Genomic DNA, 161,908 nt, shown 5'->3' with positions numbered 1-161,908 from the left:
GCGCCAGCTGGTTGGCCTGGCGGGCGTTGTCGGCGTTCTGCTTCACGGTGGAGGTCAGCTCCTCCATCGAGGCGGCGGTTTCCTCCAGCGAGGCGGCCTGCTGCTCGGTGCGGCGCGACAGATCGTCGTTGCCGGCGGCGATCTCGCTGGCGGCGGCGTTGATGTGGCCTGCGGCCTGCTGGATGCCGGAGACGATCCCGGTGAGCTGGGCGACGGTGGCGTTGGCATCGTCGCGCATGCGCGCGAACACGCCGCGGAAGTCGCCGTCCATTCGCGCGGTGAGGTCGCCGTCCGAGAGCGCGCGCAGCACCGCCGACACCTGCTCGACGCTGCCGGAGATGGCCACCAGCAGGTCATTCATCTGGCCCGACAGCTGCAGCAGGAAGCCGTGCTTGCCCTCCAGCGGAATCCGCCCGGACAGGTCGCCATCGACGGCATTGCGGATGATGTCGCTGACCTCCCGCTCGACCCGCACCTCCTCGGTGCGGTCGTCCCACTCCACCACGTAGCCGACGCGCTGCCCCTGCTCATCGGTGACCGGGTTGATGATCTGGCGCAGGATGTGGTTGCCCACGGTGATCTGGGCGTGATGGGTGCCGTGCAGTCCGGCCAGGAGCCCGCGCTGGTGCGCGGGGTGCTTGTGGAAGATATCGATGTTGCTGCCGATCATGGTCTTGAGATCGAACTGCGGCAGGTCGCGGCGCAGGTCCTGCTCCGCCTCGCCCAGCATCTTCATCAGCGGACGGTTGCCGTAGATGATGTTGAGGTCGGCATCGGCGATCATCACGCTGGTGCTGACTTCGTCCAGCGCGGTGCGGATGCGCAGGTCCTCCGCCGCCCGCGCGCGATCCTGCTCGGAGCGCGCCTTCAGCTGTTCGACCATCCGCCGCTGGGCCTGCAGCAGGCGGCCCAGCTCGTTGTTGCCGACCTGCGGAATCTGGGTATCCAGCCGGCCGTCGGCCACGTCGCCCGACACCCGCACCGCTTCCGCCAGCGGCCGCAGCACCAGCTGGCGCAGCACCAGGTAGAGGCCGGCGCACAGCGCCACCGCGGCCAGCAGGCCGATCAGCACCACCAGCACCAGCTGCGAGCGCGCCTGTGCGGTCAGCAGCGCGCGCGGCACCAGCACGCCAAGCGCGAAGCGGCGGTTGCTCTCGCCCACGCGCAGCGGCGCATAGACCTTCACCATGCCCTGTGCGTCGGCTTTGAAGTCGGTATAGAGCTTGTCCTCGGCGGTGGCCGCCAGGATTGCGCGCGTCGTCGCATCCTCGCGCTTCTTGCCGATATGGGCGGCGTCGGGCGATGCCACCACCGTGCCCATCGGCGACAGCAGTTCGGCGCGCCCCTCGCCCAGCGGGCGCAGCTGCGCGACCCGCTGCTGCAGGGTGGACAGCTCGAAGTCGGAAGTCACCACGCCCAGCACCCGGTCGCCGTCCATGATCGGGATTGCGATCGTGGTCAGCATCAGGGTCTTGCCGCCCACCTGGTACGGGTACGGCTCGATGATCACCGGCCGCTTCAGCGTCTTGGGGGTGACGTACCATTCGCCGAGCTTCGGGTCCTCGTAGTCGCGCAGCGGCTCGCCCACCACCTTGCCATCGACCCGCGCGTAGTAGCTCATGAAGCGGCCGGTGGCGTCGTGCATCGGCGCATCCACGAATTCCGCGTCCTTGCCGTCGAAGGCATCGGGTTCGAACAGCACGCACATGCCGGCGCGCTCCGGGTGCATCGCGACCTGTTGCTTGAAGGTCTCGTCGATCACCGCGCGGCTGACCTGGCCGCGCTGGGTCTTCAGGTTCTCGGCGAGGGTCTGCACGGCGTCGTAGGACTGGCTCATCTCCACCGCGACGCGCTGGGTTTCGTACTGGGCGAGGTTCTCCAGCGCCCCCTGCGCCGACGCCAGCAGCGCGCGGCTGCTCTTCCAGTAGCTCACCGCGGCGGTCAACCCGAACGCGGCGATGGCGATCAGGGCCACCCCCAGCATCAGGCGGGTGGCAACGCTGCCGCTGCGGGAAGCGGGGGATCTGGACATGGCATGGACCTGCGCAGATTGTGGACGCCGGGCCCCGAAACCATCCGCGCGGCCCGCGTAACCGCCGTGACCGACCGCACAGGGCAGCGCGGCCCGATCCGCTCCCTGGCCACGTCAACGGCAGCGACCCGGTCTTCTTGACGGCTGTCCGCGGCGTCAGCGCGCCCGGCAGCCGCCCAGCAGGTCCCGCTCGGGGCGGTACACGGACGTCCGCACGTCGAACACCCCCAGCACGGTCGAGAACAGGTGGTCGTGGCTGGCCGGCCGCTTCGCCGCGTCGCGCAGGCAGGCCGGGTCCAGCCGGTCGCCGGCGACGAACGCGGGCGACATCCACAGCGTCATCGGCACGTGCAACTGGGGTTTCGGTGCGATGGCATACGGCGCGCCGTGCAGGAACAACCCGTACTCGCCCAGCGATTCGCCGTGGTCGGACACGTACAGCATCGCCGCGTCGTGGCCCCGCTGCTGCGCCAGCAGGTCGATCAGCCGGCCCAGCACCGCATCCGAATAGAGGATCGCGTTGTCGTAGGCGTTGACGATTTCCTGCCGCGTGCAGCGCCCCAGCTCGGCGCTGCGGCAGACCGGCGTCCAGCGTTCGAACTGCGGCGGATAGCGTTCGAAGTAGTTGGGCCCATGGTTGCCCAGCATGTGCAGCACGATCAGGGCATCGCCCGGGACGGCGTCGATCCGGGCCTGCAGGCCGGACAGCAGGATCTCGTCGAAGCACCGCCCGTCCGCGCACAGCGCCGGGGCATCGGCCGGCCCCATCGTTTCCGAGTGCTGGCGGTTGCAGATGCCCTTACAGCCGGACTGGTTGTCGCGCCACAGCACGCCCACGCCGGCGCGGGCGGCGACGTCGAGCAGGGATTCGTGGCCGCGGATGGCGTCGCGGTCGTAGCGTTCGCGCCCGAACGGCGAGAACATGCAGGGCAGCGAGACTTCGGTACTGGTCCCGCAGGCGGTCACGTCGGGGAAATTGACGACCCCGCGCGCGGCCAGCTCCGGGGTGGTCTGGCGGACGTAGCCGTTCAGCCCCCAGTGGTCGCCGCGCACCGTTTCGCCGACCACCAGCACCAGCAGCCGGGGCCTGCGCGCCAGCGCCTCCGGCGGACGGCGCGCATCGGCGCCGACCACCTGCAGCGGACCGCGCGTCTTTGAGGGCTTCAATACCCGCACCAGCGAGACGATGTAGTTGCCCGGGGTGATCCGGTAGCGCAACGCGGGGTCGCTGCGCATCAGCGAGAACACGCCCTGCGAAGACACCCCTAGCGCACCGGCGGCCAGCAGCGCCATCGCCAGCAGGAAGCCGGCCCGGCGCAGCAGCCCGCGCCGCCAGCCAAGCGCCGGCAGCGGGCGGGTCAACAGCACCGCCGCCGCCGGCAGCACGCCCAGCAGCAGCGCATGCAGCAGCATCCGTCCCGACACCAGTTCGCGGCTTTCCGCCAGATCGGTGTGCAGGACGTTGCGGATCATTTCCGGATCCAGCACCACCGCGTAGCGGCTCATGTACCAGTGGGCGAACGCGCTCACCAACAGCAGCAGCGCCAGCAGCGGCCGCGCCAGCCTGCCCCAGCACAGCAGCCCGAACAGCAGGGCGTGCAGGGCGAACACCGCCACGCCCAGCGACAGCAGCACCCGCAGCGAGCCGCTGCCGGCCTGCACGGCGCCCCACAGCGGGCCGTTGAGCGCAAGCGCGAGCCAGGCGCTGGCCAGCGCGGCCAGCGCTTCCGTGGACACGCGCGGCCGCCACCAGTGGCCATCGGCGAGGGTGCGCGTACGCATGTCCCTGAGGAAATCCTTCACGCCCGTCTCCGCCTGCTGCCAATGCACCGTGGATGGGGCGCGACGCTACCATCCACGCCACCCCGCGCCCAGCCCGGCGCGTGGGAAGCCGGCCGGAGCCTGCGGCGGGGTTTACGCCGGACGCCGTCGCGGCGCGCCCGGCGCCCGACCCAGCGGGCGCACCGCCGGCCGGATCGGCGCTGCCGCGCCGGCACGCGTCACCAGATCACGACCTTCTGGTCGTCCCCGCGCACCATCGCGTCGCCGGCCTTGCAGCCGAACGCGCTGGCGAAGGCCGGCAGGTTGGACGGCGCGCCGATGGCGCGGAAGTTGGCCGGCGCATGCGGGTCGGTGGTCAGGCGCACCTTCAGCTCTTCCGGGGTGAAGTTGCGGCGCCACACCGTGCCCCAGTTCAGGAAGAAGCGCTGGTCGCGGGTCAGGCCGTCGGTCTTCGGGTCGTCCTTGCCTTCGGTGGCCTTGCGCATGGCGTCGTAGGCGGTGGCCAGGCCGCCCAGGTCGGCGATGTTCTCGCCCAGGGTCAGCTTGCCGTTGACGTACTGGCCGGGACCGGCCAGGTAGCCGTTGAACTGCGCGATCAGCTTGTCGGTCCGGCTGGAGAAGCCCTTGGCATCCTCCGGGCTCCACCAGTTCTCGAACTTGCCGGTGGCGCCGAAGCGGCTGCCCTGGTCGTCGTAACCGTGGGTCATCTCGTGGCCGATCACCGCGCCGATGCCGCCGTAGTTGGTGGCGTCGTCCGCGGCCGGATCGAAGAACGGCGGCTGCAGGATGGCGGCCGGGAACACGATCTCGTTCTGCAGCGGGTTGTAGTAGGCGTTGACCGTCTGCGGGCTCATGCCCCATTCGGTCTTGTCCACCGGCTTGCCGATCTTGCCCAGCATCCACTGGTAATTGAAGGCATTGGCCGCCAGCACGTTGCCGATGTAGCTGTCGCGGCTGGTGGCCAGCCCGCTCCAGTCGCGCCACTTGTCCGGGTAGCCGATCTTGGGCGTGAAGCTCGCCCATTTCTCCATCGCCTTGGCCTTGGTGGCATCGCTCATCCACGCCAACCCGCCGATGCGCACCTTGAGCGCCTCCGACAGGTTCTTCACCAGTTCCTGCATGCGCGCCTTGGCTTCCGGCGAGAACGCGACGTCGACGTAGATCTGCCCCAGCGCCTCACCGGCGCTGGCATTCAGGGTATCCAGCACGCGCTTGCCGCGCGCCTTGATCTCCTTCTGGCCGCGCATGGCCTTGCCGTAGAAATCGAAGTGCTCGTTGGCAAACGCATCGGAAAGGTACGGCGAAGCGCCATCCACGGTATGGAAGCGCAGGTAGCTCTGCCACTGCGCGGCCGGCACCTCGGCCAGCATCTTGCTGACCTCCTGGTGGAAGGCGGGGATGGCCAGCGAGAACATCTTCGGCGCCGCGATGCCCTGCGCCTCGAAGAACTTCGTCCACGGGAAGTTGGGGGTCAGCTTGTCGGCGTCGGCCGGGCTGACCGGGTTGTAGTACAGCGAGACGTCGCGCGACATCTCCTCGCTGGACTTGGACACCTCGGCCAGCCGGGTTTCGAACGCCACCACGTCCTTGGCCTGGCTCGCGGCGTCGGCGGCCGGTACGCCGGACAGCTCCAGCACCTTGGCGACGTGGGCCTGGTAGGCGGCGAGCTTGTCGGCCTTGTCCTTGTCGAAGTAGTAACCGCGGTCGGGCAGGCCCAGCCCGCCCTGGGCGGCATAGGCGATGTTCATCGACGGATCGTTGAAATCCGCCTCGGGGCCGAAGCCGAACAGCAGGTTCTCGCCCTTGGCGGCGCTGCTGCGCAGGTAATCGGCGATCTTGTCCTGGCTGTCGAGGGCGGCGATCGCATCCAGCCGCGACTGCAGCGGGGCGATGCCCTGGGCGTTGATCTTCGCCTCGTCCATGCCGGCGGCCCAGAAGTCACCGACGATCTTGTCGATGCCGCTGGCGTTGGCCTTGGCTGCGGCCTGTTCGGCCAGCTGGCGTTGTACCGCCTGCGACCGTTCGTCCAGCATCTCGAACGCGCCCCAACTGGTGCGGTCGCCAGGAATCGCGTTGGCCGCCAGCCACTTGCCGTTGACGTAGCCACCGAAGTCCGCGCACGCATTCAGCGCGGGATCGAGGTCGGCGGGCAGGAAACGGTTGACCGGCGGCAGCTTGGATTCGTCCAAGGTGTAGGCAGCAGCGTCGGTCTTGGCGGCGCCCGCGCCGGCGTTGGCGGCCGGTTCGGCCGGTTTCTGGCAGGCGCCCAGCGCCGTGGCGATGGCGAGGGACAGCAGCAGGGACTTCGGGGTATTCACGGCGGGCGGCTCCGGAGAGGCGGGAATGAAAAAAAGACGCGGCACCCGGCCGCGTCTTCGGACTGTATCGGCTGCCCCGCGCGCGGGAGGGTGCCGGAGGTCATGGCCGCCGGCACCGCCCGGGTCAGGGTGAAAAGCGCGGATCGGTCAGCTTCATCTCGGTCACCGGGCCGTAGCCCTGCATCACCGTGCGGATCTTCGCCGCATCGCCGATCGCCACGATCACCAGGTCGCCGCTGGCCGGGAACACCGCGCGCGCGGCGGCCACCTGCGCCGGCGTGGCCGCAGCCACCTGGCCCAGGTAGCCGTCGATGTAGTCGCGGCTGTCGCCGTACAGCGCCAGCCAGGCGATGGCACTGGCAAGCTGCGGCGCGGTCTCCATGCTCGGCGCGAATTGCCCGGCGATGTAGTTGCGGGCCGACTGCAGGGTAGCGGCGTCCAGGCCGTCGCGGTGCAGGCGGTCGAGGGTGGCGATGGCCAGGTCGATCGCCGCCTTGGTCGAGTCGGTCTTGGTGAAGCTGGTGATCTGCGCCGCGCCCGGCAGGCGCGGACGCTCGATCCGCGAGCCGGCGCCGTAGGTCAGGCCGGACTTCACCCGCAGCTCGGTGTTGAGCATGGAGGTGAAGCGGCCGCCGAACGCGGTCTGCACCAGGTCCTGCGCGGCGCGCGCGGGGTCGTTGCGGGAGCTGCCGACGTTGCCCAGCGCGAAGTAGGTCTGGGTGGCGCCGGGCTTGTCCACCAGCAGCACGCGGCGGCCGGATTCCTTCGCCTTGGCCGCGACCTGCGGCAGCGCGCCCTGCGCCTTCGCCCAGCCGCCGAATGCCTGCTTCACCTGCGCGGTGACGGCGGCGGGGTCGAAGTCGCCGGCAATCGAGATGATCAGCCGGTCGCCGCCCATCTGCTGGCGGCGGAATGCCTGCAGGTCGCCCAGGGTGATCGCGGCCAGGCTGGTCTCGTCGCCACCGGTCGGACGGCCGTAGGGATGGCCGCGGAACAGCCAAGCGCCGGCATACAGACCGATCAGCTGGCGCGGGTCGGAATCCTTGGCCGTCGCTATCCCGTCGATGGCGCGCTTGCGCAGCTTGTCGAACTCGGCCGGCTCCATCGTCGGCCGCAGCAGCGCATCGGCCAGCAGCGACAGCATCAGCCCGGTGTCCTTCGACAGGAACTGCGCGTTGGCGCTGATCGCCTCGGCCGAACTGCCGAAGTTCAGGCTGCCGCCGGCGCCGTCCACGGCCTGCGCGAACGCCAGTGCGTTGCGGCTGCCCGCGCCCTTGGACAGCATCTCCGCCAGTAGGTCGGCGCTGCCTTCCTTGCCGGCCGGGTCGGCCAGTGCGCCGCCGCGGACCAGCGCGGTGGCGGCCACCATCGGCACGTCCTTGCGCGGGGTCAGCAGCAGGGTGGCGCCGTTGTCCAGCTGCACGGTCTGGTAGTCCGGCAACCGGATGTCAGCGGCCGTTGCGCTGCCGAAGGCGAGAGCGGCCAGCGCCGCGAAGACGAAACGCAGGCGGTTCATCGTGCGCCCTCCTTGTTGGCCGCGGGGGCGGCGACGGGTTGCAGCAGGCCGGTGGTGCGGTTCTGCTTGCGCAGGATCGTCGCGGCCAGCGCCTGCACCTGGGCAGCGGTGACCGCCTCGAAGGCGGCGGGTTCGTCGAAGGCCTTGCGGTAGTCGCCCTCGAACACCTCGGCGGTGCCCAGCGCGCGCGCCTTGCCGTTGATGGTGGCCATGCCGCGCCAGAATGCGGAGAGCTTGAGGTTGCGGGCCTTGTCCAGCTCGGCCGCGGTCACGCCGTCGCGGGCGATCTTCGCCAGTTCCTCGTCCAGCAGCGCCTCGGCCTTCGCCAGGTCGCCGCCGGGCGGCAGCATCGCGTAGATCCACAGCAGGCCGGGGTCGAAGCCGGCCTCGGCAAACGCGCCTGCGCCGACGGCCGCCTGCTCGCGCTCCACCAGCCGCTGGTGCAGGCGCGAGGACTGGCCCTGGGCGAGGATGGTGGTCAGCAGCTCCAGCACCGGATAGTCCTTGCTTCCCGCGCCTATGCCGCTGTGGAAGGCATAGGCGACGATGGGCGACTGCGCGTCCGCGCGCTCCACCACGATGCGGCGCTCGCCCAGCTGTTCGGGTTCAATGGTCGTGACCGGGGTCGGTTCCGGCTGCCGCGGCAGCGCGGCCAGGTACTGGTCGGCCAGCGCGAACACCTGCGCGGGTTCCACGTCGCCCGCCACCACCAGCACCGCGTTGTTCGGCGCGTAGTAGGTCTTGAAGAACTGCTTGAGGTCTTCGATCTTCCAGCGCTCGATGTCGCTGGGCCAGCCGATGGTGGGGATCTGGTAGGGATGGGCGACGTAGGCAGTGGCCTGCATCTGCTCCATCAGCGTGCCCATGTTGTCGTTGTCCACGCTGGAGCGACGCTCGCTGTAGACCACGCCGCGCTCGCTCTCCACCACCTTGGGATCGAACGACAGGTTGGCCATGCGGTCGCCCTCGAGGTCGAAGATCGCCTCCAGCGCGCTGCTCGGGAACCAGTCGGTGTAGATGGTCAAATCATTACTGGTGCTGGCGTTGTTGCTGCCGCCGGCGGCCTCCATGGTGCGGTCGAAGTCGCCCGGCGCACGGCGGGTGGTGCCGTTGAACATCATGTGCTCGAAGAAGTGCGCCAGCCCGGTGATGCCCGCGCGCTCGTTGCGACTGCCGACCTTGTAGAAGGTGTAGTAGTTCGCGTTGGGGATGTCGTGGTCCGGCCAGACGATGATCTTCAGGCCGTTGGCCAGTGTCTTGCTGGCGATGGCCTCGCTGCCGGGCACTGCGGCCGCGGCCGCAGGCTTGGCAGCCGGCGTGGCGGCCGGAACGGCGGAAGCCGCGGTGCCCAGTGCGAGCGCACAGGCGATGGAAAGCAGACGCATGGGTGGTTTCCCGTTTTGCAGGCGGCATACATTGCCGCACCCGCGCACGCATCGCCATCTGCCGGAAGTGGGGGTGGCTGGGTTAACCTGCGGCAAAGCAACGGAACGGACAAGCGCATGCGCGTGCATTTCCACGGAGCGGCCGGAGAAGTCACCGGCTCGATGCATCTGGTCGAAGCCGCAGGCCGGCGCATCCTGATCGACTGCGGGCTGGTCCAGGGCAGCCCGGAAGCCGACGCACGCAACTTCGCGCCGTTCCCGTTCGACCCCGCCAGCATCGATGCGCTGATCCTCAGCCACGGCCACATCGACCACGTCGGCCGGGTGCCGCGACTGACCCTGTCCGGCTTCGACGGCCCGATCTATGCGCAGGCGGCCACCGTCGACCTGCTGCCGATCATGCTGATGGACTCGGCCACGCTGCAGGAAAACGACGCCGAGCGCAGCAACCGCAAGCGCAAGCCGGGCCAGCCCAAGGCGATGCCGCTGTACACCCGCGAGGACGTGCGCGGCGCGCTCTCGCAGCTGCGTCCCCTTCCCTACGCCGCACGCACCGAACTGTTCCCGGGCGTGGAAATCGCCTTCCGCGACGCCGGCCACATCCTCGGCTCCAGCATCGTAGAACTGTGGGCCGACGGCAGGAAGCTGGTCTTTTCCGGCGACCTAGGCATGCGCAACGCGCCGATCCTGCGCGACCCGGTGCAGATCGCCGAAGCCGACCTGCTGCTGCTGGAATCCACTTACGGCAACCGCAACCACCGCGAGCGCGACGCCACCGTGCGCGAGCTTGGCGAGATCTTCGAGGCGACCTGGCGCGACGGCGGCAACGTGCTGATCCCGGCATTCGCAGTGGGGCGCACGCAGGAGCTGCTGTACTGGTTCGCCCGCCACTGGAAAGACTGGGACATGTCGCGCTGGCGGATCTTCCTCGACAGCCCGATGGCCTCGAAAGTGGTGCAGGTCTACGACCGCCACCACGCCCTGTTCGACGCCGAAGCGCGCGAAGTCTGGCGCGGCACGCCCAACCCGTTCCGTCTCCCGAACCTGCGCGTGACCGAAACCGCGGAGGAATCGATGGCGATCAACCGCATCCACGGCGGCGCCATAGTGATAGCCGGCAATGGCATGGCTAGCGGCGGCCGCATCCTCCACCACATGCGCCAGTGCCTGCCCAAGCGGCAGACACGGATGGTGTTCGTCGGCTTCCAGGCCGAGGGCACCATCGGCCGGCGGCTGGTGGACGGCGCGCGCTGGGTGCGCATCCATGGCTACGACGTACGCGTGAATGCCCATCGGCACACGGTGGGCGGACTGTCCGCGCATGCCGACCAGCATGGGCTGCTGGACTGGTACGCCGGCTTCAGCACGCCGCCACCGGTGGCGCTGGTGCACGGCGAGGACCTCGCGCGCGAGGCGCTGGCCGGCGAGATCCACGAAGCCCACGGGGTGCAGGCGGTGCTGGCGCGGCCGGGAATGCAGCTGGACGTCTGAGCAACGCGGCGCGACTTCAGCGCGGATCGATGACTTCCGGGGTGCCGCGGTCAGCTTCCTCGTCGCTGCGCTCGCGGGCAGTGCGCGCCAGCGCGACGTACCGGGCGCGGAACACGTCCAGCTCGCGCTCTTCCAGCTCTTCCAGGTCCAGCAGCGCGTTGTGGGCGCCGCGGGTGGCGCGGATGAGTTCGTCCAGCTTGAGCTGGATGGCCTCGGTATCGCGGTTCTGCGAATTCTGGATCAGGAACACCATCAGGAAGGTGACGATGGTGGTGCCGGTGTTGATCACCAGCTGCCAGGTGTCGCTGAAGCCGAACAGCGGTCCGGTGAGGATCCAGGCCAGCACCACCAGCACCGCCAGCGCGAATCCCAGCGGCCGGCCGGCGGCAGCGAGGCCCACTTGGCGAGGCGGCTGAAGAGATGGGAGGGCGACATCGGGGCGGTCCTCGCAGGAATGGCGCGAGTATGCCCCCGGCGGGTCAGGCGTTGTATTCCACTTCGCCGTACAGGTCGTGCTCGTCGCTGCCCATGATCCGCACCATGGCGAAATCGCCGGGCTGCAGGCCGGCCTCGCGGCCGTCCTGCACCTGCACCAGGCCGTCGATCTCCGGCGCGTCGGCCATGGAGCGGGCGATGGCCAGCTCGCCGTCGATGGCGTCCACCAGCACCTGCTGCACGCTGCCCACCTTGGCCGCCAGCCGCGCTTCGGAGATCGCCGCCTGCCGCGCCATGAAGCGGGTCAGGCGCTCCTGCTTCACGTCTTCCGGCACGGGATCCGGCAGCGCGTTGGCCTGGGCGCCGGTAACCGGCGAATAGGCGAACGCGCCGACGCGGTCCAGCTGCGCTTCGTCGAGGAAGTCCAGCAACTCCTCGAACTCCTGCTCGGTCTCGCCAGGAAAACCCACGATGAAGGTGCTGCGCAGGGTCAGGTCCGGGCAGATCGCGCGCCAGCGCTGGATGCGCTCCAGCGTCTTGTCCACCGCGCCGGGCCGCTTCATCAGCTTGAGGATGCGCGGACTGGCGTGCTGGAACGGGATGTCCAGGTACGGCAGCAGCTTGCCGTCCGCCATCAGCGGAATCACGTCGTCCACGTGCGGGTACGGATACACGTAGTGCAGGCGCGTCCACACGCCGAGTTCGGACAGGCCTTCGCACAGCGCCTTCATCCGCGTCTCGTAGACATTGCTGCCCCACAGCCGCGGCGCGTACTTCAGGTCGACGCCGTAGGCGCTGGTGTCCTGCGAGACCACCAGCAATTCCTTCACTCCGCCGCGCACCAGCTTCTCGGCTTCGCGCAGCACTTCGTCCACCGGGCGCGAGACCAGGTCGCCGCGCATGGACGGGATGATGCAGAAGCTGCAGCGGTGGTTGCAGCCTTCGGAAATCTTCAGGTACGCGTAGTGCTTCGGGGTCAGCTTCAACCCGTAGTCCGGCAGCAGGTCCACGAAGGGGTTGTGCGTCGGCGGCACTGCCGCGTGCACCGCATCCATCACGCTGGCATAGTCCTGCGGGCCGCTGATCGACAGCACGCCCGGATGCGCCTCGCGGATCACGTCCGCGCGCTTGCCCAGGCAGCCGGTGACGATGACCTTGCCGTTCTCGGCCATGGCCTCGCCGATCGCATCCAGCGATTCGGCCACCGCGGAATCGATGAAGCCGCAGGTGTTGACCACCACCACGTCGGCGTCGTCGTAGGTCTGCACCAGATCGTAGCCCTCCCCCCGCAGCTGGGTAAGGATGCGCTCAGAGTCCACCAGCGCCTTGGGGCAGCCGAGGCTGACGAAGCCGACTTTGGGATTGGCGAGCGCGGGGGTCGGGGGCATGGACATGGTGGACGGTGGCTGGCGGGGGCCCGCCGGGGGCCGCGTAGTATACCGGCGGGGGGCTGGCGGCCCGCCCCCACAGGCGTACTATCCCGGCAAGCGGACGGAGCCGATCCCATGAGCGAGTGGATGTCCCTGGAAACCCCGAGCGGCCGCATCCGCGGCTGGCTCGCGACACCCCACGTACCGCCGCGCGGCGCGCTGGTGGTGGTGCAGGAAATCTTCGGCGTGAACGCCCACATCCGCAGCGTCTGCACCACCTTCGCCGAGCATGGCTACGTGGCGATGGCGCCGGCGTTCTTCGACCACTTCGAGCACGACGTGCAGCTGCGCTACGACCCGGAGGGCGTTGCGCGCGGGCGCGAGCTGGTGGAGAAGCTGGGCTTCGAGCGCGCGCTGGAAGACGTGAAGGCCGCCGCCGCCCAGCTGCAGGAATACGGCAAGGTCGGCGTGGTCGGCTACTGCTGGGGCGGCACCGTGGCCTACCTGGCCAACACCCGGTTGTCGCTGCCGGCGGTCAGTTATTACGGCGCGCGCACCGTGCCGTTCCTGGACGAACAGCTGGATGCGCCGATGATGTTCCACTTCGGCGAAAACGATCCCAGCATCCCGCAGACCGACGTCGAGCTGCACCGGCAGCGCCATCCCGAGGCCGACATCCACGTCTATCCCGCCGGCCACGGCTTCAACTGCGACCAGCGCGACGACTTCCACCGGCCCAGTGCGGAGCTTGCACTGGAGCGGACGCTGGGCCTGTTCCGCCGGGCGCTGCGCCCGGCCTACTGAGCCGAGGACGCCATGACACCTTCCCAGCCCGCCACGCGCTACGAACTGCACCCCCAGCTGGCCGACGACACCGCCCCGGTCTGCGACCTGTCGGTCTGCGAGGTCCGGCTGATGGACGATGCCAACCATCCGTGGCTGGTGCTGGTACCGAAGCTGGCGGGCGCGGTGGAGATCATCGACCTGTCGCCGGCGCAGCGCACACAGCTCAGCACCGACATCGACGCCGCGGCGCGCGCGCTGAAGGCGCTGTTCAAGCCGCACAAGCTCAACGTGGCCGCACTTGGCAACCAGGTGCCGCAACTCCACGTCCACGTCATCGCCCGCTACACGGATGACATCGCCTGGCCACGCCCGGTCTGGGGCGCGGCCAACGCGCGGCCGTACGCGCCGGAGGAACTGATCGAGCGGGTCAGCGCGCTGCGCGCGGCGCTGGCGCGGTAGCCGCCGCCACCCGCGGAATCCCCGGGTTGCCGCGTATCGCTCAGGTGCGCGGCAAGGTGACGCCGGTCTGGCCCTGGTACTTGCCGCCGCGGTCCTTGTAACTGGTCGCGCAGACGTCGTCGGCATCCGACTGGAAGAACAGCATCTGCGCCACCCCTTCGCCGGCGTAGATGCGCGCGGGCAGCGGCGTGGTGTTGCTGAACTCGAGGGTGACGTGGCCTTCCCACTCCGGCTCCAGCGGCGTCACGTTGACGATGATACCGCAACGCGCATAGGTGCTCTTGCCCAGGCACACCACCAGGGTGTCGCGCGGGATGCGGAAGTACTCGACGGTGCGCGCCAGCGCGAAGGAATTGGGCGGGATGATGCATTCGTCGCCGACGATATCCACGAAGCTCTTCGGGTCGAAATGCTTGGGATCGACGATCGTCGAGTTGATGTTGGTGAACACCTTGAACTCGCGCGAGCAGCGCACGTCGTAGCCGTAGCTCGAGGTGCCGTAGCTGACGATGCGCTGGCCGTCGGCGGCCTGCTTCACCTGGCCCGGTTCGTACGGCTCGATCATGCCGTGCTGCTCGGCCATGCGGCGGATCCAGCGGTCGCTCTTGATGCTCATGCGGTTCGGTCCCGGTGCGGAACCGGCGAGTTTAAGGCAAGCGGGGCGGATCCATCCCGCCGGGCGTTCGCGGGCTCGCGGCTGCGCCGCTCGACAAGGCACCCCCGGCCCGGCGGCCTGCAGGCCGCCGGGCGTTCGCAGGCTCGCGGCTGCGCCGCTCGAAAAGGCACCCCCGGCCCGGCGGCCTGCATGCCGCCGTGCGTTCGCGGGCTCGCGGCTGCGCCGCTCGAAAGCCCCGCTCACCCCAGCAGCGAGGCCATGATGCCGGTGCGCACCTTGGGTCGCTTGTCCAGTTCGGCCAGCAACGTCCGTGCGGCCGCGCGGTAGGCCTGCGCCGCCGCGGAATCCGGCTGCGCGGCCACGATCGGGGTGCCGGCATCGCCCTGTTCGCGGATGCCGATCTCCAGCGGCAGCGCCCCCAGCTGCACCACGCCGTACTGTTCGGCCATCTTGCGGCCACCGCCCTCGCCGAAGATGCGCTCGGCATGGCCGCAACTGGTGCAGACGTGCACCGCCATGTTCTCGATCAGCCCCAGCACCGGGATGTTCACTTTCTCGAACATCCGCAGCGCCTTGCGCGCGTCGAGCGTGGCGATGTCCTGTGGCGTGGTGACGATCACCGCACCCGCCACCGGGATCTTCTGCGCCATGGTCAGCTGGATGTCGCCGGTGCCCGGCGGCAGGTCCACCACCAGCACGTCCAGGTCGCCCCAGCGCGTGTCGTTGAGCAATTGGCTCAGCGCCTGCGTGGCCATCGGCCCGCGCCAGATCATCGGCGTGTCCTGGTCCACCAGCAGCCCGATCGACATCGCCTCCACCCCGTGCACCTGCATCGGCGTGATGGTCTTGCCGTCGGGGCTGTCCGGACGGCCGGACAGCCCCAGCATCATCGGCACGCTGGGGCCGTACACGTCGGCGTCGAGAATGCCGACCTTCAGCCCTTCCGCGGCCAGTGCCAGCGCCAGGTTCACCGCGGTGGTGGACTTGCCCACCCCGCCCTTGCCAGAGCCCACGGCGATGATGTTGCGGACGTTGGCGAGCGGTTTCAGCTCGCCTTGGACGGCATGGGAAGGCAGGCGGGACATGGCGGAAGGACGCATGGGGGGTTTGCGTCGATTCTAGCGAAGCCGCCCTGGCCCGCCCTTGACCCGCATCAGTGGGGGCAGCTGCGGACTAGGACCGCAGAGGAGGCATGCGGGCGCGCTCGCTGGCGCTGAATGTCACAACGGACGGGAAACAGTCAATACCAGACGGGACCGTACGTTCAGGGGGCGGATGTTAACCGGCTGTTACGGTTCGGGCCCTCCGGATGACCGGAGATGCAAGCCCCTGCGTTCGTCCCACACAAGTTCAAAGATCGAAGAAGATCAAAGGAAGCCCCCATGTTTGTTCGTCAACGCCACATCCTCCGCAGCCCGCTGACGCTTGCGCTTGCCGCAGCGCTGGCCCTGCCCGCCGTCGCCGCCGCCCAGCAGAGCGACGAGAAAGCCAAGGATCTGGACAAGGTGGTCGTCACCGGTTCGCTGATTCCGCAGACCGCCGTCGAGACCTTCGTCCCGGTCACCATCATTTCCGCCGAGGACATCCAGGCCCGCGGCTTCAACAACGTCGCTGAAGTGCTGCAGAAGAGCAGCTTCGCCACCGGCGGCGTGCAGAACAACCAGAGCTCGGCCTCGTTCACCCAGGGCGCCGAGACGCTAAGCCTGTTCGGCCTGTCCGCCAGCTACGTGAAGTACCTGATCGACGGCCGCCCGATGGCCAACTATCCGGCGCTGTACAACGGCTCGGACGTGTTCAACAACATCAGCGGCATCCCGGTCGAGCTGGTCGAGCGCATCGAGATCCTGCCGGGCGGCCAGTCCTCCCTGTACGGCTCCGATGCCATTGCCGGCGTGGTCAACATCATCCTGAAGAAGAACGTGGACGGGAGCGTGCTCAGCGCGCGGATCGGCGGCTTCGACCAGGGCGGCGGCGAGAGCGGCCGCCTGAGCTTTGCCACCAGTGTCAGCAACGCCGACGGCCGCTGGAACACCCTGCTGGGCGTGCAGGCGGAGAAGGCCGACCCGGTGTGGGCCCACCAGCGCGACCTGACCTCGCAGTTCAACCAGAACGCCTACAACGGCGCGCCGGCCCTGGCCAGCCGCGACTGGATGATCTTCGATGAGCTGAACGGCGGCTACGTGTTCCTCGATCCGGCCAACTGCGCCAACGTGACCGGCGGTTTCGACGGGACCGTGGGCAAGCGCACCCGCATCGGCTCCGGCGACTACTGCGGCTCGTTCCAGACCCCGGGCTACCGCACCCTGAAGAACGAAAAGGAAGGCGCGCAGGTGTATGCGCACTCCACCTTCGAGCTGACCGACCTGGCGCAGGCCTACGCCGACGTGCTGGTGAGCCACGAGCGGGTCAAGTACAACATCGGCTCCGGCTACCAGTGGTGGGGCACCGGCGTGAAGTGGGGCGCGTTCTACGACCCCAATCTGGACACCCTGGTGAACCTGCAGCGCGCGTTCACCCCCGAGGACATGGGCGGCTGGGAAAACGGCATGAGCGAGAACCGCAGCACTTCCTACGCGGTCACCCTCGGCGTGAACGGCACCCTCAGCGAGGACTCGAACTGGGACTACGACGTCAGCCTGACCCGCACCCAGTACAAGCTGACCGAGACCGAGCTGGCCCGCCTGTCGTCGATCGACGACTTCTTCCAGGAGCGCGTGCTGGGCCAGCAGCAGGGCTGGGATCCGATCTTCGACGCCTATCCGGTGTTCACCCCGGACTACGCGGCGTTCTACCAGCTGCTGTCGCCGGCGGACTTCTACAGCTTCATGGGCAAGACCAACTCGCACAGCCGCACCTACGACAACATGCTGCGCGCCCAGTTCACCAACGGCAGCCTGTTCTCGCTGCCGGGCGGTGACGCCGGCGCGGCGATCGCGGTGGAAGCCGGCACCCAGGGCTGGGCCTACACGCCCGACGCCCTGCTGCTGAACGGCGGCGTCTGGGGCACCAAGGCGGTCAGCGGCAAGGGCCAGCGCTCGCGCTACGCGGCGACTGGCGAACTGCGCCTGCCGGTGTGGGACCAGCTGACCGTGTCGGCCTCGGCCCGCTACGACGGCTTCCGCGCCGCCGGCCGCACCATCGACAAGCCCACCTACAGCCTGGGCCTGGAGTACCGTCCGCTCGAGTCGCTGCTGCTGCGCGGCAAGTACGGCACCGCCTTCAAGGCACCCACCCTGGCCGACCAGTTCCAGGGCGTGAGCGGCTTCTACGGCTACAGCGTGGACTACTACAACTGCGCCCTGCTCGGCTTCGACGCCGGCGAAGTGGCTGACTGCCCGCAGCAGTACGCCGACCTGCAGTACGAAGGCGAGCAGTCCGGCAACCCGGACCTGAAGCCGATCAACGCGACCGTGTGGAGCTACGGCGTGGTGTGGGCGCCGACCGCCAAGTTCTCGCTGAGCGCCGACTACCACCACTGGAACATCCGCAACGAGGTCGAGCTGCAGAACGTCGACCAGCTGATGCGCGATGAAGCCAACTGCCGCCTCGGCACGCTGGACATCAACTCCGGCACCTGCCAGGCCGCGCTGGCCCAGGTCACCCGCGCCGCCAACGGCGACGTGCAGAAGATCTTCCTGAGCAAGATCAACGTGGCGAAGGAAACCCTGGACGCGGTGACGGTGGACGCCAACTACCGCCAGGACCTGGGCGCCTGGGGCGCGCTGACCCTGGCCGGCTCGTGGACCCGCAACCTCAAGCACGAGATCCAGACCTACCCGAGCGACCCGGTGGTCGACGCGCTGAGCGACCCGTACTGGAGCACCGACGCCAAGTACAAGGCGAACGCCTCGGCCAGCTGGAACAAGGACCGCTGGACCACCACCGTCTACGCCAACTACCTCGGCCCGACCCCGAACTACCGCGCCACGCTGGACCCGGCCGGCTACGCGTTCGCCGGTGCCGGCCGCCTGGGTTCGTACACCACGGTCAACGCCAGCGTGAACTTCGACGCCACCGACGCGCTGAAGCTCTCGTTCCTGGTCAACAACCTGGGCAACCGCATCCCCGACATGGACGTCCGTTCCTACCCGGGCACCAGCGGCGAGCCGTACAACAGCGCCAACTTCGACATCCTGGGCCGCGCCTACTACCTCGAAGCCCGCTGGAGCTTCGGAAAGAAGTAAGCAACACGCAACGCAGCACCGGAAACCCCGCCGCAAGGCGGGGTTTTCTTTTGTACGTCCCCGCGACTGGACGTGCCCACCGCCCACGTGTAAATGTTCGGCAATTTTCCAGGGGCCGACCCACACATGAAACGCATTGCACGACATCCGCTCACCGCCGCACTGCTGCTGTCCGGTGCTACCCTCGCCAACGCCCAGACGCCCATTCCGATCGACGCGCTGGCGAAGGTCCCCGACATCCAGTCGGTCACCATGAGCGCCGACGGCAAGAACCTGGTGGCGATCGTCGCCACGCCGGGCTCGAACAACCAGGACACCGCGCTGGCGACCTGGGATCTGGACAACCTCGACGCGGGTTCCAAGGTCACCCCTTCCGGCGACCGCATGAAATTCATCGCCGCCAACGCGATGAAGGCCAACCGCGTGCTGGTGATCGGCCGCCAGGAGTGGACCGGCCAGCTGGGCGGCTGCGGCGAGGGCAGCACCAATGGCGCCACCAAGACGTTCGTGTCGAAGGCGTACATGACCGACACCACGCAGAAGAAGTTCGACGAAGCGTTTGCGGACAACACCCGCAAGCTGGGGGTCAGTGAGGAAATCCAGCGCTGCCTCGAGATCGCCGGCACCTCCGCGCTGGTGAACACGCTGCCGCTCGACCCGGACAACGTGATCATCCGCCAGACCAGCGGCGTGTCGCTGAGCAGCAACTACTACCTGTACAACCTGCGCAGCGGCGAAACCAAGCTGCTGTTCAAGGCAGGCGGGCGCGCCACCCCCGGCCTGTTCAATCCGCGCAACGGCGAGCTGCTGACCAAGAGCCAGCTGGAACCCATCGGTCCGGGCGAGTACGAACAGCGCATCCTGATCCGCAACCCGAAGACCGGCGAGTTCGACATCCACCCGCTGCTGACCACCAAGCTGAGCGAGCGCTACACCGTCGACATCGCCGGGATCGACGAGGAAACCGGCAAGTACTACGTGCTGACCGACCTGTGGTCGGACCGGGTGCAGGCCTGGATGTACGACCCGGTGGCCCAGAAGTTCGACAATGAACCGCTGCTCGCGCATCCGACGTTTTCAATTGGCGGCCTGATCCAGGGCACCCAGCCCGGCAACTTCAACAAGATCCTCGGTTATGTCGTGGACGGTCCCCAGCGCGAGGTCACCTACGTCGAGCCGCAGATGGCGGCCATCCACGCCATGCTCAAGCAGGCGTTCCCGGGCCAGAACGTGGGCATCAGCGGCTACAACGACGGCCTGTCGCGCGTGCTGTTCAGCACCTCCAGCGCACAGGCCGCGCCCTCCTACCACGTGCTGCTGAACCGCAAGCAGGTGGTGAGCCTGGGTGGACAGCGCCCGTGGATCGACGGCAAGCAGATCGGCGAACAGCGCTGGGTGAACTATCCGGCCCGCGACGGCCTCAGCATTCCCGCGATCCTCGATCTGCCCGCGGGGTGGAAGCCCGCCGACGGCCCGCTTCCGACCATCATCCATCCGCACGGCGGCCCTTGGGCCCGCGACTACGCCGGCTGGGACGGCTCCGGCTGGGTCCCGTTCCTGACCTCGCGCGGCTATGCCGTGCTGCGTCCGCAATACCGTGGCTCCACCGACCTTGGCCGCAAGCTCTGGCTGGCGGGCGATGCCCAGTGGGGCGAGAAGATGCAGGACGACAAGGACGACGGGGCCGCCTGGCTGGTCAAGGAAGGCATCGCCGATCCGAAGCGGGTGGCGATCTTCGGCTATTCGTACGGCGGATTCGCCGCCGCAGCCGCCGCGGTCCGTCCGAACAGCCCCTACCAGTGCGCGATTTCCGGTGCACCGGTCACCGACCTGGCCAAGATTGGCATGAGCTGGAGCGACAACCGCCTGCAGCGGATCCTGCAGGGCAACACCGTCAAGGGCATGGACCCCATGCAGAACACCGCCAAGGCCAACATCCCGGTGCTCCTGTACGTGGGCGACCGCGACGTGCGCACCCCCGCGTTCCATGCCCGCGGCTTCTTCAATGCCATCAAGGGCACGGTGCCGGCGAAGTTCGAGCTGATCCCCGACATGCCGCACAGCATGCCCTGGTACCCGCGCCACCAGCAGGTCACCCTGGACCTGATCGAGAACTTCCTGAAGACGGAGTGCTTCGCGAAGAACTGAAGGCACGGCAAGCGCAAATCGCGAAAGCCCGGTCGGGATGCCGACCGGGCTTTTCTATTTCACGGGCCCGAGGTTTTCCTCGACGCCTTGCACATCGCCTCACCCAACTCACCAGTTCGCGATAGAGCAAACTAATGGCACACGACTTGCGGCGAGCGGCCCTAATCGCCTACATTCCTTAACGCTAGCGTAACAACAACATGTCAAGGGGATAACATGAACACTCGCAGCACAACCAAAGTCCGCAAGCTCCCGCTCGTCGTCGCGATGATGGGCTGCCTGTATGGCACCGGCGTCGTCGCCCAGGAGGCGCCCAAACAGGAGCCTCAAGAGCAGTCCAAGAAGGACGAAGCCAAGACTCTGGAAAAGATCACCGTCACCGGCTCCCTGCTCAAGCGACTGGAGTTCGATACGACTTCACCGGTGCAGGTGATCACCGCCGATACCAGCGTGGAAGTCGGCATGGTCTCTACCTCCGAATTCCTCCAGAAATCGAGCATCGCAGCGGGTTCCACGCAGGTTGGCGAGCAGTTCACCAGCGCCGTGCTGGAGGGTGGCACCGGCGTGCAGACGGTCTCGTTGCGTGGCCTCGGCGCACAGCGCACCGCGGTACTGCTGAACGGTCGTCGGCCGGGTGCCGCTGGTACCCGCGGCGCGGTTTCAGCGTTCGACCTCAACGTGATTCCTTCCTCGATCATCCAGCGCGTCGAGATCCTGAAGGACGGTTCGTCATCGATCTACGGTTCCGACGCTCTCGCGGGCGTGGTGAACATCATCACCCGCACCAATATCGATCGGCCTGAATTCAGCGTGAGCACGCGCACGCCGCAGGACGGCGGCGGCGAGATCTTCCAGATCTCCGGTGCCACCGGCTGGAACTTCGATCGCGGCAATATCGCCTTGGCCGCTGAATACTACCTGATCAAGCCGCTCAACTACGGCGATCGGGACTATCTCTCCTGCGCCCAGGATCTGGTGCGCGACGCCAGTGGCAACCTGATCGACCGCGAGGATCGTTCGATCATCGGTAGCACCGCGCTTGGCGGTTGCTCCACTGGTAACCTGTATGCCAACACCGTCATCGACGCGGCCTCCGGCGCACGCTACGTGCCCTCTCCGGACGGCAGCACGGTCGGCCTGATCCCGGGCTATCGCCCGCGTACCTCGACGACCTACGCCAACTCGCCGAAGGCCAGCTATCAGGACGTCCTGAATTATCCGTTCTACGAGGACGTCAATCTCATCCCGCGCAATCAGCGCCTGAACCTGTACGGGTCCTCCAGCTTCAGCCTGGGTTCGGTCAACTGGGACACCGAATTCCTCTACAACAAGCGCCGCACCACGCAGCACGGCATCCGCCAGTTCTTCCCCCTAACCGGCGGCACCACGGCCATCTCGTCGCGCTATCGCTATCTTGATGGCAGCACCTTCAAAACCCCGGTCCCGTCGGGCATCGCGCAGGTGGTGATGCCCTTCTACAGCGACCAGGAAATCGATATCGACTACGCCTATCTGAGCAGCTCGCTGGATGGCCTGTTCGAGTCGACCGACAGCTGGGGCTGGAGTGTCAACGGCTCGTACAGCCGCTCCAGCGGCGACTACAACGTCCTCGGCATTGACACGTCCAAGACGGGCGACCTCTCCTATGTCCGCACCGCGCCTGTGGTCAATTACTACGACCTCAACGCCGGCTATCTCGACGGTTCCAATATCCAGGGCCTCGTCGACGCCGTAGGCATCTGGTACAAGGGCAACACCAAGTACGACCAGTTCGTGCTCAACGGCGTGGTCACCGGAGAGCTATTCAACATGCCCGCCGGCGCGGTTGGCGCGGCCTTCGGTGCCGAGCACCGCAAGTTCAGCATCGACGACCAACCGAGTGAGATCGAGAAGCAGGCCCTGGTCTGGGGCTCCAGCACGGCCGATGTCACCAAGGGCACCGAGACCGTCAACGAGGTCTTCGCCGAGGTCGAGGTCCCGCTGATCAAGGCCAAGCCGATGTTCGAGTCGCTCTCGCTGAACCTGTCGGCGCGTGCGTTCGACTACGACGCCGCGGATGAGTCGGACATGGTCTGGAAGCTCGGCCTCGGCTGGCAGATCGTGCCGTCGCTCCGCGTGCGCGCCACCAAGGGCACTTCGTTCCGCGCCCCGGGTCTGTACGAGCTGTTCCTGGGCGACCAGTCCAGCTTCCCGACCCAGCTGTCGATCGACCCCTGCATCCAGTGGGGCGAGTCCTCGAACGTAAACCTGCGCACCAACTGCGCAGCCGCCGGCATTCCCGACAACTATGCCGGAAATCCCGTGACCGCGGAGGCATTCAAGCGCGGCGCAGGCGACGAGCTCGAGGCAGAGACTTCGACCGCATTCACTGCGGGCATTGTCTGGACCCCGACCTTCGCACCGGTCAGCGTGGCCCTCGATTACTTCGAGTACCAGGTCAACAACCAGATCACCGAATTGACTGCAGCGGGGATCGTCGGTGGCTGCTACTACGCGGAAGTGTTCCCCAACTACTACTGCACCCAATTGGAGCGCAACGCCCCGGACCATCCCACCGCGCCGAACAAGATCGAGACGGTGTACCCGACCTACACCAACGTGGACAAGCAGAAGGTGCGCGGTTACGACCTGCTGACCCGTTTCGAGAAGGATTTCGGGTTCGGCTCGCTTGACGTCGAAGGCCAGGTCACCTACATGATGGAGGACTTCGCACGCACGTTCAGCGCCGCTGCCGCCGATGGCCTGGCGACCAATGAACGCAACGGCACCATTGGTCGTCCCAAGCTCGTGGGCAACATCCGGGCCGCCCTGAAGCGCAACGACTGGACCTACACCTGGTTCATGGAGTACGTGGACAAGACCGAGCGCCTCACCCCGCTCTCGTCCACCACCTACTTCGGTTTTCCGAACGCGGTGTTCGACACCGTCGCCGACTCGCGGGTGTACCACACCCTGTCGGTGCACTTCGAGCGCCCCAAGTGGTCGCTGCTGGTCGGCGTGCGCAACGTGTTCGACAAGGAACCGGACACCATCTCGAATGGCGTCGGTTTCGGTCGCTTCGGCAACATCCCGTCGAGCGCGACCCAGTACGACCTGTTCGGCCGCACGCTGTTCACGCGCTTCAACTACAAGTTCTAGTCAACCCAGCGGCATGTTCCAGACTGGAGCCCGGCGCAAGCCGGGCTCTTCTTTTTGCCTGCCGTGACTTTGGCTGGTTCCCACACGCTTTCGGGTGCGCCAAGCTGTCACCCAGACTTCCCGGGCTCACCAATGATGCAGAACCGCCTTGTGCTTTTCCTGGCCTTCGTCCTGCTGGCGCCGGCACATGCCATCGCGCAACAGCCGGCCAAACCCGCCACCGCAGATCCGCTTGCAGACGACACCCTGATCGCCGGGGGCTTCCTCGAAGGCCATCCCGACCTGCGCTACCGCAACTCCGGGCTGGAGGCCTACTCCCGGAAAGCCTTCACCGAGGCGATCGAACAGTTCAAGCGCGCGGCCTGGTATGCCGACAAACCGTCCCAGGCGGTGGTCGGCGAGATGTACTGGGACGGCATGGGCGTGGCCCAGGACCGGGCGCTGGGGCTGGTCTGGATGGACCTCGCCGCCGAACGCGGCTATGACTTCTTCTCGCGCAAGCGGGACTACTACTGGAACACCCTGAGCGCAGCGGAGCGCAAGCGCGCATTGGCCGCAGCACGCGAGATCCATCGCGAGTACGCCGACGAAGCGGCGGAGCCGAGGCTGGCTGCGGCCCTCAGGCGCGAGCGCGCGAAGATGACGGGAAGCCGCGTCGGTTCGATGAGCAGCTCGGTCCAGATCATCGTGCCCGGGTACGGAAGCATCGACGCCACCCGCTTCTACGACCCGCAGTTCTGGGATCCGAAGCAGTATCGCGAGTGGCAGGACACCTATTGGGTGGACCTGAAGGTGGGCCAGGTGACGGTGGGTGACGTCGAACGGGTGGAGCCGCAGGCCAAACCCGAAGCCGGGAAACCCGCCACGCAGGACAAACCCTGAAGCCAGGCGCAGCTGTGCTGGCAAACGCCGGGCCACGCCTGTTCCATACCCGTCCGGATGGGTTATAAAGCGCGGGAGGGGCGTGTCGCGCCCCGCTGATCCCCGGGAGGGAAGGTACATGCGCAAGATGATCCTGGCAGCGGCGCTGGCGTCGCTGTCGTTCGCGGCGACCGCTCAGCACTCCGCCACCTCGCCGGTCGGCAAGTGGAAGACCCTGGACGACAAGACCGGCAAGGTCATGACGATCTCGGAAATCTACGAGGCCAAGAACGGCACCCTGGCAGCGAAGATCGTGGAAGCGGTGGGCGTTCCCGCCACCTGCACCACCTGCAGTGGGCAGCACCAGAACAAGCCGATGGTCGGCATCGTCACCCTGTGGAACCTGAAGGCCAACAAGGACGGGACCTGGGGCGGCGGCAACGGTTACAAGCCGTCGGAAGACCGCAGTTTCACCGCCAAGTCGATCAAGCTGGTGGACGGCGGCAAGAAGCTGGAAGTGAAGGGCTGCGTGGCCTTCATCTGCCGCACCGCCACCTGGGAACGGGTGGATTGATCCCTTCCCCGGCCATCGTCGCGCGGCTGCTGTCATGGGCCGCGCGCACCGCGGCGCGCGGGTTCGGGCGCAGCGCCGTCGCCGGGCTGCTGCTGGCGATGGCGGCGGGCGTCCCCGCGCAGGACGCCCCGCTGGGCCGCTGGAAGACCATCGACGATGCCACCGGCAAGCCCAAGTCGGTGGTGGAGATTTATCGCGCTCGCGACGGCAGCGTCGCTGGCCGGGTAGTCGAGATCCTCGACCTGAAGGATGGCCCGAACCCGCCTTGCAAGGCCTGCAAGGGCCCGCTGCACGGCAAGCCGATCCGCGGGCTGGTGATCCTGTGGGGCCTGCGCCCCGACGGGGATGGCGGCTGGTCGGGCGGGCGCGTGCTCGACCCCGAGAACGGCAAGGACTACCGCGCCAAGCTCGCACTGCTGGATGGCGGCCGCGCGCTCGGCATGTCCGGCTGCATCGCGTTCCTCTGCCGGCAGCAGGTCTGGCGCCGCGAATAACTTACCGCCCGTCGCCCCGCGCGGGCGGGCCGGGCGCCGCGGCACGCATGCGATAATCGCGGGTCCCCCCGCAATGCCACGCCCATGCCCCGTCCCGCGCTTGTCACCAATGCCCTGCCCTACGCCAACGGCCCGCTGCACCTGGGCCACCTGGTGGGCTACATCCAGGCCGACATCTGGGTGCGGGCGCGGCGCATGGCCGGCGGCGAAGTGCACTTCGTCTGCGCCGACGACACCCACGGCACCCCGATCATGCTGGCGGCCGAGAAGGCCGGCACCACGCCGGAGGCCTTCATCGCCGCGATCCAGGCCGGCCACGAGCGCGACTTCGCCGACTTCGGCGTAGCCTTCGACTGGTACCACTCCACCCATTCCGACGAGAACCGCCAGCTGACCGAGCGCTTCTACGCGGCGCTGGACGCGCGCGGCAGCATCGAGCGGCGCTCGATCGAGCAGCTGTACGACCCGGCCAGGCAGATGTTCCTGCCGGACCGCTACGTGAAAGGCACCTGCCCGACCTGCAAGGCGCCCGACCAATACGGCGACAACTGCGAGGTCTGCGGCGCCACCTACAACCCCACCGACCTGATCGACCCGCGCTCGGTGGTGTCCGGCGCAACGCCCGAACTGCGGGCCTCCGAGCACTTCTTCTTCAAGCTGGGCCAGTACACCGAGGTGCTGCGCGACTGGCTGCAGGGCGACGTCGCCGTGCCGGGCGTGAAGGCCAAGCTGGGCGAGTGGATCAACGGCGAAGGCGGCCTGCGCGACTGGGACATCTCCCGCGACGCGCCCTACTTCGGCTTCGAGATCCCCGGCCACCCGGGCAAGTACTTCTACGTCTGGCTGGACGCCCCCATCGGCTATTTCTCCAGCCTGCTGGCGCTGGCCCGCAGCGGCAAGGCCGCCGGCTTCGACGAGGCCCGCATGCAGGCGCTGCTGCAACCGGGCGATGGCTCGGAGCTGCACCACTTCATCGGCAAGGACATCGTCAACTTCCACGGCCTGTTCTGGCCGGCCGTGCTGGAGGGCAACGGCCTGCGCAAGCCCGACCGGCTGCACGTCAACGGCTACCTGACCGTGGACGGCGCCAAGATGAGCAAGTCGCGCGGCACCTTCGTGATGGCGCGCACCTATCTGGACGCCGGGCTGGACCCGGAGGCGCTGCGCTACTACTTCGCCTGCAAGACCTCCGGCGGCGTGGACGACCTGGACCTCAACCTGTCCGACTTCGTGGCGCGCGTCAACAGCGACGTGGTCGGCAAGTTCGTCAACCTGGCCAGCCGCAGCGCCAGGCTGCTGGAAACCCACTTCGGCAACACCGCCGGCGGCTCGCCGTGGGCGGCGGCCGCGCAGCCCGCCGGCCTGAGCGACGGCTGGCTGGACGAAGCGCGGCGCCTGCTCGATGGCGTGCGCGCCCTGACCCGGCTGTCCGCCGACCTCTACGCACAGGACAACCCCGCGGCGGTGACCCGCAACGCGATGGCGGCGGCCGACCTGGCCAACGAATACATCGCCCGCACCGCGCCGTGGGCGCTGGCCAAGGACGCCGCGCGCCGCGACGACCTGCAGCTGGTGCTGTCCACCGCGCTGCAGGCCTTCGCCGACATCGCCGCCGCGCTGAAGCCGATCCTGCCGCGCACCGCCGCCGCCATCGAGGCCTACCTGGGCACGGAGCTGCAGGCGGACACCGGCAGCGACCGCGCCGTGGCGCTATGGGGCCGCACGCTCAACCCCTATTCGCCGCTGTTCACCCGCATCGACCCGAAGCACATCCAGGCCATGATCGACGCCAGCAAGGACACCCTCGCCGCTCCGGCCCCGACCCCTTCCGCGCCGGCCAAGGCGGCGGAGAAGCCGGCCAAGCCCGAGGCCAAGCCGGAGACCAAGGCGGGCGGCGAAACGACCACCATCGGCATCGACGACTTCGCCAAGCTCGACCTGCGCATCGGCAAGGTGCTGGAATGCGGGTTCGTCGAGGGCAGCGACAAGCTGCTGCGCTTCCTGCTGGACGCCGGCGAGCTCGGCCAACGGCAGATCTTCTCGGGCATCCGCGGCAGCTACGGCGAGCCGGAAAAGCTCGTGGGCCGCAGCGTGGTGTTCATCGCCAACCTGGCCCCGCGCAAGATGCGTTTCGGCATCAGCGAGGGGATGATCCTGTCCGCCGGTTTCGACGGCGGCGCGCTTGCGCTGCTGGACGCCGATGCAGGTGCGCAACCCGGGATGCCGGTGCGCTGAGCGCAACACCGGACTCACTGTGAAGGTCCATACTTCCACGCACCGGTTTCGCCCTTTGAAAGATCGATGAACACCAGCAGCATCAGGAGCGACCACGAAGCCCTCTACGCCAGCATGGACGAGCTGCGCCGGCTGCTGGCGACGGGCGTTGCGGAGAGCGCCGATGCCCTCTTCGTGGAGCTACGCAAGCTCAGCGCCACGATCAAGCTGCACCTGGCGATCGAGGACCGCATGTTGTACCCGGCACTGGCCAACGCCAGCGATGCGCAGGTCGCCGTCATCGGCAAGCGCTTCCAGCACGAGATGGGCGGGCTGGCAGCGGCCTATGAGGACTTCGCCGCGCGCTGGGACACGACCATACGGATCGGCGCCGAGCCCGAGCGCTTCCGGGAAGAAGCCGCCTGCCTGCTGGATGCGCTGCATGCGCGCATCCAGCACGAGGACCGCGAGCTGCTGCCTCTCGCCGAGTCGCTGTGAACGATCCGGCCTGCGCGCGCCACCGCGCCGCTTGGCCCGCGCCAGGCAACGGCAGCGCACCATGACCGATCTCGTCGAACGCCTAGACCGCCTGCTGCCGCAGACCCAGTGTGGGCAGTGCGGCTTCGACGGTTGCCGCCCCTACGCCGAGGCGATGGCCCGCGGTGAAGCCGGCATCGACCATTGCCCGCCCGGCGGCGATGCCGGCGCGCGTGCGCTGGCTGCGGTGCTGGGCGTCGCGCCGCGGCCCTATGATCGCAATCGCGGCATGCACAAGCCCGGCGAACTGGCCTTCATCATCGAAGCCGACTGCATCGGCTGCACCAAGTGCATCCAGGCCTGCCCGGTGGACGCCATCCTTGGCGGCCCCAAGCACATGCACACCGTGCTGGACGCGCTGTGCACCGGCTGCGAACTGTGCGTGCCGGCCTGCCCGGTGGATTGCATCGTGATGCAGGCCGGCGTGTAGCGCCGGTGACTCAGTCCGTCCTGCAGCTGTCGCAGATCCGCTCGACCGTGTAGCCCTTCGCTTTCAGCTGTTCCACCAGCCCGTCGCTGCCCAGCAGGTGCAGGGAACCCACCACCACCAGCGTGTTGTCCTTCTTCGATTCGGACAGGCGCTTCTCCAGCTGCGGCAGCCACGCGCGGTTGCGCTCGACGTCGAGCAGGCGGTAGCTCTCCGGGGTCTTTTGCGCCATTTCCGCGCGCATCCCGCTGTCCAGCTTCGCCACGTCGCCGGCGCGCCACCAGGCGTGCATGTCGCTCATCTGGCGGATGGCCTTCTGCGGATCGGAGAGGAACTCGTCCATGCCCTGCGCTTGCTCCGCGTAGGGCACCGCATCCATCGCGCGCATCTGGTCCTCCACCGTTTCCAGACCGGCGGCCGGCTTGCCGGCGTCGCTGGCGCGCGCCATCAGCTTGCGGTCCAGTCCCAGCTCCGGGCTGAAACCCATCGCCCGGGTCACGCCCAGCACCAGGCCCAGGCTCACCGCCCACGGCTCGCTATGCTCCAGCGCCTGCACGCTGCCGCCGCCGGCGGACACCAGCGTGGACAGCTTGTCCAGGGTGGGCTTGGGCAGCACGGTGCTCAGGCTCTTGCCGTCCTCGTAGGCCATGTATTTCTGCATCACCGCCATCGAGTCGGGCGCAGTCATCGCCGCCGGATCGATCTCGAACAGCAGCGAGGCGCTGTCGTCGAAGGCGCGATCCACTTCCGCCGGCAGCGGGTAGTCGTCGGCCTTGAGCAGATGGAACGAGCCCAGCAGATAGACGGAATTGTCGGCGTCGGAGACCTTCCACAGCAGCGGGCGTTTGGCGTCCGCCGGCGGCTGCGCTTGCGTCTTCGGCGCAGGCTGGTCGAGCTGAACCGCCACGGCGGCGGGCACCAGCAGCGCGCACAGGAGGAAAGTGGGCAAGCGGAACTTCATCAGGCGTCCTCGTTGGATGTTTCGGGTTTGCGATAGGTTTTTTCGCCCGCTTCCACCCGCAGGTCCAGCCGGTTTTCCGGCGGCGGCAGCGGGCAGGTGGCGAACGGGGTGAATGCGCACGGCGGGTTGTAGGCGCGGTTGAAGTCGAGCGTCAGCCTGCCCCGTGCATCGGGCATCGGCGCATCGATGAAGCGCCCGGCGCCGTAGCTGCCGTGGCCGCTGGTGCGGTCGGCGAACACCAGGAACAGCGTGCCCTCGCCCTGGTCCAGCGCCTCCAGCCGGTACGGCGTGCCGTTGCGGGTGAACTCCACCACCCCGGGGTTGGGGATCTCGTCGGTGGTGCCGATGATGTTGGCGATCGGCAGCGTCCTGCCGGGCGGATGCGGGACGAAACGCGCCTGCAGCCGCCACTGCGGGCCACCCGGCCAGTACTGCAGGCCGGTGAAGTGCACGCGGCTGTCGGCATCGGCGTGCTTCACCCGCAGCGCCAGCCGGCCGCCGCGCGAGATTACCGTGGCCAGCCCCTTGCCGTCGTCGAACGCGATCACGCTGGGGCCGGCGGCATCGGCGTCGGTGCGCAGCCGCCCGCCCCTGCTGGTCGCGCCATCGACGGTCACCGCGGCGTCCGCGGCGAAGCGCACCTTGCCGTCGCGCACGCTGAACACGCCCAGATGCGGCGGCCCCATCGACAGGCGGACGCCGTTGTCGGCGGCGCTGCCGACGCGATGGCTGCCGCGGTCCAGCCAGTGCAGGCCGACCAGGCTGGCCCAGCCATCCGGCTTGGTCAGTTCCGCCAGACGCTGCGCGCGCCATGTCCGTTCGGACGCCGCGAACGCGGCCGCGGCCTTCGCCTTCGCGGCTTCCTGCGCCGCGCTGGGCGCGGCGTCACGGCTGCAGGCGGCCATCGCCAGTGCGGCGGCAGCCAGCAGGGTCAGCGTCCGCGCAGGAACCATTTGTCCATCTCCGCCAGCGAGAAGCGCGTCCAGGTGGGACGGCCGTGGTTGCATTGGCCGGAGCGCTCTGTGGCCTCCATCTCGCGGAGCAGGGCGTTCATCTCGGGAATGCTCAAGCGGCGGTTGGCACGCACCGCGCCGTGGCAGGCCATGGTGGCCAGCAGTTCGTCGCGGGTCTCGGCCACCCGGCGGGTATTGCCGTGTTCGCGCAGGTCGGTGAGCACGTCGCGCAGCAGCGCCTCCACGTCGCCGTGCGCCAGCAGCGCCGGCACGCTGCGCAGCAGCAGCGACTGCGGGCCGCTGCGCTGCACCTCGAAGCCCAGCTGCGCCAACGTGTCGGCCTCGCGCTCGGCGATGTCGGCCTCGCGCTCGGACACCGCGAGGCTGCTGGGCACCAGCAGCGGCTGCGTGCGCAGGCCGGCGCCGTCATGCGCGGCTTTCAGCTTCTCGTAGCCGATACGCTCGTGCGCAGCGTGCATGTCGACGACGATGAGGCCGTCGGCGTTCTCGGCCAGGATGTAGATGCCGTGCAGCTGGGCGACGGCGAAGCCCAGCGGCGGCATGCCGCCGGGCGCGTCGTCCGGCATCGGCATCGGGGGCGTCATCGATACGGCCCCTGTGTCCTCGCGCGGCGCGTACAGCGCGGCATACGCGGCGGGCGCATCGCCCACGCGGAGGCCCATGGCCTGCTGCTGCGGTGCGGCCGGCATCGACCAGCGTGGCATCTCCGCGGCGGCACCGGCCATCGGCGGCGTGGGCGCGGCCATGCCGCCGGCGCGGGTGTCCGCCAGCGCGGTGTGCAGGGTGCGGTAGACGAAGTCATGCACGAGCCGCGACTCGCGGAAGCGCACCTCGTGCTTGGCCGGGTGCACGTTGACGTCGACACCGCGCGGATCGAGCTCGAGGAACAGCACGTAGGCCGGATGACGCCCGTGGAACAGCACGTCGCTGTACGCCTGCCGCACCGCGTGGGCGATGTTGCGGTCGCGCACGCTGCGGCCGTTGACGTAGAGGTACTGCTGGTCGGCACTGGCGCGGTTGTAGGCCGGCTGGGCGATCCAGCCGTGCAGGCGCATGCCGGCGCCGGCATGGTCGACGCGCAACGCATTGCGGGAGAATTCCTCGCCCAGCGCCTCATGCAGGCGCACGTCGCTGAGCAAGTGTCCTTCGCCCTTCCAGCGCCGCGACGGCTTGCCGTTGTGGCTGACCCGGATTTCCACGTCGGGCCGCGCCAACGCCAGCGTGCGCAGCCATTCCTCGATGTGCGACAACTCGGTGCGCTCCGCGCGCAGGAACTTGCGCCGCGCCGGCACGTTGAAGAACAGGTCGCGCACTTCCACCGTGGTGCCTTGCGGATGCGCCTGCGGCGCGACCTCGCCCAGCCTGCCGCCGTCGATGCGCAACTCGGCGCCGTGCTCGGCATCGCGTTTGCGCGAGGCCAGCCGGAAGCGACTGACCGAGGCCACCGACGGCAGCGCCTCGCCGCGGAAGCCCAGCGTGGCCACGGCTTCAAGATCATCGATGGAGGCGATCTTGCTGGTGGCGTGGCGGCTGACCGCCAGCGGCAGTTCGGCGGGCGCGATGCCGCCGCCGTCGTCGCGGATGCGGATCAGGCGGATGCCGCCTTCTTCGAGATCGATATCGATGCGCTTCGCGCCGGCGTCGAGGGCGTTCTCGACCAGCTCCTTGACCACGGAGGCGGGGCGTTCCACCACTTCGCCGGCGGCGATCTGGTTGATGAGGGTATCGGGGAGTTGGCGGATGCTCACCCGGAGATTCTAGCCGGCCACGCGCGGCGTATCCGTTGCGCGGCGGAACGCATCGGGAACGTCGGCCGTCGCCGCGTCAGGGACTGCCGCCGGCGCCCACCGAGGCGATGTCCATCGTCCGCCCGGACGACGGCAGCTGCGCCGACTGGTTGGCCTGCGCGCGCGCCGCATACAGGGTGCCGGGCGGCGGTTGGCGCGAAAAATAGCGGTCGATGCCGTCCAGGATCGCGTTGGCCAGGGTGCGCTGGAAGGCGGGATCGGCCAGCCGCTTTTCTTCGTCCGGATTGGAGATGAAGGCGGTTTCCACCAGCATCGCCGGCATCTTGTCGGAGGTGCGCAGCACCGCGAAGTTGGCCCGCTCGACATCCGGCTTGTGGTTGTTGCCGACCCGCTTCAGGCCCCCCAGCACGTGTTCGGCGGCGTCCTCGGAGGCCTTCATGTTGCCGCTCTGGGTGAGGTCCAGCAGCACCGAGGTGAGGGTGTTGTCGGCCACGCGCACGCGCTCGCCGCCGATGATGTCGGCCGCGTTCTCCTTGTCGGCCAGCCAGCGCGCGCGCTGCGAGGACGCGCCGCGGGTGGACAGCACGTACACCGACGACCCGCGCGCGCCGCGGTTCTCGGCGGCATCGGCATGGATCGACAGGAAGATGTCGGCGCGGTTGGCGCTGGCGCGCCGCGCGCGCAGGTTGAGCGGGATGTAGACGTCGCTGTCGCGGGTCAGGAAGGCCTTCAGCCCCGGGGTGGCGTTGACCTGCCGCGCCAGCTCGCGGGCAATGGCAAGGGTGATGTCCTTTTCGCGGGTGCCGTTGGGGCCGTGCGCGCCGGGATCCTGGCCGCCGTGGCCGGCGTCGATGGCGACCACCAGCGGGCGGGTGCCGGCCTGCGGCAGGCTGCGCGCGGGCGGCGCATCCGGCGCGGCCTGCTGTGTGGAAGGCGTGACAGCAGGCGTCGGCGCGGGCGTCGCGGCAACCGGGGGCTGGGCGGGTGCGCCCTGCGCCGGCGTCGCGGCAGTGGCAAACGCGGCAATGGGGTCGGCAGCGGCAGCCGTACCCCCGGTCGGGGACGGGCCTGCCAGGTCAGGCTTCTCCTTCGCGGCGGCGGCGGACGCGGCGGACGCGGCAGGCGCGGCCGCTGCGGTCGCCGGCGCCGGATCGCCCGGCCATTCCAGCACCAGCACGGTGCCGGACGCGCCGGCATCCAGGGTGGTCGGAATCGCCTTGACCTTGCCGGCCAGATCGAACACCACCCGCACCGTGCCCGGTACCGGCTGCCCGGTGCGCACGGCCTTGACCATGCCAGCGGCCGCCGGCAGCGCCAGACCGCGCGCCAGATGGCTGGCGGGAAAGTCCACCGCCAGCCGCTCGGGATTGGAAAGCGGAATCAGCCGGTAGTCGCCGGCCTTGTCCAGATGCAGTTCGGCGCGCGTCCCGGTGGCCCCGGTTTCGATGCGCAACTGCTTGATTTCAGAAGCGTTTGCCTGGAAGCAGCCGAGCGCGACCAGCAGCATGGCTGCCGGCGGGACGCGATTGCGGCGGTTCCCCTGAGGACGCATGGCCGGGAGTTAAGCACCTGTCGACGACGGACGCAAGCATTTTTCCCTGAATAATCCGCAACCTGCAAGACTTTCCTCAATCGGTGCAGAGCTTGCACCCGCAACTTCATGCCATGCCGATTGCCGCCAGCCATCGCCGGCCGGCCGGACTCCGCGCCACCAACCGGCAGCGACGGCCGTCGCCTTCCACCGCCAGCGCGATGTCCAAGTCCGCCGGCGGCAGCGCACCCTGCCCGCGTTCCGGCCACTCCACCAGGCACAGCCTGGCTTCGGCCGGGTCGAGGCCGAGGAACTCCAGCTCGCCGGGATGGCCGATCCGGTACAGATCCAGATGCAGCGCCAGCCCGCCAGCGGGCAGCGCGTACTGCTCGACCAGCGTGTAGGTGGGACTGCGGATGGTGCCGGCGACCCCGAGCGCACGCAGCAGCGCGCGCGCCAGGGTGGACTTGCCGGCGCCGAGGTCGCCGTGCAGCTGGATCACCGCGCGCTCGGGCAGGGTCTGCGCCAGCCGCGCGCCCAGTGTTTCGGTGGCGGCCGCATCGGGAAGAAGGAAATCGGGCATCCCGCTATCGTCGCACCGGATTGGCCAGCCTGCGCAACCATGGCAGCAGGTCGGAGGGCAGCAGCCCGCGCTCGCCGTCCTCGCGCGCGGCCGCGTCGCCCGCAGCGGCGTGCAGCAGCGCGCCGGCCACCGCTGCCGCGTGCGCATCGAACCCCTGCCCGCGCAGTGCCGCAACCACACCCGTCAGCACGTCGCCCATGCCGCCGGTGCCCATGCCGGGATTGCCGGCGCAGATCACCGCCGGTGGCTGGGCCGCTGCCTGCACCAGGCTGCCCGCGCCCTTCAGCACCACGGCGCAGCCCACCCGCTGCTGCAGCGCCGCGGCAGCGCCAAACCGGTCGCGCTGCACGTCGGCGATAGCGCAACCAAGCAGGCGCGCAGCCTCCCCCGGATGCGGGGTGGCGATATCGTCCGCGCGCAGCGGCATGCCGGTACCCGCCAGCAGATTGAGCGCATCGGCGTCCAGCACGCGCGGCTTGCCGCAGGCCATCGCCGCATGGAACACGGCGCGCCCCCATTCGTCCTGCCCCAGGCCCGGGCCTAGCGCCAGCACGTCGGCGCGCTCCAGCAGCGGCACCAGTTCCGCCGTGCCCTCCACCGCATGCACCATCGCCTCCGGGCAGCGCGCCAGCAATGCCGGCACGTGCGCCTCGCGCGTCGCAACGCTGATCAGGCCCGCTCCGCTGCGCAGCGCCGCCTGCGCCGCCAGCAGGATCGCGCCGCCGCTGCCGGCATCGCCGCCGATGCACAGCACGTGGCCGTTGCGGCCCTTGTGGCCATCGCGCGGGCGCAGCGGGAAGAAACCGGCCAGCGCATCGGCGCGGTACGCCAGCGCGGCCGGGGCGATGCCATCGAACACGGACGCCGGCAGTTCCAGCGTCGCCAGCTCCAGTTCGCCGCAGTGGTCCAGCGCGACGCCGGTGCGCAGGCCGCGATGGCGGGCGAGGAACTGCAGCGTGCAGTCGGCATCCACCGCAGCGCCCGGCGCGCTGCCGGTGCTGGCATCGATGCCGGTGGGCACGTCCAGCGCCAGCACCGGCGCCGGATGCGCGTTGATGGCGTCGATCAGCGCGGTTGCGGTGGGGTCCGGCGCCCGCGTCAGGCCGATGCCGAACAGGGCATCGACGATCAGCTCGGCATCGCCCAGCGCATTGCCGATGATTCCCCCGGCCGCGAGGAAGTCCGCGCAGGCGCGCCGCGCCAGCTCGCTGACGGGTTCACCCAGGCGCAGCACGCGCACCGCGCGCCCCGCCTCATGCGCATGCCGGGCCAACACGTAGCCGTCGCCGCCGTTGTTGCCCGGCCCGCAGGCGACCACGATCCGCATCGCCCGCGGCCAGTGCTTGAGCGCGCAGCGCCAGCCCGCCTGCCCGGCGCGCGCCATCAGCGCGAACGCGTCGCCATCGCACAGGGCGGTGCCTCGCGCTTCCAGCGCACGCAGCGCGGCAGGGTCGAACAGCGGCAGCGGAGCATGCATGGCGGCGGTTCCCGGATGCGAACCTATAATTTGCGCCATGTCCACGCCCGACTACAACGCGCTTGCCGAGCGCATCCGCGCGCTTGCGCACGCCGCCGGCTTCCAGCGGGTGGGCATCACGGGGGTGGAGCTCAAGCAGGACGAGGCGCACCTGCTCGACTGGCTGTCCCAGCAGCTGCATGGCTCGATGGAGTGGATGGCGCGCCACGGCGCGCTGCGCGCGCGCCCGGCGGAACTGCTGCCCGGCACGATCCGGGTGATCTCGGTGGGGCTGGACTACGGCAAGGACCCGGATGCCGCCTGGGCCAACCTGCGCGAACACGAGCGCGCCTATGTGGCCCGCTACGCGCTGGGCCGCGACTACCACAAGCTGATGCGCAACCGCCTGCAAAGACTGGCCGAAGTGGTGCAGGCTGAGATCGGCCCGTTCGGCCACCGCGCCTTCACCGATTCCGCGCCGGTGCTGGAGCGCGCGCTGGCGCGCAACGCCGGGCTCGGCTGGATCGGCAAGCACACCTGCCTGATCGACAAGGACGGCGGCAGCTGGTTCTTCCTCGGCGAACTGTTCGTCGACATCCCCCTGCCCATCGATCCGTCGGCCACCGCCCATTGCGGCAGCTGCACCCGCTGCATCGACGTCTGCCCGACCGGCGCGATCACCGCGCCCTACCGATTGGACGCACGACGCTGCATTTCCTACCTCACCATCGAACACGAAGGCAGCATCGACGAGGAGCTGCGCCCGCTGATGGGCAACCGCATCTACGGCTGCGACGACTGCCAACTGGTCTGCCCGTGGAACAAGTTCGCCAAGCGCAGCGACGAACCGGATTTCCGCGCCCGCAACGACTTGGACAAGGCCAGCCTGGCCGAGCTGTTCGCCTGGGAGGAAGACGAATTCCTGCGCCGCAGCGAGGGCAGCGCGATCCGCCGCAGCGGGCACGAGCGCTGGCTGCGCAACATCGCGATTGCCCTCGGCAACGCGCCAACCACGCCGGAGGTGCTGGCGGCGCTGGCAACCCGCCGCCACCATCCTTCGCCCGTCGTGCGCGAGCACGTGGAATGGGCGCTGCGGCGGCACGGCGCGGCCTGAGCAGGGCCCGCCGGCCACCCTCGCGCTGGCCTTAGAATGCGCGGATGACCGACGATCTCCTCCGCTCCACCTTCCACGGTTTCGAACAGATCCCCCTGCGCGAATACGCCGAGCGCGCCTACCTCGACTACTCCATGTACGTGGTGCTGGACCGCGCCCTGCCGTTCATCGGCGACGGCCTCAAGCCGGTGCAGCGCCGCATCATCTACGCGATGAGCGAGCTGGGCCTGAACGCCGCCGCCAAGCCGAAGAAATCCGCCCGCACCGTGGGCGACGTGATCGGCAAATACCACCCGCACGGCGACTCCGCCTGCTACGAGGCGATGGTGCTGATGGCGCAGCCGTTCTCGTGGCGCTACCCGCTGATCGAGGGCCAGGGCAACTTCGGCTCCAGCGACGACCCCAAGTCGTTCGCGGCGATGCGCTACACCGAATCCAAGCTCTCGCCGATCGCCGAAGTGCTGCTGGGCGAACTCGGCCAGGGCACCGTGGACTGGACCCCGAACTTCGACGGCACGCTGGAGGAACCCAGCTGGATGCCGGCGCGACTGCCGCACCTGCTGCTGAACGGCACCACCGGCATCGCCGTGGGCATGGCCACCGACCTGCCGCCGCACAACCTCAACGAACTCGTCAGCGCCTGCGTGCGCCTGCTGGACGACCCCGACGCGACCGTGCGCGACCTGTGCGAGCACGTGCGCGGGCCGGACTACCCCACCGCGGCGGAGATCATCACCGCGCCGTCGGACCTGCTGGCGATGTACGAGACCGGCACCGGCAGCGTGCGCGCCCGCGCCGTGTTCGTGCGCGAACACGCCAACATCGTCATCACCGAGCTGCCGCACCAGGTCAGCCCGAGCAAGGTGATCGAGCAGATCGCCGCGCAGATGCGGGCCAAGAAACTGCCGTGGCTGGAGGACATCCGCGACGAGTCCGACCACGCCAACCCCACCCGCATCGTGCTGATCCCGCGCAGCAACCGGGTCGACGCCGAACAGCTGATGGGCCACCTGTTCGCCACCACCGACCTGGAGAAGAGCTTCCGGGTCAACATGAACGTGATCGGGCTGGACGGCCGCCCGCAGGTGAAGAACCTGAAGATGCTGCTGTCGGAATGGCTGAGCTTCCGCCAGACCACCGTCACCCGCCGGCTCAAGCACCGGCTGGAGAAGGTGGAGCGCCGCCTGCACCTGCTGGAAGGCCTGCTGGTGGCCTTCCTCAACCTGGACGAGGTCATCCGCATCATCCGCACCGAGGACGAGCCGAAGGCGGTGCTGATGGCGCGCTTCAAGCTGTCCGAGGACCAGGCCGACTACATCCTCGACACCAGGCTCAAGCAGCTGGCGCGGCTGGAGGAAATGAAGATCCGCGGCGAGCAGGACGAACTGGCCGCCGAGCGCGAGAAGCTGCTGGCCTTGCTGGACAGCAAGGCCAAGCTGAAGAAGCTGATCAAGGACGAACTGCTGGCCGACGCGAAGAAATTCGGCGACGCCCGCCGCAGCCCGCTGGTGGCGCGCCAGGCCGCGCAGGCGCTGGACGAGACCGAGCTGGTGGCCAGCGAGCCGATGACCGTGGTGGTCAGCGAGAAGGGTTGGGTGCGCGCCGCCAAGGGCCACGACATCGACGCCGCCGGCCTGTCCTACCGCGAGGGCGACCGGCTGCTGGCCGCGGTGCGCTCGCGCAGCACCCAGCAGGTGGCCTTCCTCGATTCCACCGGGCGCAGCTACTCGACGGCCGTGCACACCCTGCCCAGCGCGCGCGGCAACGGCGAGCCGCTGACCGGGCGCTTCGCGCCGGCAGCGGGCGCCACCTTCGAGGCGTTGGCCAGCGGCGGCAACGACGACCGGCTGGTGATCGCCTCCAGCCACGGCTACGGCTTCGTCACCCGCTTCGAGAACCTGACCAGCCGCAACAAGGCCGGCAAGGCGCTGCTGTCGCTGCCGGAGGGCGGACGCGTGCTGTCGCCGGCGGCGGTGGGCGACGTGGCTGCCGACCGCATCGTCGCCGTCACCAGCGCCGGCCACGTGCTGGCGTTCCCGCTGTCCGAGCTGCCGGAACTGGACAAGGGCAAAGGCAACAAGATCATCGAGATCCCCAAGGCCAAGCGCGGCACCGAGCACGTGGTGGCCATCGCCGTCGTCCCGCCCAACGGCAAGCTGCTGGTCAAATCCGGCAACCGCACGATGACGCTGGCGTTCCGCGACCTGGACGCGCACCTGGGCGCGCGCGGGTCGCGCGGCGGGCTGTTGCCGCGCGGGTGGCAGAAGGTGGATGAACTGTCGGTGGAAACGTAGCGCTCGCCCTCCGGCCGATCACGAACATGAATCCGGAACGGATTGCAATGCCCTCATGCCGACAAAGAATGAAGGCAATCGTGATAACCGTCATATAATTGAAAGATTGTTTGCGGATCCGGGGGGATCGATGCGGTGCTTCACAGCGGCAAACCGGGGGCGTCATCGACGATGAGGTCCCTGGCTCTGGCGATCGATGGATTGCCACATGAATTCACCCGTCTGCGCCCGGGAAGCCCGTACTGGCTGGCCTGCGCGGATGCGGAACAAGCCGATCTGATCGCCGCCGGCCTCCTGGCCGGTGCCGATGGCGTGCCCGTCGCCGTGGTCGCCGCGCTGGGACGCGCGCCCGCGCACATGCTGGAACCGCTGCGCCCCGACCAGGGGCCGGCCCGCGTGCGCCTGTACCAGGCCGCCGCGTCGCAGGTCGAAGCGGCGATGCGCGCCTTGCCCATCGACCTGCCCCGCTGCACCGGCGCGCGCGACGCGCTGTGCGTTGTGCAGTTGCCCGCCGCCGCGATGGACGCGCTGAATGACGGGCAATTGCTGCGCTGGTGCCGGCAGTTGCAGGCATGGGCCAGCACCGGCAACCACTGCGTGCTGCTGCTGTGCCACGACGAAACCGCCACGCTCGCGCCCCGCCTGCTGTCGCTGAGCCGATTGTGCGGCGGCGTCGCCCAGTTGCACCCGCACCGCGGCGCGCTGCAACTGCTGGTGCATTACTGGAGCAATGCCGAAGGCGTGGTGGCACAGCACGAGTTCGCGGCCGAATGGCGCGGCGAGCGCCTGCACGTGGTCGCCGATGCGAGCGCCGACGTGCATGCGCTGCTGGAAGAAGGCGGCGACCGTTTCCTCTACCTGGCGCAGGACGACGCGCTGGAAGGCGCGCCGCCGTTCTCGCCCGCGTGGCGACTGTTCGATGGCTGGCCCGCGCTGGTCGCCTCCGCGCAGCGCGCGCAGGCCGCCACGGTGGTGCTGGCGATCCGCGAGAACCACGACGTCGATGCGCTGGCCCGCATCGTCCACCGCCTGCGCGGCGAACGCGGCAACGGCCTGAAGCTGGTGGTGCGGGAAATGTCGCCCTGCCTGCGCTATGCCGACGAGCGCCTGCTGCTGAATGCCGGCGCCAGCCTGGTCGCGCCCGCCGGCGTGCCGCTGGCGCGCTTCCTGACCCTGCTGGAAACGATCCAGGGCCAGCCCTGGCAGGGACGGTTGCCGGACGACGTGGAACGATTGATCCGCCAGCACCGACCGCCGGACATCGGCGGCATCGTGCCGGCAGCGCGCTTCCGGCAGGCTGCCGGCGAGCTGCTGGAACAGGCGGGCGGCGCGGTGGAAAGCGCCGCGCTGGTGCTGCAACCGGTGGCCGGCGTCAGCGCCGTGCAGGCCTTGCAGCAGTTGCAGATGCGCCGGCGCGGCGATTTCGCCTGCGTCCACGGCGGGCAGGTCTGGCTGTTCCTGTTCGCCTGCCGCGGCGACGGCGTGGAGTACGCGCTCGGCAACCTGTTCCGCCTGCCATGGAAGGAACTGTTCGAGGGCTACCAGCGCCTGGCCGCCTACGACGTGGTGGCGATGAACACCATCGCCGATAGCAACGCGCCCATCGCTGTCGCACCGCTGCCGCCGCCATTCGCGGAGGGCGCAGCCACGGTTCTTGCTCCGCAACCGCTGCGCCTGGGAGAAGCGGCATGAACGACCAGCAGGTCTGGGGCCTGTTGGCCGCGTGCGCGCTGTTGATGATCCCGTTCGGCGCGATGCTGGGGACGACGTGGCGCACGGCGCGCGCGTGGTTGCAGCGCGTCCTGCCACCGCGCCACCTCAAGCGGGTCGGGGAACGCCGCCGCGCCTCGGGCAAGCGGGAGCAGGCATGACCGTTCGCACTCCGCATTCCACGCCGTGGGCGTGGCCCGACCTGCGCGGCTGGAACCTGTATTTCCTGTCCAAGCTGGTGCTGGCATGGATGGGGGCGCTGAACCTGCACGTGCTGCCGAACCTGCTGCTGCTCGCCGCCCTGCTGGTGCCGCTGCCGTGGCGGCGCGCGCGCATCGCCCGCACCGTGGTCGCCATCCCGGTGGCGGTGGCGCTGTACTACCACGACACCTGGTGGCCGCCGTTCCAGCGCCTGCTGGCGCAGCCGGGCGTGCTGGAGTTCTCCGCCTCGTACTGGTGGGAACTGCTGGGGCGCTTCGTCAACGTGCAGATGGTGATGCTGCTGGCGCTGCTGGCGTTCGGCTACTGGTTGGCGAAGCCGTGGGTGCGCGTGACCACCCTCAGCGTGCTGGGCATGCTCGGCATGGCGGTGCTGGCGCTGCCGCTGCCCGCGGGCTGGGGACGCGGCGAAGCCATCGCCGCCGAGGTGGGCGCCACGGCCGGCGCGACGCCGCGCGGTGGCCCCGTCACCAACGACACCCTCGACGCCTGGCTGGCCAACTTCTACCAGCAGCAGTCCGGCCTGAAGACCGCCTTCCCCACCGCGCAGGGCGGCGCGCCGTTCGACGTGATCGTGCTGAACATCTGCTCGCTGGCGTGGAGCGACCTGGACGAGGTGGGGCTGCGCCACAACGTCCTGTTCGACCGCATGGACGTGGTGTTCGACGACTTCAACTCGGCCACCGCCTACAGCGGCCCGGCGGCGATCCGCCTGCTCCGCGCGAGCTGCGGGCAGACCCCGCACGCGGCGCTGTTCGATCCCGCGCCCGCCGGCTGCCAGCTGTTCGAGAACCTGCGCGCGCTGGGCTTCCAGAACGAACTGGCGATGAACCACGACGGCCACTTCGACGACTTCATCGGCGACCTGACCCGCTACGGCGGCCTGCAGGCCGCGCCGCTGGGCATCGACGCCTATCCGCGCGCGCTGATCGCCTTCGACAAGTCGCCGCTGCGCCGCGACAGCGACGTGCTGGGCGGCTGGCTGGCGCGTCGGCAGTCCGAAGCCGCCGACCGGGTGGCGCTGTTCTACAACACGATCTCGCTGCACGACGGCAACCGCATCGTCGGCGCGGACGGCCGCGCCACCGCCAGCGACTACAAGGCGCGCGCGCAGATGGTGCTGGGCGACCTGGCCGGCTTCATCGACGCGCTGGAGAAGAACGGCCGCCGCGCGATGGTGGTGGTGGTGCCGGAGCACGGCGCGGCGCTGCACGGCGACCGCATGCAGATCCCCGGCATGCGCGAGATCCCCAGCCCGTCGATCACCCACGTGCCGGTGGGCGTGAAGCTGGTCGGCATGGGCCTGCCCGCGTCGGCCGGCCCGCAGCGGATCACCGCGCCCAGCAGCTACCTGGCGATTTCCGAACTGGTCGCGCGCGTCCAGGCGCTCAACGCCCGCGCGCAGTCCGACGCCCGCGACTGGGACGAGCTACTGCAAGGCCTGCCGCGCACGCCCTCCGTGTCGGAGAACGAAGGCGCGAAGGTGATCGAGTACGACGGCCGCCCGTGGCTGCAACTGAAGGGCAGCGCGACGTGGACGCCGTATCCGGAGGACAAGCGCTGATGGCCGAGCCCCTGACCGCGCCGCTCACCTCCGAGCGCGACGACATCGACGTCCTTCGCGCGCACCTGCGCATGCCCGACCTGCCCTACGTGGATTTCTCCCTGCGGCAGGAACACGCGCAGGCGCTGGCGCGCTGGCCGCTGTTCGCCGAACTGGCGCGGGAGCCGCGGCGATGAGCCTCACCCTGTCGTTGCAGGGCGTGCGCGGCGGCGTCGGCGTCACCACCCTGGTGGCCGCGCTGGGGCAGGCGCTGCGCGCGCTGGGCGAGCGCGTGCTGCTGGTCGAGGGCAGCCCCGACCACCTACTGGGCCTGCACCTGGGCCTGTCCGTCGCGGAAACGCGCGGCTGGGCGCGGGCGCAACTGGACGGCACGGACTGGCGCGATGCCGCCTTCCAGTGCGCGCCGGGACTGGCGCTGCTGCCCTACGGCGCGGTGGGCGAAGCCGACGTGGCCGCCATCGAGCAGGCATTGCAGCGGACGCCGCGGTTCTGGGCCGAACGCCTGCCGCTGCTGCAGGCGCAGTTCGACTGGATCGTGTTCGACCTGCCGCAGCGCCTGTCCGCGCACGCGGCGACGGTCAACCGGCAGGCGTGCGCGCTGCCGCTGCTGGTGGCGACGGTCGATCCCGGTTGCCACGTCCTGCTGCACCGCCACGTCGACGAAACCCGCCGGCTGCTGCCCAACCGCTACGACCCGGCGCTGCCGCTGCAGCGCGACCTGATGCAACTCTGGAGCGAGGCATACGGCGCGCGGCTGCTGCCGCAGCCGGTGCACGAGGACGCCAGCGTGCCCGCCGCGCTGGCGCGCAAGCTGCCGCTGGGGCTGGACGCCGCCGGCTCGCTGGCCGCCGCCGACGCCGCCGGCCTGGCGCTCTGGTGCCTGGCCGAACGCGGCCGCCTGCGCGGGACGCCGGCCGCATGACGCTGCGCTGGCTCCACTGGCCGCAGCTGCGCGACAAGACCGGCGCCTCGCTGCCGGCGGCCTGGCTGCTGTGGCTGTCGCAGGCCGCGTGCTGGGCGCTGCTGCGGCTGGAAGGGCCGGCGTGGCAGGCGCTCGCGCCGCGCCTGCCGGACGCGCTGCCGCAGTTGCAGCCGCATCGCCGCTGGCGCATGGGCGATCCGCTGCGGCTGCTGATCCAGGCCGGCTGGCTGCTGCTGGTGCGGACCACCCCGCAGACCTCCGACCGCCGCCGCCGGCTGGCGCAGGCACGCCGTCGCCACATCGCGCAGTTGCGCGGCGCGGCCAGGCGCGGGCGCTCGCGCTACCTCGACGCGATGCGCGCCCTGCCGGACAGGATCTGGAACAGCGCCGCCTGGCAGCGTTCACGGCGCTTCCTCGCGGCGCTGTCGCCGCGCGCGCGCCGCTGGCTGAACGTCGCCGTCGGCATCGTCACGCTGGGCCTTGCCGCGCTGTGCATCACCCAGCCCTTCAGCTATTTCGCCCAGTTCGTGTTCGTGCTGCTGCTGTGGGCCATCGCGATACTGGTGCGGCGCATGCCGGGGCGCTACGCCACGCTGATCCTGGTGGTGCTGTCGATCACCGTGTCCTGCCGCTACCTGTGGTGGCGCTACACCGCCACGCTGAACTGGAACAGCAACTTCGACCTCGCCTGCGGCGTCATCCTGCTGGTGGCGGAAACCTATTCGTGGCTGGTGCTGATGCTGGGCTACGTGCAGGTGGCATGGCCGCTGCACCGCAAGCCCGCGCCGCTGCCGCCCGATCCGCGCGACTGGCCGACGATCGACGTGCTGATCCCCACCTACAACGAAGACCTGTCGCTGGTCAGCAACACCGTCCATGCCGCGCTGGGCCTGGACTGGCCGGCGGACAAGCTGCGCATCCACCTGCTGGACGACGGCAGGCGCGAGGAGTTCCGCGCATTCGCGCAGCGCGTCGGCATCCACTACATCGCCCGCAGCGACAACCGCCACGCCAAGGCCGGCAACCTCAACCACGCCCTGACCCTGATCGACGGCGAACTGGTGGCGATCTTCGACAGCGACCACCTGCCGGTGCGCTCGTTCCTGCAGGTCACCACCGGCTGGTTCCTGCGCGATCCCAGGCTGGCGCTGGTGCAGACGCCGCACCACTTCTTCTCGCCCGATCCGTTCGAGCGCAACCTGCGCGTGTTCCGCCGCGACCCCAACGAGGGCGAGTTGTTCTACGGGCTGGTGCAGGACGGCAACGACCTGTGGAACGCGGCGTTCTTCTGCGGCTCCTGCGCGGTGCTGCGGCGTGCGGCCATCGACGCCATCGGCGGCTTCGCCACGGAAACCGTCACCGAGGACGCGCACACCGCGCTGCGCCTGCACCGCAACGGCTGGAACTCGGCCTACCTGCGCATCCCGCAGGCGGCGGGCCTGGCCACCGACAGCCTCGGCGCGCACGTCAACCAGCGCATCCGCTGGGCGCGCGGGATGGTGCAGATCTTCCGCATCGACAACCCGCTGCTGGGCAAGGGCCTGACCCTGTTCCAGCGCTTCTGCTACGCCAACGCGATGCTGCACTTCCTCGCCGGCATCCCGCGCCTGGTGTTCCTGACCGCGCCGCTGGCCTTCCTGCTGCTGCACGTCTACATCATCTACGCGCCGGCCATCGCCATCCTGCTGTTCGTGCTGCCGCACATGGCGCATGCCAGCCTGACCAATTCGCGCATCCAGGGGCAGTGGCGCAGGCCGTTCTGGGGCGAGGTGTACGAAACCGTGCTGGCCTGGTACATCGCCCGGCCCACCACGGTGGCCCTGTTCAGCCCGTCGAAGGGCAAGTTCAACGTCACCGACAAGGGCGGCACGCAGGACGGCGACCGCTTCGACTGGAAGGTCGCCCAGCCCTACCTGCTGCTGGCGGTGCTCAACGTCGCCGGGCTGGCGTTCGCGGCGTGGCGCTTCCTGCACGGCCCGGCCGACGAGCGCGGCACGGTGATCGTCAGCTCGCTGTGGGTGCTCTACAACCTGCTGATCGTCGGCGGCGCGCTGGCGGTGGCGGCGGAGGTGCGGCAGGTGCGCAGGACGCACCGCGTGGTCAAGCGCCTGCCGGTGGCCCTGCAGTTGCCGGACGGCCGCAGGCTGGGCGGCACGATGCACGATTATTCCAACGACGGCGTCGGCGTCGACCTGGCGCAGGCGCCGCAGGTGGCCGATGGCACGCCGGTGACGCTGCTGGTGGGGCGCGGACGCCGCGAGTTCTCGTTCGCCGCCGTGGTACGGCGGAGCGTGGGCGCGCGGCTGGGCCTGCTGCTGGAGTTCGCCGGCGAACGGCAGCGCGTCGAGTTCATGCAATGCACCTTCGCCCGCGCCGACGCATGGCTGGACTGGCACGCCGGCTACCGGCCGATGAGCCTGCCGCGCAGCCTGTGGCGCGTGATGGCGCTGGGCTGGCAGGGCTATCGCCGGATGGGCGATTTCTCTCCCATCGACCTCGACCGCCCGATGCACTGGAGCCGCCGCGCGCTGCGCTGGCTGGCCAGCTTCGCGCCGCGACAACCGCTTCCCTTCCACCCGGCTGACCCAGCCGCTGCCCCGGGGCTTCGTCCATGAGTATCTCCACCTCCCTGCGCTGGCTCCTGCTGCCCGTGCTGGCGCTGTACGCGGCCAGCGGCAGCACCGCCCCCCCCCCCCCTGCGCCCTTGCGCGCGGCCGTTGACGCGCCGGCGGCGACGGAGAAGGCCGCGCCCGCAGCCTCGAACACGGCGGCGCCGACGACCGTCTGGACCGGCGCGGCCTGGCCGTGGCAGCGCGCCAGCACCCTGGCGCAGCTTGGCCGCCGTCAGGACACGCTGCTGTCGGGCGTGCGCAACACCACCAGCTTCGAATTCCAGATGCGGCGCGACCGGCTGGCGCGCGAGGCCGAGCTCGACCTGGGCTTCACCCCGTCGCCCTCGCTGCTGCCCACGCTGTCGCACCTGCGCTTGTACCTCAACGATGCGCTGATGGGCGTGCTGCCGATCGAACGCGACCAGCTCGGCAAGCCGGTGCAGGCCAAGCTGCCGCTGGACGCGCGGCTGATCGCCGACTTCAACCAGATCCGGGTGGAGTTCATCGGCCACTACACCGACATCTGCGAGGAGCCGACCCACAGCTCGCTGTGGGTGAACCTGTCCAGCAACACCACCCTGCGCCTCGGCGGGCAGCCGCTGGCGATGCGGGACGACCTCGCCAATTTCCCGCTGCCGTTCTTCGACCCGCGCGACACCGCACGGCTGGAGCTGCCGGTGGTGTTCGCCGGCTCGCCGTCGGTGGCGCAGCAGCGCGCCGCCGCGCTGATGGCCTCGTACTTCGGCAGCATGGCCGGCTGGTGGCGGCAGGCGCGCTTCCCGGTCAGCTACGACCGACTGCCAGCGCAGGGCCATGCGGTGGTGCTGGCGGTCAACGGCAGGTTCCCGGCGGTCATCGCCAGGCACGCACCGGTGCAAGGGCCGGTGATCGAGCTGATGTCGCTGCCGGAAGACCCGCAGCGCAAGCTGCTGCTGGTGCTCGGCCGCAACGACGCCGACCTGCAGGCGGCGGTGTCGGCGATGGCGGCGGGCAACGTGCTGTTCCGCGGCACCCATGTGCGGGTGGACGAGGTCAAGCCGCTGGCTCCGCGCAAGCCCTACGACGCGCCCAACTGGGTGCGCACCGATCGCGCCGTGCACCTGGCCGAACTGCTGGACTATCCGCAGCAGCTGCGCGCCAGCGGCATCTCGCCACAGCCCATCCTGGTCAACCTCAACCTGCCGCCCGACCTGTTCATCTGGCGCAACCAGGGCATCCCGCTCAACCTGCGCTACCGCTACACGCCGCCGTTCAGCAGCGACGAATCGCGCCTGAGCGTGGGGATCAACGACCAGTTCATCTCCAGCTTCCCGCTGATCCGCCGCTCCGGCAAGCAGGGGCTGGAGGAAATCCGGCTGCCGGTGCTGGCCGGCGACGCCGGCTCCGGCGACGGCAAGCTGCTGATCCCGGCGCTGAAGATCGGCGACCGCAACCAGCTGCGCTTCGACTTCAACTTCGCCAGCGTGATGGGCAGCGCCCAGCGCGACCACTGCCAGACCGTGCTGCCGCCCAATCTGCAGGCGGCGATCGAGGAGGATTCGTCGATCGACTTCTCCGGTTTCCACCACTACATGGGCCTGCCGGATTTGTCCGCGTTCGCGTTGAGCGGCTTCCCGTTCACCCGCATGGCCGACCTGTCCGAAACGGTGGCGCTGGTGCCGCTGCAGGCCAACGAGGCGCAGGTGGGCCTGCTGCTGAACCTGGTCGGCGGCCTCGGCGTGCAGAGCGGCTACCCCGCCTACGGCCTGCGCGTGAGCGACGACTGGAAGCAGGCCAGCCAGCTGGATGCCGATCTGCTGGTGCTGGGCGCGCTGCCGCAGGAACTGCGCGGCAGCGACCAGCTCTCGCTGCTGATCGACAACCAGCGCACCACGCTGCGCAACGGCGGCGTCGGCTCGCCGCAGAACGCGGTGCTGGATGCGCGCTTCGGCAAGACCGCCGGCGACGCGGCGGTGAACCGCGTCGGCGTCACCGCCGATGCGCCGTTCGCCGCCATCATCGGCCTGCAGTCGCCGCACCACGCCCAGCGCAGCATCGTCTCGCTGGCGGCCAGCGCGGACGCCGACTACGCGCTGCTCGACGAGGCCTTGAGCGACACCGGCAAGCGCGAGGCCATCGCCGGCTCGGTCGCCATCCTGCGCAACTCCGGCATCCACAGCCAGTTCGTCGGCGAGCATTACTACGTCGGCTCGCTGCCGTGGTGGCTGCTGCTCTGGTATCACCTCGCCGACCACCCCGTGCTGCTGGCCGTGCTGGCGACGGTGGCAGTGCTGCTGGCCGGCTTCCTGCTGTGGCGCACGCTGCGCTGGGTGTCGCGCAAGCGGCTGGAAGCGGCGGAGCGCTGATGCCGCGCGGACGTCCCCTCGCCGTCGTCGCAAGCGGCCTGCTGCTGGCGGGCCTCGCCGGCGCGGGCGACGGCTTGGCGCAGGATCTGCAGCCCACGCCGGCCGGCACGCTCGCCTCGCAGCGGCAGTGGCTGCTGCAACAGGTGCGCATCGGCGAGGCCAGCGGTCGCCAGCGGCTGATCGAAGACGCCTTGGCGCGCCTGCGCCTGCTCGCGCCGGACGATCGGGGCACGATGCTGGCGATCCTGGAAGTCCAGCTGTCGCAGCAGAATGTCGAAGCCGCCACCGACACCCTGCAACGACTGCGGCAGACCGGCGCGGGCAGCGGGGAGCTGGCCGCCGGCGAACGCCTGTGGGCGGCCTATCGCGGCGACCTGCAGGAAGCGCTGCAACAGGCGCGCCTGCTCGCCACCGGCGGACGCAGCGCCGAGGCGCTGGCGATCTACCGCAAGCTGTTCAACGACGATCCTCCCGGCTTCCAGCTGGGGCTGGAATACTGGCGCCTGCGCGGCGGCGAACCCGCCGGCCGCGCGCTGGCGATCCGCAAGCTCGAAGCACTGGATCGCGACTATCCCGGCAACATGGTGCTGCTGCAGGCGCTGGCGCAACTGCTGTTCGCCGTCGACCGCAACGACGCGGCACTGGCGATCCTGCAGCGCATGGGCGGCAACCCCGAGGCGCGCACCTACGCCGCCGACACCGAATGGGACTACCTGTCCTCGCAAACCGCCGACGCGCGCAACCTGCGCCGCCTGCAAGCCTTCATCGCCCGCTATCCGGCCTGGGTGCACCTGGACGATGCGAAGAAGCTGTACGAGGAGCAGCGCAAGCGGGTGGGCAATCCGGCGTGGCTGGCCGGCCTGCGCGGGACGCGGCTGCTCGACGCGGGCCGCAATGCCGAGGCGGAAGCGGCGTACCGGCAGGCGCTGCGCGGCTACCCGGACGAAGCCGACTTCCTCGGCGGACTGGGGCTTGCGCTGATGCGGCAGGGCCAGCGCGAGCAGGCGCTGGCGTATTTCCGCAAGGCGCAGCAGGCCCAGTCCGACACCAGCAACAGCGACAAATGGCGCGACCTGATCGCCAGCACCCGCTACTGGCTGCTGCTCGACCAAGCTGATGCCGCATTGACCGCGGGCGATGTGGATCGTGCCGAAGTCCTGTACCAGCAGGCGCGGCGGCAGCAGCCGCGCGAGGTGAATGCCGTGCTCGGCCTGATCGACGTGGCGCAGGCGCGCGGCGATGAGGCTGCCGTCGAGCGCCAGTTGCAGGCCGCCCGTCGCCTCGCACCGCGCGACGCCAACGTGATCCGCAAGCAGGTGCAGTTCCTCGGGCGCACGCGTCCCGAGCAACTGGAAACCTTCGTCGCCGGCCTGCCGGCGGCGCAGCGCCAGCTGTACGCCGAAGACCTTCGCAGGCTGCGCATCGCGCGCCTGCGCGAGCAACGCGAGCAGGCGCTGGCGGCGAACGACACCGCCGCCGCCATCGCGCTGGGCCGCACGCTGCGCGTCGAGCAGCCGGACGATCCGTGGCTGGCCTATTCGCAGGCCAACGCCCTGCGCCTCGTCGGCGCGGACGACGAGGCCGACGCGGTGATTGCGGACATGGCCGGCAGGGCCGGCGGCACGCCGGAAGCGCGCTATGCGCAGGCGCTGTACCTGTCCGGTTCGCAACGCATCGAACAGGCACTGGCCGCGCTGGAACAACTGCCACACGCGCAATGGGACGACGACATGCGCGCACTGTCCGCGCGCCTGCGCCGCCAACAGGCCACCGACCGCGCCTGGGAGCTGCGCGCCGCCGGGCGCGAGGACGAGGCCATCGCGCTGCTGCGGCGGCGGCCGCAGGACGCCGGCATCCGGCTCACGCTCGCCGAGTGGGCCAGCCTGCGCGGCGACCACGCGCAGGCGCTGGCCCTCTACGGACAGGTGCTGGAAGCGCAGCCCGACGACGTCGATGCGCAGCTGGGCGTCGTGCAGGCGCTGATCGACGGCGGCGACATCGACAGCGCGCGCGCGCGCATGCTCGCCGCGCCGCCATTGGCTGCGCCCGGCGACATCGGCCAGCAACGCCGGCTCGCCTCCATCTGGTCGGGGCTGCACGAAGACGACAGGGCGCTGGCGATCCTGCGCGACCTGCTGGCCCGCAAGACCACCCCCGAACCGCAGGCATGGCGCGACGCCGCGCGGCTGCTGCGCGCCCGCGACCCGGCGGGCGCGCTGGACATGTACGCCCGCGCGATGGAGGAAAACGGCCTGCTCGCGCCGACGCAGGCGCAGCCGCGCGACGATCGCGCGCTCACCCGCGCCAGCCGCGAAACCAGCGGCGACGACTGGCTGCGCCGCAGCCTGCGCGGCGACGTGGAAACGCTGTACCAGCAGCAGAACCCGACGCTGACCCTCATGCAGGACGGCGGGCGGCGCGGCGACGGCACGCCCGGCATCTCGCGGCTGTCGCGCGATACCCGCATCGTGCATCTCGACGCGCCGTTCGCCGGCGGGCTGGGCTGGGCGCGGCTGGAACAGGTGCGGCTGGATGCGCGCAGCTTCCAGACCGACGCCGCCGGATTCCACGCCGGGGAATTCGGCAGCTGCGCCCTGCCGCTGCTGCAAGCCGACGGCAGCGCTCTGCAGGCTCCCGGCTGCGACACCCGCCTGCGCCAGCACGTCGGCTCCGGCGCGGGATTCGCCGCCGGCTGGCGCAGCATCGATGGCCGCTGGAATTTCGACCTCGGCCGAACGCCCGCCGGCTACGCGGTCGGCAACTGGCTGGGCGGCATCGGCGTCGAAGGCAACCTCGGCCGCCTCGGCTGGAGCGCCGCGCTCTCGCGCCGCCCGCTGACCAACTCGCTGCTGTCGCAGGCCGGCGCGGTCGATCCGCGCAGCGGCATCGCCTGGGGCGGCGTGGTCGCCACCGGCCCGACCCTCGGCCTCGGCTATGACGAAGGCGGGCGCAACGGCGCGTGGTCGAACTGGAGCTGGCATCGCCTGACCGGCCGCAACGTGGCCGGCAACACCCGCGCCCGCGCGATGGCCGGCTGGTACCACAAGCTGGTCCAGCGCCCGAACCTGCGGCTGGACGCGGGCCTCACCGCGATGTACTGGCACTACGCGCGCGACCTCGGCGGCTACGCGCTGGGACAGGGCGGCTACTACAGCCCGCAGCGCTACGCCTCGCTGAGCGTGCCGGTGGGCTTCGCATGGCGAAGCGACGACTGGTCGGTGCGGGTTGACGCCTCGCTGGGCGTCTCGCACGCACGCACCGGGACGAGCGACCGCTTCCCCGACCAGGCGCTGATCGAAAAGGTGATCGCGCAGTTGGAACCGCTGTACGGCCCGCTCGCGCTGGACCAGGCCAGCGCGCAAACGGCGGGGAGCAGCAGCACGGGCAACGGCCATCGCCTGTACGCGACGGTCGAACGCAGGCTGGGCGATCACTTCGTCCTCGGCGCGGCCGGCACCCTGCAGCGCAGCCAGGACTATTCGCCCGACGCCTTCCAGCTCTACCTGCGCTACACGTTCAAGCCGTGGCAGGGCAACCTGCCGCTGCCGGTGTCGCCGCTGGTGCCGTATGGCGAATACCGCTGACCCGCATCGCCGCGCGCTGCTGCGGACACTGCTCGCCGCGCCGCTGCTGCCCGTCCTGTCCTCCGCCCGCGCCACGGGCGATTGGCCGGCATGGCGGGTACTGGTGGAAAGCAGCCTAAGCGCGGACGGCCGCATGATCGACCGCAGCCAGGACGACCAGCGCAGCACCTCCGAAGGCCAGTCGTACGCGCTGTTCTTCGCGTTGGTGGACAACGACCAGGCGCTGTTCGACCGCATCCTCGCGTGGACGCAGGACAACCTGGCCGATGGCGACATGCACCGGCACCTGCCGGCCTGGCTGTGGGGACGCGACGACAAGGGCGGCTGGCGCGTCCTCGACGACAACCCCGCGTCGGACTCCGACCTGTGGCTGGCCTACGCACTGCTGGAAGCCGGCCGGCTGTGGCATCGACCCGCCCTGCGGCACATCGCCGAAGGCATGCTGGCGCAGGTGCGCGAACGCGAAATCGTCGTCCTGCCCGGCCTCGGCCCGATGCTGCTGCCGGGGCCGCAGGGCTTCATCGAAGGCGACGCCACCCGGCTCAACCCCAGCTACCTGCCGCTGCAACTGCTGCGCCGCTTCGCCGCCATCGACCGCGGCGGGCCGTGGACGGTGCTGGCCGACAACATGCTGGAACTGCTGCGGCAGACCACGCCGCGCGGCTTCGCCCCCGACTGGACGGCATGGCGCGACGGCGCGTTCGTCGTCGATCCGGCGAAGGGCGCGACGGGCGGCTACGACGCGATCCGCTGCTACCTGTGGGCGGGCATGCTGTCGCCGCGCGACCGCCACTTCCGCGAGCAGCTGCGGCTGCTGTCCGGCCCGCTGCGGCGTCTGCGCGCGGGCAGGCCGATGTGGGAGGAGGTGGACACCCGCAGCGGAGAAGGACAAGGCGAAGCCGGCTACGGCTTCCGCGCCGCGGTTTTGCCCTATCTGCTGGCGCAGGACGAACGCGCACTGGCGCAGACACTGCAATCCAGCCTGCCCACGCCCGCGCAGCAGCGCGCCGACGCGCCGGCCTATTACGCTCAAATGCTCGCACTGTTCGGACTGGGTTGGGCAGAGGGGCGCTACCGGTTTGCCGCGGACGGCCAGCTGCGTCCGCGCTGGGGCGAGGTCATCGGTCGGGGCTGAAGCCCCTCCTACAGAGAGCGATGCGCTGTTGCGCCGTTCGACCGAATGGCTGCCGATTGCTGAAGACGACCAGTTGCATCTGTGCGGGGAATGCCATCATGTCGGGGCTGAAGCCCCGACCATTCCCCCACGATCCGGACCCGACATGCACCCCGATTTCTGGCACCAGCGCTGGCAGGAAAACCGCATCGGCTTCCACCAGGACGCGCCCACGCCGCTGCTGCTCAAGCACTGGCCCGCGCTGGACGTGCCGGCGGGCGCAACCGTCTTCGTTCCGCTGGCCGGAAAATCGCTGGACATGCTTTGGCTGGCGGAACGCGGCCATCGCGTGCTGGGCGTGGAGCTGTCGCAGCTCGCCATCGAACGGTTCTTCGCCGAACACGACCTGCATCCCGAAATCGACACCACCCGCCACGGCATCCACTACCGCGCCGACAACATCGAGCTGATCTGCGGCGATGCCTTCGCGCTGGACGAGGCGATCCTCGCCGACTGCGCCGCCGTGTTCGACCGCGCCGCGCTGATCGCGCTGCCGCCCGACCTGCGACGACGCTACGTCCGCGAGCTGCACGCGCGCCTGCCCGCCGGCTGCCGCGGGTTGCTCGTCACCCTGGAATATCCGCAGGACGAGCGCGCGGGCCCGCCGTTCTCGGTACGGGAAGAGGAAGTCCGCGCCCTGTACGGCGACGACTGGCGGATCGAGCTGCGCGAACGCCGCCCGATCCCGCGCGACCACCCCGGTTACGTCGCCGGCGTTTCGCGGCTGGACACCGCCGTCTACGGCCTGTTGCGCGCCTGAATCCCGTCACCTCGGGTTGACCGAGATCAATTCGCATCCGCCCGCCCCTGCCCTAAGCTGCGTCCATGCACTCCCAGCAAATCGCCTTCGATGCCGGCCTGCTGCGCCGCTACGATCGGCCCGGTCCCCGGTACACCTCGTACCCGACCGCGCCGCAATTCTCCGCGGACTTCGGCGAGGCGCAGCTGCGCGAGGTCGTCCAGGCCAGCAACGAGGAGCCGATCCCGCGCCGGCTGTCGCTGTACGTGCACGTGCCGTTCTGCTTCAGCCCCTGCTTCTATTGCGGCTGCAACCGCATCATCACCCGCGACCTGGCCCGCGGCGAGGCCTACCTGGCCCGCCTGCACCGCGAGATCGCGCTGGTCGCGCCGATGTTCGACCGCGACCGCGAGGTGATCCAGCTGCATTTCGGCGGCGGCACCCCCAACTTCCTGACCCCGCAGCAGCTGGGCGACGTGGTCGACGCGCTGCGCCGGCAGTTCCATTTCGCCGAGGCCGGCGACCGCGACATCTCCATCGAGATCGACCCGCGCTTCTGCGAGCCCGGCTGGCTGCCGGAACTGGCGAAGATCGGCTTCAACCGGGCCAGCCTGGGCGTGCAGGACTTCGATCCGAAGGTGCAGGAAGCGGTCAACCGCATCCAGAGCGTGGAGGAAACCCGCGCAGTGGTGGAAGCCAGCCGCAAGGCCGGCCTGCGTTCGGTCAACATCGATCTCATCTACGGCCTGCCCGGGCAGAACCTGGAAGGCTTCGGCCAGACCCTGGACATCGTCACCGAGATCCGCCCGGACCGGCTGGCGGTGTACAGCTATGCGCACATGCCGCACCTGTTCAAGCCGCAGAAGCAGATCGACGAGAAACTGCTGCTGAGCGGCGAAGAAAAGCTGGCGCTGCTGCAGCTGGCGGTGGAGAAGCTCAGCGCCGCGGGCTACGTCTATGTCGGCATGGACCATTTCGCCCTGCCCGACGACGACCTGGCCCGTGCCCAGGCGCGCGGCGGCCTGCACCGCAACTTCATGGGGTACACCACCCACGCCGACAGCGACCTGGTGGGCCTGGGCGTCTCCGCGATCAGCCATATCGGCAACAGCTTCAGCCAGAACCCGCGCGACCTGCCCTCGTGGGAGGCGGCGATCGATGCCGGCCGCCTGCCGGTGTTCCGCGGCATGCGGCTGAGCGAGGACGACGAACTGCGCGCCGACCTGATCCAGTCGCTGATGTGCCAGGGCGAGATCCCGATGGCGGCGCTGGAGCGCCGTTACGGCATCCGCTTCGACGAGTACTTCGGCGAGGAAATGCAGCGCCTCCTGCCGCTGGCCGAGGACGGACTGGTGCGGATCCTGCCCGGGCGCATCGAAGCCACCTCGCAAGGACGCCTGCTATTGCGTAACATTGCGATGTGCTTCGACCGATACCTGGCCCCGCCCGAACCCGACGCCCGGCCGCGCTTCTCCCGCGCGATCTGACCCGTTTCCGCGATTCCGGCGCCGGCAGCGCCCCGGCGCGCTGCCCGAGCGGGTGCCCGCGATGAGCAATCTGCCGTTCCCGCGGCTGGGCCCGCAGGTCCTGTCCGACGATGGCGACGAGCTGCAGTTCTGCACCACCTGCGCGTTCTCGCACGCTTGCCTGTCGCAGGGCATGGACAAGAACGCGCTGAAGGAACTGCACGTGCTGGTCGAGCACATCGGCCCGTTCCACGCCGGCGACTACCTGTTCCGCGAAGGCGATCCGTTCGAAGCGATCGCCGCGGTGCGCGCCGGCAGCGTCAAGACCTGCGTCACCGACCGCGAGGGGCACGAACACGTGCTGGGCTTCCATTTCCCCGGCGAAGTGATCGGCCTCAACGCGATCGACGGCCACCGCTATCCGTGCGACGCGATCGCGCTGGACACGGTGATGCTCTGCCGCTTCTCGTTCCCGAAGATCTCGGTGCTGGCCACCCGCGTGCCCGGCGTGCAGCGCGAGCTGTTCCGCCTGCTCAGCCGCGACATCGGCCGCGCCGCCCTGCTGGCCGGCGACTGGAGCGCCGATCAGCGCGTGGCGGCGTTCCTGATGGGGATGTCGAGGCGGCTGTCCGCGCGCGGCTTCTCGGCCACGCGCTTCCAGCTGACCATGGCGCGCACCGACATCGCCAACTACCTGCGGCTGGCGCCGGAGACGGTCAGCCGCGTGCTGCGGCGGATGCAGGACGATGGCATGCTGGCGGTGGAGCGGCGCGAGGTCGAACTGCTCGACACGGCGCGTCTGGAGACGCTGGCCGCGCCGATCCTGCGCGATTGAACGGGCGACCGGACACGCTACGCTCCCCCTGATCGGCGCGATCCTCGCAGGCAGTTGACGCAAGTCATGGTGCGGCGCGGCGGATCGGCCGAGGATGCCGACGATCGTTCAATCGCTTGTTTTCAACTCCGGGAGAGACGCAATGTCCATCACCAAACGGCTATGGCTGGGCTTGGGGGCCCTCCTGGCCGCAAGCTTCGCCGTCATGCTCTGGCTTGGCGTGGATCTGATCCAGACCAAGCCCCCGATTCCCGATCGCGTCGTCGCGGCCAACGGCCAGGTGCTCTACACCAAGGACGACATCCAGAAGGGCCAGCAGGTCTGGCAGAGCATCGGCGGCCAGCAGCTCGGCTCCGTCTGGGGCCACGGCGCCCTGATCGCGCCCGACTGGTCGGCCGACTGGCTGCACCGCGAGATCGTGGCCATGCTGGAACTGCAGGCGCGCGCCGATACCGGCCAGTCCTACGACAGCATGGACGAGACGGACAAGGCCAGGACCCAGGCCGCCATCAAGCCGCTGATGCGCAAGAACACGTATGACGCGGCCAAGAACGAAATCGTGGTCAGCAACCAGCGCGCGCAGGCGATCAGCGTGGTGGCGGCGCACTACGAGAGCCTGTTCTCCAACGACCCGGCCACCCGCGACCTGCGTGAAGCCTACGCCATGCGCGAGGACACGCTGCCGAACGCGGACAGCCGCCGGGCGATGACCGGGTTCTTCTTCTGGGCCGCCTGGGCCGCCGGCACCGACCGCCCGGGCTACGAGAACCGCACCTACACCAACAACTGGCCGTACGAGCCGCTGATCGGCAACAGGCCGACCTCGGACAACTTCATCTGGTCGGTGTTCTCGATCCTGTTCATGATCGGCGGCATCGGCCTGCTGGCCTGGCACTACGCCGCCTACCACGGCAAGGAAGCGCTGCCCACGCCGCCGGCGAAAGACCCGCTGCAGGGCATCGTCATCACGCCCTCGATGAAGGCCACCGCCAAGTACTTCTGGGTGGTGGTGGCGCTGTTCCTGTGCCAGATCCTGCTGGGCGCCACCACCGCGCACTACCAGGTGGAAGGCCAGGAAGCCTACGGTTTCGCGATCTCCGAGATCCTGCCCTATTCGCTGACCCGCACCTGGCATACCCAGCTGGCGGTGCTGTGGATCGCCACCGCATGGCTGGCCACCGGCCTGTACATCGCCCCCGCGGTGTCGGGGCATGAGCCGAAATACCAGCGCCTTGGCGTGAACTTCCTGTTCGTCTGCCTGTTGATCATCGTGGTCGGCTCCTTCGTGGGCCAGTGGTTCGCGGTGATGCAGAAGATGGACATCAAGTACAACTTCTGGTTCGGCCACCAGGGCTGGGAATACGTCGACATCGGCCGCTTCTGGCAGGCGTTCCTGTTCATCGGCCTGCTGCTGTGGTTGCTGCTGATGGGCCGCTCGCTGTGGCCGGCGCTCAAGCGCAAGGACGAGATGTCCTCGATCGTGGGCCTGCTGTTCCTGTCCACCGTGGCCATCGCCCTGTTCTACGGCGCCGGCCTGATGTGGGGCGAGAAGACCCACATGTCGGTGGTCGACTACTGGCGCTGGTGGGTGGTGCACCTGTGGGTGGAAGGCTTCTTCGAAGTGTTCGCGGTGGCGGTGCTGAGCTTCCTGTTCGTGAAGCTGGGCCTGATCCGCGGCAAGTCGGCCACCATCAACGTGCTGTTCGCCACCATCGTCTACATGGCCGGCGGCGTGCTGGGCATGTTCCACCACCTGTACTTCTCGGGCACCACCACCGCGGCGGTTGCACTGGGCGCCAGCTTCTCGGCGCTGGAAGTGGTCCCGCTGGCGCTGATCGGGCTGGAAGCCTACGAGACCTGGAGCCACAGCCGCGCCACGCCGTGGATGGAACGCTACCGCTGGCCGGTGATGTTCTTCCTGGCGGTGAGCTTCTGGAACCTGGTGGGTGCCGGCCTGTTCGGCTTCCTCATCAACACCCCGATCGCGCTGTACTACATGCAGGGCCTGAACCTGACCCCGCTGCATGGCCACACCGCGCTGTTCGGCGTGTACGGCATGCTGGGCATCGGCCTGATGCTGTTCTGCCTGCGCGGACTGCGTCCGCAGGTGCAGTGGCCGGCCGGCCTGCTGCGCGGCGCCTTCTGGTGCTTCAACATCGGCCTGGCGCTGATGGCGCTGCTGACCCTGCTGCCGATGGGCGTGCTGCAGCTCAACGCGGCGCTGGAGAACGGCTACTGGTTCGCCCGCTCTGCGGAGTTCATGAACCGCCCGATCATCGACATGCTGGTATGGATGCGCATGCCCGGCGACATGGTGTTCGCCACCGGCGCGATCCTGCTGGCGCTGTTCGTGGCCATGAAGTGGCTGAAACCCAAGCTCGACGCGAACTGATCGTTCGCCACGGGCAACAGGACCACGGGGACGGCCAAGGCCGTCCCCGTTTTCATTCCGGGTGGCGAAAAGGGCTTTGCTCCACCTCGCGGATCGCTTAGCCTGCCGGGAGAGGGGAGTGGCGGCGCGAGCCGCCCCACGGCAGCCGGCATGCGGGGGCATCCAGTGGCATCGATCAGGCAGGACAGACGCATCGCCAGAAGCTTGCTTGCCATCGCCATCGGCGTCGTGGTGCTGCCGCCCGCACTTTCGGTCTACTGGGCCTATCGCTCCAGCCTCGAGCATGCCCAGGAGATGGCCGCACTGGTCACGACGCAGGTCCTGCACCGGGTCGACGACATCGGCGCGCAAATGCGGCGCGGCCTGTCCGACATCCTGCAGCCCCCACGCCCGGCTCCTTGCTCGGCCGCAAGCATCGAGCGGATGCGCCACACCCTGCTGCAGCTCGATTTGCTGGTGGACATCGGCTACATTCATGACAACGTGCTTGTCTGTTCAGCGTTCGGCAGGCACGAGACACCGGTCGGGAAGCCCAGCTACACCAGCCAGGCCGGTTTTTCCATGCGGAATCCGCTGCGCCTGCCCGGCTCCGACGCCACGCTGGTCGGCACCACCGATCCTGCCAGCGGGGTCACCCTGGTCGCCCATGCCAGCAATGCCCTCAACATCATCCCGACCGACCAGCCTTGGGATATCACCGTGGTGGGGCATGGCCAGCGCGACGTGGTGTTGGCGCGCCGCGGGGAATTCCGCCAGCACTGGCTGGAGCTGAGCCGTCGCGCACGCGCCGGCAGCACGACCGATGCCAACTACCTGATCAGCTGGGAGCGCCCGACCCAAGGCGCGTACACGGTCTTCGTTGCCCAACCGCGCAGCCTATGGGCACGCACATGGATTTCCACTGCCCTGAAGCTTGGCACGCTGGGGCTGGCGATCGGCATCATGCTCCTGATGGCGGTACTCCGGATCGCCCGTACCCACGTCCCGATCCGCTCGCTCCTGCGTCGCGCCATCCACGACCGCCAGCTGCACCTGGAGTATCAGCCGGTCGTCGAGCTTGCCAGCGGTCGCTGGGTCGGTGCGGAAGCGCTGCTGCGCTGGCATCGCCCCAACGGGGAAATCATCAGCCCGGCCGTTTTCATTCCGATCGCCGAAAAGTCCGGGATGATGCCGTTGATCCGCGAGCGCGTGATCGACCTGTTCGAAAAGGACGCGCCGGCGCTGTTCGCGCACGCACCGGACTTCCATGTCGCGCTCAATTTCTGCGCCGAGGATTTCCACGCCCCATCGTCACTACCGGATCGGCTGCAGGCGGCACTGCGCGTGATCGGCGCAAACCCGCGGAACCTGCACGTCGAACTGACCGAAACCGTCTTCACCGACGCCGATACCGCGCGCCCGGCCATCGACGCACTGCAGGCGGCGGGGATCGGAGTTGCCATCGATGACTTCGGCACCGGTTATTCAAGCCTGTCCCATCTCAGCCGGGTGAAATTCGACTACCTGAAAATCGACCGGTCCTTCATCGACACCATCGGCACCGATGCGGTCACCAGCCAGATCACCAATGCCATCATCGACATGGCGAAATCGCTGGACATCCGGATGATCGCCGAAGGCGTGGAAACCCGCGAGCAGGCCGCCTATCTGGCCGACCACGGCGTGGAGTACGCGCAGGGCTGGCTGTATTCGAGGTCGCTGCCGATGAAGACGTTCCTGCGCAAACTGCAGGAGCAGGACGGCCCACGACCGCGCGTCTGGCGCAGGACGGCTTGATTCTGACCTGAATCAAGGCGACCGTCACGCCCCGGCGCGACACTTCCGGCATGAACAAGACACCTCATGCCGACGTCCCGGGCCTGTCGCCCGCGCTGCTGGCACAAGCCCCGCACCGGCTGTTGTTCTTTGTCGGCGCGGTCAACGTGCTGCTGGCGATGAGCTGGTGGCTGCTGTGGCTGGTGGATGCGCGCTGGGGCGTGATCGGCCTGCCTGCCGGCACCCCGTTTGGCGGCTGGATGCATGCCTTCGTGATGCAGTACCAGCTGCTGCCGCCGTTCATGTTCGGCTTCCTGCTGACCACCTTTCCGCGCTGGACCGGTACGCCGGACCTGTCACGCTGGCATTACGTGCCGGTGGGGCTGGGGCTGCTGGGCGGACAGGTCTCGGTGGTGGGCGGGATGCTGCTGGGGCAGGAGGCGATGGTCCACATCGGCGTGGTGATGTCGCTGGTCGGCTGGGGCTACGGGCTGGTGCAGCTGCTGCGGGTGCTGCTGGCCGAACGCCGCGCCGGCAAGGGCCCCACCTGGCATGCGTGGTCGTGCTTCGCGGCGCTTACCCTGGGATTGATCGGGCTGCTGCTGATGGCGGGCTTCCTGCACGGCGCGGCGCCGTGGAGCGTGATCGTGTCGATCAAGCTGGGCACCTTCGGCCTGCTGCTGCCGGTGTATGCGTCGGTGGCGCACCGGATGTTCCCGTTCTTCGCCGGCAATATCGTTCCCGGCTATCGCGCTTGGCGGCCGCTGTGGGTGCTGGGTGCGCTGTGGGCGCTGCTGCTGGCCCACCTGGGCCTGGAGCTGGCGCATGCCAACACCTGGCTGTGGCCGGTCGATGCGCTGCTGGCCGTCGGCAGCGCGCTGGTGCTGCTGCGGTGGTGGCCGCGCGGCAAGGCGCCGGGCATCCTGTGGGTGCTGTTCCTCGGCTTCGCCTGGCTGCCGGTCGCGTTCGCGCTGTACGCCGCGCAGAGCGCGATCCTGGCCGCCGGCGGCGAGTTCGTGCTCGGCCGCGGCCCGGCGCACGCGCTGTTCATCGGCTTCTTCGGCAGCCTGCTGGTGGCGATGGTGACGCGGGTGACGCAGGGCCACTCCGGCAGGCCGATGGCGATGCCGGCGGTGGGCTGGTTCGCCTTCGCCCTGCTGCAGCTGGTGGCGTTGACCCGGATCGCCGCCGAGATCGCGCCCGACGGCTATTTCTGGCAGGTCGTGGCCGCCGCCGGCTGGCTGCTGGCGTTCCTGCCGTGGGTGCTGCGCTCGCTGTCGATCTACCTGCATCCGCGCGCCGACGGGCGCCCCGGCTGAGGACCTGCGCATGTCGCCGATGATGGAGTTCTACCCGCAGGTCAAATGGACCCACGTGCATGCGGTGATGTGCAGCGGCGCGATCTTCGCGCTGCGCGGCGGCGCTTCCTTGCTGGGCGCGCGCTGGCCGCGCCACTGGCTGCCGAAGTACGCCAGCTACACCGTGGATACGGTCCTGCTGACCTCGGCCGCGATGCTGTTCTCGATGCTGCCGGGGGCGATGTTCGCCAACGGCTGGCTGTCGCTGAAGCTGGTGCTGCTGGTGGCCTACGTGGTGCTGGGCGTGCTGGCGATGCGCGAGCAGCGCAGCCGCGCGCAGCGCGCGGTGTTCTACGTGGCCGCACTGGCAACTTTCCTGTTCATCTACGGCATCGCCCGCATGCACCACCCCGCAGGCTGGCTGCTGCCGCTGCTGGGCTGACCCTCCCCGGAGCCTCCATGCAATCCGCGACGCCCTCCTCCGCCGCGCAGCCGCGCGTGCCCGACGCCTGCTTCCTCGGCCCCTACGGCGAAAACGACACGCTGCTTGAGAAGCTCGTGGTCGAGTTCCTGCGCGACCACGTGTACTGGCGGCGCAATTTCCATCCGGAGGACCCGCCGGCGATCTCCACGGCTGCCTCGCAACACCCGGACTACCAGGCGTTCGAGGCGCGCATGCGCCGCGAGCTGCACCAGCTGTCGGCGGCGCTGAAGAAGTCGGTGCCGTTCCACAGCCCGCGCTACATCGGCCACATGGCCTCCGACCTGCTGCTGCCGGGGCTGGCCGCGCAGATCCTGACCCTACCCTACAACCCCAACAACGTGTCCGAGGACGCCGCGCCGGTGACGGTGGAGCTGGAGGTGAAGGTGGGCCTGCAGCTGGCCGGGATGCTGGGCTATGTCGACGACCCGGCGCGCCCGGACTGCGCATTCGGCCACCTGACCTCGGGCGGCACCCTCGCCAACTACCAGGCGCTGCGCTTGGCGCTGGCGCAGAAGGCTTTCCCGGTGGCGCTGCTGGCCGCCGGCGTGCCCGATCTCGAACTGCCCGAAGACGTCTGGAGCGCGTTCAACCTGCACCCGCATCAGGCCACCGCGCTGGTGGATCGCTGGGGCCAGTGGCTGGCGCAGGCCAGCGCCGGCGAACGTCGGCGCTGGCAGGCGCGCGTGCAGGGCGAGCGCATCGAGCAGCGCGGGCTGGCCGGTTTCTTCGCCGCGCATCCCACCCTGAAGCTGCCGAAGGTACTGGCGCCGATCACCGCCCATTACTCGTGGAGCAAGGGCTGCAAGCTGCTGGGGCTGGGCCGCGCGCAGCTCGACTTGCTGCCGGAACGGGAGATGCGCATCGACGTCGAGGCGCTGGAAGCCACCCTCGAACGCTGCCTGCGCGAGCGCCAGCCGGTGCTGATGGCGGTAGCGGTGATGGGCACCACCGAGTACGGCACGATCGACCCGATCGACGCGGTGGTCGATGCGCGCCAGCGCTTCGCCGCGCGCGGGCTGGGCTTTGCGGTGCACGTGGATGCCGCCTGGGGCGGCTACCTCGCCACCCTGTTCCGCAACCAGGACGGCAGCCTGCGCCCGCGCGACGACATCGCCGCCGGCTTCACCGCCTTCCCTTCGCCCGAGGTGTATTCGGCCATCGCCGCGCTGGGCGACACCGATTCGGTGACGGTGGATCCGCACAAGCTCGGCTACCTGCCCTACGGCGCCGGCGCCTTCATCTGCCGCGACCACCGCACGGTGGCGCTGCTGTCGGAGGAAGCTGACTACGTCTTCCACGGCGAAGCACCGAAGGACTACATGGGCCGCTACCGCAGCCTCGGCCAGTTCATCCCCGAAGGCTCCAAGTCCGGTGCGGCGGTGGCCGGCGTGTACGTCACCCACAAGGTGCTGCCGCTGGACCATGCCCACTTCGGCCGCCTGCCGGCGCAGACCATCCGCTCCGCCGAGGCTTTCCACGCACGCGCACTGCGCTTCGCCGACGACCTGCGCGACGTGGTCCATGCCGTGGTGCCGTTCGCGCCCGACAGCAACCTCGTCTGCTTCGCCCTGAACCCCGTCGGCAACCGCCGCGTGGCCGCGGCCAATGCCTTCGTCCGCCGCCTGCACGACGAGTTGCGCAGCGACCCCAGCAAGCCGCTGCAGGACAAGCAGTTCTTCGGCTCGGTGACCACGCTGCGGCCGGAGGCGCTGGGCGAATCGGAAACCCGCCGCATCCTCGACGCGCTGGGCCTGGATCAGGCCACGCTGGGCGAAGACGGCGGCGACCGCCTGATGATCCTGCGCCACACGCTGATGAACCCGTACCTGATCGACCACGAGAACGGCATCAGCTACATCGACCGCTACTTCGACTACCTCGGCGGGCGGGTGCGCGTACTGCTGGCGACGGGAAATTGAGGATCGGCGACTGACAGGGGATCATGGGCACATGAACACGATCACGACCCGCTCCGATTCCGCCGTCCGCGCCTGGGTGAACAACGCGCTCGCCCTGCTGGAACAGGAGGCCGCGCGCTCGGCCGACACCCACCTGCTGCGGCTGGATTTCCCCGGCTTCCCGGACATCGCCTTCTACTTCAAGGACGAGGCCAGCCACCCCACCGGCAGCCTCAAGCACCGCCTCGCGCGCTCGCTGTATTTGTACGCGCTGTGCAACGGCCGGCTGCGGCCGGGCCAGACCGTGGTGGATGCCTCCTCGGGCAGCACCGCGATTTCCGAAGCCTGGTTCGCGCGCCTGCTGGGGCTGCGCTTCATCGCGGTGATGCCGGCCTGCACCGCGCCGCAGAAGATCCTCGACGTGCAGGCGCTGGGCGGCCAGTGCGACCTGGTCGAAGACCCCGCGCAGGTGCATGCGCGCGCCGCCGAGCACGCCGCCAACGGCGCGTGCCACCTCGACCAGTTCGGCCTGGCCGAACGCGCCACCGACTGGCGCGGCAACAACAATATCGCCGAATCCATCCTCGGCCAGCTGCGGCGGGAGCCGCAGCCGGTGCCCACCTGGATCGTCTGCGGCGTGGGCACCGGCGGCACATCCGCCACCATCGGCCGCTACCTGCGCTACCGCCGCCTGGACACCCGCCTGTGCGTGGCCGAGCCGGCCGGCAGCGCCTACGTGCACGGCTGGCGCCAGCACGACCGCAACGCGGTGGCCAGCCGGCCCACGCGGATCGAAGGCATCGGGCGACCGAAGGTGGAGCCGGGCTTCCTGTTCGACGTGGTGGACACCGTGGCCGAAGTCGAAGACGCCGCTTCGATCGCCGCGGCCCAACTGCTGGAGGAGCTGCTGGGCACGCGTTACGGCGGCTCCTCCGGCACCAATTTCGCCGCCTGCCTGCAGCTGGCTTCGGACATGCGCGCGCGCGGCGAACGCGGCAGCATCGTCAGCCTGCTCTGCGACCGCGGCAAGCGCTACCAGCAGACGCTGTTCGATCCCGACTGGCGCGACGCGCACGGCCTCGACGTCGCCCCCTGGCAACAGGCGCTGGCCGCGGCGCTGGCCACCGGAACATTCACGCCACCCGACGGTTCTTCATGAGCTTCCACGACCTGCGCGCTTTCATTTCCGCACTCGAACGCCAAGGACGCCTGCAGCGCGTCGGCGCGCCGGTCGACCCCGAACTCGAGACCACCTCGCTCAGCCTGCGCGCTCTGCGCGAAGGCGGGCCCGCGCTGCTGATGGAACATCCGATCGGCAGCAACCACGCCTACCTCGGTAATCTCTACGGCCACCGCGACCGCATCGAAGCGGCACTGGCCGGACGGCCGCTGGCCTCGCTGCGCGAGCTCGGCGAACTGCTGGCGGCGATCCGCGAGCCGCGCTGGCCCTCCAGCCTGCGCGATGCGCTGGCCAGCTGGCCTGAGCTGGCGCAGCTGGCGCACGTCGCGCCGCAGAAGATGCGCGAGGCCGCGTTCCAGTACGAAACGCTGGAAGGCGGCGAGGTCGATCTGTCGCGCCTGCCGATCCAGCGCTGCTGGCCGGAGGATGCGGCCAGGCTCATCACCCTTGGCCTGGTGGTCACCCGCGGCACCCGCAAGCCGCGCCAGAACGTGGCGATCTACCGCCAGCAGGTGATCGGCAGAAACCGCATCATCATGCGCTGGCTGCCGCATCGCGGCGGCGCGCTGGACTTCGCCGACTGGAAGACGACGCATCCCGGCAAACCCTTCCCGGTGCTGGTGGCGATCGGCGCCGATCCGGCCACGCTGCTGGCGGCGGTCGCGCCGATTCCCGACACGCTGTCGGAATACGAATTCGCCGGCCTGCTGCGCGGCGAACGCACTCGCGTCTGGCCCAGCAAATTGACCGGGCTGGACGCGCCGGCCGGCTGCGAGATCCTGCTGGAAGGCTTCATCGATCCGGCCGAAACCGCGCTGGAGGGCCCGTTCGGCGACCACACCGGCTACTACAACGCGCAGGACCACTTCCCGGTGATGACCATCCAGCGCATGCACCTGCGCCGCGATGCGATCTACCAGGGCAGCTACATGGGCCGCGCGCCGTTCGACGAACCCTCGGTGATGGCGATGGCGCTGAACGACGTGTTCGTGCCGCTGCTGCGCAAGGTCTTCCCGGAGATCGTGGATTTCTACCTGCCGCCGGAAGCGTGTTCCTACCGCATCGCGGTGGTGTCGATCCGCAAGCAGTACCCCGGCCACGCGCGCCGGATCATGATGGGCATCTGGTCGTACCTGCGCCAGTTCACCTACACCAAGTTCGTGATCGTCACCGACGAGGACATCGACGTGCGCGACTGGTCGCAGGTGATCTGGGCGGTCTCCACCCGCGTCGATCCGGTGCGCGACAGCCTGCTGATCGACAAGACCCCGATCGACTACCTCGACTTCTCCAGCCCCACCCCGAACCTCGGCTCGAAACTCGGGCTGGATGCCACCAACAAGTGGCCGGCGGAAACCAGCCGCACCTGGAGCAAGCCGATCCAGCTCGACCCATCGGTTGAGAAGCGGGTCGATGCGCTGTGGCGCCAGGTGGCGGCCGGACGCGAGCAGCCGACCCGCGCCCTGTAGGAGCACCGCAGGGGCGCGAACACCCCACCCGAACCCCCGATGGGAGCGCAACGCGGCGCGAACACCCGGCCGCACCGTGCAGGAGCGCACCGCAGGGGCGCGATGCTCTCCGCGTGTCCTGTAAAAGCGTTCGCGCCGCTGCGGTGCGCCTACAGAATTTCGGCGCACCTCAGTGCGCGGGCTTGCCCCAGTCGCGGTCGTCGAACAGCTGCGGATACTGCGCCAACGCGTCCTGCATCGGCGCCAGCTCCGCCTTGCCGAACTTGCCCGCACGCGCGGCGTTGGCGCCGGCGATGAACTTCGCCAGCAGCCCGTGCAGGGCGGCGTCGGCCTCCGGCTTGAGCTTGCAGTTGGCGAACATGTCCTTGATCGCGGCGTCGATCTTTTCCACCGCGTTGTCGCGCTGGGTATCGTCGAGGTGGCCCATCTCGTAGTGGTTGAGGGTCTCGGTGGCCTCGCGCAGGTTGCGCATGCCCGCGCGCAGCGGCGCGTCGGTGGCCCAGCGCTGCGCGGGCGCCTTGACCTGCGCGTCTTGAGGGGCGTGCGCCGCATGGTCGTGGTGGGCGGCGGACTGCGCCATCGCCGGCGCGGCCAACAGCGCGCCGGCCAGCGCCAGCGTCGACATCGAAAGGATGGTCCGGGGCAGCATGGTTCTTCTCCAATGCGGCGGGCCGTCGCCCGCGTTGCAGGGAAACATCGCACGCGCCTGTGGCAGTGGCCATGACCCACGTCAAAAAGCCTCCAACCGGTCCATCAGGTGGCCCATGGCGCGGCCGATTGACCCAGGTCAAGGACGCTGCCTGGCATGGCCACGACCATGCCGGTTTCCCCGCTGCCGGAGCATGCATGCAACTGGTCTGTCCCGCCGGCAACCTGCCGGCCCTGCAAGCAGCGGTGGATGCCGGCGCCAACGCGGTCTACGCCGGCTTCCGCGACCAGACCAACGCGCGCGCCTTCCCGGGGTTGAACTTCAGCGACGACGAACTGCGCGCCGGCATCCGCTACGCGCATGCAAAGAACGCCAAGGTCTACCTGGCGCTGAACACCTACCCCGACAGCGTGCGGCTGAAGGACTGGCATGCCGCGGTGGACAAGGCCGCCGCGCTCGGCGCCGATGCCATCATCGCCGCCGAAATGGCGGTGCTGGACTATGCCGCCCGCACCCATCCGTCGCTGCCGCGCCACCTGTCCGTGCAGGGCAGCGCCACCACCGCGCCGGCGCTGCGCTATGCGTTCGAACGCTTCGGCATTTCCCGCGCGGTGCTGCCGCGGGTGCTGTCGCTGCAGCAGGTGGAGCGGCTGTGCGAGAAATCGCCGGTGGCGCTGGAGGTGTTCGCCTTCGGCAGCCTGTGCATCATGGTGGAAGGCCGCTGCCAGCTCTCGAGTTACGTCACCGGCGCCTCGCCCAACCGCCACGGCGTGTGCTCGCCGGCCAGGTTCGTGCGCTGGGACGAACAGGACGACGGCAGCCGCAGCGTGCGCCTGAACGACGTGCTAATCGACGAATTCAAGCCCGAGGAGCCGGCCGGCTACCCGACCGTGTGCAAGGGCCGGTTCGAAGTCGGCAACGAGGTCTTCCACGCGCTGGAAGAACCCACCAGCCTCAACACCCTGGAACTGCTGCCGCGACTGAAGCAGATCGGCGTGGTCGCGCTGAAGATCGAAGGCCGCCAGCGCGGCGTGGCCTACGTCGGCTCGGTCACCCGCACCTGGCGCAAGGCGATCGACCAGGTCGTCGCCGACGAAGCGCGCTGGCAGCTCAAGCCGGAATGGCAGGCCGAGCTGTCCCGCCACGCCGAGGGCCACCAGACCACGCTGGGTCCGTACCACCGCGCCTGGCACTGAAAGGAAGCACGATGAAACTGAGCCTGGGCCCGCTGCAGTATTTCTGGCCGCGCGAACGTACCCTGGCGTTCTACCGCGAGGCCATCCACTGGCCGGTGGACATCGTCTATCTCGGCGAAACCGTGTGTAGCAAGCGCCGCGAACTGCGCACCGCCGACTGGCTGGCGCTGGCGGAAGAACTCGCCGCCTCCGGCAAGCAGATCGTACTGTCCACGCTGGCGCTGATCGAAGCCGAATCAGAGCTGAGCGTGCTGGACCGGCAGATTTCCCACGGCGGCTTCTGGATCGAGGCCAACGACCTGTCCGCCGTGCAGCTGTGCAGGGAAAAGAGCCGCCCGTTCGTGGCCGGACCGACCCTCAACGTCTACAACCATCGCGCGCTCGCAATGCTGGGCGAAGACGGCCTGCGCCGCTGGGTGCCGGGCGTCGAGCAGGGCCGCGCCCTGATCGGCGAACTGAAGGAAGCCTTCGTTGCCGACGGCGCCGCGATGCCGGAACTGGAAGTGATCGCCTGGGGCCGGCTGCCGCTGTCGTTCTCGGCGCGCTGCTTCACCGCGCGTGCGCTGGACGTACCCAAGGACCAGTGCGGCTTCCGCTGCATCGACTATCCCGACGGCATGCCGCTGGCCACCCGCGAAGGCCGTCCGTTCCTGCGCATCAACGGCATCTCGGTGCAGGGCGAGGAGATCACCGACCTGGGCCCGGAGCTGCCGGAGCTGCGCGCGCTGGGCGTGGACATCCTGCGCCTGTACCCGCAGGCCGACGGCATGGAGGCGGTGGTGCGGCATTTCGACGCCGCCCGCGGAGCGCAAGGCGCGCCCGCCCGCATCGGCGAGCGCAACGGCTACTGGCACGGCGAACCGGGGATGCGGATGCCGGCGGCCTGAGCCGCGGGGAGTTTCTGGGCACAGGGACGTGCCCGTTTCATGCCGATGGAATCAGCCCGAAAGTGGCACATCGCTGCGGTGATGCGCCCCCAGACTCTCGGTTCGCCGCAGCGCGGCCTCCAGCATCCGCTGCGCCAGCGCGCCCTGCCAGCCGGATGACGCGAGCGCCATGCAATCGTGCAACGCCGCCTGCAGGGTGGCGCCCGTGCGCAGCGGCCCCATCGCCTGCATCATCAGAGCGCGCAGATAGTCGAGTTGCATGGCGTCCAGCGACGGCTTGCGCCGCACCATCCGGAAACTGCCGCGCGGCTGCCCGCCATCGGGCAGCGTGCGCAGCAGCGCGCCCAAGCGGCGGCCGAACACCACGCCCTCCAGCAGCGAGTTGCTGGCCAGCCGGTTCGCGCCGTGCACGCCATTGCAGGCCACCTCGCCCACCGCGAACAGGCCGGGCAGCGAGCTGCGGCCGTCGGCATCCACCTTGATCCCACCCATGTGGAAATGTGCGGCCGGGGTCACCGGGATCGGCTGCGCGCGCGGGTCGATACCGTGATCCATGCAGGCCTGGAACACGGTGGGGAAGCGCTGCGGGAACGCGGCGCCGACCTTGTGCGCATCCAGCCACGCGCCGCCGTCGCGGCAGGCCTGCCAGACCCGGCGAGCGACGATGTCACGTGGCGCCAGGTCGGCCAGCGGATGCACGCCCTCCATCAACGACGCGCCGTCCACGTCGAGCAGGCGGGCGCCGGCACCGCGCAGCGCCTCGGTGACCAGCGGCAGGCTGTGCAGGCCCGGCAGCGCCAGCGCGGTGGGATGGAACTGCACGAACTCGAGGTCGCGCGCCTGCGCGGCTGCAGCCAGCGCCAGCGCCAACCCGTTGCCGTCCGCATCCGCCGGATTGCTGGTCTGCGCGAACAGGCCGCCGATGCCCCCTGTCGCCAGCACCACCGCGCGGCCATGCAGTGCCTCGCGGGTGCCATCGGCACGGGTGACGCAGACACCACAGACCTCGCCGTCGCGCAGCACCAGGCCATCGACGTCCACGCCGGCATGCCGTTCGATATGGCCTGCGCCGCGCGCCGCGGCGACCAGCGCTTCCATCACCTTCGCACCCGTCGCGTCGCCGCCGGCATGGACGATGCGCGCGCGGTCGTGGCCACCCTCGCGGCAGAACTGCAGGCTGCCATCCGGTGCGCGGTCGAAATCCACGCCGATGGCCTGCAACCAGCGCACCGCATCGCCGGCGTTGGCCGTCAGCAGGTCAACGATGGCCGGATCGTTGTGGAAGCTGCCAGCCACGCAGGTGTCGCGTGCATGCGCCTGCGGGCTGTCGCCGGGATCGATGGCGGCCGCTATCCCGCCTTGCGCCAGCGTGCTGGCGGCGCCACGGGTGCCGGATGCACGCGCCAGCAGGAGCACCGGCGCCGGCGCTGCGGCCAGCGCCGCCGACAGCCCGGCGATGCCGCCGCCGACGATGATGACAGGCGCGGGCGCGCTCACACGCGGTCGCGACGCCCCACCGCCAGCATCCGCGCCAGCGCGCGCCGCGCCGCAATCGCCACGTCCTCGGGCACGGTCACCTCGTGTTTCAGGTCGCGCAGGCAGGCATGGATGTTGGGCAGGGTGATCCGCTTCATGTGCGGGCACAGGTTGCAGGGCTTGATGAACTCGACCTGTGGGAACTGGTTGCGCAGGTTGTCGGCCATCGAGCACTCGGTGATCATCGCCACCCGCGACGGCTTCTCCTTCGCCAGCCACTGCCCCATGGCGCTGGTGGAGCCGACGAAATCGGCCTCGGCCAGCACCTCCGGCGCGCACTCGGGGTGCGCCACGATCTTCGCGTCGAAGCGCTCGCGGGTGTGCCGCGCTTCCATCGCGGTGAACTTCTCGTGCACCTCGCACACGCCGTTCCACAGCACCAGTTCGATGCCGGTCTGCTGCGCCACCCACGCGCCGAGGTAGCGGTCGGGCAGGAAGATCACCTTGTCCACGCCGAACTCGGCGGCGATGGCCTCCACCACCTGCGCCGCGTTGGCGGAAGTGCAGCAAGCGTCCGATTCGGCCTTCACCGCCGCGCTGGTGTTGACGTAGCTGACCACCGGCGCGCCCGGGTGCTGCGCCCACAGCGCGCGCACGTCAGCGGCGGTGATCGAGGACGCCAGCGAGCAACCGGCTTCCAGGTCCGGGATCAGCACGGTCTTGTCCGGGGCCAGGATCTTGGCGCTCTCGGCCATGAAGTGGACGCCGCACAGCACGATCAGGTTGCTGTCGCAGTCGGCCGCGGCCTGCGCCAGCGCCAGCGAATCGCCGGTGACGTCGGCCACGCCGTGGAAGATCTCCGGCGACTGGTAGCTGTGGGCCATGATCACCGCGCCGCGCTGGCGCTTGAGTTCGAGGATGGCGTCGATCCATGGCAGGTGCAACGGCACCTCCATGCACGGGATGAGACGTTCAAGCTTCTCGACCAGCGGCGCGTGGCGCGCTTCGAGTGCGGGATGCCAGGACGGCGCGGCGGATGCGTTCATGTGCTCTTCGGATCGGGGACGGGCAACACCCGCGCGACGGCCGCACGGGCGACGGGAACAGGGCGGCGCTCAGGCTTTCGCGCGATAGGCGCCGCGGGCGGCGCGGGCGAAGCGGGCGCCGCGGTTGAGGGTGATGCGCAGGCCCAGCGGCACCTTTTCCCACGGCAGCCGGTCCAGCAGGTTGCGCGCGGTCAGGCCCAGCTCGACGTCGCCGGTCAGCACCAGCCGGCGCTGGAAGAACAGGGTGTCGGCATCCTCCAGCCGGCCGGCCAGCAGCAGCAGGTCGGTGGCGGTGCCGCGCACGGTGGCTTCGGCGGGCGTATCCACCACCACCAGCTGCTGGCCCTGCAGTTCCACCACCCAGCGCAGGCCGAGATCGCTGACCTCGATGCCGAGCCGGCGGCCGGCCATGAAATCGAGCGTGCCATCGGCCATCGGCGCGGCCAACACCTTCGCCATCGCGCGTTCCAGCAGCCGCTTCTGCATGGACGGCGGCAGCACCCGCAGCAGCGGCGCGATGCGACGCGGCGGCGGCACCAGCCGCAGCAGGGGATGCGCCGGCGGCGGCGCGGAATCGGTCTGGGTCTGCATGATGGCCGCGATCATGCGGCCATCGCGGGGGGCCACTCCTTGATCCAGATCAGATTGCAGGCCCTGCGCGCGGCGGGCGTCGCCGATCGCCAGCGCCAGCACCCCGCTGGCGGTGTCCGGCGCCACCCCCAGCACTCCCGCCAGGGTTTCCGCGCGCCGGCGGACGCGCTGCTCGCGCGCCTCGTCGCGGCCCGGCACGCCGGCCCCGGCCTTCAGCCGTCCGGCCAGCCGCGCCAGCCGGGTGCGCGCGGCCAGCAGGAGCACCAGCCCGTCATCCACGCCGTCGATGGCCAGCCGCACTGGCGTCAACCCGGGAGCCCGTTCACGCATCGTCCTGCCTCCCCAGCGCCCGCGCGGCCGGAAGCACCTGCTGCAGATAGACCGCTTCGGCCTGTTCGCCGTCGAAGTCGGCGTGCTTGCGCTTCTTCACCCCGTAGTCGGACAGCACCAGATGGGTGTCGGCCACCACCCCGGCATTGGCCAGGCAGGCCGACACGCAGCGCAGCACGCAGCCGTCCAGCGCCAGGATCGGGCGCTGGCTGCGCGCGGTGCGCACCAGCCCGGCCACGCCCCCGCCGACGCCGGCGATGCAGGACATTTCCGCCGCACCGGCGCGGTCCAGCCGCAGCGCCAGATGGTTGGCCATCTGCGCCGCGCTGGAACAGCCCGAACACGAATACACCAGCGGCAACGGCTTGCTCATCCCTGCTCCTTCAGCCCACGGATGAAACGGCTGCGGCGCCGGTCGACGCCGCACAGCGCGGCGAAGCCCGCCGCATGCGCCAGCAGCAGCGCGCTGCCGGCCCCGCGCGCCAGCGCAGGATGCGCCGTGGCGGCAAGCAGCGCCATCGCGGCGAGCCCGTGCAGCGCCAGTACGGCGGCCTTGTCGCGCGCCGGCAGCAGCAGCTGCACGCCGGGCAGGCGCACCCCGCGCCCGCAGCGTCGCTGCAGGTCGATCCAGCCGAGGAAGGCGGAGATCTCCAGCTGCATGCCGCCGACCAGCAGCGGCAGCCCGATCGCCAGCGCCAGCACGCCCGCCAGCAGCAGGTTGGCATCGCCGCCGGCCAGCAGCGCGCAGGCCGCCGCGGCCAGCGCGGCGAAGCCCGCCATCCAGAAATACGTCAGCGGCGCGCGGCGCAGCTTCGGCGCACGCAACTGCAGCAGCAGGCCAACCAATGCGACGGCCAGCACCAGCAGCCCTGCGCCCACCCGCAGTGCCGCTGCCGAGGTGCCGCGCAGCGCCAGCGCGATCAGCAGCAACGCGTACAGCGCCAGCTGCCATGCGGCCTGCAAGCGCGCGGGCACCGCGGCCACGCCCTGGAACATCGGCATCACCACCCGCGCCACCGCCACCAGCAGCGCCAGCACCCAGCCCAGCACGCCCCAGCCGGCGTGCGCATCGGTCAGGGCCAGCAGGGGCAGTCGCCACGCGCCGGCAATCGCCAGCGCCAGCGAGAGCCCAAGCAGCGCCGTCACCAAGCCGCCGACCATCGCGCAACCAATGCCCCAGCGCAGCAGCGGCTGCCCGGCGGCGCGAACCAACCCCGGCAGCACCAGCGCCGCCAGCAGCACGAACGCGGCCAACAGCAGCAGGCCGCCCCAGTGCGGCGACAGCAGTGCTGGCCGGCGCAGCGCCAGCACCAGCAGCAGCGCACCGATGTTCAACAGCGCGTGCAGCAGCAGCGCCGCGCCGCGGCCGCCGCGCACGCGGGCGCCGGCGGCCACCGGCAGGAACTGCAGCAGGCTGCCGAACATGGCGTTGCCCAGCACGCCCAGCGCCAGCGCGTGCACCAGCGCCAGGGTCGCCCCGCCCCAGCGGGATGCCAGCGCGGCATCGCCATCCAGCGCCAGCAGCAGTCCCGCCGCCATGCCCCACAGCGAGGCCGACAGGAGGAACCGCCGCGGCGTGGCCGGCGTCGGCGCCTGCTGCATGGCCAGCCTGGTCATCGCACCGGCATCAGGCCGCGGGCCGCAGGATCGCCACCCAGGTGCCGTGGTCCAAGCAGGGTTCGCTGCGCCAGTGCAGGCCGCGCGCTTCCAGCGCTTCCAGCAGTGGCGCCGGCAGCAGCGGCGTCAGCACTTCCAGCGCCTGCCCCGGCTGCAGGGCATCGGCAGCGGCCAATGCCTGCAGCAGCGGCTCCGGCGCCGGCAGCGCACGCAAATCCAGCTTCTTCATGGCGCCAACTTCCGCGAGCCGCGCCACTCCACCTGCAGCCAGAGCTTGCGGTTGTTGCGCGAGAAGCCGTCGGCGCGGTAGTCGGCCAGCTTCACCATCCCGCTCAGGCCGCCCGGCAGCGGGAAGCCCAGCGATGCATCCCACTCGCTGCCGTAGCGCAGGCCGCCGACATCGGCGCGGTAGTCGTGCCAGGCCAGCGCCCAGGCCAGCCTGCCGTCGAGACGGCCGCGGCCGAACTTGCCGCCGGCGCCGAGGTAGCGATCTTCCAGACCCTTCGCCGGAGTGGTGCCGAACTGGTCGTCCCAGCCGTTGAAGGCATGCAGCGTGGCCAGCGGCGACTGCACGGCGACCGCGCCATTGCCGCCGAGACGCTCCCAGCCGGCGCGCAGCGTAGTCCGGCCCCGGGTCCAGCTGGGCTCCAACAACCAGTAGTCGAGGCCGAAATCGGCCGGATTGCGCGCATGATCCGTCTGCCGCGCGTATTCCGCAGTCCAGCCGAAGCCCTGTCCGCCCTGCCCGGCGGCACCGGTCCAACGCAAGCCATAGGTAGCGGTGGAAGCGGAGGCGACGTCGCGGTCGTCGTGCAGGTAGGCATAACCGGCCAGCTGCTGCGCGCCGTGCTTCCACGCGAGATTCAGCAGATGGCTGTCGAGATCGCGCTCGCGCGCCAGCCGGTTGATCGCCTTGTCGCCAGCCACCCGATGCACCCGGTCCAGCCAGTAGTACTGCACGCCCAGGTCGACGCGCGGCTTCCACTGCGCGCCCAGCGCGTCGAAGGTCTGTTCGTTCTGCCGCCAGCCCACCGCGCCCACCCAGCGCTGGTTGTCCAGCGCGACGCGCTGGCGGCCGACGGTAACGCCGCCCTGCGCGCCCTTCCAGCCGACCCAGGCCTGGTTGAGTTCGGCACCGGTCGGATCCAGCACGGTCGGGAATGCGCTCTTGCCGTTGGCGCCACTGTTGTAGTTGCCGGCACCGGCCACGCCTTCGCCCTCGAGAAGGACGGTCCAGCCAGCCGCCGGCGCCAACCGCAGGCCGGCACGCAGGCGTGCAGTGGTCGCAGCGGCGTCGCGGCCGAAACCGGCGTCGTCAACCTGCTCGTGGCGCAGGCGCAGATCCCACTCCAGTGCGGCCTTCGGTGGCTCGGCTGCATGCAGCGGGAAGCCCGCGGCCAATGTGATGACAAGAATGGAAATCACTCGTGTATGGTTCGCCATCGGGGATGCCGGAATTGGATGCGTGGCGCAAGGTTCTGCGCTTCGCAGCGCCCGCATGTTGATGCAGGTCAAGCGGCAGCGTTGCCGACGCGCGGCGGCCTGCCGGTTTTGACCTGGATCAACATGCAAAACCCCGCCGACGAACGATGCTTGCCGCCAACAACGACACATCACTCCAAAAGGGAACCACACGATGAAACCCGCAGTCCGGTATGCCACCCTGGCCTTGGCCGTCGCGGCCACTCTGGGCCTGTCCGCCTGCCGCATCGAGCAGCCGAACCCGTCGCCCAACGGCGCCGTCCACAAGGAAGACACCGGTGGTTCCGCCAAGGGCGACTTCGGCCCGCCGGTGGGCGAGCCGATCCAGGCCGTGCTCACCTCGCCGCCGCTGGTGCCGCCGGCGACCGGCCGCAGCCAGCCGGCCAAGGTGATCGTCTCGCTCGACGTGGTCGAGAAGGACATGGAGATTTCCGAAGGCGTGACCTACACGTTCTGGACCTTCGGCGGCACCGTGCCGGGCAGCTTCATCCGCGTGCGCCAGGGCGACACGGTGGAGTTCCACCTGCGCAACATGCCGGACAGCAAGATGCCGCACAACATCGACCTGCACGGCGTCACCGGCCCCGGCGGCGGCGCCGCCGCCAGCTTCACCGCGCCCGGCCACGTCAGCCGCTTCAGCTTCAAGGCGCTCAACGCCGGCCTGTACGTTTACCACTGCGCCACCGCGCCGGTGGGCATGCATATCGCCAACGGCATGTATGGCCTGATCCTGGTCGAGCCGCCGGAAGGCCTGCCGCCGGTCGACCGCGAGTACTACGTGATGCAGGGCGACTTCTACACCACCGGCAAGTACCGCGAGAAGGGTCACCAGGGCTTCAACATGGAGCGGGCGATCGACGAGAACCCGACCTACGTGCTGTTCAACGGCATGGAAGGCTCGATGACCGGCGACAAGGCGCTCAAGGCCAAGACCGGCGAGAAGGTGCGCCTGTACGTCGGCAACGGCGGCCCCAACCTGGTGTCCAGCTTCCACGTCATCGGCGAGATCTTCGACAAGGTCTGGTACGAGGGCGGCACCCGCTTCCAGGAGAACGTGCAGACCACGCTGATCCCGGCCGGCGGCGCGGCGATGATGGACTTCCACATGGAAGTGCCTGGCAGCTACGTGCTGGTCGACCACAGCATCTTCCGCGCCTTCAACAAGGGCGCGCTGGCGATCCTCCAGGCCGAAGGCAAGGAGCGCAAGGACATCTACTCCGGCAAGGAAGTGGACGCGGTCTACCTGGGCGACCAGGTCGCCGGCACCAGCCGCGCACCGGTATCGGTGGCCGCTGCCTCCGCCAAGGCCGGCACGCTGACCAAGGAAGAGCAGATCGCGGCCGGCAAGGTGGTGTTCGCCGGCACCTGCTCCACCTGCCACGGCACCGACGGCAAGGGCATGGAGGGCGTGTTCCCGCCGCTGGCCAACTCGGACTACATCAAGGCCAATCCGAAGCGCCTGCCGGAGATCATCCTGCACGGCTTGGTCGGCCCGGTGAAGGTCAACGGCAAGGACTACAACTCCAACATGCCGCCGATGAGCCAGCTGACCGACGACGAAGTGGCCAACATCTCGACCTATGTGCTGAACAGCTGGGGCAACCCGGGTGGCCAGATCAGCAAGGCCGATGCCGCCGCCGCCCGCGCCGCCAAGCCGGCCAACGCCTCGGAAGGTCACTGAGCCATGCGCAAGGCGCTGACCGCCCCGCTTCTCGCCCTGGGCCTGGTGGTCCTGCCCCTCGCCGGCCTCGCGGCCGGCGTGGTGGCAGGGCGCTATGCCGGGCTGCCGGGCGGTCAGTTCAAGTCGGTGTTGCGCTACGAGGATGCCAAGAACGGCGTGCGCATCAAGCCATTCGCGCTGATGCGCAAGCCGGTGACCAACGCCGACTTCCTTGCCTTCCTCAAGCGCCACCCGGAATGGCGTCGCGACCGGGTCTCGAGCGTGTTCGCCGAATCGCGCTATCTCTCCCACTGGGCCGGGCCCGACAAGCTCGGCCCGAACGCACTGCCGGATCGCCCGGTGGTGTGGGTCAGCTGGTTCGCGGCCGACGCCTACTGCAGCTGGCTGGGCGCGCGCCTGCCCACCTGGAACGAATGGGAGTACGCCGCCGCCGCGGATGAAACCCACCGCGACGCCCGTCAGGATCCTGCCTGGCGCGAACGCATCCTGGGCTGGTACTCGCGCTCCTCGCGGGACGCCCTGCCCAGGGTGGGCATGCAGGCGGCCAATGCCTACGGCGTGCACGACCTGCACGGCCTGGTCTGGGAATGGACCGAGGACGCTTCCTCACTGATGGTCGACAGCGACAACCGCACCCAGGGCGACCCCGACAAGGGCAAGTTCTGCGGCGCCGGCGCACTGTCGATGGACGACCGCGAGAACTACGCGGTGATGATGCGGGTCGCGATGCTGTCTTCGCTGGAAGGCCGCGACGCCACCGCCAACATGGGATTCCGCTGCGCGAGGAGCGCACCATGACGATGCACCCGATGAAACACCTGCTGCGCGGCCTCGCCGCCACCGTGCTGCTCGGCTTCGCCAGCCTGGCCGGCGCCGCCCAGCCCGCGCCGGCGCTGCCGGGCGATTCGATCTACCAGCTGCCGCTGCCGCTCACCGACAGCCAGGGCCAGACCCGCGACTGGCGCACCCTGCGCGGCAAGCCGCGGCTGGTGTCGATGTTCTACACCTCCTGCCAGTACATCTGCCCGCTGATCATCGAATCCGGCAAGGCGGTCGAGCGCCAGCTCACCCCCGCCCAGCAGAAGCGCCTGGGCGTGCTGCTGGTCAGCATGGACCCGGCCCGCGACACTCCGGCCGCGCTGAAGAAGGTGGTCGACCAGCGCAAGCTCGATCTCGGCCGCTGGACGCTGGCGACGCCGCCCGCGGACGACGTGCGTTCGGTGGCCGCGGTGCTCGGCATCCGCTACCGCCAGCTGGCCGACGGCGAGTTCAACCACAGCAGCATGCTGATCCTGGTCGACGCCAACGGCCGCATCCTCGCCCGCACCGAGAAGATCGGCAGCCAGCCGGACCCGGACTTCGTCGCCGCCGTGCGCAAGGCGGTGGGCGGCTGAAAACACGGCTCGCGCTGCTCCACACCCTTGCCGCAGGCGGGCACTGAAAGGGCGCGACCGTTTTCCGCAGATCACGCTAGGGGCATCGCGCCCCTGCGGTGCACTCCTACAAAGGGCGTGGTGGAGCGAGGCTGAAGCCCCTCCTACAGCAATCGCAGCGTCAACACGAAGGCCAGGAGCATGGCGACGATGCCGGGAAGCAGCCGCAGCGCGTAGGCGCGTCCGCCGCTGGCCCAGGCCAGGCCGACCTTGGTGGCCGAATTGGTGCTCAAGCCCAGCGCGATGCCGGTCAGCGCCACCTCCGCTTCGATCCGCCCCGTCGCCACCAGCTGCGCCGCCGATGCCGCCACCGCGTGCGCGTCGGCCAGGCCCGACACCGCCATCACCGCGTCCAGCGCGACCTCGCCCAGCCACGCCTGCAGCCACGCCGAAACCAGCATCACCGTGGCCAGCAGCGCCACGAACAGCAGCGCCTGCTTGGGTTCGAAGGCGCGACCTTCCGGCGCCTCGAGGTCCGCCGGCACGTCGCGCGCGGCGCGCGCCGCGACCAGCGCGAAGGCGGTCACCGCCACCCCCGATGCCAGCAGCGCCGGCCACAGTCGCGCAAGCAGCGGTGGCGACATCAGCCCCACCACCACGCCCAGCTGCACCACCGTGCTGATGTTGGAAATCATCCCAGCGCCTGCGCAGGCGCTGGCCAGCGCTGGTTCGCGCCGGGCCCGCGCGCCCATGCTGGCGATGGTGGCAGCGCTGGAGGCGAACCCGCCGGCAAAGCCCGCCAGCATCAGCCCGGTACGGGCGCCATAGGCCCGCTTGGCCACGTGCCCCAGCGCGCTGATCGCCATCACGATCACCGCCAGCAGCCACAGCTTGCGCGGATTGGCCACGCCCCAGGGGTCGATGGCGCGATCGGGCAGCAGCGGCAGCACCACGGTGGCTGCCGCCGCCAGCAGCAGCGCATCGTGCAGCTCCTGGTCGGTCAGCACCTGGTGCACGAAATGATGCGCGCGCGTCTTCATCGCCAGCAGCAAGGTCACCGCCACGCCGAGGCCCGCAGCCAGCGCAAGCTCGCGCATCGCCAGCACGCCCAGCAGGAACACCACCAGCATCGCGGTCTCGGTGGTCAGGCCGGGGTCGCGGCCGCGACTGGTGCGGTAGCCGGCCAACGCCGCCAGCACCACGAAGGCGCCGCCCAGCGCGATGCCGATGCCGCCGATGCGCTCGGCGATCGCGCCCGCCAGCCCGATCAAAGCGAAGGTGCGCACGCCGGCCACGCCGTCGTCGCTACGCCGCTCGCGCTCCACGCCCACCAGCAGGCCCAGCCCAAGGGCGACCGCCAGCCCGCGCAGGATGTCAAGATCCACTATCATCCGGGCAGCTTCGCGGAACCCCCGCCGCCGGGCAAGCCCGGCACGGAGGCGCGCCAGCCGGTCAGGCGCGGTCGCGCTTGCGCGGCTGCGGGGTCAGCCCGTCGCTGCCGCCGTTGGCGGCCAGGCACAGCGCGGTTTCGTCGAGAATGCGCACCCGCCTGCCGCGCACCTCGATCACGCCGTCCTCGTGCAGCCGGCTGAAGCCGCGGCTGACGGTCTCCAGCACCAGCCCCAGGTAGCGCGCGATCTCGTCGCGGCTCATCGGCAGCTGGAAATCGTCGGCCGGGCGGCCGATGCGCCGGTAGCGCTCGCTCAGGCCGTGCACGAACAGGGCGATGCGCTCGCTGGCCTGGCGCCGCGACAGCACGTCGACGTGGTCATGGTCGCGGTCCGCGCTCTGGCCAATCACCCGCAGCAGCTGCTGCTGCAGGCTGGGCAGCCTGGTGGCGATCGTCGCCAGCTGCGAGAACGGCAGCTCGCACACCCGCGCATCGCTGAGCGCCACCGCTTCGCAGCGGTGCTGGCCGCTGCCGATGGCGTCCAGCCCGAACAGCTCGCCCGGCAGGTGGAAGCCGAGCACGTGCTCTTCGCCGGCCGGGTTCACCACCACGGTCTTGAAACTGCCCTCGCTGGCCACGAACACCGCCCGCAGCGCATCGCCCGCCCGGTACAGGCTTTCCCCCTTGGCCAGCGGTTTGCGCCGCTGCACCACGGTGTCCAGTCGACCAAGGTCCTCCGCATCGACACCGGCCGGCAGGCACAGCATCTGCAGCGAGCACTCTGCGCAGGTGCGACGCAGCCGTGCCAGGTCCAGCGGGATGGGATTGCTCATGGCGTTGCGATTGCCTGCAAATCGGGATGGCTGGGGCTACAATTATCGCCGATCCCGCCGCCCGTTGCCCGGCCTCCCCGGCGCCCGCCACGACTGCGATAGACCCTGTCAATTTGACCTACGTCAAGCCCCGCGGCGCGAGGCTTGTCTAGCATGTTTCATGTTCACTCCGGAGACCCGCATGCAAGCCATCAGCGGCACCTACAACGACAAGGTGGTGCACCAGTTCGCGGTCGCGACCGTGTTCTGGGGCATCGTCGGCATGGCCGTCGGCGTCCTTTGCGCCGCCCAGCTGTACTGGCCGGCCCTCAACTTCGACATCCCCTGGCTGACCTACAGCCGGATCAGGCCGCTGCACACCAACGGCATGATCTTCGCATTCGGCGGCTCGGTGCTGTTCGCCACGTCGCTGTACGTGGTGCAGCGCACCTGCCACGTGCGGCTGATCTCCGACAGGCTGGCCAGCTTCGTGTTCTGGGGCTGGCAGGCGGCGATGCTCGGCGCGGTCATCACCCTGCCGCTGGGCATCACCCAGAGCAAGGAATACGCCGAGCTGGAGTGGCCGCTGGACCTGCTGATCGCGGTGGTCTGGGTGGCCTACGGCTGGCTGTTCTTCGGCACGATGGTCAAGCGCCGGGTCAAGCACATCTACGTCGCCAACTGGTTCTACGGCGCCTACGTGATCGCGGTGGCGCTGCTGCACATCGTCAACAACATCGTGATGCCGGCCGGGCTGTGGAAGTCCTACTCGGTCTACAGCGGCGCGGTCGACGCGATGGCGCAGTGGTGGTACGGCCACAACGGCGTGGCGTTCCTGCTCACCGTCGGCTACCTGGCGATGATGTACTACTTCGTGCCGAAGCAGGCGCAGCGCCCGATCTACTCCTACCGCCTGTCCATCGTCCACTTCTGGGCGCTGATCTCCATCTACATGTGGGCCGGCCCGCACCACCTGCACTACACCGCCCTGCCCGACTGGGCGCAGTCGGTGGGCATGGTGTTCTCGGTGATCCTGCTGGCGCCCAGCTGGGGCGGCGCGATGAACGGCATCCTCACGCTGTCCGGCGTGTGGCACAAGCTGCGCACCGACCCGATCCTGAAGTTCCTGATCGTGGCGATCAGCTTCTACATGATCGCCACCTTCGAAGGCCCGATGCTGTCGATCAAGACGGTCAACTCGCTGTCGCACTACACCGACTGGACCGTGGGCCACGTGCACGCCGGCACCCTGGGCTGGGTGGCGATGATCTCGATCGGCTCGCTGTACGCGCTCTATCCGCGCCTGCTGGGCCTGCCGGGGATGTACTCGACCAAGCTGATCGACACGCACTTCTGGATGCACACGATAGGAGTCGTGTTCTACATCGTCTCGATGTGGATCGCCGGCATCACCCAGGGCCTGATGTGGCGCGCCACCAACGCCGACGGCACGCTGACCTACAGCTTCGTCGAATCGCTGGTCGCCACCTACCCCTACTACCTGGGGCGCCTGCTGGGCGGCCTGCTGATTCTGGCCGGCATGTGCCTGATGGGCTGGCACATGTGGAAGACCTGGAAGATGGCGCGCGGCGTGGCCGAGCATCCGGTCCTGGCGCCCGACGTCGCCGAAGCGAAGGCCTGAGGACGAGACATGGGAATCGCACACGAGAAACTCGAGAAGAACGTCGGCCTGCTGGCCGTGCTGGTGGCCGTCGCCGTCTCCATCGGCGGCCTGGCCGAGATCGTCCCGCTGATGTTCCAGGCCGAGGCGATCAAGCCGCTGCCGGGCGTCAAGCCGTACCCGGCGCTGGAACTCGCCGGCCGCGACGTGTACATCCGCGAGGGCTGCTACAACTGCCACTCGCAGATGGTGCGCACGCTGCGCTTCGAGACCGAACGCTACGGCCACTACTCGCTGGCCGGCGAATCGGTCTACGACCGGCCGTTCCAGTGGGGCAGCAAGCGCACCGGGCCGGACCTGGCCCGCGTCGGCGGCCGCTATTCCGACGACTGGCACCGCGTGCACATGATCAATCCGCGCGACGTGGTGCCGGAATCGAACATGCCCGCCTTCCCCTGGCTGGAGAAGAACCAGCTGGATGGCGGCAGCGTGCAGTCGCACATGCGCGCACTCAAGCGCTTGGGCGACCCCTACTCCGACGCCGACATCGCGGGCGCGCCCGCGGCCGTCGACGGCAAGACCGAACTGGATGCGCTGGTGGCCTATCTGCAGGGCCTGGGCAAGCACGCACCGCGGGGGAACTGAGCAGATGATTTCCGGAATCGTGACCACGCTGCTGCTGCTGCTGTTCGTCGGCCTGTGGGTCTGGGCCTGGCAACCGCGCCTGCGCAGCGGCTTCGAAGCCACCGCGCGACTGGCGGTGGACGATGACGTGCCCGCCGGCGAAGCCATCGCCGACAACAACGTGAGGACGAACGCATGACCACCGCATGGAACTGGTATGTCATCGCGCTGGTGCTGTTCAACCTGCTCGGCATCACCTGGCTGCTGTGGTGGACCGCCAAGCGCCGCCCCGGCGATCCCAAGCCGGAGGACACCAGCCACTACTGGGACGGCGACATCACCGAATACAACAAGCCGATGCCGCGCTGGTGGATCAACGGCTTCTACATCGCCATCGTGTTCGGCTTCGGCTACCTGTTCTGGTACGGCGGTTTCGGCACCTACCAGGGCTTCGGCAAGTGGAGCTCGCAGGGCGAACACGACCGCCAGGCCGCGGTCGCCAACGCGCGGCTGGAAAAGACCTTCGCCCCGTACAAGGGCCAGGCCATCGACGCGCTGGCGCGCGACCCGCAGGCGCTCAAGCTCGGGCGCTCGATCTTCGCCAACACCTGCGCCACCTGCCACGGCTCGTCCGCGAAGGGTGCGGTGGGTTATCCGGACCTGACCGACGACATCTGGCACTGGGGCGGCGCGCCCGAGCAGATCCTGCATTCGGTGGCGGAAGGTCGCGAGGGCGTGATGCCGCCGTGGGGCAAGGTGCTGGAAGGCATGGGCGGCCCGGACGCGGTGGACTACGTGATCGCCTACGTGCACCAGCTTGGCGAACCGAACGGCGGCAACCGCAACGACTATGCGGCGGCGCGCGGCAAGACCCTGTACGAGGGCGTCTGCGTGGCCTGCCACGGCAAGGACGGCAAGGGCGATGCGAAGATCGGCGCACCCGACCTGACCGACGGCTACTGGCTGTACGGCGACGGCCGCGACTCGCTGCGGATCACCATCGGCCAGGGCCGCCATGGCGTCATGCCGGCTTGGGGTAAAGTACTGGGCGATACCCGTTCCCGCCTGGTCGCGGCCTATGTCTGGTCGCTCTCCCACCAGGCCAAGCCAGGCGCCCAGGCCCAGCAATGACCCAGTTCACCACCCCGGACTTCGACCATCCGCCGCGCCCCATGGCGCAGCGGATCGGGGCAATCCTGTGGCCCAGCTTCTTCGCGGCCGGGGTGGCGACGATGGTGTTCTTCGCCTTCATCGATCCGCTGGAGCTGCGCGACCTGACCTTCCCGCACCTCGCCATCACCCGCGGGCTGGGCTACACCATCGGCTTCTTCACTTTCTGGCTGGCGACGGCGTCGTCCAGCCTTTTCACCTGGATCCTGCTGCGGCCTTCCAGCCGCTTCAACGGACCCAGCACCAGGTAACAGTGCAGTGAGCAAACGCATCGACATCGACCTGCTGGATTCCGGCGGCGATTCCGTCTATGTGAGCGAGCGGAAGGTCTATCCGCGCGACGTGTCGGGGCGTTTCGACCGACTGCGCAAGGCGGCGGTGTTCTGGCTGCTGGGCATGTACTACCTGTTCCCGTGGCTGGAGTGGGACGGCCGCCAGGCCGTGCTGTTCGACCTGCCGGCGCGCAAGTTCCACGTGTTCGGGCTGACCTTCTGGCCGCAGGACTTCAGCCTGCTGGCGCTGCTGCTGATGATCCTGGCGTTCACCCTGTTCTTCACCACCGCTCTGGCCGGTCGCCTGTGGTGCGGGTACGCCTGCCCGCAGACGGTGTGGACCGAGTGCTTCCTGTGGATGGAGCGCTGGACCGAAGGCGACCGCGCGAAGCGGATGAAGCTGGATGCCGGCCCGTGGAACCGCGAGAAGTTCCTGCGCAAGGGCAGCAAGCATTTCCTGTGGCTGGTCTTCGCGCTGTGGACCGGGTTCACCTTCGTCGGCTTCTTCACCCCCATCGCCAGCCTGGGCGCGCGGCTGGTGCCGTTCGACTGGAACGGCTGGGAGGTGTTCTGGGTGCTGTTCTACTCTCTGGCAACCTGGGGCAATGCCGGCATCCTGCGCGAGCAGGTGTGCAAGTACATGTGCCCGTACGCGCGCTTCCAGAGCGCGATGTTCGACCGCGACACCCTGATCATCGCCTACGATCCGATGCGCGGCGAGCCGCGCGGGCCGCGCAAGAAGGGCCTCGCCAGCGTGCTGCAGCGCGCGCGCGGCCTGCTCGACCTGCGCACGGCCTACGACTACGTGTTCCGCGCCAGCCGCCACCCCAGCGCGGCGGCGTCGCGGCTGCACGCCGGCGGCACGGTGATGCTGGAGGACGTGGCCGTGGAGGCCGCGCCGCTGCCCAAGTTCCAGCCCGAGGAGCTGGGCGACTGCATCGACTGCACCATGTGCGTGCAGGTGTGCCCGGTCGGCATCGACATCCGCAATGGCCTGCAATACGAGTGCATCGCCTGCGGCGCCTGCATCGACGCCTGCGACGACGTGATGGACAAGATGGGGATGCCGCGCGGGCTGATCCGGTACACCACCCAGCATGCGCTGGACGGCCAGTCCGGGCGGGTGCTGCGCCCGCGCATCTTCGTCTATGGCTTCCTGCTCACCGCGCTGGTGGCGGCGTGGACCTGGGGCGTGTTCAACCGCAGCCCGCTGATCGCCGACGTGCTGCGCGACCGCAACGCGTTGTACCAGCAGCAGGGCGACCGCACCGCCAACGGCTACACCCTGAAATTGGTCAACAAGACCGACACCGATCGCAGCTACCGGGTGCGGATCGAATCGGCCGACGCCGCATCGCTGTCGCTCACGGACGCCCCGCTGGACGTGCGGGTGCCGGCGGGCGAAGTGGTGTCGCAGGCGGTCGAGGTGGCAGCGCCCGCCACCCTGCGCGGTCGCCACGCATTGACCTTCGTGATCGAGGCCGACGACGGCAGCGCCAAGGCGCGCGTTGACAGCACGTTCTTCGGCCCCATGTAACCCTCATCGTCGCGAGCCGCCGCATTTCCCGTGGCGGCTTGCGGCCAGGCACCAGGAGATAGCGAATGGAACGCGAATCGTCGCCGTGGCGGCAGCCCATCGTCTGGCTGATGGTGGCACTGGTCGGCGCGGCCATCGCCGGCAGCATCTGGCTGCTCAAGGTCGCCGGCAACGGCGACAGCATCGACGCGGTGCCGGACGAGGTGCAGCGCACCGGTCAGACCCAGCAGACCGATCTCGGGCCGGATGCCGCCGCAGCGCAGCGCAAGCTGGGCGCGATCGTGCGCATCGATGCCGAGCACGGCTTCGTGGAAGTCCTGCCGGTGAGCGGCGATTTCGACCGCACCGCGGCGCTGAAGCTGCGCCTGCACCACCCCACCCGCGCCGAGCAGGACCTGTCGCTGACGCTGGCCGCCACCGAAACCGGCTGGCGCGCGGATGCCACGCCGGCCGGCGACCACGACTGGCTGATCCAGCTGGAACCCGCCGCCGGCGAGGCCTGGCGCCTGCGCGGGCGGATGCCGAAGGGCCAGCTTGCGGCCCAGCTGCGGCCGTCACTGGACGACGGGCAGCCGTAGCGCGGTGAACGCCATGGCCGGGGTCTGCCACCACTGCGGCGAACCGCTGCCGCAGCCGCCGGTGCGCGCCGACGTCGATGGCGGCACGCGCGACTTCTGCTGCACGGGCTGCGCCGCCGCCGCGCGCTGGATCCTGGACGCGCACCTGGACGACTACTACCGCCTGCGCAGCGCGCCGGGCGGACGCGTGGATGCCGACGCCCCGGCGCTGGCCGCCTGGGATCGCGAGGAGCTGCTGGCGGGCCACGCCCGCGAGGTGGACGGCGGCCGCGAGATCACCGTGCTCACCGACGGCATGCGCTGCGCCGCCTGCGCCTGGCTGATCGACCGCGCGCTGGCGCGCGAGCCGGGCGTGCTGGAATCCAGCGCCAACGCCATCACCGGGCGCATCCGGATCGCCTGGGACCCGGCGCGCACCGCGCTCTCGCAGCCGCTGGCGCGGCTGGCGGCGCTCGGCTACCGGCCCTACCTCGCCACCGGCGAAGCGCGTGAGGCGGCGCGGCGGCGCGAACGCAACCGCGACCTGCTGCGGATCGGTCTGGCCGGGATCGGCGCGATGCAGGCGATGATGTTCGCCGAGGCGCTGTACCTCGACACCCGCGGCGAGATGCCGCTGCCCACCCGCGACTTTTTCCGCTGGATCACCTTCATGGTGTCCACGCCGGTGGTGTTCTGGGCCGGCTGGCCGTTCATCGTCGGCGCTTGGAACGAGCTGCGCGGGCGCCGGCTGGGCATGGACGTGCTGATCGCCGGCTCCACCCTGCTGGCGTGGGCGGTGAGCACCGTGGAAACCGTGCGCGGCGGCGTCCACGTCTGGTACGACGCGGCGGTGATGTTCGTGTTCCTGCTGCTGGTGGCGCGCCAGCTGGAGCAGCGCGCGCGCGGCATTGCGTCCGCGCAGGTGGATGCGCTGGCGCGGGCGCGGCCGGCGTTCGCCATCCGCGAACTGGCCGACGGCAGCCGCGAGTCGGTACCCGTCGATGCGCTGGCGGCAGGCGACGTGGTGCGGATCGCTGTGGGCGAGCCGGTGCCCGCCGACGGCGTGCTGCTGGAAGGCGAGGCGCACTTCGAGGAATCGCTGCTGACCGGCGAATCGGTGCCGGTGACGCGGCATGCCGGCGATCCGGTGTATGCCGGCACCGCCTGCCGCGAGCACGCCGCCAGGATCCGCGTGACCCAGGTCGGCACCGGCACCCGCCTGGCCGAGCTGGCGCGGCTGGTGGAAAGCGCGCAGGCGCACCGCCCGGCGCTGGCGCTGGGCACCGAGCGCATCGCCGGCTGGTTCGTGGCCGGCCTGCTGCTGGCGGCGGTGGCGGTGTATGCGTGGTGGCGCGTGCATGAACCGGCGCGCGCGTTCGAGGTGGTGCTGGCGCTGCTGGTGATCAGCTGCCCCTGCGCGCTGTCGCTGGCGGTGCCCGCCGCGCTGGCCGCCGCCCACGGTGCGCTGGCGAAGATCGGCGTGCTGTCGGTGCGCCCGGATGCGCTGGAACGGCTGGCGCAGGCCACCGACGTCGTGTTCGACAAGACCGGCACGCTGGGCGACGGCAAGCCGCACCTGCAAGGCGTGGAGGCCTGCGTCGGCATCGATGCCGATGTGGCGCTGCGCGTCGCCGCCGCGCTGGAGCGCGACAGCAGCCATCCGCTGGCCGCGGCCTTCGCGCAGGTGGAAGGCGCCCCCGCTGCCAGCGGCGTGCGGGCGGTCGCCGGCCAAGGCGTGGAAGGCATCGTCGAAGGCGTCCGCTGGCGCATCGGCACCGCGCCGTTCGCCACCGGCGGCGAGGACGACGGCGGGGTCTGGCTGGGCAATCACGCAGGCGCGCGCGCGCGCTTCGCCTTCGCCGAACGCGAGCGCGCGGACGCGGCGCAGGCGCTGCAGCGGCTGCGCGCGCAGGGCCTGGTGCTGCACCTGGCCAGCGGCGACGCCGCCGCGCCGGTGGCGCGCTTCGCCAGCGCGATGGGGATTGCAAACCCGCACGCCCGTCAGTCGCCGGAGGACAAGCTGGCGCTGGTGCGCGCCATGCAGCGCGAAGGCCGGGTGGTGGCGATGGTCGGCGACGGCCTCAACGATGCGCCGGTGCTGGCCGGCGCCGACGTCTCGCTGGCGATCGGAGACGGCGCCGCGCTGGCGCAGCGCTCCGCCGACCTGGTGCTGTCCGGCACCTCGCTCGGCAACGTGCCGGCTGCAATCGAAATAGCCCGCCGCACCCATCGCATCGTCCGCCAGAATCTTGCCTGGGCGATCGGCTACAACCTGCTGGCGCTGCCGCTGGCCGCCGCCGGCATGGTCACGCCGTGGCTGGCGGCGCTGGGCATGGCGCTGTCCTCGCTGGCGGTCACCGCCAACGCACTGCGCCTCACCAGGGTTCCCAAGCGATGAACATCCTGCTGTTCCTGATCCCCATCAGCCTGGTCATGATCGGCGCCGCCGCGCTGTTGTTCGCCTGGGCGGTGAAGCACGGCCAGTTCGAAGACCTGGACACGCCGGCGCTGGACATCCTGCGCGACGATCCGGCGGATGCGCCCGCGCACGCTGCCGCCGCGGCGGACGAGACCTCCGGCGATGCCGGTTGACCTGCTGGTCCTGGGCGCGGCGCTGCTGACCGGCCTGCTCGGCGGCGCGCACTGCGTGGCCATGTGCGGCGGCATCGCCACCGGCTTCTCCGTGCACTCGCGCGGCTGGTTCGCGGCGCTGCAGCCGAACCTCGGCCGCGTCACCGGCTACGTGCTGGCCGGTGCGCTGGTGGGCGGGCTCGGCGGCGGCCTGCTGGGCGTGGCCCGCATTCCGCAGCTGGGCATCGCAATGCGCGCGCTGGTCGGCATCGTGCTGGTCATTGCCGGCCTGCGCATGCTCGACGCCAAGGGCCGTCTGCCGCGATTTTCGGGCGGGCCCGGCAACCGCCTGTGGCGGGCGCTGGCGCCGCTGCAGCGCCGCCTGCTGCCGGCCGACACCGCCGGCAAGCGGTTCCTGCTCGGCATGCTGTGGGGCTGGATGCCCTGCGGCCTGTCCACCACCCTGCTCGCCGCCGCCTGGCTGTCCGCCAGCGCGCTGCACGGGGCGCTGACCATGGCCGCATTCGGCCTGGGCACGCTGCCGGTGATGGTGTCGCTGACCTGGGCCGGCGCACGCATCGGCCAGCGCCTGCAACGCGGTGCGCTGCGCAGTGCAGCCGGGGTGCTGGTGGTCGGTGCCGGCCTGCTCACCATCGCGGCGCCCTGGCTGATGCAGCTGCCGGCCATGCACGGCATTCTCGCCGCGCTCGGTTGCCGCAGCCTGCCGGCCTGACCCGGTCGAAGGCTGCGCTGATTCCGCGGCGCGGCTGCTGCATAATCGCGAAGTCCGCAAGGCCATCCCCCGCGCCCGCAACACTCAGGAAACCACCGATGCCGGCCGGATTCGCCTTGGCCAACGCCCGCCAACCCATCGTCGCCCTGCCCCAGCGCATCCTGCTGCTGGAGAATTCACGCGCCTACACGTCGATGCTGCGCGAAGCGATCGAGCAGCGCGTGCAGCTGCCGATCAGCGTCGCCTCCACCCTGGCGGAAGCGCGCGAACTGCTGGAACGCGAATCCGACTGGTTCCTCGCCCTGACCGGACTGGTGCTGGCCGATGGCGACCGCGACCAGGTCATCGATTTCTTCGTGGAACGGCGCATGCCCGCCATCGTGGTCAGCGGCGTGTACGACGAGGCGCTGCGCGAGCGCGCGCTGCAGCAGCACATCATCGACTACGTGCTGAAGAGCACGCCGGACAGCATCGACTACCTGGTGTGGCTGGTGCAGCGGCTGGAGCGTAACCGCAGGATCAGCGCGCTGGTGGTGGACGACTCGCTGTCTGCCCGCTCCTACATCGCCTCGCTGCTGTCGCTGCAGGGCTATCGCGTTTCCCACGTCGCCGACGGCCAATCGGCGCTGCGCATGATCGAGGCCGATCCCGACATCCGCCTGGCCATCGTCGACCAGGAAATGCCGGGCATGGACGGCACCGAGCTGACCCGGCGCCTGCGCCAGCTGCGCGCGCGCGACCGGATGGCGGTGATCGGCGTGTCCGGCAGCACCGACGCCTCGCTGATCCCGCGCTTCCTCAAGAACGGCGCCAACGACTTCCTGCGCAAGCCCTTCTCGCGCGAGGAGTTCTTCTGCCGGGTCTCGCAGAACATCGACCAGCTGGAGCTGATCGGCACCCTGCAGGACCTTGCCACCCGCGACTTCCTCACCGGCCTGCCCAACCGCCGCAGCTTCCTGGAGCAGAGCGAGAAGCACATCGCCCGCCGCCCCAGCGGCGACGTGACCGTGGCGATGATCGACATCGACCACTTCAAGCACATCAACGACAGCTACGGCCACGAGGCCGGCGACCGCGCGCTGCGGGCGATGGCCGACATCCTGCACGTCCACAACCGCCCGGAGGATTATTGCGGGCGCTTCGGCGGCGAGGAGTTCTGCATGCTGATCGACGGGCTCGACGCGCAGGCCAGCCTGCGCCACCTGGAGGGCCTGCGGCAGGCGGTGGAAGCGATGGAAATCGACATCGACGGCCGGCCGCTGCGGATGACCATCAGCATCGGCGCCAGCCGCCGTTCGCCGGAGTTCCCCACCCTGCACAAACTGCTGGGCGAGGCCGACCGCCACCTGTACCTGGCCAAGGCCGGCGGCCGCAACCAGGTGCGCGGGCTGGAGGCGGACTGACTCAGCCTGCCGCCGCGATGGCGTCGTTGTGGACGCCCGCCACCGCGCGGCCGGACGGGTCGGCCATGCCGGCGAAGCTCGCGTCCCAGGCGATCGCCGCCGCCGACGAGCAGGCGATGGACTTTCCGCCCGGTACCGTCTCCGCCGCGGCGCGGCTGGGATAGAACTGTTCGAAGATGTGGCGGTACCAGTACGCCTCCTTGGTCTGCGGCGGGTTCACCGGGAAGCGCTTGTCGGCGGCGGCCAGCACGCGGTCGGACACCTGCGCCTCGGCGTGCGCCTTCAGCCCGTCGATCCAGCCGTAGCCCACGCCGTCGCTGAACTGCTCCTTCTGCCGCCACAGGATTTCCGGCGGCAGGTAGCCCTCGAACGCCGCGCGCAGCACGCCCTTCTCCATCCGCTGCGGGCCGCTGTCGCCCTTGCGCACCATCTTGTGCGCCGCGTCCATGCGCATCGCCACGTCGAGGAACTCGCGGTCCAGGAACGGCACCCGCGGCTCCACGCCCCAGGCCATCATCGACTTGTTGGCGCGCAGGCAGTCGTAGTTGCTGAGCGCATCGAGCTTGCGCACCAGCTCCTCGTGGAACTCGCGCGCATCGGGCGCCTTGTGGAAGTAGAGATAGCCGCCGAACACCTCGTCGCTGCCCTCGCCCGAGAGCACCATCTTCACGCCCATCGCCTTGATCCGACGCGCCAGCAGGAACATCGGCGTGGACGCACGGATGGTCGTCACGTCGTAGGTTTCGATGTGGCGGATCACCTCCGGCAGTGCATCCAGCCCTTCCTCGAAGGTGTATTCGAAACCGTGGTGGACCGTGCCCAGCATCTCCGCCGCCACCTTCGCCGCGGCAAGGTCCGGCGAGCCCTTCAGGCCGATGGCGAAGCTGTGCAGGCGCGGCCACCATGCCTCGGACCTGTCGCCATCCTCGATCCGGTGGCGGGCGTAGCGCGCGGCCACCGCCGCCACCAGCGAGGAGTCCAGCCCGCCCGACAGCAGCACGCCATACGGCACGTCGGTCATCAGCTGGCGGTGCACGGCGGCCTCGAACGCTTCGCGCAGCTCGGCCAGCGGCACCTCGACGCCCTCCACCGCGGCATGGTCGCGCCACGGGCGCTCGTAGTGCCTGGACAATTCGCCGGTCGCGCTGTCGTACCAGTGGCCCGGCGGGAACTGCGCAACATCGGCGCAGTCGTCGGCCAGCGATTTCATCTCCGACGCCACCCGCAGGCGGCCTTCGGCATCGTGGCCCCAGTACAGCGGCACCACCCCGATCGGATCGCGGGCGATGATCGCCCGCCCCTTCGCGCGGTCCCACAGCGCGAACGCGAAGATGCCGTTGAGGCGGTTGAGGAACGCCGCCGGTCCGCTCCCGTCGGCCTCACTCTCGCGGTAGAGCGCGTTGATGACCTCGCAGTCCGATTCGGTCTGGAACGCGTACGGCTGCGCCAGCTCGCGCTTCAGCGCCACGTGGTTGTAGATCTCGCCGTTGACCGCCAGCGCCAGCTGACCGTCCGCCGACAGCAGCGGCTGCGAGCCGCCCGCCGGATCGACGATGGCCAGCCGCTCGTGCACGAGGATGGCGCCGCAGCCCGCGCCGCCGTCGTCGATGTACACGCCGCTCCAGTCCGGCCCGCGGTGGCGCTGGCGCTGCGAGCGTTCCAGCGACTGCCGCCGCAGGGCCTGGAGGTCGTCGCCGGGCTGCAGCCCGAAAATTCCGAAGATGGCGCACATGGTGGGGCTTCCTGGTTGGGGGAAAGTGGATCCCCGGCCAGGGATGGCCGGGCTCTTGCGGAGCGATCCGCATGAAAACCGCACAACGAAAAAGCCCGCATCCTTCGATGCGGGCTTTGGGTGATTCCGGCTTGCTGTCGCTTCGCCTATGCGCGGGCCCGCAGCCGCGCACGATGGTTCGTGCCGCGATTATTGCGGTTGAGGTTGTTGGCGTTGGCGGCGAAGAAGCGCATGGGCCGACTATGGCACGCCGGATCGGGAACGCGCAAGCGCCCCCTCAATCCGCCAGCAGCCGCGCCATCAGCGCCAGGTACAGGTCCGGCAACCGCTCCAGGTCGGCCACCCGCACGTGTTCGTCGACCTTGTGGATGCTGGCGTTGACCGGGCCGATCTCGATGCACTGCGCGCCCAGGGGCGCGATGAAGCGGGCGTCGGAGGTGCCGCCGCCGGTGCTTTCCTCGGGCAGCGCGCCATCGGTGAACGCGGCCAGCACTTCGCGCGCCGCAGCGCGCAGCGGGCCTTCCGGGGTGTGGAACGGCTCACCGCCGCGATGCCAGTGGAGCGCGTATTCGAGGCCGTGCGCGCGCAGCACCGCCTCGCATTCGGACTCCAGCCGCTCCGCGCGCCAGTGCGGGTTGTAGCGCAGGTTGAACAGCACCTGCAGCTCGCCGGGGATGACGTTGTTGGCGCCGGTGCCCGCGTGGACGTTGCTGATCTGCAGGGAGGTCGGCGGGAAGCTCTCGTAACCCTCGTCCCAACGCTTCGCCGCCAACGCCGCCAGCGCCGGCAGCGCCTGGTGGATGGGATTGCGCGCTTTTTCCGGATACGCGACGTGGCCCTGGACGCCATGCACGGTGAGCGTGGCCGACAGCGTGCCGCGGCGGCCGACCCGCAGCAGGTCGCCCAGCGTTTCCTTCGACGACGGTTCGCCGGTGATGCACCAGTCGATGCGCTGGCCGCGCTCGCGGAACACCTCGGCGGCCTTGCGCACGCCGTCGATGGCATCGCCCTCCTCGTCCGAGGTCAGCAGCAGCGCCACCGTGCCAGGATGGTCCGGATGCACGGCGACGAAGCGTTCCAGCGCGACCACGAATGCGGCCACGCTGCCCTTCATGTCGGCCGCGCCGCGCCCGTACAGCACACCCTCGCGGACTTCCGGCACGAACGGATCGCTGGCCCAGGCCTCGCGTGGGCCGGGCGGCACCACGTCGGTATGGCCGAGCAGCGCCAGCACCGGGCCACCGTGGCCGTGGGTAGCCCAGAGGTTGTCGACCTCACCGAAGCGCAGGTGTTCAATGGCGAAACCGGCGCGTGCCAGCCGGTCTGCAAGCAAGGCCTGGCAACCGGCATCGTCCGGCGTCACCGACGGCCGCGCGATCAGTTCGCGGGTGAGGTGGAGTACGTCGCTCATGATTCCAGTCCCTCTCCCCTCGGGAGAGGGAGTCAAGTTCAAACGCCGAACAGCTTCTTGAAGCCATTGTCGGAAAAGCCCTGCGATACCGTGCCGTCGTCCAGCACCACCACAGGCCGCCGGATCAGCTGAGGGTACTCCTTCAGCAGCAGCTTCCACTCGGCATCGCTGCCCGGCGCCTTGCGGTTCGGCGGCAGCTGCCGCCACGTCGTGGACGACTTGTTGACGAGCGCATCCCAGCCGCCCGCCGCGTCCTTCCATCCCAGCAAGGTTTCCGGCGATTGGCGCTCGTCGCGGTAATCGACGAACGCATGTTCGATGCCGAAGCGCTTGAGCCAGTTCAGCGCCTTCCTGCAGGTGTCGCAGTTCTTCAGTCCGTACAGCGTCGCGGCCATCTCAGCGTTTCACCACCGGCAGTTCGATATAGCTCGCATTATCCGCCGAATGATGCACCGCGTTGTCGGCCACCACCGCCTCGCGCTCGGTTTCGTTGGGCCCGCCGGTATTGAGGTTGCGGGCGAACTTCGGGAAGTTGGAGCTGGTGATCTCGACGCGGATGCGGTGGCCCTTGCCGAACTGGATCGAGGTGGTGATCGGCGTGGGCTTGAGCGTGTACACATTGCCCGGCCGCATCAACTCCGGCTTGACGTAGCTGTCGCGGTAGCGAGCGCGCAGGATGGTGTCGCCGATGATCCAGGCGGTGCCGTCGGGCGCCACGTCGACCAGCTTCACGGCGAAATCGGTGTCCTTGGCGCTGGACGACACCTTCAGCACCGCATCGACGAAGCCGGTCACTTCCATCGGCGCCTCCAGCGGCTCGCTGGTATAGACCAGCACGTCATGGCGCGACTCGATCTGGCGCTGGTCGAACGCGCCGGGGATGACCACGCCGCCGTTGCAGCAGTCGCCGCCGCCGATGGTCTGCACCGGGTTGGCCGGGTCGTAGCGGTAGCTGTCCTTTGGCTCATCCGCGCGCGGGGCCTCGAACGACAGCAGACCGTCGCCGTACATCGAATTGGCCTTGCCGCCCGAGCGCAGGTACATGCGCACCGGCTGCGCCGCCTTCGGCGGCCACTGCGCGTCGGACTGCCAGCGGTTGGCGCCCATGGTGAAGTAGCGCACGTGCGGCGTGTCGGCCGCGAACGCCTTCGGCTGGTTCTTCAACCAGCGGTCGAAGAACCCGAAGATCTGCTGGTTGACCGGGAAACTGGCGTCGCCCATCTCGCGGTCGCCCACCTTGTAGTCCTTGCCCAGCCGCGCGAACTGGCAGTGCGGGTTCGGCGCCACCACCACGTACTGGTTGGCGCTGGCCTCGCGATCCGAGTTGACGCTGCGCGCATGGTTGTACAGCGCCATGTTCGGGCCGATGGACACGTCGTACCAGCTGTTGAACCACAGCGCCGGCACGCCCCAGCCCATCGAGTCGTCGTACAGGCCACCCTTTTTCCACTCGGCATCGCCGGGGCCGCGCGCGATCATCGACTCGAAGGTCGCCGGCGGTTCGCCCAGCGACGAGAGCAGGCTGGCGTACGGCAGATGCCAGATGTGCTTCTTCCATTCGACGTCGGGCTTGTCGGCATCGAGGTCGTTGTACCGCGCGATCCGCGCGCGCATCGGCCCGGTCAGGTCCTGCGGCAGCTGCGCGCGCAGGGGATTGTCCACGCCGTACATCCAGATCGCGAACAGGGTGCGCGGCACGCCGCCTGTGTAGAAGTTGCCCTGCTCCCAGAACGGCCCGACCTTGCCGATGCCGGCGCCGGCCGCCATCGGCACCATCGCCGCATGCGCCGGATGGTTCATCGCCGCCAGCGCCAGCTGCCACTCCGCCGACGACGAGCAGCCCAGCGTGCCGACCTTGCCGTTCGACCACGGCTGCTTGGCGATCCAGCTGAGGGTGTCGTAGCCGTCCGTCTGCGGGTAGCCGAGGATCTCGTACTTGCCCTGGCTGAAATAGCGGCCGCGCTCGTTCTGCACGATGAAGGCGTAGCCGTTGCGCACAGCCTCGGCGGCGAAGCGCGCGGTGCTACCGCGCAGGACGTGCTCGTTGTAGGGCGTCTTCCACAGGATCGTCGGCAGCGGGCCCTTGGCGCCCTTGGGCCGCCAGATGTTGGTGGACAGGCCAACGCCATCGCGCATCGGCACCAGCAGCGCGACCTCGGAATCTGCGATCGACGCCAGTTCGGCGCGCAGCCCGTCATCGCCGTAGCGCGAAAGATCCTGCGCGGAATTGGCCGATGCAGCGGTCAGTGCGGCGACCAACAGCGTGATCGACAGTCTCTTCCTCATGACGCGTCTCCCCAAGGGTGATGCAGCTGTGTCGCATGCCCGGCAGATGAGCACCCCTGCCGAAAGTCACATATCCGCAAGAAGGGCTGGTCGGCGGGCGAATTCCGCGACCATCGGCGGCATGGATGCCGCCGATGAGCCTACATGGACGTACTTGCGGCGTGTCGCGGAATTCGCCCGCCGACCAGCCTCGCGACAATTCCGCGTGATCAATCCGCCAACCCGCGCAGCAACTCGTTGACGCTGGTCTTGCTGCGGGTCTTCTCGTCCACCTGCTTGACGATCACCGCGCAGTACAGCGAATGGCTGCCGTCGGCCGCGGGCAGCGAGCCGGACACCACCACGCTGTACGGCGGCACGCTGCCGTAGCTCACCTCGCCGGTCATGCGGTTGTACACGCGCGTGCTCTGGCCGAGGAACACGCCCATGCCCACCACGCTGTGGTGGCCGACCACGAAGCCTTCCACCACTTCCGAACGCGCACCGATGAAGCAGTGGTCCTCGATGATGGTCGGCCCGGCCTGCAGCGGTTCCAGCACGCCGCCGATGCCGACGCCGCCGGACAGGTGGCAGCCCTTGCCGATCTGCGCGCAGCTGCCGACCGTGGCCCAGGTATCCACCATCGTGCCCTCGCCGACATAGGCGCCGATGTTGACGAAGCTCGGCATCAGCACCACGTCGCGCCCGATGTGGCTGCCCGCGCGCACCACCGCGCCCGGCACCACACGCGCGCCGAGTTGGCGGAACGCGGCTTCATCGAAACCGGCAAAGCGCGCCGGCACCTTGTCCCAGAACGGCGCGGGCGCGGCATCGACCAGCGCCATGTCCTGCGTGCGGAAGTACAGCAACACCGCCTTCTTCAGCCACTGGTTGACCTGCCAGCCGCCGTTGCCGTCGGGTTCGGCCACGCGCAGTTCGCCGCTTTCAAGGCCAGCGATGGCGCGATCCACGGCAGGCCGCACGCGCGCAGCGATGTCATCGGCGCCCAACTCCGTGCGGCGCTCCCAGGCGTCTTCCAGCGTGGCACGCAGGGCGTGGAGGTCCTGATCCGGGTTCATCGTTGTTCTCCGTCAAGGGCGGCCAGCAGCGCGTCGCGCAGGGCGTCGCGCCGGCCGGGCGCAAGGGGGTGGTTGTGTTCGTCGCTGACCAGCAGCAGGTCTTCCGCGCGCGCGCCGAAAGTGGCGATCCGCGCATCGTGCACGCGCAGGCGATGCTCGCGCAGCACCCGCGCGACGTCGGCCAGCAGGCCGGGCCGGTCGGTGCAGACCAGGCCGATGCGGGTGCCGCCGGCCATGTCGGTGAAATCCAGCTGCGGGGCCACGCGGAAGTGGCGCAGGTGGCGCGGCTGGCTGCGCCGCGCCGGCAAGATGCGGTCAAGGTCGCCGGCCAGCGCGCGCGCCAGCGCCGCCGCCAGCAGCGCGGGCTGCGGCGCCTGCCGCTGCTCCGCCGGCAGCACGTGGAAAGTGTCGAAGATGGTGCCGTCCGGCCCATCCAGCACCCGCGCCTGCAGCACGCTCATGCCCAACCGGTCGAGGGTGATCACGATGGCCGCGAACAGGCCGTCGCGATCGGGCATGTGCACCAGCACGTCAAGCCCGTCGCGGCCGTCGCGGCCGGGAATAGCGCGTGCCGCCACCACCGGCGCCGGCGGCACCGTGCCGTGCAGCGCCGTAGCCTGCCAGGCGATTTGCTCCGGGCGGCTGCGCAGGAAATTCTCGTCCGGCATGCGCGCGAACATCGCCGCCACGTCGGCCTCGCCGTGCCCCGCCGCCAGCAGCAGCGCGCGCGCCGCATCGCGGTGCTCGGCGATCCGCTCGACCGCCGCCACCGGCTGGCCCAGCCCGCGCCGCAGCGCCAGGCGGGTGGCCGTGTGCAGGTCGGCCAACAGCTGGTCCTTCCAGCTGTTCCACAGCTTGGGCGAGGTGCCCGCGATGTCGGCGCAGGTGAGCAGGTAGAGATGGTCGAGGCGCTGGCGGTCGGCCGCCTCGGCGGCGAAGCGGTGGATCACCTCGGGATCGGTGATGTCCTGCTTCTGCGCGGTCACCGACATCAGCAGGTGCTTGCGCACCAGCCATTCGACCAGCGCGGTGTCGGCCTCGGACAAACCATGCGCCTCGCAGAACGCGCGCGCGTCCACCGCGCCGAGTTCGGAATGGTCGCCGCCGCGCCCCTTGCCGATGTCGTGGAACAGGCCCGCAAGCAGCAGCAGCTCCGGCTTGCGCAGCGACGGCCACACGTGGTGCGCGACGGAGAAGCGCGGGTCGGCTTCGCCACTGGCGAAGCGGTCGAGGTTGCGCAGCACCGCCAGCGTGTGCTGGTCGACGGTGAACACGTGGAACAGGTCGAACTGCATCCGCCCGGACACGCGCTGGAAGGCGGGGATCCAGCGCCCCAGCACGCCGGAGCGGGCCATGCGTTCGAGCGTCCTGACCGGCTGCGGGCCGCGCAGAAGTTGCAGGAATGCCGCGCGCAGCGCCGGCGTCGCATCGGTGTATGCGGGGACCTGCGGCAACTCCTGCGCCAGCTCGCGCGCGGTCTGGGAATGCAGGCCGCGCAGGCCGGGATCGGCCGCCCACGCGGCGAACAGCGCGAACAGATGGGCCGGGTCGCGCGCCAGCCAACCCGGCATGCGCGCCGCCAGCCAGCCGCCGCGGCGCTCGAAATCCGCATCGATCGGCTCCGGTGCGGCCACGCCTTCGAAATGCTCCTCGAAACGCTGCAAGAGGCGGTCGCCGATCCGCCGCACCACCGCCGCACTGCGGTAGAAGTCCTGCATCATCTTTTCGACGCCGAGCGAGTCGGCATCGTCGGCGTAGCCCAGGCGCGCCGCCAGCAGTTTCTGGTAGTCGAAGCGCAGGCGCTCCTCGCGCCGCCCCGCCACCAGGTGCAGGCCATAGCGCAAGCGGCACAGCGCGCGACGCTCGCGCTCCAACGCAGCGGCCTCGTCCCAGCCCAGCCGGCCCAGCTCGATCAGCCGGTCCAGCGCGTGTACGCCGAAGCTGCGCAGCGCCAGCCAGCCCAGCAGGTGCAGGTCGCGCAGGCCGCCGGGGCCATCCTTGAGATTGGGCTCGAGGTTGTCGGAAGTGTCGCCGAAGCGCGCGTGGCGGCGGCGCTGCTCCTCGCACTTGGCCTCGAAGAAGGCTTCCGGTGGCCACACCCGCGCCGGTGCGATGGCCTCGCGCAGCGCCTCCGCGGTGGCGGCGGCGGCGCACAGCGGGCGCGCTTCGATCAGTGCGGTGAGCACGCTGTGGTCGTCGCCGGCGGCGACAGTGCATTGCTCAGCCGAGCGCACCGCGTGGCTGGCCTCCAGGCCCGCGTCCCACAGCAATGCCACGAAGCGCGCCAGTGCCGCCTGCCACGCCTGCTGCGCATCGGGCTCTGCCAGCACCAGCAGGTCGATGTCGGACTGCGGGAACAGCTCGCCGCGGCCGTAGCCGCCCACCGCGAACAGGGCCAACGGCGCGTCCTCGGGAAGGCAGCGCCGCCACGCCGCGCACACCTGCGCATCGACCGCGCGCGCGCGCAGGGCGATCAGGCGGTCGGCGGGATGGCCCGCATCGAAGCGACGCGCAAGGCGGGCGTCGATGCGCGCCTGCGCGGCCTTCGCCGCGGCGGACCAGGCAGGATCACCGCCCGCCGGCGCGCTCACAGGTCGTTGTCGTCGCCCGGCAGCCGGGTCAGGATTTCCACCCCGTCGCGGGTCACCGCCACGGTGTGCTCCCACTGCGCCGACAGCTTGCGATCCTTGGTGACCACGGTCCAGCCGTCCGGCAGCAGCCGGGTGTGGCGGGCGCCTTCGTTGATCATCGGCTCGATGGTGAAGGTCATGCCCTCCTCCAGTACCAGTCCCTCCCCGGGGCGCCCGTAGTGCAGCACCTGCGGATCGTCGTGGTACACCTTGCCGATGCCGTGGCCGCAGTAGTCGCGCACCACGCTGAAGCGCTGCGCCTCGGCATAGCTCTGGATCGCGTGGCCGATGTCGCCCAGCGTCGCGCCCGGCTTGACCGCGCGGATGCCGCGGAACATCGCCTCGCGGGTCACGTCCACCAGCCGCCTGGCCATCACCGACGGCGTGCCGACGAAATACATCCGGCTGGTGTCGCCATGCCAGCCGTCCTTGATGACGGTCACGTCGATGTTGACGATGTCGCCGTCCTTCAGGACCTTGGCCTCGCTGGGGATACCGTGGCAGATCACGTTGTTGACCGAAGTGCACACGGTCTTGGGGTAGCCGCGGTAGCCGATGTTGGCCGGGATCGCGCCCTGCACGTTGACGATGTGGTCGTGGCAGATGCGGTCGAGTTCCTCGGTGGTGACGCCCGGCTTCACGAACGGGGCGACCACCTGCAGCACTTCGGCGGCCAGCCGGCCGGCCTCGCGCATTTTCTCGATCTCGGCCGGGGTCTTCAGATTGATAGTCATTTGCGGATTATCGCGCATCGGGGAGACTGTTAGCGCAGTTTGGCGGATCATCGCCCGGTGCTGGGGCGCGCTGGGGGAAGAGCCCGCCGCTCGATCCAGTCATCCACGACTGATGTCGCGGCCGCGGGCCATCCATGGCCCGCTCGGGCTCTTCCCCCAGCGCGCCCCAGCACCTCCCTGCGACCAGACCGCTGGCCGGGGGCGAGCGCGGAGCCGGGCAGGATGCCCGGCGCGCGAATCGGGCCGGGGATGGCCCGACTGAGGGACAAGCCGCTCCCGGCCAGCGGTCTGGTCGCAGCCATGATTTGCCCGCATACCCCGTCTCGCCTATAATTCCGCGGCTTTACCCGCCATGCCGGGCGTCACCGGCAAATCCACACCTGTCGGCAATCCCCGCTCCGGGGTGCCCGCGCAAGCGGGTTCGGAAGCGGTGACGACGGGGAGGCCCAACCCCGGAATCCAGCGCCAGCCAATGCGGCCGCGGCGCAGCGCCCTCATCCAACCGGCGCGGGTTCCATCATCGGAGTTTCAGAAATGCCCCAGATCACCATGCGCCAGATGCTGGAAGCCGGCGTCCACTTCGGCCACCAGACCCGCTACTGGAATCCCAAGATGGCGCCGTACATCTTCGGTGCCCGCGGCAAGATCCACATCATCAACCTGGAAAAGACCGTCCCCCTGTTCAACGACGCGATGAACTTCATCAGCGGCGTTGCGCAGAAGCGCGGCACCATCCTGTTCCTGGGCACCAAGCGCAGCGCGCGCGAGGCGATCAAGGAAGAAGCCGAGCGTTGCGGCATGCCGTTCATGAACCAGCGCTGGCTGGGCGGCACCCTGACCAACTTCGCCACCGTCAAGAAGTCGGTCGCCCGCCTGAAGGAACTGGAAGCCGCGGAAACCGACGGCACCTTCCAGAAGCTGGTCAAGCACGAAGTGATGGGCCTGCGCCGCGAGCGCGACAAGCTGGAAGCCTCGCTGGGCGGCATCAAGGAAATGAACCGCCTGCCGGACGCGATCTTCGTGATCGACATCGGCCATGAAGACATCGCCATCAAGGAAGCCAAGAAGCTCGGCATCCCGGTGATCGCGGTGGTCGACACCAACTACGACCCGAACCTGGTCGACTACGCCATCCCCGGCAACGACGACGCCATCCGTGCGGTGCAGCTGTACGCCCGCGCCGCCGCCGACGCGGTGCTGGAAGGCAAGGCCGCCGCCCCGAACGCCGCCAACGTGCGCGAGGAAGACTTCGCCGCCGCCGTCGAAGGCGAAGAAGCCAAGCCGGCCGGCCGCAACGGCAAGAAGGGCGAGTAATCGCCCCGACCCGCGGCCGCGCCCTGCTGCGCGGCCGCGGGTCGCATCTGCTCGTCGTTCCCGCGAATGCGGGAATCCAGCCCCTCCGGCGCCCGCCGGTTCCAACCGCTGGATCCCTGCCCCTGCGGGGATGACGTTTCCAAACATCTGGAGGTAAACCCCATGGCTGAAATCACCGCTTCCCTGGTCAAGGATCTGCGCGAGCGCACCGGCGCCGGCATGATGGAGTGCAAGAAGGCACTGACCGAAAACAATGGCGACATCGACGCCGCCGCCGAGTGGCTGCGCAAGTCAGGCCTGGCCAAGGCCGACAAGAAGGCCAGCCGCGTCACCGCCGAGGGCCGCGTGGCCGCCGCCGGCAACGGCGGCAAGGCCGTGCTGGTCGAGATCAATTCCGAAACCGACTTCGTGGCCAAGGACGGCAGCTTCGTCGCCCTGTGCGAGGCCATCGCCGCTGCCGCGCTGGCCTCCGGCGCCGCCGACGTCGAAGCCCTGAAGAGCGCCAAGCTGGCCTCCGGCGAAACCGTCGAGGAAGCCCGCGCCGCCGCCATCGCCAAGCTGGGCGAGAACATCCAGGTGCGCCGCATGGTGCGCGTGGACGGCAACAACAACGTCGCCGCCTACGTCCACGGCGGCAAGATCGGCGTGCTGGTCGAGCTGGCCGGCGGCGACGCCGACCTGGCCCGCGGCCTGGCGATGCACGTTGCCGCCATGAACCCGCCGCACAACAAGGCGTCCGACGTCCCGGCCGAGTTCGTGGCGAAGGAAAAGGAGATCGAGCTGGCCAAGATGAGCGAGAAGGACAAGGCCAAGCCCGCCGAGATCCTGGAGAAGATCATCAGCGGCAAGATCAACAAGATCGTCAACGAGGTCACCCTGTACGGCCAGCCCTACGTGCTGGACGGCGACAAGACCGTCGAAGCCGTGGTCAAGGCCGCCGGCGCCGACGTGCTGGGCTTCCAGCGTCTGGTGGTCGGCGAAGGCATCGAGAAGGTGCAGGAAGACTACCTGGCCGAAGTCGCCAAGGCGATGCAGGTCTGATCTTCCGCAACACCTGATCCACGAAAAACCCGCCGGCGACGGCGGGTTTTTTTGTTGCCCGCGCGGGGATCAGGCGCGGTGGTAGGGATGGTTGGCCAGCAGCGCCGCGGCGCGGTAGAGCTGTTCGGCCAGCACCAGCCGCACCAGCATGTGCGGCAGCGTCAGCGGACCCAGCGACCAGTGTTCGTCGGCACGGGCAATGACTTCGGCGGCGTGGCCCTCGGGGCCACCGATCAGGAAGGCGAGGTCGCGGCCCTGCCCGCGCCAGTGTTCCAGACGCCGGGCGAGTTGTTCGGACGAATGCATTTTTCCGCGACCGTCGAGGGCGACCACGTGCGCGTTCTTCGGCAGCGCGGCCAGCACGCGCGCGCCTTCGTCGCTCATCGCCCTGGCGGTATCCCGGCCCTTGCCGCGCACGCCGGGCTCGACCTCGACCAGCTCCAGCGGCAGCCAGTGCGACAGCCGCTTCTGGTATTCGGCGAAGCCCTGCGCCACCCAGCCGGGCGCGCGTTCGCCGACGGCGACCAGGCGCGCCTTCATCCCTGCGGATCGCCTGCGACGTACAGGAAGTCCGCCCCCATCTCCGACAGCTGGCGCTGCTGCCTGAGCCAGCGCTTGAACAACTGCGGCTGCTGCAGGTCGCGCAGGTCGCTGCGCATCACGTCCAGATCGGCTTCGACTTCGCGCTTGCAGCGCGCCAGCAGCTTGTCCAGCTGCAGCGGCTTCGGCCGCGCCGCGGGGTCCAGCCCGTAGTCCGCGCAGAAGCCGTGCTCCACCTGCGCCAGTTCCCGTGCGATCTCCTGGCACTGCCGCGACAACTCGCGGTTGTACTGCTGCAGGCGCGCATCGGTGAGTGCATCCACCCCGGCGGCGTCCAGCAGGCCGATCTCGACCTGCAGTTCAATCAGGCCGATCAGGTCCCCGGCCTTGTAGGCGGCGTTGAGCCGCTGCATCAACACCGTCCGGCGCTGGCTGTCGGCGGCGTCGCGGGCGCGATCCGGATGCAGGCTGGCCGCCAGCTTGCGGTAGAGCTCGCGCAGCGGCGGCGGCTCGTCGGCCTGCCGTTTGGCGGCTTCGCGCTGCTGCCGTCGCGCCTTGCGCTGGCGCGCATGCTCCTGCTGCTGGTGCCAGCGCGCCTGCGCCTGTTCGAACGCGGCGTCCGGCGACTCCATCGCCTCCACTTCTTCGGGCGACAGGCCGAACGCAGCGCCGACCATCTGCTTGAACATCGCATCCGATTCGGACACGTCCGCGTCGGCGTCGAGGCCCTGCCGACAGTGGCGGTGGTAGAGCGGCTCGAGGTCCGCGCGGCCGGCCTCGATCAGCGGCGCGGCCAGCCGGCAAATCAGTTCCGAGAGGAAAGCGCGGTCGCGCTTGGCCAGCTTGATGGTCGCATCGCTGTGGTCCAGCAGTTCCACCAGCGCCACCTCGAGTTCGCGCTGCTGCGCCAGCAGCGGGGCCAGCTGCGACTGATGGCGTTGGTGCCAGCGCGGCAGGGCCTTGGCCCACGCATGCAGCTCGCCGCGTTGCCGTTGCAGCGCGGACACCAGCTTGTCGAAGCGCTTGCGCGCCGGGCTTGCCGGGGCGCGCAAGCCGGCCCCAGCCTGCAGCTGCTGCAGGGCGCTGTCGGCCGCCACCGGCGCAACCGCCGAGGCGGCACGCGGCTTATTCGTCTTCGCCACCCGCTGCCGGCGGCTGGTCGCCCACCGACCACAGCCGCTCCAGCGCATAGAACTCGCGCACCCGCGGCAGCATCACGTGGACGATCACGTCGCCCAAGTCCACCAGCACCCATTCGGCCTCGCGCTCGCCTTCCACGCCAAGCGGCATCACGTCGAGCTTCTTGGCGAAGCGCACCACTTCGTCCGCCGCCGACTTGACGTGGCGGGTGGAGGTGCCGGAGGCGACCACCATGTAATCGCAGACGCTGCTCTTGCCGCGTACGTCGATCTCCACGATGTCCTTGGCCTTGAGCTCTTCCAGCCCGTCGTGCACGGCCTTGAGCAGGGCCTCCACGGAGGGCGGCGGGGTGGGCAGGCTGGTCTTGATGACTTGGGCGGCGGTGGTCAAGGGCGATCGCTCGATGGAAACGCGGGCAGTATAACGGCCGGGTTGCGGTAGAGATGAAGGCTGTCGATACGCGCGGCCACGGCCGCCGGCACCCACTCCCGCCACGGTTCGCCGGCGGCGATGCGGCGGCGCAGCTCGCTGGAGGACTCCGGCCGAAGCTGCGCCAGCGGCAGCAGGACGAAACCGCCCGCCGGCCCCTCCGCCAACGCGTCGGGCGGCAGCCAGCGGCCATTGATCTGGGCCAGTACCTGCGGCGCCTGCTCGCGCAGGCGCGCGGCGTCCAGCCTCGCGTCCGGCCGCTGCACGGCGACGATATGCGCGAGATCGAACAGTTCGCGCCAGCGGTGCCAGGTATGCAGCTGCAGCACCGAATCGGCGCCGACCAGCCAGACCAGCGGCGCGCCGGGGCCGGCTTCTGCTCGCAGCTCGGTCAAGGTGTCGAAGGTGTAGGACGGGCCGGCCCGGTGCAGCTCGCGCGGATCCACCCGCAGCCCCGGTTCGCCTTCGATCGCCAGCGCCAGCAGCTGTGCGCGCTGGTCGGCGTCGGCATGGGTGGCGTCCTTGTGCGGCGGATCGCGCGCCGGCACCAGCGCCACTTCGGCGTGCAGCGCATCACGGGCGGCGCGGGCGATGGCCAGGTGCCCGTTGTGCACCGGGTCGAAGCTGCCGCCGTAGAAGACCCGCAGCGAGGAATTCACGATGCCAGCAGGCGCAGCGCGCCGGGATCCGCAACTGCCAGCAGCAGGCGTTCCAGCTGCAGCCAGGCGTCGTGTGACTCGCGGCCCTGCCGCACCCGGCCCTTCGAAATGCGGTCCACGCCGCCGGCCTCAACCAGCAACCGCTGCCAGCGCTCCGGCGGATGGCGGGCCAGCGCGCGCTTGTAAACGGCCTCCTTGGCCGGCCAGATGCGCTGTGCCCTGCACTCGGCCGCAAAGTTGCGGGCGCGCGCAAGCGCGGCAACGGTGTGCAGCTCCTTCACCACCATGCCCATCAGCGCGGGGATCGCCTCGCCTTCCGCCTTCAGGCCGGCAATGACCCGCGAAACCTGCGCCGGCTGCCCGTTCAGCGCGGCATCCACCAGCCGGAACACGTCGAAGCGCGCGGAATCGGCAACCAGCCCATCCATCCGCGCCACGTCCAGCGCCTCGGCCTGCCCCGGCAGCAGCAGCGCCAGCTTGTCCACTTCCTGCGCCGCCGCCAGCAGGTTGCCTTCCACCCGCTGCGCCAGCCGCGCCACCGCGTCGGGCGTCGCCTTGATACCGCGGCTGCGCAGGCGCTGGCCGATCCAGCCGGACAGCTCGTGCGGCTTCACCGGCCAGGCGACGGCGAGGTGCCCGGCGCGGGCGACGGCCTCGCTCCATTTGCCGGCGTGCGACTTCGACCATTCGCCGGCAACCACCAGCAGCACCACGTCCGGCGGCGGCGCGGCGCAGAAGCCGGAGATCAGCTTCGCCCCTTCCGCGCCGGGCTTGCCGGTGGGCAGCCGCACTTCCACCAGCCGCCGGCTGGCGAACAGGCTGGGCGCGTTGATCGACGCGTCCAGCCCGCCCCAGTCGGCATCGCGGCCGTCCATGTCGTGCACTTCGCGGTCGGGGATGCCCTGCGCGCGCGCGGCGGCACGAATGGCGTCGGCAGCCTCCAGCACCAGCAGCGGTTCGCTGCCGGCAACCAGGTAGATGGGCCGCAGCGGCTCGTTGGCCACTTGCCCGGCAAGGCGGTCGGCGCCCAGTTCCATGCGAGCTGCCGGCGTCAGGGTGCGACCGGCTTGGAGGCGGCGTCGACGCGGCGCAGGATCGCCGCCGCCATGTCGCGCCGGAGCTCGCGCACCAGCATCTCGCGCTCGCTGGCCTTGCCGATGGAGTCCACCGCCGGCGCCAGGTAATCGCGCGACAGCTCCACCGCCTGCTGCGGCACCGCGGTGCTGCCGTCGGCGCGGCGCAGGCTGAACACCACCGCATAACGCAGCGCGTATTCCTGGGCGCGGCCGGACTGGTCGTTGCTGATCGGCGTGTCCGCCCACTGCTCGGAAATCACCTGCAGGGTGGCCACCCCTTCGCTGGCCTCCGCGGGGGCCGCCTGCGCGCCTGCGCGCTGCAGGCCCTCGGCCAGCAGATCGCCCAGCGGGCTGTAGCGATCGGCCGCCAGCACCCGCACCGGGCCCAGGTCGGCCGGCAGGTTGAGGGCGTTGCGCAGGTGGAAGCCGCAGCCGGACAGCAGCGCGGCGGACAGGGCAAGGATGGCGAGGCGGGATTTCATGGGGGGCAGTCTAGGCGAAAACGGCAAGGCTTTTACCCGTCATTCCCGCGAAAGCGGGAATCCGGCTTTTGACTTGAACGCAACCACCAAAGGCTGGATCCCCGCTTTCGCGGGGATGACGAGCGCGATCAGACAACGATGTTCACGATCTTGCCCGGCACCACGATGACCTTCTTCGGCGCCTGCCCGGCCACGAACGCGGCCACGTTGGGTTCGGCCAGCGCGGCGGCTTCGATCGCCTCGCGCGGCGCGTCAACCGCGATCTCGATGGTGCCACGCAGCTTGCCGTTGACCTGCACCGCCAGCTTGATCGCATCGCGCACCAGCGCGGCGGGGTCCGCCTGCGGGAACGGCACGTCCTCCAGCAGCGTTTCCGGATGGCCCAGCACCTGCCACAGGGCGTGGCTGATGTGCGGGGTGATCGGGTTCAGCAGCAGGACGATGGCCTCGAACGCCTCGTGGCGCACCGCTCGGCCCTGGTCGGACAGATCGTTGAACTTGCCGATCGCGTTCATCAGCTCCATCAGCGCGGCGATGGCGGTGTTGAAGGCGTGCCGGCGCGCGTAGTCGTCGCCGACCTTGGCGATGGCTTCGTGCACCTGCCGGCGCAGCGCCTTCTGCGGCGCGTCCAGCGCGGCAGGATCGACCGCCGGATGGTCCGGCTGCGCGGCATGCGCGTGCACGTCGCGCCACAGCCGGCGCAGGAAGCGCGCCATGCCTTCCACGCCGGCGTCGCTCCATTCCAGCGACAGGTCCGGCGGCGCGGCGAACATCGAGAACAGGCGCACGGTGTCGGCGCCGTAGCGGTCCACCAGCAGCTGCGGGTCGACGCCGTTGTTCTTCGACTTCGACATCTTCTCGGTGCCGCCGATCTTCACCGGCTGGCCGTCCGCGGCCAGCGTGGCGCCGGTGATGCGGCCCTTGTCGTCGCGCTGCAGCTCGACATCCGCAGGGTTGATCCATTCCTTGCCGCCGTTGTCCAGCTCGCGGAAGAAGGTGTCGGCGATGACCATGCCCTGGGTGAGCAGGCGCGTGGCCGGCTCGTCGCTGCGCACCAGCCCGGCGTCGCGCAGGAGCTTGTGGTAGAAGCGGAAATACATCAGGTGCAGGATCGCGTGCTCGATGCCACCGATGTACTGGTCGACCGGCAGCCAGTAGTTGGCGCGCTCGTCCACCATGTCGGCCGCGCCCGGCGAGGTGTAGCGCGCGTAGTACCAGCTCGACTCCATGAAGGTGTCGAAGGTGTCGGTCTCGCGCTCGGCCGCGCCGCCGCACTGCGGACAGGTGGTCTTGCGCCATTCGGGGTCGGACTTGATCGGCGAATGCACGTCGCCGGAAGCGAATGCGTCGGCCACGTCCTCCGGCAACACCACCGGCAGCTGGTCCTCCGGCACCGGCACCACGCCGCAGCCGGTGCAATGGATCACCGGGATCGGGCAGCCCCAGTAACGCTGGCGCGAGACGCCCCAGTCGCGGAGGCGGAAGTTGACCCGCCGGGTGCCGGTGCCGGCCAGCTCGAACTTCACCGCCAGCGCCTCGAACGCGGCGTCGAAGTCCATGCCGTTGAACTCGCCGGAGTTGATGAGCCAGCCGCGCTCGGTGTGCGCGCCCTCCTCCTCGATCCGGCGCAGGTACTCGCGCACCATCGCCACGGCCGCGTCGATCTCGTACACGTCCACCGGGGCATGGCCCCCGAGCGCCACCGCCATCGGATCGTCGTGTTCCTTCAGGTGCGAGGACATCTCCTCCAGCGCGTCGCGGGTCGCCGCATCGACGATCACCGGCTTGACCGGCAGCCCGTAGGCCTTGGCGAACTCCCAGTCGCGCGCATCGTGCGCCGGCACCGCCATCACCGCGCCGGTGCCGTAGCCCATCAGCACGAAGTTGGCGACGTAGATCGGGATGTCCTCGCCGGTGAGCGGGTGTCGGGCCCACTGGCCGGTGGCCATGCCGCGCTTTTCCTGGGTCTCCAGTTCCGCCTCGGACACGCCGCCCTGCTTGAGGCCGGCGATGAAGTCGGCCAGCTCGGGGTTGGCGCGCGCGGCCTTCTGCGCCAGCGGATGCTCGCCGGCGATGCTGATGAAGGTCACGCCCATCAGCGTGTCCGGGCGGGTGGTGAAGACCGTCAGCGGCGCCTCCTCGCCATCGACCGGGAACTGGATCTCCAGTCCCTGGCTGCGGCCGATCCAGTTGCGCTGCATGGTCTTGACCGAGTCCGGCCAGCCTTCCAGCTTGTCCAGTTCGTCCAACAGCTCCTGCGCGTAGTCGGTGATGCGCAGGAACCACTGCGGGATCTCGCGCTTCTCCACCAGCGCGCCGGTGCGCCAGCCGCGGCCGTCGATCACCTGCTCGTTGGCCAGCACGGTCTGGTCCACCGGGTCCCAGTTCACCACCGAATTCTTGCGGTAGGCCACGCCCTTCTTCAGCAGGCGCACGAACATGCGCTGCTCGTGCACGTAGTAGTCCGGCTTGCAGGTGGCGAACTCGCGGCTCCAGTCGATGGCGTAGCCCAGCGACTGCAGCTGCGTGCGCATGTGCTCGATGTTGGCGTAGGTCCACCTGGCCGGCGCGGTCTTGTTCTTGATCGCGGCGTTCTCGGCCGGCAAGCCGAACGCGTCCCAGCCCATCGGCTGCAGCACGTTGTGGCCGGTCATCCGCTTATGGCGGCTGATCACGTCGCCGATGGTGTAGTTGCGCACGTGGCCGACATGCAGCGCGCCCGACGGGTACGGCAGCATCGACAGGCAGTAGTACTTCGGCTTGCCGGCGTCTTCCTTCACCTCGAAGGCGCGGTTGGCGGCCCAGAACGACTGGGCGGCGGATTCGACGGTGCTGGGATCGTAGATGGCGGGCTCGGACACGGCGGAAGGCACGGGGGAATCGGACCGGCAAGCTTACCGCAGCGCACCACGGGCCGCCCGCGTGGCACACTCCGGCGACCTCCGGGAGAACCCACCATGCGCGCCCGTCCCGCCCTCGCCGCCTGCCTGCTGGCCGCCATCGTCGCCCCGTCCGCCACCGCGGCCGAGTCCCCCGATACCGTCCTCCAGTGCGGGCGGCTGTTCGATGCCCGCGCCGGCAAGGTGCTGGGCGCCCATGTCGTGGTGGTTCGGGACGGCCGCATCGCCGAGGTCCGGCCGGGCACGCCCGGCGTGGAGGCAGCCGGCCGACGCCTCGATCTGTCCGACCGCACCTGCCTGCCCGGCTTCACCGACCTGCACGTGCACATGAGCAGCCAGTCCAGCCCGCAGAGCTATTCCGAGGGCTTCCGCCTCGACCCGGTGGACTACGCCTACCGCTCGGTGGGTTACGCCGAGAAAACCCTGGCCGCCGGCTTCACCAGCGTCCGCGACCTCGGCGGCGAAGTCGCGCTGCACCTGCGCGACGCGATCAACCAGGGGCTGGTGCAGGGGCCGCGCATCTTCGCCGCCGGCAAGTCGATCGCCACCACCGGCGGCCACGCCGATCCCACCAACGGCTGGAACGACGCGCTCTCGCACCTGGTCGGCCCGCCGGGCCCCACCGAGGGCGTGGTCAATTCGGTTGACGATGCCCGTCAGGCGGTGCGCCAGCGCTACAAGGACGGCAGCGACGTCATCAAGATCACCGCCACCGGCGGCGTGCTGAGCTACGCGGCCTCAGGCGACGCGCCGCAGTTCACCGTCGACGAGGTGAAGGCGATCGTCGATACCGCGAAGGATTACGGCTACCGGGTCGCCGCGCATGCGCACGGCAAGGAAGGCATGGCCCGCGCCATCCTCGGCGGAGTCACCAGCATCGAGCATGGAACCTACATGGACGAGGATGTGATGCGGCTGATGAAGGCGCACGGCACCTGGTACGTCCCGACCATCCACGCCGGCCGCTTCGTCGCCGACAAGGCCAAGATCGACGGCTACTTCCCGGACGTGGTCCGCCCCAAGGCGGCGCGGATCGGCTCGCTGATCCAGGACACCGCCGGCAAGGCCTACCGCAACGGGGTGAAGATCGCCTTCGGCACCGACATGGGCGTGGGCCCGCACGGCGACAACGCGCGCGAGTTCCTGTACATGGTCGAGGCCGGCATCCCCGCCGCGCAGGCGCTGCAGGCCGCGACCCTCCGCGCCGCCGAGGTGCTGGGCGTGGACGACCAGGGCGTGCTGGAGGCGGGCAGGCGCGCCGACATCATCGCCCTGCCCGGCGACCCGGTGGCCGACATCGGCAACGTGCTGAAGGTGGACTTCGTGATGAAGGACGGCGCGATCCATCGCGAGCCCGCGCGATGAACCTGGAGTGGCTGGGCTACCTGGCGGCCACCTGCACCACGCTGTCGTTCGTGCCGCAGGCGGTAAAGACCATCCGTACCCGCAACACCTCCGGCATCTCGCTGGGGATGTACGTGGTGTTCACCTTCGGCATCGTCTGCTGGTTCGGCTACGGCATCTTCCTGGGCTCGTGGCCGATGATCGCCTCGAACGCGGTCACCTTCGTGCTGGCGGCGACGATCCTGGCGCTGAAACTGAAACACGGCTGAGCACCAGCGCGGCCAGCAGCCACCAGCCCAGCCACAGCGCGAACGCCAGCCGCTGCGCCAGCCCCACCCACGCATCCACCGGCGCCAGCACCGCCAGCAGCGGCACCAGCACGGCGGCCGACAGGCAAGCGACGGCGAAACCCGCGCCGCGCCGCGCGCGCACCGCCAGCAGCAGCGCCCCGGGCACGAACGCGATCCACCACAGCATCCACGCCAGCGCATGCAGGCGCATCGCCCGTTCATCCTGACCGCTGGCATCCAGCGGCAGCGCGCCCTGCAGGGCGAACGCCAACGCCGACAGCTGCGCCAGTGTCAATCCGATGCGCGCCGCCCAGCCGCACCCGACCAGCGCCGGCCGCAGCGCCTGCGCCGCCAGTACCAGCGCGATCCCCGGCAGCAGGAACGCGCCGGTGTTGAACAGCATCGCCCCCGGCAGCCCGCTGGCGCCGCGCAGCGCGACCGGATGCAGCCAGTGCGAATAGGCCGGCAGGTCGGTGCCGGCCAGCAGCAACGAAGCCACGAACAGGCCGGAGGCGAGGCAGGCCCAGGCAACGGCAGGGCGACGTGTATTCATGCGGGTCGGGTCCAGTGGAAAACGTCTTCGATCCGCACGCCGAGCGCATCGGCGATGCGGAAGCCCAGCTCCAGCGACGGCGCGTAGCGCCCCGCCTCCAGCGCGATGATGGTCTGCCGGGTCACCCCGCAGGCATCGGCCAGCGCCTGCTGGGTCAGCTCGCCTCGTTCGAAGCGCAGGCGGCGGATGTCGTTGGTGATCGCGGTGCCGCTCATTGGCGGTCGCGCCAGTGAAGCCACGCCACCCGCGATTCTCCGACGACATTGGCAAGCATGATCGGCAGCAGGAGCAATGAGGCGACCTGCGGTGGATCACCCAAGGCACGGAAGGGCGCAGGCCAAAAAACCCAGGCGACAGCCAGCGCGACCATCGCCAGTTCCAGCAATCGCTTGGACAGGTAATCCCCCTGCGCGCGGATCGCGCGCTCGCGCTCGTCGTCGGTGATTTCGCGATAACCGCGCCGCTCCTCCACGAAACGGCGCCGGAAGCCCGGGTAGCACGCCACCAGCACCGCATAGGTGGCGAACAGCAGATAGCCGTCCATCCTGCCGTGCGTGGAGCCCAATGGCACGCCCCCCAGCACCATCATCGCCGCCAATCCCATCCCGATCATCGACCAGGCCGCCGTTTCCGCATGCGACGGCAGGCTGTCATCCCGACCTGGGCGCCGGGCCGACAGGTACAGCACCCCGGTGAGCGCGATCACCACGAACATGCTGCCGCCGAACAGCAGGTGCGCGCGGCCCTCGCGTGCACCGATCACAGCGACTGCCACCCCCAACGTTGCCAGCAACGCGAATGCCGCCATCCAGGCGCGCGACAACCCGACGTGTTCCATTCCCTTGTCCATGCTCATTCCTTCCGGTCGCGCCAGTACAGCACCGCGGCCACCAGCTGCTCGACCCACAGCCCGCCCAGCAGCGCCAGCATCAGCATCTGCGCGATGAAGGGGTAGCTGAATTCGCGCAGCCGCTCGGTGTCGGAAAAACCCAGCAGTACCGCGATGACGACCACCCCGCCTGCGGCGGCGGCGCGCGCCCATTGGCCGGCCACCAGCTCGATCCGCGCATCGCGCTCATCGGCCTGCACGCGGCCGGCCCAGCGCTGCTTCAGCACGTGCGCCAGCACCAGCCAGGCCACGAACAGGGTGCCGATGGATTTGCCGGCCGCGCCGATTTCCGGATTGCGATGGATCGGCAGCTGCGGCAGGAACATTTCCGCCTTCAGCACCAGCGCGACGATCACTGCGCCGGCGAAGGCCACGCCGACCCAGGCCTGCCATTCGCCCGGCGCGACCTGCGCCTCCTGGTCGCTTGGCGGGACCGCATGCAGCTGCGCCACCGAGAACCAGACCGCCGCCACGAACAGGAACATGCCCACCCAACCGAGGGGCAGCGGCAAGTCTCGATATTCGCCGGTGAAGAACAGCGCCAGACCAATGCCGGCCAGCACCAGCCACAGGACAAACCCGGATCGGGGAGAGAGAGTCATTGGTGTCAACTCCAACGGACTAAATGTAAGATTCACATTACATCCAGTTTCCGTGATGTCAACTATTTTTTACATCGGCTTGCGATTGCCGCCTTCGTCGCCATCTACTGGTCCATGCCCTTTTCCGATGACGCCATGAACCAGACCGCCACCCCGCACGTGTTCGACGCCACCGCCGCCCACTTCGAGGAGGAGGTGATCCGCAGGTCGATGCAGACCCCCGTGCTGGTGGACTTCTGGGCCGAATGGTGCGGCCCGTGCAAGACGCTGGGGCCGCTGCTGGAAAAGCTGGCCGCCGATTTCCACGGCGCTTTCCTGCTGGCCAAGGTCGACGTGGACAAGCAGCAGGAACTGGCCGCCGCGTTCCAGATCCGCTCGGTCCCCACCGTCATGCTGGTCAAGGACGGGCAGCTGGTGGATGGTTTTCCCGGCGCGCTGCCGGAAGGCCAGCTGCGCGAGTTCCTCAAGCACCACGGCATCGAACCCGCAGCCGCCCCCGCCGAAGCAGAGGCCCCGGCCGAAGCCGCGCCGCTCGACCCGCACCAGGAAGTCCTGCGCCTGCGCAAGGCGGCGGAGGCCGAGCCGGACAAGGACGAGCACAAGCTCGATCTGGCCCTTGCCCTGCTGCAGACCGGCGCCGCCGCCGAAGCCGAGCAGCTGCTGGACCGCCTGCCGGCCAACCTTGCCACCGACGACCGCACCGTCAAGGCGCGCGCCAAGCTGGGCTTCGCCGCCCTGCTCAAGGACGCGCCACCCGCGGAGGTGCTGCAGGCCGCAATCGGCGCAGATCCGGACGACCTGCGCGCCCGCCACCTGCTGGGCGTGCGCCAGCTGGTGGCCGGCGATGCCGAAGCCGGGCTCTCCCAGTTCCTCGAAATGCTGCGCCGCGACCGCAAGTACGGCGACGACCTCGCCCGCAAATCGCTGATCGACGCCTTCCGCGTGCTCGACGACGACGCGCTGGTGAGCCGCTACCGCCGGCAGATGTCGGCGCTGCTGCTGGTCTGAGCCACCGCAGACGGAACCCCCTCCAGGGCGGGGCGCGCGCAGCCGCGCGCCCGACAGTACGACCGCGTATGGGATGATGCCCCCTCCTCCCGCTATCCGCGTCACCATGCGAGCCAGCCTGTTCCGCCACGGCCTCAACCTGTGGCCGCCCTACCTGCTTGCCGGCATCCACCTGACCCACCTGTCCGACGACTACCGCCGCGCCCGGGTGGAACTGCGGATGCGGCCGTGGAACCGCAACTACGTGGGTACCCACTTCGGCGGCAGCCTGTTCGCCATGACCGACCCGTTCTGGATGCTGATGGTCCTGCACCATCTGGGCCGCGACCACTTCGTCTGGGACAAGGCGGGCGAGATCGAATTCGTGAAGCCCGGCCGCGGCGTGGTGCAGGCCTGCTTCGTGCTCGAGGATGCGGTGCTGGAAGCGCTGCGCGACGCCTCCGCCGGCGGCGGCAAGGTGCTGCGCTGGTTCGAGAACGACATCGTCGATGCCGGCGGCGAGGTGGTGGCCCGCACCCGCAAGCAGCTGTACGTCCGACGCAAGCCCGGGCGCTGATCGTTCCATCCCTCACCACGCCCGTCGTATGCTCGCCGCTGCGCCAGCGGAAGCGAACAGCAACGTGACCGACAAGACCTATCCCAGCATTGACGGCTACCGCATCCTGCGGGTGATCGGCCATGGCGGCATGTCCACGGTCTACCTCGCCGAGCAGGCGTCGCTGGACCGCAAGGTGGCGCTGAAGGTGATGCTGGCCGACGCGCTGGCCGACGAGGTCAGCCGCGCCCGCTTCGAAAACGAAGCGCGCACCATCGCCCGCCTCGAACACCCGCACATCGTCGGTATCTACGAGGTGGGCCGCACCGGCGACGGCCTGCCGTTCTATTCGATGCCCTACCTGTCGCGCGGCCACCTGGCCCAGCGCCGCCTGGCTGGCGACCAGCCGAAGGTGGCGGCGATCCTGCGCAGCCTGCTGGACGCGCTGGACTATGCGCACGTACGCGGGGTGGTGCATCGCGACGTGAAGGCCGAGAACGTGCTGTTCGACGACGCCGACCGGCCCATGCTGGCCGACTTCGGCATTGCCCTGCGCCGCGGCAGCAACCCGCGCCTGACCACCGCCGGGCTGGCGGTGGGCAGTACCGCCTACATGCCGCCCGAGCAGGCCCGCGGCCAGGAGGTCGACCGTCGCGCGGACATTTACAGCATCGGCGTGCTGACCTGGGAAATGCTGGTGGGCCAGCTGCCCTACAACGCGGGCGATGCGCTGACGATGGCGCTCAAGCATCTGCAGGAACCGGTGCCGCGGCTGCCGGCGGCGCTGAAGCACTGGCAGCCGCTGATCGACAAGGCGATGGCCAAGCAGCCCGACCAGCGCCACGCCAGCGCCAACGACATGCTGCAGGCGCTGGATGTGCTGGAACGCCGCGGCGGCAGGGCTTTCACCGCAGTCGAAGTACCGCTGCCGGCGCAGACGGAGCCGCGGATCGCGGCGGCCCGGCCGCGCTGGCTGCTGGCCGGGACCGGCGGGATGGCCGCGCTGGCGCTCGTCGCGGCCTTCTTCTCGCTGCGCGAGCCAGCGCCCCCCGCTGCAGCCGGCGTCAGGGCGGACCCGTCCACCACTACGGGCCTGCCGACACCCGCCGTAGGCGCGGTGACCGGGCTGGGCGACCCGCTGGCAACCGGCGGCGCCAGCGTCGCCGCCTTCGTCGCCAATGCCGAGCAACAGCTGCGCAACGGCGCGCTGTTGGGGCCCGCCAATGCCAATGCCTGGGACAGCATCGAGGCGGCATGGCGGACCAACCCGACCGACCCCGACACCCTGCGGCTGACCGCGGAACTGTTCGATGCGCTGGGCAATGCGGCCGAGCGCGCGCTGGCGGAAGGCAACGTGGCAACCGCGCGTACCGCCTTCCAGCGCGCGCAGCGGCTGGATGCGCGCCGCGGCGGCACCGGCGCGTCGATCATCCTGCTGCGCAAGCGCCTGGACGCGACGCTGGAAAGGCGCTTGGCCACGCTGCTGGCCAAACCCGCCACCCGCGGCCAAGCCGCCGCCCTGCTGGCGGACACCGAATGGCTGGAGCTCGACGACGCGCGCCAACGGGCGCTGCAGGCCAAGGTTGGGCCGGCGCCCACCACCGTGGCCAGGACCACCGCCGGCAACGCGGCGGCGCAGGCCGCCAGCACGGAAATCCTGAGCGTCAGCCGCGCCGACTATGCCCAGTTCGCCACCGCCACCGGCCGCGCCCCGGCGGACTGCGGCAAGGGCTTCTTCGGCCGCAAGCAGCGGTGGAACAACACCGGTAGCGACCGCAAGCCGGTCGCCTGCGTCTCCGCCGCCGACGCCCAGGCCTACGCCTCCTGGCTCGGCGCCCAGGACGGGCTGCGCTACCGCCTGCCCAGCGCCGGCGAACTGCGCGCCGTCCCCACCCGCGAGAGCGGATGGCTGGCGCTCTGCGCCGACCACGCGTGCAACAGCCGGATGGTCAACGGCAAGGCCAAGCCGATGGATGCATCGCGCGGCTACTCGGATGTCGGCATCCTGCTGGTGCGCACGCGCTGAGGGCTGCCCGCCGCCACGGCGGGCAGCCGGTAGAATGCGCGCATGCCTCCCGCCCCCTCGCTTGGCCTGCGCCTGCAGCGCCTGTTCCTGACCGGCCTGCTCACCCTGCTGCCGCTGTGGCTGACCTGGGTCGTGGTGAAGTTCGTGTTCGTGCTGTTGGGCGGACTCAGCAAACCGCTGGTCGAACCCGGCCTGCAGGGCATCGCGGCGGGTAATCCACGCACCTTCGGTTGGCTGGTGGAACCGTGGGTGCAGAACGCGATCGCGCTGGTCGCGACGGTGGGCTTCATCCTGCTGGCCGGCTGGCTGGCACGGCGGGTGGTGGGGCAGCGGTTGCTGCGCTGGTTCGAGGCGCTGGTGGCGCGGATTCCGCTGGCCAGCACCATCTACGGCAGCGCGCGCAAGCTGCTGGACATCCTGCAGACCAAGCCGGACGGCACCCAGCGGGTGGTGCTGATCGACTTCCCGCACAACGAGATGAAGACGCTGGGCTTCGTCACCCGCGTCATGCGCGAGATCGGCACCGGCCGCGAACTGGCGGCGGTGTACGTGCCGACCACGCCCAATCCGACCTCCGGTTACCTGGAGATCGTGCCGATGGAAAAGATCACGCCCACCGACTGGACGGTGGACCAGGCGATGAGCTTCATCATCAGCGGCGGCGCCGTCGCCCCGGATGCCATCCCGTTCGCGCCGCCACCGGCCAAGTCGCCCTGAGCATGCGCCTGCTGGACGATCGCGCGACCCGTCTGTTCGCAGCGCTGGCGGCGTTCTTCTGCGCCAATGCAGTGCTGGCGGAGTTCATCGGGGTCAAGATCTTCGCGCTGGAAGGCACGCTGGGGATCGCGCCGCTGCACTGGAACCTGTTCGGACAGGGCGGCACGCTGGATTTCACCGCCGGCACGGTGGTCTGGCCGATCGTGTTCATCATGACCGACACGGTCAACGAGTACTTCGGCAAGCGCGGGGTGCGGATGGTTAGCTGGCTGGCCGCGGGGCTGGTGGCCTACGGCTTCCTGTTCGCGTACGTCGCCATCCGCCTGGCCCCCGCCAGCTGGTGGGTGGGCGCGGCGCAGGGCCAGGGCGTACCGGACTACCAGGCCGCGTATGCGGCGGTGTTCGGCCAAGGCATGTGGATCATGGTCGGCTCGCTGGTGGCGTTCCTGGTCGGCCAGCTGATCGACATCCACGTCTTCCACCAGATCCGTCGCCGCACCGGCGAGCGCCACGCATGGCTGCGCGCCACCGGCTCCACCGCGGTGTCGCAGCTGGTGGACAGCTTCGTGGTGCTGTACATCGCCTTCGTGATCGGCCCGCAGCGTTGGCCCACCTCGCTGTTCCTGGCGGTGGGCTCGCTGAACTATGTCTACAAGATGCTGGCGGCCATCGCACTGATCCCGCTGCTCTACCTCGCCCGCGCCGGCATCCATCGCTATCTGGGCCATGCGCGCGCCGCGCAGCTGCGCGAGCAGGCCGCGCAGGCCTGACGTCGGCCCCTCACCCCTGCGGGCGGGGCTTCACCCAGCGCCGGCGATCGCGGTCGCGGCCGAAGCCCTTCCTGCCCAGGACCTTCGATTGCGCGCGCCCCTCGGCTGATCCCGGTCAAGGCAGCGACGACAGCGCCTGCCGATCATGGCGGCACCGCGCACAGCGCGTCCCGCCATCTTCTGGAGTTTCCCCATGCTGTTCGACGTCCTGGGCCTCGTTGACGAAGCCACTGCCCGCTCCATCGCCTTCGCCGTGCACGCGCTGGACCCGCAGGCCAAGATCACCGCCAACATCGGCCGCGGCCGCCTGCTGGTGGAAAGCGGCCTGAAGGAAAACGACATCAGCGATGCCCTGCGCGCCGCGGGCTTCCCCGCCACGCTGGCGCCCGAGCACGCCGAAGGCACCACCTGCTGCGGCAGCTGCGGCTGATTGCGCGCGCCCCGCCGGATGCGCGCCGGGGCCCGCGAGCGCGGGCCCCGTGCGTTCCGGACCCGGCCTTCACATTGCCCGCACCCCGCCGCAGCGCGACAATAGGCGGATGATCGATGCGTCCCGCTACCCCCTGTTGTCGAAAATCGACAACCCCGCCGACCTGCGCCAACTGCCGGAAGCCGACATCCGCGCAGTGGCCGACGAGTTGCGCGCCTTCCTGATCGAATCGGTGGGCCGCTCCGGCGGGCATTTCGGTGCGGGCCTGGGCGTGGTGGAGCTGACCACGGTCCTGCATTACCTGTACGACACCCCGCACGACCGCATCGTCTGGGACGTGGGCCACCAGTGCTACCCGCACAAGATCCTCACCGGCCGCCGCGACCGCATCCACACGGTCAAGCAGAAGGACGGCGTGGCGCCGTTCCCCAAGCGCGAGGAAAGCGAATACGACACCTTCGGCGTCGGCCATTCCTCGACTTCGATCTCGGCCGCGCTGGGCATGGCCATCGCCAATGCGCGCGCCGGCATCGACCGCCGCATCGTGGCGGTGATCGGCGATGGCGCGATGACCGCGGGCATGGCCTGGGAAGCACTCGGCCACGCCGGCGGCATGGACGAGGAACCGGATATCCTGGTGATCCTCAACGACAACCGCATGTCGATCAGCGAGGCGGTGGGCGGGCTGACCAAGATGCTGGGACGGATGTCCGGCAACCGCACCCTCAACGCCATCCGCGAGGGCGGCAAGAAGCTGCTGGGCGACAAGCGCAACCCGCCGGCGCGCTTCGTCAAGCGCTGGGAGGAGCACTGGAAGGGCATGTTCGTGCCCTCCACCCTGTTCGAGCAGATGGGCTTCCACTACACCGGCCCGATCGACGGCCACGACACCGACGCCCTGCTGCAGACGCTGACGACGCTGAAGGGCCTGAAAGGCCCGCAGCTGCTGCACGTCATCACCACCAAGGGCAAGGGCTACGAGCTGGCCGAGGGCGACCAGATCGGCTACCACGCGGTCAGCCCGTTCGACCCGTCCATCGGCGTGGTCGGCAAGCCCGCGGCGAAGAAGCCCACCTACACCGACGTGTTCGGCGACTGGCTCTGCGACATGGCCGCCGCCGACCCCAAGCTGCTCGGCATCACCCCGGCGATGCGCGAAGGCTCGGGACTGGTGCGCTTCAGCCAGGAATACCCTGACCGCTATTTCGACGTCGCCATCGCCGAACAACACGCGGTGACGCTGGCCGCCGGCATGGCCTGCGAAGGCGCGAAACCCGTCGTGGCGATCTATTCCACCTTCCTGCAGCGCGGATACGACCAGCTGGTGCACGACGTCGCCATCCAGGAGCTGGACGTGCTGTTCGCGATCGACCGCGGCGGCGTGGTCGGCCCGGACGGTGCCACCCATGCGGGCAACCTCGACCTCAGCTATCTGCGCTGCGTGCCGAACATGCTGGTGATGGCGCCGGCCGACGAGAACGAATGCCGGCAGATGCTGTCCACCGGCCACCGCCACCCCGGCCCCGCCGCGGTGCGCTACCCGCGCGGCACCGGCCCCGGCGTGGCCGTGCAGCCGGGCCTGGACACGCTGCCGGTCGGCAAGGCGCAACTGCGCCGCAGCGGCGCGCGGATCGCCCTGCTGGCCTTTGGCGCGGTGGTGCCGGCGGCGGAAGAGGTCGGCGCAGAGCTTGGCCTGACCGTGGTCAACATGCGCTTCGTCAAGCCGCTGGACCGTGCGCTGGTCCTGGAACTGGCGAAGAGCCATGAAGGCCTGGTGACGCTGGAAGACAACGTGGTGGCGGGCGGCGCCGGCAGCGGCGTGGCCGAGCTGCTGGCAGCCGAAGGCGTGGTCCTGCCGATCCTGCACCTGGGCCTGCCCGATGCGTTCCAGCACCATGCCAGCCGCGAGGATCTGCTGGCTGACGCGGGACTGGACGTGTCCGGCATCCGCGCGTCGGTGCTCAAGCGCTGGCCGGACCTGCTGCAAGCACAGCGCGCGCAGGCCGCATCCTGACCACATGACGCGGCGCCACCTGCCGCCGCGCCCATCCCGCCGGGCCGCGCCTCATTCGTCTGGCGCGATCACCGTGTAACCCTTGGCCTCCAGCGCCGCCAAATAGCCATTCGGGCCCAGCATGTCGAGCAGCGACAGCGACGCGAAGCTGACCGTATTGCGCGCCAGCGCCGCCTCGGCCGCGTCCAGCCACTTGGTGCGCAGCTTGCGCTGCGCATCGCCATAGCCCAGCCGCTTGCCGATGCCGGCCTCGGTGATCGCGTTGTTGCACGCTTCCCAACGGTAAGCCGGCGGCAGCGAGCGCAATGCGGCGACATCGCCGGTAGCCCAGGCGTTGGCGCGGGCGCGCATGGCATCGAGGTCGGTCTCGATGTGGGCCATCGTGTTGTCGAAACAGGCAAGGTCGTCCAGCGTGGTCTTCGACCACTCCTTGAGCAGCGGCTTCACGTCCTTGATCACGATGGACTCGCGCACCACCGTGACCGTCGGGCTGTGCGCCTTGATCGCCTCGGCGACCACCGGCCAGGCCAGGTCGCGGCTGTCGAGGTTGCTCTTCTTCATGGCCGCCGCATACAGATCCTGCGCCGCGAACAGCGGACGCCGCTTCTCCACGCCGCCATCGCTGCCGATGTAACGTTCCTTCAGCCCCTGCCAACGCGCATAGGAAGCAGGCGATACCACGTCCTTCAGCTTCCTGTCGTCCGGGTTGTTGCGCGCACCCAGCAGCTTCGGCATCAGCATCAGGCCCTTGAAGAAGCCCACGTCGGCATCGATCTGCACGCCGCGCATGCGGATCACTTCCTGCGCCTGCGCCAGCACCTGCCGCAACTGTGCCGACTGCCACTGCATTTTCATCGGCAGCGGCCGCAGCGTGCCGAGGATGTACAGGTCGTGGCTGTCCTTGCGCACCAGCCACAGGCCCGGGCCGGGCTGCTCGCCCTCCACGACGATGGTGGACTCCGTGCGGATGCCATCGACCGGCGGCGTGGCCTGCTGCGCCTGTGCCGGCATCGACAGGAACCCGAACGTCAACGCCGCCGCCACCATCGTCTTTCGCATTCACGCGCTCCATTGCCTGCAGGGAAGCGAATTGTGACGTCGATCACTGGAGAAAGTTCAACCGCAGGCTGAATCTCGATAGCGCGCGGCCGTGGCGTAACCTCACGACGGCGCCCAAAGGTTGAACCCGCATGTCGATCCGCATCGTCCGCCTTGGCACCCCCCGCTCACCCGCCGAAGGCTTGCGCATCGGGACCGTGCGGCGGCCGCCGCGCGGGGTGCCGAAAGCCGAGTTCGCCGCGCGCGACTTCTACGATGTCTGGCTGCCCACGGTGGCGCCCAGCCAGGAAGCGATGGACCTGGCCCATGCCGCGACCACGCCAGCACACTGGCGGGCCTTCTTCCGCCGTTACCGCAGCGAGATGAAACGTCCCGATGCCGCGCATGCCATCGCCTTGCTGGCGGCGCTGTCGCAAGGCACCGACTTCAGCGTGGGCTGCTACTGCGAAGACGAGGCGCATTGCCATCGTAGTGCGTTGCGCGAGCTGCTCGTGGAGGCCGGGGCGAAGATCGCCGCCTGACCAGGAACGCGTACGCTCAATCCTGGGAGCGCTTGACCGCCTGTTTGCCTGCACTGGCGGCGTCCGCGATCCGCCACAGGTAGAAGCTGGCGTAGCTGCGGTACGGCCCCCAGCGTTCGCCGCGCGCCGCCAGTTCCTTCGGGGTCGGCATCGCCGCCAGCTTGTCCACCGCCTGCGCGCCCTTGCGGATGCCCAGGTCGTCGATGGGCAGCACGTCGGGACGGCCAAGCCGGAACATCAGCATCATTTCCACCGTCCAGCGGCCGATCCCGCGGACCGGCACCAGCGCGGCGACGATGTCGCCGTCGCTCATCGTCGCCATCCGCCGCAGGCTGGGGATCTCGCCCGCCTCCTCGCGCCGCGCCAGGTCGCGCAGGGCGAGCAGCTTGTTGCCGGAGACCCCGCAACCGCGCAGCGCGGCGTCATCGATCCGCGCCAGCGTGTCGCAGTGCAAACGGTCGCTGGCGATGGCGGCTTCCACGCGGCCGACGATCGTCGCCGCCGCCTTGCCGCTGAGCTGCTGGTAGAGGATGGCGCGAGCCAGCGCATCCACCGGATCGAAGGGCTTGCGCCACTGCGGGTTGGCCGCGATCGGCTCCAGCCGCCGCATCCATGCGCCCAGCTTGCGGTCGCGCTTGCACAGATGCGCGAACGCCTCGCCGGTATCGAATCCCCTGGCCTGCCGCGGCATCGGCACCTCAGCCGCGCAGGCGATCGTAGGCGTGCAGCAGCCAGCCGCTGATCATCAGCGCGCCGCCGAACGGGGCCAGCGTGGGCGCCAGCCCCAGCACCACCACCGCCAGCAGGCTGCCGCAGAACAGGAACACGCCGCCCAGCAGCATGGCCAGCGCCAGCAACCCCGCCGGCCGCTGCGCCAGCGGTGCCAGCGCGGTCAGCGCCACGCCGTGGGCGAAGGCGAAGACCGCCGCCTGCAGCAGCCGCGCCTGCGCTCCCGGCGCCGCGGCGTGCATGGCGTAGGCGGAGAGCGCCACCGCCAGCGCCGCGAGCAGGCTGCCGATGGCGCCGAGGTAGCGCCGGTAGACGACGAAAGCGGGAGCACCGTGGCTGTTCATGCGTGCATTCTGCCTGCAAGCGCTTGCGCAAATGCAAACGCCGCGTCGGAACGCGGCGTTTGCGGAGGGTCGCGACGGAACGGGCGGCTTACTTCACCGGCCAGTAGACGTCGAACTGGCCGTTCTCGGTGAAGGCACCGGCCACGCCGGACTTGTAGTCCTCGAAGGCCCGATCCTTGACTTCGTAGCCGTGGGTGGCGGCCCAGGCACGCAGTGCGTTGCGGACGTTCTCCAGTTCGGCCATGTAACCGGTGTACGACGCCATCGCGGCCTTCGAGGCCGGGCTCTGCACGTGCTGCACCGGACCCTGGGTGGCGACGCTGGTGATCGCGCTGCCGTCCTTCTTGCGGACCGGCTGGACCACGTCGAAGGTGTAGGTCTCGCGGCCCAGGTCGGTGGTGACGATGCGCAGCGGACCGACGGCCTCGAGACCGTTGGCGTCCATCACCCGCTTGATCCACTCGCTGTTGGCCGTCATCGAGGCCTGGATCTGCGCGTTGCCGCGCTCGACCGCGCCGGCGCTGACCACCAGCAGGTCTTCGGCAGGCCGCTCGATCACCTTCGGGGTGGACATCTTGCTGTCCTTGACCGCGTAATCGACGTTCGGCACCGCGGCCAGCATGTTGACCAGGCGGGTCAGGCCCATCTTCATGTCGTCGCCCACGTGGCGGGTGACGTACAGGCCCGCATAGCGGCCGATCAGGTTCCAGCCGTAATCCACGTCGTAGGTCTGGGTGATCTCGACGTTGCGGTTGTTGCGGCCGGTGGGCTTGAAGGTGAACTCGGTGCGCTTGTTGGAGCCGCGCTCCTGGTTTTCGATCGCGAACGCGACCTTCTCGCGCGGCACGCTCTCCACGATCTTCCAGGAACCCTTGCCGACGCCCTTCTTGTCGGAAGCGTAGTCGAGCTGGGCGCCCTCGCCCTCTTCGGGACCGGACAGGGTGACCTGCATGGCGGGGTCGCGCAGCACCAGGGTGTTCCAGTCCTTGAAGCGACGGAAGCTGTTGAGGGTGTCGAACACGATGGTGAGCTTGCGGTTGGTTTCGATCTTCTCCACCAGGTGGCGCGAAGACGGCAGCGCCAGGCCAACCACCAGGTACAGGGCCACGACGATCGCGAGCGAAATCAGGATCTCGAGCAGACGAGTCATTCAGGAATCTCCGGGAAAGGCCGTCAGCGGCCTGAGCCGCTCGGACCCGCCATCCTAGCAAACTGCAGCCATCGACGGCGAGGGTGCGGGCCCGAAAAAAACGCGACGGCGGCCACCAATCCGGCCACTGTCCGCGGTGTCGGGGATGGGAGCGACGGCACGGGCGGGCCGGTCAGACCAGCTGCAGCTCGAAGGCCTTCAGCACCGCGCGGGTGCGATCGCGCACCCCGAGCTTGCTGAGGATGTTGGACACGTGGTTCTTGATGGTGCCTTCGGCCACGCCCAGCGAGTTGGCGATCTCCTTGTTGGAGAAGCCCGAGGCCATCAAGCGCAGGATCTCGGTCTCGCGATCGGTCAGCGGATCGGGGCGGTCCAGGCTGACGAACTCGTTGCGCATGTGCTCCAGCCCGGACAGCAGGCGCTGGGTCACCGCCGGCTGCACCAGGGAGCCGCCGCCGGCCACGGTCTGGATGGCGTCCACCAGCTGCTCCAGCGACACGTCCTTGAGCAGGTAGCCCTTGGCGCCGGCCTTGATGCCGGCCAGCACCAGCGCGTCGTCGTCGAAGGTGGTGAGGATGATGGTGGGCGGCAGGGTGCCGGCGCGGCCCAGCGCCTGCAACGCCTCCAGCCCGGACATGGCCGGCATGCGCATGTCCATCAGCACCACGTCCGGCTTGATCTCGGGGATGCGCTCCACCGCCTGGCGGCCGTCGGCGGCTTCCGCCACCACCTCGATCCCCTCGGCCAGGGCGAGCAGTGAGCGGATGCCCTGGCGCACCAGGGTCTGGTCGTCGACCAGGAACACGCTGATCGGGGCGAATCGGGTCATGCGATGACTCCTTCGGGGAGGCGGGTGGCGGCGTTCGGCGCCACCGGCAGGGTGATGGTGAGCTGGAAACCCTGCCCGCGGCGGGTATCGACGTCGAGCCGGCCACCGTGCTGGCGCAGGCGCTCGCCGAGGCCACGCAGGCCGTTGCCCGGCGTCACCTGGTCGCTGCCGCGCCCATCGTCGCGAACGTGCAGGACGATATTGTGTCCCTCCCGGCGTGCCGCCAGCCACAGCCGGCTGGCGCCGGCATGGCGCACCACGTTGGTGATGGCCTCCTGGGCACAGCGCAGCAGTACATGGGCGCGCTCAGGGTCGTCCACGGTCAACGGCTGCTCGATGTCCATCTCGATGGCGAGCTTGGGCACGTTCTCCGCCAGCGGGCGCAGCGCGGCGCCCAGGTCGATCGCCCCGCCCTCGCGCAGCTGGCTGACCGCCTCGCGGACATCGGTGAGCAACAGGCGCGCCAGGGTATGGGCCTGCTGCACGTGTTCGCGCACGCGCCCCTCGGACAGGTGGCCGGCCACCTCCAGGTTCAGGCTGAGCGCGGTGAGGTGGTGGCCAAGCAGGTCGTGCAGCTCGCGCGAGATGCGGGTGCGCTCGTTGACCCGCGCACTGTCCGCCAGCAGCGCGCGGGTGGCGCGCAGCTCGGCGTTCAGCCGGCGCTGCTCCTCGCGCGCCTGCGCCTGCTGCAGGGCGACCAGGCTGACCACGAACACGAAACCCGAGAAACCCGCATACAACATGGATTGCATCAGCGCTTCGATCGGCGGGAAGCCCAGCCAGCGGATGAACACCGGCGCCACCGCGAGCTGGCTGACCAGCAACCAGGCCACCCCCAGCGGCAGCGGCAGCAGCCAGGGGAACACGCAGGCCGCCACCATCAGCAGGACGCTACCCATGCCGGTGCCGCTGAAATAGCTGACGCCCAGTGCGGCCACCGTCAGCACCAGCAGCAGGAGATAGTCGGCGGCGCTGCGCCGGCGCCCGCCCAGGTTGCGGGTCAGCCAGACGTAGCCGGCACCGAACGCCACGTAGGCCACCCAGCCCTGCCAAGGCATCGCCAGGTTCTCACCACCGGGCTCATGCGGTGGCCGCAGCCAGAAGTACAGCAGTGGCAAGCCCACCATCGCCCAGGTGAACAGGCCGGCATAGCGCAACAGGCGGGTGTGCGGGATTCGGGCGAACATGGCGTTTTATACCGCCTTGCGCGCCGCCCCGCCCTGCATCGAAGGTCATGGGCGCGCCCCGGCGGCCCATGCGATAATCGCCTGTGGTCCGCGCGACGGACCCCAGGCAGCAGTCACCGGAGTTTCAAGGAGTTCCAAGGAATGTCGATCGCCATCCGCGACGTGCGCGAGCACGAGCTGGATTCCGTCCTGGCCCTCAACAACGCGGCAGGTCCTGCGATCCTTCCCTTGGACTCGGCCCGGCTGCGCCAGCTGTTCGACCGCGCCGAGTACTTCCGCGTGGCCGAGCGCGACGGCGCCATGGCCGGCTTCCTGATCGGCTTCGGCGCGCACGCGCAGCACGACAGCGTCAATTTCGCCTGGTTCCGCGAGCGCTACCCGGACTTCTTCTACATCGACCGCGTGGTGGTGGCCAGCCGCCGCCGCGGCGGCGGCGTCGGCCGCGCGCTGTACGCGGACGCGCAGAGCTACGCCGAGCTGCGCTACCCACACCTGGCCTGCGAGGTCTTCCTCGAACACGGCGCCGACCACGCCCTGCTGTTCCACGGCAGCTTTGGCTTCCGCGAGGTCGGCCAGAACGTCATGCCCTGCGCCGAGGGCCCCGGCCACGACCTGCGCGCGGCGATGCTGATGAAGACCCTGTGCAGCTATCCGTGGGTGCGCGACACCTACGGCGACGCGCTGCCCGACGAACCCTGGCTGCAGCGCCCGCGCAGCCATGTCGCCGCCACCCCGTCGGCGCAGGGCGCCTGCGCATGAGCGCGCAGGCCGACTACGCGCAGGCGGGCGAGCTGAAGTTCGGCCAGGTCGGCATCGCCAACCTGCGCGTGCGCAGTCTCGATCCGGCGCAGCTGGCCGCGGAAATGGCCGAACGCGTGCAGCGCGCGCCCAACCTGTTCGCGCGCGCTGCGGTGGTACTGGACTTCGGCGGCCTGAGCAAGGCGCCCAGCCTCGACGAGGCGCGCGCGCTGGTGGACGGCCTGCGCGGGGCCGGCGTGCTGCCGGTGGCGCTGGCCTACGGCACCAAGGAGATCGACGCGCTCTCGCAGCAGCTGGGCCTGCCCCTGCTGGCCAAGTTCCGCGCGCAGTACGAACGCACCGAAGAAGCGCAGGCGCCGGCCCGCGCCCCGGAATCGCCGCGCGCGGCCGAGCCGGCGGCCGCCCCCGCCGCCCCGGCGACCGCCAGCGCCTCCGCACCCGGCCTGATCCAGGCCGCCCCGGTGCGCTCCGGCCAGCAGGTCTACGCCGAGCAGCGCGACCTGACCGTACTGGCCACGGTGGGCGCTGGCGCGGAAGTGCTTGCCGATGGCAGCATCCACATCTACGGTGCACTGCGCGGCCGCGCCCTGGCCGGTGCGCGCGGCAACGAAGGCGCCCGGATCTTCTGCCGCGAGTTCCATGCCGAACTCGTGGCCGTGGCCGGGCACTACAAGGTGATGGAAGACATCCCCGCCGAACTGCGCGGCAAGGCCGTGCAGGTGTGGCTGGAACAAGGACAACTCAAGCTTGCGGCGCTCGACTGAACGCCGCTCCCACAGCATCACGGAGGAAGCCAACTTGGCTGAGATCATCGTAGTCACCTCGGGCAAGGGCGGCGTCGGCAAGACCACCACCAGCGCCAGCATCGCCACCGGGCTCGCCCGCCGCGGCAAGAAAGTCGCGGTCATCGACTTCGACGTCGGCCTGCGCAACCTCGACCTGATCATGGGCTGCGAGCGCCGGGTGGTGTACGACTTCGTCAACGTGATCCAGGGCGAGGCCACCCTCAAGCAGGCGCTGATCAAGGACAAGCGCTTCGACAGCCTGTACGTGCTGGCCGCCAGCCAGACCCGCGACAAGGACGCGCTGAGCAAGGAAGGCGTGGAGAAGGTGCTGAAGGACATGGCCGCCGACGGCTTCGACTACATCATCTGCGACAGCCCCGCCGGCATCGAGAAGGGCGCGTTCCTGGCGATGTACTTCGCCGACAAGGCGATCGTGGTGGTGAACCCGGAAGTCTCCAGCGTGCGCGACTCCGACCGCGTGCTGGGCCTGCTGTCCTCCAAGACCCACCGCGCCGAACGCAACGAAGGCGACGTCTCCGCACACCTGCTGCTGACCCGCTACAGCCCGGCGCGGGTGGAAAGCGGCGAGATGCTCTCGATCGCCGACGTCGAGGAGGTGCTGGGCCTGAAGACGATTGGCGTCATCCCCGAATCGGGCGACGTGCTCAACGCCTCCAACAAGGGCGAGCCGGTGATCATGGACGGCGAATCCATCGCCGGCCAGGCCTACGACGATGCGGTGGCGCGGCTGCTGGGCGAAGAACGCCCGCTGCGCTTCACCACGGTGGAAAAGAAGGGATTCTTCAGCAAGCTGTTCGGGGGTTGAGGCATGGCCATTTTCGATTTCCTCAAGCCCAAGAAAAACACCGCTTCGGTCGCCAAGAACCGCCTCCAGATCATCATCGCGCAGGAGCGCAGCACCGCCGGCGCGCCTGACTACCTGCCGCTGATGCGGCGCGAGATCCTGGAAGTGATCCGCAAGTACGTGAACGTGGACACCGACGCGGTCAAGGTGGACGTGGTCAAGGACGGCGAGCACGACGTGCTGGACATCTCGGTGTCGCTGCCGGAGCGCGGCGCCTCCCCGGCCTGACCCTGCTGCCGGCGCCGGCAGCGCGCGCCGGCGCCCGGACACCATGGTGCTGACCCTCGCCGAGATCGGTTTCGACGCGCCGCGCGCGTTGCTGGCCCGTTACGGGCTGGCGCTGGCGCAGGTGGACGACGGCGAGCCCATTCCCGGCAGCTACTGGGGCGACAGCGAAGCCGGCATCATCGGCAGCACCGTGTATGCCCGCGCCGACACCCCCGTGCACTCGCTGCTGCATGAAGCCGGCCACCTGATCGTGCTGCCGCCGGAGCGCCGCGCCGGCGTGCATACCGACGCCACCGATTCGGTACCCGAAGAAGACGCAGTCTGCGTGCTGCAGGGCCTGCTGGGCGATGCCCTGCCCGGCGTTGGCCGCGCGCGGGTCTGGGCCGACATGGACGCCTGGGGCTACACCTTCCGGCTCGGCTCCGCCCGCGCCTACGTCGAACACGACGCCGGGGAGGCCTGGCGTTGGTTGCGCGAGCACGGCCTGGTGGACGCCGGGGGCGCGCTCATCCACACGCACGCCTGAGGCGGTTCGCTTGCCGGCACGCGGCGTCGCGGTCTAGCCTTGCCGCTTCCCGCATCTCCCTGCCGCCGAGGATCTGCCCGTGAAGCTCCGCCACGCACTGCTTGCCACCGCCGTCATCGGCACCCTCGGTCTTGCCGCCTGCAAGCGCGACGCCGAGCCCGCCGTCGCGACTCCCGCGCCTGCCGCGCAGCCAGGCGAGACCGCCGACCAGTTCGTCGCCCGCGTCAACGAGGAGGTGCGCAAGCTCAGCACCGAACTCAACTCCGCGCAGTGGCTGTCCAACACCTACATCAACGGCGACAGCGAGCTGATCGCGGCCAAGGCCAACGAGCGCTGGCTGACCCAGCTCAACGTCTGGATCGAACAGTCGAAGCGCTACGAGGGCCAGCAGCTGAAGCCGGAAACCGCCCGCGCGCTCAAGCTGCTGAAGCTGTGGACGGCGATGCCGGCACCGAAGGACCCGAAGAAGCTGGAGGAGCTGACCCAGCTCGCGACGCGCATGGAAGGCATGTACGGCGCCGGCAGCCACTGCACCGGCGAAGGCACGGCCCGCACCTGCCGCGACATCGGCCAGCTCAGCGAGGTGCTGGCCAGGAGCCGCGACTACGACGCCCAGCTGGATGCCTGGCAGGGCTGGCACAGCGTCAGCGTGCCGATACGCAAGGACTACGTCCGCTTCGCCGAACTGGTGAACGAGGGCGCGAAGGAAATGGGCTTCGCCGATGCCGGCGAGATGTGGCGCTCCGGCTACGACATGTCGCCGGCGGAGCTGGCCAGCGAAAGCGACCGTCTCTGGGGCCAGGTCAAGCCGCTGTACGAGCAGCTGCACTGCTACGCGCGCACCCGCCTGGATGCGCAGTACGGCAAGGACAAGGGCGAGGTTGCCGGCGGCCTGCTGCCGGCCCACCTGATGGGCAACCTGTGGCAGCAGGACTGGAGCAACCTCTGGGACATCCTCCAGCCCTACAGGCAGGCCGGCAGCCTGGACATCAACAGCGCGCTGGAACGCATGGCCACCGCCGACCTGGCCCGCGAACTGGCCAAGCCCGCCGCGGCCGGCAGCTCCGCCGCCGAGCGAACCTTCGCCGCGCAGCGCGCCGCGCAGCTGGCCACCGCCAAGGCGATGACCGAGCGTGCGCAGGACTTCTACGTCTCGCTGGGCATGCCCAAGCTGCCGGAGAGCTACTGGCAGAAGTCGCAGTTCATCAAGCCGCTGGACCGCGACGTGGTCTGCCACGCCAGCGCCTGGGACATGAACATGGCCGGCGACGTGCGCACCAAGATGTGCATCGTGCCCAGCGAGGAAGAGCTGACCACGATCTACCACGAGCTTGGCCACATCTATTACGACCTGGCCTACAACAAGCAGCCGCCGATCTTCCAGAACGGCGCCCACGACGGCTTCCACGAAGCCATCGGCGACACCATCGTGCTGGCGATGACCCCGCAGTACCTGGCCTCGGTGGGGCTGGTCGATGCGCCCAAGCAGAGCCAGGAGGCGCTGATCAACGCGCAGATGCGGATGGCGCTGGCCAAGGTGGCCTTCCTGCCGTTCGGGCTGATGATCGACCGCTGGCGCTGGGGCGTGTTCGACGGCTCGATCAAGCCCGACGGCTACAACCAGGCGTGGTGGGAACTGAAGGCGCAGTACCAGGGCGTCGCCCCGGCCACCCCGCGCGGCGAGGAGTTCTTCGATGCGGGCGCCAAATACCACGTGCCCGGCAACACTCCGTACACCCGCTATTTCCTCTCGCACATCCTGCAGTTCCAGTTCTACAAGGCGCTGTGCGACGCCTCCGGCCACAAGGGCCCGCTGTACGAGTGCAGCTTCTACGGCAACAAGGAAGCCGGCCAGCGCTACTGGGCGATGCTGTCCAAGGGCAGCAGCCAGCCCTGGCAGCAGACCATGAAGGAGCTGACCGGGGGCGAGAAGATGGACGCCAGCGCGGTGCTGGAATACTTCGCCCCACTGCAGGACTGGCTGAAGCAGCAGAACGCGGGCCAGACCTGCGGCTGGCAGGCCCCCGCCAAGGGCGCCTGATCCGCCGGATCCGGAAGAGGAAAAGGCCGGCCACCGCCGGCCTTTTCCATTGCCACCGACGACCTGATCGGGGCGATACTGCGGGCATGGATACCGCCCTCGCCCCGCAGCCGCACGCCACCGCCACCGCCCTGCCCGCGCGCTTCTACGCCGGGCCGGAGATGGCCGCCACCGACCGCCGGGCGGTCTTCGACCGCAGCTGGCAACTGGTCGCGCACGCCTCGCAGCTGCGCGGCGCCGGCGACCATGTCGTCGCCAATCTGGCCGGTTTGCCGGTGATCGCGGTGCGCGGCGCGGACGACGCAATCCGGGTGATGCACAACGTCTGCCGCCATCGCGCCGGTCCCATCGCGCAGTGCGACGGGTTGGGCGCGAAGGCGCTGCGCTGCCGTTACCACGGCTGGACCTACACGCTGGAAGGCCAGCTGCGCTCGGCCCCGGAGATGAAGGACGCGCAGGGCTTCGACGTCGCCGACGTGCGCCTGCCGCAGCTGGCCGTGCGGATCTGGCAGGGACTGGTGTTCGCGGCGGTCGACGCCGCCACCGCACCGGACTTCGACGCCTTCGTCGCCGGCATCGACGCCCGCCTCGGCGCCGACCGCGGCCTGGAACACTACGGCGGCCACCACAGCGCCAGCTACGACATCGCCTGCAACTGGAAGGTGTACGTCGACAACTACCTCGAGGGCTACCACGTCCCGTTCGTGCATCCGGGCCTGAACCGGCTGCTCGACTACCGCAGCTACCGCACCGAGCTTTCGCGCTGGCATTCGCTGCAGTGGAGCCCGCTGGAAAGCGACCCGGCCCTGTACGGCAGCGGCGACGCGCTGTACTACTGGCTGTGGCCGAACACCATGCTCAACATCCTGCCCGGGCGCCTGCAGACCAATACCGTGGTGCCGCTGGGCGTGGACCGCTGCCGGGTGGTGTTCGACAGCTACTACGCCGATGCCGGCGACGCCGCCAAGCGCGATGCCGACCTCGCCTTCAGCGACGAGGTGCAGCACGAGGACATCGGCATCTGCGAAGACGTGCAGCGCGGCATGGCCTCCGGCAGCTACGTGCCGGGCCGGCTGAACCCGCTGCGCGAAACCGGCGTGCACCATTTCCACGAACTGCTGCGCGCGGCGTACCGCGACAGCGCGACGATGGACGACAGCGGCAGCGATGACTGAGCCCGACGCCCCGCGCGAGCCCCCGGGGCGAAGGCCGCTGGGTCCCTGGTCGGCCACCGCGCTGGTGGTCGGCAGCATGATCGGCAGCGGGGTGTTCCTGCTGCCTGCGTCGCTGGCGTCGTACGGCGGCGTCAGCCTGCTGGGCTGGGCGATCACCCTGTCCGGCGCGCTGGCACTGGCGCTCACCTTCGCCCGGCTGGCGATGCGCTGGCCGCAGACCGGCGGCCCCTACGCATTCGCCCGCAACGCCTTCGGCGAGGCGCCGGGGTTCATGGTGGCGTGGAGCTACTGGGTGTCGATCTGGAGCGCCAACGCGGCGATCGCGGTGGCGTTCGCCGGCAGTCTGGGCGCGCTGTTCCCGGCGCTGGTGGCCACCCCGCTGCGCGCTGGTGCCTGCGCGCTTGCGGGGCTGTGGCTGTGCGCCGGGATCAACCTGCTGGGGCTGCGCGAAGCGGGGCGGATGCAGATCGTGCTGACCGTGCTCAAGTTCGTGCCGCTGGCGCTGTTCGCCGGCATCGCAATCTGGTTCGTCGAACCGGCGCAGTTCCAGCCGTTCAACCGCAGCGCGGAGTCGCTGCCCGCGGCCACCCATGCCTGCGTCGCGCTGGTGCTGTGGGCGCTGCTGGGGCTGGAGGCCGCCACCGTGCCGGCCGGCGCCATCGACGACCCCGCGCGCACCATCCCGCGCGCCACCCTCGCCGGCACCCTGCTGGCCGGCATCGCCACGGTACTCGCGGTGACCGCGGTGATCGGCATCGTCCCGGCGGCGCAGCTGAAGGACTCCACGGCGCCGATGGCCGATGCCGCGCGGATGCTCTGGGGCGGCTGGGCCGGCATCGCCATTGCAACGGTGGCGGCGGTGTCCTGCCTGGGCGCGCTCAACGGCTGGGTGATGCTGTCGGCGCAGATCCCGCTGGCCGCGGCCCGCGACGGCCTGCTACCGCGGGCCTTCGCCCGCCAGGACACACGCGGCACGCCGGCGTTCGGCATCCTTGCCAGCAGCCTGCTGGCCTCGCTGCTGGTGGCCGCCAACTTCAGCCGCTCGCTGGTGTCGCTGTTCACCTTCTCGATCCTGCTGTCCACCGCCGCCACCCTGTTGCCCTACCTGGCCGGCAGCGCCGCCTGGCTGCTGCGCGGGGAACGCAAGGGTCGGCTGGTCGCGGCGTTCGCGCTGGCCTACAGCGCCTACGCCCTGCTTGGCGCCGGCGCCGAAACGCTGCTCTGGGGCGGCGCGCTGCTGCTGGCGGGGGCGCCGGTGTATGCGTGGATGCGCAGGCCTACAGCTCGCTAGGCTCCAGCGCCGCAGGCGCCGCCGGGACCCGCAGCGCGCGCCCCGAGACGCGGTTTTCCCACCACCAGAACAGCCAGCCGCCCAGCACGAAGGCGGCCGCGCCCAGCGCCAGGTGGAGGCCGCTGCCGCTGAGCAGCGGCGAGAGCAACCCGGCGATCAGCGCATTGCCCAGCAGGCCGAAGAAGGCCTGCAGCGAGGACGCGCCCCCGCGGCGGTGCGGGTACATGTCGAGGATGGCGAGGGTGATGATCGGGAACACCAGCGCGATGCCGAAGGCGGTCAGGCTCATCGGCAGCACCGCCCACGGCACCGTCGGCACGTCGACCCACAGGGTGTAGCCCAGGTTGAGCACCACCGCGGCGCCGCAGCAGGCGAAACCGATGTTGGCCAGCCGGCGGCCGTCGATGCGCCCGGCCGCGCGCCCGGACACGAAGGCACCCAGCATCATCCCGCCGATCATCGGGATGAAGAACCAGCCGAACTGCTGCTCGCCCAGCCCCAGCAGGTCCAGCACGAACGCCGGGGCCGAGGCGATGTACAGGAACAGCGCGCCGAAATTGAGCGCCGCCGCCATCGACAGCCGCAGGAAGCGCGGGTGGCGCGCCATCTCCGAATAGCCGCGCAGCAGCCCCGCGGGCCGCAGCGGCAGCCGCGCCGCCGGCGGGTGGGTTTCCGGCAGCGCGCGCTGCACCGCCACGATCAGCACCAGCGCGAACGCGGCCAGGAACCAGAAGATCGCCGGCCAGCGGTGCCAGCCGAGCAGCCAGCCGCCCAGCACCGGCGCCACCGCCGGGGCGATGCCGAAGATCATCGACACCTGGCTCATCAGCCGCTGCGCGTCGTGGCCGTGCAGCACGTCGCGGATCACCGCGCGCCCCACGATCAGGCCCACGCCCGCGCTCAGGCCCTGCAGCGCGCGGAACCCCAGCAGCTGCGGCAAGGTGGTGGCCAGCGCGCAGCCCACCGACGCCAGCAGGAACACCACCAGCCCGCCCAGGATCACCCGCCGCCGCCCCAGCGCGTCCGACAGCGCGCCGTGCACCAGACTCATCGCCGCATAGGCCAGCAGGTAGACGCTGATGGTCTGCTGCATGGCCAGCTTGTCCGCGCCCATCTGCGCGCCGATCTGCGGGAAGGCCGGGAAAATCGTGTCGATGGAGAACGGCCCGAACATCGACAGCCCGCCCAGCAGCCGCGCCAGGCGGCGATTGGAAATGGAAGGCTTCACGTGCGGCTGGGTGGGGGAATGCCGGTCGGCAGGATAGCAGCGCCGGCGCTTTCCGCCGGTCACGGGGGAGCCGCGCGGCGCGCCCGCCGCCGCCGGCACGGGCTATAATCGCGGCGCACGGAGGGAGAAGCGCGCGGACCTCGTCCCGCAGCGCTGCCGAAGGCGCAACCGCCCGGAATCGCTCAGGCCCAAGACCGCCGTGTGACCACACTCTGGAGAGATCGACAGGCCCACCGGCCGTGTCGGCGCCGAAGGGGCAAGAAGCCGCGCGGATTCCCCTCCCCGCCCGCGCGCTTCCAAACTCTCAGGCAGAAGGACAGAGCGGGCATCCCCTCAATGCGCCCTCGCGCCCCCGGATGCCGCCATGACCCAGCCCTCGCTCCGCTCGCTCGAACACCACGACGCCTTCATCGAACGCCATATCGGCCCCAACGACGCCGAAATCGCGGCGATGCTGGGCCAGCTCGGCTTCGATTCGCTGGAGGCGTTCACCGACGCCATCGTCCCGGCCAGCATCAAGTCCACCGCACCGCTGGCGCTGCCCGAGTCGATGACCGAAGTCGACGCGCTGGCGAAGATCCGCGCCATCGCCGACAAGAACCAGGTGTTCCGCAGCTTCATCGGCCAGGGCTACTACGGCACCCACACGCCCAACGTCATCCTGCGCAACATCCTCGAGAATCCCGCCTGGTACACCGCCTACACCCCGTACCAGGCCGAGATCTCGCAGGGCCGCATGGAAGCCCTGATCAACTTCCAGACCATGGTCGCCGACCTGACCGGGATGGACATCGCCAACGCGTCGCTGCTGGACGAGGCCAGCGCCGCGGCCGAGGCGATGACCCTGGCCAAGCGCAGCGTCAAGTCGAAGTCCGACACCTTCCTGGTGATCGGCGACACCCACCCGCAGACCATCGAGGTGCTGCAGACCCGCGCCGAGCCGCTGGGCCTGAAGGTGAACGTGGTGCGCGGCACCGACGCGGTGCACGCGGCGATCGCCGAGGGCGATTACTTCGGCGTGCTGGTGCAGTACCCCGCCTCCAGCGGCTGGGTCGCCGACTGGGAGAAGGACGCCGAGGCCATCCACGCGCACGGCGCGCTGTTCGTCATGGCGACCGACCTGCTGGCGCTGACCCTGCTGAAGTCGCCGGGCGAGATGGGCGCGGACATCGTGATCGGCAACAGCCAGCGCTTCGGCGTGCCGTTCGGCTTCGGCGGACCGCATGCCGCGTTCATGGCCTGCCGCGATGCGTTCAAGCGCAGCATGCCCGGCCGGTTGATCGGCGTGTCCATCGATGCCGACGGCAACCCGGCCTACCGCCTCACCCTGCAGACCCGCGAGCAGCACATCCGCCGCGAGAAGGCGACCTCCAACATCTGCACCGCGCAGGTGCTGCTGGCGGTGATGGCGGCGATGTACGCCGTCTACCACGGACCCGAAGGCCTGAAGCGCATCGCCCAGCGCGTGGTGCGCTACACCGCCATCCTCGCCGCCGGCCTGCGCGAGCTGGGCCACGCCAGCGTCCACGCCAGCGCCTTCGATACCCTGTGCATCGACGCCGGCGACGCCAACGCGGCCATCGCCGAGCGCGCCCGCGCCCACCGCGCCAACCTGCGCGTGCGCGGCAACGGCTCGCTGTGCATCTCGCTGGACGAAACCACCACCCGCGCCGACCTCGAACTGCTGTGGAAGATCTTCGGCGGCGACGACGCGAAGTTGCCGTCGATCGACGCGCTGGACGCCAGCGCGCCGTCGCTGATTCCCGCCGGGCTTGCGCGCACCAGCGCGTTCATGACCCATCCGGTGTTCAACACCCACCACAGCGAGCACGAACTGCTGCGCTACCTGCGCACGCTGGCCGACAAGGACCTGGCGATGGATCGCACCATGATCCCGCTGGGCAGCTGCACGATGAAGCTCAACGCCACCGCCGAGATGATCCCGGTGACCTGGCCCGAGTTCGGCAACATCCATCCGTTCGTGCCCGCCGAGCAGGCGCAGGGCTACAAGGAGCTGATCGCCGGGCTGGAAGCCATGTTGGTGGAAGCCACCGGCTACGACGCGGTGAGCCTGCAGCCCAACTCCGGCGCGCAGGGCGAATACGCCGGCCTGCTGGCGATCCGCGCCTACCACGCGTCGCGCGGCGAAGGCCACCGCAACATCTGCCTGATCCCCGAATCCGCGCACGGCACCAACCCGGCGTCCGCGCAGATGTGCGGCATGAAGGTGGTGGTGACCAAGTGCGATGCGAACGGCAACGTCGACGTGGAAGACATCCGCGCGCAGGCCGAGAAGCATTCGGCCAACCTCGCCGCGATCATGATGACTTACCCCTCGACGCACGGCGTGTTCGAGGAGGACGTGGTCGAGATCTGCGACATCGTCCACCAGCACGGTGGCCAGGTGTATACCGACGGCGCCAACATGAACGCGCTGGTCGGCCTGGCCAAGCCCGGCAAGTGGGGCAGCGACGTGTCGCACCTCAACCTGCACAAGACCTTCTGCATCCCGCACGGCGGCGGCGGTCCGGGCGTGGGCCCGTGCGCAGTGCGCTCGCACCTCGCGCCGTTCCTGCCGAAGGCGTTCGGCAACGACGGCGTGAAGACCGAAGGCACCGGCAAGGGGGCGATGGTGTCTGCCGCCAGCTTCGGCAGCGCCTCGATCCTGCCGATCAGCTGGATGTACATCGCGATGATGGGCCGCGACGGCCTGCGCAAGGCCACCCAGGTGGCGATGCTCAATGCCAACTACATCGCCAAGCGCCTGGCCCCGCACTTCCCCACCCTCTACACCGGCCGCAACGGGCTGGTGGCGCACGAATGCATCCTCGACCTGCGCCCGCTGGAGAAGCTCTCCGGCATCAGCGCCGAGGACGTGGCCAAGCGCCTGATCGATTTCGGCTTCCACGCGCCCACGCTGAGCTTCCCGGTCGCCGGCACGCTGATGGTGGAGCCCACCGAGTCCGAATCGCAGCACGAGCTGGACCGCTTCATCGACGCGATGATCCAGATCCGCGCCGAGATCCAGGACGTGATCGACGGCAAGCTGGACCGCGCCGACAACCCGCTGAAGCACGCCCCGCACACCGCGATGCAGGTCAGCGCCAGCGAATGGACGCACGCCTACCCGCGCGAGCTGGCGGCGTTCCCGCTGCCCAGCCTGAAGCAGGTCAAGTACTGGCCGCCGGTGGCGCGCGTGGACAACGTCCACGGCGACAAGAACGTGATGTGCGCCTGCATCCCGGTGGACGCGTACAAGGACGAAGAAGCGTAACCGTCGCCGCAGCGCGATGACCTACGACAGGCCCCGCCATGCGGGGCCTGTTCGTTCTAGTGGCCGCGCAGCCTGCTCTCGACGCCGCGCAGGTTTATTCCCAACCAGCGCCCGGATCGCAAGACCTATTCCAACGCCAGCCAATCCCGACTAGATTGACCCGGTGTCCGCCGCATCGCGCCGCAGGGCGGGACGGCAGGACCGCGCGCCAGCCCATCGGGCAGCGGCCGATTTCCAATCGATCCCTGGGGAGGGAAACATGAACAACCGTGCGAAACCCGGCAAGCACCGGCTCTGCATCGCCCTGCTGGCCGCGCTGGCGCTACCGGCGGTGGCACAGCAGGCCGACGACCAGCAAGCTGTCACCGACAAGAAAGTCCGGACGCTGGACAGGCTGACCGTCACCGGTTCGCGCATCCAGCGCACCGAGATCGAACAGGCGCTGCCGATCACCTCGGTCACCCGCGCGCAGATCGACGCCGCTGGCATCACCTCGGCCGAACAGCTGCTGATGCAGCTGAACATCGCCGGCAACGGTTCCGACAACCTGTCCAGCAACGCCGGCATCGTCCACGAGGACCAGCGCGGCAACAACGGCGTGTCCGGCGCCAACCTGCGCGGCCAAGGGGCCGACGCCACGCTGGTGCTGCTGAACGGCCGCCGGGTGGCGACGCATGGCCTGAAGGGCCGCGCGGTCGACCTCAACGCGATCCCGTTCGCCGCCATCGAGCGGGTGGAAGTGCTGCGCGACGGCGCTTCCGCCATCTACGGCACCGATGCCATCGGCGGCGTGATCAACTTCATCACCCGCCGCGACTTCCAGGGCGCGCAGGCCTCGGCCTTCATCGACGTGACCGAAGCCGGTGGCGCCAACGTCTACCGCAGCAGCCTGCTATTCGGCCGCGGCGACCTCGACCGCGACGGCTGGAACGCCTTCGGCACCCTCAGCGTCAAGCGCAACACCATCCTGGAAGGCCACGACCGCGACTTCTCCAACACGTTCCAGCGCAACCGCGGCCTGTCGCCGGATACCCGCGGCACGCCGTTCGCCACGGTGTTCAGCCTCGGCAGCTCGGGCGTCGGCGCCAGCAGCATGCTTCGGAACGGCGTGCTCGACCCCGCCGGCGGCAACACCCGGATGACCGCGGTCAACATCTTCAACCTGCCGGGCGCGGAGGGCTGCGAGGCGGCCGGCCCCGACATGGGGCCCTACGCCTACGACCTCTGGGGCGTGCCGGCCTCGCGCTACGCCTGCGCCTGGGACTACCCGGCGGCCGCGGTGATCCAGCAGCCGCAGGACAGCATCGACTTCATCGGCCGCGCCACCTTCGACATCGGCAGCGCCCACCAGGCCTATGTCGAGCTGACCGCTTCGCGGGTGGAGGTGGCCAAGACGTTCGAGCCCAACCAGATCTCCTCCAGCACCAGCGCGGCGGCGACCGCCCTTGGCCCGAGCACCTGGTACCCGCTGAACGCCAACACCAAGGCGACCTACGACAAGGTCTACGACGCGCTGGCCGGCTACTTCGGCGCGGGCCAGCTGACCTACGGGGCGCCGATCGCCTACCGCTGGCGCTGCATGGCCTGCGGCCCGCGCCAGATCGAGACCACCACCGACGCCTACCGCTTCGTGGCGGGCATTGGCGGGCTGCTGGGCGACTGGAGCTACGATGCCGGCCTGACCCGCGCCTCCAGCAAGTCCAAGTCGATCCTGGGCACCGGCTTCCACTACACCGATGCGCTGAAGGCGGTGCTAGGCAGCGGCCTGATCAATCCGTTCCTGGCGCCCGGCCAGTCGCAGTCCGCCGAGGCGATGGCGGCGCTGGATGCGGCCTCGGCGCGCGGCGTGGCGCTGTACGGCGGCGAGTCGATCACCACCTCGCTGGACGCCTCGATCTCCGGCGAGCTGGGCTTCTTCCGCCTGCCCGCCGGCAGCATCGCGATGGCGGCGGGCGTGGACCTGCGCCGCGAGGAGTTCCGCTTCAATGGCGACCAGCGCGCCGACCGGCGGACCGTGTTCAACGCGCCGTTCGACGATGCCAACGCGCTGGACAACGTCAGCCGCGACATCAAGGCCGCCTACGTCGAGTTCGAGCTGCCGGTGTTCAAGGGCTTCGACCTCAACCTGGCCGGCCGCTACGACCACTACAGCGGCTTCGGCGGCACCACCAACCCGAAGGTGTCGTTCCGCTACCAGCCGATGGAGACGCTGCTGTTCCGCGGCGCCTACAGCACCGGCTTCAAGGTGCCGTCGTTCAACCAGCTGTTCAACGGCATCAGCGAAGTCCTGTACACCGGTCTGGACCTGGCGGACCCGAAGACCTGCCCGGGCGGCAAGGCCAATCCGAACGTCGCCGGCTGCGAAACCATCCGCCCCGACGAGCTGTTCGGCGGCAAGGCCGACCTGCAGCCGGAAACCTCCACCCAGCGAAGCTTCGGGCTGGTGTGGTCGCCGATGGCGCAGTTCAACCTGGCGCTGGACTGGTGGGAGATCGAGCGGGAGGACACCATCCGCGCGGCGCCGCGCGAAACGCTGATCCAGTACTACGACCTGTTTCAGGCGAACTGGATCCGCGACGCCAACGGCCAGGTGGTGCAGATCGACCGCCGTTTCATCAACTCCGGCGGCAGCCTGATGCGCGGCGTCGAGCTGGACGCCAACCTCAACGGCGAACTGGCCGGCGGCCGCTGGAACCTCAACCTCAACGGTAGCCTGATCACCCACTTCCGCACCAAGGCGCTGGACACACTGCCCTACTCCGGCAACCTGGTGGGCACCTACGTGCGCTACTACAACCTGCCGATCCAGTGGAAGCACACGCTCAACTTCAGCTACAGCCGCGGCGACTGGTCGCACAGCCTGACCCAGGTCTACCGCGACGGTTACGAGGACGAGCTGCCCAACAGCGTGCGCAGCAACAACTACATCCCGCCGGCGTGGACGCCGAACGTGGAGAGCTACACCACCTACAACTACAGCGTCACCTGGACCGGCATCGACAACCTGAAGCTGGGTCTCGGCGTGAAGAACCTGCTCGACACCGATCCGCCATTCACCGCGCACCAGAACGACTTCGCGGCGGGCGCCGCGTGGGAGCCGCGCATCGCCGACCCGCGCGGGCGCGCCTTCACCCTGCTGGCGGAATACAGCTTCTGACCGTTGCTGCCGCACGCTGCAAAAAGAGGCCCCGCATCGCGGGGCCTCTTCGTTCCGGCGGTGCCGCGGGGTTTACACCCCCTTCTGCTTCAACCACGCATCGACCTGCGGGAGTCGCTGCTGGCGCAGCTTGATCCGCGTCTGGATGCCGTTGACCACGCGCTCGGCGTCGCGCCGCGACGTGGGGGCGATGTGCGCGTCGGCGAAGGCGTTGATCTTCGCCACCATCGACAGCTCCCTGGCACTGCTGCCGAGACCGGGATAGAAACGCGCGCGCGAGGTGGAGTCGACCAGCCCGTCGACCTGCTCCCGATGGGCCACGGCGAAGTCGAACGCCAGGTCAGGATGCTCCCAGGACACCGCGGAGATCATCGCCGCACCGTTGGTGGCGCCGGGTTCGTCGGTCAGCGCCATGTCCAGCGCGCGCTGCGCCAGCGACTTGTCCTTGGCCCGCGCCAGCAGGCCGTAGTACTGGTCGCGCAGCATCGAGGACTTCTCCTGCCGCGCCAGCGCGTGCAATCGCTCCCAGGTGGCGGCATCGGCATTGCGCGCCACCATGCCCAGCACGGTGCGGCGCAGGTCCGGCGACAGCGAGGCGGGATCGGCCAGGAACGCATCGAAGCGCCGGCGCGCCTCCGCCAGCACCGCGGCATCGCCCAGTTCGCCCAAGGTCGAAATCAGGCTGCTGCGCAGCTGCCGGGTGGCGGCGGAATCGCCCGCGCGGTTGTCCCAGCCCAGCTGGGCGAACTTCGGCGCGAGCCGCTTGATGGCGAAGGCGCGAATCGCGGCCTGGCGCTTGGCATCGCCCTTGAACAGGTCGTCCAATCCCCCCAGCGAACCCGCGACCATCTGCCACAGCTCCGGGGCCGCACTCGCCGGCACCTGCATCGCCAGATCCAGGCTGTCCGATTCCGGCTGCAGGCCCACCGCCGCCAGCGCGCCGGTGTCCAGCATCAGGCCCATCTGGTCGACCACCGGCAGCCGGGCGAAGCCGGCGGCCAGCGCCTTGAACTGCGCCGGCGCATACAGCGTGCGGAAATAGCCCTTCTGGCCGGCGTTGACCAGCGCCGGCGCGCTGCAGCCGGGCAGGGTCACGCTGGCCTTGCCGTCCACCAGCACGCGCACCGCCTTGCCGTCGACGCCGCCGCGCACGTTCACCGGCACGCGCCAGCGCAGCGGCGTCTTGTCGGGGCGGTCCACGGTGTACTCGCCCTGCTCCAGCTGCACGCGGGTGCTGCCGTCGACGCAGGCGCTGCTCGCCCTGATCAGCGGCACGCCCGGCTGCAGGGTGAAATCATGCGCAACCGCGGCGAACTGCTTGCCCGGCGCGGCCTGTTCGATCTCGGCCCACAGGTCGTCGGTGACGGCGTTGCCGTAGGCATGCTTGCCAATGTAGCTGCGCACGCCGTTGCGCCAGGCGTCCTCGCCGACATAGTCCTCGAGCATGGAAATCACCGCCGCGCCCTTGCCGTAGGTGATGCCGTCGAAGGCCTGGCTGGCCTGCTCCACCGTCGCCACGTGCTGCACCACCGGGTGGGTGGTGGCGAACGCATCCTGGCCCATCGCGCCGCGGCTGGTGAAGGCGGCATCGACGCTGTCGGCATCCCACTCCGGATGCAGCTTGCGGGTGGTGCGGCCTTCCATCCAGGTGGCGAAGCCTTCGTTGAGCCACAGGTCGTCCCACCACGCCATGGTCACCAGGTTGCCGAACCACTGGTGGGCGATCTCGTGCGCGGCGGTGGTGAACACCCGCTGCTGGTCGGACACGTTGGACGTCGCCGGGTCCAGCAGGAGCGAGGACTCGAAGGTGAAGATCGCGCCCCAGTTCTCCATCGCGCTGAAGAATTGGCTGCGGCCCGGCGCGGCGATGTTGTCCAGCTTCGGCAGCGGGTAGGCCACGCCGAAGTAGTCGTTGAATTCGCGCAGCACGTCGCGGCTGGCCTCCAGCGCGAAGCGCGCCTGTTCCACCTTGCCCTTCTGCGCGATCACGCCGATCTCCACGCCGCTGTCCTCGAGGGTGGCGCGGTCGAAATCGCCCACCGACAGGAACAGCAGGTAGGTGGACATCTTCGGCGACGGCTTGAACAGGGTCAGCGTGCGCCCGTCGCCCAGGCCGCGCGTGCTGGCCACCGGCATGTTGCTGACCACCATCTGCGCGGACGGCGCGGTCACCGCCAGCCGGAACGTGGCCTTGTGCGCCGGCTCGTCCCAGGACGGGATGAAGCGGCGCGCATCGGAGTTCTCGAACTGGGTGTAGAGCGCGCGCTGCTTGCCGGCTTCGGTCGGATAGTCCAGCGCGAACAGGCCGTTGGCCTGGGTACCGATCTTGCCCTTGTATTCGATCGTCAGCAGGTAGCTGCCCGCCGGCAGCGTCTGGTCGAAGCTGAAAGTCGCGGTCTGCGCCGCGGCGTCGACGCTGGTCTTCGGCGCCAGCGCCTTGCCGTTGGCGCGCTCCAGCCGGACCGCGCCGAATTCCAGGTCGGCGGCGTTCAGGGTGATGCTGCGGGTGGGCGCGAGCACGTCGACGTTGATCCGCACCTTGCCGTCGAAGGCCAGGCGGTCCGCATGCGGCTCCACCTCGATGTCGTAATTGGTCGGACGGACGTCGCGCGGCAGCTGCGTCGTCACCGCCGCGGGCGCCGTAGCGGGCACGGCAGCGGCGGTCTGCGCGAGCGCGGCGCTGCCGGCGCCGGCCAGGGCCAGCGCGATGGCGGTTGTCAGGATGCGACGCATGGTGTTCCTCGGGGCGATGGATGCGAAGCCCCGATCATCCGGCCTGCGCCCCGCTCGCGCACACCGCCGGAAGTCATGCGCGCCGAATGTCGGCCTCATGTCGCGGTTACAGCAGGTGCAGCATCACCGCGACGTAGTGGCAAACGCTGCCGGCGATCACGAAGCCGTGCCAGATCGCATGCGACCAGCGCAGTTGCTGGCGCATGTAGAAGAACGTGCCGGCGGTATAGGCCACCCCGCCGGCCAGCAGCCACGCCAGCGAACCGCTACCGAGCGCATGCAACATCGGCTTGGCCGCCAGGATCACCAGCCAGCCCATGCCGATGTAGATCAACGTCGACAGGCGCTTGAACCGTCCGGTGTAGAACAGCTTGAACACCACCCCGGCCAAGGCCAGCGTCCAGATCGTGCCGAACAGCCACCAGCCGGTGGGGCCGCGCAGGCCGACCAGGGTGAACGGCGTGTAGGTACCGGCGATCAGCAGGTAGATCGCGCAGTGGTCGAACACCTTCAGCCGGCCCTTGAGGACCGGATGCGAGATCGCGTGGTACAGGGTGGAGGCGCTGTAAAGCAGCAACAGGGCGACGCCGAATACGATCGCGCCGGCCAGCTGCCAGCCGTCGCCGAACAGCGCCACCAAGGTGACCAGTACCGCGCCCCCGGCCAGCGCCGCGGCCGCGCCGACCCCGTGGGTCAGCGCGTTGGCGAGCTCCTCGCCGGGATGCGGGACGACGCCGGAATGGCTCTGGGCATATTGCATTGCAGCAGGATAACGCCTGCGGCGCCTAAGGAGGTGGAGTCTGGCGTGCCCCCGTCCGGCCCGGACCTGCCGGAAACCGGACGGCGTTCGCCGTTTCCGCATCGCGACCCGCGTAGAGTACGGGCGTGTCCTACCCGACCAGATTGCCCGCCATGGCCCTTTCCGGCGTTTCATCGAACATCGCGGCATCCGGCATGCAGGCCGCTGCGCAGCGGATGCAGGCGGCGGCGAGCAATACCGCCAACCGGCAAACGGAAGGGTTCGACCGCCTGGGCGTGGTCCAGTCGGCGTCCCCGGAGGGCGGCGTGCAGGCGCGCATGGCGACCACCGGCATGCGCAACGATGGCGACGGGGCGGTGGTGTCCGATGCGGTCGAGGCACGGGAAGCCGCGCAGGCGTTCGCGGCCAATACCGCCGCCTTCCGTGCCCGCGAGGATGCGCTGGGCACCCTGCTCGACGCGTTCGCCTGAGGTCGATTCGCCCAAACGCAAACGGCCGGCCGCGCTTGCGCGGACCGGCCGTTTTTCATTGCCCAAGACTCAGGCGAACGGGTCGCGCAGCACCATGGTGTGGTCGCGGTCCGGACCGGTGCTGACGATACTGATCGGGCAACCGGCCAACTCCTCCAGCGCACGCAGGTAGGCACGCGCCGCCGCCGGCAGCTTGTCCCATTCGGTGATGCCGTGGGTGTTCTCGCTCCAGCCCGGGAATTCCAGGTAAACCGGGGTGATTTCCTCCCAGCCCTGTGCATCCAGCGGCGCGTATTCGGTGCGCTTGCCGCGGTACTCGTAGGCGATGCAGATCTTCAGCTTCTCCATGCCGTCCAGCACGTCGAGCTTGGTGATGCACAGACCGGAAATGCCGTTGATCGCCACCGCGCGCTTGAGCGCCACGATGTCCATCCAGCCGCAGCGGCGCGGACGGCCGGTCGAGGCGCCGTATTCGGCACCGCGGTCGCGGATGCCCTGGCCGACCTCGTCGTCCAGCTCGGTCGGGAACGGGCCGCCGCCGACGCGGGTTGCGTAGGCCTTGCAGATGCCCAGCACGTAGTCGATCGCATCGGCGCCCACGCCGGTACCGGCCAGCGCGCCGCCGACGGTGGTGTTCGACGAGGTGACATAGGGATAGGTGCCATGGTCGATGTCCAGCAGCGCGCCCTGCGCGCCCTCGAACAGCACCCGCTTGCCCTGCTTGCGCAGGTCGTGGCAGATGCCGGCCACGTCCGACTTCATCGGCTCGACGTACTCGCCGAACGCCAGCGCTTCGGCATGGACGGTGTCGAAGTCCACCGGGTCCACGCCCAGGTACTTGGTCAGCACGAAGTTGTGGTAATCCAGCGCGGCGCGCAGCTTCTCGGCCAGCTGCTCGGGGTAGTGCAGGTCGGCGATGCGGATGCCGCGGCGCGCCACCTTGTCCTCGTAGGCCGGGCCGATGCCGCGGCCGGTGGTGCCGATGGCCTTGCCGCCGGCGGCCTTCTCGCGCGCCTGGTCCAGGGCGATGTGGTACGGCATGATCAGCGGCGCGGCCGGCGAGATCTTCAGGCGGCTGCGCACGTCCACGCCGGCGGATTCGAGTTCCTCGATCTCCTTGCGCAGCGCGGCCGGCGAGATCACCACGCCGTTGCCGATCAGGCACAGCGCGCCGTCGCGCAGGATGCCGGACGGGATCAGGTGCAGCACCGTCTTCTTGCCGTTGATGACCAGGGTGTGGCCGGCGTTGTGTCCGCCCTGGAAGCGCACCACCGCGCCAATGTCCTCGGTGAGCAGATCGACGATCTTGCCCTTGCCCTCATCGCCCCACTGGGCGCCCAACACCACGACCGACTGGCCCATGGCCGCAACTCCTGTTTTCTGGCGGCCATCGGGGCCGCTGGATGGGTGCGCCTGCGCTCCCGCCGCGTTGGTGCGGGCCGCCATCGGGGCAGCCCGCGGCAGCGCGAACGCCAGACACGGAAAAAGCCGAGGCGGACCCCGGCTTTTGCGCATTCTACCCGCTTACGGACGGGGCCGCGACCGGCGCGTTCAGCCGCCGCGCACCAGCCACAGCGATACCAGCCCCAAGGCCAGCACGATGCCACCGATCCGCCGGACGTGTTCGTCCGGCAGGTTCAGCAGCTGCGCCGCGGCGCGCTTCCAGGCGCCAGGCGCGGCGAACAGGAACAGGCCCTCGATCACCGCCACCAGGCACAGCGCCGCCCACAGCTCCGACATCGGTCAGCGATCGCTGCGCAGGTACTGCAGGAACGGGTCGTTGCGTTCCAGCACGATCACGCTGTCGCTGCCGGAGAACGCCTTGCGGTAGGCCTCCAGGCTGCGCTGGAAGGCATAGAAGCCCGGATCGCGGTTGGCCGCCTCGGCGTAGATGCGCGCCGCCTCGGCGTCGCCCTCGCCGCGCAGCTTCTGCGCGTCGCGCTCGGCCTCGGCCAGGATCACCTGCTGGTCGCGGTCGGCGCCTGCGCGGATCTCGTTGGCCTGCTCCTCGCCCTCCGCGCGCAGGCGGCTGGCCACCTGCTGGCGCTGGGCGCGCATGCGGTTGTAGACGTCGTCGATGACGCGGCTGTCGGTGGGCAGGTCGAGCTGCTTGATGCGCAGGTCGATGATCCGAACGCCCAGCGTGGCCGCGCCCTTGTTGATGATGTCCAGCTGGCTCTTGACGATCTCGGTGCGGTCGCCCGACACCGCCTGCTGCAGCGTGCGCGCGTTGATCTCGTTGCGCAGCGCGTCCTTGATGATCGGAGCCAGGCGATCCACCGCCGCGGCCTCGTCGCCGCCGGTGGCGCGATAGAACGCGCGCGCGTCCTGGATCTGGCCGACCGCGAAGAAGTCCACGCTGACGTCCTTGCGCTCGGAGGTCAGGTAGCGCTCCGGCTCGGCCGGCAGCACCTGCAGGCGCCGGTCGAACACGCGCGCGGTTTCCACCAGCGGCCACTTGAAGTGCAGGCCGGGGCCCAGGTCGACCCGCGACACGCGGCCCAGGTTCAACACGATGGCGGTATGGCCCTCGTTGACCACGAACACCGAGCCCATCAGCAGCACCAGCGCGGCGAACACCGCCGCCATCCATCCCGGGAATCTCATCGCACCACCTCCTCACGGCCGGCGGGGCGGCCACTGCGACCGGGGCGCGCCTGCGCCTCCGGCGCGGCGGCTTCGACCGTCGGCGACAACAGTTCGGGCAGCACCGCCTGCGCGGGCGCCTGCTTGGCGCCACCGTCCATCGGCACGTAGATCAGCTGGCGGCCGTCGCCGCCGACGATCTTGCGATTGCGTGCCAGCACGTCCTGCACGGTTTCCAGCCACAGGCGCTTGCGGGTCACCTCAGGGGCGCCCTTGTACTGCGCCACCAGCAGGCTGAAGCGCTCCGCGTCACCGGTGGCGCGGGCGATCTCGGCGGTCTTGTAGCCTTCCGCGACGGTACGCACGCGCGCGGCCTGGCCGCGCGCTTCCGGCACCACCTTGGCGGCGTAGGCACGTGACTCGGAGATCAGCCGCTCCTTGTCCTGCTGGGCGCTGTTGACGTCGTCGAACGCGGGCTTGACCTGCTGCGGCGGACGCGCGTCGGGCAGGTTGAGTTCGGTCACCACCAGGCCGGTGCGGTAGGCCTCCAGCGACTTCTGCAGGCGCTCGCGCGCACCCACCGCCAGCTGCTCGCGGGCACCCAGCACGGTGTCGAGGGTGGAACGGCCCACCTGCTCGCGCACGGTGCTGAGCGCGGCCTGTCGCAGCACTTCGTCGCCGTCGCGGGTGCCGAACAGGTACAGCTTCGGATCGGCCACGCGGTACTGCACGTTCACCGCCACCTCGACGATGTTCTCGTCGCTGGTCAGCACCGGCACGCGGTCCTCGTAGTTCTTGATCTGGGTGGCGTTGACCTTGATGACGCGCTCGACCGGCCACGGCAGCTTGAAGCTCGGGCCCGGCTGCATCACCCGGTCGAACATGCCGAAGCGCAGCACCACGCCGCGCTGCTGCTCGGCAATCAGCACGAAGCAGTTGAAGGCCAGCCACAGCGCCAGCGCAATGCCCACCCAGCGCAACGGGCTGCCGCCGCCGCCGAAGTCCGGCAGCTTGTCCAGCAACCGACCGAAGCCACCACCGGTGGACCTGCCACTGCCGCCGGGCCGGTTCCACGCCATCCAGACCGATTTGGGCCCGCGCGGGCCGCTGTTGTGTGTCGTCATGTGCCTGATTCTACTGAGAAGCGGTCTGCCGGGTGGCGCTCATCGACAAATTCGGAAGCCTCGTCCGGCAGCAGGACGCGCAGCGGGGCGCCGTCGGGCTGCGCCGCCAGCCGCGCGGCATCGGCCTGCGGCAGGTCGATCGACAGGCACCAGCCGTCGGCGTCGTGCCGCTCGCCGCGCACCGCGTCCAGCGCGTGGAGGCGTGCGCGCAGGCGACCGGCGTCGGTGGGCAGATGCACCTCGCCGACCACGCGGCGCAGGCCCAGGCGCTCGCCCAGTGCGTCGCGCAACAGGCCCAGCCCCAGCCCGTCGCGTGCGGACAGCCAGACCGCGCTGCGTGCCTCGCCCGGGGCATCGATGCGCGGCTGCGCGCCCTCGATGCGGTCGATCTTGTTGAACACCAGCAGCTGCGGGATGTCGCCGGCACCGATCTCGTGCAGCACCGCGTCGACCTGCGCCATGCGCTCGTCGCGCAGCGGATCGTCGGCGTCGACGACGTGCAGCAGCAGGTCGGCCTCGCGCGCCTCGCTGAGGGTGGAGCGGAACGCGGCCACCAGCTCGTGCGGCAGGTCGCGGACGAAGCCGACGGTATCGGCCAGCACCACCCCGCCGCCGGGCAGCGTGATCCGCCGCACGGTCGGATCGAGGGTGGCGAACAATTGGTCGGCGGCGTAGGCGTCGGCGCCGGTCAGCGCGTTGAACAGGGTCGACTTGCCGGCGTTGGTGTAACCCACCAGCGCCACCCGCGGCAGCTCGCTGCGCACCCGCGCGCGGCGCATCTGGGTGTGCTGCACCTCGACCTTCTCCAGCCGCTTCTGCAGCATTTCCATGCGCTTCTGCAGCAGCCGGCGGTCGGTTTCCAGCTGGGTTTCGCCGGGACCGCGCAGGCCGATCGAACCGCCACGCTGGCGCTCCAGATGGGTCCAGCCGCGCACCAGCCGGGTCGCCATGTGGCGCAGCTGCGCCAGTTCGACCTGCAGCTTGCCCTCGTGGCTGCGCGCCCGCTGGGCGAAGATGTCCAGGATCAGACCGGTGCGGTCCACCACCCGCCGTTCCAGCGCCCTTTCCAGGTTGCGTTCCTGGATCGGCGTGAGTGCGTGGTTGACCAGGACCAGGTCGGCACCGGCAGCCTCGCAGGCAGCCTTCACTTCCTCCAGCTTGCCGCTGCCGATCAGGATCGACGGATTCGGCTTGTCGATCCGCGCGGGCAGCGTGGCCAGCACGCGCGCACCGGCCGAGCGCGCCAGTTCGGCGAATTCCTCCAGCACGCCTTCGGCCGGCGGACCGCCGGCATGGGGCTGGATCAGCAGCGCGTTTTCACCGCCGCGCGAGCGTTCGAACAATTGGGTCGGCATCGGAATGGAAGTGCGGGCGCTGGCCCGCGATTGCAAGCCCGCGCCGGAGCCGGGTCAGTCGGCGTCGACCTGCGGCTGGACGGGCTCGCCGGCATCGCCGGAGTCGGCCCCGGGGCCGCCCAGGCGCACGTTGCGCGCCGGCACCACGGTGGAGATCGCGTGCTTGTAGACCATCTGGCTGACGGTATTGCGCAGCAGGATGACGAACTGGTCGAAGGACTCGATGGTGCCCTGCAGCTTGATGCCGTTGACCAGGTAGATGGACACCGGCACGCGCTCGCGGCGCAAGGCGTTCAGGAACGGATCCTGCAAGGACTGCGACTTCGTCATGGATTCCCCGTGCTGTCGTGCGTTGTTGTTTGTTGTCGTGGGCCGACGCCTGCGGCGATCCCCGGCCCCGCACCCTCCCATCGCGGCAGGTGCGTCCCGATGTTAACGCAGGAGTCAGCTCCGGGGAACGCCGGCGTTCTGCGCCGCGCCGTGCGCAGTGGGCGCCGTGACGCCAAGAAACCCATCCACCGCCCCGTCCAGCGCATCGCGCTGCATCGCAGGGTCGAACCAGCGCGCGTCCAGCTCGCCGCGCAGCCAGGTGAACTGGCGCTTGGCCAGCTGCCGGGTGGCGGCGATGGCGCGCTCGCGGAATTCCGCAGCCGACGTGGCGCCATCCAGATGCTCCCAGGCCTGCCGGTAGCCCACCGCGCGCAGCGCCGGCAGGTCCAGCGGCCGCGGGTGCACGCGCAGCTCCGGCAGCGCGCGCAGCGTGCGCACCTCGTCGAGGAACCCCGCGGCCAGCATCGCGTCGAAGCGCGTCTCGATGCGGGCATGCAGATCCTTCCGCCGCGGCGGCGCCAGCGCCAGCTTCAGCACCCTCAGCGGCGGGCGCGGGCCGGCCGCGTCGCGCTGCCAGTCGCTGATCGGCCGGCCGCTGAGGCGATACACCTCCAGCGCGCGCTGGATGCGCTGCGCGTCGGTGGCGTGGATGCGCGCGGCCGCCGCGGGGTCCACCCGCGCAAGCTCGGCGTGCAGCGCGGCCCAGCCGTCGACCTCCGCCTCGGCGGTGATCGAAGCGCGCAGCGCCGCGTCGGCCTCCGGCATCTCGGCCAGGCCTTCCAGCAGCGCGCGGAAGTACAGGCCGGTGCCGCCGGCGAGGATCGGCAGCCGGCCGCGAGCGACGATGCCGTCGATGGCCGCCCGCGCGTCGCCGGCGAACTCGGCCGCCGAATACGGCTGCCAGGGCTCGCGCAGGTCGATCAGGTGGTGCGGCGCCTGCGCCTGTTCCTCGCGGGTCGGCTTGGCCGCGCCGATGTCGAGGCCGCGATAGACCAGCGCCGAATCGACGCTGACGATCTCGCCGTCCAGCCGCCGCGCCAGCGCGATGGCGTAGGCGCTCTTGCCCGACGCGGTCGGGCCCATCAGCGCGATCGCGCGCGGGCGCGCGTCCAGCCCCATTGCGCTCAGTAGCCGCTTTCGCGCAGGCTGGCCCGGACCTGCTGGTGGCGGGCCTGCACGGCCGCGGCGGGCGCGCGCGTCAGCAGGCTGGCGACGACGATGGCGACGCTGGCGACGAGGAAGCCCGGGACGATTTCGTACAGCGCGCTGCCGGTGTGCTTCCACAGCACCACGGTCAGGGCGCCGGCGACCATCCCGGCCAGCGCGCCGGTGCCAGTCATCCGGCCCCAGAACAGCGAGAACAGCACCACCGGCCCGAACGCCGCGCCGAAGCCGGCCCAGGCGTAGCTGACCAGCCCGAGCACGCGGCTGTCCGGGTCGCGGGCAATGAAGATCGCCAGCAGCGCCACCGCCAGCACGGTGGCGCGGCCCATCCACACCAGTTCGCGCGCGCCGGCGTTGGGCCGCAGGAAGCCGTGGTAGAAGTCCTCGGTCAGCGCGCTGGAGCACACCAACAACTGGCAGCTCAGGGTACTCATCACCGCGGCCAGGATGGCGGAGAGCAGCACGCCGGCCACCCACGGGTTGAACAGCGCTTCGGCGAGCACGATGAAGACGCGCTCCGGATTTTCGGCCAGCACGCCGGCCTGCTGCGGATGCTGGGTGGCCCAGGCGATGCCGGCCAGCCCCACCGCGACCGCGCCGAGCAGGCACAGGATCATCCAGGTCATGCCGATGCGGCGCGCCTGCGGGATCACCGCCAGCGAATCGGCCGCCATGAAGCGGGCCAGGATGTGCGGCTGGCCGAAATAACCCAGCCCCCAGGCCAGCGCGGAGACGACCGCGACCAGGCCGCCGCCGCCGATCCACTGCAGCCGGGTGGGATCGACCTGCTCGATGACCCGCAGCGTCTCGCCGGCGCCGCCCACGCTGAGGACCACGATGACCGGCGTCAGCAGCAGCGCGAAGATCATCAGGGTGGCCTGCACGGTGTCGGTCCAGCTCACCGCCAGGAAGCCGCCGATCAGCGTGTAGAGGATGGTCGCCGCCGCGCCCCACCACAGCGCCTGCGCGTACGGCAGGCCGAACACGCTTTCGAACAGCCGCGCGCCGGCCACGATGCCGCTGGCGCAATAGATGGCGAAGAACACCAGGATCACCAGTGCCGACACGACCCGCAGCAGCCGGCCGTTGCCGGCGAAACGCGTGGTGAAGTAGTCCGGCAGGGTCAGCGCGTTGTCGGTGCGCTCGGTGTAGACGCGCAGCGGGCCGGCCACGAAGCGCCAGTTGCACCATGCGCCGATGCACAACCCGATGGCGATCCAGGCCTCGCTGACCCCGGTAAGGTACAGCGCACCGGGCAGCCCCATCAGCAGCCAGCCGCTCATGTCCGAGGCCCCGGCCGACAGCGCGGTGACGTAGCCCCCCAGCGAGCGGCCACCGAGGATGTAGTCGTCGAGGTTGCGGGTGGACCGCCAGGCCGCAAGACCGATCCCCACCATCGCCAGCAGGTAGAGGCCGAAGGTGATCAGCAGCGGGGTACTGGCGGTCATGCGCGCGCTCCGGTTGGACGGCGCACTTTAACCCGGCACGCCCCCGGTTACTCCGGCCAGGCGATCTCCGGCCGCCCCTCCTGCTTGCGTGGCGCTGGCACCGCCGCGACGGCGTTCCAGACCTTCAGCGCATCCACGGTCGCCGCCACGTCGTGCACGCGCAGGATCGTCGCGCCGTGCTGCGCGGCGATCAGATGCGCCGCGACCGAGCCCGCCACCCGCTCGCGCGGATCGCTGCGACTCGTCAGCTCGCCGATGCTGCGCTTGCGCGACAGGCCCGCCAGCACCGGCACGCCCAGCTCGGTGAACCGCCGCAGCTGCGCCAGCAGCTGCAGGTTGTGCTGCGTGGTCTTGCCGAACCCGAAGCCCGGATCGACCACGATGTTGCGCCTGGCAATGCCGGCCATCTCGGCGGCGAAGATGCGTTCGGCCAGGAAGCGGTGCACCTCGCCCACCACGTCGTCGTACTCCGGCGCGTCCTGCATGGAGCGGGGCTCGCCCAGCATGTGCATCAGCACGACCGGCACGCCCAGCTCCGCCGCGGCGTCGAGCGCGCCTTCGCGGCGCAGGCCGTACACGTCGTTGAGCATGCCGGCGCCCGCGGCCACGGCCGCGCGCATCACCTCGGGCTTGCTGGTGTCGATGCTGAGCGGCAGCGCGGTCTCCCGCGCCAGCCGCTCGATCACCGGCACCACCCGCCGCAGCTCCTCTTCGACGGGCACCTCCTGCGCGCCCGGCCGCGTCGACTCGCCGCCGATATCGAGCACATCGGCTCCCTCCTCCGCCAGCTGCAGGCCGTGCGCGACCACGGCCTCGACGTCGAAACAGGCGCCGCCGCCGGAGAACGAGTCCGGCGTGGCATTGACGATGCCCATCACCCGCGGGCGGTCCAGCCGCAGGAGGCGTCCGTTGCAATCGAGCCGGGGCGAGGTATCGAACATCGACGTCCACAAAGGAAGAGGCCAGAGCGAACTCTGGCCTCTTCGTCATTTCCCGGCAAGCATTGCTCAGCCCTGCACCACCGGGCCGCCGATCGGCGCGGCCGGCGGGGAGACGTCGCCGCCGGGCTTGCCACCGCCGGGCTTGGTCCAGCCGGCCGGCGGCGGAACCTCGCGGCCTTCCATGATCGCGTCGATCTGCGGCACGTCGATGGTCTCGTATTCCAGCAGCGCCTTGGCCATGACGTGCAGCTTGTCGATGTTGTCGGTCAGCAGCTGCGTCGTGCGCGCATAGGCGCGGTCGAGGATGCCACGCACCACGTCGTCGATCCGGCGCGCGGTGTCGTCGGACACGTTCTTGTGCTGGGTGACGCTGCGGCCCAGGAACACCTCGTCCTCCTCCTCGCCGAAGGTGATCGGGCCCAGCTCGGACAGGCCCCACTTGGTCACCATGTTGCGGGCCATCTTGGTGGCGCGCTCGATGTCGTTGGACGCACCGGTGGTCACCTTGTCGGCGCCGAAGATCAGCTCCTCGGCCACGCGGCCGCCGTACAGCGAGGCCAGCTGCGATTCGATGGCGATCTTGTTGTAGCTGTACTTGTCGCCTTCCGGCAGGTACATGGTCACGCCCAGCGCACGGCCGCGCGGGATGATGGTGACCTTGTAGACCGGGTCGTGCTCCGGCACCAGCCGGCCGACGATGGCATGGCCGGCCTCGTGGTAGGCGGTCAGGGTCTTCTCCTGCTCGCTCATCGCCATCGAGCGGCGCTCGGCGCCCATCAGGATCTTGTCGCGCGCCTTGTCGAAGTGCTCCATGCGCACTTCCTTCGCGTTCTCGCGCGCGGCGAACAGCGCGGCCTCGTTGCACAGGTTGGCGAGGTCCGCGCCGGAGAAGCCGGGCGTACCGCGGGCGATGGTCATCGGCACCACGTCGTCCGCCAGCGGCAGCTTGCGCATGTGCACCTTGAGGATCTGCTCGCGGCCCTTCACGTCGGGCAGGCCCACGACGACCTGGCGATCGAAGCGGCCGGGACGCAGCAGCGCGGGATCGAGCACGTCCGGGCGGTTGGTCGCGGCGATCACGATCACGCCCTCGCCGCCCTCGAAACCGTCCATCTCCACCAGCAGCTGGTTGAGGGTCTGCTCGCGCTCGTCGTGGCCGCCACCCAGGCCGGCGCCGCGATGACGGCCGACCGCGTCGATTTCGTCGATGAAGATGATGCAGGGCGCGTGCTTCTTGGCCTGCTCGAACATGTCGCGCACGCGGCTGGCGCCGACGCCGACGAACATCTCGACGAAGTCGGAACCGGAGATCGAGAAGAACGGCACCTTGGCCTCGCCGGCGATGGCCTTGGCCAGCAGGGTCTTGCCGGTGCCGGGCGGGCCGACCATCAGCACGCCGCGCGGGATCTTGCCGCCCAGCTTCTGGAAGCGCGAGGGGTCGCGCAGGAACTCGACCAGCTCGGCCACGTCCTCCTTGGCCTCGTCGCAGCCGGCGACGTCGGCGAAGGTGACCTTGACCTGGTCGTCGGACAGCAGCTTGGCGCGCGATCGGCCGAAGGACATCGCGCCCTTGCCGCCTCCGCCGCCCTGCATCTGCCGCATCATGAACAGCCAGAAGCCGATGATCAGCAGCACCGGCAGGAAGTTCAGCACCAGCGACCAGAACGAGATGCCGGAATCCGGCGGCGCCTGCTTGATCTCGACCTTGTGCTGGATCAGGTCGTTGATGAGGTCCTTGTCGCGCACCGGCGCGGTGGTGGTGCCGGTGCTGCCGTCGGCGCGCTCGAAGGTGATGCTGCGCTCGTTGCTGGAGATGTCGACCTTCTTGATGCGGTCGTTCTCCACGTCCTGGACGAACTGCGAATAGACCACGTCCTGGCTGGCGGCCAGCTTCGGCGAGAAGCTCTGGAACACCACCATCAGCACGGCGGCGACCACCACCCAGAGCAGCAGGTTTTTCGCGAGATCGTTCATGTGGGCCCTTGGCAGTCCTTCCGCGTCACGTCGTTGTGGAACATCACTTCATTTGGGCCAGCTTGCCGGTGGCCAGCGCGTACACCTCCGGCGAGCGGTTGCGCGAGGCCGCCGGCTTGCGGATCACCACCTTGGCATAGCGCCGCCGCAGCTCCCGCACGTAATCGTCGAATCCCGTTCCCTGGAACAGCTTGATCAGGAACGTACCACCGATGCGGAGCTGGCCGTCGGCGAAGTCCATGGCGAGTTCCGCCAGGTGCATCGCGCGCGGCTGGTCCACCGCCGTCATACCGCTCTTATTGGGGGCCATGTCGGACAAGACAAGGTCGACCTGCTCGCCGTTCAGCATCTGCAGCAGCTGCGATAGGACCGCATCCTCCCTGAAATCGCCATGAAGGAAGTCCACCCCGGCCAGCGACGGCATTTCCAGGATGTCGCTGGCGATGACCCGCCCTGGACGGTTCACGTCCAGCCGGTCCAGCTCCTGGCGCACCCATTGCGACCAGCCGCCGGGCGCCGCGCCCAGATCCACGACCACCATCCCCGGCTTGAGCAGGCGGTCGCGCTCGACCAGCTCCTCCAGCTTGTAGGCCGCGCGCGAGCGCATGCCCTCGGCCTGCGCCTTCTTCACGAAGGGGTCGGAGAAGTGTTCCTTGAGCCAGCGCTGGCTGGATTTGCTGCGGGTCGCCATGCCTGTCGTCCCCCTCCCGGGGCCGGGAGGGTCGTGGGGGAATGGAGCCGCCGCGGGCGGCCCCCATCGTCCGCATGATACCCTGCGCACCCTCCTTTTATTCCGCTGCGTGCCGCATGCCGATCGCCCTGACCAACGCCCAGATCCGCTTCCTGCGCGGCCAGGCGCACGACCTCAAGGCGATGTTGCAGGTCGGCGGCAAGGGCATCACCGATGCGCTGGTGGCGGAAGTCGAGCTGGCGCTGGAGCACCACGAGCTGATCAAAGTGAAGGTGGCGGGCGAGGATCGCGAGGCGCGCGACGCCATGGTCTCCGACCTTGCCGAGCGCGCCGACGCCGCGCTGGTGCAGCGGATCGGCCACACCGCGGTGCTCTACCGGCCCAGCAAGGACAAGCGGCAGATCGTCCTGCCCCGCGGCTGACCGCAGCCATCGACCGACGATGCAGCTGAACCTCGAACGCCCCGATTACCAGTACTTCCTGCGCGGTGCCGACGGCACCGGCGCGCTGGTCAACGAGCGGCGGCTGAGCGCAAGTTTCATCATTGCGCCGGAGGCGCTGGTCGAGGACTGGCCGGTGCGCGATGCCGCCGGGCTCACCCCCGCCGATCTCGAGCCACTGCTGGCGCTGGCACCGGAGCTGGTGCTGCTGGGCACCGGCGCCAACCAGGTGTTCCCGCCCGCAGCCTCGCTGGCCGCCTGCCTGCGCCGCGGGGTGGGCATCGAAATCATGTCGAACGCCGCCGCCGCGCGCACCTATACGGTACTGGCGGGAGAGGGTAGGCGGGTCGTGGCCGGCTTCCTGTTCCCCTGAAAGCTTGCCGGGCCGTTGAATCGCGGCTAATGTTCCCCCAAATCCCGGATATCCGCGGGCGACGCGCCAGCCGCGCCGCCCGCATTGCTTTGCAGGAGCCTTGCAAGATGAGCACCGCCACCCAACGTCCCGCCCTGCTGCTGTCCCGCGTGGACGTGGAGCGGATCGAGGACCTGCTGGACCGCCCGCAGTACCGCAACCTGAACACCGCACCGCTGCGCGAGGAGCTGGAGCGCGCCGAGCTGCTCGAACCCGGCGACATGCCCGACGACGTCATCACCATGAATTCCACCGCGCTGGTGAAGGTGATCGACGACCAGGCGCATGCGCACGAGTACGAACTGACCCTGGTGTACCCGCGCGACGCCGACGGCAGCAGCGACAAGGTCTCCATCCTCGCCCCGGTCGGCAGCGCCCTGCTCGGCCTGCGCGTGGGCGACAGCATCGACTGGCCGATGCCCGGCGGCCGCAGCGCACGCCTGCACGTGCTGTCGATCCGCTACCAGCCGGAGGCGGCGGGCGAGCTGCACCGCTGACCGAACGGGCCGGACGAGTTCCGCGGGCAAGGCCCGCGCCGCTCCCCGCGTTGCCGCACCGGCATACCGCGGCAGTGCCCCGCAGTTTTTGCGCGCCCTCCCCCGCAGGGCGGATGGCTTTCATGGCCCCGCTCCGCCTATCCTCGCCGGCTTTTCACGGCTGGGACCCAGTCGCGGCTTCCCGACCTCCCAGGGATAAGACGCTTGACCGACAACGGCGCTTCGCCAATCCGCACCGTCATCGCCCCGTGTCCGCCGCGCCCAGCCGTCCCAGTTCGCCCAGCATCTCCCACGACTTCAACCCACGCCCGCCCAGGTGGTGCAGCAGCACCGCGCGCAGCGGCAGGCGCAAGCTGGCCAGATCGTCGGGCCCGGGCAAGATGTCCGCGCCCAGCGCCAGCAGCGCCTGCCCGGTTGCCGTCTCGCGACGCTCGCCGGCACGCTCGCTGCGCAGCCGGCGGGGGCCTTGCTCGGGGTCGAGCCGGTAGCGCGCGGCCGGGTCGATATCCGCGCCTTCGGCATCCAGGCCGAAGGCCAGTCCCACGCCCAGCGCCTCCAGCAGGTCGCGCTCGAACCGGCGCAATGTCCATGCCAGCGGCTCGCACGCACGCAACCGCTCGCGCACCTGCGCATAGGCCGCGTGCAGTTCCGGCTGCGGGACATGCCGCGGTGCGAGCCGCAAGCACAGCTCGTTGACGTAGAACGCGGCCAGCGCGGCGTCGCCCTGCAGCAACGGCGCGGCGTCCACCGCCTCGGCGGCGGCCAGTTGCGCCAGTTCGCCCTTCTGGACGCCATCGAAGCGGATCGACTGGAGCGGCTGCAGCGCCGCCCGCAGCAGGTGCCTTTTCGGCCCCTGCACCCCGCGCGCGACCAGTCCGACGCGGCCATGTTCGGCGCTCAGCACCTCCACCAGCAGGCTGGTTTCGCGCCAGGGACGGGCATGCAGGACGAAGGCGGGCTCGGCGGTATAGCGCATATCGGCATTGTAGGAGCGCTCCACAGGGGCGCGGCCGCTTTCGCGAAATCACCTGAGTCGCATCGCGCCCCTGCGGTGCTCCTTCAAAAAGCGACGCCTAGTTGTGATCTCTCAGTAGGTTGTTCATCCGGGGCATCTCTGGAAGATGGGGGTTACG

Annotated in this window: 137 protein-coding genes, 2 pseudogenes and 1 riboswitch; of the genes and pseudogenes, 75 read left to right on the top strand and 64 right to left on the bottom strand. The window is 69.7% G+C overall.

Annotated features, from left to right (window positions below; translation table 11 throughout):
• Nucleotides 1–268: 268 nt before the first annotated feature.
• The 5 genes and pseudogenes from SPK54_RS06225 to SPK54_RS06205 all read right to left on the bottom strand — a co-directional run.
• Nucleotides 269–1,984, bottom strand: a pseudogene (locus tag SPK54_RS06225) (cache domain-containing protein); the annotation flags it as partial.
• A 204-nt stretch (nucleotides 1,985–2,188) separates the two neighbouring features.
• The gene (locus tag SPK54_RS06220) at nucleotides 2,189–3,814 is read right to left on the bottom strand and encodes a phosphoethanolamine--lipid A transferase (protein WP_330947056.1); all 1,626 of its coding nucleotides are present in this window, start codon (nucleotides 3,812–3,814) and stop codon (nucleotides 2,189–2,191) included.
• A gap of 218 nt (nucleotides 3,815–4,032) precedes the next feature.
• On the bottom strand, nucleotides 4,033–6,114 hold the full coding sequence (locus tag SPK54_RS06215) for a M13-type metalloendopeptidase (protein WP_330947063.1): 2,082 nt from the start codon (nucleotides 6,112–6,114) through the stop codon (nucleotides 4,033–4,035).
• A 142-nt stretch (nucleotides 6,115–6,256) separates the two neighbouring features.
• Nucleotides 6,257–7,648: a pitrilysin family protein gene (locus tag SPK54_RS06210; protein WP_330947055.1), complete on the bottom strand. Its 1,392-nt coding sequence runs from the start codon at nucleotides 7,646–7,648 to the stop codon at nucleotides 6,257–6,259.
• Nucleotides 7,645–9,033, bottom strand: a complete 1,389-nt coding sequence (locus tag SPK54_RS06205; protein WP_330947054.1) for a pitrilysin family protein — start codon at nucleotides 9,031–9,033, stop codon at nucleotides 7,645–7,647. The genes SPK54_RS06210 and SPK54_RS06205 overlap by 4 nt, the downstream gene beginning before the upstream one ends.
• 117 nt (nucleotides 9,034–9,150) lie before the next feature.
• Here SPK54_RS06205 and SPK54_RS06200 point away from each other — a divergent pair, with 117 nt between their 5' ends.
• A complete protein-coding gene (locus SPK54_RS06200; protein WP_330947053.1) occupies nucleotides 9,151–10,524 on the top strand; it encodes an MBL fold metallo-hydrolase in 1,374 nt (457 codons plus the stop codon).
• Nucleotides 10,525–10,540: 16 nt separating this feature from the next.
• Here the strand turns inward: SPK54_RS06200 and SPK54_RS06195 are convergent.
• Nucleotides 10,541–10,959: pseudogene (locus tag SPK54_RS06195) on the bottom strand (low affinity iron permease family protein).
• A gap of 44 nt (nucleotides 10,960–11,003) precedes the next feature.
• Nucleotides 11,004–12,347: a 30S ribosomal protein S12 methylthiotransferase RimO gene (rimO, locus tag SPK54_RS06190; protein ID WP_330947062.1), complete on the bottom strand. Its 1,344-nt coding sequence runs from the start codon at nucleotides 12,345–12,347 to the stop codon at nucleotides 11,004–11,006.
• Between the two features lie 117 nt (nucleotides 12,348–12,464).
• Here rimO and SPK54_RS06185 point away from each other — a divergent pair, with 117 nt between their 5' ends.
• Both SPK54_RS06185 and SPK54_RS06180 read left to right on the top strand, forming a co-directional pair.
• Nucleotides 12,465–13,133: a dienelactone hydrolase family protein gene (locus tag SPK54_RS06185; protein ID WP_330947052.1), complete on the top strand. Its 669-nt coding sequence runs from the start codon at nucleotides 12,465–12,467 to the stop codon at nucleotides 13,131–13,133.
• Between the two features lie 12 nt (nucleotides 13,134–13,145).
• Nucleotides 13,146–13,574, top strand: coding sequence for an HIT family protein (locus tag SPK54_RS06180; RefSeq protein ID WP_330947051.1), 429 nt, complete (start codon nucleotides 13,146–13,148; stop codon nucleotides 13,572–13,574).
• Nucleotides 13,575–13,614: 40 nt separating this feature from the next.
• On the opposite strand, the gene dcd is transcribed toward SPK54_RS06180, so the two are convergent.
• Both dcd and apbC read right to left on the bottom strand, forming a co-directional pair.
• Entirely contained in the window at nucleotides 13,615–14,190 is a 576-nt protein-coding gene (gene dcd / locus SPK54_RS06175) for a dCTP deaminase (RefSeq protein WP_330947050.1), read from the bottom strand.
• Nucleotides 14,191–14,429: 239 nt separating this feature from the next.
• Nucleotides 14,430–15,275, bottom strand: coding sequence for an iron-sulfur cluster carrier protein ApbC (gene apbC / locus SPK54_RS06170; RefSeq protein WP_330947049.1), 846 nt, complete (start codon nucleotides 15,273–15,275; stop codon nucleotides 14,430–14,432).
• A gap of 297 nt (nucleotides 15,276–15,572) precedes the next feature.
• Here apbC and SPK54_RS06165 point away from each other — a divergent pair, with 297 nt between their 5' ends.
• The 9 genes from SPK54_RS06165 to rnfB all read left to right on the top strand — a co-directional run bounded on the left by SPK54_RS06165 (nucleotide 15,573) and on the right by rnfB (nucleotide 28,770).
• Nucleotides 15,573–18,374, top strand: a complete 2,802-nt coding sequence (locus SPK54_RS06165) for a TonB-dependent receptor (protein ID WP_330947048.1) — start codon at nucleotides 15,573–15,575, stop codon at nucleotides 18,372–18,374.
• A gap of 126 nt (nucleotides 18,375–18,500) precedes the next feature.
• Nucleotides 18,501–20,522 (top strand): prolyl oligopeptidase family serine peptidase, encoded by a 2,022-nt coding sequence (locus SPK54_RS06160; protein WP_330947047.1) that lies wholly within the window; start codon nucleotides 18,501–18,503, stop codon nucleotides 20,520–20,522.
• Between the two features lie 216 nt (nucleotides 20,523–20,738).
• On the top strand, nucleotides 20,739–23,660 hold the full coding sequence (locus tag SPK54_RS06155) for a TonB-dependent receptor (protein ID WP_330947046.1): 2,922 nt from the start codon (nucleotides 20,739–20,741) through the stop codon (nucleotides 23,658–23,660).
• 135 nt (nucleotides 23,661–23,795) lie between these two features.
• A complete protein-coding gene (locus tag SPK54_RS06150; protein WP_330947045.1) occupies nucleotides 23,796–24,542 on the top strand; it encodes a sel1 repeat family protein in 747 nt (248 codons plus the stop codon).
• A gap of 118 nt (nucleotides 24,543–24,660) precedes the next feature.
• Nucleotides 24,661–25,095 carry a DUF2147 domain-containing protein gene (locus SPK54_RS06145; RefSeq protein WP_330947044.1) on the top strand — a complete coding sequence of 145 codons (435 nt, stop codon included), beginning with the start codon at nucleotides 24,661–24,663 and terminating at the stop codon, nucleotides 25,093–25,095.
• Nucleotides 25,096–25,193: 98 nt separating this feature from the next.
• The gene (locus SPK54_RS06140) at nucleotides 25,194–25,589 is read left to right on the top strand and encodes a DUF2147 domain-containing protein (RefSeq protein ID WP_330947061.1); all 396 of its coding nucleotides are present in this window, start codon (nucleotides 25,194–25,196) and stop codon (nucleotides 25,587–25,589) included.
• Between the two features lie 84 nt (nucleotides 25,590–25,673).
• A complete protein-coding gene (gene metG, locus SPK54_RS06135; RefSeq protein ID WP_330947043.1) occupies nucleotides 25,674–27,824 on the top strand; it encodes a methionine--tRNA ligase in 2,151 nt (716 codons plus the stop codon).
• 66 nt (nucleotides 27,825–27,890) lie between these two features.
• A complete protein-coding gene (locus SPK54_RS06130; RefSeq protein WP_330947042.1) occupies nucleotides 27,891–28,301 on the top strand; it encodes a hemerythrin domain-containing protein in 411 nt (136 codons plus the stop codon).
• Nucleotides 28,302–28,362: 61 nt separating this feature from the next.
• Nucleotides 28,363–28,770 (top strand): Rnf electron transport complex subunit RnfB, encoded by a 408-nt coding sequence (gene rnfB / locus SPK54_RS06125; RefSeq protein WP_051247235.1) that lies wholly within the window; start codon nucleotides 28,363–28,365, stop codon nucleotides 28,768–28,770.
• A 10-nt stretch (nucleotides 28,771–28,780) separates the two neighbouring features.
• Here the strand turns inward: rnfB and SPK54_RS06120 are convergent, their stop codons facing one another.
• From SPK54_RS06120 to SPK54_RS06095, 6 genes are all read right to left on the bottom strand, one after another.
• Nucleotides 28,781–29,728 carry a TraB/GumN family protein gene (locus SPK54_RS06120; RefSeq protein ID WP_330947041.1) on the bottom strand — a complete coding sequence of 316 codons (948 nt, stop codon included), beginning with the start codon at nucleotides 29,726–29,728 and terminating at the stop codon, nucleotides 28,781–28,783.
• The gene (locus tag SPK54_RS06115; protein WP_330947040.1) at nucleotides 29,728–30,681 is read right to left on the bottom strand and encodes a DUF1684 domain-containing protein; all 954 of its coding nucleotides are present in this window, start codon (nucleotides 30,679–30,681) and stop codon (nucleotides 29,728–29,730) included. Before SPK54_RS06115 ends, SPK54_RS06120 begins: the two co-directional genes overlap by 1 nt.
• Entirely contained in the window at nucleotides 30,660–32,450 is a 1,791-nt protein-coding gene (gene mutL / locus SPK54_RS06110; protein ID WP_330947039.1) for a DNA mismatch repair endonuclease MutL, read from the bottom strand. The genes SPK54_RS06115 and mutL overlap by 22 nt, the downstream gene beginning before the upstream one ends.
• Before the next feature lie 76 nt (nucleotides 32,451–32,526).
• Entirely contained in the window at nucleotides 32,527–34,002 is a 1,476-nt protein-coding gene (locus tag SPK54_RS06105) for an N-acetylmuramoyl-L-alanine amidase (RefSeq protein ID WP_330947038.1), read from the bottom strand.
• 106 nt (nucleotides 34,003–34,108) lie between these two features.
• On the bottom strand, nucleotides 34,109–34,564 hold the full coding sequence (tsaE, locus tag SPK54_RS06100) for a tRNA (adenosine(37)-N6)-threonylcarbamoyltransferase complex ATPase subunit type 1 TsaE (protein WP_330947037.1): 456 nt from the start codon (nucleotides 34,562–34,564) through the stop codon (nucleotides 34,109–34,111).
• A gap of 4 nt (nucleotides 34,565–34,568) precedes the next feature.
• On the bottom strand, nucleotides 34,569–36,041 hold the full coding sequence (locus SPK54_RS06095; RefSeq protein ID WP_330947036.1) for an NAD(P)H-hydrate dehydratase: 1,473 nt from the start codon (nucleotides 36,039–36,041) through the stop codon (nucleotides 34,569–34,571).
• Nucleotides 36,042–36,078: 37 nt separating this feature from the next.
• Between SPK54_RS06095 and queG the strand changes: the two genes are divergently transcribed.
• The 21 genes from queG to SPK54_RS05990 all read left to right on the top strand — a co-directional run bounded on the left by queG (nucleotide 36,079) and on the right by SPK54_RS05990 (nucleotide 67,074).
• The gene (queG, locus tag SPK54_RS06090; RefSeq protein WP_330947035.1) at nucleotides 36,079–37,134 is read left to right on the top strand and encodes a tRNA epoxyqueuosine(34) reductase QueG; all 1,056 of its coding nucleotides are present in this window, start codon (nucleotides 36,079–36,081) and stop codon (nucleotides 37,132–37,134) included.
• A gap of 44 nt (nucleotides 37,135–37,178) precedes the next feature.
• A complete protein-coding gene (gene parC, locus SPK54_RS06085; protein ID WP_330947034.1) occupies nucleotides 37,179–39,428 on the top strand; it encodes a DNA topoisomerase IV subunit A in 2,250 nt (749 codons plus the stop codon).
• A gap of 171 nt (nucleotides 39,429–39,599) precedes the next feature.
• Nucleotides 39,600–41,120, top strand: coding sequence for a cellulose biosynthesis protein BcsE (gene bcsE, locus SPK54_RS06080; RefSeq protein WP_330947033.1), 1,521 nt, complete (start codon nucleotides 39,600–39,602; stop codon nucleotides 41,118–41,120).
• A complete protein-coding gene (gene bcsF, locus SPK54_RS06075; protein WP_330947032.1) occupies nucleotides 41,117–41,299 on the top strand; it encodes a cellulose biosynthesis protein BcsF in 183 nt (60 codons plus the stop codon). Before bcsE ends, bcsF begins: the two co-directional genes overlap by 4 nt.
• Nucleotides 41,296–42,921, top strand: coding sequence for a cellulose biosynthesis protein BcsG (gene bcsG, locus SPK54_RS06070; RefSeq protein ID WP_330947031.1), 1,626 nt, complete (start codon nucleotides 41,296–41,298; stop codon nucleotides 42,919–42,921). Before bcsF ends, bcsG begins: the two co-directional genes overlap by 4 nt.
• Entirely contained in the window at nucleotides 42,921–43,097 is a 177-nt protein-coding gene (bcsR, locus tag SPK54_RS06065) for a cellulose biosynthesis protein BcsR (protein ID WP_330947030.1), read from the top strand. The genes bcsG and bcsR overlap by 1 nt, the downstream gene beginning before the upstream one ends.
• Complete coding sequence (gene bcsQ, locus SPK54_RS06060) at nucleotides 43,094–43,843, top strand: cellulose biosynthesis protein BcsQ (RefSeq protein ID WP_330947029.1); 750 nt, start codon at nucleotides 43,094–43,096, stop codon at nucleotides 43,841–43,843. The genes bcsR and bcsQ overlap by 4 nt, the downstream gene beginning before the upstream one ends.
• The gene (gene bcsA / locus SPK54_RS06055; RefSeq protein WP_330947028.1) at nucleotides 43,840–46,458 is read left to right on the top strand and encodes a UDP-forming cellulose synthase catalytic subunit; all 2,619 of its coding nucleotides are present in this window, start codon (nucleotides 43,840–43,842) and stop codon (nucleotides 46,456–46,458) included. Before bcsQ ends, bcsA begins: the two co-directional genes overlap by 4 nt.
• Complete coding sequence (bcsB, locus tag SPK54_RS06050) at nucleotides 46,455–48,800, top strand: cellulose biosynthesis cyclic di-GMP-binding regulatory protein BcsB (protein WP_330947026.1); 2,346 nt, start codon at nucleotides 46,455–46,457, stop codon at nucleotides 48,798–48,800. Before bcsA ends, bcsB begins: the two co-directional genes overlap by 4 nt.
• Nucleotides 48,800–52,384, top strand: a complete 3,585-nt coding sequence (gene bcsC / locus SPK54_RS06045; protein ID WP_330947025.1) for a cellulose synthase complex outer membrane protein BcsC — start codon at nucleotides 48,800–48,802, stop codon at nucleotides 52,382–52,384. The genes bcsB and bcsC overlap by 1 nt, the downstream gene beginning before the upstream one ends.
• Nucleotides 52,368–53,519 (top strand): cellulose synthase complex periplasmic endoglucanase BcsZ, encoded by a 1,152-nt coding sequence (gene bcsZ, locus SPK54_RS06040; RefSeq protein WP_330947024.1) that lies wholly within the window; start codon nucleotides 52,368–52,370, stop codon nucleotides 53,517–53,519. Before bcsC ends, bcsZ begins: the two co-directional genes overlap by 17 nt.
• 145 nt (nucleotides 53,520–53,664) lie before the next feature.
• A complete protein-coding gene (locus SPK54_RS06035; RefSeq protein ID WP_330947023.1) occupies nucleotides 53,665–54,318 on the top strand; it encodes a thiopurine S-methyltransferase in 654 nt (217 codons plus the stop codon).
• Nucleotides 54,319–54,383: 65 nt separating this feature from the next.
• The gene (gene hemN, locus SPK54_RS06030; protein WP_330947022.1) at nucleotides 54,384–55,784 is read left to right on the top strand and encodes an oxygen-independent coproporphyrinogen III oxidase; all 1,401 of its coding nucleotides are present in this window, start codon (nucleotides 54,384–54,386) and stop codon (nucleotides 55,782–55,784) included.
• Between the two features lie 61 nt (nucleotides 55,785–55,845).
• Nucleotides 55,846–56,598 carry a helix-turn-helix domain-containing protein gene (locus SPK54_RS06025; protein WP_330947021.1) on the top strand — a complete coding sequence of 251 codons (753 nt, stop codon included), beginning with the start codon at nucleotides 55,846–55,848 and terminating at the stop codon, nucleotides 56,596–56,598.
• Between the two features lie 142 nt (nucleotides 56,599–56,740).
• Nucleotides 56,741–58,990 (top strand): nitric-oxide reductase large subunit, encoded by a 2,250-nt coding sequence (locus SPK54_RS06020; protein WP_330947020.1) that lies wholly within the window; start codon nucleotides 56,741–56,743, stop codon nucleotides 58,988–58,990.
• Nucleotides 58,991–59,194: 204 nt separating this feature from the next.
• The gene (locus SPK54_RS06015) at nucleotides 59,195–60,766 is read left to right on the top strand and encodes an EAL domain-containing protein (protein WP_330947019.1); all 1,572 of its coding nucleotides are present in this window, start codon (nucleotides 59,195–59,197) and stop codon (nucleotides 60,764–60,766) included.
• A gap of 50 nt (nucleotides 60,767–60,816) precedes the next feature.
• Nucleotides 60,817–62,064: an NnrS family protein gene (locus SPK54_RS06010; protein WP_330947018.1), complete on the top strand. Its 1,248-nt coding sequence runs from the start codon at nucleotides 60,817–60,819 to the stop codon at nucleotides 62,062–62,064.
• A 10-nt stretch (nucleotides 62,065–62,074) separates the two neighbouring features.
• Nucleotides 62,075–62,485, top strand: a complete 411-nt coding sequence (locus SPK54_RS06005) for a SirB2 family protein (protein WP_330947017.1) — start codon at nucleotides 62,075–62,077, stop codon at nucleotides 62,483–62,485.
• Between the two features lie 17 nt (nucleotides 62,486–62,502).
• Entirely contained in the window at nucleotides 62,503–64,446 is a 1,944-nt protein-coding gene (locus SPK54_RS06000; protein ID WP_330947016.1) for a pyridoxal-dependent decarboxylase, read from the top strand.
• 31 nt (nucleotides 64,447–64,477) lie between these two features.
• Entirely contained in the window at nucleotides 64,478–65,584 is a 1,107-nt protein-coding gene (locus SPK54_RS05995; RefSeq protein ID WP_330947015.1) for a PLP-dependent cysteine synthase family protein, read from the top strand.
• Nucleotides 65,581–67,074: a UbiD family decarboxylase gene (locus SPK54_RS05990; RefSeq protein WP_330947014.1), complete on the top strand. Its 1,494-nt coding sequence runs from the start codon at nucleotides 65,581–65,583 to the stop codon at nucleotides 67,072–67,074. Before SPK54_RS05995 ends, SPK54_RS05990 begins: the two co-directional genes overlap by 4 nt.
• A gap of 169 nt (nucleotides 67,075–67,243) precedes the next feature.
• On the opposite strand, the gene SPK54_RS05985 is transcribed toward SPK54_RS05990, so the two are convergent.
• Nucleotides 67,244–67,723, bottom strand: a complete 480-nt coding sequence (locus SPK54_RS05985; RefSeq protein WP_330947013.1) for a DnrO protein — start codon at nucleotides 67,721–67,723, stop codon at nucleotides 67,244–67,246.
• 197 nt (nucleotides 67,724–67,920) lie between these two features.
• On the opposite strand from SPK54_RS05985, the gene SPK54_RS05980 reads away from it, so the two are divergent.
• Together SPK54_RS05980 and SPK54_RS05975 are read left to right on the top strand one after the other, a co-directional pair.
• Entirely contained in the window at nucleotides 67,921–68,919 is a 999-nt protein-coding gene (locus tag SPK54_RS05980; RefSeq protein ID WP_330947012.1) for a peptidase U32 family protein, read from the top strand.
• A gap of 11 nt (nucleotides 68,920–68,930) precedes the next feature.
• Nucleotides 68,931–69,806, top strand: a complete 876-nt coding sequence (locus SPK54_RS05975; protein WP_330947011.1) for a U32 family peptidase — start codon at nucleotides 68,931–68,933, stop codon at nucleotides 69,804–69,806.
• A gap of 51 nt (nucleotides 69,807–69,857) precedes the next feature.
• Here the strand turns inward: SPK54_RS05975 and SPK54_RS05970 are convergent, their stop codons facing one another.
• From SPK54_RS05970 to SPK54_RS05940, 7 genes are all read right to left on the bottom strand, one after another.
• Nucleotides 69,858–71,303 (bottom strand): FAD-dependent oxidoreductase, encoded by a 1,446-nt coding sequence (locus SPK54_RS05970; RefSeq protein WP_330947010.1) that lies wholly within the window; start codon nucleotides 71,301–71,303, stop codon nucleotides 69,858–69,860.
• Nucleotides 71,300–72,328: a quinolinate synthase NadA gene (nadA, locus tag SPK54_RS05965; RefSeq protein WP_330947009.1), complete on the bottom strand. Its 1,029-nt coding sequence runs from the start codon at nucleotides 72,326–72,328 to the stop codon at nucleotides 71,300–71,302. Before nadA ends, SPK54_RS05970 begins: the two co-directional genes overlap by 4 nt.
• Nucleotides 72,329–72,397: 69 nt before the next feature.
• A complete protein-coding gene (locus SPK54_RS05960) occupies nucleotides 72,398–73,249 on the bottom strand; it encodes an SCP2 sterol-binding domain-containing protein (protein ID WP_330947008.1) in 852 nt (283 codons plus the stop codon).
• Nucleotides 73,242–73,622, bottom strand: a complete 381-nt coding sequence (locus SPK54_RS05955) for a putative zinc-binding protein (RefSeq protein ID WP_330947007.1) — start codon at nucleotides 73,620–73,622, stop codon at nucleotides 73,242–73,244. Before SPK54_RS05955 ends, SPK54_RS05960 begins: the two co-directional genes overlap by 8 nt.
• Nucleotides 73,619–74,866, bottom strand: a complete 1,248-nt coding sequence (locus tag SPK54_RS05950; protein WP_330947006.1) for a hypothetical protein — start codon at nucleotides 74,864–74,866, stop codon at nucleotides 73,619–73,621. The genes SPK54_RS05955 and SPK54_RS05950 overlap by 4 nt, the downstream gene beginning before the upstream one ends.
• A 10-nt stretch (nucleotides 74,867–74,876) precedes the next feature.
• Nucleotides 74,877–75,095 carry a DUF2249 domain-containing protein gene (locus SPK54_RS05945; protein WP_330947005.1) on the bottom strand — a complete coding sequence of 73 codons (219 nt, stop codon included), beginning with the start codon at nucleotides 75,093–75,095 and terminating at the stop codon, nucleotides 74,877–74,879.
• Nucleotides 75,092–76,291, bottom strand: a complete 1,200-nt coding sequence (locus SPK54_RS05940; RefSeq protein WP_330947004.1) for an alginate export family protein — start codon at nucleotides 76,289–76,291, stop codon at nucleotides 75,092–75,094. Before SPK54_RS05940 ends, SPK54_RS05945 begins: the two co-directional genes overlap by 4 nt.
• A gap of 211 nt (nucleotides 76,292–76,502) precedes the next feature.
• Here SPK54_RS05940 and nirK point away from each other — a divergent pair, with 211 nt between their 5' ends.
• The 3 genes from nirK to SPK54_RS05925 are packed head-to-tail and all read left to right on the top strand — an operon-like array spanning nucleotide 76,503 to nucleotide 79,423.
• Complete coding sequence (gene nirK / locus SPK54_RS05935) at nucleotides 76,503–78,029, top strand: copper-containing nitrite reductase (protein ID WP_330947003.1); 1,527 nt, start codon at nucleotides 76,503–76,505, stop codon at nucleotides 78,027–78,029.
• Between the two features lie 3 nt (nucleotides 78,030–78,032).
• A complete protein-coding gene (locus SPK54_RS05930) occupies nucleotides 78,033–78,827 on the top strand; it encodes a formylglycine-generating enzyme family protein (RefSeq protein WP_330947002.1) in 795 nt (264 codons plus the stop codon).
• A complete protein-coding gene (locus SPK54_RS05925; protein WP_330947001.1) occupies nucleotides 78,824–79,423 on the top strand; it encodes an SCO family protein in 600 nt (199 codons plus the stop codon). The genes SPK54_RS05930 and SPK54_RS05925 overlap by 4 nt, the downstream gene beginning before the upstream one ends.
• A gap of 143 nt (nucleotides 79,424–79,566) precedes the next feature.
• On the opposite strand, the gene SPK54_RS05920 is transcribed toward SPK54_RS05925, so the two are convergent.
• Together SPK54_RS05920 and SPK54_RS05915 are read right to left on the bottom strand one after the other, a co-directional pair.
• Nucleotides 79,567–80,793 carry a DUF4010 domain-containing protein gene (locus tag SPK54_RS05920; protein ID WP_330947000.1) on the bottom strand — a complete coding sequence of 409 codons (1,227 nt, stop codon included), beginning with the start codon at nucleotides 80,791–80,793 and terminating at the stop codon, nucleotides 79,567–79,569.
• A gap of 61 nt (nucleotides 80,794–80,854) precedes the next feature.
• Nucleotides 80,855–81,625: a helix-turn-helix domain-containing protein gene (locus SPK54_RS05915; protein ID WP_330946999.1), complete on the bottom strand. Its 771-nt coding sequence runs from the start codon at nucleotides 81,623–81,625 to the stop codon at nucleotides 80,855–80,857.
• A gap of 181 nt (nucleotides 81,626–81,806) precedes the next feature.
• Between SPK54_RS05915 and ccoN the strand changes: the two genes are divergently transcribed.
• The 11 genes from ccoN to SPK54_RS05860 all read left to right on the top strand — a co-directional run bounded on the left by ccoN (nucleotide 81,807) and on the right by SPK54_RS05860 (nucleotide 92,092).
• Nucleotides 81,807–83,246 (top strand): cytochrome-c oxidase, cbb3-type subunit I, encoded by a 1,440-nt coding sequence (gene ccoN / locus SPK54_RS05910; RefSeq protein ID WP_330946998.1) that lies wholly within the window; start codon nucleotides 81,807–81,809, stop codon nucleotides 83,244–83,246.
• A gap of 9 nt (nucleotides 83,247–83,255) precedes the next feature.
• Nucleotides 83,256–83,870 (top strand): cytochrome-c oxidase, cbb3-type subunit II, encoded by a 615-nt coding sequence (gene ccoO / locus SPK54_RS05905; protein WP_330946997.1) that lies wholly within the window; start codon nucleotides 83,256–83,258, stop codon nucleotides 83,868–83,870.
• Between the two features lie 4 nt (nucleotides 83,871–83,874).
• The gene (locus SPK54_RS05900; protein WP_330946996.1) at nucleotides 83,875–84,048 is read left to right on the top strand and encodes a CcoQ/FixQ family Cbb3-type cytochrome c oxidase assembly chaperone; all 174 of its coding nucleotides are present in this window, start codon (nucleotides 83,875–83,877) and stop codon (nucleotides 84,046–84,048) included.
• Complete coding sequence (gene ccoP / locus SPK54_RS05895; RefSeq protein ID WP_330946995.1) at nucleotides 84,045–84,980, top strand: cytochrome-c oxidase, cbb3-type subunit III; 936 nt, start codon at nucleotides 84,045–84,047, stop codon at nucleotides 84,978–84,980. Before SPK54_RS05900 ends, ccoP begins: the two co-directional genes overlap by 4 nt.
• Entirely contained in the window at nucleotides 84,977–85,270 is a 294-nt protein-coding gene (locus SPK54_RS05890) for a hypothetical protein (protein WP_330946994.1), read from the top strand. Before ccoP ends, SPK54_RS05890 begins: the two co-directional genes overlap by 4 nt.
• 7 nt (nucleotides 85,271–85,277) lie before the next feature.
• Nucleotides 85,278–86,828, top strand: coding sequence for a 4Fe-4S dicluster domain-containing protein (locus SPK54_RS05885; RefSeq protein ID WP_330946993.1), 1,551 nt, complete (start codon nucleotides 85,278–85,280; stop codon nucleotides 86,826–86,828).
• A 65-nt stretch (nucleotides 86,829–86,893) separates the two neighbouring features.
• A complete protein-coding gene (locus SPK54_RS05880) occupies nucleotides 86,894–87,406 on the top strand; it encodes a FixH family protein (protein WP_330946992.1) in 513 nt (170 codons plus the stop codon).
• 13 nt (nucleotides 87,407–87,419) lie between these two features.
• Nucleotides 87,420–89,783: a heavy metal translocating P-type ATPase gene (locus SPK54_RS05875; RefSeq protein WP_330947060.1), complete on the top strand. Its 2,364-nt coding sequence runs from the start codon at nucleotides 87,420–87,422 to the stop codon at nucleotides 89,781–89,783.
• A complete protein-coding gene (gene ccoS / locus SPK54_RS05870) occupies nucleotides 89,780–89,977 on the top strand; it encodes a cbb3-type cytochrome oxidase assembly protein CcoS (protein WP_330946991.1) in 198 nt (65 codons plus the stop codon). Before SPK54_RS05875 ends, ccoS begins: the two co-directional genes overlap by 4 nt.
• Nucleotides 89,967–90,689, top strand: a complete 723-nt coding sequence (locus SPK54_RS05865; protein WP_330946990.1) for a sulfite exporter TauE/SafE family protein — start codon at nucleotides 89,967–89,969, stop codon at nucleotides 90,687–90,689. The genes ccoS and SPK54_RS05865 overlap by 11 nt, the downstream gene beginning before the upstream one ends.
• 98 nt (nucleotides 90,690–90,787) lie before the next feature.
• On the top strand, nucleotides 90,788–92,092 hold the full coding sequence (locus SPK54_RS05860; RefSeq protein WP_330946989.1) for a diguanylate cyclase: 1,305 nt from the start codon (nucleotides 90,788–90,790) through the stop codon (nucleotides 92,090–92,092).
• Nucleotide 92,093: 1 nt separating this feature from the next.
• On the opposite strand, the gene asnB is transcribed toward SPK54_RS05860, so the two are convergent.
• From asnB to map, 7 genes are all read right to left on the bottom strand, one after another.
• Complete coding sequence (asnB, locus tag SPK54_RS05855) at nucleotides 92,094–93,824, bottom strand: asparagine synthase B (protein WP_330946988.1); 1,731 nt, start codon at nucleotides 93,822–93,824, stop codon at nucleotides 92,094–92,096.
• A 277-nt stretch (nucleotides 93,825–94,101) separates the two neighbouring features.
• Complete coding sequence (gene dapE / locus SPK54_RS05850) at nucleotides 94,102–95,235, bottom strand: succinyl-diaminopimelate desuccinylase (protein WP_330946987.1); 1,134 nt, start codon at nucleotides 95,233–95,235, stop codon at nucleotides 94,102–94,104.
• Between the two features lie 38 nt (nucleotides 95,236–95,273).
• Nucleotides 95,274–95,630, bottom strand: coding sequence for a Spx/MgsR family RNA polymerase-binding regulatory protein (locus tag SPK54_RS05845; protein WP_330946986.1), 357 nt, complete (start codon nucleotides 95,628–95,630; stop codon nucleotides 95,274–95,276).
• Between the two features lies 1 nt (nucleotide 95,631).
• Nucleotides 95,632–97,521 (bottom strand): CocE/NonD family hydrolase, encoded by a 1,890-nt coding sequence (locus SPK54_RS05840; RefSeq protein ID WP_330946985.1) that lies wholly within the window; start codon nucleotides 97,519–97,521, stop codon nucleotides 95,632–95,634.
• A 209-nt stretch (nucleotides 97,522–97,730) separates the two neighbouring features.
• The gene (dapD, locus tag SPK54_RS05835; protein WP_330946984.1) at nucleotides 97,731–98,579 is read right to left on the bottom strand and encodes a 2,3,4,5-tetrahydropyridine-2,6-dicarboxylate N-succinyltransferase; all 849 of its coding nucleotides are present in this window, start codon (nucleotides 98,577–98,579) and stop codon (nucleotides 97,731–97,733) included.
• On the bottom strand, nucleotides 98,576–101,170 hold the full coding sequence (gene glnD / locus SPK54_RS05830) for a [protein-PII] uridylyltransferase (RefSeq protein WP_330946983.1): 2,595 nt from the start codon (nucleotides 101,168–101,170) through the stop codon (nucleotides 98,576–98,578). Before glnD ends, dapD begins: the two co-directional genes overlap by 4 nt.
• Nucleotides 101,167–101,943 (bottom strand): type I methionyl aminopeptidase, encoded by a 777-nt coding sequence (gene map / locus SPK54_RS05825; RefSeq protein ID WP_330946982.1) that lies wholly within the window; start codon nucleotides 101,941–101,943, stop codon nucleotides 101,167–101,169. Before map ends, glnD begins: the two co-directional genes overlap by 4 nt.
• A 534-nt stretch (nucleotides 101,944–102,477) precedes the next feature.
• Between map and rpsB the strand changes: the two genes are divergently transcribed.
• Both rpsB and tsf read left to right on the top strand, forming a co-directional pair.
• Complete coding sequence (gene rpsB, locus SPK54_RS05820) at nucleotides 102,478–103,257, top strand: 30S ribosomal protein S2 (protein WP_330946981.1); 780 nt, start codon at nucleotides 102,478–102,480, stop codon at nucleotides 103,255–103,257.
• 162 nt (nucleotides 103,258–103,419) lie between these two features.
• Nucleotides 103,420–104,298, top strand: a complete 879-nt coding sequence (gene tsf / locus SPK54_RS05815; protein ID WP_330946980.1) for a translation elongation factor Ts — start codon at nucleotides 103,420–103,422, stop codon at nucleotides 104,296–104,298.
• Nucleotides 104,299–104,367: 69 nt separating this feature from the next.
• Here the strand turns inward: tsf and rlmH are convergent, their stop codons facing one another.
• The 7 genes from rlmH to leuS all read right to left on the bottom strand — a co-directional run bounded on the left by rlmH (nucleotide 104,368) and on the right by leuS (nucleotide 111,485).
• Nucleotides 104,368–104,838, bottom strand: a complete 471-nt coding sequence (gene rlmH, locus SPK54_RS05810) for a 23S rRNA (pseudouridine(1915)-N(3))-methyltransferase RlmH (protein ID WP_330946979.1) — start codon at nucleotides 104,836–104,838, stop codon at nucleotides 104,368–104,370.
• Entirely contained in the window at nucleotides 104,835–105,980 is a 1,146-nt protein-coding gene (locus tag SPK54_RS05805; RefSeq protein WP_330946978.1) for a J domain-containing protein, read from the bottom strand. Before SPK54_RS05805 ends, rlmH begins: the two co-directional genes overlap by 4 nt.
• The gene (rsfS, locus tag SPK54_RS05800) at nucleotides 105,964–106,368 is read right to left on the bottom strand and encodes a ribosome silencing factor (RefSeq protein ID WP_330946977.1); all 405 of its coding nucleotides are present in this window, start codon (nucleotides 106,366–106,368) and stop codon (nucleotides 105,964–105,966) included. Before rsfS ends, SPK54_RS05805 begins: the two co-directional genes overlap by 17 nt.
• A complete protein-coding gene (gene nadD / locus SPK54_RS05795) occupies nucleotides 106,365–107,066 on the bottom strand; it encodes a nicotinate-nucleotide adenylyltransferase (RefSeq protein WP_330946976.1) in 702 nt (233 codons plus the stop codon). The genes rsfS and nadD overlap by 4 nt, the downstream gene beginning before the upstream one ends.
• Entirely contained in the window at nucleotides 107,063–108,103 is a 1,041-nt protein-coding gene (gene holA, locus SPK54_RS05790; RefSeq protein ID WP_330946975.1) for a DNA polymerase III subunit delta, read from the bottom strand. Before holA ends, nadD begins: the two co-directional genes overlap by 4 nt.
• A 14-nt stretch (nucleotides 108,104–108,117) precedes the next feature.
• Nucleotides 108,118–108,624 carry an LPS assembly lipoprotein LptE gene (gene lptE, locus SPK54_RS05785; protein ID WP_330946974.1) on the bottom strand — a complete coding sequence of 169 codons (507 nt, stop codon included), beginning with the start codon at nucleotides 108,622–108,624 and terminating at the stop codon, nucleotides 108,118–108,120.
• 128 nt (nucleotides 108,625–108,752) lie between these two features.
• Entirely contained in the window at nucleotides 108,753–111,485 is a 2,733-nt protein-coding gene (gene leuS, locus SPK54_RS05780) for a leucine--tRNA ligase (protein ID WP_330946973.1), read from the bottom strand.
• 96 nt (nucleotides 111,486–111,581) lie between these two features.
• On the opposite strand from leuS, the gene SPK54_RS05775 reads away from it, so the two are divergent.
• On the top strand, nucleotides 111,582–112,889 hold the full coding sequence (locus SPK54_RS05775; RefSeq protein ID WP_330946972.1) for an amidohydrolase family protein: 1,308 nt from the start codon (nucleotides 111,582–111,584) through the stop codon (nucleotides 112,887–112,889).
• The gene (locus SPK54_RS05770) at nucleotides 112,886–113,137 is read left to right on the top strand and encodes a SemiSWEET transporter (RefSeq protein WP_330946971.1); all 252 of its coding nucleotides are present in this window, start codon (nucleotides 112,886–112,888) and stop codon (nucleotides 113,135–113,137) included. The genes SPK54_RS05775 and SPK54_RS05770 overlap by 4 nt, the downstream gene beginning before the upstream one ends.
• Here SPK54_RS05770 and SPK54_RS05765 read toward each other — a convergent pair.
• Genes SPK54_RS05765 through SPK54_RS05750 form a run of 4 tightly spaced genes read right to left on the bottom strand, consistent with a single transcriptional unit; the run spans nucleotide 113,085 to nucleotide 115,202 of the window.
• Entirely contained in the window at nucleotides 113,085–113,711 is a 627-nt protein-coding gene (locus tag SPK54_RS05765) for a DUF998 domain-containing protein (RefSeq protein ID WP_330946970.1), read from the bottom strand. The genes SPK54_RS05770 and SPK54_RS05765 overlap by 53 nt on opposite strands.
• On the bottom strand, nucleotides 113,708–113,926 hold the full coding sequence (locus SPK54_RS05760; RefSeq protein WP_330946969.1) for a helix-turn-helix transcriptional regulator: 219 nt from the start codon (nucleotides 113,924–113,926) through the stop codon (nucleotides 113,708–113,710). The genes SPK54_RS05765 and SPK54_RS05760 overlap by 4 nt, the downstream gene beginning before the upstream one ends.
• The gene (locus SPK54_RS05755) at nucleotides 113,923–114,567 is read right to left on the bottom strand and encodes a hypothetical protein (RefSeq protein ID WP_330946968.1); all 645 of its coding nucleotides are present in this window, start codon (nucleotides 114,565–114,567) and stop codon (nucleotides 113,923–113,925) included. The genes SPK54_RS05760 and SPK54_RS05755 overlap by 4 nt, the downstream gene beginning before the upstream one ends.
• The gene (locus tag SPK54_RS05750; protein WP_330946967.1) at nucleotides 114,564–115,202 is read right to left on the bottom strand and encodes a hypothetical protein; all 639 of its coding nucleotides are present in this window, start codon (nucleotides 115,200–115,202) and stop codon (nucleotides 114,564–114,566) included. Before SPK54_RS05750 ends, SPK54_RS05755 begins: the two co-directional genes overlap by 4 nt.
• 135 nt (nucleotides 115,203–115,337) lie before the next feature.
• Here SPK54_RS05750 and trxA point away from each other — a divergent pair, with 135 nt between their 5' ends.
• The 7 genes from trxA to dxs all read left to right on the top strand — a co-directional run bounded on the left by trxA (nucleotide 115,338) and on the right by dxs (nucleotide 122,702).
• Nucleotides 115,338–116,210, top strand: a complete 873-nt coding sequence (gene trxA / locus SPK54_RS05745; RefSeq protein ID WP_330946966.1) for a thioredoxin — start codon at nucleotides 115,338–115,340, stop codon at nucleotides 116,208–116,210.
• Nucleotides 116,211–116,316: 106 nt separating this feature from the next.
• The gene (locus tag SPK54_RS05740) at nucleotides 116,317–116,766 is read left to right on the top strand and encodes a DUF4442 domain-containing protein (RefSeq protein ID WP_330946965.1); all 450 of its coding nucleotides are present in this window, start codon (nucleotides 116,317–116,319) and stop codon (nucleotides 116,764–116,766) included.
• Between the two features lie 64 nt (nucleotides 116,767–116,830).
• Nucleotides 116,831–118,771, top strand: a complete 1,941-nt coding sequence (locus tag SPK54_RS05735; protein WP_330946964.1) for a bifunctional serine/threonine-protein kinase/formylglycine-generating enzyme family protein — start codon at nucleotides 116,831–116,833, stop codon at nucleotides 118,769–118,771.
• 42 nt (nucleotides 118,772–118,813) lie between these two features.
• Nucleotides 118,814–119,488, top strand: a complete 675-nt coding sequence (locus SPK54_RS05730; protein WP_330946963.1) for a DUF502 domain-containing protein — start codon at nucleotides 118,814–118,816, stop codon at nucleotides 119,486–119,488.
• Between the two features lie 2 nt (nucleotides 119,489–119,490).
• Nucleotides 119,491–120,258, top strand: a complete 768-nt coding sequence (locus SPK54_RS05725; RefSeq protein WP_330946962.1) for a queuosine precursor transporter — start codon at nucleotides 119,491–119,493, stop codon at nucleotides 120,256–120,258.
• Between the two features lie 193 nt (nucleotides 120,259–120,451).
• Nucleotides 120,452–120,688, top strand: a complete 237-nt coding sequence (locus SPK54_RS05720; RefSeq protein ID WP_156880217.1) for a hypothetical protein — start codon at nucleotides 120,452–120,454, stop codon at nucleotides 120,686–120,688.
• A 109-nt stretch (nucleotides 120,689–120,797) separates the two neighbouring features.
• The gene (dxs, locus tag SPK54_RS05715; protein ID WP_330946961.1) at nucleotides 120,798–122,702 is read left to right on the top strand and encodes a 1-deoxy-D-xylulose-5-phosphate synthase; all 1,905 of its coding nucleotides are present in this window, start codon (nucleotides 120,798–120,800) and stop codon (nucleotides 122,700–122,702) included.
• A gap of 51 nt (nucleotides 122,703–122,753) precedes the next feature.
• Here dxs and SPK54_RS05710 read toward each other — a convergent pair whose 3' ends face one another.
• On the bottom strand, nucleotides 122,754–123,761 hold the full coding sequence (locus SPK54_RS05710) for a TraB/GumN family protein (protein ID WP_330946960.1): 1,008 nt from the start codon (nucleotides 123,759–123,761) through the stop codon (nucleotides 122,754–122,756).
• A gap of 131 nt (nucleotides 123,762–123,892) precedes the next feature.
• On the opposite strand from SPK54_RS05710, the gene SPK54_RS05705 reads away from it, so the two are divergent.
• A complete protein-coding gene (locus SPK54_RS05705; RefSeq protein ID WP_330946959.1) occupies nucleotides 123,893–124,282 on the top strand; it encodes a DUF488 family protein in 390 nt (129 codons plus the stop codon).
• Between the two features lie 16 nt (nucleotides 124,283–124,298).
• On the opposite strand, the gene SPK54_RS05700 is transcribed toward SPK54_RS05705, so the two are convergent.
• The 5 genes from SPK54_RS05700 to SPK54_RS05680 form a co-directional block, all read right to left on the bottom strand.
• Nucleotides 124,299–124,973, bottom strand: a complete 675-nt coding sequence (locus tag SPK54_RS05700) for a DNA-3-methyladenine glycosylase (RefSeq protein ID WP_330946958.1) — start codon at nucleotides 124,971–124,973, stop codon at nucleotides 124,299–124,301.
• 7 nt (nucleotides 124,974–124,980) lie between these two features.
• Entirely contained in the window at nucleotides 124,981–125,355 is a 375-nt protein-coding gene (locus SPK54_RS05695) for a DUF423 domain-containing protein (protein ID WP_330946957.1), read from the bottom strand.
• Between the two features lie 88 nt (nucleotides 125,356–125,443).
• Entirely contained in the window at nucleotides 125,444–126,505 is a 1,062-nt protein-coding gene (locus tag SPK54_RS05690) for an SRPBCC family protein (RefSeq protein ID WP_330946956.1), read from the bottom strand.
• 172 nt (nucleotides 126,506–126,677) lie between these two features.
• Nucleotides 126,678–127,334 (bottom strand): response regulator transcription factor, encoded by a 657-nt coding sequence (locus tag SPK54_RS05685; RefSeq protein WP_330946955.1) that lies wholly within the window; start codon nucleotides 127,332–127,334, stop codon nucleotides 126,678–126,680.
• The gene (locus SPK54_RS05680; protein ID WP_330946954.1) at nucleotides 127,331–128,521 is read right to left on the bottom strand and encodes a sensor histidine kinase; all 1,191 of its coding nucleotides are present in this window, start codon (nucleotides 128,519–128,521) and stop codon (nucleotides 127,331–127,333) included. The genes SPK54_RS05685 and SPK54_RS05680 overlap by 4 nt, the downstream gene beginning before the upstream one ends.
• A 141-nt stretch (nucleotides 128,522–128,662) precedes the next feature.
• On the opposite strand from SPK54_RS05680, the gene SPK54_RS05675 reads away from it, so the two are divergent.
• The 8 genes from SPK54_RS05675 to SPK54_RS05640 all read left to right on the top strand — a co-directional run bounded on the left by SPK54_RS05675 (nucleotide 128,663) and on the right by SPK54_RS05640 (nucleotide 136,191).
• Nucleotides 128,663–129,280, top strand: a complete 618-nt coding sequence (locus tag SPK54_RS05675; RefSeq protein WP_330946953.1) for a GNAT family N-acetyltransferase — start codon at nucleotides 128,663–128,665, stop codon at nucleotides 129,278–129,280.
• Nucleotides 129,277–130,044 carry a septum site-determining protein MinC gene (gene minC / locus SPK54_RS05670; protein WP_330946952.1) on the top strand — a complete coding sequence of 256 codons (768 nt, stop codon included), beginning with the start codon at nucleotides 129,277–129,279 and terminating at the stop codon, nucleotides 130,042–130,044. The genes SPK54_RS05675 and minC overlap by 4 nt, the downstream gene beginning before the upstream one ends.
• 34 nt (nucleotides 130,045–130,078) lie before the next feature.
• Nucleotides 130,079–130,891, top strand: a complete 813-nt coding sequence (minD, locus tag SPK54_RS05665; RefSeq protein ID WP_330946951.1) for a septum site-determining protein MinD — start codon at nucleotides 130,079–130,081, stop codon at nucleotides 130,889–130,891.
• 3 nt (nucleotides 130,892–130,894) lie between these two features.
• Nucleotides 130,895–131,158 (top strand): cell division topological specificity factor MinE, encoded by a 264-nt coding sequence (minE, locus tag SPK54_RS05660; RefSeq protein WP_330946950.1) that lies wholly within the window; start codon nucleotides 130,895–130,897, stop codon nucleotides 131,156–131,158.
• A 43-nt stretch (nucleotides 131,159–131,201) separates the two neighbouring features.
• Nucleotides 131,202–131,684 (top strand): hypothetical protein, encoded by a 483-nt coding sequence (locus SPK54_RS05655; RefSeq protein ID WP_330946949.1) that lies wholly within the window; start codon nucleotides 131,202–131,204, stop codon nucleotides 131,682–131,684.
• Nucleotides 131,685–131,763: 79 nt separating this feature from the next.
• Nucleotides 131,764–133,725, top strand: coding sequence for a M2 family metallopeptidase (locus SPK54_RS05650; protein WP_330946948.1), 1,962 nt, complete (start codon nucleotides 131,764–131,766; stop codon nucleotides 133,723–133,725).
• An 86-nt stretch (nucleotides 133,726–133,811) separates the two neighbouring features.
• Nucleotides 133,812–134,900 carry an SRPBCC family protein gene (locus tag SPK54_RS05645; RefSeq protein WP_330946947.1) on the top strand — a complete coding sequence of 363 codons (1,089 nt, stop codon included), beginning with the start codon at nucleotides 133,812–133,814 and terminating at the stop codon, nucleotides 134,898–134,900.
• On the top strand, nucleotides 134,893–136,191 hold the full coding sequence (locus tag SPK54_RS05640; RefSeq protein ID WP_330946946.1) for an amino acid permease: 1,299 nt from the start codon (nucleotides 134,893–134,895) through the stop codon (nucleotides 136,189–136,191). Before SPK54_RS05645 ends, SPK54_RS05640 begins: the two co-directional genes overlap by 8 nt.
• Here the strand turns inward: SPK54_RS05640 and SPK54_RS05635 are convergent.
• Nucleotides 136,178–137,365 carry a multidrug effflux MFS transporter gene (locus SPK54_RS05635; RefSeq protein WP_330947059.1) on the bottom strand — a complete coding sequence of 396 codons (1,188 nt, stop codon included), beginning with the start codon at nucleotides 137,363–137,365 and terminating at the stop codon, nucleotides 136,178–136,180. The genes SPK54_RS05640 and SPK54_RS05635 overlap by 14 nt on opposite strands.
• A 256-nt stretch (nucleotides 137,366–137,621) precedes the next feature.
• Nucleotides 137,622–137,749, top strand: a riboswitch (glycine riboswitch).
• A gap of 34 nt (nucleotides 137,750–137,783) precedes the next feature.
• Between SPK54_RS05635 and gcvP the strand changes: the two genes are divergently transcribed.
• Both gcvP and SPK54_RS05625 read left to right on the top strand, forming a co-directional pair.
• Nucleotides 137,784–140,693 (top strand): aminomethyl-transferring glycine dehydrogenase, encoded by a 2,910-nt coding sequence (gcvP, locus tag SPK54_RS05630; protein WP_330946945.1) that lies wholly within the window; start codon nucleotides 137,784–137,786, stop codon nucleotides 140,691–140,693.
• A 259-nt stretch (nucleotides 140,694–140,952) separates the two neighbouring features.
• Nucleotides 140,953–143,850 (top strand): TonB-dependent receptor, encoded by a 2,898-nt coding sequence (locus SPK54_RS05625; RefSeq protein ID WP_330946944.1) that lies wholly within the window; start codon nucleotides 140,953–140,955, stop codon nucleotides 143,848–143,850.
• A gap of 72 nt (nucleotides 143,851–143,922) precedes the next feature.
• Here the strand turns inward: SPK54_RS05625 and SPK54_RS05620 are convergent, their stop codons facing one another.
• Together SPK54_RS05620 and SPK54_RS05615 are read right to left on the bottom strand one after the other, a co-directional pair.
• Nucleotides 143,923–146,583 carry a M1 family metallopeptidase gene (locus SPK54_RS05620; RefSeq protein ID WP_330946943.1) on the bottom strand — a complete coding sequence of 887 codons (2,661 nt, stop codon included), beginning with the start codon at nucleotides 146,581–146,583 and terminating at the stop codon, nucleotides 143,923–143,925.
• A gap of 106 nt (nucleotides 146,584–146,689) precedes the next feature.
• The gene (locus SPK54_RS05615) at nucleotides 146,690–147,343 is read right to left on the bottom strand and encodes a hemolysin III family protein (RefSeq protein WP_330946942.1); all 654 of its coding nucleotides are present in this window, start codon (nucleotides 147,341–147,343) and stop codon (nucleotides 146,690–146,692) included.
• Between the two features lie 152 nt (nucleotides 147,344–147,495).
• Here SPK54_RS05615 and SPK54_RS05610 point away from each other — a divergent pair, with 152 nt between their 5' ends.
• Nucleotides 147,496–147,813: a hypothetical protein gene (locus SPK54_RS05610; RefSeq protein ID WP_330946941.1), complete on the top strand. Its 318-nt coding sequence runs from the start codon at nucleotides 147,496–147,498 to the stop codon at nucleotides 147,811–147,813.
• Between the two features lie 69 nt (nucleotides 147,814–147,882).
• Here SPK54_RS05610 and SPK54_RS05605 read toward each other — a convergent pair whose 3' ends face one another.
• The 11 genes from SPK54_RS05605 to rlmE form a co-directional block, all read right to left on the bottom strand.
• Nucleotides 147,883–149,175 carry an adenylosuccinate synthase gene (locus SPK54_RS05605; protein ID WP_330946940.1) on the bottom strand — a complete coding sequence of 431 codons (1,293 nt, stop codon included), beginning with the start codon at nucleotides 149,173–149,175 and terminating at the stop codon, nucleotides 147,883–147,885.
• 189 nt (nucleotides 149,176–149,364) lie between these two features.
• Nucleotides 149,365–149,553, bottom strand: a complete 189-nt coding sequence (locus SPK54_RS05600) for a DUF2065 domain-containing protein (protein ID WP_330946939.1) — start codon at nucleotides 149,551–149,553, stop codon at nucleotides 149,365–149,367.
• Between the two features lie 3 nt (nucleotides 149,554–149,556).
• Complete coding sequence (gene hflC, locus SPK54_RS05595) at nucleotides 149,557–150,420, bottom strand: protease modulator HflC (RefSeq protein WP_330946938.1); 864 nt, start codon at nucleotides 150,418–150,420, stop codon at nucleotides 149,557–149,559.
• On the bottom strand, nucleotides 150,417–151,478 hold the full coding sequence (hflK, locus tag SPK54_RS05590; RefSeq protein ID WP_330947058.1) for an FtsH protease activity modulator HflK: 1,062 nt from the start codon (nucleotides 151,476–151,478) through the stop codon (nucleotides 150,417–150,419). Before hflK ends, hflC begins: the two co-directional genes overlap by 4 nt.
• Before the next feature lie 41 nt (nucleotides 151,479–151,519).
• The gene (gene hflX, locus SPK54_RS05585) at nucleotides 151,520–152,866 is read right to left on the bottom strand and encodes a ribosome rescue GTPase HflX (RefSeq protein ID WP_330947057.1); all 1,347 of its coding nucleotides are present in this window, start codon (nucleotides 152,864–152,866) and stop codon (nucleotides 151,520–151,522) included.
• A 66-nt stretch (nucleotides 152,867–152,932) separates the two neighbouring features.
• Entirely contained in the window at nucleotides 152,933–153,208 is a 276-nt protein-coding gene (gene hfq, locus SPK54_RS05580; protein WP_330946937.1) for an RNA chaperone Hfq, read from the bottom strand.
• 114 nt (nucleotides 153,209–153,322) lie between these two features.
• Entirely contained in the window at nucleotides 153,323–154,327 is a 1,005-nt protein-coding gene (miaA, locus tag SPK54_RS05575) for a tRNA (adenosine(37)-N6)-dimethylallyltransferase MiaA (protein ID WP_330946936.1), read from the bottom strand.
• Nucleotides 154,328–154,332: 5 nt separating this feature from the next.
• Nucleotides 154,333–155,820, bottom strand: coding sequence for a sodium/proline symporter PutP (putP, locus tag SPK54_RS05570; RefSeq protein WP_330946935.1), 1,488 nt, complete (start codon nucleotides 155,818–155,820; stop codon nucleotides 154,333–154,335).
• Nucleotides 155,821–155,867: 47 nt separating this feature from the next.
• The gene (folP, locus tag SPK54_RS05565; RefSeq protein WP_330946934.1) at nucleotides 155,868–156,761 is read right to left on the bottom strand and encodes a dihydropteroate synthase; all 894 of its coding nucleotides are present in this window, start codon (nucleotides 156,759–156,761) and stop codon (nucleotides 155,868–155,870) included.
• 66 nt (nucleotides 156,762–156,827) lie between these two features.
• Complete coding sequence (gene ftsH, locus SPK54_RS05560; RefSeq protein WP_330946933.1) at nucleotides 156,828–158,735, bottom strand: ATP-dependent zinc metalloprotease FtsH; 1,908 nt, start codon at nucleotides 158,733–158,735, stop codon at nucleotides 156,828–156,830.
• Between the two features lie 43 nt (nucleotides 158,736–158,778).
• Complete coding sequence (gene rlmE / locus SPK54_RS05555; protein WP_330946932.1) at nucleotides 158,779–159,426, bottom strand: 23S rRNA (uridine(2552)-2'-O)-methyltransferase RlmE; 648 nt, start codon at nucleotides 159,424–159,426, stop codon at nucleotides 158,779–158,781.
• Nucleotides 159,427–159,542: 116 nt separating this feature from the next.
• Here rlmE and yhbY point away from each other — a divergent pair, with 116 nt between their 5' ends.
• The 3 genes from yhbY (at nucleotide 159,543) to rnk (ending at nucleotide 160,775) form a co-directional block, all read left to right on the top strand.
• Entirely contained in the window at nucleotides 159,543–159,848 is a 306-nt protein-coding gene (gene yhbY / locus SPK54_RS05550; protein ID WP_330946931.1) for a ribosome assembly RNA-binding protein YhbY, read from the top strand.
• 19 nt (nucleotides 159,849–159,867) lie between these two features.
• Nucleotides 159,868–160,239, top strand: coding sequence for an Mth938-like domain-containing protein (locus tag SPK54_RS05545; protein WP_330946930.1), 372 nt, complete (start codon nucleotides 159,868–159,870; stop codon nucleotides 160,237–160,239).
• 107 nt (nucleotides 160,240–160,346) lie between these two features.
• Nucleotides 160,347–160,775 carry a nucleoside diphosphate kinase regulator gene (gene rnk, locus SPK54_RS05540; protein WP_330946929.1) on the top strand — a complete coding sequence of 143 codons (429 nt, stop codon included), beginning with the start codon at nucleotides 160,347–160,349 and terminating at the stop codon, nucleotides 160,773–160,775.
• Nucleotides 160,776–161,013: 238 nt separating this feature from the next.
• On the opposite strand, the gene recO is transcribed toward rnk, so the two are convergent.
• Nucleotides 161,014–161,751, bottom strand: coding sequence for a DNA repair protein RecO (gene recO / locus SPK54_RS05535; protein WP_330946928.1), 738 nt, complete (start codon nucleotides 161,749–161,751; stop codon nucleotides 161,014–161,016).
• Nucleotides 161,752–161,908 lie beyond the last annotated feature (157 nt).

The organism is Thermomonas sp. LB-4 (assembly GCF_036409385.1).
GTDB lineage: Bacteria > Pseudomonadota > Gammaproteobacteria > Xanthomonadales > Xanthomonadaceae > Thermomonas.
Note: the sequence above shows the minus strand (reverse complement) of the source record. Positions and strands in the feature narration are given on the sequence as shown.

Bases quoted from the DNA above. Each gene is read 5' to 3' on its own strand.
- SPK54_RS05880 (WP_330946992.1), top strand. From the start codon at position 86,894: ATGGAACGCGAATCGTCGCCGTGGCGGCAGCCCATCGTCTGGCTGATG.
- ccoP (WP_330946995.1), top strand. From the start codon at position 84,045: ATGACCACCGCATGGAACTGGTATGTCATCGCGCTGGTGCTGTTCAAC.
- tsf (WP_330946980.1), top strand. From the start codon at position 103,420: ATGGCTGAAATCACCGCTTCCCTGGTCAAGGATCTGCGCGAGCGCACC.
- SPK54_RS05740 (WP_330946965.1), top strand. From the start codon at position 116,317: ATGCGAGCCAGCCTGTTCCGCCACGGCCTCAACCTGTGGCCGCCCTAC.
- minC (WP_330946952.1), top strand. From the start codon at position 129,277: ATGAGCGCGCAGGCCGACTACGCGCAGGCGGGCGAGCTGAAGTTCGGC.
- nadA (WP_330947009.1), bottom strand. From the start codon at position 72,328: ATGAACGCATCCGCCGCGCCGTCCTGGCATCCCGCACTCGAAGCGCGC.
- SPK54_RS05770 (WP_330946971.1), top strand. From the start codon at position 112,886: ATGAACCTGGAGTGGCTGGGCTACCTGGCGGCCACCTGCACCACGCTG.
- map (WP_330946982.1), bottom strand. From the start codon at position 101,943: ATGACTATCAATCTGAAGACCCCGGCCGAGATCGAGAAAATGCGCGAG.
- SPK54_RS05625 (WP_330946944.1), top strand. From the start codon at position 140,953: ATGAACAACCGTGCGAAACCCGGCAAGCACCGGCTCTGCATCGCCCTG.
- SPK54_RS06210 (WP_330947055.1), bottom strand. From the start codon at position 7,648: ATGAACCGCCTGCGTTTCGTCTTCGCGGCGCTGGCCGCTCTCGCCTTC.
- rimO (WP_330947062.1), bottom strand. From the start codon at position 12,347: ATGCCCCCGACCCCCGCGCTCGCCAATCCCAAAGTCGGCTTCGTCAGC.
- SPK54_RS06035 (WP_330947023.1), top strand. From the start codon at position 53,665: ATGCACCCCGATTTCTGGCACCAGCGCTGGCAGGAAAACCGCATCGGC.
- SPK54_RS05695 (WP_330946957.1), bottom strand. From the start codon at position 125,355: ATGAACAGCCACGGTGCTCCCGCTTTCGTCGTCTACCGGCGCTACCTC.
- dxs (WP_330946961.1), top strand. From the start codon at position 120,798: ATGATCGATGCGTCCCGCTACCCCCTGTTGTCGAAAATCGACAACCCC.
- rpsB (WP_330946981.1), top strand. From the start codon at position 102,478: ATGCCCCAGATCACCATGCGCCAGATGCTGGAAGCCGGCGTCCACTTC.
- SPK54_RS05720 (WP_156880217.1), top strand. From the start codon at position 120,452: ATGCTGTTCGACGTCCTGGGCCTCGTTGACGAAGCCACTGCCCGCTCC.
- SPK54_RS06095 (WP_330947036.1), bottom strand. From the start codon at position 36,041: ATGCATGCTCCGCTGCCGCTGTTCGACCCTGCCGCGCTGCGTGCGCTG.
- SPK54_RS06115 (WP_330947040.1), bottom strand. From the start codon at position 30,681: ATGGTTCCTGCGCGGACGCTGACCCTGCTGGCTGCCGCCGCACTGGCG.
- bcsF (WP_330947032.1), top strand. From the start codon at position 41,117: ATGAACGACCAGCAGGTCTGGGGCCTGTTGGCCGCGTGCGCGCTGTTG.
- SPK54_RS05610 (WP_330946941.1), top strand. From the start codon at position 147,496: ATGGCCCTTTCCGGCGTTTCATCGAACATCGCGGCATCCGGCATGCAG.
- SPK54_RS06185 (WP_330947052.1), top strand. From the start codon at position 12,465: ATGAGCGAGTGGATGTCCCTGGAAACCCCGAGCGGCCGCATCCGCGGC.
- SPK54_RS05915 (WP_330946999.1), bottom strand. From the start codon at position 81,625: ATGAGCAATCCCATCCCGCTGGACCTGGCACGGCTGCGTCGCACCTGC.
- SPK54_RS05955 (WP_330947007.1), bottom strand. From the start codon at position 73,622: ATGAGCAAGCCGTTGCCGCTGGTGTATTCGTGTTCGGGCTGTTCCAGC.
- miaA (WP_330946936.1), bottom strand. From the start codon at position 154,327: ATGGGGCTGGACGCGCGCCCGCGCGCGATCGCGCTGATGGGCCCGACC.
- SPK54_RS06180 (WP_330947051.1), top strand. From the start codon at position 13,146: ATGACACCTTCCCAGCCCGCCACGCGCTACGAACTGCACCCCCAGCTG.
- lptE (WP_330946974.1), bottom strand. From the start codon at position 108,624: ATGAAATCCCGCCTCGCCATCCTTGCCCTGTCCGCCGCGCTGCTGTCC.
- SPK54_RS05980 (WP_330947012.1), top strand. From the start codon at position 67,921: ATGCAACTGGTCTGTCCCGCCGGCAACCTGCCGGCCCTGCAAGCAGCG.
- minE (WP_330946950.1), top strand. From the start codon at position 130,895: ATGGCCATTTTCGATTTCCTCAAGCCCAAGAAAAACACCGCTTCGGTC.
- SPK54_RS06155 (WP_330947046.1), top strand. From the start codon at position 20,739: ATGAACACTCGCAGCACAACCAAAGTCCGCAAGCTCCCGCTCGTCGTC.
- metG (WP_330947043.1), top strand. From the start codon at position 25,674: ATGCCCCGTCCCGCGCTTGTCACCAATGCCCTGCCCTACGCCAACGGC.
- hflK (WP_330947058.1), bottom strand. From the start codon at position 151,478: ATGGCGTGGAACCGGCCCGGCGGCAGTGGCAGGTCCACCGGTGGTGGC.
- SPK54_RS05640 (WP_330946946.1), top strand. From the start codon at position 134,893: ATGACTGAGCCCGACGCCCCGCGCGAGCCCCCGGGGCGAAGGCCGCTG.
- SPK54_RS05685 (WP_330946955.1), bottom strand. From the start codon at position 127,334: ATGACCCGATTCGCCCCGATCAGCGTGTTCCTGGTCGACGACCAGACC.
- SPK54_RS05615 (WP_330946942.1), bottom strand. From the start codon at position 147,343: ATGCAATATGCCCAGAGCCATTCCGGCGTCGTCCCGCATCCCGGCGAG.
- SPK54_RS05750 (WP_330946967.1), bottom strand. From the start codon at position 115,202: ATGACTCTCTCTCCCCGATCCGGGTTTGTCCTGTGGCTGGTGCTGGCC.
- SPK54_RS05620 (WP_330946943.1), bottom strand. From the start codon at position 146,583: ATGCGTCGCATCCTGACAACCGCCATCGCGCTGGCCCTGGCCGGCGCC.
- recO (WP_330946928.1), bottom strand. From the start codon at position 161,751: ATGCGCTATACCGCCGAGCCCGCCTTCGTCCTGCATGCCCGTCCCTGG.
- SPK54_RS05675 (WP_330946953.1), top strand. From the start codon at position 128,663: ATGTCGATCGCCATCCGCGACGTGCGCGAGCACGAGCTGGATTCCGTC.
- dapE (WP_330946987.1), bottom strand. From the start codon at position 95,235: ATGAGCGACGTACTCCACCTCACCCGCGAACTGATCGCGCGGCCGTCG.
- SPK54_RS06165 (WP_330947048.1), top strand. From the start codon at position 15,573: ATGTTTGTTCGTCAACGCCACATCCTCCGCAGCCCGCTGACGCTTGCG.
- SPK54_RS05680 (WP_330946954.1), bottom strand. From the start codon at position 128,521: ATGTTCGCCCGAATCCCGCACACCCGCCTGTTGCGCTATGCCGGCCTG.
- SPK54_RS06220 (WP_330947056.1), bottom strand. From the start codon at position 3,814: ATGCGTACGCGCACCCTCGCCGATGGCCACTGGTGGCGGCCGCGCGTG.
- rnk (WP_330946929.1), top strand. From the start codon at position 160,347: ATGAGCACCGCCACCCAACGTCCCGCCCTGCTGCTGTCCCGCGTGGAC.
- bcsZ (WP_330947024.1), top strand. From the start codon at position 52,368: ATGGCGAATACCGCTGACCCGCATCGCCGCGCGCTGCTGCGGACACTG.
- SPK54_RS05950 (WP_330947006.1), bottom strand. From the start codon at position 74,866: ATGACCAGGCTGGCCATGCAGCAGGCGCCGACGCCGGCCACGCCGCGG.
- SPK54_RS05975 (WP_330947011.1), top strand. From the start codon at position 68,931: ATGAAACTGAGCCTGGGCCCGCTGCAGTATTTCTGGCCGCGCGAACGT.
- SPK54_RS05900 (WP_330946996.1), top strand. From the start codon at position 83,875: ATGATTTCCGGAATCGTGACCACGCTGCTGCTGCTGCTGTTCGTCGGC.
- rlmE (WP_330946932.1), bottom strand. From the start codon at position 159,426: ATGGCGACCCGCAGCAAATCCAGCCAGCGCTGGCTCAAGGAACACTTC.
- SPK54_RS05645 (WP_330946947.1), top strand. From the start codon at position 133,812: ATGGATACCGCCCTCGCCCCGCAGCCGCACGCCACCGCCACCGCCCTG.
- ccoS (WP_330946991.1), top strand. From the start codon at position 89,780: ATGAACATCCTGCTGTTCCTGATCCCCATCAGCCTGGTCATGATCGGC.
- SPK54_RS06010 (WP_330947018.1), top strand. From the start codon at position 60,817: ATGAACAAGACACCTCATGCCGACGTCCCGGGCCTGTCGCCCGCGCTG.
- dapD (WP_330946984.1), bottom strand. From the start codon at position 98,579: ATGAACCCGGATCAGGACCTCCACGCCCTGCGTGCCACGCTGGAAGAC.
- holA (WP_330946975.1), bottom strand. From the start codon at position 108,103: ATGGAACTGGGCGCCGACCGCCTTGCCGGGCAAGTGGCCAACGAGCCG.
- SPK54_RS05985 (WP_330947013.1), bottom strand. From the start codon at position 67,723: ATGCTGCCCCGGACCATCCTTTCGATGTCGACGCTGGCGCTGGCCGGC.
- SPK54_RS06200 (WP_330947053.1), top strand. From the start codon at position 9,151: ATGCGCGTGCATTTCCACGGAGCGGCCGGAGAAGTCACCGGCTCGATG.
- bcsG (WP_330947031.1), top strand. From the start codon at position 41,296: ATGACCGTTCGCACTCCGCATTCCACGCCGTGGGCGTGGCCCGACCTG.
- SPK54_RS06025 (WP_330947021.1), top strand. From the start codon at position 55,846: ATGAGCAATCTGCCGTTCCCGCGGCTGGGCCCGCAGGTCCTGTCCGAC.
- SPK54_RS05655 (WP_330946949.1), top strand. From the start codon at position 131,202: ATGGTGCTGACCCTCGCCGAGATCGGTTTCGACGCGCCGCGCGCGTTG.
- SPK54_RS05760 (WP_330946969.1), bottom strand. From the start codon at position 113,926: ATGAGCGGCACCGCGATCACCAACGACATCCGCCGCCTGCGCTTCGAA.
- SPK54_RS05995 (WP_330947015.1), top strand. From the start codon at position 64,478: ATGAACACGATCACGACCCGCTCCGATTCCGCCGTCCGCGCCTGGGTG.
- bcsB (WP_330947026.1), top strand. From the start codon at position 46,455: ATGAGTATCTCCACCTCCCTGCGCTGGCTCCTGCTGCCCGTGCTGGCG.
- SPK54_RS06020 (WP_330947020.1), top strand. From the start codon at position 56,741: ATGTCCATCACCAAACGGCTATGGCTGGGCTTGGGGGCCCTCCTGGCC.
- SPK54_RS05925 (WP_330947001.1), top strand. From the start codon at position 78,824: ATGACGATGCACCCGATGAAACACCTGCTGCGCGGCCTCGCCGCCACC.
- parC (WP_330947034.1), top strand. From the start codon at position 37,179: ATGACCGACGATCTCCTCCGCTCCACCTTCCACGGTTTCGAACAGATC.
- SPK54_RS05755 (WP_330946968.1), bottom strand. From the start codon at position 114,567: ATGAGCATGGACAAGGGAATGGAACACGTCGGGTTGTCGCGCGCCTGG.
- SPK54_RS05960 (WP_330947008.1), bottom strand. From the start codon at position 73,249: ATGCGTGAACGGGCTCCCGGGTTGACGCCAGTGCGGCTGGCCATCGAC.
- SPK54_RS05845 (WP_330946986.1), bottom strand. From the start codon at position 95,630: ATGGCCGCGACGCTGTACGGACTGAAGAACTGCGACACCTGCAGGAAG.
- queG (WP_330947035.1), top strand. From the start codon at position 36,079: ATGTCCACGCCCGACTACAACGCGCTTGCCGAGCGCATCCGCGCGCTT.
- putP (WP_330946935.1), bottom strand. From the start codon at position 155,820: ATGACCGCCAGTACCCCGCTGCTGATCACCTTCGGCCTCTACCTGCTG.
- SPK54_RS05725 (WP_330946962.1), top strand. From the start codon at position 119,491: ATGCGCCTGCTGGACGATCGCGCGACCCGTCTGTTCGCAGCGCTGGCG.
- SPK54_RS05840 (WP_330946985.1), bottom strand. From the start codon at position 97,521: ATGAGGAAGAGACTGTCGATCACGCTGTTGGTCGCCGCACTGACCGCT.
- SPK54_RS05990 (WP_330947014.1), top strand. From the start codon at position 65,581: ATGAGCTTCCACGACCTGCGCGCTTTCATTTCCGCACTCGAACGCCAA.
- SPK54_RS05860 (WP_330946989.1), top strand. From the start codon at position 90,788: ATGCCGGCCGGATTCGCCTTGGCCAACGCCCGCCAACCCATCGTCGCC.
- SPK54_RS06120 (WP_330947041.1), bottom strand. From the start codon at position 29,728: ATGAAGTTCCGCTTGCCCACTTTCCTCCTGTGCGCGCTGCTGGTGCCC.
- SPK54_RS05775 (WP_330946972.1), top strand. From the start codon at position 111,582: ATGCGCGCCCGTCCCGCCCTCGCCGCCTGCCTGCTGGCCGCCATCGTC.
- SPK54_RS05945 (WP_330947005.1), bottom strand. From the start codon at position 75,095: ATGAAGAAGCTGGATTTGCGTGCGCTGCCGGCGCCGGAGCCGCTGCTG.
- SPK54_RS05605 (WP_330946940.1), bottom strand. From the start codon at position 149,175: ATGGGCCAGTCGGTCGTGGTGTTGGGCGCCCAGTGGGGCGATGAGGGC.
- SPK54_RS05710 (WP_330946960.1), bottom strand. From the start codon at position 123,761: ATGCGAAAGACGATGGTGGCGGCGGCGTTGACGTTCGGGTTCCTGTCG.
- hemN (WP_330947022.1), top strand. From the start codon at position 54,384: ATGCACTCCCAGCAAATCGCCTTCGATGCCGGCCTGCTGCGCCGCTAC.
- gcvP (WP_330946945.1), top strand. From the start codon at position 137,784: ATGACCCAGCCCTCGCTCCGCTCGCTCGAACACCACGACGCCTTCATC.
- hfq (WP_330946937.1), bottom strand. From the start codon at position 153,208: ATGACGAAGTCGCAGTCCTTGCAGGATCCGTTCCTGAACGCCTTGCGC.
- SPK54_RS06005 (WP_330947017.1), top strand. From the start codon at position 62,075: ATGTCGCCGATGATGGAGTTCTACCCGCAGGTCAAATGGACCCACGTG.
- SPK54_RS05890 (WP_330946994.1), top strand. From the start codon at position 84,977: ATGACCCAGTTCACCACCCCGGACTTCGACCATCCGCCGCGCCCCATG.
- bcsR (WP_330947030.1), top strand. From the start codon at position 42,921: ATGGCCGAGCCCCTGACCGCGCCGCTCACCTCCGAGCGCGACGACATC.
- SPK54_RS05600 (WP_330946939.1), bottom strand. From the start codon at position 149,553: ATGTCGGAGCTGTGGGCGGCGCTGTGCCTGGTGGCGGTGATCGAGGGC.
- SPK54_RS05875 (WP_330947060.1), top strand. From the start codon at position 87,420: ATGGCCGGGGTCTGCCACCACTGCGGCGAACCGCTGCCGCAGCCGCCG.
- SPK54_RS06205 (WP_330947054.1), bottom strand. From the start codon at position 9,033: ATGCGTCTGCTTTCCATCGCCTGTGCGCTCGCACTGGGCACCGCGGCT.
- yhbY (WP_330946931.1), top strand. From the start codon at position 159,543: ATGCCGATCGCCCTGACCAACGCCCAGATCCGCTTCCTGCGCGGCCAG.
- SPK54_RS05690 (WP_330946956.1), bottom strand. From the start codon at position 126,505: ATGACTCGTCTGCTCGAGATCCTGATTTCGCTCGCGATCGTCGTGGCC.
- SPK54_RS05765 (WP_330946970.1), bottom strand. From the start codon at position 113,711: ATGAATACACGTCGCCCTGCCGTTGCCTGGGCCTGCCTCGCCTCCGGC.
- trxA (WP_330946966.1), top strand. From the start codon at position 115,338: ATGAACCAGACCGCCACCCCGCACGTGTTCGACGCCACCGCCGCCCAC.
- tsaE (WP_330947037.1), bottom strand. From the start codon at position 34,564: ATGCCCGATTTCCTTCTTCCCGATGCGGCCGCCACCGAAACACTGGGC.
- SPK54_RS05705 (WP_330946959.1), top strand. From the start codon at position 123,893: ATGTCGATCCGCATCGTCCGCCTTGGCACCCCCCGCTCACCCGCCGAA.
- ccoO (WP_330946997.1), top strand. From the start codon at position 83,256: ATGGGAATCGCACACGAGAAACTCGAGAAGAACGTCGGCCTGCTGGCC.
- apbC (WP_330947049.1), bottom strand. From the start codon at position 15,275: ATGTCCCGCCTGCCTTCCCATGCCGTCCAAGGCGAGCTGAAACCGCTC.
- ftsH (WP_330946933.1), bottom strand. From the start codon at position 158,735: ATGAACGATCTCGCGAAAAACCTGCTGCTCTGGGTGGTGGTCGCCGCC.
- SPK54_RS06145 (WP_330947044.1), top strand. From the start codon at position 24,661: ATGCGCAAGATGATCCTGGCAGCGGCGCTGGCGTCGCTGTCGTTCGCG.
- SPK54_RS05545 (WP_330946930.1), top strand. From the start codon at position 159,868: ATGCAGCTGAACCTCGAACGCCCCGATTACCAGTACTTCCTGCGCGGT.
- bcsC (WP_330947025.1), top strand. From the start codon at position 48,800: ATGCCGCGCGGACGTCCCCTCGCCGTCGTCGCAAGCGGCCTGCTGCTG.
- SPK54_RS06160 (WP_330947047.1), top strand. From the start codon at position 18,501: ATGAAACGCATTGCACGACATCCGCTCACCGCCGCACTGCTGCTGTCC.
- SPK54_RS06150 (WP_330947045.1), top strand. From the start codon at position 23,796: ATGCAGAACCGCCTTGTGCTTTTCCTGGCCTTCGTCCTGCTGGCGCCG.
- SPK54_RS06105 (WP_330947038.1), bottom strand. From the start codon at position 34,002: ATGCGTCCTCAGGGGAACCGCCGCAATCGCGTCCCGCCGGCAGCCATG.
- SPK54_RS05865 (WP_330946990.1), top strand. From the start codon at position 89,967: ATGCCGGTTGACCTGCTGGTCCTGGGCGCGGCGCTGCTGACCGGCCTG.
- SPK54_RS05930 (WP_330947002.1), top strand. From the start codon at position 78,033: ATGCGCAAGGCGCTGACCGCCCCGCTTCTCGCCCTGGGCCTGGTGGTC.
- hflC (WP_330946938.1), bottom strand. From the start codon at position 150,420: ATGAGATTCCCGGGATGGATGGCGGCGGTGTTCGCCGCGCTGGTGCTG.
- asnB (WP_330946988.1), bottom strand. From the start codon at position 93,824: ATGTGCGCCATCTTCGGAATTTTCGGGCTGCAGCCCGGCGACGACCTC.
- folP (WP_330946934.1), bottom strand. From the start codon at position 156,761: ATGTTCGATACCTCGCCCCGGCTCGATTGCAACGGACGCCTCCTGCGG.
- SPK54_RS06130 (WP_330947042.1), top strand. From the start codon at position 27,891: ATGAACACCAGCAGCATCAGGAGCGACCACGAAGCCCTCTACGCCAGC.
- ccoN (WP_330946998.1), top strand. From the start codon at position 81,807: ATGCAAGCCATCAGCGGCACCTACAACGACAAGGTGGTGCACCAGTTC.
- rnfB (WP_051247235.1), top strand. From the start codon at position 28,363: ATGACCGATCTCGTCGAACGCCTAGACCGCCTGCTGCCGCAGACCCAG.
- SPK54_RS06140 (WP_330947061.1), top strand. From the start codon at position 25,194: ATGGCGGCGGGCGTCCCCGCGCAGGACGCCCCGCTGGGCCGCTGGAAG.
- SPK54_RS06000 (WP_330947016.1), top strand. From the start codon at position 62,503: ATGCAATCCGCGACGCCCTCCTCCGCCGCGCAGCCGCGCGTGCCCGAC.
- SPK54_RS05700 (WP_330946958.1), bottom strand. From the start codon at position 124,973: ATGCCGCGGCAGGCCAGGGGATTCGATACCGGCGAGGCGTTCGCGCAT.
- SPK54_RS05730 (WP_330946963.1), top strand. From the start codon at position 118,814: ATGCCTCCCGCCCCCTCGCTTGGCCTGCGCCTGCAGCGCCTGTTCCTG.
- bcsE (WP_330947033.1), top strand. From the start codon at position 39,600: ATGAGGTCCCTGGCTCTGGCGATCGATGGATTGCCACATGAATTCACC.
- rlmH (WP_330946979.1), bottom strand. From the start codon at position 104,838: ATGAAGGCGCGCCTGGTCGCCGTCGGCGAACGCGCGCCCGGCTGGGTG.
- SPK54_RS05635 (WP_330947059.1), bottom strand. From the start codon at position 137,365: ATGTTCGGGCCGTTCTCCATCGACACGATTTTCCCGGCCTTCCCGCAG.
- bcsA (WP_330947028.1), top strand. From the start codon at position 43,840: ATGACGCTGCGCTGGCTCCACTGGCCGCAGCTGCGCGACAAGACCGGC.
- dcd (WP_330947050.1), bottom strand. From the start codon at position 14,190: ATGAGCATCAAGAGCGACCGCTGGATCCGCCGCATGGCCGAGCAGCAC.
- nirK (WP_330947003.1), top strand. From the start codon at position 76,503: ATGAAACCCGCAGTCCGGTATGCCACCCTGGCCTTGGCCGTCGCGGCC.
- bcsQ (WP_330947029.1), top strand. From the start codon at position 43,094: ATGAGCCTCACCCTGTCGTTGCAGGGCGTGCGCGGCGGCGTCGGCGTC.
- SPK54_RS05920 (WP_330947000.1), bottom strand. From the start codon at position 80,793: ATGATAGTGGATCTTGACATCCTGCGCGGGCTGGCGGTCGCCCTTGGG.